194 protein-coding genes, 4 tRNA genes, 1 other RNA gene and 2 pseudogenes (1 of these 201 cut by a window edge) are annotated in these 230,686 nt (G+C 39.4%); 99 read left to right on the plus strand and 102 right to left on the minus strand.

The features are described 5' to 3' along the window. Positions 1-573 precede the first annotated feature (573 nt). The 6 genes from H0W62_03970 to H0W62_03995 all read right to left on the minus strand — a co-directional run bounded on the left by H0W62_03970 (position 574) and on the right by H0W62_03995 (position 9,182). Positions 574-1,374 (minus strand): hypothetical protein, encoded by an 801-nt coding sequence (locus tag H0W62_03970; GenBank protein MBA3647699.1) that lies wholly within the window; start codon positions 1,372-1,374, stop codon positions 574-576. A gap of 27 nt (positions 1,375-1,401) precedes the next feature. Next, positions 1,402-1,812 (minus strand): VOC family protein, encoded by a 411-nt coding sequence (locus tag H0W62_03975; GenBank protein ID MBA3647700.1) that lies wholly within the window; start codon positions 1,810-1,812, stop codon positions 1,402-1,404. Between the two features lie 55 nt (positions 1,813-1,867). Further along, entirely contained in the window at positions 1,868-2,308 is a 441-nt protein-coding gene (locus H0W62_03980; GenBank protein ID MBA3647701.1) for a site-specific integrase, read from the minus strand. A 269-nt stretch (positions 2,309-2,577) separates the two neighbouring features. After that, complete coding sequence (locus tag H0W62_03985; GenBank protein ID MBA3647702.1) at positions 2,578-3,870, minus strand: phosphoribosylamine--glycine ligase; 1,293 nt, start codon at positions 3,868-3,870, stop codon at positions 2,578-2,580. A 727-nt stretch (positions 3,871-4,597) separates the two neighbouring features. Next, entirely contained in the window at positions 4,598-6,208 is a 1,611-nt protein-coding gene (locus H0W62_03990; GenBank protein MBA3647703.1) for a T9SS type A sorting domain-containing protein, read from the minus strand. 118 nt (positions 6,209-6,326) lie between these two features. After that, entirely contained in the window at positions 6,327-9,182 is a 2,856-nt protein-coding gene (locus H0W62_03995; protein ID MBA3647704.1) for a TonB-dependent receptor, read from the minus strand. 198 nt (positions 9,183-9,380) lie between these two features. On the opposite strand from H0W62_03995, the gene H0W62_04000 reads away from it, so the two are divergent. Both H0W62_04000 and H0W62_04005 read left to right on the plus strand, forming a co-directional pair. Then, positions 9,381-9,734 (plus strand): DUF2158 domain-containing protein, encoded by a 354-nt coding sequence (locus tag H0W62_04000; protein MBA3647705.1) that lies wholly within the window; start codon positions 9,381-9,383, stop codon positions 9,732-9,734. Between the two features lie 103 nt (positions 9,735-9,837). Continuing rightward, positions 9,838-10,053, plus strand: coding sequence for a T9SS type A sorting domain-containing protein (locus H0W62_04005; GenBank protein MBA3647706.1), 216 nt, complete (start codon positions 9,838-9,840; stop codon positions 10,051-10,053). A gap of 7 nt (positions 10,054-10,060) precedes the next feature. Here H0W62_04005 and H0W62_04010 read toward each other — a convergent pair whose 3' ends face one another. Together H0W62_04010 and H0W62_04015 are read right to left on the minus strand one after the other, a co-directional pair. Further along, a complete protein-coding gene (locus H0W62_04010; GenBank protein ID MBA3647707.1) occupies positions 10,061-10,456 on the minus strand; it encodes a hypothetical protein in 396 nt (131 codons plus the stop codon). A gap of 170 nt (positions 10,457-10,626) precedes the next feature. Continuing rightward, positions 10,627-11,598, minus strand: a complete 972-nt coding sequence (locus H0W62_04015) for a M23 family metallopeptidase (protein MBA3647708.1) — start codon at positions 11,596-11,598, stop codon at positions 10,627-10,629. 128 nt (positions 11,599-11,726) lie between these two features. Between H0W62_04015 and alaS the strand changes: the two genes are divergently transcribed. Further along, positions 11,727-14,459, plus strand: coding sequence for an alanine--tRNA ligase (gene alaS / locus H0W62_04020; GenBank protein ID MBA3647709.1), 2,733 nt, complete (start codon positions 11,727-11,729; stop codon positions 14,457-14,459). Positions 14,460-14,506: 47 nt separating this feature from the next. Here alaS and H0W62_04025 read toward each other — a convergent pair whose 3' ends face one another. After that, on the minus strand, positions 14,507-15,808 hold the full coding sequence (locus tag H0W62_04025) for an HlyC/CorC family transporter (GenBank protein MBA3647710.1): 1,302 nt from the start codon (positions 15,806-15,808) through the stop codon (positions 14,507-14,509). 195 nt (positions 15,809-16,003) lie between these two features. Between H0W62_04025 and H0W62_04030 the strand changes: the two genes are divergently transcribed. The 3 genes from H0W62_04030 (at position 16,004) to H0W62_04040 (ending at position 17,831) form a co-directional block, all read left to right on the plus strand. Next, positions 16,004-17,539, plus strand: coding sequence for a hypothetical protein (locus H0W62_04030; protein MBA3647711.1), 1,536 nt, complete (start codon positions 16,004-16,006; stop codon positions 17,537-17,539). Between the two features lie 67 nt (positions 17,540-17,606). Then, a tRNA-Gly gene (locus tag H0W62_04035) sits at positions 17,607-17,679 on the plus strand. A gap of 66 nt (positions 17,680-17,745) precedes the next feature. Continuing rightward, positions 17,746-17,831: transfer RNA gene (locus H0W62_04040), tRNA-Leu, on the plus strand. A gap of 809 nt (positions 17,832-18,640) precedes the next feature. Here the strand turns inward: H0W62_04040 and H0W62_04045 are convergent. The 3 genes from H0W62_04045 to recF all read right to left on the minus strand — a co-directional run bounded on the left by H0W62_04045 (position 18,641) and on the right by recF (position 22,379). Next, positions 18,641-19,630 carry an acyl transferase gene (locus tag H0W62_04045; GenBank protein MBA3647712.1) on the minus strand — a complete coding sequence of 330 codons (990 nt, stop codon included), beginning with the start codon at positions 19,628-19,630 and terminating at the stop codon, positions 18,641-18,643. A 94-nt stretch (positions 19,631-19,724) separates the two neighbouring features. Further along, entirely contained in the window at positions 19,725-21,167 is a 1,443-nt protein-coding gene (gene pyk, locus H0W62_04050; protein MBA3647713.1) for a pyruvate kinase, read from the minus strand. A 63-nt stretch (positions 21,168-21,230) separates the two neighbouring features. Continuing rightward, complete coding sequence (gene recF, locus H0W62_04055) at positions 21,231-22,379, minus strand: DNA replication and repair protein RecF (protein ID MBA3647714.1); 1,149 nt, start codon at positions 22,377-22,379, stop codon at positions 21,231-21,233. Positions 22,380-22,498: 119 nt separating this feature from the next. On the opposite strand from recF, the gene pdhA reads away from it, so the two are divergent. The 5 genes from pdhA (at position 22,499) to H0W62_04080 (ending at position 27,449) form a co-directional block, all read left to right on the plus strand. Continuing rightward, entirely contained in the window at positions 22,499-23,530 is a 1,032-nt protein-coding gene (gene pdhA / locus H0W62_04060; protein ID MBA3647715.1) for a pyruvate dehydrogenase (acetyl-transferring) E1 component subunit alpha, read from the plus strand. Positions 23,531-23,578: 48 nt separating this feature from the next. Then, a complete protein-coding gene (locus H0W62_04065; protein MBA3647716.1) occupies positions 23,579-24,253 on the plus strand; it encodes a tetratricopeptide repeat protein in 675 nt (224 codons plus the stop codon). 65 nt (positions 24,254-24,318) lie between these two features. Then, positions 24,319-25,359: a DUF3179 domain-containing protein gene (locus H0W62_04070; GenBank protein MBA3647717.1), complete on the plus strand. Its 1,041-nt coding sequence runs from the start codon at positions 24,319-24,321 to the stop codon at positions 25,357-25,359. Positions 25,360-25,464: 105 nt separating this feature from the next. Further along, positions 25,465-25,674, plus strand: coding sequence for a hypothetical protein (locus H0W62_04075; protein ID MBA3647718.1), 210 nt, complete (start codon positions 25,465-25,467; stop codon positions 25,672-25,674). A 284-nt stretch (positions 25,675-25,958) separates the two neighbouring features. Further along, a complete protein-coding gene (locus H0W62_04080) occupies positions 25,959-27,449 on the plus strand; it encodes a T9SS type A sorting domain-containing protein (GenBank protein ID MBA3647719.1) in 1,491 nt (496 codons plus the stop codon). 16 nt (positions 27,450-27,465) lie between these two features. Here the strand turns inward: H0W62_04080 and mgtE are convergent, their stop codons facing one another. Then, on the minus strand, positions 27,466-28,848 hold the full coding sequence (gene mgtE, locus H0W62_04085; protein MBA3647720.1) for a magnesium transporter: 1,383 nt from the start codon (positions 28,846-28,848) through the stop codon (positions 27,466-27,468). Positions 28,849-29,057: 209 nt separating this feature from the next. Between mgtE and H0W62_04090 the strand changes: the two genes are divergently transcribed. After that, positions 29,058-29,552, plus strand: coding sequence for a 6,7-dimethyl-8-ribityllumazine synthase (locus H0W62_04090; protein MBA3647721.1), 495 nt, complete (start codon positions 29,058-29,060; stop codon positions 29,550-29,552). Between the two features lie 73 nt (positions 29,553-29,625). Further along, positions 29,626-30,462: an MBL fold metallo-hydrolase gene (locus H0W62_04095; protein MBA3647722.1), complete on the plus strand. Its 837-nt coding sequence runs from the start codon at positions 29,626-29,628 to the stop codon at positions 30,460-30,462. A gap of 17 nt (positions 30,463-30,479) precedes the next feature. Here H0W62_04095 and H0W62_04100 read toward each other — a convergent pair whose 3' ends face one another. Genes H0W62_04100 through H0W62_04110 form a run of 3 tightly spaced genes read right to left on the minus strand, consistent with a single transcriptional unit; the run spans position 30,480 to position 34,714 of the window. After that, positions 30,480-31,538, minus strand: a complete 1,059-nt coding sequence (locus tag H0W62_04100; protein ID MBA3647723.1) for a DUF4421 family protein — start codon at positions 31,536-31,538, stop codon at positions 30,480-30,482. Next, a complete protein-coding gene (locus H0W62_04105) occupies positions 31,462-34,440 on the minus strand; it encodes a glycoside hydrolase family 92 protein (protein MBA3647724.1) in 2,979 nt (992 codons plus the stop codon). Before H0W62_04105 ends, H0W62_04100 begins: the two co-directional genes overlap by 77 nt. A 52-nt stretch (positions 34,441-34,492) precedes the next feature. Continuing rightward, positions 34,493-34,714, minus strand: a complete 222-nt coding sequence (locus H0W62_04110; protein ID MBA3647725.1) for a hypothetical protein — start codon at positions 34,712-34,714, stop codon at positions 34,493-34,495. 160 nt (positions 34,715-34,874) lie between these two features. Between H0W62_04110 and H0W62_04115 the strand changes: the two genes are divergently transcribed. After that, positions 34,875-35,273: an Hsp20/alpha crystallin family protein gene (locus H0W62_04115; protein ID MBA3647726.1), complete on the plus strand. Its 399-nt coding sequence runs from the start codon at positions 34,875-34,877 to the stop codon at positions 35,271-35,273. Between the two features lie 303 nt (positions 35,274-35,576). On the opposite strand, the gene H0W62_04120 is transcribed toward H0W62_04115, so the two are convergent. Further along, on the minus strand, positions 35,577-37,028 hold the full coding sequence (locus H0W62_04120; GenBank protein MBA3647727.1) for a PQQ-dependent sugar dehydrogenase: 1,452 nt from the start codon (positions 37,026-37,028) through the stop codon (positions 35,577-35,579). A gap of 269 nt (positions 37,029-37,297) precedes the next feature. On the opposite strand from H0W62_04120, the gene H0W62_04125 reads away from it, so the two are divergent. Continuing rightward, the gene (locus H0W62_04125; GenBank protein MBA3647728.1) at positions 37,298-37,579 is read left to right on the plus strand and encodes a hypothetical protein; all 282 of its coding nucleotides are present in this window, start codon (positions 37,298-37,300) and stop codon (positions 37,577-37,579) included. A gap of 167 nt (positions 37,580-37,746) precedes the next feature. On the opposite strand, the gene H0W62_04130 is transcribed toward H0W62_04125, so the two are convergent. From H0W62_04130 to H0W62_04150, 5 genes are all read right to left on the minus strand, one after another. After that, complete coding sequence (locus H0W62_04130; GenBank protein ID MBA3647729.1) at positions 37,747-38,784, minus strand: LLM class flavin-dependent oxidoreductase; 1,038 nt, start codon at positions 38,782-38,784, stop codon at positions 37,747-37,749. A 497-nt stretch (positions 38,785-39,281) separates the two neighbouring features. Next, positions 39,282-40,487: a 3-phosphoshikimate 1-carboxyvinyltransferase gene (gene aroA / locus H0W62_04135; GenBank protein MBA3647730.1), complete on the minus strand. Its 1,206-nt coding sequence runs from the start codon at positions 40,485-40,487 to the stop codon at positions 39,282-39,284. A gap of 30 nt (positions 40,488-40,517) precedes the next feature. Beyond that, on the minus strand, positions 40,518-41,588 hold the full coding sequence (gene aroB, locus H0W62_04140) for a 3-dehydroquinate synthase (protein ID MBA3647731.1): 1,071 nt from the start codon (positions 41,586-41,588) through the stop codon (positions 40,518-40,520). A 73-nt stretch (positions 41,589-41,661) separates the two neighbouring features. Continuing rightward, complete coding sequence (locus tag H0W62_04145; protein MBA3647732.1) at positions 41,662-42,792, minus strand: bifunctional 3-deoxy-7-phosphoheptulonate synthase/chorismate mutase type II; 1,131 nt, start codon at positions 42,790-42,792, stop codon at positions 41,662-41,664. Continuing rightward, the gene (locus tag H0W62_04150; protein ID MBA3647733.1) at positions 42,789-43,628 is read right to left on the minus strand and encodes a prephenate dehydratase; all 840 of its coding nucleotides are present in this window, start codon (positions 43,626-43,628) and stop codon (positions 42,789-42,791) included. The genes H0W62_04145 and H0W62_04150 overlap by 4 nt, the downstream gene beginning before the upstream one ends. A 253-nt stretch (positions 43,629-43,881) precedes the next feature. On the opposite strand from H0W62_04150, the gene H0W62_04155 reads away from it, so the two are divergent. Both H0W62_04155 and H0W62_04160 read left to right on the plus strand, forming a co-directional pair. Continuing rightward, the gene (locus H0W62_04155) at positions 43,882-45,252 is read left to right on the plus strand and encodes a TraB/GumN family protein (GenBank protein MBA3647734.1); all 1,371 of its coding nucleotides are present in this window, start codon (positions 43,882-43,884) and stop codon (positions 45,250-45,252) included. Next, the gene (locus tag H0W62_04160) at positions 45,249-46,241 is read left to right on the plus strand and encodes a threonylcarbamoyl-AMP synthase (GenBank protein ID MBA3647735.1); all 993 of its coding nucleotides are present in this window, start codon (positions 45,249-45,251) and stop codon (positions 46,239-46,241) included. The genes H0W62_04155 and H0W62_04160 overlap by 4 nt, the downstream gene beginning before the upstream one ends. A gap of 30 nt (positions 46,242-46,271) precedes the next feature. Here the strand turns inward: H0W62_04160 and H0W62_04165 are convergent, their stop codons facing one another. From H0W62_04165 to H0W62_04185, 5 genes are all read right to left on the minus strand, one after another. Continuing rightward, a complete protein-coding gene (locus H0W62_04165; protein ID MBA3647736.1) occupies positions 46,272-47,135 on the minus strand; it encodes a cyanophycinase in 864 nt (287 codons plus the stop codon). After that, positions 47,135-47,353: a hypothetical protein gene (locus H0W62_04170; protein ID MBA3647737.1), complete on the minus strand. Its 219-nt coding sequence runs from the start codon at positions 47,351-47,353 to the stop codon at positions 47,135-47,137. The genes H0W62_04165 and H0W62_04170 overlap by 1 nt, the downstream gene beginning before the upstream one ends. A 117-nt stretch (positions 47,354-47,470) precedes the next feature. Beyond that, entirely contained in the window at positions 47,471-47,812 is a 342-nt protein-coding gene (locus H0W62_04175; protein MBA3647738.1) for a TfoX/Sxy family protein, read from the minus strand. Between the two features lie 63 nt (positions 47,813-47,875). Next, positions 47,876-47,949 (minus strand) — tRNA-Arg (locus tag H0W62_04180). A gap of 112 nt (positions 47,950-48,061) precedes the next feature. After that, the gene (locus H0W62_04185) at positions 48,062-48,256 is read right to left on the minus strand and encodes a cold shock domain-containing protein (protein ID MBA3647739.1); all 195 of its coding nucleotides are present in this window, start codon (positions 48,254-48,256) and stop codon (positions 48,062-48,064) included. A 163-nt stretch (positions 48,257-48,419) separates the two neighbouring features. Here H0W62_04185 and lepA point away from each other — a divergent pair, with 163 nt between their 5' ends. Both lepA and H0W62_04195 read left to right on the plus strand, forming a co-directional pair. Continuing rightward, a complete protein-coding gene (gene lepA / locus H0W62_04190; GenBank protein MBA3647740.1) occupies positions 48,420-50,210 on the plus strand; it encodes an elongation factor 4 in 1,791 nt (596 codons plus the stop codon). A 119-nt stretch (positions 50,211-50,329) separates the two neighbouring features. After that, a complete protein-coding gene (locus H0W62_04195; protein MBA3647741.1) occupies positions 50,330-51,220 on the plus strand; it encodes a bifunctional 5,10-methylene-tetrahydrofolate dehydrogenase/5,10-methylene-tetrahydrofolate cyclohydrolase in 891 nt (296 codons plus the stop codon). Between the two features lie 192 nt (positions 51,221-51,412). Here the strand turns inward: H0W62_04195 and H0W62_04200 are convergent, their stop codons facing one another. Both H0W62_04200 and H0W62_04205 read right to left on the minus strand, forming a co-directional pair. Further along, on the minus strand, positions 51,413-53,152 hold the full coding sequence (locus H0W62_04200; GenBank protein MBA3647742.1) for a hypothetical protein: 1,740 nt from the start codon (positions 53,150-53,152) through the stop codon (positions 51,413-51,415). Between the two features lie 7 nt (positions 53,153-53,159). Then, positions 53,160-53,390 carry a T9SS type A sorting domain-containing protein gene (locus H0W62_04205; GenBank protein ID MBA3647743.1) on the minus strand — a complete coding sequence of 77 codons (231 nt, stop codon included), beginning with the start codon at positions 53,388-53,390 and terminating at the stop codon, positions 53,160-53,162. Here H0W62_04205 and H0W62_04210 point away from each other — a divergent pair. From H0W62_04210 to H0W62_04220, 3 genes are all read left to right on the plus strand, one after another. Next, positions 53,371-53,919: a transposase gene (locus H0W62_04210; GenBank protein ID MBA3647744.1), complete on the plus strand. Its 549-nt coding sequence runs from the start codon at positions 53,371-53,373 to the stop codon at positions 53,917-53,919. The genes H0W62_04205 and H0W62_04210 overlap by 20 nt on opposite strands. A 182-nt stretch (positions 53,920-54,101) precedes the next feature. Next, positions 54,102-54,683, plus strand: coding sequence for a 7-carboxy-7-deazaguanine synthase QueE (locus H0W62_04215; GenBank protein MBA3647745.1), 582 nt, complete (start codon positions 54,102-54,104; stop codon positions 54,681-54,683). Positions 54,684-54,689: 6 nt separating this feature from the next. After that, positions 54,690-56,675, plus strand: coding sequence for a PD40 domain-containing protein (locus H0W62_04220; GenBank protein MBA3647746.1), 1,986 nt, complete (start codon positions 54,690-54,692; stop codon positions 56,673-56,675). On the opposite strand, the gene kdsA is transcribed toward H0W62_04220, so the two are convergent. Next, positions 56,676-57,485, minus strand: coding sequence for a 3-deoxy-8-phosphooctulonate synthase (gene kdsA / locus H0W62_04225; protein MBA3647747.1), 810 nt, complete (start codon positions 57,483-57,485; stop codon positions 56,676-56,678). Between the two features lie 73 nt (positions 57,486-57,558). Continuing rightward, positions 57,559-58,239, minus strand: coding sequence for a metal-dependent hydrolase (locus tag H0W62_04230; protein MBA3647748.1), 681 nt, complete (start codon positions 58,237-58,239; stop codon positions 57,559-57,561). Between the two features lie 280 nt (positions 58,240-58,519). Here H0W62_04230 and H0W62_04235 point away from each other — a divergent pair, with 280 nt between their 5' ends. Then, a complete protein-coding gene (locus H0W62_04235) occupies positions 58,520-61,129 on the plus strand; it encodes a T9SS type A sorting domain-containing protein (protein MBA3647749.1) in 2,610 nt (869 codons plus the stop codon). Positions 61,130-61,361: 232 nt separating this feature from the next. On the opposite strand, the gene H0W62_04240 is transcribed toward H0W62_04235, so the two are convergent. The 12 genes from H0W62_04240 to H0W62_04295 all read right to left on the minus strand — a co-directional run bounded on the left by H0W62_04240 (position 61,362) and on the right by H0W62_04295 (position 82,791). Then, complete coding sequence (locus H0W62_04240; GenBank protein ID MBA3647750.1) at positions 61,362-63,494, minus strand: tail fiber domain-containing protein; 2,133 nt, start codon at positions 63,492-63,494, stop codon at positions 61,362-61,364. Between the two features lie 855 nt (positions 63,495-64,349). Continuing rightward, positions 64,350-66,443 carry a T9SS type A sorting domain-containing protein gene (locus H0W62_04245; GenBank protein ID MBA3647751.1) on the minus strand — a complete coding sequence of 698 codons (2,094 nt, stop codon included), beginning with the start codon at positions 66,441-66,443 and terminating at the stop codon, positions 64,350-64,352. A gap of 10 nt (positions 66,444-66,453) precedes the next feature. Further along, positions 66,454-68,565, minus strand: coding sequence for a T9SS type A sorting domain-containing protein (locus H0W62_04250; protein MBA3647752.1), 2,112 nt, complete (start codon positions 68,563-68,565; stop codon positions 66,454-66,456). 167 nt (positions 68,566-68,732) lie between these two features. Then, the gene (locus H0W62_04255; protein ID MBA3647753.1) at positions 68,733-69,383 is read right to left on the minus strand and encodes a response regulator transcription factor; all 651 of its coding nucleotides are present in this window, start codon (positions 69,381-69,383) and stop codon (positions 68,733-68,735) included. Positions 69,384-69,441: 58 nt separating this feature from the next. Next, a complete protein-coding gene (locus H0W62_04260) occupies positions 69,442-70,617 on the minus strand; it encodes a tetratricopeptide repeat protein (protein MBA3647754.1) in 1,176 nt (391 codons plus the stop codon). Continuing rightward, complete coding sequence (locus tag H0W62_04265) at positions 70,551-71,333, minus strand: tetratricopeptide repeat protein (protein MBA3647755.1); 783 nt, start codon at positions 71,331-71,333, stop codon at positions 70,551-70,553. Before H0W62_04265 ends, H0W62_04260 begins: the two co-directional genes overlap by 67 nt. A 153-nt stretch (positions 71,334-71,486) precedes the next feature. After that, positions 71,487-74,630 (minus strand): hypothetical protein, encoded by a 3,144-nt coding sequence (locus H0W62_04270; GenBank protein MBA3647756.1) that lies wholly within the window; start codon positions 74,628-74,630, stop codon positions 71,487-71,489. Between the two features lie 218 nt (positions 74,631-74,848). Beyond that, entirely contained in the window at positions 74,849-77,929 is a 3,081-nt protein-coding gene (locus tag H0W62_04275; protein ID MBA3647757.1) for a hypothetical protein, read from the minus strand. 59 nt (positions 77,930-77,988) lie between these two features. Next, entirely contained in the window at positions 77,989-78,174 is a 186-nt protein-coding gene (locus H0W62_04280; GenBank protein MBA3647758.1) for a hypothetical protein, read from the minus strand. A 133-nt stretch (positions 78,175-78,307) separates the two neighbouring features. Next, the gene (locus H0W62_04285) at positions 78,308-78,661 is read right to left on the minus strand and encodes a DUF4907 domain-containing protein (protein MBA3647759.1); all 354 of its coding nucleotides are present in this window, start codon (positions 78,659-78,661) and stop codon (positions 78,308-78,310) included. A gap of 282 nt (positions 78,662-78,943) precedes the next feature. Further along, positions 78,944-80,104, minus strand: coding sequence for a HAMP domain-containing histidine kinase (locus H0W62_04290; protein ID MBA3647760.1), 1,161 nt, complete (start codon positions 80,102-80,104; stop codon positions 78,944-78,946). Beyond that, positions 80,101-82,791, minus strand: coding sequence for a hypothetical protein (locus H0W62_04295; protein ID MBA3647761.1), 2,691 nt, complete (start codon positions 82,789-82,791; stop codon positions 80,101-80,103). Before H0W62_04295 ends, H0W62_04290 begins: the two co-directional genes overlap by 4 nt. Positions 82,792-83,367: 576 nt before the next feature. Here H0W62_04295 and H0W62_04300 point away from each other — a divergent pair. Beyond that, positions 83,368-85,311: a hypothetical protein gene (locus H0W62_04300; protein ID MBA3647762.1), complete on the plus strand. Its 1,944-nt coding sequence runs from the start codon at positions 83,368-83,370 to the stop codon at positions 85,309-85,311. 1 nt (position 85,312) lies between these two features. Here H0W62_04300 and kdsB read toward each other — a convergent pair whose 3' ends face one another. After that, positions 85,313-86,041: a 3-deoxy-manno-octulosonate cytidylyltransferase gene (gene kdsB, locus H0W62_04305; protein ID MBA3647763.1), complete on the minus strand. Its 729-nt coding sequence runs from the start codon at positions 86,039-86,041 to the stop codon at positions 85,313-85,315. A gap of 432 nt (positions 86,042-86,473) precedes the next feature. After that, complete coding sequence (locus H0W62_04310; protein ID MBA3647764.1) at positions 86,474-90,940, minus strand: T9SS type A sorting domain-containing protein; 4,467 nt, start codon at positions 90,938-90,940, stop codon at positions 86,474-86,476. Between the two features lie 69 nt (positions 90,941-91,009). On the opposite strand from H0W62_04310, the gene H0W62_04315 reads away from it, so the two are divergent. After that, the gene (locus H0W62_04315; protein MBA3647765.1) at positions 91,010-93,055 is read left to right on the plus strand and encodes an Omp28-related outer membrane protein; all 2,046 of its coding nucleotides are present in this window, start codon (positions 91,010-91,012) and stop codon (positions 93,053-93,055) included. A gap of 73 nt (positions 93,056-93,128) precedes the next feature. On the opposite strand, the gene H0W62_04320 is transcribed toward H0W62_04315, so the two are convergent. The 4 genes from H0W62_04320 to dcp form a co-directional block, all read right to left on the minus strand. After that, positions 93,129-96,188, minus strand: coding sequence for an AAA family ATPase (locus H0W62_04320; GenBank protein ID MBA3647766.1), 3,060 nt, complete (start codon positions 96,186-96,188; stop codon positions 93,129-93,131). A 3-nt stretch (positions 96,189-96,191) separates the two neighbouring features. After that, positions 96,192-97,412: an exonuclease subunit SbcD gene (gene sbcD, locus H0W62_04325; protein MBA3647767.1), complete on the minus strand. Its 1,221-nt coding sequence runs from the start codon at positions 97,410-97,412 to the stop codon at positions 96,192-96,194. A 298-nt stretch (positions 97,413-97,710) separates the two neighbouring features. After that, complete coding sequence (locus H0W62_04330; protein MBA3647768.1) at positions 97,711-98,088, minus strand: hypothetical protein; 378 nt, start codon at positions 98,086-98,088, stop codon at positions 97,711-97,713. 182 nt (positions 98,089-98,270) lie between these two features. Continuing rightward, the gene (dcp, locus tag H0W62_04335) at positions 98,271-100,409 is read right to left on the minus strand and encodes a peptidyl-dipeptidase Dcp (GenBank protein MBA3647769.1); all 2,139 of its coding nucleotides are present in this window, start codon (positions 100,407-100,409) and stop codon (positions 98,271-98,273) included. 301 nt (positions 100,410-100,710) lie between these two features. Between dcp and H0W62_04340 the strand changes: the two genes are divergently transcribed. The 14 genes from H0W62_04340 to H0W62_04405 all read left to right on the plus strand — a co-directional run bounded on the left by H0W62_04340 (position 100,711) and on the right by H0W62_04405 (position 115,425). Next, positions 100,711-101,508 (plus strand): aminotransferase class I and II, encoded by a 798-nt coding sequence (locus H0W62_04340; protein MBA3647770.1) that lies wholly within the window; start codon positions 100,711-100,713, stop codon positions 101,506-101,508. Beyond that, positions 101,486-101,869, plus strand: a complete 384-nt coding sequence (locus tag H0W62_04345; protein ID MBA3647771.1) for a DUF3037 domain-containing protein — start codon at positions 101,486-101,488, stop codon at positions 101,867-101,869. The genes H0W62_04340 and H0W62_04345 overlap by 23 nt, the downstream gene beginning before the upstream one ends. A 201-nt stretch (positions 101,870-102,070) precedes the next feature. After that, positions 102,071-102,871, plus strand: a complete 801-nt coding sequence (locus tag H0W62_04350; GenBank protein MBA3647772.1) for a hypothetical protein — start codon at positions 102,071-102,073, stop codon at positions 102,869-102,871. A gap of 23 nt (positions 102,872-102,894) precedes the next feature. Further along, positions 102,895-103,239, plus strand: a complete 345-nt coding sequence (locus tag H0W62_04355; GenBank protein MBA3647773.1) for a response regulator transcription factor — start codon at positions 102,895-102,897, stop codon at positions 103,237-103,239. Positions 103,240-103,273: 34 nt separating this feature from the next. Further along, complete coding sequence (locus H0W62_04360; GenBank protein MBA3647774.1) at positions 103,274-103,534, plus strand: response regulator transcription factor; 261 nt, start codon at positions 103,274-103,276, stop codon at positions 103,532-103,534. 399 nt (positions 103,535-103,933) lie between these two features. Continuing rightward, the gene (locus tag H0W62_04365; protein ID MBA3647775.1) at positions 103,934-105,376 is read left to right on the plus strand and encodes a DUF1254 domain-containing protein; all 1,443 of its coding nucleotides are present in this window, start codon (positions 103,934-103,936) and stop codon (positions 105,374-105,376) included. A 355-nt stretch (positions 105,377-105,731) separates the two neighbouring features. Further along, the gene (locus H0W62_04370; GenBank protein MBA3647776.1) at positions 105,732-106,127 is read left to right on the plus strand and encodes a response regulator transcription factor; all 396 of its coding nucleotides are present in this window, start codon (positions 105,732-105,734) and stop codon (positions 106,125-106,127) included. A gap of 345 nt (positions 106,128-106,472) precedes the next feature. After that, entirely contained in the window at positions 106,473-109,292 is a 2,820-nt protein-coding gene (locus tag H0W62_04375; GenBank protein MBA3647777.1) for an SBBP repeat-containing protein, read from the plus strand. Positions 109,293-109,598: 306 nt separating this feature from the next. Further along, positions 109,599-110,342 carry a galactose oxidase gene (locus H0W62_04380; GenBank protein MBA3647778.1) on the plus strand — a complete coding sequence of 248 codons (744 nt, stop codon included), beginning with the start codon at positions 109,599-109,601 and terminating at the stop codon, positions 110,340-110,342. Then, positions 110,297-111,166: a fibronectin type III domain-containing protein gene (locus H0W62_04385; GenBank protein MBA3647779.1), complete on the plus strand. Its 870-nt coding sequence runs from the start codon at positions 110,297-110,299 to the stop codon at positions 111,164-111,166. The genes H0W62_04380 and H0W62_04385 overlap by 46 nt, the downstream gene beginning before the upstream one ends. Before the next feature lie 283 nt (positions 111,167-111,449). Then, positions 111,450-112,700: a T9SS type A sorting domain-containing protein gene (locus H0W62_04390; protein ID MBA3647780.1), complete on the plus strand. Its 1,251-nt coding sequence runs from the start codon at positions 111,450-111,452 to the stop codon at positions 112,698-112,700. A 359-nt stretch (positions 112,701-113,059) separates the two neighbouring features. After that, positions 113,060-113,443, plus strand: a complete 384-nt coding sequence (locus H0W62_04395) for a T9SS type A sorting domain-containing protein (GenBank protein ID MBA3647781.1) — start codon at positions 113,060-113,062, stop codon at positions 113,441-113,443. 162 nt (positions 113,444-113,605) lie between these two features. Further along, positions 113,606-113,737 carry a hypothetical protein gene (locus tag H0W62_04400; GenBank protein ID MBA3647782.1) on the plus strand — a complete coding sequence of 44 codons (132 nt, stop codon included), beginning with the start codon at positions 113,606-113,608 and terminating at the stop codon, positions 113,735-113,737. Between the two features lie 77 nt (positions 113,738-113,814). Continuing rightward, complete coding sequence (locus H0W62_04405; protein MBA3647783.1) at positions 113,815-115,425, plus strand: T9SS type A sorting domain-containing protein; 1,611 nt, start codon at positions 113,815-113,817, stop codon at positions 115,423-115,425. Positions 115,426-115,780: 355 nt separating this feature from the next. On the opposite strand, the gene smpB is transcribed toward H0W62_04405, so the two are convergent. From smpB to H0W62_04440, 7 genes are all read right to left on the minus strand, one after another. Further along, a complete protein-coding gene (gene smpB, locus H0W62_04410; protein ID MBA3647784.1) occupies positions 115,781-116,233 on the minus strand; it encodes an SsrA-binding protein SmpB in 453 nt (150 codons plus the stop codon). 33 nt (positions 116,234-116,266) lie between these two features. Continuing rightward, positions 116,267-116,674, minus strand: coding sequence for a hypothetical protein (locus H0W62_04415; GenBank protein MBA3647785.1), 408 nt, complete (start codon positions 116,672-116,674; stop codon positions 116,267-116,269). 120 nt (positions 116,675-116,794) lie between these two features. Further along, positions 116,795-118,678 carry an Nramp family divalent metal transporter gene (locus H0W62_04420; protein ID MBA3647786.1) on the minus strand — a complete coding sequence of 628 codons (1,884 nt, stop codon included), beginning with the start codon at positions 118,676-118,678 and terminating at the stop codon, positions 116,795-116,797. Next, entirely contained in the window at positions 118,675-119,334 is a 660-nt protein-coding gene (locus H0W62_04425; protein MBA3647787.1) for a metal-dependent transcriptional regulator, read from the minus strand. Before H0W62_04425 ends, H0W62_04420 begins: the two co-directional genes overlap by 4 nt. A 122-nt stretch (positions 119,335-119,456) precedes the next feature. After that, a complete protein-coding gene (locus tag H0W62_04430; GenBank protein ID MBA3647788.1) occupies positions 119,457-119,840 on the minus strand; it encodes a VOC family protein in 384 nt (127 codons plus the stop codon). A 282-nt stretch (positions 119,841-120,122) separates the two neighbouring features. Further along, the gene (locus H0W62_04435; GenBank protein MBA3647789.1) at positions 120,123-120,533 is read right to left on the minus strand and encodes a VOC family protein; all 411 of its coding nucleotides are present in this window, start codon (positions 120,531-120,533) and stop codon (positions 120,123-120,125) included. Positions 120,534-120,574: 41 nt separating this feature from the next. After that, on the minus strand, positions 120,575-121,015 hold the full coding sequence (locus H0W62_04440; GenBank protein MBA3647790.1) for a helix-turn-helix transcriptional regulator: 441 nt from the start codon (positions 121,013-121,015) through the stop codon (positions 120,575-120,577). Between the two features lie 162 nt (positions 121,016-121,177). Between H0W62_04440 and H0W62_04445 the strand changes: the two genes are divergently transcribed. Then, positions 121,178-121,906, plus strand: coding sequence for a DUF3667 domain-containing protein (locus H0W62_04445; GenBank protein MBA3647791.1), 729 nt, complete (start codon positions 121,178-121,180; stop codon positions 121,904-121,906). Positions 121,907-121,935: 29 nt separating this feature from the next. Here H0W62_04445 and H0W62_04450 read toward each other — a convergent pair whose 3' ends face one another. After that, a complete protein-coding gene (locus H0W62_04450) occupies positions 121,936-123,726 on the minus strand; it encodes a family 43 glycosylhydrolase (GenBank protein ID MBA3647792.1) in 1,791 nt (596 codons plus the stop codon). Between the two features lie 364 nt (positions 123,727-124,090). On the opposite strand from H0W62_04450, the gene H0W62_04455 reads away from it, so the two are divergent. From H0W62_04455 to H0W62_04465, 3 genes are all read left to right on the plus strand, one after another. Next, positions 124,091-124,267 (plus strand): carboxypeptidase-like regulatory domain-containing protein, encoded by a 177-nt coding sequence (locus tag H0W62_04455; protein ID MBA3647793.1) that lies wholly within the window; start codon positions 124,091-124,093, stop codon positions 124,265-124,267. Positions 124,268-124,279: 12 nt separating this feature from the next. Further along, complete coding sequence (locus H0W62_04460; GenBank protein MBA3647794.1) at positions 124,280-124,657, plus strand: hypothetical protein; 378 nt, start codon at positions 124,280-124,282, stop codon at positions 124,655-124,657. A gap of 237 nt (positions 124,658-124,894) precedes the next feature. Next, the gene (locus H0W62_04465; GenBank protein MBA3647795.1) at positions 124,895-125,251 is read left to right on the plus strand and encodes a heavy-metal-associated domain-containing protein; all 357 of its coding nucleotides are present in this window, start codon (positions 124,895-124,897) and stop codon (positions 125,249-125,251) included. A 47-nt stretch (positions 125,252-125,298) separates the two neighbouring features. Here the strand turns inward: H0W62_04465 and H0W62_04470 are convergent, their stop codons facing one another. The 4 genes from H0W62_04470 to H0W62_04485 all read right to left on the minus strand — a co-directional run bounded on the left by H0W62_04470 (position 125,299) and on the right by H0W62_04485 (position 129,714). After that, positions 125,299-126,237: a bifunctional riboflavin kinase/FAD synthetase gene (locus H0W62_04470; GenBank protein MBA3647796.1), complete on the minus strand. Its 939-nt coding sequence runs from the start codon at positions 126,235-126,237 to the stop codon at positions 125,299-125,301. A 52-nt stretch (positions 126,238-126,289) separates the two neighbouring features. After that, the gene (truB, locus tag H0W62_04475) at positions 126,290-126,973 is read right to left on the minus strand and encodes a tRNA pseudouridine(55) synthase TruB (GenBank protein MBA3647797.1); all 684 of its coding nucleotides are present in this window, start codon (positions 126,971-126,973) and stop codon (positions 126,290-126,292) included. Then, positions 126,970-127,773, minus strand: a complete 804-nt coding sequence (locus tag H0W62_04480; GenBank protein MBA3647798.1) for an undecaprenyl-diphosphate phosphatase — start codon at positions 127,771-127,773, stop codon at positions 126,970-126,972. Before H0W62_04480 ends, truB begins: the two co-directional genes overlap by 4 nt. Positions 127,774-128,715: 942 nt before the next feature. Next, a complete protein-coding gene (locus H0W62_04485; protein ID MBA3647799.1) occupies positions 128,716-129,714 on the minus strand; it encodes a PhoH family protein in 999 nt (332 codons plus the stop codon). Positions 129,715-129,912: 198 nt separating this feature from the next. Between H0W62_04485 and H0W62_04490 the strand changes: the two genes are divergently transcribed. The 3 genes from H0W62_04490 to H0W62_04500 all read left to right on the plus strand — a co-directional run bounded on the left by H0W62_04490 (position 129,913) and on the right by H0W62_04500 (position 133,052). Beyond that, positions 129,913-130,692 (plus strand): SAM-dependent chlorinase/fluorinase, encoded by a 780-nt coding sequence (locus H0W62_04490; protein ID MBA3647800.1) that lies wholly within the window; start codon positions 129,913-129,915, stop codon positions 130,690-130,692. Between the two features lie 103 nt (positions 130,693-130,795). After that, on the plus strand, positions 130,796-131,116 hold the full coding sequence (locus tag H0W62_04495; protein MBA3647801.1) for a T9SS type A sorting domain-containing protein: 321 nt from the start codon (positions 130,796-130,798) through the stop codon (positions 131,114-131,116). A 118-nt stretch (positions 131,117-131,234) separates the two neighbouring features. Then, positions 131,235-133,052 carry a M28 family peptidase gene (locus tag H0W62_04500; GenBank protein MBA3647802.1) on the plus strand — a complete coding sequence of 606 codons (1,818 nt, stop codon included), beginning with the start codon at positions 131,235-131,237 and terminating at the stop codon, positions 133,050-133,052. 52 nt (positions 133,053-133,104) lie between these two features. Here the strand turns inward: H0W62_04500 and H0W62_04505 are convergent, their stop codons facing one another. The 4 genes from H0W62_04505 to H0W62_04520 all read right to left on the minus strand — a co-directional run bounded on the left by H0W62_04505 (position 133,105) and on the right by H0W62_04520 (position 135,453). Further along, entirely contained in the window at positions 133,105-133,737 is a 633-nt protein-coding gene (locus tag H0W62_04505) for a T9SS type A sorting domain-containing protein (protein ID MBA3647803.1), read from the minus strand. 39 nt (positions 133,738-133,776) lie between these two features. Continuing rightward, complete coding sequence (locus H0W62_04510; protein MBA3647804.1) at positions 133,777-134,367, minus strand: hypothetical protein; 591 nt, start codon at positions 134,365-134,367, stop codon at positions 133,777-133,779. After that, a complete protein-coding gene (locus H0W62_04515; protein MBA3647805.1) occupies positions 134,315-134,797 on the minus strand; it encodes a hypothetical protein in 483 nt (160 codons plus the stop codon). The genes H0W62_04510 and H0W62_04515 overlap by 53 nt, the downstream gene beginning before the upstream one ends. Before the next feature lie 167 nt (positions 134,798-134,964). After that, positions 134,965-135,453, minus strand: coding sequence for an ASCH domain-containing protein (locus H0W62_04520; protein MBA3647806.1), 489 nt, complete (start codon positions 135,451-135,453; stop codon positions 134,965-134,967). A 94-nt stretch (positions 135,454-135,547) separates the two neighbouring features. Here H0W62_04520 and H0W62_04525 point away from each other — a divergent pair, with 94 nt between their 5' ends. Continuing rightward, on the plus strand, positions 135,548-137,590 hold the full coding sequence (locus H0W62_04525; protein MBA3647807.1) for a T9SS type A sorting domain-containing protein: 2,043 nt from the start codon (positions 135,548-135,550) through the stop codon (positions 137,588-137,590). Positions 137,591-137,734: 144 nt separating this feature from the next. Further along, positions 137,735-137,941, plus strand: coding sequence for a DUF2158 domain-containing protein (locus H0W62_04530; GenBank protein ID MBA3647808.1), 207 nt, complete (start codon positions 137,735-137,737; stop codon positions 137,939-137,941). 62 nt (positions 137,942-138,003) lie between these two features. On the opposite strand, the gene H0W62_04535 is transcribed toward H0W62_04530, so the two are convergent. Beyond that, a complete protein-coding gene (locus H0W62_04535) occupies positions 138,004-138,303 on the minus strand; it encodes a hypothetical protein (GenBank protein ID MBA3647809.1) in 300 nt (99 codons plus the stop codon). Positions 138,304-138,425: 122 nt separating this feature from the next. Between H0W62_04535 and H0W62_04540 the strand changes: the two genes are divergently transcribed. The 3 genes from H0W62_04540 to H0W62_04550 all read left to right on the plus strand — a co-directional run bounded on the left by H0W62_04540 (position 138,426) and on the right by H0W62_04550 (position 141,474). After that, positions 138,426-139,025, plus strand: coding sequence for a hypothetical protein (locus tag H0W62_04540; GenBank protein ID MBA3647810.1), 600 nt, complete (start codon positions 138,426-138,428; stop codon positions 139,023-139,025). A 220-nt stretch (positions 139,026-139,245) separates the two neighbouring features. Continuing rightward, complete coding sequence (locus H0W62_04545; protein ID MBA3647811.1) at positions 139,246-140,796, plus strand: T9SS type A sorting domain-containing protein; 1,551 nt, start codon at positions 139,246-139,248, stop codon at positions 140,794-140,796. A 231-nt stretch (positions 140,797-141,027) separates the two neighbouring features. Then, positions 141,028-141,474 carry an adenylate/guanylate cyclase domain-containing protein gene (locus H0W62_04550; protein ID MBA3647812.1) on the plus strand — a complete coding sequence of 149 codons (447 nt, stop codon included), beginning with the start codon at positions 141,028-141,030 and terminating at the stop codon, positions 141,472-141,474. 79 nt (positions 141,475-141,553) lie between these two features. On the opposite strand, the gene H0W62_04555 is transcribed toward H0W62_04550, so the two are convergent. Together H0W62_04555 and H0W62_04560 are read right to left on the minus strand one after the other, a co-directional pair. Further along, positions 141,554-142,420, minus strand: a complete 867-nt coding sequence (locus tag H0W62_04555) for a restriction endonuclease (protein MBA3647813.1) — start codon at positions 142,418-142,420, stop codon at positions 141,554-141,556. Positions 142,421-142,593: 173 nt separating this feature from the next. Beyond that, a complete protein-coding gene (locus H0W62_04560; GenBank protein MBA3647814.1) occupies positions 142,594-144,072 on the minus strand; it encodes a glycosyltransferase family 39 protein in 1,479 nt (492 codons plus the stop codon). A gap of 160 nt (positions 144,073-144,232) precedes the next feature. On the opposite strand from H0W62_04560, the gene H0W62_04565 reads away from it, so the two are divergent. Beyond that, the gene (locus H0W62_04565) at positions 144,233-144,877 is read left to right on the plus strand and encodes an alpha/beta hydrolase (protein MBA3647815.1); all 645 of its coding nucleotides are present in this window, start codon (positions 144,233-144,235) and stop codon (positions 144,875-144,877) included. 311 nt (positions 144,878-145,188) lie between these two features. Here the strand turns inward: H0W62_04565 and H0W62_04570 are convergent, their stop codons facing one another. Continuing rightward, on the minus strand, positions 145,189-148,620 hold the full coding sequence (locus tag H0W62_04570) for an SBBP repeat-containing protein (GenBank protein MBA3647816.1): 3,432 nt from the start codon (positions 148,618-148,620) through the stop codon (positions 145,189-145,191). Positions 148,621-149,117: 497 nt separating this feature from the next. Between H0W62_04570 and H0W62_04575 the strand changes: the two genes are divergently transcribed. Further along, positions 149,118-149,399, plus strand: coding sequence for a hypothetical protein (locus H0W62_04575; GenBank protein MBA3647817.1), 282 nt, complete (start codon positions 149,118-149,120; stop codon positions 149,397-149,399). Positions 149,400-149,479: 80 nt separating this feature from the next. On the opposite strand, the gene H0W62_04580 is transcribed toward H0W62_04575, so the two are convergent. Beyond that, a complete protein-coding gene (locus H0W62_04580; protein MBA3647818.1) occupies positions 149,480-150,475 on the minus strand; it encodes a DUF2183 domain-containing protein in 996 nt (331 codons plus the stop codon). A 92-nt stretch (positions 150,476-150,567) separates the two neighbouring features. Between H0W62_04580 and H0W62_04585 the strand changes: the two genes are divergently transcribed. Next, positions 150,568-151,473 (plus strand): diacylglycerol kinase family lipid kinase, encoded by a 906-nt coding sequence (locus tag H0W62_04585; GenBank protein ID MBA3647819.1) that lies wholly within the window; start codon positions 150,568-150,570, stop codon positions 151,471-151,473. Positions 151,474-151,527: 54 nt separating this feature from the next. Beyond that, positions 151,528-152,208, plus strand: a complete 681-nt coding sequence (locus tag H0W62_04590; GenBank protein ID MBA3647820.1) for a phosphatase PAP2 family protein — start codon at positions 151,528-151,530, stop codon at positions 152,206-152,208. A gap of 172 nt (positions 152,209-152,380) precedes the next feature. On the opposite strand, the gene H0W62_04595 is transcribed toward H0W62_04590, so the two are convergent. After that, positions 152,381-154,657 (minus strand): TonB-dependent receptor, encoded by a 2,277-nt coding sequence (locus H0W62_04595; GenBank protein ID MBA3647821.1) that lies wholly within the window; start codon positions 154,655-154,657, stop codon positions 152,381-152,383. A 285-nt stretch (positions 154,658-154,942) separates the two neighbouring features. Between H0W62_04595 and H0W62_04600 the strand changes: the two genes are divergently transcribed. The 5 genes from H0W62_04600 (at position 154,943) to rplI (ending at position 159,754) form a co-directional block, all read left to right on the plus strand. Continuing rightward, positions 154,943-155,899, plus strand: a complete 957-nt coding sequence (locus tag H0W62_04600) for a hypothetical protein (protein MBA3647822.1) — start codon at positions 154,943-154,945, stop codon at positions 155,897-155,899. Then, entirely contained in the window at positions 155,896-158,520 is a 2,625-nt protein-coding gene (locus tag H0W62_04605) for a hypothetical protein (GenBank protein MBA3647823.1), read from the plus strand. Before H0W62_04600 ends, H0W62_04605 begins: the two co-directional genes overlap by 4 nt. Before the next feature lie 103 nt (positions 158,521-158,623). After that, positions 158,624-159,025 (plus strand): 30S ribosomal protein S6, encoded by a 402-nt coding sequence (gene rpsF, locus H0W62_04610; protein MBA3647824.1) that lies wholly within the window; start codon positions 158,624-158,626, stop codon positions 159,023-159,025. Positions 159,026-159,028: 3 nt separating this feature from the next. Further along, the gene (locus H0W62_04615) at positions 159,029-159,301 is read left to right on the plus strand and encodes a 30S ribosomal protein S18 (protein ID MBA3647825.1); all 273 of its coding nucleotides are present in this window, start codon (positions 159,029-159,031) and stop codon (positions 159,299-159,301) included. A gap of 6 nt (positions 159,302-159,307) precedes the next feature. Beyond that, positions 159,308-159,754 carry a 50S ribosomal protein L9 gene (gene rplI / locus H0W62_04620; GenBank protein ID MBA3647826.1) on the plus strand — a complete coding sequence of 149 codons (447 nt, stop codon included), beginning with the start codon at positions 159,308-159,310 and terminating at the stop codon, positions 159,752-159,754. A 142-nt stretch (positions 159,755-159,896) separates the two neighbouring features. Here rplI and H0W62_04625 read toward each other — a convergent pair whose 3' ends face one another. Both H0W62_04625 and H0W62_04630 read right to left on the minus strand, forming a co-directional pair. Further along, the gene (locus tag H0W62_04625; protein ID MBA3647827.1) at positions 159,897-160,070 is read right to left on the minus strand and encodes a hypothetical protein; all 174 of its coding nucleotides are present in this window, start codon (positions 160,068-160,070) and stop codon (positions 159,897-159,899) included. Positions 160,071-160,086: 16 nt separating this feature from the next. Next, positions 160,087-162,312: a bifunctional (p)ppGpp synthetase/guanosine-3',5'-bis(diphosphate) 3'-pyrophosphohydrolase gene (locus H0W62_04630; protein ID MBA3647828.1), complete on the minus strand. Its 2,226-nt coding sequence runs from the start codon at positions 162,310-162,312 to the stop codon at positions 160,087-160,089. 166 nt (positions 162,313-162,478) lie between these two features. On the opposite strand from H0W62_04630, the gene H0W62_04635 reads away from it, so the two are divergent. The 5 genes from H0W62_04635 to clpX all read left to right on the plus strand — a co-directional run bounded on the left by H0W62_04635 (position 162,479) and on the right by clpX (position 167,056). Next, entirely contained in the window at positions 162,479-163,138 is a 660-nt protein-coding gene (locus H0W62_04635; GenBank protein MBA3647829.1) for a response regulator transcription factor, read from the plus strand. A gap of 395 nt (positions 163,139-163,533) precedes the next feature. Next, a tRNA-Leu gene (locus H0W62_04640) sits at positions 163,534-163,615 on the plus strand. Between the two features lie 82 nt (positions 163,616-163,697). After that, on the plus strand, positions 163,698-165,044 hold the full coding sequence (locus H0W62_04645) for a hypothetical protein (protein MBA3647830.1): 1,347 nt from the start codon (positions 163,698-163,700) through the stop codon (positions 165,042-165,044). Positions 165,045-165,058: 14 nt separating this feature from the next. Continuing rightward, positions 165,059-165,742: an ATP-dependent Clp endopeptidase proteolytic subunit ClpP gene (clpP, locus tag H0W62_04650; protein MBA3647831.1), complete on the plus strand. Its 684-nt coding sequence runs from the start codon at positions 165,059-165,061 to the stop codon at positions 165,740-165,742. A 75-nt stretch (positions 165,743-165,817) separates the two neighbouring features. Beyond that, the gene (gene clpX / locus H0W62_04655) at positions 165,818-167,056 is read left to right on the plus strand and encodes an ATP-dependent Clp protease ATP-binding subunit ClpX (GenBank protein MBA3647832.1); all 1,239 of its coding nucleotides are present in this window, start codon (positions 165,818-165,820) and stop codon (positions 167,054-167,056) included. Positions 167,057-167,073: 17 nt separating this feature from the next. On the opposite strand, the gene H0W62_04660 is transcribed toward clpX, so the two are convergent. After that, positions 167,074-167,712, minus strand: a complete 639-nt coding sequence (locus tag H0W62_04660; GenBank protein MBA3647833.1) for a class I SAM-dependent methyltransferase — start codon at positions 167,710-167,712, stop codon at positions 167,074-167,076. Positions 167,713-168,442: 730 nt separating this feature from the next. On the opposite strand from H0W62_04660, the gene H0W62_04665 reads away from it, so the two are divergent. The 6 genes from H0W62_04665 to rnpB all read left to right on the plus strand — a co-directional run bounded on the left by H0W62_04665 (position 168,443) and on the right by rnpB (position 175,338). Beyond that, the gene (locus H0W62_04665; protein MBA3647834.1) at positions 168,443-169,372 is read left to right on the plus strand and encodes a PIG-L family deacetylase; all 930 of its coding nucleotides are present in this window, start codon (positions 168,443-168,445) and stop codon (positions 169,370-169,372) included. Positions 169,373-169,416: 44 nt separating this feature from the next. Continuing rightward, entirely contained in the window at positions 169,417-170,736 is a 1,320-nt protein-coding gene (locus H0W62_04670) for an amino acid permease (protein ID MBA3647835.1), read from the plus strand. 53 nt (positions 170,737-170,789) lie between these two features. Beyond that, positions 170,790-171,467 (plus strand): HupE/UreJ family protein, encoded by a 678-nt coding sequence (locus H0W62_04675; protein ID MBA3647836.1) that lies wholly within the window; start codon positions 170,790-170,792, stop codon positions 171,465-171,467. Between the two features lie 125 nt (positions 171,468-171,592). Next, the gene (locus tag H0W62_04680) at positions 171,593-173,689 is read left to right on the plus strand and encodes an aryl-sulfate sulfotransferase (protein MBA3647837.1); all 2,097 of its coding nucleotides are present in this window, start codon (positions 171,593-171,595) and stop codon (positions 173,687-173,689) included. 67 nt (positions 173,690-173,756) lie between these two features. Beyond that, positions 173,757-174,806 carry a DUF2027 domain-containing protein gene (locus H0W62_04685; GenBank protein MBA3647838.1) on the plus strand — a complete coding sequence of 350 codons (1,050 nt, stop codon included), beginning with the start codon at positions 173,757-173,759 and terminating at the stop codon, positions 174,804-174,806. 130 nt (positions 174,807-174,936) lie between these two features. Next, positions 174,937-175,338, plus strand: an RNA gene (gene rnpB, locus H0W62_04690) — RNase P RNA component class A. Between the two features lie 132 nt (positions 175,339-175,470). Here rnpB and H0W62_04695 read toward each other — a convergent pair. From H0W62_04695 to H0W62_04715, 5 genes are all read right to left on the minus strand, one after another. Next, on the minus strand, positions 175,471-176,982 hold the full coding sequence (locus H0W62_04695; protein MBA3647839.1) for a T9SS type A sorting domain-containing protein: 1,512 nt from the start codon (positions 176,980-176,982) through the stop codon (positions 175,471-175,473). Between the two features lies 1 nt (position 176,983). After that, positions 176,984-177,205, minus strand: a complete 222-nt coding sequence (locus H0W62_04700; GenBank protein ID MBA3647840.1) for a hypothetical protein — start codon at positions 177,203-177,205, stop codon at positions 176,984-176,986. Between the two features lie 285 nt (positions 177,206-177,490). Next, complete coding sequence (gene ftcD, locus H0W62_04705) at positions 177,491-179,164, minus strand: glutamate formimidoyltransferase (protein ID MBA3647841.1); 1,674 nt, start codon at positions 179,162-179,164, stop codon at positions 177,491-177,493. Positions 179,165-179,313: 149 nt separating this feature from the next. Beyond that, positions 179,314-179,721, minus strand: coding sequence for a DoxX family protein (locus H0W62_04710; GenBank protein MBA3647842.1), 408 nt, complete (start codon positions 179,719-179,721; stop codon positions 179,314-179,316). A gap of 3 nt (positions 179,722-179,724) precedes the next feature. Then, complete coding sequence (locus H0W62_04715; GenBank protein ID MBA3647843.1) at positions 179,725-180,960, minus strand: imidazolonepropionase; 1,236 nt, start codon at positions 180,958-180,960, stop codon at positions 179,725-179,727. A 39-nt stretch (positions 180,961-180,999) separates the two neighbouring features. On the opposite strand from H0W62_04715, the gene aroC reads away from it, so the two are divergent. The 3 genes from aroC (at position 181,000) to H0W62_04730 (ending at position 183,651) form a co-directional block, all read left to right on the plus strand. After that, a complete protein-coding gene (gene aroC / locus H0W62_04720) occupies positions 181,000-182,097 on the plus strand; it encodes a chorismate synthase (GenBank protein MBA3647844.1) in 1,098 nt (365 codons plus the stop codon). A gap of 379 nt (positions 182,098-182,476) precedes the next feature. Continuing rightward, positions 182,477-183,211 (plus strand): hypothetical protein, encoded by a 735-nt coding sequence (locus tag H0W62_04725; GenBank protein MBA3647845.1) that lies wholly within the window; start codon positions 182,477-182,479, stop codon positions 183,209-183,211. A gap of 137 nt (positions 183,212-183,348) precedes the next feature. Beyond that, a complete protein-coding gene (locus H0W62_04730; GenBank protein MBA3647846.1) occupies positions 183,349-183,651 on the plus strand; it encodes a hypothetical protein in 303 nt (100 codons plus the stop codon). Positions 183,652-183,865: 214 nt separating this feature from the next. On the opposite strand, the gene H0W62_04735 is transcribed toward H0W62_04730, so the two are convergent. The 4 genes from H0W62_04735 to H0W62_04750 form a co-directional block, all read right to left on the minus strand. Then, positions 183,866-184,393 (minus strand): DUF1579 family protein, encoded by a 528-nt coding sequence (locus H0W62_04735; protein MBA3647847.1) that lies wholly within the window; start codon positions 184,391-184,393, stop codon positions 183,866-183,868. Between the two features lie 28 nt (positions 184,394-184,421). Next, a complete protein-coding gene (locus H0W62_04740; GenBank protein MBA3647848.1) occupies positions 184,422-184,841 on the minus strand; it encodes a hypothetical protein in 420 nt (139 codons plus the stop codon). Between the two features lie 24 nt (positions 184,842-184,865). Then, positions 184,866-186,329: a hypothetical protein gene (locus H0W62_04745; protein MBA3647849.1), complete on the minus strand. Its 1,464-nt coding sequence runs from the start codon at positions 186,327-186,329 to the stop codon at positions 184,866-184,868. A 109-nt stretch (positions 186,330-186,438) separates the two neighbouring features. Then, entirely contained in the window at positions 186,439-186,882 is a 444-nt protein-coding gene (locus H0W62_04750; protein MBA3647850.1) for a clan AA aspartic protease, read from the minus strand. 244 nt (positions 186,883-187,126) lie between these two features. Between H0W62_04750 and H0W62_04755 the strand changes: the two are divergent. Continuing rightward, a pseudogene (locus H0W62_04755) lies at positions 187,127-187,377 on the plus strand (hypothetical protein). A gap of 78 nt (positions 187,378-187,455) precedes the next feature. Here H0W62_04755 and H0W62_04760 read toward each other — a convergent pair. Beyond that, positions 187,456-188,430: a YihY/virulence factor BrkB family protein gene (locus H0W62_04760; GenBank protein ID MBA3647851.1), complete on the minus strand. Its 975-nt coding sequence runs from the start codon at positions 188,428-188,430 to the stop codon at positions 187,456-187,458. Between the two features lie 259 nt (positions 188,431-188,689). On the opposite strand from H0W62_04760, the gene H0W62_04765 reads away from it, so the two are divergent. The 6 genes from H0W62_04765 (at position 188,690) to glf (ending at position 193,606) form a co-directional block, all read left to right on the plus strand. Continuing rightward, positions 188,690-188,932: a hypothetical protein gene (locus H0W62_04765; protein MBA3647852.1), complete on the plus strand. Its 243-nt coding sequence runs from the start codon at positions 188,690-188,692 to the stop codon at positions 188,930-188,932. A gap of 604 nt (positions 188,933-189,536) precedes the next feature. Continuing rightward, the gene (locus H0W62_04770; GenBank protein MBA3647853.1) at positions 189,537-190,082 is read left to right on the plus strand and encodes a ferritin-like domain-containing protein; all 546 of its coding nucleotides are present in this window, start codon (positions 189,537-189,539) and stop codon (positions 190,080-190,082) included. Positions 190,083-190,254: 172 nt separating this feature from the next. Next, entirely contained in the window at positions 190,255-190,740 is a 486-nt protein-coding gene (locus H0W62_04775) for a low affinity iron permease family protein (GenBank protein MBA3647854.1), read from the plus strand. A 94-nt stretch (positions 190,741-190,834) separates the two neighbouring features. Then, the gene (locus H0W62_04780; protein ID MBA3647855.1) at positions 190,835-191,050 is read left to right on the plus strand and encodes a hypothetical protein; all 216 of its coding nucleotides are present in this window, start codon (positions 190,835-190,837) and stop codon (positions 191,048-191,050) included. Positions 191,051-191,313: 263 nt separating this feature from the next. Then, on the plus strand, positions 191,314-192,459 hold the full coding sequence (locus tag H0W62_04785; GenBank protein MBA3647856.1) for a glycosyltransferase family 1 protein: 1,146 nt from the start codon (positions 191,314-191,316) through the stop codon (positions 192,457-192,459). Beyond that, positions 192,449-193,606, plus strand: a complete 1,158-nt coding sequence (gene glf, locus H0W62_04790; protein ID MBA3647857.1) for a UDP-galactopyranose mutase — start codon at positions 192,449-192,451, stop codon at positions 193,604-193,606. Before H0W62_04785 ends, glf begins: the two co-directional genes overlap by 11 nt. A 129-nt stretch (positions 193,607-193,735) precedes the next feature. Here the strand turns inward: glf and H0W62_04795 are convergent, their stop codons facing one another. The 6 genes from H0W62_04795 to H0W62_04820 all read right to left on the minus strand — a co-directional run bounded on the left by H0W62_04795 (position 193,736) and on the right by H0W62_04820 (position 198,788). Continuing rightward, on the minus strand, positions 193,736-193,975 hold the full coding sequence (locus H0W62_04795; GenBank protein ID MBA3647858.1) for a four-helix bundle copper-binding protein: 240 nt from the start codon (positions 193,973-193,975) through the stop codon (positions 193,736-193,738). A 110-nt stretch (positions 193,976-194,085) separates the two neighbouring features. Then, positions 194,086-194,595: a DoxX family protein gene (locus tag H0W62_04800; GenBank protein ID MBA3647859.1), complete on the minus strand. Its 510-nt coding sequence runs from the start codon at positions 194,593-194,595 to the stop codon at positions 194,086-194,088. A 120-nt stretch (positions 194,596-194,715) separates the two neighbouring features. Continuing rightward, the gene (locus H0W62_04805) at positions 194,716-196,083 is read right to left on the minus strand and encodes a hypothetical protein (GenBank protein MBA3647860.1); all 1,368 of its coding nucleotides are present in this window, start codon (positions 196,081-196,083) and stop codon (positions 194,716-194,718) included. A 178-nt stretch (positions 196,084-196,261) separates the two neighbouring features. Continuing rightward, on the minus strand, positions 196,262-197,200 hold the full coding sequence (gene mdh / locus H0W62_04810; protein MBA3647861.1) for a malate dehydrogenase: 939 nt from the start codon (positions 197,198-197,200) through the stop codon (positions 196,262-196,264). 127 nt (positions 197,201-197,327) lie between these two features. Further along, positions 197,328-198,233 (minus strand): 30S ribosomal protein S6--L-glutamate ligase, encoded by a 906-nt coding sequence (gene rimK / locus H0W62_04815; GenBank protein ID MBA3647862.1) that lies wholly within the window; start codon positions 198,231-198,233, stop codon positions 197,328-197,330. Between the two features lie 63 nt (positions 198,234-198,296). Next, positions 198,297-198,788, minus strand: a complete 492-nt coding sequence (locus H0W62_04820) for an ATP-dependent zinc protease (protein MBA3647863.1) — start codon at positions 198,786-198,788, stop codon at positions 198,297-198,299. A 94-nt stretch (positions 198,789-198,882) separates the two neighbouring features. Between H0W62_04820 and mnmA the strand changes: the two genes are divergently transcribed. The 3 genes from mnmA (at position 198,883) to H0W62_04835 (ending at position 202,559) form a co-directional block, all read left to right on the plus strand. Then, positions 198,883-199,983, plus strand: a complete 1,101-nt coding sequence (gene mnmA, locus H0W62_04825; GenBank protein MBA3647864.1) for a tRNA 2-thiouridine(34) synthase MnmA — start codon at positions 198,883-198,885, stop codon at positions 199,981-199,983. A 21-nt stretch (positions 199,984-200,004) separates the two neighbouring features. Continuing rightward, entirely contained in the window at positions 200,005-200,697 is a 693-nt protein-coding gene (locus H0W62_04830) for a hypothetical protein (GenBank protein ID MBA3647865.1), read from the plus strand. Between the two features lie 206 nt (positions 200,698-200,903). Further along, on the plus strand, positions 200,904-202,559 hold the full coding sequence (locus H0W62_04835; protein MBA3647866.1) for a S8 family serine peptidase: 1,656 nt from the start codon (positions 200,904-200,906) through the stop codon (positions 202,557-202,559). A gap of 7 nt (positions 202,560-202,566) precedes the next feature. Here H0W62_04835 and H0W62_04840 read toward each other — a convergent pair whose 3' ends face one another. The 3 genes from H0W62_04840 to H0W62_04850 form a co-directional block, all read right to left on the minus strand. After that, positions 202,567-203,799, minus strand: a complete 1,233-nt coding sequence (locus H0W62_04840; protein MBA3647867.1) for an amino acid ABC transporter substrate-binding protein — start codon at positions 203,797-203,799, stop codon at positions 202,567-202,569. Next, entirely contained in the window at positions 203,786-205,324 is a 1,539-nt protein-coding gene (gene guaA / locus H0W62_04845) for a glutamine-hydrolyzing GMP synthase (protein ID MBA3647868.1), read from the minus strand. The genes H0W62_04840 and guaA overlap by 14 nt, the downstream gene beginning before the upstream one ends. Positions 205,325-205,487: 163 nt before the next feature. Then, entirely contained in the window at positions 205,488-206,066 is a 579-nt protein-coding gene (locus H0W62_04850; protein ID MBA3647869.1) for an RNA methyltransferase, read from the minus strand. Positions 206,067-206,317: 251 nt separating this feature from the next. On the opposite strand from H0W62_04850, the gene gyrA reads away from it, so the two are divergent. The 8 genes and pseudogenes from gyrA (at position 206,318) to H0W62_04890 (ending at position 213,451) form a co-directional block, all read left to right on the plus strand. Continuing rightward, positions 206,318-208,837 (plus strand): DNA gyrase subunit A, encoded by a 2,520-nt coding sequence (gene gyrA / locus H0W62_04855; protein MBA3647870.1) that lies wholly within the window; start codon positions 206,318-206,320, stop codon positions 208,835-208,837. 25 nt (positions 208,838-208,862) lie between these two features. After that, a complete protein-coding gene (locus H0W62_04860; GenBank protein MBA3647871.1) occupies positions 208,863-210,023 on the plus strand; it encodes a tetratricopeptide repeat protein in 1,161 nt (386 codons plus the stop codon). 193 nt (positions 210,024-210,216) lie between these two features. After that, a pseudogene (locus H0W62_04865) lies at positions 210,217-210,610 on the plus strand (VOC family protein). 365 nt (positions 210,611-210,975) lie between these two features. Next, complete coding sequence (locus H0W62_04870; GenBank protein ID MBA3647872.1) at positions 210,976-211,299, plus strand: winged helix-turn-helix transcriptional regulator; 324 nt, start codon at positions 210,976-210,978, stop codon at positions 211,297-211,299. 6 nt (positions 211,300-211,305) lie between these two features. Then, positions 211,306-211,773 carry an SRPBCC domain-containing protein gene (locus tag H0W62_04875; protein MBA3647873.1) on the plus strand — a complete coding sequence of 156 codons (468 nt, stop codon included), beginning with the start codon at positions 211,306-211,308 and terminating at the stop codon, positions 211,771-211,773. Positions 211,774-211,810: 37 nt separating this feature from the next. Further along, complete coding sequence (locus H0W62_04880; GenBank protein MBA3647874.1) at positions 211,811-212,200, plus strand: DoxX family protein; 390 nt, start codon at positions 211,811-211,813, stop codon at positions 212,198-212,200. Positions 212,201-212,255: 55 nt separating this feature from the next. Continuing rightward, positions 212,256-212,837 (plus strand): DUF4256 domain-containing protein, encoded by a 582-nt coding sequence (locus H0W62_04885; GenBank protein ID MBA3647875.1) that lies wholly within the window; start codon positions 212,256-212,258, stop codon positions 212,835-212,837. Between the two features lie 20 nt (positions 212,838-212,857). Continuing rightward, positions 212,858-213,451 (plus strand): YdeI/OmpD-associated family protein, encoded by a 594-nt coding sequence (locus H0W62_04890; protein ID MBA3647876.1) that lies wholly within the window; start codon positions 212,858-212,860, stop codon positions 213,449-213,451. An 86-nt stretch (positions 213,452-213,537) separates the two neighbouring features. Here H0W62_04890 and H0W62_04895 read toward each other — a convergent pair whose 3' ends face one another. From H0W62_04895 to H0W62_04905, 3 genes are read right to left on the minus strand one after another with little or no spacing between them, the layout of a single operon-like run. Continuing rightward, positions 213,538-214,518: an MCE family protein gene (locus H0W62_04895; protein MBA3647877.1), complete on the minus strand. Its 981-nt coding sequence runs from the start codon at positions 214,516-214,518 to the stop codon at positions 213,538-213,540. A 5-nt stretch (positions 214,519-214,523) separates the two neighbouring features. Then, a complete protein-coding gene (locus tag H0W62_04900; protein MBA3647878.1) occupies positions 214,524-215,297 on the minus strand; it encodes an ATP-binding cassette domain-containing protein in 774 nt (257 codons plus the stop codon). A gap of 7 nt (positions 215,298-215,304) precedes the next feature. Then, entirely contained in the window at positions 215,305-216,057 is a 753-nt protein-coding gene (locus H0W62_04905; GenBank protein MBA3647879.1) for an ABC transporter permease, read from the minus strand. A 587-nt stretch (positions 216,058-216,644) separates the two neighbouring features. Here H0W62_04905 and H0W62_04910 point away from each other — a divergent pair. The 3 genes from H0W62_04910 (at position 216,645) to H0W62_04920 (ending at position 220,951) form a co-directional block, all read left to right on the plus strand. Beyond that, complete coding sequence (locus H0W62_04910) at positions 216,645-218,036, plus strand: alginate export family protein (GenBank protein ID MBA3647880.1); 1,392 nt, start codon at positions 216,645-216,647, stop codon at positions 218,034-218,036. An 82-nt stretch (positions 218,037-218,118) separates the two neighbouring features. Beyond that, positions 218,119-219,006 carry a T9SS type A sorting domain-containing protein gene (locus H0W62_04915; GenBank protein MBA3647881.1) on the plus strand — a complete coding sequence of 296 codons (888 nt, stop codon included), beginning with the start codon at positions 218,119-218,121 and terminating at the stop codon, positions 219,004-219,006. A gap of 67 nt (positions 219,007-219,073) precedes the next feature. Next, entirely contained in the window at positions 219,074-220,951 is a 1,878-nt protein-coding gene (locus tag H0W62_04920) for an aryl-sulfate sulfotransferase (GenBank protein ID MBA3647882.1), read from the plus strand. Positions 220,952-221,194: 243 nt separating this feature from the next. Here H0W62_04920 and H0W62_04925 read toward each other — a convergent pair whose 3' ends face one another. From H0W62_04925 to H0W62_04935, 3 genes are all read right to left on the minus strand, one after another. After that, the gene (locus H0W62_04925; protein MBA3647883.1) at positions 221,195-223,273 is read right to left on the minus strand and encodes an aryl-sulfate sulfotransferase; all 2,079 of its coding nucleotides are present in this window, start codon (positions 223,271-223,273) and stop codon (positions 221,195-221,197) included. Between the two features lie 130 nt (positions 223,274-223,403). After that, the gene (locus tag H0W62_04930) at positions 223,404-224,144 is read right to left on the minus strand and encodes a T9SS type A sorting domain-containing protein (protein ID MBA3647884.1); all 741 of its coding nucleotides are present in this window, start codon (positions 224,142-224,144) and stop codon (positions 223,404-223,406) included. Positions 224,145-224,754: 610 nt separating this feature from the next. Continuing rightward, entirely contained in the window at positions 224,755-225,759 is a 1,005-nt protein-coding gene (locus H0W62_04935; GenBank protein MBA3647885.1) for a phosphatase PAP2 family protein, read from the minus strand. 224 nt (positions 225,760-225,983) lie between these two features. Here H0W62_04935 and H0W62_04940 point away from each other — a divergent pair, with 224 nt between their 5' ends. The 4 genes from H0W62_04940 (at position 225,984) to H0W62_04955 (ending at position 229,870) form a co-directional block, all read left to right on the plus strand. After that, the gene (locus tag H0W62_04940; GenBank protein ID MBA3647886.1) at positions 225,984-226,703 is read left to right on the plus strand and encodes a phosphatase PAP2 family protein; all 720 of its coding nucleotides are present in this window, start codon (positions 225,984-225,986) and stop codon (positions 226,701-226,703) included. Positions 226,704-226,806: 103 nt separating this feature from the next. After that, positions 226,807-226,974, plus strand: a complete 168-nt coding sequence (locus H0W62_04945) for a hypothetical protein (protein MBA3647887.1) — start codon at positions 226,807-226,809, stop codon at positions 226,972-226,974. 380 nt (positions 226,975-227,354) lie between these two features. Beyond that, entirely contained in the window at positions 227,355-229,322 is a 1,968-nt protein-coding gene (locus tag H0W62_04950) for a T9SS type A sorting domain-containing protein (protein MBA3647888.1), read from the plus strand. 86 nt (positions 229,323-229,408) lie between these two features. Beyond that, positions 229,409-229,870 (plus strand): OsmC family protein, encoded by a 462-nt coding sequence (locus H0W62_04955; GenBank protein ID MBA3647889.1) that lies wholly within the window; start codon positions 229,409-229,411, stop codon positions 229,868-229,870. A gap of 168 nt (positions 229,871-230,038) precedes the next feature. On the opposite strand, the gene H0W62_04960 is transcribed toward H0W62_04955, so the two are convergent. The 3 genes in view from H0W62_04960 to H0W62_04970 are tightly spaced (at most 33 nt apart) and all read right to left on the minus strand, a layout consistent with a single transcriptional unit that may run on beyond the window. After that, positions 230,039-230,371: a hypothetical protein gene (locus tag H0W62_04960; protein MBA3647890.1), complete on the minus strand. Its 333-nt coding sequence runs from the start codon at positions 230,369-230,371 to the stop codon at positions 230,039-230,041. Positions 230,372-230,404: 33 nt separating this feature from the next. Beyond that, positions 230,405-230,524, minus strand: a complete 120-nt coding sequence (locus H0W62_04965) for a DUF1211 domain-containing protein (protein MBA3647891.1) — start codon at positions 230,522-230,524, stop codon at positions 230,405-230,407. After that, positions 230,488-230,686 carry the 3' portion of a DUF1211 domain-containing protein gene (locus H0W62_04970; GenBank protein ID MBA3647892.1) on the minus strand. Its footprint extends 92 nt past the window's final position, so 199 of the gene's 291 nt are visible here — the last part of the coding sequence; its start codon lies off the right edge, out of view — the gene reads right to left on this strand; its stop codon occupies positions 230,488-230,490. The genes H0W62_04965 and H0W62_04970 overlap by 37 nt, the downstream gene beginning before the upstream one ends.

Consider the following 230,686-nt stretch of genomic DNA (forward strand, 5'->3'; position numbering starts at 1 on the left):
TCTCAATAATTTTTCTAATGCCATGTTTACCACATTTCAACACATTGGTAATAATAATGACAATAATTATATTGATTTGAATACAAATACTAACTTGGAACTGGCTCTATGAATGGGGAAGCCTACACTTGGATATTAAGTCATATTGCATTTCGGCAATAGTCTTTTTGTCGCCTTTAGAAGTCGGTATTGTTCCACTAACAGTTTTCGTGTCTTCCGATACTTCAATGAAAGTGTCAAAATAATTTGTCGTATGGAGTTTTGTCTTGTCAGTCATTTTTTGAACAGTGTTTTGTTTGCTTGCCGCTAACGGTTAAGGCCTGGCGAGGGGCTGGAAATTTATAATGTCAAGCCTGGAACCAAAGCCGAATATTGTTACTATAGATGAAGATAACAACTAAAGCTAAATTCATAACGTCGTGCTGGAACTTCTGCTGATATTGATTTGTAGCGGATTGTACTTCCGTCAGCCAGCCTATTACCAAACCTATTGTTAGCGGCTGTAATGTCTATCAGTCAAACAGCGTAAATAAGAATCACCTAAAATACGTTGTCAACTAAATTCTTTAACCATTATTTTATCAAATCCATCCAATCTTTTAGCGTTTCAGTTGGAATCACTAAAGTCGCTAAACTTTCAATAAAAGAAAGTATAGCAGTCCGTGGCCCGTTTTTCCAATCATCACTTCCATAAAAAGCATCTTCAGATTTTTGTCTGTACCCTAAGTTTTTAAAAGAGCGGATTACAAAATAAGTGTTCTCGTCATGGAGTGAAGCACCGTGTGCACCAACATTTATTTCCCATTTTCTTAGAAGAGGTAATGATTGTGTAACATAAACATCGTGAAACTTGTCTCTTGAGCCGGGCTTGAGATTTAAAATTAATATTTTAATTGTCATATCCATTGTCTTATGTTGTGATGTATCACTAAATGACGATTTGAAAACTGTTGATCGTCCTACCGAGTATTCCGAAAAAAATAATATTAGTGTCAAGATTATCAAAGTAGTCCTCATTTTGTATTTTTTTACAAAAATGTCTGTCAATGCTTTTGCTTGTTGATAATTGTTATGCTGCAAATTATAGCCTCTAACGGTACGGCTTTGTGCAGGCATGGGATTTGAAAAACGTTCGCCTGGAACCGCTGCTGATTGAAAAACAAATGTATAAGGAGTATTGCTGCAGTTGGGGGGTTTTATAATGTCCAGCCCGGGACTGCAGCTTGGTTTTATTTTGTTGATGAAAATAGGAACTTTTGCTTGGCTTTGTTCGTCAGTCGAAACATAAACTGATAGCGATTTGTAGCCGATTGTTCCAACGTCAAGCCCCACTTGCAGCAATACTTTTGTTAGCTGCACACCCTTCTCTGTCAATGATAAAGCTATTCAATATTTAAAGGATTAAATCACTTCGTAAAACGTAAGAAGATTTCGGTGATGGTCTAAGGCAGGAAATTCTCTGTTACCCCACGGTTGTGCTTCAACAACTGTGTCAGGATTATAAATTACCCCTTGCGTTTTATATTCTTCAAACAATTCGTCCACATCTTGAACTTCTACTCTGCAACTGGCAGTGCCGGCTAAGAAACTTTCTGCTCCACTGCAAATTGGGTCTGCGGCTAAAGAAGCTCCTTTATTTTTCCATGTTTCATCACCTGACTTCCATAAATGTATTTCAACATCATCTCGAACTACTATAGCAAAGTCTTCATCATGGTGACGAACTCTAAAGCCCAACTTTGTGGTATAGAATTCAATTGATTGTTTTATGTCCTGAACCGGAAGGGCAGGAATAGTTTTTTTCATTTTCATGCTTATTGCTTTAAACTTTCTTTTTTTTTAATGAACTGCACACAACAAGATTTGTTCACCAGCGGACGCAGGAATACGTTAACAGTAAAATAGTCTTTTGCTTAAGATTACTTACGCAGTTTATTATTTCCGCAATTTCTTCTTTGTTAAATACGCCGGGTAATTGCAAAGGTTTTTTTGGTCTTGGTATATCATAGAAAAACTTCTCTCTGTGCAATACTTGTTCAAAGTAAAACTTCAGAGCATTTATACGGCTATGTATGGCATTTTCTGATAACCCTTTCTTTATACAATACAACAAATACCGTTGCAAATGCTGCGGCTGCAGGTTTTGTACCGGGAGTTTACCAATCACCTGCAGCAATTGTGCGAATTCATTACAATAAGTGCGAATGGTAGAAGGGCTGTATGCTTTTAATACAAGCTGCCGTAAGAATCTCTGCAACTCCTGTTTATTATTTTCACTCGCTGATTTTATTGCGGATTTTTGTGGTATGGCGTTATTGGTTTTATTTCAGGGGTGTGTTGAACAGGCAATTTACATTTGATACGGTTTTCAGTTGTATCTGGTATCGTGCAGCCATGCAAGGTTTCACTCCATTCCGCGCCTCGTCCTTTTTGCAACCGTTTATTGAATACTGCGTTGAATTCAAACTTTATTAAAATGCAGTTTTTATTCTCATAAAAAATCGTTTCATAAGTTATGGATGACATTTTAATGAATAAATTACTTCTATTCATACCTGAAAAGACAAAAAAAATCTTTTACATGCTCCTCAAATATCCCCAGGCATGTAACCGGTCTGAGTCTTCGATCCAGCGCTCGCCTACATCATCGCGGTAATACATAGAAGGGATCATGATGTTAGCTACGCGGCTGTAGGCTTGTGACTTCGCCTGCTTCATCGTTTGCCCGGAGCCGCATACGATCAGTACCACACCCGTTTCACCCGCAATTACCCACTCGCCGTTCACGAGCTTCACATCTTCAATGTGCACTCCTTCGAAGCTTGGCTTCTTAAACATGATAACAGAGTCTTTGGTGTAGGTGTTATAGGTCTGCACATCATTAAAAGGAAAAGGCGGCATCACGATACGCACACCGATCTGAAAGCCGCGCTTCGTTTTGAATTCATTCAGCGTCCCATCCGCCATTCCATATAAAAAATCGCTTATGGGCATGTTGATGCCTTCCTGCTGGATGCTGATGGTTGGGTAGCCAAAGCGCGCCGTGAACTCGAGCGGGTAGATGCCCTGTGCATTCACGATGCAGTTCACATCCATGTAGCCGGTATATTTCTCTTCGGCAAATTTGGCTGCCATCTTCGCCAGGGTGGCGGCAAAAATTTTATTCGGCTCACTCCAGTACATCGTAGTGCCCATCTCGCCGGTAGCAGGTCCAATATTACCAGGGAAAAGTTTCTTATGCTCGAAGTTCACGTTAATGGGGGTTATGAACTTCGTGCCATTGAAGAAAGCGCCTACTGCCACTTCAACTCCAGTTACCCTGCGCTGCAGCTGGAACACCTTCACCTTATCGGCCCATGTTTTCTTGTAGGCTTCGAGTAATTGAATCACATCTCTGCCATCTTCTTCCTCCCCCACAAACAATAACCGCTTGTAGTTTTGTGCCTCACCACTGGGCTTGATCACGTAGCGGTTGGGGTTCTTCTTTACAAAATCAATGGCTATGTCGAAGGAGGTGAATTCTTCAAAGGGAATAATGCTCACGCCATATTTCTTCAGCTCTTCCTGCCCGAAGGTGCGGTCGTCTTCCAGCCTGTCGGTATAAGGCGTGCCGCCCACCACGAGCTTTCCGCGGCTCCGCATCTCTGCAGCCCATTCGCCCATGCCCAGCACATCATCGAAGACTATGCAATCTGCCCAGTCCACTTCTTTTCGCCAGTCATCGGTCTTCGGGACAAAGCCATCGGCACAGTCTTTACTTTCCGGCTCACGGATCCAGTACTTCACCTCATGACCTTCTTTGACTACTTCCCAGGCTATGTCGCTGATGAGTGCATCGTAGGAGACGAATAGGAATTTCTTTTTTTCCATGGAGGTAAAAGTAGGATGGTAGGAGCAATGGTGAATAAATTATTTTCATACTGCAGGTAGTGGCAAGAGTCTGCTGTTATTGCTTGTTCATATTTTTCAGAGGTCAATTTATATTCGATTTGAGCGTGGTTCTCTCCTTTAGGAGTCGATTCTGTTTTTAGAATGCCGGCCTGTTAAGTGTTGAGCTTAATCTGCTTTAGAAGCAGCGGTAAGCAACAAATTATTGAACACTGTTCTCTTTTTTAGGATTGGCGTAAGTGCGAGCAATTTTAAACATCCTTAATAATTTTTCAAATCACTGTAACAATTTTCTTTTTAAATTTCTTTTGGCTTGATCCAAAAGAAACAAAAATCAAGGCTGTCGAAAAACGGAAGCGCTACCCAACCGCTCACCGGAAAAATGAAAGCTTTTAGTGAGCCGTACCTTTAGTTAAGTGGCCTCTTTGATGTCACACATTTTTCCTTGCTCTCGCTACAGGGCGATGCTCATGCTTCTGTTTTCCGAATGGCGGCGTATAATCAATTATAAGCACGGTTCTCCTCTTTAGTAGTTAGAGTAAGCAGCGATTTTCTTCAGGATTACAGAGCGGTAAACTCCATGTAAGAGTTGGATTTTGGGCCAGCAATTTAATTTAGAATCAAAATTAGCGCGGAAATTCATGCGCTATACATAAATAAAAAAGCCACTTCGAATAAATTCGAAATGGCTTTCCTAAACCAACGGTGATTATTTTGCTATAGTCAATTTGATCATTTGATTTTCATCTCCTGTTTTTATTAAGAGAAGATAAAGGCCGGATGCAAGATGTGTATTTATATTAAAGGTATGGCTGCCTGCACCCATATTTTCGTCCAGCACTTCACTAAGCACGCGACCAGCAAGGTCGGTGATTTCGATATTAACGTGGTTGCCTTTTAGAAGGTTGAGATTCAGTGTTGCCTGGGTTGTCATGGGATTGGGATAAAGATTAATTTCTGAAATTGATTTTGGATCGTGAACAGCTGTATATGCCGTATTTCCGGGTGTCCAGTTTGTCCATCCGCTTGTCCAGTCAGAGTCACCGAATGCACCGCGATAGCTCACTGCTTCAAAGAAAGGATCAGTGAGGTTGGTATTCGTGAAATCTGCACCTGTCAATGCCGGGGATCCAATAAGTGGCATTGCATTAGGACCAGCAAGATTAAACGGATCAGTTAGCATGAGGTCAGTATTATTTGCGTATGTGGCATTATTATATGCCGGAGTGCCAAACCAGGTGCTGATATCAAAGGTGCTTCCCGCGACTACTTCAAAATTGGCGGTGCAGCCTGCAATAATTGTGTTACGAACCTGTAATTGATCCGCAAGAGCATTTGCTTCCGCTGCAGGTCCATCAATCATTAATCCCGTGGGATATGCCATCAGGATAGTATTATAAATATCCTGCTGCGTATTTCTTCTGAGATGGGCAGCTCTTTTAAAGCTGCCGTTAATACTCGTGGTTGCAGTAACACGCGGACCAGCAATGGTTACATTCGAAAAAGTTGCTTTGGTAATTGGAATGTCTGCTGAACCAGTGGCGTCATTATCTGATTCAAATCCATTTGATCCGCTGACGTCCGCAATATTAGGATCTCTTAAACCATAGAGGAATTGCAGTTTTCCGCCGAAACCGTTATCGGTATCGAAATCATCATCGAGCCCGCGAAATGCAATAAGGTGTTTTGCATTTACGGTTCCTCCGAAAAACTCATATGAATCATCACCTGAATAACTCACCTGGATGTGATCGAGAATGGTTCCCCTGCCAACACCACCGCAGGTTAAGCCATTGATCTCACTGTTGGGTTGAAAAGCGATTCCCGGAAACTCAATGCGTACATATCTTATGATGCCGGAGTTATCATTATCATCAGGAGTAGCACCACCGCCGTAGGTTCCATTACCGAGCCCGTCTTCGATACCTCCTTCAATAAGTGCCTCACCGCCTGGTTGATTAATAGTGGCTTTTCCTAAAAGGACAACGCCCCCCCAATCACCGTAAGTACGGAAACTTTGAGGCCCGTTAGAAGTAAAAACAATAGGCTCACCAGGAGTGCCATCAGCTATCACTTTGCAGCCGCGGGTAACTACCAGCGATCCCTTTGATGCCTTGTCGCCCTTTATCAGCGTGCCAGGTTCTATGGTTAATGTAGCGCCATTGATTACATAGATAAATCCTTTCATGAAATAGACATTGCTTTTTGTCCAGGTAGTATTGGAAGTAATGTATCCTGATACCGTATCTATGGGCGATTGTGCAAATGATTTTACAACAATCAAAGAGCTCATTGTGAGTAGTATAAAACATTTTTTCATTGTCTGATTTTTTAGTAAAAATATTTAGTGAATATTACCTGAATCTTAACGAATGTTTAGGGTTGTGTTAAGGAATAGACCTGTTGATGAAGTGTTCGGAACAGAATAAAAAATAGTGTTAAAAGTTGAAACTAAGCCCGGCAGAAATTACTCTTCCCGTAGAAACATTTATTATTTGCTTATCATTAGCTGCGCGGAATTTACCATCATGGTTTTCATCCTGGTAGAATACACCATCCGTTGCAAATACATCCTGCATACTGATCCGTACGCTTCCGTTTTTAAAAATCTTTTTAGACACCTGGATGTCCATAACCGGACGCGGAGCTTCATAAATATCGAGGTACTCACTTGACCCAACTGCAATAATTCTTCTCCCGATCTGATTAAAGAAGACGCTGAATCCTAATCCTGAAATGGGTTCATTGTAGGTTAACCCCAGGTTAATGATGTAAGGTGATTGACCTTGTAAGCTGCGTGTAGAATCAGCTGAGTTTGCAATAGACCGCACATCCACTTTCGAATTAATGTAAGCAAGATTCGCGGAAAATATAATGTTGCTGAACTGTTTCCATCGGCTTATTCCTTGCAGAAAATCCAGGTTTTTTCTTAATTCAAACTCGACTCCAATGTTGCTGGCAGCAGTAACATTTCGGTAGGAACGGATGTAGCCACCGCTCGATATAAAATCTATGGTCTGCTCAATGGGCTCATTAAACTTTTTATAAAAAACACTTGCAGAAACTAATTGACCATTCCCAAAGAAATGTTCGGCGCGAAAATCATAATTAAAGATATTAGTTCTCCGCAGGGAATCATTTCCAATCACTACTGAGGTGGTTGCAAAGTCGTAGAATGAAAAAGGTGCCAGCTCGCGGAATTCAGGACGGGCAACTGTCTTAGAAAAGCTAAGGCGAAGATTGGTTTTATCATCAACTCCGTAAACCAGGTTGGCAGAAGGTAAAAAGTCAAAGGGCAGTTTCGAAAAATCTGAAGATTTAGTATTCACCTCGATCGGCGCATTCGCGTAATCAAATGATTTTAATTGCTGATTAAAGAATTCAAAGCGTGCGCCCCATACAATCCTGAAATTTAAAGGCAGCTTATTATCGAACATAAGGTAATAAGCGGCAAGCTGACTTGCTCCTGTATAAGCATCGGATGGATTCGTGATCTCGTCAATGCTAAATCCGGCGGTTCCGATATTTTTCGGATCAAACAGTTGACCGGGAGGTAACGCCAAGATTGCATTCGGATTTTGATTTTCTGAAAAGAAGGCAGTAATATTTGTTACTGTATAACCTAAAACACGAGCATTGAAGGTACGGTCCCGAGCCTGGTAATAAAGTCCTGCTTTTGCGCTGCTTTTATTCTTCAGAAAGTTAAATGGAAAACTTATATCCGTAGATTCACTGTAAACGTTTTCACCGAGGGTGGAAAAGAATTTACCCGCCAGCGATGGTGAAGCGGAACCAAATGGAATATAAGCGAGGAAAGAGGTATCGTTTCCATCATTTGGATAGATATTTTTATTATAAAAAAGTTTCCTGAAATCGGGTTCTGAGCGACCAATGTGTGCGTAGCCTAATTCCCAATGCAATTTTATTCCGTGTTCTTCGAAGTAATGATCTCCGGCAAGCTGACTGTTAAAAAGGGTATTGGAAACAAAGTCGTAAGCATAGTTTCGCACATAATAATTCTGTTCAAAATTAGTACCACCACGAATAATTGCGGAGTTCGTAGAATTTACAGTGTAGGAATTTTTAAAGAGTATTTTATTTCTATCTGAAAACTTATACCCAAGATTCACCATCAATCCTGTCAGAATATTATTACTGTATGTCGAATCATTATATCGATAAAGTGCGCCGGTATCTGAGAAATTAAAATCCTGACGAGTAATTAAATTATAGCGGTTGGAATTATTATAGGTTACAGAAACGATGCCTCCAAAGTCATTTTTAAAGAGCTTGGTATTTAATCCCCCTGATATTTGAAATGCCATATTGGGAAGGGTAGAATTTCGTTTATTATAACCCCAATCATTAGACAGCATCTTTGAATAGTTAATGATCTCGCCCTGCGAAGCATTTTGAACCGTTTCTGTATTAGGAAAATTATTGGGAAGAATTCGTTTTCCGTTATCTATTCCAAGCCAGTCCGTATTCCCACCGGCATAGCCATATCGGGATTTAAACGTTGAGGAAGTATTATACCCTCCCGAAATATTCACATTCAAAAAATTAGATTCCGGAATATCCCGTGTATTTACCTGTATCAGGCCACCGGCAAAATCACCAGGTAAATCGGGTTGGGCGGTTTTGGTTATTATAATATTATCTACAAGGTTTGAAGGAATAAGGTCGAACGTAAAATTTTTTCGATCAGCTTCCGTGCTGGGAAGTGAAGTACCGTTTATCATTGCTGAATTATAACGGTCACTCAACCCGCGAATGATCGCAAACTTATTCTCTGAAAGTGTAACGCCGCTTACTCTTTTAAGGGCTTCGGCAGTATTCTTATCCGGTGTTTTACGTATAAGATCAGATGAGATGCCGTCGGAAATAGTACTGCTGTTTTTTTGCATCACCAATAGTGAATTGATATTCTCTTTCACTAATTCTGTTCTTATTACCACTTCCTGCAATTCTTTGGTAATGCCGGATAAAGCAATATCCAGATTGGTGGTCTGGCCAGCCTTTACTTCTACCTTTTCAATTACTTTGCTTTGATAGCTGATATAGGAAGCTACCACGTTATAAACACCGGGAGAAATATTGCTTATGGTAAAATGCCCGTCGATATCGGAAGCTGCTCCTTTGCTTTGGTCACTTTCGAGGTAAACATTTCCTACAATAATATCATCGTTGTTAGCAGCATCGGCAATATGTCCGGAAATACTTCCTGTCTGAGCATATATAAAGGTATTCAACAACAGTAGCAGGGAAAGGGTCTGAAAAAATGATTTTAGCATATAAAGAATTTCAACAAAGAACTCCTTATGCTATAACCGTAACATTAAACCGTGGTTATGTAATTGTTAAATAAAGGCCGAACGTCTATTGCATCACCATTTAGTTTGTCAAATATTTTTATTCTGCCAATACAACAATTAAATATTACTTAACATTTCCTTTGCATAGAGGTAATATTCATTAGAGTGATTTGCAGAATGCGTAAAAATAAAAAACACATACTGCCACATTATAAAGTTGGAGATGTAGTGGTTCTTCGAAGCGGAGGACCTTATATGACAGTGGATGATATTGATGTTGATAAGGGAATTTTAGAATGTATCTGGTTTACGGATGAAGATGAGAAAGAGCATGATCGTTTTCGTGCGGAAGTTCTTGACCGCGTTGATGATTCTGAGGACTACAGGCCAGATATGGCAAATATTGAAAACGGAAGTATGCCATCAGAGAAAACCATTGAGGAAGAAAATAATACAGTTAACCAGGATCGTACCGCGAATGCACCTGGTGAAAACGTCGAGGTTATTAAAAGCAAGGATAGAAAAAGGTAATAGGCTTCCGGTTCTGAGACCCTATAATTTATTTTTATATTACTATAACGCAAGAATTGAATTCTCTGGTTAGAAGTAATTCTATTAAAGGCTCTTACTTTATATGGCAATTCTAACGAGAAGAGTTCTTATATCCACCCCTTTCAGCAGTGACCTGCTCCAGATAACGGTAACAAATAATAATGGAGTCGTCATAAAAAGCATTTCTACCTGGGATGATCAATATGATCTTAATTTAAGAGACCTTCCACCGGGGGACTACCTGATTACGGTTCAGAAAGGGGAGACTATAAAAAATAGAAAGGTACTTCTTAAATAAATCTGAATTATCCATTGACTTTATCAAGCGCTTCTTTTTTAGCAGCAATCTGTGTTTTTAACATTTTGATTTTATTCTCAAAATTAAGAATGGCCGCACCGGTTTCATCACTTTTATCTTGCTGCTTTAAAGATTGAAGCTGCTTCTTGTAATCCTTACGTCGTTGCCTCAATTGCTCAATGATTAGGTTCAGTCTCTTTTTGCCGGCAAAATCATCTATGCTTTCTAACAGTTGCTGCATACTTTCGATCTTTATTTTTTCCGTATTTATTTTCTCATCAAGGTCTGAAGTGGTGCTTTGTTTTTGTTCACGCTGAGCAAGCCATAATTCAGCTTTTTCTAATTGCTGCGTCTTTTTTTCAATAAGCTTAGAGATTATCTTTTTTGTCCTATCAGGATTCATATCTATTTTTTCAAAGATCAAATATATCAGGTAAAACAGAGAGGGAATGTTAAATTTTTTTGAATACTATGTGATTAGGGTTATGCATAGTTATTCAACCATGTGAAATAACGAGACAATTTTGATCCTTATATAACTATAAGTAAAAAGCGATGACTGGCAGACACAAATTAATCGAAAGACTGATTTGATTGGTCGGAAAGCTTGAGCAGTTCCGCATATTCTTTAGGAGTGAGATCATCAAAAAAGAAATTTATTGGATCAATTTTCGCTCCGTTTAATATTACTTCATAATGCAGGTGAGGAGCTGTGGACTTTCCGGTACTGCCAACATATCCTATAATATCACCCCGCTTTATATGTTGCCCTTGCTTTACAGAAATTCTGCTTAAGTGGCAATAATGTGTTTGATACCCCACCATATGAGCTAATGTTACATTACGTCCATAACCCCGGTCACCGTATTCAACGATCAATACTACACCGTTGCCTGTTGCATGGACAGGGGTGCCCTCAGGTGCAGCAAAGTCGAGACCTTCATGCATCTTCGGGATTTTATAAATGGGATCGATCCGCATCCCAAAGCCTGAAGCAAGATGGGAGACTTCCTGACTTGAAATAGGCTGAATGGCAGGAATAGAAGCAAGCACTTCTTCTTTCTTTTGGATCATTAGTGTAATCTGGTCGTAAGATTTAGACTGTATATAAAGCTGCCTTTTGATCTTATCTAGCTTTTGTGCAGTGCTCAGCATAAGTTCGCTGTTATCAAAATTCATCAGGTCTTTGTATTTGTTAGCCCCACCGGAACCTGCCTGCCTGATGCTGGATGGTATGGGTTCTGCTTCAAAAATAACCCTGTAAATATTGTCATCCCGGTCCTGAAGATCAGCCATTACCTGGTTTACCTGGTCCAATTTTTTATTAAGCACATCGTACTCAAATTGTATCTGCGATAATTCACGTCTCAATTCTTTTTCTTTGGGTGAATCCAAATAGGCATATGCCAGGTATACGATGATAAATGCGAAAACAAGTGTTGCAGAAATAAGACCTATCAGCTTCCATATACGATTCCGCAACGGTTCTTCATACTTTTCATACCCTAGTGAATGAGTATTGTAATAATATTTTACCTTTTTCATGGTTCGGTGCTCTGCTATTATTCATTAATTTTGTGCCCCTCATCACAGCTTAACAATTGTTAAGCAATAACCAATATTTCAAAAATAAGTAAATAGAATTATTAAAACGAGATTCTTCGGTTGATATGATGAATGCAAAAGAAATAAGAAAAACATTTATTGATTTCTTTAAATCAAAAGGCCATTCTATTGTACCTGGTGCTCCTCTTGTAATAAAAAACGATCCTACGCTGATGTTCACTAATGCGGGAATGAACCAGTTTAAAGATATTTTTCTTGGTGAAAAGAGTCCATCTTTCCGTCGTGTTGCCGATACACAAAAATGTTTACGCGTCTCTGGTAAACATAATGATCTGGAAGAAGTAGGAATTGATACCTATCATCATACGATGTTTGAAATGCTGGGCAACTGGTCGTTTGGCGATTCAAAAGCTGAAAATGGAATCGGAGTCGGTTATTTTAAAAAGGAAGCTATCCAATGGGCATGGGAACTATTAACGAAAGTCTGCAACCTTAATCCGGACCGTTTGTATGTAACCATTTTTGAAGGAGATACCGGAGAGAATATTGAAAAGGATGAGGAAGCATTGGCTTGTTGGAAAGAATGGATTGATGAGGATCGCATATTACCATTTAATAAGAAAGATAACTTCTGGGAGATGGGCGAATCAGGGCCTTGTGGTCCGTGTTCGGAAATTCACTTTGACATTCGCCCTGATGAGGAGCGCAAAAAAGTGGATGGAAAGAGTTTAGTAAATAAAGGTGACCCGCAGGTAATAGAGATCTGGAATTTAGTATTTATCCAGTTTAACCGTTTAATGAATGGCTCGCTGCAACCGCTTCCTGCAAAGCATGTGGATACCGGGATGGGCTTCGAAAGGTTGACACGCGTACTGCAAAATAAATTTTCTAATTACGATACGGATATTTTTCAGCCGCTGATCCGCTTCATTGAAAAAATTTCCGGCATTCAATATGGCAATTCGGAAAAGAGTGATATAGCCATGCGGGTGATAAGTGACCATATCCGCGCCATCGCTTTTGCAATTGCTGACGGACAGCTTCCATCTAACACGGGAGCAGGTTATGTGATCAGAAGAATTTTACGGCGTGCCGTGAGGTATTATTACAGTTTTCTGAATATACAAACACCGCTTTTGTATAAAATGATACCTCAGCTTGCTGAGGAATTTAGTGATGTGTTTCCTGAAATAAAAATGCAGCAGGAATTTATTTCAAAAGCAGTTGAAGAAGAGGAGAAGACCTTCCTGAAAACGCTCGAAAAAGGGCTTCACCGTCTCTCAAATTATTTCGAAATTCAGTCGCAAAAAGCTGATGCCGAACCTGCAGAAAAAAATGTCTCAGGAAGTACTTCTGAAAAGAGACCACCAACAGATTTAAATCATAAACTGCCATATACGATAGAGGGTAAATTTGCATTCGAGCTGTATGATACTTTTGGTTTTCCACTGGATTTAACCCGGCTTATTGCCTCTGAAAGAAACTGGGATATTGATGAGGAAGGATTTAATGATGAATTAAAAAAACAAAAGGAGCGCTCCCGCACTGCTTCCGAAATTGTAAGCGAAGACTGGATCGAGATTAATAAAACCGATAAGATCGAATTTGTCGGTTATGATTCACTGCAATCAATAACTTCAGTGGTTAAATACAGAAAGCAAAAATCTAAGGAAAAGGAAGTATTTCAGCTTGTATTAGACAAAACTCCTTTCTATGCGGAAAGCGGAGGGCAGGTAGGCGATAAAGGAAAATTAGTTTTTGGTGATGAAGAAGTAGAAGTGCTGAATACGAAAAAGGAAAATGACCTTATCATTCATTTTGTAAATAGGTTTCCCGGATCTTTTAATGAAACAGTAAATGCAAAGGTGAATCCTGAATTGCGTGCCAGTATTATGAACAACCATACTGCAACACACCTGCTCCATGCTGCGTTAAGAAAAATTTTAGGCACTCATGTTCAGCAAAAGGGATCACTTGTTTCTGCAGGTTACCTGCGATTTGACTTTTCTCATTTTTCTAAAGTGAATAAACAGGAGTTACAGCAAATTGAGGAACTGGTAAATAAAAAAATCAGGGAGAACATTTTGAGACAGGTAGATATAATGTCTGTGGAAGAAGCAATGAATACTGGAGCAATGGCGCTCTTTGGTGAAAAATACGGTGACCAGGTTAGGGTAATAACATTCGATTCAGGTTATTCACGGGAATTGTGTGGTGGCACTCATGTTCCGGCAACAGGAGCCATTGGCTATTTTAAAATTGTGTTGGAGACGGCTGTTGCAGCAGGTGTTCGTCGCATCGAAGCTATCACGGGTGAGGCAGCAACTCAGCTTATCAGCAAAACTTTTGATCGCCTTGATTATATTTCCGAACTGTTGGGTAATGCGAAAGATGTGGAGAAAAGCATTCAGAATCTTCAATCTCAAAGTGAAGTGTTTAAAAGACAGATAGAATCCTATAACATGCTGAAAATAAAACAGTTAAAGGATTCATTGAAACAAACAGTGGAAGTAATAAACGGGTATAAATTTATTGGGACAGTTACGGATCTTGATTCTGTAGAAGCTTTAAAAAAGCTTTCTTATGACCTTAGAAATGAGGTTTCAGATCTTGTATTTGTTGGAGGCGCAGCTATTGATGGAAAAGCAAACTTATGTGTTATAATTGCTGATAGTTTAGTGAAAGAAAGGTCAATGGATGCCGTTAAAATTATCCGTGATATCAGTAAAGAGATTAATGGCTCAGGAGGGGGACAGAAATTTTTTGCCTCTGCTGGTGGCTCAGATTCTTCGGGACTTACAAGAGCTATCGAAGCAGCAAGAAATTATCTCAAAAACTAGGATTCAATATTCCCTGAAAAGTTTGGATAGCATATCAAAAGTGCCCTTCAAGCATTTTCCATTTTCCTCGCAAGAACTTTATCTACTCGTTTTCCATCCATATCCATTACCTCGAACTGGTGATTGCGGAAAAAAAAATGATCCGCCGGCTTAGGAATTCGTCCGAGCTGATGCATGATGAAGCCACCAAGGGTATTGTAGTTTCCGGTATCTTCTTCCGAAATATCCGGCAAACCAAGCAGCTCACTCCATTCATAAGTTTGCATAACACCATCTATTAGCCAGGAACCATCTTTTCTCTGTACAGCCTCATCCCGGATGTGATGCTTTGCAAGTGGAATATTCCCAAAGATGGATTCCACCACATCATGAAGGGTAACAATTCCTTCAACTGATCCATACTCATTTACAACAAGCGTTACATGAACCCCACTGTTCCTGAAGTTTTCAAGCACTTCAAGTGCTGGCATGGATTCCGGTACGTAGACCGGCTGTTTCATAATGGTACGGATGTCCAGAAACTTTTTTTTACTTAACTGAACAAGGATATCCTTAATGGATACGATGCCCAATATTTTATCCATGCTATTATCACAGACAGGAAAATTTGTGTGGATACTCTGTTCTATAAGATGCTGCACTTCACTTGTAGTGGCATCTACATCTATCCAGATAATTTCCTGGCGGTGCGTCATTAGGGTATTCACATTGCGGTCTGCGGTGCGAAAAATGCTGCGCATCATATCTGATTCCTGCTTTTCAAGTACTCCATGCTCAGAGCTTTGCTGGATCAGGTGCTCAAGTTCTTCTTCAGTTACAGGTGGTTCACTTTGTTCCCGGAAGCGTAAAAGGCGAAGAATAAATTTTGTTGAAATATTCAGCAACCAGATAAATGGTGCCGCTACATAATAAACAACATTCATCACCGGACCAAGAATTAACGCAATAGGCTCAGGTCTTGAAAGGCCAATAGTTTTAGGAACCAGCTCACCAACAACCATAGTCAAAAAGGTGGTAAATATCACGATCACAATTACTCCAAGTATGCCTGAATATTCTTTTAAAAAATCGTACCTGGCAAAAAAGGCAGACACATCACCTGAAAAAGATTCCCCTCCGTATAATCCGGCTACAATGCTAACGGCCGTCATACCGATTTGTACAGTAGGTAAGAATTTCTGAGGGTCATTTGAAAGCTTCAGTGCAATTTTTGCGCCGCGGCTTCCTTTTTTAGCTAACCGCTCGAGCCGTACTTTTCTGGAAGAAACCAGTGATATCTCCGACATAGCAAATACGCCATTCAGAATAACAAGCAATAGAAGAATTCCTAACCGTGCAAGTGTTTCCATTATTAAAGGCAAAGTAATTAGAAAAAAATGAAAGTGAATTTTCGGAATGGCAATCTTTACCCTATTAAATTTAATAAGCTTCAAGGACAATTGCAAAGCACAGGATTCACAATACGGTTAGAAGGTTTGAATTCTAAAATGATTTTTATGGTTCTTTCAGAAACTAGTATTTTGGTGCTTAAATTTTAAATATTTATGAGGTTTACGCTTATCAATTTAATTTTTTCTTCTGTTTTATTCATAGCCGTTGCGGAGCAAGACCAGTGCAACAATGCGGATACGAGCCATACCAAAAAAAATGGAATGACCCATTCAGATCAGGGTGGAAAAGGCGGGAAAAAAAATGGTTCAGGTGGTGCCCGCAAAAATTCAAGCCAGCCGGATAATACTGCTGTTCCAAACAGTACAGATAATACAAACAACTCCCCATCATCAGAATCGGTCACCGGTGTATGGGACATCAGCACTGCTAATCAATATAAGCTTAACAAAAAGATTCATGGTACCTGTATCGTTGCTATAAATTTTTTTAGTGCACGCCGCAGTGGCTCACCTGAAAATAACCAGATAGCACTTAACCCTTATCTGGCCTTATTTGATTCATTGCACTGGCAAATTGTTGAATGGACCGGTGATGCCTCTGCACATCTTAACCGGTTAAAAGTAAACGACACCACCCTAAGGGCGGGCAACGGTTTTAACTGTACCGACTGTGAAGCAAAAAATGCTGCATGTTGTGTTCCTTTCGGTAAAGACTTTTTTAATGAAAATCTGCGTCTGATGAAAAAGACGCGCATCCGCAATTTCGATTACACCGTCAATTTATCAAGCGGTACTATTGACGAAGCACTATGGGCGTGTAAAAACGGAGCCACTTGGTTGCAGGGTGAGCTCGAGCTTTCCACCAAAAGACATGTAGACAGATGGCCCAATGGACAAAGCTATGTTAAGGAATGGCAGGCATATATCGATGCTATACATAAGCAATATCCAAATGTAGTTTTTGAATCGGATGCCGCTCCAATATGGAGCAATCAGCCGCGCGATGTAGAATGGAACAATGCCCTTACATCACTAAAAGGAGATGGATCAAAGCGGATGTATTTATGGGATGATGACTGTTTCACAGCCACCAACGACTGGAATTATAATATCTCACAGATTAACCTGGCTTACGATAAAACCTACCCTGACCGCCTTCGAATGATGCTGTCAAAATTCCCAGGTGATTCCGTAAATATTGCTCAATGGGGGATGAAGAACTTCCAGGACCCCCAACTCGATAATACCATGGCAGGAGCACACCTGATTGTGAAGGCCTATTCGTTATTTGAATCAATGACCATGATTAACCATGCTTTTTTTATGAGTATGAAACAGCTAATTGACAAGACTATGGTTCCAACCAACAACTATAAGATATTAGTGTTAGCTGGAAAATTTGTCGCGAACTCTGATATGGTAGTTACAACAACATTGCCAGATGGCCTTTCGGGATCGGTAGGAGTAAATGGCAAAACATTTTACTGCCTGGTATCCAATCAAACGGGTGGCGATAGAATCTATCCTGATATTAACATAAATGGAACGGGAGAAAATGTTGTTTATCATCAAATCACTTATACTGCAGCATCTCCTGGTTCAATGGATTTTACCCGGACAACCAGGAATGAAAAAGATATTTTACTGAAAAACAATTCTGTCTCACTCATTTATTTTACAATACCCTAAGTGAAAGATAATGCATAAAGTTTTTCAGTTTTAATTTTCAATTATATTTGCGCGAAATCGAAAACAAGCGGGAGTAGCTCAGTTGGTAGAGCACAACCTTGCCAAGGTTGGGGTCGCGGGTTCAAGTCTCGTCTCCCGCTCAGTGTTATAGTGAGCTATCCTATATGGATTGCGTTCTTTGCAGATTATTATTAGCTATCAAACATGCCTTGGTGGTGGAACTGGTAGACACGCAGGACTTAAAATCCTGTCGCCCGAAAAGGCGGTGCGGGTTCGATTCCCGCCTGAGGCACAGATTGATTACATTGTTGGATGAAATGGTCTTCTGTTATCACATCTGATTTTATCCGGTTTCATCTTACAGTTTTATTTGCATACCCTTTTTATCTTTTTCTCGGGCTGGTCGGGATTTGTAATCCAATCAAAATAAATATCATCCAATTCGAATTACATCAATTAATTCTTTTTCAACCGCATAGTCTCGGGCAGAACTAAAGAGATAATCTTCAGCATGAAATACAATCATTCTTTCACGGGATTCTGATGAATGTAATCAAGCTTTTGTTGTAGCATCATCCCATATTGATCCAGTTCAACAGGATGATTGCCTTCCTGCCAGAATTGAATGCCTTAATCTTTGGATTTACCTTTCCTGTAAACTCGAATTTATTTAACAGCCATATTTAAAGGCTTTATTGTGCATCATCTTTGATAAGTTCAACTATGCTTTTTGAAGTGAATTTTTTAAAATCGCGAAGAATATCTGAAAGATTAAAGCCGGGTTTTTGCATCCGCAATCAGATGAAGATGGCTGGTCATCAGGCACCCTATCCATAAATCCTCAGTCCTTTATAGGCTGGCAAAATTCTAATGAGTGAATCAATGCTAGTTTATAACCCGGCCGTGTAAAATCTATCCACTCTATAACTGTCATTGTCAGAAAATATAATGTATCTGATTGATTATAGATTTAATATTTAAACGCCATTATCTATAAAATTGGATTATAAATCAAAAGTTATGTGGGTCGGGATTACAAATCCCGACCAGCACGTTTATAAATTGAAAATATAAGGCATTGATTTAATTTTTATGCCATTATTATTCCATCAATAAATTACAACCCCTCACATCGCTATAATCCATTCGTCCCAGGACATCAAAAGTGCCATTATGATATTTTTTTCCCAGGTCTGAGGTAGCAATAAAAGCACAGGAGTCAAGGTTAGCGAGATCGATTATGTTGATAGCACCTGTTCGATCTGAATCAATTATTTGAAGCGGGTCATTCACATCACGGATTAAAATTTTCATCCATGGCGGGCAATGGAATGTTTGATCCTCCAGGAAATATGCCTGCGACAATAGTTCGGTCATTCCATATTCACTGTAAATATTTTTCACCCCGAATGATCTTTTCAATATGTCGTGCAATGCTTCACGTGTAATTTCTTGCCGGCGTCCCTTCATGCCACCTGTTTCAATCACTGCAGTATGATTTAAGTGGATCTTAAACTTTTCAGCAAAATCAAGCAAGGCAAAGGAAACACCTAAAAGAATGGTTTTTTGCGATGCAGCTTCGAGACTTAAAAGGATATTAAATAAATCATCGTGGTTGTAAAGGAAGAACCCGCTACGTATATGCTTAGTTTCCTTTATCAGGAAATCTGCCATATAAACCAGTGAAGAATTCCCTTTTTGCAGATAGGAGGGAAGCAAGGCGAGAAAACAATATTGTTCGGGGCTTCCAAAAAATAATTGAAATCCTTTAAGTATACTTTCTTCGTAAAGTTTTATATCATGCACATAGTGCTGTGCACTTTGATCGCGCGTTGTGCCGCTGCTGATAAATGTTTTCTGTTCTATAAAATTTCCAGTTCCTATCCGGTGCGTTTTAAACAGTTCTACCGGAAGAAACGGGATCTGTTCTATTGTGCTGACATCCTGAACACTAGTTTTTTGCAAAATACAGTATCTTCTATAAATTTCACATTCACCATACTGAAACTGAAAAACTTCCAAGGCAATTTCTGTAAATGACGAATCCGTAATTGAAAATATTTTTGATCGCAGTTCATCTCTGGACATCATCACCAATATTTTAGAGTGCTTAATCAGTCATTAAAATGTACATGCGATATTAATTTTCTGACTGCTGATGTCTGATCGCTGCTTGCTCTTTTCTCTATTCAATCCTGCTAACCTTAATGGTGTTGGTTCTGCTTCGCTCATGGAGCGGCATACTTGCCGTGTTGATCACCAGGTTACCGGAAGATACATGTCCCAATGATTTTAAAACTCCATTCACATCTTTTATGGTTTCGTCGGTGGTAGCAAACCGATTATAAAAAAGAACCTGAACCCCCCAAACCAAGCTAAAGGCATTGAATAATTTTTTATTATCTGTAAAAATGAAAATCGGCGCTTTCGGACGAAAGCTCGCCAGTTGAAATGCAGTATATCCGGAGTGCGTCATGCTCACTATTGCTTTTGCATTAAGCTGGTCGCATATCAAGCATGCCTGGTGGCATATTTCATCCGAGAGAAAAGTATGGGAAGATGGGTTCACAACCTTGCGCTTATTATATACAGCATCCTGGGTTTCTGCATAGCGTACAATTCGTTCCATCGTTTTCACAACTTCAACAGGGTATAAGCCGGTTGATGTTTCAGCGCTTAGCATCACCGCATCTGCTCCATCGAGAACTGCATTGGTTACATCATTGGTCTCGGCGCGGGTAGGGGTAGCGTTTTGAATCATGCTCTCCATCATTTGCGTAGCTATAATAACCGGCTTGGCAGCATTGATAGATGACTTTACTATCTGTTTTTGGAGGATGGGTACCTGCTCCATTTCCATTTCCACACCTAAATCGCCCCGTGCCACCATAATAGCATCCGATGCAGCAATTATATCTTCTATGTTTTTAACAGCTTCCGGTTTCTCGATCTTTGCAATCACTTTTGCCTTTGAATTGCGCTGGTGAAGAAGCGCTCTTAACTGGGTAATATCGTCAGCATTACGTACAAATGAAAGCGCAATCCATTCTACTTCGTTTTTCAGTGCAAATTCAAGATCGGCTATATCCTTATCTGAAATAGCGGGCACTGAAAGCTGGCTGTGCGGGAAATTAACCCCCTTTTTGGAAGTTAACCTGCCTCCATGAATAACTTTTCCTTCCGCTAAATTTTTATGATCGCTGCTAATAATTTCAATCGTCAGCTTTCCATCATCAAGGAGGATGTATTCTCCGGGTTTTATGTCCTGTGCCAGGCGGTCATATTTAATGTATAATTTCTCAGGTGTCGAGACGGTTTCCTCGGATGTGAGCATTATTTTTTTTCCGACGGATAAAAAAATTTCATTGTTCAGCACCATGCCAATCCGAAGCTTTGGCCCCTGCAGATCGCCAAGCAGGCAAACATTCGTTTTATTTTCCAGGTTATATTTTCTGACAAGGTCAACTGTTTGCTGATGATCTTCATGTGTGCTATGTGAAAAATTCATACGCGCCACATCCATTCCTTCTTCTACCATAGCCCCGATAGTTTCATAATTACGGGAAGCTGGTCCAATGGTAGCAATTATTTTAGTCCGGGTAAATTCTACCGCTTTCTTTTCACTCATATTATAGCGCCAAAGGTAATGGATAATTAGAACCGGATGCAGGCAACGATGCAATTGAGAAAGTCAATCCGGATTATTATTAGGTTCTTGTCCTGTAAATGCAGGCTCTGCATTCATTATGCGTACTGACTTTTGAAGCTCGAATACTTTAAATTGTTTTTTGGTAATTGAAATATATTCCTGTACCCGTGAGAAATTTGTATCTGTTACAAACACCTGCTTAAACCGCTCCCCCTTCAGCAGATCCAGAATATTATTTGTACGCTGTTCATCAAGCTTATCAAATAAATCATCTAATAACAGAATAGGGGTTTTGTTTGTTTCCTTTTTTAACAGTTCAAACTGGGCGATTTTTAAGGCCATCAGAAAAGATTTCTTCTGACCCTGTGAAGCAAACTTTTTAATCAGCTTTTCATCCATATAAAATTCGAAATCGTCGCGGTGAACACCTTCCGTAGTTCGCTGAAGCATCCTGTCTTTTTCAGCCGATCTTATCAAAGCAGAGCGAAAATTTTCAAGATGGAAAACCGAAATATATTTTGAAAATATTTCTTCACTTTGTCCGGAGATAATGGAATAGTATTTTTCAATAAGCGGTTTTATTTTCTTATGAAATGATTCACGCACTTTAAAAATTTTTTCTCCGAATGTAATAAGCTGATCGTTGAATGTTTCTATTAATGACGGATCGGGAAACGTTCTGGATCCGCACTGCTTCAGAAGAGCATTTCGTTGCTGCAATACCCGATTATAGTTCACTAAGTTTTCAAGATAGTTGTGGTCTGTTTGTGAAAGGGTATAATCCATGAATCTCCGGCGCTCCTCACTGCCTTCATCAATCAGGTAGTGATCATCCGGAGTAACCATTACAACAGGAATCAATCCTACATGATCTGCCATTCGGGAATACGCAATATTGTTTTTCTGCAGCTCTTTTTTTGATCCGGTTTGATATACGCAGGCTATGTCAAAGTTTTCATTGTCAGATAAGAAGTTTCCATGCACCCGGTGATAGCTTTCTCCGTGACGTATTGCCTGGTAGTCGTTTCCGTGAAAATAACTTTTCCCGAGACACAGGTAATGAATAGCATCCAGCACGTTTGTTTTACCGGCCCCGTTTTCACCCGTAAAAAAATTCAGTTCCGGAGAGAATTCAAAGTAAGTGGCGTGATAGTTTTTAAAGTTCTGAAGCGATAGGCCGGTCAGGTACACGTATAATCAAGGTTTATGGAAAATAGCACCCAATTGACTTTTTTCTGTAAATTCGCACCCTAATTTTTCAGGTGGGGAAAACAAAAATAATAAAAGAAACCGAGGGCACTTCTCCGGTAATGGACGAAAATCAATCCGCAAAAATAAAGGAGTCAGAGTTGCCGGTTGCTTTCTCGGGCGATACCTATTTATTCTGGTATGAAACGATGCTTCGTGTACGGCGCTTTGAAGAGCGTGCCGGTCAGTTGTACGGACAGCAAAAAATCCGTGGCTTTTGCCATCTCTATATTGGCCAGGAAGCCGTTGCGGCGGGAACGGTTTCAGCATTAAGAAAAGAGGATCCTATTATTACTGCATATCGTGACCATGGAATAGCAATAGCACGCGGCATTCCACCCAATGCATGTATGGCGGAGCTGTTTGGAAAAGCTACCGGCTGCAGTAAGGGGAAAGGTGGCTCCATGCATTTTTTTTCAAAAGAGCATTTTTTTTTTGGTGGTCATGGCATAGTGGGTGCACAGATTCCACTGGGAGCAGGCATTGCATTCGCAGAGAAATATAAGGGCACAGGAAATATATGTGTCTGTTTCTTCGGTGATGGTGCCGCACGTCAGGGTGCCATGCACGAGACTTTTAATATGGCAATGACCTGGAAATTACCTGTGGTGTTTATTTGTGAAAATAACCACTATGCAATGGGAACCTCTGTTGAACGTACCAGCAACGTAGTAAATCTCAGCGAATTAGGACGGGCCTATGAAATGCCCTCATCAAGGGTGGATGGAATGAAATGTGAAACGGTTCATGCTGCCATTGCCCAGGCTGCCGAGCAGGCACGGGATGGCGGGGGGCCTTCGTTTCTTGAAATTCTGACCTATAGGTATAAAGGTCATTCAATGTCAGACCCTGCAAAATACCGGCCTAAAGAAGAAGTGGAGGAATATAAGCTCCGCGATCCGATAGAAACAATTCTTGCCGCTATGTATGAAAAAAACGTTGCCACCACCAGTCAGGTTGAAGCAATAAACAATAAAATTGCCGGAGAAATTGACGCCTGTGTACGTTTTGCAGAAGAGTCACCCTATCCGGATCCATCCGAGATATATACAGATATTTATATGCAGAAAGATTATCCGTTTCTAATGGATTAATCTGCTGTACGTGCAAATTAAAAAATTCAATCCTTAATTAAAATTCAAATGGCAGAGAACATTAAAGATCAGAATATAAGTCTGGAAGACCGGCTTACTAATTTTGAGCATTGGGTTAATGAAAACCGTCAGCTACTTACAGTTATCATCGGTGGTATTGTTTTAATCGTGGCAGGTTTTCTTGCCTTTACCAAACTGTATTTAGGTCCTAAAAATATCGAAGCCAATAATCAGATGTTTATGGCTGAGAAATATTTTGGCCAGGATTCGTTGAATCTTGCCCTGAAAGGAGATGGAAATTATCTTGGATTTCAGCAAATAATGGATGATTACAAATGGACTGATGCGGCCAATCTTGCACATTATTATACTGGTATCATTTATCTTAAGCAAAATAAATTCCAGGATGCAATAGACCAGTTAAAGGCTTTTAATGGCAAGGATAAAATGGTGACTTCAATGGCACTCGGCGCACTTGGGGATGCTTATTCTGAAACAGGAAAAGCAGATGACGCGGTTGATTATTATAAAAAAGCTGCCTATCACTTTGAAAGTGATCTAACAACTCCTCTATTTTTGAAAAAGGCGGGTATGCTGCTGGAGAACCAGAAAAAAATGGGAGACGCAAAAAATATTTACCAGGAAATAAAATCAAAATATCCCAACTCTGTGGAGGGAAGAGATATGGATAAATATATTGCAAGGATTGAAGCGGCAAGCTAAACCTGTGAGCTATTAGTTTCATTAAAATGATTAATTAATTTTTCCATGTCTCAAATTGCTATTTGTTGAACTATAAATCTCCATTGTTTTTTTTTTACTTCCTTACCCTTGGTTCTGCACCATGCCTGTTTTTATCCTGCAAACCTTCCCTGTCTTCAAAGAATGCTGCTGGTTCGGAAAAGGTAAAAAGTGAAGCCAAAGATTCTTCTGACTCTACCCTTTTAAAGCAGTTTGATTACGCGTCGCTTCAAACAGATCTTACCAAGCATTCTATTCCGCTTGATTCTGTTTTTGATGGCGGACCTGGCAAAAATGGAATTCCTGCAATAGATTTTCCTGAGTTTATCTCTTCACAGCAGGCAGCCCATACATTATCTCAGATTGAATATGGTATTTATTTAGAAGGGAAAACGGAATCTAAATTTTATCCTTTCAACATTCTTAACTGGCATGAAATAATAAATGACAGGTTAGACGGGCATCCGATCGCCGTTACTTTTTGTCCTCTGTGCGGCTCGGCAATAATTTATGACAGGGTGATAGATAGTGACACGCTAAGCTTTGGAGTCAGCGGTAAACTCTATGAATCCAATTTGCTGATGTTTGATGATAAGACTGAAACCTTGTGGTCGCAAGGCCTTGGAGAGGCTGTAATAGGAACTCTGACAGGGAAGAAATTAAAACTGCTGAATTCTTCGGTGATTTCATTTGACGATGTTCTCAATAATAATCCGGGTGCTAAAGTATTAAGCGTGAATACCGGTTTCGACAGAGATTATAGCAGATATCCGTATGTACAATATATGAATAATGACAGCCTCATGTTTCCCATTTCAAAAACGGATAACCGTTATTTTAAAAATAAGGATGAAATATATGTGGTACCAGTAGGTAACTCTTCGGTGGCTTTTGCATGGAAAGCATTGCTGAAATCAGGTAAGGCAGAGGTAAAGACATCTGCAGGATCCATCCTTGTTAAGGTTGAAAATAATGTACCTCTCGCGGTAAGAAAGGAAACAGGAGAACCTCTTGCCGGTTATTTCAGTTTTTGGTTTAGCTGGTATGCACTTCACCCGAATGATATCGTTTGGAAAGGAAATAAATGATAGGTACTAAGGTGATTCAAGTATTACCTTCCACGGCAATATGCCTCATTCCTTATCGTTAATCTTCTTGACTTTAGAAAATTAAATTCATAATAATATCAAGACATGAAAAAAATTGCAATCGCTTCGATATTCTCCGCAATGATTATTGGATCAGCTGTGCTTGCAGGAAACAGCTTAAATAAAATTACTTGTCCGGATCATTCGAATAGCATCAGCACAAAGGCCGGAACCACTTCAGCAGTGAATGATAAGTTGCATACAGACAACAGTCTTTGCACTGACTCCAAGGATTGCAGCAAGTGCAGTAAATAAGTTGATTGATTAACGGATGCGCCCCTTGCAATTAGTGAGGGGCGTATTTATTTATTAAACTAACCGCTGTCTGGATGTGATTAATGAAAACTTTTTATAGATTTTATCAGCTGGTTTCCTGCGTCTTACTTTTCGGGCACCTATCTTCCTTCGGAGGTGAATCTGCAGGGAGGCAAGCAGTTAATACAAGTTCAATTGATATATCTTTTTGAACTTTTCACAAGAGTGATATTACTTTACATATTTATACCTTATCTTATTGGTAGGAAAAAATGGATTATTCATTGATAAAAAAAAAGCTCATAACCACCTTAGGTTTTATTTTGATTAGAGGAATTTGCCTTGCCCAGAAAGAAGGCAATCAATGGATATCATTTGAAGGCAGTGGCCTTGATTTCAATAACGACAGCACCATAGCAGTGGAGTTTCCGAGTGACATGCCTATTTGGAGATGCAATGCCAGCATCTGCGACAAAGATGGGAAATTGATGTTTTATACGAACGGCCTGAATATTTATAATCGGGATTTCCAGCTAATGAAAAATGGGAAAAATCTCAACTTAGGAAATTTTTCATTTTGGAACCCGATACACGATGGTGCCGTGATCATACCTTTTGTTGGAGATTCAAATAAATTTTATCTGTTCCATACTGACTTGGATAATATCGAGATTGGGGGCACACCGGATTTAACTACAATGAATTTATACTATGATGTGATTGATATGAAGCTTTATGGTGGCAAAGGAGGAGTTATTTCTGATCAAAAAGAGCTCATTCTCTTTAGTGATACTCTTACAGATTCAGGCATTCAGGCTGTCAAACACGGGAATGGAAGAGACTGGTGGCTGCTTTGCCATGAATATGGTAATAATAATTACTATCGATTCCTTATTGATAATACGGGTATACATGGACCCTATTCTCAGAATATCGGAATGATCTATACCGGTTTTAATGCTACAGGATATTTTTGCAATGCAAAGTTTAGTCAGGCAGGGAATCAATTTATTAAAAATAATCATGACTCTACAGTTTTTGAACTTTACAGTTTTAATCGATGTAGTGGTGAACTTAGCAATCGAAAACAAATAAGAGTAAGCGATAGCCTGTATCAATTAGAGGGATTATCATTTTCACCAAGCGGAAGATATGCTTACCTGAGCGCTAATCATTGGCAATATCTTTTTCAGTTTGATCTGCAGGCGGACGATATCCAGGCAAGCCGGGTTTTAATTGGTGTCTACAATGATTCGCTCAATCCTCTTATAACAGATTTTTACGACCATCAATTAGGGCCTGATGGTAAGATATATATCTGTAATTACGACGGGAATGCATCTTTGCATGTAATTAACGATCCGGACTCTGCTGGCCTGAAATGCAATTTTGTTCAAAATGGAATAACACTTTACCCTCATACCTATTGGGGAAGTGGTTTTCCTAATCTCCCCAACTATCACCTTGGCCCTCTCGAAGGAAGCGAATGCGATACGACATTTACTTCATTACCCGGAGTTAAAGATGTTGCCTTTACACACAGCATTTATCCTAATCCATGCTTTCAAACCACACAACTAACTATTACAGGAGTGAAAGAAGTATCCATTAGTATTTATAGTGCCATGGGAGTACTTATTTACAATCCTACCGTGCAGCCCATGAATGGTTTTGTTCATGTTTTTATTAATCTACAGGATCAAACCGCAGGTGTTTACTTACTTAAAGCGAAAACAGATCGGGGAGAAGTAACCGAGAAAATCTTGAAAGAATAAGAAAACTAGGTCGCCCCTACAGCAATGTCCCTCTAAAAAATAAAACTGCAATAGAGAAATAGATCAACAAGCCGGTTACATCCACGAGAGTAGCCACGAAAGGAGCCGAGGAAACCGCAGGGTCAGTTCCTAATTTTTTAAGAAATAAGGGAAGCATAGAACCGCATAAAGTTCCCCATAATACTACCCCAATCAAGGAAAAGAAAATGGTAAAGGCAACCAGTATCCAATGCACACCATAGAGATCAGTAAACAAGGTCCAGGCGGCTATACGAAAAAATCCGATAGAGCCCAATATCATTCCCAGAAATAACCCGGAAAAAATTTCTCTTCTCATAATCCGCCACCAGTCTTTGAGGGACACCTCACCCAGCGCCATAGCGCGTATGATAAGCGTAGAAGCCTGCGAGCCTGAATTCCCTCCACTTGAAATAATAAGAGGAATAAATAAGGCGAGAATGACTGCCTTTGCAATTTCATCCTCGAAAAAAGACATTGCCGTAGCCGTGAGCATTTCCCCAAGAAATAAAACCACCAGCCACCCGGCACGCTTTTGCATAAGCTTTAAAAAAGGCACATTCATATAAGGCTCTTCAAGTGCCTGAACGCCACCTATTTTCTGCATGTCTTCCGTGCCTTCCTCTTCTGCCAGCCGGAGAACATCGTCAATAGTAACGATTCCTATTAAAATCTCTTCAGCATCGATGACCGGCAGAGCAAATCGGTTATTGTTTTTAAAAGCCCCGATTGCCTCCTCTTCATCATCGGTTACAGCAAGGGCAATAAAACGGTTGTCCATAATATCAGAGACTCTCTTGTCAGGGGATACAAACAGTACTTCACGTATCCTTAAATCATCTATTAATTTACCTTGATCATCTATCACATAAAGTACGTTAACCGTCTCACTGTCATGCCCATTTTCCCGCACAAAGTCAAGCACTTGTTGAATGGTCCAGTCTTCTTTTACAGCGATATAATCCGGGGACATCAATCGACCTACACTATGTTCAGGATAACCCAGCAATGAAAGCGTAATGGTGCGCTCTTCATTGGAAAGCAGCTTCAGCAGTTCTTTAACTACAGGGCTCGGCAGCTCTTCAAAAAAAGCAGTGCGGTCATCTGCAGGAAGGTCATTTAAAACCTGTGCTGCTTTTTCTTCAGGAATGCTTTTGATCAGGTGCTTCTGCTCATTTAATTCAACAAGCTTAAAAGTTTTAATGGCAAGCGGCAGGGATAAACAATTAAATATGATCGCTTTATTTTCCTCATCTTCCTCGTTAATTAAGTCGATGATGTCACCAATGAGCATCTTGTTCAGGTGGGAAGCCAGCTCTGAGCTATTACCAAACCTAAGCAGTGTGTGAACATCCGGCCTTTTTATATCGAGCATTTCCATTGCAGTATACTTTTTAAATTGTTAGTGTATTTCCGCTCGCAGTAATACACATTTTTCGTGGTGCAAATATCCTTATAAAAATGGCGGGAAGAAAGGATTTATGCTATTACATTCAGATAATTGTTTGAGTTAAATTATTATTAAGAAATACAGATTTTTCAAAATAACAAATTCACAGTACACAGACTTTATATATTTGAGCCATTGTAATGGCGCGAAATCTTAAAAATATAACTGATTTAAATGAGGAAGGCATGCCCGATCTCGATACTACCAGGATAGGAATTGTGGTAGCTCAATGGAATGAAGAAATAACGGATGCCTTATTCGAGGGATGCAGGCAGACATTGTTGAAAGCTGGTTTGAAGAAAAAAAATGTGACAAGGGTTGAAGTGCCTGGTGCCTTTGAATTGCCTTCCGCTTCGAAACTTCTTGTCGAAACAAAAAAGATGGATGCGGTTATTTGCCTTGGGTGTGTGGTTCAGGGAGAGACCCGTCATTTTGATTTTATTTGTGAGGCAGTAGCCAAAGGTATTATGGACCTTAACCTTCGATATAATATTCCCTTCATTTTCGGAGTACTTACCACAGATACCATGGAACAGGCCCGTGATCGTGCAGGTGGAAAATATGGAAATAAGGGTATTGAATCCGCAGTGGCAGCAGTAAAGATGATTGCTCTGAAGAAGAAGCTTGTGAAATGACTTTGATTTTTTTTACCACTATTAGAAAAAGTATTCGCATAGATAATTTTCTGTAAAGGCCGTAATAAATGCTATGAAACTATACACTATTGATACGGGTTATTTTAAGCTTGATGGAGGAGCCATGTTTGGCGTAGTACCAAAAACAATCTGGAATAGTATTAATCCTGCTGACGAAAAGAATCTTTGTTCATGGGCTATGCGTTGCCTTTTGGTGGAGATGAATGAGAGGTTGATTTTAATAGATTGCGGATTGGGTAATAAGCAGAGCGCAAAATTTTTTTCTTATTACGAGCCATTCGGCGAAGACACACTTGAATCGTCTCTTCAAGAAAACGGATTCTCTTCGGATGATATCACCGATGTGTTTCTTACACACCTTCATTTCGATCATTGCGGAGGCGCAGTTAAATATGATGCAGTTGGGAAATTACTTCCTTCATTTAAGAACGCTGTGTATTGGAGCAATGAAAAACATTGGGAAGCCGCAACAAAGCCAAACCAACGGGAAAAAGCATCTTTCCTGAAAGAAAATATTTTACCCGTAAAGGAAAGCGGGCAGCTTAAATTCTTGAATGAAGATGAACAAATTTGCCCTGGTTTCAACGCAAGAGTCGTAAATGGTCATACTGAAGCAATGATGCTGCCGGTGATTCACTATAAAAACTTCACCCTTGTTTATATGGCTGATCTTATCCCTTCAGCCGGTCATATTCCGGTTCCTTATGTAATGGCTTATGATATTCGTCCCATGGTTACGCTGCAGGAAAAGGAAAGTTTTTTGAATGAAGCTGCTGCCAAAAATTATATTTTATTCTTCGAGCACGATCGCAGTATCGAAGCATGCACTTTGAATCAGACGGATGGAAAAATAAGAAAAGGAGAGGAGATCAAAATAAAGGAACTTTGAAATTCTTAATCCTCCGATCAATTAAACCGATAGCCAAGTATAAATTTTACTTTGCCGGGAAAATAGTCCAACCTGTTTTTGTTTGCAATAGAAACGTAATTATTATCAATAAACACAGTTGCCAGGCCATAGAATTTTTTACCGCCATATCCTATTGCATCGTGCGATACTAATTTAAATGAAGCGGTAAACGGCTTGTTTGATTTAGAGTTGTTTACAGTAGTAACCTCACCTGTATTAAAGGAAATGCCCGGTGTAGCAGAAAGTGTTATAAAAAATCTTTTGGGCAATACTAAAGTATAAGCATATCCTGCCGTGAGGCCAAAGCTGAATAAGCTGGCTTTATTTATTTGCAGACTTTCATTCAGATCGCCGCTTATACCTACCGGTATAATGCTGGAATCTGCGGTAAGGTGGTAATAGGAAACAAAACCGCCTGCCAAAAGAGAGCCGGCACTTTTTCTTTGAATTTCAGTGCCGATATAGGGAGCTATAAACGAATATCTTTTGTAGTTGAAGAGATAACTATAATCAATGCCTAAGTTCAGAGTTTTAATATCCTTTCTAAATTGCCGGGGAAATGAATTAGTGCCCTTACTTCCATCAGGGTTAAGAAATAAACCTTTATACGATTGAGCAATGATATCAAAGAGATTTTGATTAGGGTAAAAAGCTCCGATGAAATCTAAATTTTTAGTGTGAATGGTATCTTTAGTAGTATGGAAAACGGGAATTCCAAGGTCCAGTGCGAGGTTTTTGTAAGAAAAGCCTAATCCAATAGCTATTTTATAATCGGGTACAAAAGCAACTTTATTTTCTGAATTGTCTCGTAAGTTGAAGTGATTATACTTCGAGACTGAATATGCGCGTATGGAATACACCGATGCCTCTTTTATAATGTAGGCAGAATCATAAGTAGTCTTATGAAAAAGGATGTTCTGTGCATCCACAGATTTTGTTCCGTAATAAAGCGCTGTAATAAAAATGATACAGCAGTATCTATTTAATAAATATTTCATCGCAAAAGATCCAGGCTTTATTTCCTGCACCAGGATGCCACGAAGGTAAGATTCCATAATTTGTCGCTTTAATTTTAATATACCGTGCCTCTTTATTTATTGCAACACCTAATATTTCTGTTGAGGGATTTTCCTCCTTATCAGGTACTGTATTCCCGGTAATTACCGGATCTGAATACGTTTTTCCGTCAAGAGAAATTTTTACTTCCAGGTCTTCAGGCATTAAAATCCAGGAGCGCATGTCCTGCAGGAATTCTGCTCCAGCAAAGGACACGTTTTTTATTTTTCCAAGATCAATGATCACCTCCATATCATCTCCCCACCAGCCCTGGTAGGTTCCAGCACTAAAATTGGATGAACCGCTTATACCATCAAATAATGCCTCGTCACCTCCACCTGTATATTGAGAATTATAATTTTTAATATAATTCAGTTTCCAGTCGTTATCCGTTTTAATAAACCTTGCTGACACCATATGGCTTGGCTGCCCTTTTTGATTTATTGCAATAGCTTTAACAGTATCGGTTTTGGAGATGAAAAATGGGATGGTATATCTTGTTGAGCGGTAATCGGGATCAGCATTATTCAATGTATAATAAAGCTTAACGTTTGATTGAAATGACTTTACTTCAATTTTTAAGGAATCATGAAAAGAAGTGTGGTCCGCGATTATTACAGGGTCTACAGCGATTTGAAAATCATTTATGGATGAAGCAGGAGCAAGTCGTGCCTGTTTGCTCCAGTTAGTTTTTGGTTCAGGTCCCATTTCGAATTCCACCGTTTCTTTTCTAAGGATGGAAGCATTTGAAATAAACAGGCTATCGGTAGGGTTACCGTTTATAAGCATTGACTGGATATAAAAACTTTTATCGGAAAGATGATGTGCTATAATGGTAAAGGGCTTGTTGTGTTCAAAATCTTTGGTTTCTATATAAATTCGAACGGTGTCAAAGGCGGGAGTACCTAAAGCATAATAAGGTGATCCGGGAGTAACAGAATAAAAACCCATTGCACTTAAAACATACCAGGCGCTCATTTGTCCGCAATCTTCATTGCCAATCAAGCCATCCGGAGCATCTTTATAAAATTCACTCATAATCTGATGCACCAGCTTTTGAGTTTTCCAGGGTGCATCCATGTAATCGTATAAGTACGCCATGTGATGGCTTGGCTCATTCCCATGGACATATTGACCAATCATTCCGGTGATGTCTGATTGCTCACGCCCTGTAGTTTGGGAATTTGTGGAAAATAAATAATCCAGTTTTGCAGCTGCTTTCGCTTTTCCTCCAAAAGCATGAATCAATCCATCTATATCCTGGGGAGCAAAAAATGCATACTGCCATGCATTTGCTTCCGTATAATTAAAGCTTACTTCGTAAGGATCGAAAGGTGAAAGAAAATTTCCATTTTTTTTCGGCCTCATAAATCCTGTCTTAGGATCAAAAATATTTTTCCAGTTCTGCGCCCGTTGAATGAAAACCTTATAGTCTGCAGAATCATTTAATTGCATGGCAAACTGTGCAATGCACCAATCATCATAGGCATATTCCAGCGTTTTAGATACTGAGGAACCGTCGTCATCCATACTGATGTACCCCTGCTGTTGGTAAGCTTTTAAGCCAAAAAGATTTGTATCTGCACTGTGTTTCATTGCATCAAAAACTTCAGGATATGGAACGGATAGTGCCTCTTTCACCGCCGCATCAGCAATTACGGAAACCGAATGATATCCAATCATGCAATCTGTTTCATTCGCTGCAAGGGGCCATACCGGTAAGCGCCCGCTTTCATGATAGATCGCAAGCAAGGATTTTAAAAAATCTGAAGTACGTTTAGTTTCGATGATTGAAAGCAGCGGATGTAGTCCACGAAAAGTATCCCATAAAGAAAATACTGTATACACATCGAAATGATTTGCCTGGTGGATTTTAAAATCATGTCCCAAATATTTTTTATTTACATCATTGAAAACATTTGGAGCTATCATGCAATGATACAGCGCTGTATAAAATATTCTTTTTTGCACTAGTGTAACTCCGCTTACGGCAATTTTCCCCAGTTCATAATCCCATGTAGACTGAGCATTGATTCGTACTGCTTCAAAATCCCAGGCTGAGTTTTCGGCATCAATGTTCTCTTTTGCATCTTCAATATTTACCGCCGAGATGCCCACCTTTATATAAATGGATTCATCTTTTGAAGTGGTAAACCGGAAATATGCTTTTACGTTAGTTCCTGAAGCTTCTGAAATATTATTTCGCAAGGAATCATTTTCTGATAATCCATATGAATCAAATGTCTTTGAAAATTCCACTACAAAATAAATGACCTGGTTAGGAGCCCAGCCAGCAGACCGCCGCATTCCTTCAATGTACCTGTGGTTAATCACCTTGACAGATGATTCTACTGTTTTATCACGATGGGTAAGGTCAAGGATTATATTGGATTGATCTGATTGAGGATATGTGTATTTATGAAATCCTGTTCTTGTAGTAGCGGTTAGCTCAACATCAATATTGTCATCATCCAGGTGTACGGAATAATATCCGGGCAAGGCACTTTCATTTTTATGGGTGAAATGGGAAGCATAACCGTTTTTGTAGTTCCCTTCTTTCACAGCTTCCAAAACAGGCCGGCCCGTAGTAGGCATCAATAGTATGTCGCCATAATCTGAAACACCTGTACCGCTGAGATGAGTGTGCGAGAACCCGTAAATAATAGAATCACTGTAATGGTAGCCGCTGCAGCCATCCCAGCTTCCATCAACACGGGTATCAGGGCTAAGCTGCACCATACCGAACGGGAGCGTTGCACCGGGAAAAGTATGGCCATGGCCTCCGGTACCTATAAAAGGATTTACATACTGTGAATTAAGCTGAGCATAAAGGGTGGTCGGGAAAATTAGAATACCTGCAATCAAATAAATACAAATCCAGCCTTTATTAAGCAACTTCATAATAACTAATATCAGTTCCCAACTGCTTATTTAATAAGTTCATTGCACAGTATTAATCAATAACATACCATCTTTCGTCATCATTAATACTATAGGAAAGGCCATTGCTCATCTCATGAATTTCCTTTTTAGTGCCAGGATGAACGTAAATTTTCTTTTCAAAAATTTTAATTCCATTATTCTCCCTCGTTAAAAAATTAATAAGGGCGTTCATAGTAGGTTGAATTTCATTCAGCCATTCATCATCCGATTCCTTTACAAATGCTTTACTCATTTTTAAAATTCAGCTTAAATGTAATGAAGATATAAACTCCGGGGAACATACAATGCCGATACTTGAATTTACGAAGGCCTTGATGGCTTTTATTCCGTAAAATATTTAAATGGTTTAACCGTCAGTGCATGTAATATTTATTCATTTAAAAACAACTAACATGTACCACAACGAGTCATGCGCCGCTAAAGGCACCGATTACGGAAGCAGGAACAAACATCTTGCCTTCCGCTCCATGCAGCGAGCTGCTGTAAGCATTTACAAAACGGAGAACAGTTTTGAATTACTGGTGTTTGCACCAGGCCGCATAAAGGAAAATTTTCACATTGATGTAAAAGGAAAGGAACTTGGGATTTCTTATACACCACCTGAAGGATTTCCACGGCCTGAATGGGTGCTCCGGGAGTACAGCCGTGGCGGTTTTGTAAGAACTTTCATTATTGATGATACTGACGACGTGAAGAATATTTCAGCAAAGTATCAGGATGGAGTTTTGCAGGTGAGTGTTCCTATAATTCCTGGGAAAGAAAATATTAAACAGGAAATTAAAATCAATTAAATTTTAGGGTTGACATTAAAGTGAAGAGGCTGATCTCAAAGGCGTCATTGTGACGAAATGAAGCAATCTCAATATAAAGCCATTTGATAATTATTGAGATTGCTTCGGCCCTGGCCTTGCAAGGACGCAGTTATACCTTTGAGACAACCTCTTATTATCTATGCCAAACCAGGCATGATTATGATTCGTTTAAGTTGATATAATGTTGATCAGGATGTTGCAAACTGATCACATCAGTTCTGGTTCAACAATAAAAAAAAGCAGCAGGAGGTCTGCTGCTTTTTTAAAAAGCTTCCTGAATATTTACTGCACAGAAAATCTTTTGTTGATAGTTCCATCAGAAGCACGAATCTGAAGGATATAGATGCCCTGAGTTAATTTTTCCGAAGCGAAACTAAATTTATTTATTCCCTGCTGCAATGGTTTTGTTTCTGATAAAATCTGTTGCCCGATCTGGTTAAAAATCGTTACAAAGCTATTTCCATTATAAAGTGCATTCAACTCAACAGTAAATTGCCCGGCATTAGGATTAGGATATAAAGAAATCTGTTCGGTATTTGACTTTTGTCCGAGTTTTTTAGTTGACCTTGGCTCTTTTGATGCTGCTGCATCTTTAACATGAAGAATTTCTCCATTAATGTAATCAGTTACGTATAATTCATCATCCACGTCAGTGCCAAAGGCTGTGTACTCAAAAGGATCTTCCGTGCTTATATAACGGTTCACCCAAACACCCTTATCCTGGTAGACTGCCCGAAATATTCCTGTGCAATAATCAGCATAAATATACTTACCATACATATCCGGATAGTTTGCTCCCCGGTAAACAAAACCACCTATAATGGTGCCGCCACAGCCCGGACTTACAATATGCTCATATTCTGCTATGGGAAATGTAGGCGGGGTACCATTCGGATTACAGTCGTCTTTAAAAAAGTGGGAACCTTCCCAGCAGCTCCATCCGTAATTAAGTCCACCTTCTCCTGCTGGCTGGAAATCTATTTCTTCCCAATCATCTTGTCCAACATCACCAATCCACATATCATCAGTTAATGCATCAAAACTAAAGCGCCATGGGTTACGCAGACCAGTTGCCCATATTTCGGGAAGATAACCACTTACCCCTATAAAAGGGTTGGTTGGCGGAATGGAATAATTTTTTCCATTCTCTCCGTGGGTTACATCTATGCGGCTGACCTTTCCCAGCAAAATTCCAGGATCTTGTGCATTGTTCAATGGATCTGCAGCATCGCCTCCATCGCCAAGCGGAATGTATAAATACCCTTCACTGAAACGAATAGATCCACTGTTGTGGTTGATAAAGGGCTGCTTTACTTTCAATAATACAAGTTCACTTTGCTTTTTTGCCTGGTTTGGATTGTTTGGTTTTACACTAAACCTTGAAATTCGGGTATTACCATCTTTGTTAGTATAATTTACGTAGAAGTAGCCATTGGCCGCGTAATTTGGATCAAAGGCAAGTCCCAGTAAACCCTGTTCGTCACCGTCGGTAGTGATCAAATCGGAAATATTCAGAAAGGGCGCATCGCTCTTTTTTCCCGAAGAATTACATACCCAGATTTTGCCGGTTCGTTCCACAATAAATAACCGATCATCACCGGCATTTTCAATTCCCAGCGGCTGATTATAGCCGGAAGAAAAGGTTTTAAGTTTCAGGTTAGGTAAATGGTCCGTTTGTGCCTTTAGGAATGCTGTGGCAAACAGCAATGTGACGATTAAGGAAATTTTTTTCATTGTGTTTAATTTTAGTGATTTAATAATTAAGTAATGGGTACTATTAATTAACTGATACATGCAATGCAATTGAAAATATTAATGAGATATTATACAATGGGAATAATCAGGAATTACATGTTTATAGTTTCGATTTGACGAAGTAATTTACTGTTGCATGTAAAAGAGAATAATTAAATAGTGCGCAGCAGGAATAATTTTGTTCTAAACAGGACTATTCCTTTGTTAAAGCAGGGCGATGCCAAAATTTTTTTTATACTTTTTTTATAGTGAGTTATAAAGTACTGTTAATACATAACCGTTTACTGCCTGTTAAATGGCTTTGGATAAAAGGAAATAGATTGATTATTGGTACAATACTCTATATCTGCATTCAGCTTATTCCCTTCCAATTATTTACTACTTCTTCGATGAAAGAAACAGCCAATTTCATTGATGGTGATTTTTATTTGCAGGTTTATTCTAATTCCTCATGTGGTATTTTTTCACTGCATGTGCGAGGCATCATCAGTTATAAAAACAATAATAGATGTGATGGATTTATCGGGTAGAATTTTGTGGGAATAAAGTGCCTTACCCAATGAAGGAATAATTAACTGAAGATGGGTTTACATGGCCTTATAAATGGATATTATTTCCTGAGAATAGGAAATAATGATGTTATCCATACACTGCTGTTATCGCATTCTAATCTTGGTAAAATTATAATGACCTTTCGTCACGTGCCTTTTTCATTTTTAACTATTGGCGCTACACGGTTACCCAATAGTTCAATAGATTCCATTAGCTTAGAATGCGATAAGGCTGCATTATCCATCTGAAAAGTGATTCTGGAGATTCCGCCTAAAGCCTTGCTGTGCCGAATAATTTTTTCTGCGATTTCTTCAGGACCACCAACCAGCAAGGCACCTTGAGGGCCAACCTGGGCATCGAACTGCGATCTTCTTACGGGTGGCCAGCCACGCTCTTTACCAATCCGGGTAAATGTTTCTGCATAGCCCGGGTAGAAATCATCAATAGCTTCCTGCGTCGTATTAGCTAAATAGCCAAGAGAATGTAAGCCCACCTTCAAATTTTCAGGAGAATGGCCGGCTATTTTCCCTGCTTCTCTGTAAAGATCAACCAGCGGACGAAATCGGTGTGTTTCACCACCTATAATTGCAACCATCAACGGCAACCCGAGAGTACCGGCTCTCACAAATGATTCTGGTGTACCACCTACACCTAACCAAATAGGCAGGGGATTTTGAAAAGGCCTCGGGTAGATCGACTGATTCTTAAGTGCAGGGCGAAATTTTCCTGACCAGGTAACTATTTCATTGTCCCGTATTTTTAGCAAAAGATCCAGTTTTTCAGAAAAGAGCTCATCATAATCCTGCAGGTTCAATCCAAACAGCGGAAAAGATTCTACAAAAGAACCTCGGCCAACTACCATTTCTGCACGACCGTTTGATACCAAATCAAGCGTGGCAAAATTCTGAAATACACGTACAGGGTCGGCTGCACTAAGTACCGTTACTGCACTTGTAAGACGAATGCGTTTGGTGCGGGATGCCGCCGCGGCCAAAATGATTGTGGGCGCGGAATCAAGAAACTCTTTTCGGTGATGCTCACCAATGCCAAACACTTCGAGACCGATAGAGTCTGCATGTTCTATTCTTTCGAGTAACTGCTGTATCGAATCTGCATTGTTTGTTGTATTACCAGAGTCTTTACCAGGCATTGCTGCGGCGAAGCTATCAATCCCAATTTCCATGCTATTTGTTTTAAATCTGCTTATTTGTGATGAAGCATATAAAGGACTGCATTGGAGTCAATTCAATACTGAAGTATTATTTTTTGTTCTCAATTCAACGAAGATCCCTTGCAAAAAAGAAAAACTTTTGCCACTTAATTAGAGCGCTTTCTTTATCTGGCATTTTTTAATCTGTACAAGATGTGTGATACTTTTATAATTATGAAAATTTAATAAAATAGAAAATGAAATATTAAACCTTTCCGTTATAAACTGTCATACCATTAGAATTTTTAAATCTCCTTGCATGGCATTCCTTATCAATAAACGACGGATAGGAAATCAAATAGATTCAGCGGGAAGTTTGAAGTACTCAGATAATACATGCATAAATGTTTTCTGTTTCGCAAGTGGTCGCGGAGATTTGACAGTAGTAATCTTCTGGGTTAACTGTCATTCATCGTAAACATCAGCCAGATTGCTTATAAATAATATTCTCAAATGTCCTTCATTAAATGTTATTGCTCTTCTTCAATCTCAAACCCCAATTTCTTAATATCTTCCCAAAATCCGGGATATGATTTTTTTACTACATCAGGGTTTTCAATTTTTATTTTTTCAGACACCATCGCAAGCGGTGTGAATGCCATTGCCATTCGATGATCGAGATAAGTAGAAAAAGCGTATTCGCATGGAACAAAATTGCCGGAAATATGAATCTCCTGGTCATTGCGCGCCATAGTAATTCCACACTTTTCTAATTCCTTTCGAAGTGCATCTTCACGGTCACTTTCTTTGTATTGGAGATGCTCAAGGCCAGTAAATGAAGCTTTCTGAGAAAGTCCTGCGCAGGTAACGAAAAGGGCTGGGGCGAGATCGGGCTGATCGTTAAGATCAAAATCAAAAACATTATTTGGTTTTGTTTTGGTAAGGTGAATTCTTGCATCACCATAAGTTGTTTTTACCCCGAAATTTTCAGTTAAAGCAGCGATTGCCGCATCTCCCTGGAAACTATTTTGAAGCAGCCCTATAAGTGTTAGGTCACATTTATCTGAAAACGCTGCCATCTCATAGTAATAAGAAGCAGCACTCCAGTCCGATTCAATATAAATATCTTTTGGCAGGTATTTTTGTGGGGGCACATGAATGATGTTGTCGCTATGAGTATGGTTTATTCCGAAGTGCTTCATCAGCGAAAGAGTCATTTCAATATAGGGTTCGGAAACAACATTACCGGTAAGCTCAATCGTTAAACCTTCTTCTAAACAAGGAGCTATCATAAGCAGCGCTGAAGCAAACTGACTGCTTATACCGGACTGAACGGCTACGCGCCCCCCCTTGATATTACCACCTGAAATTTTTAAGGGCGGATAATTTTCTTGTTCCAGGTATTCAATAGTTGCACCCAATTTACGAAGCGGCTTCACTAAATCAGAGATCGGGCGTTGCTTCATTCGCCGGCTTCCTGTTAAAATCCATTCGCCTTTTTTTATGGCAAGAAATGCAGTCATAAAACGGAAGGAAGTTCCGGCATCATGTGCATCGAAAGTTGCTCCTGAAGAACGCAGGAGCTGCTGCAACACTATGGTATCATTGGAATCGGAAAGATTTTTTTTGGTAATATCCGCTTTCATCAATGCCTCGATAATCAGCACGCGGTTACTGATACTTTTGGATCCACTCAGATGGATGATCCCATTAATATTTTTATCTTTTTTTGAAATACAATACTTCACGCAAGTACAGTCTATTAGTTATAAGCCTTTATTTAAAAATTTAATGGCATTACTAATTTCTTCATCTTTTACTTCGACGTTAATTACCGGTTCGCCAATATTTTTTAATAATGAAAATTGAATTCGTCCATAGCTATTTTTCTTATCATGGAGCATCAGTTGTTGTAAATTTTCAGAAGCAATCCCTGCCAAATCGATCGGAGGGAAATGGCTTCGTATAAATGACACAACCTTATTCATTTTTTTTGGGGGGAACCCACAAACCTTTAGAGAAAGATACAGCTCGCCAATCATCCCTGCCGCCACACAATATCCATGCAGCGTTCTAATTCCTGTGCTTATCAGGGCGCTTTCCACAGCGTGACCAATGGTGTGACCGAAATTGAGAATTTTGCGCAACCCTTTTTCATTCGGATCTTTTTCAGTGACGGATAGTTTTATCTCTATGGAATCAGAGACAATTTTTTTCCAATCGACATCTTGCAGTTTTTTTATTGCAGTTACCCGTTTCCAGAATTCACCACCGGAAAGAAGGCCATGTTTTATTACCTCTGCAAATCCATTCACAGTCTCTTCTAAAGGAAGTGTTTTCAGAAATTCTGTGTTCACAAAGGTCGCGGCAGGATTTTGGAAAATGCCGACCTGGTTTTTGTAATTAAGAAAATCAATTCCCTGCTTTCCTCCGTACGCTGCATCAACCTGGGCTAAAAGGGTAGTGGGTATATGTATAAAATTGATACCTCGCTTATACGTTCCTGCAGCAAATCCACCCAAATCGCAAACTACACCACCTCCCAGGTTGATGAGTACTGCGTTTCGATCAGCATTAGTTTCTGTAAGCTCTTTCCAAACCTGCTTTGCAGTATCCAGGTTTTTATGCTGTTCTCCGGAAGGTATTTCAATAACCACATGCTCATTAAAAGATTCGAAGACATTCAGGCAGGCAGGCAGGCAAAGCTTTGAAGTATTATCATCAACAAGGATAAAAAGTTTTGAATAATTTTTTTTTGTAAGAAAATTTAAAACCTCTTTTCGAAAATTTTTAGAAAAAATATTTTTCCTGGTTTGGTTTTGTTTCACAGTAGCCATGTTCCTTTACAATTTCTAACTACTGTTAGAATCGGTTTAGGGAAAATCTAAAAAAAATATAATTATTAAGTATTTATGAACGCACCACTTCCCCTTTAGGCTGGTCTTTGCTTGTTATATTCATAATATCCACCTGTGTCCTGATTGATTCATCGTGGATTTGCATATATAGCTGCTTTACAAAATCACGTTTTAAACCCAGGTTTTCTCCCAATTCAAGCACTTTCTTTAGTACCTCTTCCCAGCGGCTTACCTGGAAAACAATCACGTTATTATCGCGCTTCCAATCACCGATCTCTTTTGAAAGAAGCATACGCGAGGATAATGTTTGCAGCAGGTCTTCATCCAGCTCATTAATCTTATCCCTTAACTCCTGCAATTTACTCTTCTCCGTTTCTTCTAGAGGATCCCGGATTACGAGATTGGAAATAATCTCGTACAGCCGATCCGGTGTAATCTGCTGACGGGCATCGCTGAGAGCTCTTAAAGGATCAATATGAGTTTCAATCATCAATCCATCGTAATGTAAATCCATGGCCTTTTGCGATACATGCGCAGTAAGGTGAGTATTTCCGCAAATATGACTGGGATCGCAAATCATTGGTAATTCAGGGCACATGGTTTTTAATTCAAGAGCTGTTTCCCATTGTGGCTGATTGCGATATGCAGTAACTTCGTAGGAATGAAACCCGCGATGTACTGTTGCCATTTTTTTTATCCCTACGCGATTAAAACGTTCAAGAGCACCGATCCACAACTGAAGATCCGGGTAGGCAGGATTCTTTATAAGAACGGGAACATCAACCCCTCTTAAAGCATTCGCTAATTCCTGAACAGAAAATGGATTTACTGTAGTACGTGCGCCTATCCAAAGAATATCGATGCCGTTCTTAAGCGCTTTTTCGATGTGCATTGGGTTGGCAACTTCAGTGGTAAGCCAGGCACCTGTTTCTTCTTTCACCCGCTTCATCCAATCCAGTCCAATAACCCCTATTCCTTCAAACTGGCCAGGCCTGGTACGTGGCTTCCAAATTCCTGCGCGAAAAACAAACTGATTAAAATATTTTTTTATGCCGAGGGCAGTTTTAATCAACTGGTCTTCCGATTCAGCGCTGCAAGGGCCTGCAATAAGTACCGGCTTTGAGTCAAATGGAAGCCATTCCTGCAAAGGAATAAGTTCAAGTTCTAATCGTTTTGTGCTCATGATTTTGCATTTGTAAAATTTCCCTTTCGGTATTCACCTAATATAGAAAGATTGAAAGTTTTTTTCAGCACTCGTGTTATTGCCTTCTCATAATTTGCATACTTATCCCATTCCAAATCCACCAGAAAAATATATTCATTTGGCCTTCCTACGATTGGTATGCTTTGAATTTTTGTCATGTTGATCCAGTAATCGCCAAAGATATCAACTACTTTCATCAGGCTTCGTGGCGAATTATCCAGCTGGAAACTGATAGATGCTTTGTTGGCTTCTGAAATTTTGATATTCTTATCTGTCAGAACAAGAAAACGGGTGTAATTTTTTTTGTGAGTTTCTATGTTACTGTTAAGGATTGTCATTCCAAAGGTTTCGGCGGCAGCATCGCCAGCAATCACAGCAGTAGTTGTCAGGTTCTTTTCCCTGACATTTTTTGCACATTCTGCAGTATCATTTAAGGCAACCACTTTTTTATCCGGATATCGCATTAAAAATTCTTCACATTGCCGGATAGCCATAGGGTGGGAGTGAATGAATTCTATTTCCTCAATCCGGACACCATTCAGGCCCATCAGGTGCAATTCAATATGCAGGTACGCTTCACCTATAATTCGAAGCTTATAATCGGTAATAAGATTGTAATTAGTGAGGATGGTACCTGCTATGGAATTTTCAATTGCCATCACACAGTAATCCGCTTCATTTTCAATAAGTTTTTCGCATGAAAGCCTGAAGCTGTTACATTCTACCAGCTCTATGTCACGACCAAAAAACTTTCTTGCAGCAACATCATGAAAGGATGCTTCTATGCCTTGAATTGAAACTTTCTTTTTTCGCATCTGGTTAAAATATTGCTGGCAACAAAGGTAATTGAAAATGTGAACGAAGAAAGAAAAAGCCGATGAAACGTGCGCGGGATAAGGGTTTTAACTAACAAAGGTTAGTTTGCAATCCTATCCGTATTTTTTTGATGGTGTTAATATAAAGATGAAAGCAATGATCTACAAAAACATGGATTCATATATTCAAAGCATCAAAACAGCGTTCGTAGATTACCTTCGCGGTTTATAGTTTTAAGTTAAATCAGGCCTAATGAAGAAGCTATCACATTGTAAGTTTAAAGTATGTAAGTTTCAATCTATATTGTCTTTATTTTCCCTTTATCTTCTGATAGGTTCTTGCTGCGTGGCACAGGGAAATTCCTTATTGTGGGAAATTTCAGGTAATGGGATTCATTCACCTTCATACCTGTATGGCACTATGCATTCCCGCGACAACCGGGTATTCCATTTGGCCGATTCAGTGATGATAAAGTTCGAAAAATGCGAGGCCTTTGCTATGGAAGTCGTAATAGACAATGCACTGCAGGGAAAAGTGATGGATGCAATTTTAATGGATTCATCCCATTCCTTGATCCGATTATTGAATGAAGCCCAGTTTGATTCAGTGGATGCTTACTGTAAAAAAAACTTTGGATATAGCATCTCATTTTTCAATAAGGTAAAACCAATATATACAGCTGTATTGTTATCACAGGCAGAAAGTGAAGACAATGACTCGCTGCATGCGAAGAAATTACTTTTCCTGGATCAGTATTTACAAACTATGGCGATGCACCAGCATAAAAAAATTTATGGACTGGAGACAGCAGAAGAACAGCTTCTTATTTTTGATGCACTCAGTTATAAAGATCAGGCTTGCATCCTGATGCAAACAATCCGGAAAACAGGAAGTGATGTTTCCGAATATGAAGAGATGATGAAATATTACACAGGTAATAATTTAGTAAAGATGATGGAGTTTGAAAATGACTTTTCATTACCCGATACCTTATTTAATGCATTGTTTACGCGGCGAAACCACCGCATGTGTGAGCACATTGATAGTATAATAAAGAGCTTTAGCACATTCATAGCCGTTGGCGCCGGACACCTTGGGGGTGAGAAAGGTTTGGTGAGCCTGCTTCGTGAAAAAGGATTTACTGTTATTCCTGTAATCCCTTCGTATAAAAATTATTTAGAAACCGGATGGTATCAGTTTACATCTCCGCAAAATCTTTTTACTATTCAATTTCCGGAGCCACCGGAATTAACAGTTGACCGGCGGGATTCTTTAGATCTGTTTCTTTACACAAGCCCTATTGCTGTCACAGAGAAGAGTAATTTATATTCCGTTTATATAATCAATTATACGAATATTAAGCCGGACTCTGAAAAATTTTTCTTTGAAAACCCTTCTGCGTTATTCCCGGATGAAACGGTTATTCCGGGGCACGTTGAGAAAATATTATGGAATGATTGGCCTGCCCGTTCAACTACCTATGTTATGAAGGGCGGAAAAATGATCACTGTTCTGGCGATTCAGATGAAAAACAAATTAGTAATACTAAAGGCAGAAGACACAAAGAAGATTACAAGGTTAAACCGGGAGCGTTTTTATAATTCATTTAAACTGGTCTCTTGAGGCTGCCTGCTGAGGAAGCTTCTGAATTTTTAACGCACGGTAAAGTTATAGCCGTTCCCACTGAAACCGTGTACGGATTGGCCGCGCTCGCAACAAATCCGCAGGCAATAGCTAAGGTTTTTGAAATTAAAAACCGCCCGGCAGATAATCCGCTGATATGCCATTTTTATTCCCTTGAACAAATAGAAAAATTTGCTGCATCTATTTCCGGTAATACCAGATTTTTGATTAAACACTTTTCCCCCGGACCAATCAGCTACCTGATTGATTTACCCTCAGAGTCACCCCTCTTCTTTGCAACCTGCGGCAGGAAACAAATGATTGCGCGTATCCCGGATCATCCGGTCTTTCTTACTATACTAAAAAAGATAAATGTGCCTCTTGCAGCGCCAAGCGCAAATACTTCAGGAAGAGTTTCGCCTACTTCGATTGAAATGGTAGAAAAAGATTTAGGTAACAATATTGATGGCTCAGTTGATGGCGGTTATTCAAAAATTGGCTTAGAATCCACTATCATAGATGCACGCTCAGTAAATCAAATTATTATACTTCGCCCGGGAGCTATTGGTGAAACAGAAATACAAACCATTTTACCCGATGTTTCTATACAAAGGGTTACTTCAGCCAATAGTGCCGAAGCAACGCCCGGATCCAGGTATACACATTATGCCCCAAAAACGCCGATCTATTGGTTACCTGAGGAACACCGACTTGTTTCAAATGCCATAATACTTCACACAGATGAACAGTTAAAAGATTTTAAATCTGAACAGGGAAAATATTTTTCTAAAAATAATATACACCTGGTAAGCCTTGGTTCAGTAAACAATTTACCAGAACTTGCACAGCATTTTTATGAACGCTTGTCTTCCATTGATTTATTGCAGTTGCCAATAGCATTCATGCTTAAAGTCAATTGGGGAAACTCTTCACTAAGCAAAGCAATAGAAAACAGGATGGACAAAATAATTCAGCATTCGGAATTTTAATCCCGAAACGACTTATGCTTCATTTGAGTATTATTCTTCATGAAAAATTCCTTCATTTACCCAAAAATAACTCCATGTGCCGCCGGATGCGGTGCTCCAATCATTAAGATTGAAAGAACCATTTCCATTCAATGCATTTTCAATTTTATAAATTTTTACCGCCTGGCTATTCCTGTTCCAGGTAAGCTTGGTGTTAGGTTGACATACTTCCGGTCCTAAATCAGTTTTTTGCAGAAAGAAAGCAGTTCCGTTTCCATAGCCAAAAACAGTAGCGATATTATTCGCATCAATGCACACTGCTGTTTCTTCCTCTACGCCGATACCTTTAGCATTCATACTCCAATCCTGTACCATCCGCGCAAGGAAAACAGTATGCCGCCCCTTGCGATCCGGATTATCGTAATGGGTATCGGTGATGGTTTGCTGCAGTATGGGAATATCAATAAAATCATCTCTGCCTAATGTTACTCTCCTGTCGTAAGGATTATTAAGGGCCTGCGAAGAAGTGACCGTGCCATATTGTGCCGAAAAATAAACATGGCCGAGGATGGCGCAACCTGCACTCGTACCACCGACAGGCACATGCCTGGTGTTAATCAAATAATTAATTGCATCTTCTACTTTGGTATTTTTCCAAAATTTTACATAGTCCCACTGGTCGCCTCCGGCAATAAAAAGTGCCTCTGCATTTTTTATTTTTGATTCGATAGATGGTTTATTGGCCATTTCTATGGAGGTGATAATAATGGTTTCTACTGAGTTTACCTTACCGAGGTTATAGATATAATCGTTATAGGCATCGGTTCCCGTTGCGCGTATCACTACAAAGTCTCCACCACCGCTGCGGTCAATCATCCATTCAAACGCTTCATCTACATCGGTGCTTCCACCCATTAAACAAAGCCACTCTGAGTGGTGGTTTGCACATTGGCAGGATCACCTTTAATGAGTGCTTTCTCAGTGGTTTGGGGTATTAACGTTGATTTATTGAAAGGTTGTGAAACGGGTATCCTGGATTTATAAACAGGCAATTCATCTTTTTTGCAGCTGATTAATGAAGTAAGGAGCAGCAAAAAAAGTGGAATTATTTTTTTTATGGTTAAAGTCCCCATATAAAGTATTATAAATAAGTCTCACGCATCGATTATATAATACCTTTTTAAGTCGCTAGCTCGCCGATAAGAATCTCCATTCATTTTATTTCTCAAATAAAAGCTGCAGGTAATATGCTACTTTCTTTTTTTAGTGGCTTTAGCTGCTACGTTGAAGTCAAGAGCAAGACTGATCCAATAATTTAAATCTTTTTTTGATTTCATTCCTTCTTTACTGATAAGTACCCATCCTTTGTATTCCCGTCCCCGCATTTTTACTGTTCTGCAACCTTTCTTTTCTACTGCTGCATTGTGCAAAGCGGGATCAATGCGGCACATTATTTCATCATCACCAACGCTTATACACATTTTTCCATTTACCATAAAAGCGATGCCCCTAAACATTCTTTTTTCTTCTACATTTAAAATGCCGGTAAGTGCTTCTCTTACTCTTGTAGCAAGCTTTGGATTATATGCCATAGAGCCGTCTTACTAATGATCCGGAATGTTGAAGCCATAAGAATCGTTCCCAGGAAAGTTTCGTGATCCCGATGCGATTCGAACGCATGGCCCACAGCTTAGAAGGCTGTTGCTCTATCCAACTGAGCTACGGGACCAAAAGGAAAAAATAGGAAAAACACGAGTGTACATTTCCAAAGAATGGTATTTTTTCCAGCCTTCTTAATAAATTAAGCGTCACTTTTTACCGTACAATTCCTAGGAAAAATGTCAGGATATCAATCTTACGTTAATGGCATTTTGTCCTTTTTTTCCTTCTGTAACATCAAAAGAAACTTTGTCATTTTCGTTTATCTCATTGATCAGACCTGTGGCATGTACAAAGATTTCTTCTCCGGATTCATCATCCACAATAAAGCCGAAGCCTTTTGCCTTATTAAAAAATTTTACTTTTCCAGTGTTCATTTAAAGATTATTAATTTTTATTAAAATTGCCCACAAAGATAAAAATTAAAATAACCAAAAATCAATTAACCACTCTGCTGAGTTAAACTTTACCCAAATCACTAACCGTTTCTAGCGTATTCATCCATTAACATTCATCCTTAATCTGCTATCTTTGCAACGAATGGAAAACATCAGGAATTTCTGCATTATAGCTCATATTGATCATGGTAAAAGTACCCTCGCAGACCGGTTATTAGAGAAGACAAATACCATAACAGGGCGCCAAATGATGGCACAAGTACTCGATGATATGGACCTGGAACGTGAAAAAGGAATTACCATCAAGAGCCACGCCATTCAGATGAGTTATTCATTGCACGGTAAGAAATATATACTCAACCTGATTGATACTCCCGGCCATGTTGACTTTAGCTATGAAGTATCACGGGCCATCGCCTCCTGTGAGGGCGCTTTACTGCTGGTAGATGCCACTCAGGGGATACAGGCTCAAACCATATCCAACCTTTATCTAGCCATTGACAGTAACCTGGAAATAATTCCGGTTATCAATAAAATAGATATGGATGGAGCCATGATCGAAGAAACAAAAGACCAGATCGTGGACCTTATTGGGTGCAAGCGGGAAGATATATTACTGGCTAGCGGCAAAACAGGAGAGGGAGTTGATGATATGCTGGAAACTATAGTCCAGCGTGTTCCTGCACCTAAAGGCGATTCTTCTGCACCCTTGCAAGCCCTGATATTTGATTCCGTATTCAATTCCTATCGCGGTGTAATTGTTTATTATCGTGTATTCAACGGTGAACTAAGAAAAGGCGATCACGTTAAATTTTTTAATGCTGGAAGCGAATACGATGCTGAAGAAGTAGGTGCACTTTTGTTAGAAAAATCACCCCGTGAAGCAGTTAAAACCGGCGATGTTGGCTACCTTATAACAGGTATTAAGGATGCAAGTGAAGTAAAAGTAGGGGATACTATTACCCTGAAAGATCGCCCGTGCAAAGAATCCATTCATGGATTTGAACATGTAAAGCCAATGGTGTTTGCAGGCGTTTACCCGGTGGATACAGATGACTACCAGGAACTGAGAGAGAGCATGGAGAAGCTTCGGCTTAATGATGCCTCGCTTACCTTCGAACCTGAATCATCAGCGGCGTTGGGTTTTGGTTTTCGCTGTGGTTTTCTGGGAATGCTTCACCTGGAAATTATCCAGGAGCGTCTGGACAGGGAGTTTGACATGCCGGTGATCACTACCGTTCCCAACGTTTCTTATCATGTGTATACTACAAATGGTGAAATGAAGATTCTAAATAATCCGAGCGAGTTTCCGGATCCCACGCAGCTTGATCACATTGAAGAGCCTTATATCAAAGCACAGATCATCACCAAGCCCGAATATATAGGTAGCATCATGTCCCTCTGCATCAGCAAGCGGGGATTCTTAAAGAACCAACATTATCTCACTCCTTCTCGCATAGAGATCACGTTTGAAATGCCGCTGGCGGAAATTGTTTTCGATTTTTATGATAAGCTGAAATCAATCTCCCGCGGCTATGCTTCTTTCGATTACCATCCCATTGAATACAGACCCGGGGAGCTGGTAAAGCTCGATATTAAGCTGAATAGCGAAAACGTAGATGCGCTCTCAGCACTAATCCATAAAGACAGAGCGTATGATTTTGGAAGAAGGATCTGCGAAAAGCTTAAAGAGCTGTTACCTCGTCAGCAGTTTGTAATCGCCATCCAGGCCGCGATTGGGGCTAAGATCATCGCCCGTGAGACCATTTCTGCGTTGAGGAAAGATGTAATTGCAAAATGCTATGGTGGCGATATTTCCCGCAAACGCAAACTGCTGGAGAAGCAGAAAAAGGGAAAGAAAAGAATGCGACAGATTGGAAACGTGGAAGTCCCGCAAACGGCATTTCTTGCCGTGTTAAAGCTGGAGGATTAATTTGTGAGCATTTCTAACTTTTTACTCACTCTTATCGCGCCCAAGAAGAGACAATCAAAGGTGGTTTTTGGCCTTACATCTTCACAAATACTTATGATAAATAATTCCGGTTTTTAAAGATGACTCTTCTCGATGGCAAGCAGCTTTCTCTGGAAATACAAAATGAGCTTGCGCAAAAAGTGTCTTTATTAAAATTCGAAGGAAAAAAGGCTCCTCATCTAGCCGCTGTTTTAATTGGAAGCGACGGCGCGAGTGAAACCTATGTTGCTTCAAAGGTAAAGGCCTGTGAAAGAATCGGCTTCGGGTCTTCGCTGATCACAAGAGATGCTTCTATACTGGAAAATGAATTACTGCAAATTATTCAGGAATTGAATGACGACGAAATGGTAAGCGGTATTCTGGTGCAACTACCTTTACCTAATCATATTAGTGTCGAAAAAGTTATTTATGCAATAGATCCGATGAAAGATGTGGATGGATTTCATCCTGTAAATGTAGGGCGAATGGTGAAAGGGCTACCGTGTCATTTACCTGCGACACCTTACGGAATTTTATTGTTGCTCGAAAGATATAATATAGACACTTCCGGTAAGCACTGCGTAGTGATTGGCAGAAGTGATATCGTAGGCAAGCCGATCAGCATACTATTAAGCAGCAACAATTATCCGGGTAATTGTACCGTCACTTTATGCCACAGCAAGACAAAAAATCTGGACGAAGTATGCAGAGGGGCAGATATAATAGTAGCAGCCTTGGGTAGAGCTGACTTTTTAAAAGGTGAAATGGTGAAGGAGGGAGCTGTGGTTATTGATGTGGGTATTACCCGTGTTAAGGATGAGACAAAAAAATCGGGATTTACGCTTAAAGGCGATGTGCATTTTGAAAGTGTGGCGCCTAAATGCAGCTATATTACTCCAGTGCCTGGCGGTGTAGGCCCCATGACCATTGCAGCATTGATGATGAATACGATGAAAGCTGTTGAGATGAATAGCATGTTCATTACTTCATAATCTACCTTGTTCTGCTCTAATCCATCGCCAATACTGTTTGGGATATATTGACTTCCTGCCAAATTCCCATGTTTCTCTATATTTCTTGTCCATGCTGGTGTTCCCCGATAGCCGTTGTTGTGTGTTTGAAAAGGAATGAGAAAAAGCATCACCAACAACTGAAGCGGAGCTATTTTTTAAATTATATGATTATCATCTTATCACCGCCACTTTTCCGTGTGCTATAGATTTTCCTCTCTGTATCACTTTCCATTCATATATTCCAGCAGGTAACGCACTTATATCCAGCATTCGGTTTTTAAAGTAGTGATATAAATTAATAGTTGCCTTGCGACTACCAAATGCATCAAATAACTCGAATACAGCATCATCATTTGATTGATAAATCATATTTAGCCATGATGAAACCGGATTCGGTGAAACTCTAAAAGTACCGTGGTTTTGCGGTTTAGGTATATGCACTGCATCCGCAATATCTAAAAACACCGTTACGGTATCTTCTCTCACATTACAACTGCTGTAAGTGGAGGTGTCTGTGACGATAAGGTAATACGTGGTAGTGGTATCCGGTGACGCAATAGGTTGTGCAATAGTGGTATCGCTTAAAGTTGGATCTGAATGCCATAGATATTTTACCCCTGCAACCGGTGGTATACCAAGCTGTATGGTTTGACCTTTGTTGATGGTGTCATTTGCTCCTGCATCGGCTACGTAATTGCCAAGAGGACTCAAATCGTAATTAGGAAAATAAGGAATAGATTCATTGTTTAAGTACGGCAAAATAATTCCGTGTTGAACGACACTACAAGCTATTCCCATAATATCCGGGTTATCAATATAAGTAAGAACGCTATCTCCGTCCCAAGTACAAATATAAATTCGACCATCTAAAGCTAATTGTGTCATTGAAAACCAAGTTGGAAAGGGGGCATAAGTTCCGTCATATATTGCTACGGTATCTGGATAATTGAAGAAATTTTTAACTTTTGTGTCATATTGAATTATATTAAGTTGGGAGCAGCGATAAAGGAATTCGTTATTGGGGGAAAAGGATAAGCCCACAAAATCATTCACCAAATAGGTTGAATTAAAAAATTTATATGGATTGCTCAATTGTCCGGTACAACGATCAAAGTTGTAATGTTCTATAAAATAGTCATAGTTACTTTCTATTGCATATTGTGAGCCATCCGATGAAAATTTTGCTTCACCTGGCCCAAAATCATTTATAATTATTGATCCTATGCTTTGAGAATACGGACCCTCAATTCCGGTTGGTGTTAGCAACCAAGTATAGAAAATAGTTGAATTCCATTTGTGATCAATAATCCACCAGTCTTTTCCATTAGCATGCTTACAAGCCGATAATTTTCCTTGTATTAATGTATCTTCAATTAAGTATTCATTCTTAAGAGTAACTGCACCCAAGCCATTATCTAATCGCATATCAATTACACTGTGGCTTAAATGCATAGCTTCAGTATATAAATTATGATGGTATTTAAATTTTTTTTCGGTAGTTATATAAAACAAATCATACAAAAAAATACTATCCGGATGAGGTATTATAATCATACCTTGAGTAAAACCTAAGCCCCTACCGTCATAGTATTGATCGGTAGAATACCCTGCATTGAATTCATTACAATTTTCGAGCGAATCGTGATTACGATTGGCTATCCATTGTCCATTAGAATAAAAAAGAAGATTACCGAGACTATCGGAAATACTTGAATTGGTTATAAAAAAAGACATTTGTCGAAAAACTGTCAAAGTATCAGCAAAGCCAGTAATAAAATTAACCTCAGTAAGATTTTGTTTATTTCTATAATCCGGAATTCTGGTTCCACTAAGTTCCCAAGTATTGGTTCTCAATTGGGCAGAAGTAAATGTGCAGACAAGAAGCAAACTTGCAAAAACAATTCTTTTCATAGAATGTCTATCTGGTGATAACAAGTTTGTTTAAAGCTATTCTTTTTTCCGCACTATTTAAATAAACATAGTACAGCCCGTTTGAAAGATGTGATACGTCTATCTTATTCATCTCATGGCTGGATACTTGCCTATTAATTATTTCCTCGCCATAAGCATTTGATATGGTTAAATAAAGTACGCCATCACTTAAATAATTATCTTCAAATGATATTTCAATGAGTCGAAAATATAAGATTCTTGATCAAACAAAACTTTACTTTATTTCATTTGCTGTAGTCAATTGGATTGATCTGTTTATTAGAAATGAATACAGGAACATTTTGCTTGATAGTCTCATGTTTTGTCAAAAGAAAAAAGGATTAGAAGTGTTTGCATGGTGTATTATGACAAGCCATATGCATTTAATCATTGGCACTCAAGGCAATCCAATGGAAGATATTCTGAGAGACTTCAAGAGTTTCACATCAAGAAATCTTCGAATTGCCATCGAGGAAAATTCGACAGAAAGCAGAAAGGAATGGTTGGTGAAAATGATGTATGAGGTTGGATTGACAAATAGAAACAATCGCGGCTTTCAGTTATGGCAGCAGCATAACCATCCAATAGAATTGGCTACCAATGAAATGATTGTTCAGCGACTCCAATACATTCATTTTAATCCTGTTAAAGCAGGCTTTGTTAGTGATCCCGAAGATTATCTTTACAGCAGTGCAAGAGATTATGCAGGTGAGCCAGGATTAGTGAAAATAATCTTGCTTGACTGATATTGGCACAAGCGGACGCTTGCGCCAGCTTAAGAAATTGAGCGAATTCTTTTCTGATATATTGACTTCCCGACAAATTTCCCTGAGTCTTATATTTGCACTCAATAGATGCAAATTAAAAGTTCGCATTGATTACTGAATCCCTTATTCCACTTAATGCAGTTCAGGTTTCCTACCCGGTTATGGAGCACTTCTATACCATCCAAGGAGAAGGTTTCCACCAGGGCACCGCTGCGTATTTTATTCGGCTTGCGGGGTGTGAAGTAGGCTGCGTCTGGTGCGATGTAAAAGAATCCTGGGACATTGCAAAGCATCCTCTAAAATCCGTGGAATCAATAGTTGCTGAAACGGAAAAATTTCCATCGCCTATTGTAGTCATCACCGGCGGGGAACCACTCATGCACGATCTTACGGAGCTAACCAGCCTTCTGCATAAAAAAAATAAAAAAACTCACATTGAAACTTCTGCAGCCTATCCGTTGAACGGAGAATGGGACTGGATCTGCATCTCCCCAAAAAAATTTAAAGCGCCGTTACCCGAAAATTTAGCCTTTGCCAGTGAATTAAAAGTTGTAGTCTTCAATACAAGCGATTTTAAATGGGCTGAAAGTTTTACCCATTTGGTTTCTGCAGATTGCAAGCTTTTTTTACAGCCTGAATGGAGCCGTGAAAAAGAAATGCTTCCTTTCATCGTTGATTATGTGAAGCAGCATCATCAATGGAATGTTTCTTTGCAAATTCACAAATATTTAAATGTGCCTTGAAATAAAATGACCAGGTGCCGGACAACTTTGAATGAGGTAACAGTTATTCATCTTTCGAAAGAATTTTTTCAGTTTAAAATTTTTGCTATTTTATTTTTTTCGGCTTTTCTTTTTTCAGATCATCCTTGTTTTGCTCAAAAATATTCCACCTATAAAAATGCATCGAAAAGATCGCTGAAAGCTTATGGCGATGCATCCCAATATGTAATTGGTAAAAATTATTCGGGTGCATCCAAAACGCTGGAAGAATTAACTGCTGCCGATCCAACATTCATTGATGCATGGATCATGCTGGGTGAAGTATACAAGGAACAAGGAAATTACGTGAAGGCAAAAGAATCATTAGAAAAAGCTATTTCTCTTGACCCTGCTTATTCATGGCGTGAGCTTTTTTTCCTCGCACAATGTGATTGGAATTTAGATAACTACGATGATTGCATCAGTAACTGCCAGCAATTCCTATCACTTAGGGACATTTCCAAAGAGAGAGAGCGTGACGCAACCCGTATGCTTGCTAATGCAGGTTTTGCAAAAGAAGCGGTAAAAACCCCGGTTCCTTTTGATCCGAAAAATTTGGGTTCCGGCATTAACACCGAAGCTCCCGAATACCTTCCCTCACTTACCGGTGATGAGCAGGCAATTATTTTTACGAGACGCGTTGGTACGGGAAAATATTCGAATGAGGATTTTTTTGTAAGCTATAGGAAGAATAGCGAATGGATGCCAGCTCAAAATATAGGCGGAATTAATACCGCTGATAATGAGGGAGCACAATGCATATCACCGGACGGGAATACCATCTATTTTGCCGCATGCAACAGACCGGATGGCGCTGGAAGCTGCGACATTTATTATTCTCAAAGGAGTAACGACCAATGGAGCAGACCAAAAAATATGGGCGCACCAGTCAATTCTGTTTCCTGGGAATCGCAGCCAAGCATTTCCGCAGACGGCAAATCGCTCTATTTTACCAGTACTAGAGTTGGGGGTAAGGGTGGAAGCGATATCTGGGTTTCTTATAAAAATGAAACCGGAAGCTGGGAACTACCGGTTAATCTCGGAGATTCTGTAAACAGTCCTTTCGATGAAAAATCTCCTTTTATACATCCTGATGGCAGCACTTTATACTTCTCATCCAATGGCCGGCCATGCATGGGCGGTGATGATATTTTTTATTCCCGGAAGAAAAATGACGGCACCTGGTCTGCACCGGTAAACCTTGGCTATCCTATTAATACCAAAAATGATGAGAACAGCTTTATCGTTTCTCTGAATGGTCAGCACGCTTACTTTTCTTCTGACCGGATTCAGCAAAAACACAGCATGGACCTGTATGAATTTGATCTGTATGATAAGGCGCAGCCCAACCCTGTAACGTATGTAAAAGGCAAGGTAGCGGATGCAGGTTCAGGATTGCCTATTGCTGCCACCATTCAATTGATTGATCTGGATAATGGTAAAATAATAATGGCTGCCAATTCAGACCCAAACCGCGGAAACTATTTGGTCAGCATTCCCGCAGGAAAAAATTATGCGCTTAATGTTGCTGCGAAAGGATATTTATTTTATTCGGAAAATTTTTCCCTGAAAGAGCATAATGCAGATAAGCCTTATTTAATAGATGTGGCGCTAAAGCCTATTGAAGTAGGATCGAGTGTAATTCTTAAAAATATTTTTTTCGAAACAGATTCTTATGTTTTGAAAGATCAGTCTAAAGCAGAGCTCAATAAGCTCATTGATTTGCTGAAGCAAAATACCTCGTTAAAAATTCAAGTCACAGGGCATACCGATGACCAGGGGAGCGATGATCATAACCAGAGGCTTTCAGAAAACAGGGCTAAATCGGTATATGATTATCTGGTTGCAAATGGAATATCGCCGGCGCGATTGAGCTTTAAAGGTTTTGGAAAAACAAAACCGATCGCTTCAAATAGCAATGAAGAGGGAAAGGCTCAGAATCGAAGAACAGAGTTTACCGTGACTGCGCAATAATTATTGAAGCGCTTTTCTAATCTTCACAAGTTTTTCTAAAAGCCCTTTCAATTTGCTTAATGAAAGCATGTTTGCTCCATCTGATTTTGCTTTGGAGGGGTCAGGATGTGTTTCGATAAAAAGCCCATCTACACCTACAGCAATTCCTGCTTTGGAAATAATTTCAATCATTTCAGGAATACCACCCGTTACTCCAATGGCTTGGTTAGGCTTTTGCAATGAATGCGTACAATCTAGCACTACAGGATACCCGAGTCGCTGCATTATTGGTATTCCACGATAATCTACAATCAGATCCTGATAACCAAACGTAACACCCCGGTCAGTGAGAAAAATATTTTCATTCCCGGCGTCTTGCACTTTTTGAGCAGCAAATTGCATTTGCTCCGGCGCCAGGAATTGGCCTTTTTTAATATTCACTGCTTTGCCGGTTTTACCTGCGGCAGTCAACAGATCTGTTTGCCTGCAAAGAAATGCCGGTATCTGCAATACATCCACATATTCGGCGGCCAAAGCAGCATCGGAAGTTTCATGAATATCTGTGAGTGTCGGTATATTAAATTCTATTCCTGCTTTTCTTAATATCGAGAGCGCAAGCTCATCGCCTATTCCCGTGAAGGAATCTGATTTTGAACGGTTCGCTTTTTTAAAAGATGATTTAAAGATGAACGGAATTTCCAGCTGATCTGCGATACGTTGAATTTCTCCTGCCGTTTCGAAAACTATTTTTTCACCCTCCACCACACATGGTCCAGCGATAAGGAAGAAATTATTTCCTTCAGTGAATTTCAATTTAGGAATGGAAGGAATCACGATTATGGTTACAGGTTTAAGGTTTCGGGTTAAAGAGAAAATAGCCGTTATAAGTAAAGTAATCCGAAAGTTAAATTTCTATAGTTTCTCCAATCTTCATCAGAATCAGTTCTTTTCCTTTTGATTGAAAGGCATTCAAGGCATCCTGGTGGTCGATCTTTATCTGCGGGAAAGAATCGTAGTGCATTCCAATCACTTTATTGCATTCAATAAAATCACAAGCAACGACCGCATCCTTATAATCCATGGTATAATAACCGCCGATTGGAAGAAAAGCAAATTGTAACTTACATATCATCGGAATTAATTTCATATCCATCGTTAATGCAGTATCGCCTGCATGATAAAAGTTTCCTTCTTTGGTTTCTATAACAAACCCACCTGGATTGCCGCCACTCGATCCATCAGGAAACTGGCTGGAGTGAATGGCGTTGACATAATGCACAGTCCCAAAATCGAGCACTAATTTTCCACCATAGTTAATCCCCTGCCCGCCCTTTAAACCTTTTTTAGCAAACCACTTATTCATTTCATTATTAGTAATTATAGGAGCATTGGTATTGTGCGCAATTTCTTCCGCATCTGCCATGTGATCGCTATGGGCATGCGTAATAAGAATAAAATCTGCTTTGATGGATTTTATATCGATTGAGGAAGCAAGAGGATTTCCTTTTATGAATGGATCAAATAATACGTTAAAATTTCCAATTTTAATCCCCACGCAGGATTGTCCATAATAAGTTATATTCAAGGACGAGTTTTTTACAAAATAACAGTTTTCAATTCTAAGTAAAGCACAGAAGGTGTAAAAGGTACACTGACGTGATCCCAGGCAAAGCTAATCATGTTATGATTTTTGTTATCTGTTTTTAGATCAACTGGTTACACGGATCTATAATAATCGTTAAGAAGTACTGAATTTCAATACAGGAGAAGCGGAATCTCATTCAACTGCTGCTTTTTCCCGTTCAACTTCATTCATTAGTTTTTACTTTAAATCAGTCATAATTTTGCCCTTCAATAAATAAGTCATGAAAAAATCAACTCTAATTCATTTTATAGCTTTTGCTATGCTTTTACCTTTTCTCTCTTATTCACAATCAAGTAATAAACCCTTGTTTGATAGCGCCTGGTATGGATTTAATACCGGCTATTATCCCGATGGCCAAAGTCCTTCATCGGTAAAATCCGGCGACCTGGATAATGATGGAGATTCCGACCTGGTGGTTTCCCAGGAAAATTTTTCCAATGGTTTCGTAATGCTGAAAAATTTAAAAAAGGGAATCTATGACTTACCCGTCAAATACGCGTCTAAGAATGCTTCGAAAGATATTGTAATAGCCGATTTTAATAATGACAGCTTGCAGGATGTTGCTCTTACCAACACGGGGGTAAATTTTGATGGCAACACCATTTCTGTTTATATAAATAAAGGCAGGGCGGTTTTTAAGAAAGCAGTAAATTATACAGTGGGCTCCTCTCCTGTAGGTATTGCCGCTGCAGATTTCGACAATGACGGTGACATAGATCTTGCCGTAGCTAATAATAAAAGTGCGACGGGTACTTTATCTCTCCTGATTAACCAGGGAAGTGGAGTATTCGCCCCTGCTGTCACTTTTCCCTCGGGCTTAACTCCTTATAAAATCACTGCTGCAAAAATCAATAGCGATAACCTTATTGACATAGTGATTGGCAATGAAGGAGAGAAAATGAATATTTTATTTAACGGCGGTAACAATGATTTTTCTAATAGGGTAGAGATGAATGTGCTTGGTTTTGTATATGGAGGTGATGCAAATGCAAATGTAGAGGCAGCTGATTTTGATAATGACAACGATAATGATATTATCTATTCAAGCGCCTGGACTACTGATGGTACTGAGGGACAGATCGCTTTATTCAAAAACCAGGGAAACGGAACCTTTTCGCCCGTCCAATTTATTAACCTTGTTGCCTATACCGGTGGAGCTGTAGATATGAGCGTTGCCGACTTAAATGGTGATGGCTGGAAAGATATTGTTGGAGCGAATTTCCAGGGTAGAGTAGGAGATGGATACCAGGTAGTTCTGAATAATGGCAGCGGCGGCTTTTTACCGGCGGTGGTTATACCGGCTGGTCAGAGTACGTATACGCTAACAACGGCTGATGTAGATAAAGATGGAAAAATAGATGTGATTACTACGGATTGGTATTCACTTCAGGTTACTGTACACAGGAACTTTGGGAAAGCAAATTTTGGAGTTCCATCTACTTACTTCACCAATAATGGTGTACCTGGGTCACTTGATGCGGCAGATATTGATGGGGATGGAGATCTTGATGTAGTGACGTCTGCTTCAAGCATCGCTGCTGTGGGCGTAGTGGTTACGGTTCAAAAAAATATGGGCAACGGAAAATTTACGAATGGCACTGCTTATTCCATAAGAAGTGGTGGTGTTCAGGCAAAGTTCCGTGATCTGAATGGCGACCGGAAGCCCGATCTTATTTTTGCATCGGCCATCTCTTCACCACCTTACGATTTTCATACTGCCATAAATAATGGCGACGGAACCTTTGGCCCCCGACAAACCTGGAGTATGAACGCCTGTGGCTGGAGTGATATTGATGCATTCGATATGGATAATGATGGTGACCTGGATGCAGTATTAACGGAATGGCTCGGCTGCACGAATGATCCCAACTCCGCACGAAGAATATTTATCAGTAAAAATAATGGAAGCGGAACCTTTGGAGCTCCACTTATTAAAATAATAGATCCTTCTCCAAGCTGCCTGGCAGGCGGAGATATGAACCATGATGGCAAAATTGATCTGGTAACAGGGCAATCATTATCTGTAGATGTCCACATTGGAACGGGAACCGGGGATTTACAGCCACCCTTGCAATATGCAACAGAAAATTCTCCTTACGACATCCTGTTAAATGACTTTAACGGCGATGGAAACCTGGATGTCGCAACATGTACGGAGTATAATTTCGAAGGAATGAGTGTATTGCTTGGAAATGGTAACGGAACACTGCAGCCTGCACAAAATTACAAAGGAGCCTACTCTCCGGACCTGCGAAATGAATCCGGCATCACTTCCGGGGATGTAGATGCAGATGGGGATATTGATATTATAGTAGGCAACTCCGCTTCCAATGATGTATCTATATACCTGAATAACGGAGACGGAACTTTCATTTTTAAAATGCGGTATGGCCTCTATTACAGTACTGCTTCTCCTTTTTATGCTGATTTTACCGGAGATGGCAAGAATGATATTGTTGCAGCAGTATCTTTACCGCCTAGTGGTTTAACAGGAGCTATTGCTTTGATTAAAGGCAAGATTGTAACTCCCTTGGCAAAAAATTCGGCTGACGTTATTATTGAAAACGATGCAGCCGGAAAAGGTTTAGTTGTTATGAACAACCCGTTCGTAAGTTATATTGATGTAAGATTTGAAGACATCGTATCCGGATCCTTTACCTTAAAGCTAACTGATCTTTCAGGAAGGGTGATAGCGATTTCAGGCTTTACAAATGCTTCACCATCTGTTTTTCGGTTTAATTTAGGTACTGATATTTTGCCGGAGGGTGCCTATATCCTTTCTGCAACAACTGAAGAAAAAACCTATGCAAAAATGGTGGTGAAGCAATAACATAATACTCGTTCCAGAAATTGTCAGGTTATATAGTATATCACGCTTCCGAATCAAATTCAGAAGCGTAATATTATTTTGTTGATTGTAGACTTTAAAAATAAGATCTTATTTAAAAGACCTGTATACAATTCATTGCTTACATAAGTTACCGAGTAGTCAAAAAAATCAAGACTTTTTCTTTCATTGAATCATCTCGATAGGTTTACTACCGGGATGACACAATTATGTTTCAATATTTGAGAATCACCATCTTTTTAGTATCTATCGTTGTTCCGTCCACAATAAGTGAATAGTTATAGGTACCTGCAGAAAGGGAACCGGCATCCAGTTTCAATACTCCTTTTCCCTGAGTTGAAATATTATTTTGCCTCACTATTTTACCTGCCTGGTCGCTGATTATTATTTGGGCTGAAAAGAATTTGGATGGCAGAGCATACTGGATCTCTGTAGATTCATTAAAAGGATTAGGTGTGTTTTGTTCTAATGAAGCACTCGAAAGTGTTATAGCATTTTGAGAAACATGTTCGATGTTGCCTTTTAACAATGATTGAACCTGGACCTTGAGCTCATCAATTTGAATTTGCAGATCGCTCATTTTTATATCCTTTTCATCATTTTTTGCTGAAAGCTCTTGCACTGCCTTAACCAATGGTACTACAAATTCTGCATAGCGTAAGCCATATAAATCTTTATCATTTTTTGCAGCATCAACGCCGCTAAAATCATAATTCAATTCTTTAGCTGCTTTCTCTACGTCTTGTGCAATAAAGCCGGTGTAGACAATTTGCTCCTTTTCTTTACGTGAAACTATTTCTTGCGGTGTAGTTTCCCTTATTTTGCCATTAGACATTTTAATAGCAGGGCGTTGTACAATTTTATCCATTGCGTTCAAATCAAAATTGAAGGTTACAGGTTGTAGCTTATTTATAAATGTTAGGCCAGGCACATTGGCTTTAATATTTTTCTTTACCCGACTATCAGAAGTAAAAGTCCAATCAACCTGACCTCCGATACTTGTTACATTTGTGTTACCAATACGCACCTGATTGCTTGCCGAAACGTAGGAGAAATAACCTATTGCAGTAGAATTACCTATACTACCAGGTGTTGACACATCGGCCTGAAGACCTATAGCTGTGTTGTATGATCCTGTAGTGTTACTGGCAAGGGCAAAATTTCCAGTTGCGGTATTGCCATATCCAGTAGAATAAGCAAGCGCACTATAGCCAGTAGCCGTATTGTCTGAAGCGGTTGTATTAGAATATAATGCTGACTCGCCAAACGCAGTATTGAAATTTCCAGAGGTATTAAGGTATAATGAATGATATCCATTTGCTGTATTATCATGACCCGTAGTGTTATAAGAAAGAGCATTATAACCGTTAGCAGTATTGTTATTACCTGTAGTATTGCTCATCAGTGCATTGCTTCCGGTAGCTGTATTATAATTACCGGTATTAAATTCTAAAGCGAGAGAACCATTGGCTGTATTTGAAATGCCTGTTACGTTAAAATAAAGAGCCTTATATCCTGTTGCAGTATTATCACCTGCAGTGGTGTTTGAGTAAAGGGCGCTAATTCCATTGGCTGTATTATGGCCGCCGGTAGTATTTGAATAAAGTGACTGATATCCATTTCCCGTATTAGATTGTCCTGTTGTATTGGAATACAATGCCTGGAAGCCTGTTGCAGTATTATCGTAACCTGAAGTATTGGAGTAAAGTGCCTTTGATCCGATGGCAGTATTTGCAGTTGCATAAAAAAAGAGAGGCGCTCCATTATCATTATTAAATAATGCAGAATCGCCGATAGCAACAATATTATGACGGATTACATTGCTATGTAAAGCATTAGTGCCTATAGCAACATTACTATAACCCGTGGTATTTAGTAAAAGCGTATTCATTCCAAATGCAGTATTCCCATTAACAGGGTTTAATTCTCCTGCAGTGATGTTATTTACCCGAAATTTTAATGGCTGTAAGTCAGTAGTGCCAATAAAATTTATTGCAGGATCAATAGCCGAATTTCCTGTAAGTAACCATCCTTTGGATTTTGATGTAACTGCCAACCATTTTGTTCCATCATAATAATAAAACCCTGGAGTACTATTGGTCTGATAAATTAGTAGTCCCGTTGCAGGTGTGGAAATCGCATCACGCTGAGCTTTTGTCATCCGCGGTGCAAGCATTCCCTTGGTGGTACTTATCATATCAAGAAGTGAAGATGTATTGGGTGTAGTAGTACCAATTCCTACACTTCCTGTAGAAGGAAAGGTATTTTGCGCATTACTGTAGTTAGTAATAACCGTAATCCTTATCATTAATAGGAATACGACTGTTAAACGTTGAAGATTTTTCATAGTGTATAGATATAATTGTTGCCTACTCTCGGAAAGGATTTTCGGCTTCCTCCTTATAATGTTTTATAGTAATCAATAATATATAAAAGCGAGTTGCTTATTTAACAGATAAGCCTGTGACTATTCTTTGAAGCTATCATATGATTTGTCTGATAATATTGAAAACAAAAGTAACCTGGTGAGGAGCCTGCGTCAAGTGCATGATGTGGTAGTAAGAGCAGACTTAAGTTTATTAAAGCTTTAAATGGTTAGATAAAATCTCACGATTGTAAGCTCTAATCAGAGTATGAGACAAATTCAAAATGAATAATAAACTATCCAACATTAAAAGTCGAAATCTTCTCTTCAAAAGACTTCGACTTTAATCAGCAAGTACCACTTCAGAATAAAAGGCATGAAATCAACCTGTTTATTCTAACATCTCATACTCATTTACTGGCAGGGGACTGAAATTGCATAACCGAAACAGAATGATTTGCAGGGGACAATGAGTATCCCTGATTCAAGTGCAAGAAGTGATAATAGGTAAGTACTTAGTGAAACTTGAAATTGAGAAAGAGGGGCTTTTCAGAGTTTTAGCTGTGTAACCAGAGGTTAGAATCTTCTGAGTGATGGCTTTCAAATGTCTTCAGTCATGAATGAACGTGAAGATTCTCAGAATTTTTTCGATATAAAAGCGACCCCTGTTAATTAATTCAAGTCTGCTGCAAATCACTTCATATTTTAGTTCAAGAGGAAAAGGCAGCAGAATTTCTCACGTCATTGTGAACCTAATCCAAAGATTCTCTTCTCTTGAAAATAAGGGAAGTGATTTCCAAAGATTTAAAAGATAATACAGTCCTTTCGAATAAAGAGCTATCGAACTTGAATAATTTTCTTAGAGAAAATTATTCCATCCACTATCATCCTTACGAAATAAATCCCTTCACTATTTCCGCTGAATGAATACTGATACTCTCCAGCAATTTGACTTTCATTTCGCAAAATCATTTTTACTTTTTGTCCGAAGAGGTCAAAAACTTCGAGTGAGACAGTAGAATTTTTTTGAAGTTTGTAATGCAGTGTTGTTGACCGTTGAAAGGGATTGGGATAAATAGAAAAGGAAAAAGCATCTGCTTCAACATCCGGAGCACTGAGAATATTCTGAAGTGGCCGCTTCCAAACCCCTGCGCCGTAAGTGGGTGCATAAATTTCCGTACTGCTTAAAGCAAGTGAATACACTTTCAAATTCGATAATCCATCATTTACAGAAGTCCAGGTATCGCCCTTATCATTGGATAATAAAACGCCTGAGTCAGTTGCTGCAAAAATGTTTGTTCCGGAAAATTTTAGATCCCATACGAAATTGAATACCCCCTGCCCAATTTGATCCCATGTAGCTCCTTGATCCAAAGAACGAAGCTCTGTGATGGTGCCGCCATCGAAATAGCGGACATAAAGCGCAGAGTCAGATAGGAAAAGACAACAAGGAATTGCGAATGAATCAAGCGGGAGATTGGTAGCGCTAAATGTAGAACCGTTATCAGAAGAGTAATAAATATTGTTGGTATAATTGGGGGAATGAACAATAGTATACACTTCGCCGTTTAGGACAGAAACCTCATAAATGTGATCCAAAGAATCTGTAATTAGGATATTTTCCCATGTTACTCCATAGTCAGAAGAATGATACAGATAAGGATCATAAGAATCACCGGGCACAACATAGATGTCCGGGCTGTCAAGTGCTATAAATCCGAAAGAGAAGCCCGGGTTTGGAAGCTCAGACCACGATGAAGAAAACGGCGACCATTTAAACCAGTCGTAATAGTTGAAAAGAAAAAGGTTGTTTCCATCAGTAATCAAGTTACCGTACCATGGATCAGGAGTAAAAACTAAGCCATCATTTGCTATGCTCCAGCTTGCACCATCATCTTCTGACCTGATTACACCTTTGGTTTCATAATCTTCAGTGAACAAATCACCCCCACTCCAGGCGAGTGCATTACAACCTGATGCAACTAATCCCTCATTGGAGTAAGTCCAGTTAAGCCCATTATCATAGGAAATTGACACGCCGGCAACATCACCCATGAAAAGGTTTGCTCCTGAGAGCATGAGAGCAAAAACATATTTATCAGTTGAGTGCTGCCACGAGGTTCCATTGTCTGTAGAAATCTGAACTCCTGTTGGCGAGCCTGCGATGAATGATGAACCAGTTTTTATCATTGCCGTCACGTATTCATAATTGTTAAGATGGCTCCAAAAATTCCAGGTTACGCCCCCATCATCGGATTCACGGATAAGCCCAAAATTTTCCTCGTACAAAGTATCTGAATCTGATAGCACAAGATGTGAGTACGCCAAAATATTCCCCTTCAAATTCCAATTAATGCCGTTGTCATTTGAAGAAAAAATTGCACCTGCAATAGTGCTTGCATAAACCTCACTTCCTGAAAGCAATGTTGAATTGATGCGTGAAGAAGAAGTTAAACCTGATTGACAGATGTTCCAGGTTGCGGCATTGTCGGAAGAATAATACATGCCGGAATCTGTTCCTGCCAACAGCATGGTGCCGGATTGAACCAAGGTGTTCACATTTAAATTCCCCAATCCGCTATTGCTCTCAGTCCAGTTGATACCTAAATCAGTTGAAAGATAAATTCCGCCGCCATAGGTGGCAGCGAACATTCCTGCGGGAAGAATAGCGTTGATTTTATAATACGGCAATCCGCTGTTTTCTTTTACCCATTCATTTCCGAATCCTGATACGCTGTAAATCTGACCTCCCGCGGTTCCGGCATAAATGGTAGTACCGATTTGTGCAAGCGCAGTTACACTTCCACCCTGAGGTCCCCTAGTTTGGGTCCATTGCGCGGTTGCCATTTGAATATGGAGTAGCATAAGGAAGCCGGAGAAGAGAGTAAATAATTTTCGACTCCCGATGTAATGCCGTTGAAATTTTTTCATATCGTTTTTGTTATGGATATTTTAGCTGAATAATTTTTTTAGAGAAGATTTTTCCATCCACTATCATCTTAATGAAATAAATCCCTTCACTATTTCCGCTGAATGGATACTGATGCTCTCCAGCAACCTGGCTTTCATTTTGCAAAATCGTTTTAACTTTTTGTCCAAGGAAATTATAGACTTCGAGAGATATAATAGAACTTCCTTTGAGTGTGTAATGCGTTAAGGTTGCCTGCTGAAATGGATTGGGATAAATAGAAAAGTTGAAATTATCTCCTGCAATATCAGGAATACTGAGAATACTCTGAAGAGATCGTTGCCATATTCCCTGGCCCATAGTGGTTGCATAGATTTTCGTTTCCTGTATTTCAAGATGACGGACATCCGTTTCCGGTAGTCCTTCATTTACAGAAATCCATGATGTTCCTTCATCAGCCGATAAAAACACTCCTGAATCCGTAGCTGCAAAAATGCTTGCTCCCGAAAATTTCATGTCGTAGACGTAAGTGAATACACCTTTCCCAATTTGATTCCATGAAGTGCCATGATCAGCGGAGCGAAAAGCCGCACTCGTGTAAGCATTAAAATAATTGGCATACAGTGCAGAGTCAGAGAGAAAGATTGAAAGAGGATCTTTGTAGAACAATTGACCTGAATCGGGCCGAGGGATTGAGAAAAATGTATTGCCATTATCAGGGGAAAAATAAAAAGAAGACCAGGTAAGAGCGTACAGTTCATTTTTTGAGAATACCACATCAGAAATGTAATTGACGGTATCCGCAACCAGGATGTTGTTCCAGGTTGTGCCATAGTCAGGAGAGTGATGCAGATAATGATCATAATAATCCTGAGAGGCAACATAAATATCAGGGCTGTCAATTGCAATTCCAGAAAAATTAAAGCCGGTGTTAGGAAGTGCAAGCCAGGATGAGGAAGATGGCGACCAGGCAAATAAATTATAGTAGTTACTTATAAAAAGATTATTTCCATCGGCTAGCAGTAGACCGTACCATGGGTCATATGACAAGGGTAAGCCATCATTTACCATACTCCAGGTTTCACCATCATCTTCCGACCTGAATACTCCCTGATCCTCATAATCTTCAGAAAACAAATTACCAGCACTTGAAACAAGTGCGTAACAATTGGTGGCAACTAAACCCACATTGGAGTAAGTCCAGTTAATACCATTATCATAAGAAACGGATGCTCCGGCATAATCACCCATATAGAGGGTTGTTCCTGAAATCATGATTGCATTTACATGTGTTTCTGACGAGTAGAGGTAGTGTTGCCACGATACTCCATTGTCAATAGAAATTTGAACGCCTGTAGACGAACCTGCTATAAAGGATGAGCCACTTTTTATTAGCACCGTTACGGGAAAATAGTTAGTATAGGTCCATACACTCCAGGTCAAACCTTCGTCCTCTGATTTACGGATCGGTGCACCTCCAGACGGATATGCTGCATACAACACACCTGCATCTGATAACATGAGTTGCATTCCTGCCTGCAGGTTTGCCTTCCAACTCCAGTTCACCCCATTATCATCAGAAACAAAAATTTCACCTATGGAAGTGCTTGCAAAAACTTTAGTGCCTGAAAGCAGTATTGAATTGATGCGTGAAGAAGAAGTTAAACCTGATTGGCAGATATTCCAGGTTGCGGCATTATCTGAAGAGTAATACATGCCGGAATCTGTTCCAACCAAAAGTATTGAGCCGGATTGAACCAACGTGTTCGCATGGAAATTTCCCAAGCCGTTGTTGCGTTCGATCCAGTTAATTCCCAAATCAGTTGAAAGATAAATTCCCCCACCATAAGTGGCGGCTAACATTCCCTCTGGAAGAATAGCATTGATTTGATAACCATACAGCCCGCTGTTTTCTTTTGTCCACCCATTACCGAATTCAGAAGTTCTGTAGATCTGACCTCCGGCAGTTCCAGCATAAATGGTAGTACCGATTTGTGCAAGCGCAGTTACACTTCCGCCCTGAGGTCCCTTAGTTTGCGTCCATTGCGCGGGCGCCAGTTGACTATAGAATACCAAAACGAAACTGAAGAGGATAGAAACTAATTTTAAAGACTTCAGGTATTGCTGCCGGTATACATTTTTCATGCTTGGTTTATTTATATTTATTTAAATACTTTCTAAAATACTATTCATTACCATCATTGTGAGAGGTAATGCCTGCAGCGGGCGAAAATCGGATTTGGATAAACCGAGGGTCCCTACTTTCTTTTTCGTTGTTCATTGCTTATACAATCGTTATGCGGAGCCGAATATTAAACCAATTTATGTTTCAGTGCTTTTGAAACTGCTTCAGTCATAGAATGGACGTGCAGTGTTTCATAAATTTTGCGAATGTAAAAGCGAACGCCGTCAATAGTAATATTCATTTCCGCCGCAATCATTTTATAGCTGAGCCCTTGGGTAAGTAATGAGAGCACTTGTTTTTCTTTTTCATTCAGCATGAATACTTCACCGGACTTGGGTGCTGAATTTTTTTGAAACAAATTCAGCACTTTGCTTGCAATCACAGGTGTCATAGGCGCACCGCCGGCGATCACTTCATGAATGGCTTCAATTAATTTTGTGCCGGAAGTATTCTTAAGCAAATATCCTGAAGCGCCTGCACAAATGGATTGAAACACCATATCATCTTCATCGAAAATCGTTTGCATCAGAATTTTTACATCTGGAAAATTTTCCCGGATCATCTTAACACCTTCAATTCCATTAATGCCGGGCATGTGAATGTCCATCAGCACTACATCGGGTGTGGCGAGATTAAGTTCTTTGATCAGGTTATTGCAATCCGGATATGCACCGTATAATTCAAAACCGGGTGAGCGTTCAATAAGCTGAGACAAACCATTGCGTAAAGATTTATTGTCTTCGAAGATTGATACTTTAATCACCACATGTCCATTCATCTCAAGTTATTCTAAGTTGCAAAATTCTACTATCGATTTTCATCTATCAAGTACATATTCATGTAGCAGGAAAAAAAAGATGAATAGTTGTTCCTTTTCCTTCCGCTGATTGAATGCTAATATCCCCCTTCATTTCTTCACTGCGTCTTCTCATGCTCAACAATCCATATCCAGGGGTGTAATCATTCAAATCAAAGCCCTCGCCATCATCTTCAATTTTCATTTTCAGCATTTTTCCTTCAAGCCTCAATTTAATTGTGCAAGTCTTAGATGAAGAATATTTTGCTACGTTGTTTACTGCTTCCTTAAAGATGAGATACAGATTTTTTCTGTTTTCCATCGACAACTTCAATCCCGGCAGAGAAGAGGAGGCATCAAACTTTAAATCAATATTTTTTGCCTCGAGAATTCCTGATGCAAACGTGCGCATGCGTTGGAGTATGTTTTCAAAGCGATCATTCTTTGGGTTGATTGCCCACACCACATCACTCATTGATTCGATGGTGCCCCGAGCATTCTCATTGATGGTATAAAGCAGCGATGATGCTTTCGGAGATTTCTCTTTCACTTCTTCATTCACGAGTTCGCTATAGATGGCAATGCTGCTAAGCATGCTGCCAACATCATCATGCAGATCACCGGCAATTTTATTTCTAATCATTTGCAATTTCAAGGTTTGCCTTAGGCGCAAGCGATTGATGAAAAGAAATGCTATAAAGAGGAACAGGGCGAAACCGGTTATAAGAACATTTTTGATAATTCGTTGTACCCAGACTTGCTCTGTGTGAAGCTCGTTATCTCTATTAAGCAGAGAAATTTGAGCATCTTTCTTTTCACTTTCATATTGCTCTTTCATTTGGGCAGTTAGCTTGCTGCTTTCTTCATTTAGCAACGTGTCTTTCATATCAGAATACAACTGGTGATACTCGTAAGCTTTTTTGTAGTCATTCGCCCCTGCAGACGCCTCTGCCAAACCTGCATATGCTTCTTTAATATCATTTCTACCTCCGATTTCTTTTGAAACTGAGAGTGCATCCTCTAAATACTTTCTTGCCTCTGGAAATTTTTTAAGTTTAATATTAACTAACCCGAGACTGATGTAGGAATTAGCAATCCCCTCCTTGTCTCCGATTTCTTCTCTTATTTTCAAAGAAGCAAAATAATTTTTCACCCCCTCGGGATAGTTTTCTTGCTCAGAATAAACATTTCCGATATTAACATAATCGATAGCCATTCCCTTCTTGTCCTTATTTCTTCTTTTATTTTCAAAGAAGCAAAATAATTTTGCAGTGCTTCAGGATAGTTGCCTTGTTTTCTATGAGCAATTCCGATATTACCGTAAGAAGCAGCGATCCCGATTTTGTCTCCAATTTCTTCAGAAACTTTTAGGCAAGCAGAGTAATTATTTAGTGCTTCGGAAGTATTGCCCTGCTCGTAATAAATAAACCCGATGTTATTGTAATTATTTGCAAGTCCGTTTTTGTTTCCGATTTCTTCATCTATTTTCAAGGAGGTAAAATAATTTTTCAATGCCTCCGGATAGTTGCCTTGATAATCATATATAATGCCGATGTTGCCATAACAAGTAGCGATTCTTTTTTTGTCTCCGATTTCTTCACTTATTTGCAGGGAAGCAAAATAATTTTTTAATGATTCCGGATAGTTACCTTGATCGGCATAAATAACTCCAATGACGTTATGAGCGTCGGCTTCGCCAATTCTAAAAGTTATTTTTTCAGAGAGGGCTAAAGCATTGTTACCATATTTCTTTGCCTGAGCGTAGTCTCCCATTTTCCAAAATTTACGAGCCAGAGCGTTTAATATCTTTACTTTGCTCGTGTCTTCAGTTGCTGTTTCCAACACTTGCTTGAGCGAATCAATTTTACTCTGTTGGGCCATCCCCGAAAATGATGCAACACAAATGCTGATGATCAAAAAAAATTTATTCATTGCGTAAAAGTTTTCTCTTTTAAAACAGATTGTCTAACAGGAAATATGCAGAAATAAATTTAGAAACTCAAATGAGTAGATTACCAAACCTGTGCACATCCACGGCAACGGCTATAAAGGACTTTCCTAAATTCTTATTAGGAAAGTTCATAATCATGTAGCGGAACATGAAAGATGAATTGTAGTTCCTTTTCCTTTTATTGACTGGATGTTGAGGTCACCCTTCATCTCCTCGCTGCGCCTTTTCATGCTCACCAATCCATTGCCTGCGGCGTAATCATTCAGATCGAAGCCTATTCCATCATCTTCAATTTTGATGTTAAGTATTTTTCCTTCAAGCCACAATTTAATTGTGCAAGTCTTAGATGAAGAATATTTTGCAATGTTGTTTACAGCTTCCTTAAAGACGAGGTACAGATTTTTTCTTTTTTCCATTGACAATTTCAAACCCGGCAGGGAAGGGGAGGCATCAAACTTTAGATCAATATTCTTTGCCTCGAGAATCCCTGATGCAAAGGTTCGCATGCGCTGAAGAATATTTTCGAAGCGGTCGTTCTTCGGGTTGATTGCCCATACGATGTCGCTCATTGCTTCGATGGTTGTGCGCGAATTCTCATTGATGGTTTCGAGAAGTGAGGAAGCTTTTTTGGATTTATCTTTTACTTCTTCATTCGCCAATTCACTGTAAATGACGATGCTGCTGAGTGTGCTGCCGATATCGTCGTGAAGGTCGCTGGCGATTTTGTTTCTCACGTGTTGTAGTTTCAAAATCTGCTGGAGGCGGTAATAATAAATCCCATAAAGCATTCCACAGAAAAGAATCAGGCATAGTGTATAAAACCACCATGTTCTCCAAAATGGGGGAAAAATAAAAATGTGCTCGGTAGCGCCGTCAATATTCCATACGCCATCATGATTTGTACCGATAACATGCAATGTGTAGTTACCGGGGTTTAGATTCGTATAGTTGGCAAAGGTTCTGTTGCCACAGAAGTTCCAATTCTTGTCTAAGCCATCGAGTTTATAGGCGTATTGATATCTTTCAGGAGATATGTAATCCAGTGATGCAAAATTAAAGGAGACAAAATTTTGTTGGTAATTCAAATCAATCTGTCGTTTGTAGCTGATGGATGTATCGGAGGCGTAATCTTTCCCGAATATTTTGAAATCGGAAAGAATAATGGGAGATGGATGAAAGCTGATTGGGAATGAATTCGGATCAAACATCATTAAGCCCTTTTCATAGACAAAATAGATCCATCCGTCACTGTCCATAAGAGAAGCACCTGTTATTTCATTTCCCGGGCAGCCATTTTTTATATTAAAAACCTGAATGAAATTTTTGTTTGACGGAAATGATGTGTAAGCATTTTCCTGATATGAAGCATACAAGGAATCGGTGATGATTCTGCATAAGCCGGCATTGGTTTCCACCCATAGATTTCCATTTTTATCAGCAATCACGTCATGCACGTAGTCGCCAGGTAAACCATCTTCTTTACTGATTAGAAAATTTTTTTTTCCTTCTTTGGGAAGCCCGATGAGACCTTTGGTATAACCGCCGATCCAAAGGATACGATGAGAATCCTCTGAATGCCCGCTCAAAAATAAAAGTTGATGAGAAAATTGTTCAGTGTGTTGGGGAAATAAATTAATCAGTTCATCGGTTTCCCAGTTGTAGGTATACACTCCGCTTTGATCATCGAAGCACAATAGCCCCTCAGCATTTTCATAAAAATGACTGACGTCGGAATTGTTGAAGATTTTTAAAGACGATGAATCATTATGATAACGGCTGAATTTTCCTGTGATGTAATCAAAGGTTTTAATTCCTTTTAAGCCAATGCTTATCCAAATTGTTCCCTGATTATCTTCGTATGCATTAGCAATATCGTTGTCCTCAGATAGGGTGAGATCAAATGGGGCAGGTAAATATGACTTTATTTTTTTTGACAAAGGGTCAAAAAATATCAACCCTTTACCGCGTGTCGCAACCATCAAGTCATCATCTCTAATTTCCTGAATCGAATTAATTTGCAACCCTTGCAGAACAGAAGCAACAGCGGGATCTTTAGTATAATTGATGAATGATCCCGTATATTTATTCAGAGAAATCAAGCTTCCCTCTTCAGTACCAATCAGGATATTTTTCTTTTTATCCTGTCCAAAACAAACAATGGACTCATCGGGCAGCGAATATTTATCGGTTGAGCTATAATTAAAAGTGAAAAAATTCTCACAATTGAGATTTACGATGTTTATTCCAGCATTGTATGTACCGATCCAAAGCTGGCTTTTAGAATGGTTTGTAAAAATGCACGTTATGTAATTATCGCTGATAGAGTAATTATCATTCTCATTACTGTTATACCAATGTACTTTACCGGTTTTTTCATTGAAGAGCGAAAGCCCGGCTCCGAGTGAACCAAGCCAAAACAATTTCTTATCGTCCTGGAAAATACAATTTATTAAATTTTCATTCTGCGAAGTGCTATCTTCAAAAGATTTTGAATAACAGGTAAATATACCCGTCTCCTTATTATAAGAATCGAGGCCGCCACCTAAGCCTCCTGTCCATAAAACGCCGGAGTCGTCCTCGAAAAGTGCCTGTACCCAACCATGATGAGCACCATTTGGGTCAGTTGCCTTATAAGGATGGTAAGTAAAATTTTTGTTGAGAAGGTCAAATGAGTAAAGTCCACCACCAAGTGTACCTATCCAGACTGTTTTATTTTTGTCTTTGCAGAAACATTTTACATAATTTGCTCGTGCGTGCGCATTCTTCGGGTCGAGAACATAACATTTAAACTGTTTTGTGGATGGATCAAATATATTAAGTCCACCGCCATTCGTGCCAATCCAAATTTTTCCTTCATGATCTCCCATCAGACAAAGCAGCTTGTTGCTGGAGACAGAATTAGGATTTAATGAATCATGAATATAATGAGTGAATTTTTCAGACACCAAATCCAGCATATCCAGTCCGCCGCCATCTGTTCCAATCCATAAGTGATTATGATGATCAGAATATAAACAACGAATTGCTCCCGAAGTCAAGGAGTTTACAGAATCCTCATGCTTGAAAATTTTGAAATGCTGCCCGTCATAACGGTTCAATCCATTTTGCGTTCCAACCCACATGAATCCCAAACTGTCCTGCGTGATGCAATAGACGCTGTTTTGAGATAGACCATCTTCAGTGGTAAGATGTTGGAAGTTAAGATTAAAATTTTGAGAATAAAGAGGAGGAGTGATTAAGAAATAAAAAAGAAGTTCAAATAGCAATATTTTTTTCAAAATTGTCATGCAATTGAGAATAAATTATAATTTATTTCAGGAAAGGGAAGAAGTAAATGTATTAAACAGGAAACCAATTCTGGCAAGTTAGCATTCCAGTTCCCTTCATCACGCAAGTCTGTGCCAATTTTCTTTCGTTTCCCTGTGAAGCTAGCAATCCGCATATGATCCCTTAAATATATGATACCCAAGCGAGAGAGAATGCTGCAAGTGCGTAATCATGTAGTTGAAAATGAAAGATGTATCGCTGTTCCCTTTTCTTTGATTGAGCTAATGTCGAGATTACCCTGCATTTCCTCGCTTCTCCTTTTCATGTTCGCCAATCCATTGCCTGCGGCGTAATCATTCAAATCGAAGCCCGTTCCATCATCTTCAATTTGCATGTTGAGTATTTTTCCTTCAAGCCACAATTTAATTGTACAAGTCTTAGATGAAGAATATTTTGCTACGTTGTTTACTGCTTCCTTAAAGATGAGATACAGATTTTTTCTTTTTTCCATTGACAATTTCAAACCCGGCAGGGAAGGGGAGGCATCAAACTTTAGATCAATATTTTTTGCCTCGAGAATCCCTGATGCAAAAGTGCGCATGCGCTGAAGTATATTTTCAAAGCGATCGTTATTTGGATTAATTGCCCAGACAATATCGCTCATGGATTCCATAGTGGTTCTAGCGTTTTCATTGATGGACATAAGAAGCCCTGTGGTGCGCCCCGATTTATCTTTCATCTCTTCATTCGCCAGTTCACTGAAGATTGCAATGCTGCTGAGCGTGCTGCCGATATCATCATGAAGGTCGCCTGCAATTTTATTCCTGAGCTTTTGTGATAGTATGTAACGCTGTAGCCTGAAACGATAGAAAATGTAAATAATAGTCGCAGCAATTAACATCAGGATAAACATTGCACTCAATTGGAACCATACCGTCTTGTAAAAAAGTGTTGCCACATAAATCTGTAACGGCTTAATAATTTCACTCCAATGCGATCCATCTGTAGTGGCTTTTACACGAAAGGAATAATTGCCGCCGGGCAAACTGGTGTAGTTTACGAACTCCCTGGTTCCGGAAGCAATCCAATTCTTATCGTACCCTTCAAGCATGTAAGCATATTGATTGTCGTGTGCGTTCAGCATATTGGGAGCACTAAAATCAAACGAAAAGGAGTTCTCCATAGCAGATAAATTCACCAGGCTATCATCCTTCCAACTCCTCAAATTGCCCAACACCTTAAAAGATGTGATGACAGGATAAAGGGGTTCAATTTTTTTTTGAATGCTGTCAGGATCGAAGAAGATGATTCCGGTATTTGAGGCGACATAGAATTTATTTCGTGTGGAATCAAAAAAGATTGAATTCATGGATCTTTCTGGCAATCCATCTTTTAAAGTAAAGTTTGTGAATTGAATAGTTTGAGGATTGAAGCTCGAGATTCCCTCCTCTGTTCCCATCCAGATTATTCCATTATTATCGTGGTCAATTGTCCAAATTCCTTCTCCTCCCAAGCCATCTGCCCGCCGATACCTTCGGCAAATCTGCGAATTAAGTGAGCATTGAATCAAACCCGCCAAGGTGCCAACCCAAATAGTTCCATGATTATCATTGAACATGGAGACGATGTTGTCATTTTTTAGCTCATTATAAAAAGGAGGTGGAAGCTCAATAAAGCGTTCTGATTTATAATCAAAGCAGGTGATGCTACCTCTGGAATAGGCCATCCAAATGTGACCCTCACCATCTTCTGCTGCACTATCAAAATGCCTGAAAGGAAAATGATGCGCTCCGCTATCCTCCATGCCATAATGAATAAATTGATTTGTTTTTCGATTCCAGCTAAACAACCCATACTGCCCCCACATGCCTATCCAGATTTGATGCTGGTAATCTTCGAAAAAAAATACAGCAGTGATGGTATCTAATAAGGGAGGATGAGGAATAAGAAATTTATTGATAGCCGGAATTTTAAGATTAATCGTATAGAGTCCAACATGCGCTCCGTTATCTACATCAGATGCTGAGACAAGTATGTTTTGAGGATCCAAACCAATTACAGACCAAAAAGTATTTTTCTTATTTGCATCAGGATAAGCATAACGATATTGCTTTAGAGAATGAGTTTGGATATTCATTATAAAAAATCCATTGGCAGTAGGGATAAGAAGGTTAGAGTCAACAAGAATTACTTGGATTATTGCATTTTTAATATCGGGCGCTTCAGGAAAATAGTTTCCGAATTCTTCATAGAAATGAAACGGATTTTTATCAATTTTATATCGGGTGAGCGCATCAGAAGCAAACCAGATATTACCTTTTCTATCCTGCATAAAACTATTGCACCCCCCCAATCCCTGCGGAAGCTCCGGAGATACATGTGCGAGTATGGTTTGAAATGTTTCAGTAGCAGGATCGAATAGATAAAACTCACGATGCTTCGAAAGAAGCAGAATCTTTCCATCATGCAAAATAAGTGATCCGCCCGTGAGCAGCATTTCATTCAAAGCCGGATAATACTTCAATTCATTTTGCGTGGGATTGAATTTATAAATTCCATTATTGCCCGTTAGCCAGAGGTTTCTTAAGCTATCTTCACTCAAACCGGTATTAGTCACTTCAAACATTTTCCAGTGCTTAGGGTTGTGTTTTGAATTATAAACAGTTCCGCTTTCAGCATCAATGGCATTGAGCGAGCTATTAATGGATAACCATATGTTACCCGAATGATCTTCCAATAGTAGCCCCCCGCTTATCCAGTTAACATTTTTATCCAGCCAATAGAATGAATCTTTTTTATTCCACTTCCTGATTACGTTAAATTGATGATCAAATTCAATGAGGGCATCAATTCCCAATACCCATATATTTTTTTTATGATCTATAAGGAAACTAGATACCTTATTTCCTAATTCTGCCAGATGATCACCCAGAGCATCACGATGAGCATTTGTTCTCGGATTAAAAATCACTATACCATCGCGATTGGTTTGCAGCAATAAATTATTCTCAGCATCCTCTGCTATTTCACGAATCGCATTGATGTAGAGGGTTTTTTTCAAAGAATCAGAAAGGTAGATCGGGATGAATGTTTTACCATCGAAGCGGTTCAACCCATAACCGGTACCGACCCATAAAAATCCCTGATGATCCTCGTATAAAGAAAGAATAGATTGATCGGACAAGCCATCCTTTGTTCCGAACTGTTCAAAGCGAAATGAAGTGGTTTGAGAATAAGAAACACCGGTACTCAGAAAAAAAATGACCGTAAAGATCTTACCAGAAATCCGGAATAGCATACAGTGGTTCATTCAAAGGAAAAGCAAAATAAAGATAGCACTTCATCCAGGACCTTGATCAAAGTAAGTTTCTATAAACCTGGACGAACAAAGCCAACAGCATGGTATCTTGCCACCCCTTTAAAATCATTTTTCTTTGACCATATGTTTAAGGTAGGGTTATATTCGCAGAAATCATTTCTATAACCTTCATTACCATTATCATATCCAGTCCCGATATATGCAATGTTTCCAATTGCAAAATCCAAAGGCGCCATATTTTGCTATACCTCCGAAATCGGCTCTCTGTCTCCATGTATCCAGCAATAATCCCTTCTGTAAATACAACGCAAACAGTATTGCGATAAAAAGTGCAATTTTTTTCATTGGAATTTTCTCACAAGAATTTAATTATTTAATCACCTTCAATTTCTTTAATTCCTCTACAGAAACCGTTGGCGGCATTTCTCCTTTTTTCATTTTGGTGATCACCAGCTGCGCCACTTTCTCTGCATCTGCCTTTGTTTTAAATCCATCATTGCCCGGCATTGCCGGAATACTCAGTTGATGAATAACCAACTTGCTATCGGCATACAAGTCGTAACCAAAAGTTTTATCGGAAGCATCAATGATTTTATAGGTGAATTGGGTGTTTATTACTGCGCTATTCTGCTGCGAAGATGCAGGCGATAATGGTGCTGCCTGTTGGGCATGAAGGATATTTATTGAACAGTAAAAAATGGAAATAAAAAAGAGTGTTTTCATAAGATGTGATTAAAGAAGATTAAAGATTTCCTGAGGTGTATTTTCGAAGAAAGCTAATCATATTTTACAAGAAATCTTTATATAAAATAAAAAAATTCATCCTCAAATCTTATAGTTAAATACAGTAGTAAAATATAACAAATTGTATTTCCTCATCTGATTTTGTTTAAAAGAATGTACTTAGAATTGTTGCTTCGTGACAAGAATTGCATTGAAACAGGCCGTGTGATTACAGAAAATGGAATAACAGATCAGGAAACCATAATCCTCTGCAGAATCCCATTAAGCCTTTAAAATAATCCGGAAGGTGGTGCCTTTACCAGGCTGGGATTCTTTTACAAATATTTTCCCTTTGTGATATTCTTCCACAATTCGTTTAGCAAGTGACAGGCCTAAACCCCATCCCCGTTTTTTTGTAGAATAGCCCGGTTTAAAAACAGTTTTAAACTTTGACGCAGGTATGCCCTTGCCACTATCTTTAATATCCACAAAAACCTGATGCTCTTCTTTTTTCAGGAAAATGTCGATGCTGCCATTACCACTTATTGCATCAAGGGCATTTTTCATCAGGTTCTCAATTACCCATTCAAATAAAGGCGGGCTGATAAGCGCATCTAAATTATTTTCCTGTTCTGCATAAATATTGATGGATACTTTTCCCGAAGCTCTTCGCCGTATATATTCAACGCTGTGCTCCATTTCTATATACAGGTTGGTAGATACTAATTCCGGCTTTGAGCCAATCTTTGAAAAGCGCTGTGCAATCAACTCCAGTCGTGCTATATCTTTTTCAACATCGGGAATCACCGAGGCTGCACTATGGTTTCCCAGTATAAGCTTCATATGCTCTACCCAACCGGAAAGCGCGGATATTGGAGTTCCCAACTGATGAGCGGTTTCTTTAGCCATCCCTACCCATACCCGGTTTTGCTCTGCACGCCTGGAGGTGCTGAATGTTAAATATGCTACCAGCAGGAAAGCCAGAATGATTGAAAACTGTATAAATGGAAAATACCGCAGCTGTACCAGTAAATAAGAATCACTATAGTAAATGTATTGATGTGCATCAGCGGTATATTTAATGTCGATTGGCTTGTGCGCTGCTTTCATTGATGCAAGCTCACGGCGTATATAGGACGTATCCTGAGCTGCGCGTAATGTATCAAGGTTTTTATAGCCCCTGACAATTCCACTATCATCAATCAGAATAAGAGGAACGGTTTCATTAGTTTCAATTACATGAAACATGAAACCAACATCTTCATTTCCTGTGGGGTTTCTGATACGCTGGTATACATCAGCAATCAGTTCCATTTTTTTTCTTTCCTCTCGGGCAAGCTTACCGGCGAGGAAGTTAGTATACCACACAGAAGCGGAAATAATAAGGAGCAACACAATCAGCAAAATCATCTTCCAGCGGTTCCTCTGTTCGTAGATGCTCATCGGTTATCCCTGGGAAGCGATTTCGGTTTAAATATATTTTTAAAATTACTTACTGCCTTCTGCTGTTTCTGCTGTGTATTGGTTTTCTCAGATGCAGTATTACTGCTGGTAATATCATCTGAAGAATCATTTTCAAATTGCAGGTATTGAGCTTCAGAAGGAGCTTTCCAGTCTTTCATCTGGTTGTGGTTATCTGCCTGTTTATTAAACTCGTTATTCAGGGCATCCTTTAAATTATTTTTCTCCTTATGGAGGTCCTGTGCTATTTCTTCTTTCACCTTTTGCTTATCATACCTGATTAAGGGATTTCCTGCCTTACCTGCCATGGTTAAATAGAGGTTCAAAAATCCCTGCGTATTTTGTTCTGCATCGTCCACAGTCAAGCTGCTTTTACGAAACTTTGTTGTTAGCAACTTGAGCAGGTTTAACTGCACTTTATAATCAATATCATTTTCAAAGCTATGGGTGCCGGAGAGCTGGAGATTCAACGCATTTGTAAAGATGCTTGTTATCGGGATGTTGATGGTTCTATCTTTTATTTCCACCTGGTTCTGCAATCTGCTAAACTGAATATTTTTTAACTCCTCTACTTTTACAAAACTCGCAAGCGCCATCATCGGTTGAAAATTATTCAGTTCACCGTTCTCTATAGTTACATCAGCAAGTGCATACAACTTTGAAGCATCGAAAATTTTTCCATTCCATGCGGCGTGCAGGACAATAGTTGATGTCACAAATCCCTTCAGATTCTTAGACGTTAAGATACCCTGGCCGAAATTGTCAAATTCATAAAAAAGCTGGGTAATGTCAATTTGGTTCACCTTTGCCGTAAGGTCAAGCAGGTTGTGGCTTTTATCCGATATGTCCAGCTTTCCATTGGTAAGTAACGTGCCGTTTTGGGTATTCATACCCACATCATTAAAAAATATAATCTCACCGGGCAATACTACATTTCCATGTAGGTTTGAACCAGAGAATTTTAGATAATTAAAATGTTCTACGTTACCTGTAATATTTCCCTGCAAAAAATAAAACACCGGCGGAATGGAAAAATTGGATCTTCCAGGTGTATCATTGACCGTTGTAACAGAGGTTCCCACCAGGTCTTCCCATTGTAAATGGTGAGATGACAGCGCCACATTTGCAGTTATTTTTTGAGTGTTTCGGCCGGAAGTATTGAGCGAAGTGATTAAGAAAGGAATTACATTTTTAATAGTTCCCTCAAATTGCAGATCGCTCTCACGTGCATTGAATCGAAACTGCTGGAAGGAGATTTCATTATTATTAATTTGAAAACTGCCGTTTAAGTGTGTATAGACAGCTTTTGCAGTTGCCACCTTTACATCATCCAGTTTAAAACTGCCACCAGCGGCTATGTTATTAAAATTTGATGCTGAAACCAAGGAGTTCATTGCACCCCTAAAATAAAACTGACTGAAGGATACAGAACCATCCATATCCTTTATTAAATCGGATTCAAGCATAGGTGCCAGATTCCTCAGGAAAAGGTTTCCGTTAAGATTAATATCAAAATAGGGATTCTCCAAGTTGCGAACTACTGCCGACCCCTCAATCCTGTTTCCCTGAAAAAGCGCAGACAGGTTATTTAATTCCACATAGGATGTTCCGCGGTTATGACTTTGGCCATTTGAGTAAACCCCGTTAAGATTAACATGGTCAAAGGTGGCTTTCATATTATCGTGAGTTATTGACCCATCCTTCATTACGAAAGAGCAGTTAACCAGCGGAGATTCATCAGCAGAGTTATTACCTTTAATACTGAGGTCAAATCCTAAATTTCCGCGACTTGAAAAATGAGAGCAATAGGTTGCCAATTTTAATGGCAGCAGCGAAGCAATTTTTTCAATTTTTAATTCTTTTCCTGAAATGTGTAAATCAAGCTGATTTCCCTTTACCAGCGAAAGTACATTACCGTCAATAGCAAACCGATTACCGGCAATCTCAACAGTTCCATTTTTAAAAGAATAAAAGTTTTTAGCAAGGTCAATATCTATTCGGCAGGATAATTTTATATCCCGTTCAGGCAAAAAGTCTTCTCCGTTTATGAGCAATTGCTTAGCTAAGAGGTCAGATTGAATGTCAAGTAAAAAATGATCTGATGAGAAGTCTCCGCTCAGAGAGGATTCATGTGTTTGTAAAACACATCGCTGATTTGAGCGGTCATCAATGTAGTCAATAAGGATGTTAGACAATATTGCATTATTAATATTCAGCCGGAAATCTGATGGTTTCGAAGATGCAGTCTTTTTAATAATATCAAAGTTAGTTTGCCCCTGAGCTGTAACATGAATATTAACTGCTCCGTCACTCATAATTATCTTTACTATTTTATAGTTGCTTCCAAGCAGATCCCACACGTTAAATAGTAATGAGATTTTCTGAGCAGAAAGCAAATTATTTTTTTCTGGAAGCGATTCGGTGATTTCTACCTGGTTAAACTGTAGAGAAGCATAGGGAAAATGGCTGAGGAAAGAAAATGAAACGTCACCATTCACCTTTACCTCTGTTGCGAGTTGCTTATTGAGTTCCCTGATGGCAATTCCTTTTATTGAATTTTCAAATGCAATAGTGATGAAAATCGCAGCCACCATCAAAAGCACCACCGTAATGGAAGTGACTTTTATTATTGCCAGGAAAATTTTCGAAAACCTAATTGTACTCTTCATGCAGGTAAAATTATAATAAACACAACGCGATCAACCTGGGCGCCACCAGGGTTTTAAACAGGAATATGTGAATTGAAGTATTCAGGCTTCAGTTATTTACTTTTCTCATTCAACAAATTACTTTACCCGCTCAGAAACGAAGATTTGCGGGCAGTATTTCCTGTTGCTATTTTTAAGATCTCTTTTGGTTGTTGTGATGAGAGAACTGAGAGGAGTTTTGGAAGGGATTCGTAGACGCATGCGAATCCCTTTTAAATTAATGTGGGTTGATAACTATCATTACTTAATTGACCATCGTTGCCAATTACTGTTTTAGGAATTATTCGTGTTTAATCCTACAAGCTCCAGCATCTTTTTATCCGAACCGGTTGTAAATCCGGACACTATAATTTCTTCATCAGTTACTATCAATTGTTTAGTTTACTAGCAAACAAACAATTGTGATACGATAAAGGTTAATGTGTAATTTCTCAATGGCATTCCAGCGCTTAATGATAAATTTCAGTACCAGATTTACATGTTTGGTAATTACATTTAAAGCTTTATAAAGTCTTTGCTCTTTTCTATTTTCACAGAATGAGTAAGAGGCAATTACGCCAAAAAGCAGAGACACAGAAAAAACCTAACGCTGCGAAAAGAGAGCCTGGCACCTTTTTTCAGCATAATCGTTCGCTGTGCCTTGTAATAGCAATTTTTACTTTTCTTGCTTATGCACACTCGTTAAGCAATGGATGGACGGATTGGGACGACGAAGGTTACGTATTAAAAAACACATTGGTAAAGACTTTCGATCTGAAAGGCATATTCACCTCGTACGTATTAGGCAATTATCATCCGGTAACGGTTTTAGTGCAGTCAATTGAATATCAATTCTTCAGTGATAATGCTTTTGGATTCCATCTTGTTAGCCTGCTGCTGCACATCATTAATTCTCTGCTTGTTTTTTGGTTTACTCTTCTTCTTACAAAAAATAATAATATAGGGCTCATAGCTGCCATTCTCTTTGCGGTTCACCCCTTGCATGTGGAATCAGTATCGTGGATAGCCGCCCAGAAAGACCTCTTATACGTATTGTTTTATTTGGGAGCGCTGATCCAATATGCAAAATATTCCAATGAAGGAAAAATCGATCGAAAGAAATATGTGCTAATCATTCTGCTGTTTTTGCTGTCACTTTTATCGAAAGGACAGGCAGTAACCTTACCTGTTATTATGATTTTGATAAATTGGTTTCAAAAGAAAAAGATATCGATTCGCAGTCAGTTAGATAAAGTTCCTCTTTTTATCATCGCGATTATATTTGGGATAGTCGCCATATTTGCACAGCAATCGGTACATGCGGTTCAGGATATAAATGCTTATTCAGGAACCCAGCGTTCAATGTTTGCCTCTTATGCTATAATTAATTACCTGCAGCGGCTTTTTATTCCTGTTAAGCTTTCTGCCTACTACGCTTATCCGCAGATTATTGATGGAAAATATTTGGCAATTGTTTATGCTTCGCCTGTGCTGTTGCTGATTATCTCTTTTTTAGTGTTTTATTTTAGAAGAAACACGCTGTTAGTATTTGGCAGCCTGTTTTTTATCATTAATATTTTTCTGGTGCTTCAGTTTCTTCCGGTAGGAGGAGCCTTGACAGCGGACAGATATTCTTATTTGTCATTTCTTGGACTATTTATATGGCTCGCTTCAATGGTAGCCAGGGCATGGGAAAATTATAAAGTAAAAAGTGCTGGCATTTTAATAATCATTGCCGCTACGTGGGTTATCTTTTTATTTATAGATACTGTTATTCGTTCTGGAGTATGGAAAAACAGTGAAACATTATGGACTAATGTAATAGAAAATTATAAAGGTTTTCCTATCGCTTACAATAACCTGGGATGGTACTATTTACAGACGAATCAGCTTTTGCTGGCGAAGAGTAATTTTTACGAAGCTTTAAGATTAAATCCCACTTATGATAATGCACTCATTAACAGGTATTCTGTTTTTAAAAAGTTAAACAACATGGATTCAGCTTTAATAGATGCGAAGAAGGTAATGAAGATAAGACCGGATTTGGCAGATCCCTATATGGATCGTGGAGTGTCTTTTGGCATGGCAGAAAAGTTTGACAGCGCTTTGATGGATTTCCACACTGCGTTAAAAATAAAGCCAAAGTATGCAGATGCTTATCAAAATATTGGAAATTTATATGGAATGAGGAATATGCCTGATTCCGCTATTTCAAACTATCAGCTGGCATTGAAATATGACCCAAAAATTACCGGTCTTCACAGTAATCTGGGTTCCTTATACTTGCAGAAACCTGACTATAAATTGTCCATTGAAGAATATACGAAAGCAATTCTTGAAGATGGAAGTAATGGAAACAACTATTATGGAAGAATGCAGGCTTTAGAAAAGTCCGGTCAATTCAGTGCCGCATATCAGGATGCCCTGCAAGCGGTAAAGTTAGGAATAGATATACCGCAGGATTTAATAATTCATTTAAAAAATAAGGCAGGAATAAAGTAAATCACCTGATCTTGAGGAGATCCTCAGGAGTATCAATAGCCACCGTTTCTATTTCAGTTAATGCGGTATGTATTGTAAATCCGCTGGAAAGCCAGCGTAGCTGTTCCAGTGATTCAGCTTGTTCTAAACGGTTTGGTGGCAATTTAACCAGGTGCAACAATTCCTTAATTCGATACCCATATATACCTATGTGTTTAAAATAGTCTGTAGAATAGACCCATTCTTTTTGAGGCTTATCTCTCAAGAATGGTATTGGTGAACGGCTGAAATACAATGCTTTTCCGCTGATATCAGTTACACATTTAACTACATTTGAATCGAATAGCTCTTCCTGCTTTTCAATTTTTTTTATCAGAGTAGCAATTTTAACCGTGTTATCGAGGAAGCAACGGCACAACATCTTTAATTGAGTATGCTCGATAAAAGGCTCATCACCCTGCACATTTATTATTACTTCAAAATTACCACCGATTTTTTCTGCTGCCTCTGCACATCTACCCGTTCCTGATTGATGATGAAGGGATGTCATTATCACATCTCCGCCAAAGTTTTCCACTGCTTTTTCAATTCGCATATCATCCGTTGCAACCACTGCTCTTTCAAACAATCCACTTTCCTTTACCCTTTCAAAGACATGCTGAAGCATGGGTTTGCCATTAATTAATTGCAACGGCTTTCCAGGAAAACGTGTGGAGGCATATCGTGATGGGATGATGGCAAGAAATCTCAAAAAATCTATAATTTAAAGGTTGAAGGTAAATTTTTGAAATGAACTCCTGTTTACATAGCTGGCAGAAAAAAGAAAAGCTCCTATTGATTGAGAGCTTTTCCATAATCCATTAAAATTACTTTGTTACTTCTGATACATGATACGACCGTTATACAGTTTACCGTACGCAATCACCCTAACAAAAATATACTATGGCAGGGTTTGCAATAACAGCTGCAAGGGAGATACTGCCACTGTACTCCAAACATTTGTATTGCAATGCAATACGATATAATTCCTTTTTTCTTATAATAATTTATTCAGTGAAAGCATTGCCTAAGGGTACATAGAAATTTTAATGAATAGCAAGTCTTTCATTACGCTTTGGATTTATTAAGCTTCTATACTTTAAGAAAGCAGATCACATATCCTGAAAAGTTCCTTTCCCAAATTTTATTTCTGATAGACTATCTGACCTGTGTAAAATTTGCCTTCAAACGCCAAACTTATAAAGTATACTCCAGAGGGAATAGCAGCAGGAAACGTTATATTTTTTTCCAAACCGCCATTAATGACCTGTGAGTTATCAGCATACACTATCTGGTTCAAAGCATTGTAAATTTTCACTACAGCGCTCGTATTTCCTTCATCCTTTAATTGAAGCGTGATTCTAAAACTTCCACTGGAAGGATTTGGGTATACAGAAAAAAGGCTGAATGAATTCTCCGCCACCATCGCATCTAACCTGCAACCGACTACGGTTTTTGTTTTAGAATATTTGGTGCAACCATCCGGAGTAGTGGCTAAATATTTATAAGTTCCCGGCTGGGTTGCGGTGTACGTAGAATTAGTGGCTCCTGCAATAGGATTTTTATCTATATACCATTGAAACGAATATCCTGTAACCACTTGTGCATTCAAAATAACAGAGCCCGTTGAACATATATTCAAATTTCCTGTATTAGTAATTTTTACAGATACAATATAGTTGGCTAAGGTGGTTTTGGGACTCGTGGCTTTACATCCATTGGCATCAGTGATGATTACAGAATAAGAAGCCTTAACAGAAGTAGTATACGAGCTTTTGGTAGCTCCCGAAATGTTGGTGGATCCTTTTATCCATTGATAACTGTATCCGCCTGAAGTATTAGCTGTAAAGGTTTGATTGACTTTTGGACATACCGTTACAGTTCCGGAAGGAGTGATGGTTGCAGTTGGCAAGGGATTTATAGTTATAGTGGTTGCAGATGAGGTAGCGGAGCATGAACCTGAGAAAACGGTGACAGTGTACGATCCGGCGGCACTGGCAATAAAGCTTGATGAAGTTGCCCCTGAAACAGGAATTCCATCCTTATTCCATTGATACGTCAACCCGGATCCGGTATTGGCTTGCAGCGTAACTGTGCTTCCGGCGCAAATCGCTATGGCGCCTGAAGGATTAACAGATGCGCTAACAATACCTTCATCAGTTTGCCCATTGCAGTTATCATCCACACCATTGCATACTTCCACCGCTCCGGGATAAATATTTCCGTTGCCATCATTACAATCCCCACTGTTGAAAACATAGCCAGGAGGCTGGCTGCATGACTGAATCGTTACGTTTGCATTTCCATAAGTATCATTGTCGGCATCGGCATAAAACGTGGTCTTTACACCTTCATCCGTTTGACCATTGCAATTATCATCGATGCCATTGCATATTTCCGAAGCATTTGGATGTACACTGGCATTACCATCATTGCAATCTGTGTTATTTGCAACATAGCCAGGAGGCTGGCTGCATGACTGAATCGTTGTATTTGAATTACCATAACTGTCCCCATCTGCATCGGCATAAAACGTGGTCTTTACACCTTCATCCGTTTGACCATTGCAATTATCATCGATGCCATTACAAACTTCTGCAGCATTGGGATGCACGTTCATATTTGCATCATTACAATCCGTATTATCTGCTACATAACCCCCCGGTGGAGTAGGAGACAAGCTCAGGATAGAACTGCCGGAGTTGCCATATCCGTCATTATCTGCATCAGCATAATATGTATAAAGAACGCATCCTTCATCAACCTGCCCATTGCAGTTGTCATCAGTTCCATTACCGCAAACTTCCGCTGCACCGGGATGAACTGATGCATTTGCATCATTGCAATCCGAGTTATCAGATACATAACCTGCCGGGGCGGCACAACGCTGCAGGCTCATAGAAGGAGTGCCATAGCCATCCCCATCGGCATCAGCATAAAAGACAGATGTTGCAATACCTTCATCTGTCGTACCATTACAGTTATCATCAATGCCGTTGCAGCTCTCCGATGCACCGGGATGAACGGTGGCATTGTTATCGTTGCAGTCTGTATTATTGGCAACATATCCTGCAGGTGCAGCACAGGCTGATTGAGCTACTGAAGGATTTCCAAAAGTGTCTCCATCACTATCAGCATAAAAAGTAAAGGACGTACACGGCGTTATGTTAATGCTATAATCTTCCGTTTCACCATTGGTAAAGGCAACGCACGGATCCACAGGTTCTGCTGAATATTCCACGCGCACCCGCATCCCTGTAATCCCGGTAAGGGCAGTGATCGGAATACTGATATTGCTATTAAGCGTTTGACCACTTCCACTGCCGAGATAGGTTCGTTCATTTGCATCGAAAAAACCGTTATGATTAAAATCAACCCAGATGCTCACGTATTCTGTTCCCCCGTTGCCTACAGTTACTGAGATTGCAGGATTGGTGCCTTGTGTAGCTGTTGCCGTCGAGGACGTGTAATTGGCATATCCATTTACAGAGCAGGCAGAGCTCTTATTTATTCCCCCAAAAGTTACATTAGTGATATTATCGTCCTGAGAGCAATCAGAGCCTCCCGGAACGCAGTAACAAACATTGAAGGGGCTCATAGTAACCTGCAATGGTGTTGACAATATGGAAAGTCCCGAAAAAGAGCAACCTACCTGGCAGCGATAATAGGTGGCAGTATTTTGCGAAGTAGTATAAGATGCATTTGTCGCACCCGGAATTGAAGTATACGATGATCCATTGATAGAAGTTTGCCATTGAAATGTAATTCCAATATTTACATAAGATGTACTTAATGATAAAGTGAAAGGAACGGAATTGCATGAAGGATTTATGCTGCTCAGCGTGGAGCTTGATGAAGGTGTGCCGCTGCAGTTGACAGCTGTAGCTATAGTTATTCTGAAATCTTTAGTTTCTCCAAAGGTTTGATCAGAGGAACAGCTGGATGAAGGCAATGCAGAAAGGTTATTGCGTATTCTTAACCGGTGCGTGCCCGCCGCAGCTGTAAGTGATATGGCAATAGAACCACTAAGTGTAGTACCGGGGCCACCGCTGTAAACCAGCTCGCCTGCATCTTCGAAAGAAGCATTGTCATTAAAATCAATCCAGATTTTTGCATAGTCATCGGCATCTCCAAGCGTAAGTGTGAAGGTGCTGGTAACACCTTGCGTAGTAGAGGCAGTAGTTCCGATATCTGCATAACCAGGACTGGAAACACAGCCGCCTCCTGAATAATTAATTCCTGAAAAAGTGAATGCTGAGATTTTATCTCCTCCACAACCACCTTCCGTGGTAAACGGGGTGCAATAGTTTACCGTTTTATTTCCACCAGGATTTAAAGCAATGGCAGGAACAGATCCCGGGTTGTTAGCACCACCTGATGCAATTATGGTAATGCCGCCGGTATTTATTCTGGCATCCAGAATATCATTTACAACTGCTGAAATTTTTATATCAAAAGTGATCCAGACGTAATTTACCCCTGAGATCAGAACTGACGACAGGCCAGTTAAAGTTGCCGATCCCGAAGAAAATGATTGTCCGCTTCCTATTTGAGTGGTAGGGCCAGAGGAATTACCGATCCAGACTTTAACCCCATTTACAGAAATATCTGCATCATTAGTATTTTTAGATATGATGGTTATGGATGAAAGTGTTAATGTTCCCAAAGATCCGTTCACCGGAATATCAACTCTTAAAATGGTATTGTTTATTGTTGCCGGTGCTGCATTCCCCGTTTGTTGTACAGACGTTATGGTGACTACCGTTTTTGGTGAAGGAATTGGGGGAGTCCACTCAAAAGTTTCACCGGGCAAAGGCTTTACTGCGATATTGTAAGTACAGGTAGCACCTGCGGTAGTACCCGCAGTGGTAGCAGCCCAGCTTACAGAGGTAGTTCTGTTATTGAAATCTGCATTGGTAGCACCACGAATTCCAACCTGTAAATTTTGAGAAGTTATACCCGGGCAAGATCCGTATACAAACTGAATTTTATTGGTTCCCTCCAATAGCTTTATTTGAAAATTAAACTCATTTCCACCCCCTGAACTGAAAAATCCCCAGTTTGTCCATTCAATTGTGAGCACTCTGCTGCCTGCTGCCCCGCTTGTTTGATAGGAAATTTGAGCACCGGGAGTTACTCCGTATAGGTCATTATTAAATGCTGAAATTACATTATTGGTAAGGCCGGAGCTTATGGCGTTATTACTCGTAACAGGAACAGCACCCAGGCTGATAAATCCATTCGCATTGATGCCAAAGGTAGTATAGTCATTTCCGTTATAATTAAATGTAAAACCGATAGGAAATGTGCCGAAGTTATCGTCATCGGCCGTAATAGCAACTATTACCGTTCCGGCACCTCCTGAGACAGATGAATATAACCCAACAGAAGAGCCAAATGAGTAAGAGGATACCTGGCCATAGGTACAGACAGAAAAAATAAATAAAATTGCAAAACAAGGCAGTTTGTAGAGTGTATTCATTGCAGAAATAAGGGGTTTGGCAGGAAGAATATCTGTTACCAGGCAATACCGCAAAGGAACTCGAAAGGTTCCATTCTTATAATTCGAATTATTGCGTTTTGTTACTATATCTAATGGATTTTTTTTCACAGTGATACTCTAATTTGGAATTAATAGTTTTGCGACTCTCTAATACTTCAATTAACCAAAACCAAGAACATGAAAAGAATTATCCTTATAACCGGTTACCTGATTTTATGTCTTCCTGCAAGCATCCTTTTTGCACAGGCCAGAAAATACGTTTTATTTGAACATTTCACCAACTCCAGCTGTCCTCCCTGCGCTGCATTGAACCCCGGGTTTGAATCATCCATACTTGATGCCAACAAAAGCACAGTAAGGGGCATCGCCTATCACGGATGGTGGCCCGTGAATAATGACCCCATGTATCTATCCAATACATCGCAAAATGCCGATCGTATTAATTATTATGGTGTCACCGGCGTTCCTACCGTTATTGAGATGGGCAGTAAAAAAAATGCTTCTCCAGGAGCATATTCTCAAATTGATGTAGATGCACAATTAGCTGTTTCTACTTCAGTAAAAATTGAGGTCGCAGATACTGCTTATGGCACCTTGCACAACGTTTTTGTAACAGTGAGTTCAGTCGGAGACCCTACGTCTGCCGGAACCATTCACCTTCGTACAGCAGTAATTGAGAGAACAGTATTTTATAATGGGGATAACGGGGAAACTGTTTTTCCAAATGTTATGAGGCTGATGCTTCCTGATACAGATGGTGAGTTGCTTACTCTTCCTGCCAATGGCAGTGATACCACTTTTTATTTTACCTATACTCAGGATTCTGCATGGAACCCTTCAGAACTTGCAATAGTGGCTTTTGTTCAGGATGATTTCAGTAAAGAAGTGTTTAACTGCGGTTCCTCTTTCGATCCGACAGCGAATGTAGTCAATAATGAAAATGTAACAAGTGCCGGTATGCCCGGAATAGTTTCGGATTTTAGCTTACAAGCGGAAAACAGTGGAAAAGAAACCGAAAACTACCGGTATTCTATTTCCTCTAACGCTCCCTCGGACTGGTCGGCAACCTTCATGGTTAATGGAGTTACTTATTCCGATTCTGCTTTTATAACAATTGAGCCTGGTCAGTCTCTGCCTATTACTGTTGATGTGACGCCCGGAACAACTCCCGGCTTCGCACAATACACGCTTACTGCAACGTCCGTTTCCCATCCTGAAGATGATGCTGTAAGCAATACTGTATATGTGATCTCTGGTATCACCGATCTTGTTGTAAATAATGATGGTAATAAAGGAGATGGAGAGGCAGAAAATGCATCTCATTGGGAATCCGTGTATCTCCAGGGATTAAGTACTTCGGGTTCGACCACATATACCTCGATGGGCTCGGGAATAGCCACCAAGGCAAGCAGCGAAAGTTCGCTGGCTGGTGTAAAGAACATTTTTTATAATGTAGGCTGGACGTTCCCCGCTCTTACGGAAGAATGGGCACAGCAATTAGAAAACTTTATGAACGCCGGAGGCAATCTTTTTATCAGCGGGCAGGACATTGGCTGGGACATTTCAGCTGATCCATCTGCCGGCGGACATGCTTCTCCTCTTTTACAGGATTTTTACACCAATTACCTGTTTGCACAGTTTATTGGTGATGGCGACCTCACTAACAGGCCATTGACAGCCAATCCAGTTGATCCTGTGTTTGGCAGTTTGGGTACCATCACTCTTATTAATTATTATGGCAATTATTTTTATCCTGATCAGATTGCACCTGCTGGCATTGGAACACCTATATTTTATTATAATAACGACACGAATAAAGTTGCGGGGGTCCGGGCAGATAACGGGACTTTTAAAGTAGTGTATATTGCTCCGGGTCCTGAAATGATGTCATCCCTGACACGGGATAACGTGATAAAAGCGGCCTACGATTGGTTTTACGGCATTACAGGAATAGAACAAGTGAACAACGCTTCTGTATTGATTGGTCAGAACTATCCAAATCCGAGTGATGAATTCACTTCTATCCTTTTAGGAAATCTGACCAATGATTATACATTCATTTTGACTGATGTTGCCGGAAGGATAATGCTGACTAAAAATGTTTCCAGTAATGCTTCATTAATCGAAATCAATACTTCATCATTACCGCAGGGAATTTATTTCTATTGTTTACAGAACGGAAAGGAACACAGTGCATCGAAATCGCTGCAGGTGATACATTAAAAGTCTGTTAGAAAGTATTTTAAAACGGGGCTTGAAACGCTCCGTTTTTTTATGTAGTACAGATGGAACGTGATTAGATACCTGCAATCAAAATCTTGCTGAATCCATTACTGCCTTTTTCCAATTGTATTTGGGTTTCTATTCTTTCTTTTAAGGATTCAATATGAGATATAATTCCTATCGTTTTATTACTTTCTATTTGCAACTGTTCAAGCGTGGAAATAGCAAGGTCGAGTGATTCAGGATCGAGGCTGCCGAACCCTTCATCGATATAAAGACTTTCGATCTTCACATTTCTTGAAGCCAGATCTGATAAAGCCAGGGCCAGGGCTAAGCTAACTATGAAAGTTTCGCCACCGGAAAGCGTCTTTACGGACCTTCTTTCCTCACCCAGGTAGGTGTCTATAATTGTTAGGTCATCATCTTCTTCACTCCGGGGAATATCCAGTAAATACCTGTCGTTAAGCTTTTTTAAGCGTTCGTTGGCCAGGATAATTAATTTTTTTAATGTTAGGCCCTGTGCAAAAGTGCTGAAATTTTTTCCGGTAGCGTCGCCAATATGTTTACAGAGAAGCTCCCACTTAAGGTTTGCCTGCCTCGTTTCATCAACTTGTTCCTTTAGTTTAATGATCCTGTTTTTTCTCGTTACGTTTTGAATTTTTTCAGCCCGGTATTCCAACAGGTTTTGTTTAGCATGATTAAGTGTTTGTATCATCTCAGCAAGCTCCTCTGATAACTGTTCTTTTGTTTTTGTTGAGTCATCATTTGGAAGAAGCTGCTTTTTTCTTTCATTCGCATTTTCAATAAGCGCCTGCACCCTTTTAAGGTTTCCATCAAAAGATGATAGTTGATATTTCAGGTTATTAAATTCTGCATCAGGAAGAATATCTTTGAATGACGATAGAATATCACTATAGCCAAAAGACGAAAGTGTGGGTTTCAGGATATTTTCACTCTTCAGCTGTTGCCTATTCAATTGATCCATTTGCGTTTTGTATGAATTTATTTTTCCTTCGCTTGTTTGAATTTCATCGTTTAACTTATTAAGCGGGCTGCTTAATGTATCGCAATCTCCGCGTATGTTGGTTCCTGTGTAACGTGATTCTACTTCTTTCTTTGCTTTCGCATATTCATTAAGACGTTGAGTGTATACATCAACCTCTTTTTTAAATTCATGCAAATCATTTTTTGTTAAAATCAATTTTTCTAATTCAGCAACAGATTTTATTTCATTCTCAATTTTGGCTATCGAAGCTTCCAGCGTATGCACATTACCCACTTTTTCTATGGCAAGCTGCTTTTTACGCACTGCAATTTTATTCTGCTGACTCACCATTTCATTCTCAATTACCATTTTTTCTTTTTGCAGCGCCTGCAATCTTCCGGAATTGACACTAATTTCACTTTGTAAGTCTTGTATTTCATTTTCATACCTGTTTCTCTCATTCTCTAAATCCTGCAGCTCCTTTGTAAGCTCAGAATTGTTATTAAAATACTCATGGATATATGGATGATGAGGCGAGCCACATAAAGGGCAAGGTTCTCCCTGCTTCAAATGTTGCCTCTCTTCTTCAAGATTTTTTTCTCTTAATTTTTTTTCACGCTTATCTCTTACCTCTGTAATTTTTGAGCTGACCTTATTTTTTCGTTCTATAATTTTTTCAAGTTGAGGCTCTTGTTTTTTAATCAGCTCCGCAGTTTCGAGTATTGCATTTTCGTTTTCCTTTTGTTTTTCACGGTTTTCAGTAAAATTCTCTACCTGAAATTTTAAATCCTCTGTTGCTCTCAATTTTTCTCTCAGCAACTCAATGTGGCTGCTTAATTTTTCAGGGTTTATTCTATTTTGTTTTATTAATATATCAACGTTGGCTGAAACTGCAGAAAGCTCGTTACAGACTTTCGAATTTAACTCGCTAATCCTTTCCCCACTTTCATAATTTTTATATTGAACAAGCGCCGGCTTCTTAAGATGGCTTACAATTTTTAATTTTTGTTCGTTTAATGCCTTTTCAACAGCAATTTTTTTTGTGACATGATATATTACTTGGTCACGATAATCGGTCAAAGCTTTAATTGCATTTTGTGCTTCAACTTTCGAATTAATAAGCTTGCTTATAGAATTTAAGGTTTTACTTACTTCATCTTTTTTATTCTTTAATTGCGTCTCCTCGTTTTTAATCTCTTCATTAAATTTTTTTATTGAATCATTGCCGGAGATATAATTTCTTATTTCATTAAGATAAGGCAACAGCTGCTCATGCCTGCTGATACGTTGCGCATGCTGCTGCCTGAAGATTTCGAGATTGCCCGTTATTTGCTTTTCTTCATTGTTGTAATTCTTTATTTCCTCTTCTATCTGCTCAACATTTATTTTTACTTCGATTGCTTTTTTAATCTTAGAGTGGCACGTCTCTTTGTTATTGATTTCATCATTTATTGTATGAATTAAATTTTCTAACTTATCTTCCCTTTCCTGGGTTAGCAGCTGGCCTTCTTCCGATTCTATAATGTCAACTTTTGTTTTAATCCCTTCATTTTTTTCTTTAGACTTTTCAAAGGCTCTTTTCCCAATCTCCCTGTAAATACTCATTCCTGTAATATCTTCCAGAAGTTTACCACGTTCATTTTTATCCGATTTCAAAAATTTTGCAAACTCCCCCTGCGATAACAGTATTGACTTTATAAACTGGTCATAGTTAAGGCCAATCAGTTCTGCATTCTTGATGGGTACTTCCTTATTACCTGAAACAATTATTTCACTCGTTACCGCATTAACGAGCTCCATGTCATTTGCGCGAAGACCACCTCTTTTATTTTTTGCTACAGACCACTTCGAGCGGTAAGATCCTTTTTTGCAGCTATAGTCTACCTCTACAAAACAATCTGTTTCATTTCTTGTAAGTATAGAGCCTGCTTTTTCAATGAAATTTTTAGAAATAATATTTGATTCAAAGCGCGGTATTTTGTTGAATAGCGCCAGTGTAATTGCATCAAGAATGGTGGATTTGCCGGAGCCGGTTGGGCCTGTAATAGCAAACAAGCCTGCTTCTGAAAGGGGAGGTGCTTGAAAATTGATTTCCCACTCGCACCTCAGGCAGTTAATATTTTTAATCTTAATTTTTAAGATCTTCATTTCCTATACTGCCTCATTTATCTCATTATATAGCTCGTCGAAAGCTTCACTTATTAATTCCTTTTGCTTCTCATTTACATTTTCAGCTTCCAGTTTTTTTAATAAAACTTCCCGCGGAGTCAGGTCTTCTATATTTTTATCTTCTGCATGGAATTTTTCTGTTTCAGATAGTTTATTTAAGAACTTCACCTTATAGGTTAAAATCTGTACTTCATCACTTTGAAATTCAGTAATAAATTTATGAATGTCAACCGTGAGCAACGGGCTGCTGCTCTGCTCAATAATCTCTAATTCTGCAAAGCATTTCAATCGTTTGGAATTTTTAAAGTTTTTTAACTGCGACTGTACCTCGTTAAAAGTTCCTGTGAATCTTTTAAGTGTTCTTGCCGACGGTATTTCATGAACCGATACCTGCCGGATGCAATCATTGAATACTTCTAATTCCAAAATAATTTTTTTATCGTGTTTTTCACTAAAGCTCAATGGAATAGGAGAGCCGGAGTACCTTATATTTTCACTGTTGCCTACCTTTTGCGGTTTGTGAATATGGCCTAAAGCAATGTATTTACAATTTTTAGGGAAATCATTCGAACTAAACATTTCTGCACCGCCTCTTTGAATATCTCGTTCGCTGTCTGAAGTAGCAACGCCTGACGTAAATAAGTGCCCCATCAATATAACAGGAATTTTTTCTCCGTATTTTTCAAAAGCAAAATTTACCAATGTTTCAAAATAATTTTTCATTCCTAAAAATTTCTGCTCGACCCGGCTTTTATAAGTTTCGCCTTCCATTGCCAATCTAATATCTGAATCACGCAAATAGGGTACAGCGCAAACAACGCATTCAATTTCTCCATTCTTATTTTTCAGTTCAATAATACTGTCTTCCTTTGTTTCTGGAATGCTCGCCACAATATTTACATTTAACATTGCCAGGATAGCTTTGGGACCATTTAAAACGGCTGGTGAATCATGATTGCCCCCGGTGATAATTACTTTACAATTAACGTGAATAAGCTTCTCCAGAAACAAATAATAAAGATGCCTGGCCTCTGAAGCAGGGTTAGCCTGGTCGAAGATGTCGCCTGAAATTAAAAGCACTTCAATCCCTATTTCCTTAATGAGATTTATTAACCATTCAAAGAAAATTTTATGGTCTACGGAAAGATCTGCTTTATGAAGTTTAATTCCCAAATGCCAATCGGCTGTATGTAATATTTTCACCCTGCAAAAATATTTAAGTTAAAGTAAGTACTTCAACCAGATGAATAATAATCCTGCTTACATTTTATGATTGAAATAGGAATGCTAGTCCGGCTTGACCTAAAGGAAGAATAAATTAAATAATCATTTGCCAGTATCTCAAAATGCGGATGCTCTTATAAATAAAGTATTGCGCTACAAGTATTACTTGATTGACCCTGAACAAAATGAGCGTCAAATCATAAAATTTTCCTGGAGTTATAACAGGTAAAACTGATAAAGCTTGGTTCCCGCGGCTTCTAAGAAAGCGTTAATATGCTTAATTAAATTTCTCTGAGATATATTCAATCAATTTTTCATCACTCATTTTATTTGAAGTACTTTCCTTCGAAATAACATTTTTAAACTGTGGTGTTTCCGAAAGAAAATGCTTAAACTGTTCCTGTGCCGTACCTGTGCCTGTAACATGCACTTCTTCTGCATTTTGCATATGGGAACTAATCTCTTTAAAAAATTTGTGCAGTAAGGTATGCTCCAAATTGTTTGCAGTATTTTCATTGGAGTTACTGCCGGCGCCATCATTTTTAGCATGGCCCAATACTATAAAGTTCCCGGTTTCAATATGCTCTCGGCCTACTACCGTAGCATGATGTGAGTCCATCCAAACTCCGAATTGTTTTTTATTTTTTTCAGACATCGTGTTTTTGGTTCGAGGTTAAAAAGTTATAAGTTGAAAGGTATCTATAAATTATAAGAACAATTGCTAAAGATCTGCAAGATGACTTGTTATAAAGAAAGGAGCATGTACCGAAACAATTGAAAGCACACCTGCTGAAACATATATTTGCCAGTCAGATTAGATTCCAGATATCGGAATACTTAATCTTCCGGCAGCCCCAAATCTTTTTCCATCGCCTTAATATCTGGTGCGTGGCCTCGGAAATTCCGGAACATGGTATTGTAGTCTTCCGTATTTCCACGTGACAAAATGAGGTCGCGGAAACGCTGCCCATTTGCCCTCGTTAACCCACCATTTTCTTCGAACCACGAATAAGCATCTTCTTCCAGCATCTTCGTCCACTGGTAAGCATAGTATCCTGCAGCATAGCCATTACTCCAGATATGCAGGAAGTAACTAGAACGATAGCGCGGAGGAACTTGTGGAAGATCTAATCCCGTAACATGAAGTGCAGTTTTTTCAAATGCATCGGCATCCTTTACTTCATCATTGGCACCGAGCTTATGCCATTGCATATCGAGTGAGGCTGCGGCAATGGCTTCTGTGAGCTTATAACCTTCGTTAAAAGAAGATGCTTTTTTTATCTTATCAACAAGGCTCTGAGGTATTGCTTCACCTGTTTTATAATTAACTGCATAATGGTTCAGCACTTTAGGATCCAACGCCCAATGCTCATTAAACTGCGAAGGGAACTCTACGTAATCCCGGGCTACGTTTGTACCTGAAAGAGTAGGATATTCCTGGCTCGCAAACATACCGTGCAGCGCATGGCCAAATTCATGGAACATGGTAGTTACATCATCAAAACTGATGAGTGCAGGTTCCCCTGGCGCAGGCTTCGTAAAATTGCAGATATTGTACACTACAGGTTTCGTACCAAGCAACTTTGACTGACCTACCAGGTTACTCATCCACGCTCCGCCAGATTTGTTATCACGCTTAAAATAATCGCAGTAAAACAAAGCAAGCGATTTATTGTCCTGGTCGAATACTTCAAACACCCTAACATCAGGCTGATAAACCGGCAGATCGTGACGCTCTGTAAATGTTAAGCCATATAATTGGTTCGCTGCATAGAACACTCCGTTTTCCATTACCTTGTATAATTCGAAATACGGTTTAATCTCTTTATCATCAAGGTTGTATTTTGCTTTACGCACCTGCTCGGAATAATAGGTCCAATCCCAGGGCTGTAATGTGAATCCACCTTTTTGCTGATCAATCAAGGCCTGGATATCTGAGGCTTCCTGTTTTGCTTTAGCAGTAACGGATGGAACCAGCTTGTTTAAAAATTGATCTACGGCTTCGGGTGTTTGTGCCATTTGGTCCTGCAGTTTCCAGGCCGCATAATTGGCAAACCCCATCAGGTTTGCCTTTTCCTCACGGATAGCTGCAATACGTGTAATGACTGCGCGGGTATTATTAGAGTCATTTTTTTCTGCACGGTTCCAGGATGCTTCAAATAATTTTTGCCTTGTGGCACGAACGGATAGCGACTGTAATTTTGGTTGTTGGGTAGTATTTTGTAAAGGTATCAGCCATCCTGTAAGGTTTCGGGCTTTGGCATTTTGTGCAAACGCATCCAGATCTGATTTAGATAAGCCCGCTAATTCCGATGAATCTTTTATTAACAATGCTCCTTCCTTTGCTGCATTTACCAACTGATTTGAAAATTTAGCATTTAATGTTGCTTCTTCCTCATTCAGCTTTTTCATTTTTGCCTTATCTGTTTCAGAAAGTTTGGCACCAGCAAGCACAAACTCCTGATATTGGTATTCAATGAGTCTCTTTGCCTCAGCGTCCTTAATTGCATTACGAGTATTATAAATGGATTCAATACGCTTAAATAATTTTGCATTAAGATAAATGGCGTCCTGGTTGGCAGCCAGCTTAGAAGCAATTTCTTCCTGCAGCTGCTGCAGGGTATCATTGGTATTTGCGCCTGTAACCAAGCTGAAAATATTATTCACACGGGTCAATAGCTGCCCGCTTCTTTCCATTGCCTCTATAGTATTTTCGAAAGTCGGAGATGCTGTATTGTCCGCAATCTGATTGATCTCTTTTTGCTGCTCTTTAATTCCTTCTTCCAGTGCAGGCTTAAAATCAGAATCTTTAATTTTATCAAAAGCCGGGGCCTGGTAAGGCAGGGTGCTTACTGTTATCAAAGGATTCGTATCAGGAATGTTACTACTGTTCATGGCGGGTATGTTACCGTTATTCTTTAAGGAAAATAATGATATAAATAATACTGCAAACGGCAACATCACGAATTGTTTCATAGGGCTCTATTTGTTATGGTTGAAAGTTATACAAATCTCCAGAGATAATTAATTTCTTTTATTCTGGCAGCGGCAATTTTAGGGAATCCTACTAATAAAACACAGTAGACTCTAGACTTAAATGACGCTAGATTTTATAGATTGAATATAGCTATTTACCGTAAAGGACGCGATTGAAATTTTAGCTTTTGAATTTTTATTTCCGGCAAGATGCTATAACAAAAAACTACATAAGGTAAATGTGAATTCTGATCAGTAAGGCTTTAAAACATTATACATTCACGGATTATAAATTAAAATTGTGCATGCTAAAACAATACAGCTGAGGACAGTAGATGTAATCCGGTATGTTACACCATTGCGCGAAGGTGGTTCTTTGCCGGCCATTGCAGATGCAGATGATGGGTTTATGTATGTAATCAAGTTTCGCGGAGCAGGGCAGGGTGCAAAAATGCTTATAGCAGAATTGATTGCAGGAGAAATTGGGCGGGCGCTTGGATTAAAGGTTCCTGAAATTGTGTTTGCAAACCTGGACCCTGCATTCGGTCGCTCAGAGCCTGATGAGGAAATTCAGGATCTGTTGAAAGCCAGCACTGGCTTAAACCTTGCGCTTCACTTTCTTGCCGGTTCCATAACGTATGACCCGGTAACAACAACCATCGATGAAAATCCTGCATCTCAAATTGTATGGTTCGATTGCTTTGTGACGAACGTAGATAGAACAGTGCGCAATACTAATATGCTGATTTGGAATAAGGAATTATGGCTCATTGACCATGGAGCATCATTGTATTTTCAACATTCCTGGGACCGGTTTGAAGAACAGGCACAAAAACCCTTTGTGCAGGTAAAAGACCATGTACTGTTACCGCATGCAACTGAATTGGATAAAGTTGATAAAGCATTCCGAAAAATCCTTACTGCAGAACTTCTTGAATCCATCGTTTCTTTAATTCCTGATGAATGGCTGCATAATGGTTCGTCGGAACAATCGGCAGATGAAAAGAGACAGGTGTATCTTCACTTCCTGAAAACAAGGTTGGAAGCGTCAGAAATTTTTATCAATGAAGCCAGGCATGCAAGAGAAACACTTATATGAATATGCGATAATCCGGCTTGTGCCGCGCGTTGAGCGGGAGGAGTTCCTCAATGTGGGAGTAATCCTGTATTGTGCTGATCAAAATTATTTAAAAACAAAATTTGAATTGCGGCATGATAAGTTTCGAGTCGTTTCTGATGGTCTGGATATCGAAGAACTTACGGCTCGTTTGTGTTCCTTTCAACAGATTTGTTCGGGAATGGAACAAGGAGGATCCATCGCTAAGCTTCCGATTGCTGAACGTTTTCGATGGCTCACTGCAGCTCGAAGCACTATGATACAATTGTCTCCCGTACATCCCGGCCTCTGCGAAGATGCTGAGGAAACGCTTGATAAATTATATCTGTCGCTTGTTCAGTAACATTTATTTGCACTCCGCTTAATTATCTCACAATGGAATGGGATATAATTTCATTTCAATTTTTAAGCTGAAAGAAAAGAAAGTATTCATCTCTTTTTCTTCCCTCCTAATAGGCTAATTCACATCATTGGTGGTTTTTCCTAACTCTCCGTGGCGGATGGCTTTACATTTAAACATTAGTATTATCAATACTTAATACTCATGTTCGCAGCAACGCTTTTATTATCTCTCTTAGAAAAGCTCACAGCCCTAAAAACGTTTGCTGCGGTAAAGGCAGGTATTTCCATGATACCCTCGCGAGGGTATACATTACATTCGTTTAACCATGATGTAAACCACAATTTGGTACGTGCACGCATTGCCCGTGATCTTCACGACAATATCGGCTCTACACTTGGCAGTATTTCGTATTACAGTGAAATGGCACGTCACCTGCCTGAAGAAAAGAAATCACAGCGCAACATGCTGCTGAAGAAAATAGAAGAAGCCTCTCACGACCTGATAGAAGAGATGAGTGATATGGTATGGGCAATCAATCCTGTAAATGATAGCCTGGAAAAACTCACCACCCGGATGAGGAACTATGGAACCGATTTTCTTTCAACCTGTAATATTGATTACTCATTTGAAACGAAGATTATTTCCGATATACCGCAGCTTTCTATCGAGCAACGTAAAAATATTTTCCTCATTTACAAAGAAGCTATTTACAATGCATCTAAATATTCTGCTTGTTCCCGGTTAACGGCATCTATTATTCAATCCACCAATAACCTAATTATCGAAGTAAGGGATAATGGAAAAGGGTTTGATATAAATCAACCGGCACCATACAATGGAAATGGAATCATCAATATGAAATATAGAGCAAAAGAAATCGGAGCCGAGTTTTATATTTTTTCAGAAAAAGGAAAGGGTACTCAGGTTTGTGTGTTAATTCCTGTAGAACCCGAAAAGTGTAATCCTCAAAATAAAAATCAGGATTTAATGATTGACACTTAAATGGAACTCTCACAATTGTGCGTATGGTATCACCCATTACAATAATGCTCTTCGATGATAACAAGCGTATCCGGGATTCGCTGGAAATTCTTTTTACATCCCATTCGGAATTTGAATGGCTGGGCGCTCACAGAGATGCCTCTCAAGCAACTGTGCTCGTCGGGACAAGTTTTCCTGATGTGGTGCTGATGGATATTAATATGCCGGGAATCAGTGGCATTGAATCGACTTATTCTATTAAAAGAAAATTTCCTGATCAGGTAATAATGATGCTCACCATATTCGATGATGATGATAAAGTATTCAATGCCATCTGTGCCGGTGCAGTAGGCTATATTGTAAAAAGCAAATCACTAACTCATTATTAAAGCAGTAAAGGAAGTACATGCAGGAGGTGCACCCATGACTCCCTCCGTGGCCCGCAATGTGCTTCAGCTATTTCAACAAAGAAATGCTCCTGCACCACCTGATGCTTTTGACCTGACAGAAAGGGAAAAAGAAGTGCTGAGTCATCTTACTAAGGGCAGCGCTTATAAGATGATCGCAGATAAAATGAACATCTGCTACGATACCGTTCATTCCCATATCAAAAACATCTATAAAAAACTTCACGTTAATTCTGTGAGCGAAGCGGTTTCGAAGGCCTTACGGGAGCGGTTGTAATCTTTTAGACATTTCCAAGCTTTATTTCACATTATTTTCAATTGTGATCGGAAGTCTAACTGAAATTAATGTGCCGCTATAAACGGATTTGAATATTGATAGATCTAATATCAAGCCGTACCAACAACTGTGGCGAAAGGGATTTTTCATGATTAATATAACGAACCCCTCGACAGAAATAGTAAGTCGCTTTTTTACGTGAGTATTTCACAAGCGTATTAAAATCCTTGAATACTTGCTTTAATCTTTCTAATGTTAATTCATCAAACAAATAACAAGTCATAATCTAAATTCACCACTATTGGCGATTGACAGGATAAACTCTTTTTTTCATCTTTACATCAATGCTTCAATGTTTAAGCTGATGCGGATAAGGATGCGTGATGTAAAGCACCTCATTTGATCATTTTCGAAATGGCAATTTCTCTGCTGCGCTGTTGTATTTTTTCTTCGCTGCTGATCTTCCTTTCTTTTTTCACGCTGGCACAAAGCAATGAGGCGTCGAATAATACATCCGCTGTTTCTCCGGTGGATGCACAATTGATCCAGGCGGCGAAGGATGCATACATCTTCGGTTATCCACTTGTGATGATGGAAATCACCCGGAGGGTGATGACCAACTACGAAAAGGCAACCGATCGCGGAGCACCAATGAACCAAATCTTCAGGAAAGAAACTTTTCCTGATGAAAAATTCAATACTGTAGTCAAGCCTAGCTGCGATACCTACTATGCACTGGCATGGATCGACCTTGGTCAGGAACCATTCGTCCTTGAAATTCCCAATACAAACGGGAGATTTTATTTACTGCCGATACTCGACGCGTGGACCAATGTGATTGCATCACCGGGCAAGCGTACCACTGGCACAGCTTCACAAAAATTTATGATTACAGGGTCACATTGGAAGGGGAAAATACCAAGGCAAATGACGGAGCTGCACTCACCAACCAATATGGCATGGATGGTGGGCCGTACCCAGGTGAACAGCAGGGAGGATGGTGCAAGTGTTGTGAAAGCGATCCAGCAAAGTTACCGCTTAACTCCTTTAAGCAGTTATCGCAAACGATACGATCCGCCCCGTTCCAAGGTGGATTCCCTCATTTCAATCAATCCGCCTCTGAAGCAGGTTTATGAAATGCCGGTCGAGGTATATTTTAATTTGTTAAATCAGCTGATGGTTGACAATCCCCCATTTCCTGCTGATTCAGCAATATTAAAACGGGTTGGTCCTCTTGGAATATCACCCGGTAGAACTTTCGATTTGAAAAAATTTTCAGATAATGTTCAGGATTCAATCATTTCGATTCCTTTGTGGTTTAAAAAATACATGGCTGATTTAGCAAATAAGAAACAAAAAATTAACGGATGGACGGTCTATCGCGGCTTGGGCGAATACGGAATACGGTATGATTTCAGGGCAATGATTTCCAACAGGGGGCTCGGCGCCAACCTTGATGCCGATGCACTTTATCCTTCATCAACAACAGATGCTGATGGCGATAAGTACGACGGAGCAAAGTATCGCTATGTTTTGCATTTTGACGCCGGGAAGCTGCCGCCTGCGAATGCGTTCTGGAGTTTGACGATGTATGGCATGGATAATTTCCTGGTGGCTAATCCCATCAACCGCTTTGCGATTGGGGACAGGAATGATCTTAAAAAAAATTCCGACGGTTCGCTGGATATTTTTATTCAAAAGGATTCACCCGGGGAGGAGAGAGCATCTAACTGGTTGCCTGCTCCCGCTGCGCCATTTAACCTCACGTTGCGAATCTACTGGCCAGAGGAAGCTGTCTTAAACGGAAGTTGGATCCCGCCCGCTGTTGTGAAAGTTCAATAGAGGATGTTTACTCAGTTCCCACACGAATCCTTCACGCGATATAATTGCACATTGACCAATATTGGCGATTGACAACCTATTAGTTCTTCGATAACGTTACCAATGATGACACCCCCTTATCAAAATAGAGCTGTTCTATTGACAACAGCCTGAAACGCGATTCACTCGAACTGCTTTCAACTTCAAAAGCCGGCTTTTAATGGGAACGTGGTTATGCTGATGCCGTTCAGGCGATGAACCTTCTGGAAAGTTCATTCACCTGATGTAGTGCTTATGGACATAGATATTTCAGGAATCAGCGGTATCCAAGGTCACTTATGCTATCAAAAAGAATTTACCGGATCAGGTAATCATAATGTACACCCTATATGATAGTGACGAGAACATATTTCGCTCTATATGCGCTGGGGCTTCGGGTTACCTTTTAAAATACCTGTCACGCAGTAATCTAATTCCTGCAGTGAAAGAGTTACATAGCGGCGGCTCACCCCTAACACCATCCGTGGCCCGCAATGTGCTTCAGCTATTTCAACAAAAAATTGCTCCTGCACCACCTGATGCTTTTGACTTGACAGAACGGGAAAAGGAAGTACTGAGTCATCTTACTAAAGGCAGCGCTTATAAGATGATCGCTGATAAAATGAACATCTGCTACGATACCGTTCATTCCCATATTAAAAACATCTATAAAAAACTTCACGTTAATTCTGTAAGCGAAGCCGTTTCTAAGGCCTTGAGAGAACGGTTGTGAATTTACTTTTCCCGCATTATTACCTCTAACCCTTTCCCTACAATAATAATCCATAATAATACTCACCATAATTGGCGATTGACAGGCGCAGTTCTGCATCTCATCTTTGCATTAACAAATGAGCTTTAAACTTCAAAGGCTTTTGCCGCATACGATTAACCAGGAACGGGAGGTAGATATTGAATAATGAAAAGATGGGTTTGAAATCTTCCCCGGCGATTGAAATCAGTAAATTATGTAACACGCATAATAATAATGGTATTGAAATTTACAAATAGAGTTTTGAGATTTAAGATTTTCCCCTTAGTTCATTTTCACTTTTTCTGATTTCTAAAATTTATCTATATGAAAACAATTCTCCTTTTATTCATTGCTCTTGCAAATATTTGCGTGGTCAGCGCCTCATCTGTCGCACCTTTTTCACACACATTTAAATCCGGTGGTTTTGTTCAAAATAAAGGTCAGATTAAAAATCAATATGGCCTGGTAAATGATGATGTAAAATATTTATATTCCAATGGCTTCTTTAATCTTCAGCTTCGCAAGAATGGTTTTAGCTATGAAATCTTTGAAGCTAAAAAAAGTGCCATCTTCTTGTCCGCCGCAGAAGATGATGAAGATTTAGGGCAGCAGCAAAAGGTTGACCTTTCATCCAGCCGAATAGATGTCATATTACTGGGCGCCAATGCTTCCCCGGAAATGGTTGCTGAAGAAGGGTCGGGTACCTATTTTAATTATTTTATCACTCCTTCTTATAAAAAAGGGATCGAACATGTTTTAGCCTTTAACAAGATCACATACAAAAATATATATCCCGGTATTGATCTGGTCTTCACTGACGATTTGATAAATAATACCGTGGAATATTCTTATGTTATTCGTCCAAATGCCAATCCTGCGCTGATCCGGATGCAATACCTGGGAACATCAGGCATAGCTATAGACAAATTTCAACATTTAAATATTCAGGCCGAAAAAGGTTTTGTGAGTGAAATCAACCTCAGCTCTTTCACTAATGAAACCAAGAAAGAAGTCCCTTGTAGGTTAACGTTGGAAAACAATGAGGTAAGTTTCTCAGTTGGTTCTGTTGTAAATGAAACACTCGTCATTGACCCCAATATTATTTGGGGAACCTATTTTGGAGGAGAGATAGATGAAAAGACAAATCCCGAAATTACCGTGGATCAGAAAGGCAAGCCCATCTTGGTAGGAACAACCAGCAGTACCACTCTTATTGCAAGCAGTGGTGCCTTTCAAACCAGATTCTCCGGAGTGTGTGATTTTTGCATATCAAAATTTAAGACAGATGGAAATTTAGATTGGGCTACCTATTTTGGAGGAAGTGGTCAGGACATTGCTTATGGCATTACCAGCGATGATGGGAATAATATTTATGTGGCAGGCAATACTACCAGTGATGGATTAGCAACTCCAGGTGCCCATTTAACAACAAGGGCAGGCCAGGGAGATGCCATTCTTGCAAAGTTCAGCAGTACAGGGGGTTTACTATGGAGCACTTATTATGGTGGGTTTTCTCCTGACCAAGCGCGAAGCGTTTGCATTGATAATTCAGGACATGTTTTTATAGCTGGCTATTGTAACAGTACAACAGGGATTTCTACACCGGGTGTTTATCAGGAAACATATGGAGGTTATGGAGACGCTTTTGTTGCTATGTTTTCATCAAATGGCACACTGAGGTGGGGAAGTTATTTAGGCGGCACTAAGCAAGATCGTATCCATGCAGTGAGTGTGGATAAAATGGGTGCAGTGTACATTGAGGGAACCTGTGAAAGCACGTCCGGCATCGCGACTCCCGGAGCTTATCAAACTGTTTTTGGAGGAGCTACGGATGCCCTGGTCGCTAAATTTGATACTTCAAATGGTAATATTTTCTGGTCCACTTACTATGGTGGCGAAGCTGAAGACCATGGCCGCGGAGTGGTTTGTGACTCAAAGGGAAATGTATATATAGCAGGTTTCACAGGCAGTCTAAATAATATTGCTACACCCGGTGCATACCAGGAGCTTTTGAATCTCTACGGACAGAGTGGAGGGTTCGATGGATTAGTTGTGAAATTTACGAGTGACGGCGAGCGCATATGGGGAACTTATTATGGTGGTGAAGGAAACGACCCCTTTTATGGAATGGCTATTGACAACAATTCAAACATTTATATTGCAGGTTCTACAAAAAGTATTTCAGGAATAGCAACCGCCAATGCCATTCAGGGATCGATTGGCGGTGACAATAATTCTGATGGCGCACTTGCCAAGTTTGACAATGACGGACATTTACTAATGGGAACGTACTGGGGTGAAACTGCCCAGGAAATATTCTATGATGTTGATGTAGATGATAAAGGATTTGCATTCGCTGCATGTCGTACTGAGGGCACCGTTGAAGTTACTCCCGGGGTTTATCAGACTCAGAATAACGGTGGAGCTGACTATGCAGTATATAAAATATATGCCGGTGACAATTGTTACGATATTAATGAACCGAATGAAACCCTCTCCTCCTCGAAACTATTGAAAGCAACTACTGATACATCAAGCTGGGGTTATAGCGCGAGCATATCTTCTTCGACTGATCAGGATTGGTTTAAAATAAAGACAAAAGCAGATGGAACAAATCTTAAGATATTGCTCATGTATCCCCCGAAAACTTACACCCTAAAGCTTTGCGGTGACGACGGAGCAACTTTGGATTCTTCACGATTTCAGGGACCCGATACGCAAACCATTATATTTAATAATAATAATACAGGTTCATTCTACATTCAGGTTGTTCATACCAATACTCAATTCGATTCATTGAATTGTTACCGGTTACTAATAATTAAAAGCAGTACTCCATTTTCTGTTCCACAAAAAGATTTGTCCCCACGATGGAATTCAAAGGCAAACGAAAGTGATTTCAGGATCGATCCGAATCCTGCCTGTACTCAGGTAAATGTGCATTTTATTTCTGATAAAAAAGGCATGGTTACGGGCATCTTATATGATATGTTGTGTCATCCTGTTTTTATGCAGCAATTTGAGGTGGATGAAGGAATAGTAGAACACCAGTTCACGCTTCCCTTGCTGACATCCGGCAGCTACATTTTCGAATGGAAACAAAACGATATAATTCATAGAAAACAATTGGTGATCAATCAGTAATTACTATAGTATTTTTGTTCGCCTGGAGATAAGTGTTTCTTATTTGATTTAGAATCGCCTATTTAAAATCATTGATGAAGAACAGAAATTGTAATTGATTCAAGTCAAATGTAATTGAATGAGATCATCTTCCTGCCTTCATTCAGATAATCCACAATGACAAGCAGAAATCAGGAAGCTGATGATCGAGAAATAATAATTAAAGGGTCGCACTTCGGGAGTGTGATACAGCATTCCTGAAGTGCTATCCTAAAATCATTTCCTGTACCACGAAAAAATAAATAAGGTCACCTTAACCTCATCATAATGTTAATCACAACTACAATTAATCCGCAAGTGAAAGGCCGCATAGCAGAGAAAACAATCACCTTGCTTCTCACAATTTTATTAATAGCAGGCTTAATCTGCAGCTATGCACAAAACACCTGGACACAGAAAGCTAGCTTTGGAGGCACAGCAAGAGACGCTGCTGTCGGATTTTCTATTGATAACAATGGATACATTGGTACCGGCTGGGATGCCACTTCACCTTTCAAAAATGATTTCTGGGAATATAATTCAGCCACTAACGCCTGGACTCAAAAAGCTAACTTCGGGGGAACGGGAAGAAACGGTGCAATAGGATTTTCCGTTGATAACAAAGGATATATCGGTACTGGTTATGATGTTAACTACGAGAAAAAAAATGATTTCTGGGAATACGATCCTGCAACGAATACTTGGATACAAAAAGCTAACTTCGGTGGAACAGCAAGAGATTTAGCTGTGGGATTTTCTATCGGCAGCAAAGGGTACCTTGCTACCGGTCGGGATATCAACGGTTATACAAATGATCTCTGGGAATATGATCCTGTCACCAATGTCTGGATTCGGAAGGCTGACTTGGGTGATACGGGAAGATACGGTGCAGTAGGATTTTCCATTGACAGTAAAGGCTATATCGGTACCGGGTTTGATATTAACTACCAGAAAAATGATTTCTGGGAATACGATCTGCAACGAATATGTGGATACCAAAGGCTAACTTCAATGGAACAGCAAGAGATTTAGCTGTGGGGTTTTCTATTGGCAGCAAAGGGTATTTAGGAACTGGATACAGTAGTAATGACTATAACAGGTGTTTCAGTGATTTCTGGGAATATGACCCGGCACCAAATACCTGGATTAAAAAAGCTAACTGCGGGGGATGGGAAAGAGGTCAGGCAGTCGGATTTTCTATCGACGGAAAAGGATATATAGGCACCGGTTTTAATAATGGTTTCACTTACCTAAATGATCTCTGGGAATATACTCCTGACAATCCTGACGACTTATGTTCAGCACCCTATGATGGTTATACAAATAATATCACTTCCACCAGCGCAACTGTTTCATGGTTTGATTCTATTAACGCGGCTATTGGTTATCGGATTTACTATAAAGAGAAAAATACTTACGGTTGGAGCAAGGCACACGCGAAAGGAACTTCGCTCAGTAAGACAATAAAAGGATTACAACCAGGTACCACCTACGTTTGGATGGTTGGTGCAAAATGTGACTCAGCATTCCACTCAGATTTTTCTCAGCGGTATGAATTCACAACACTATCAGAGAAAGAAGCCGATGCTGCAAATCTTTCCGGTTTCGATTTATTCATATCTCCGAATCCAGGTGATGGAAATTTAACATTAGAAATCACACTTCAGCAAGAAGAATCACTCACCATTAAGTTGTTTGATGTGACGGGAATAGAAATGTATGCAGAGAACGTCGGCAACGTAGCGGGTACTTTAATTAAACAACTTCATCTAAACAATCTCTTTCATGGTTCCTACTTCATTCAAATTATTCATAATGGACAAGCAGAAATCAGGAAGCTGATGATCCAGAAGTAAATTAAAGAGTAACATTTCGGAAGTGCTATTCAGCATTCCTGAAGTGTTATTTCTAAAATCATTTCTGGTAATTACAAATACTTAACGTAACCTAATAATCAATTCGCTTTAAAAATTCTATAGCATGCTGACCAAAAACACAATTAACACTCAAGTGAACTCTCGTTTTTTAGTTAGGAAAAACATTCAACAAACAAAACACATTTTGAGATCTGGCTTCCCAAAAACGCATGGCTGGGGAATATTCCGCAAAAGAATTTTCACATGGGCGATCCTGATTTGTATGATTGAATTTACTTATACATTCTCATTCGCGCAGGCTCCGGAGATACAGTGGCAAAACACCATTGGTGGTAAAAACTATGATGAGCTGTACTCTGTTATTGAAATGGCTGACGGCGGTTACCTGCTCGGAGGCTATTCATATTCTGGCATTTCAGGCGATAAAACAGAAGCGAGCGAGGGTAGTTATGACTACTGGGTGGTGAAGTTGGATGGCTCAGGCAATATCGAATGGCAAAATACTATTGGTGGTAGTAGTGATGATGATCTGCAATCTGTTATTCAAACGGCTGATGGCGGTTACCTGCTTGGAGGCTATTCACATTCCGGCATTTCAGGAGAGAAAACCGAAGCAAGTCAGGGAAGTTATGATTATTGGCTGGTGAAGCTCGATGGCTCAGGCAACATTGAATGGCAAAATACCATTGGCGGTAGCTACAATGATATTCTGTACTCTGTTATTCAAACGGCTGATGGCGGTTACCTGCTCGGAGGCTATTCAATTTCGGGCAAATCAGGAGATAAAACTGAAAAGAGCCAGGGTGGTTTTGACTATTGGGTGGTGAAGCTGGATGGCTCAGGCAATATCGAATGGCAAAATACCATTGGTGGTAGTGACTATGATTTTCTGTACTCTATTATTCAAACGACTGACGGCGGTTACCTGCTCGGAGGCGATTCATATTCCGGTATTTCAGGAGATAAAAGCGAAGCGAACCAAGGCAATTATGATTATTATTATGGTTATACCGCTGATTATTGGGTAGTGAAGCTCGATGGCTCAGGCAATATCGAATGGCAAAATACCATTGGCGGAGATGGCGGTGATTATCTGTACTCTGTTATTCAAACCGCTGGCGGGGGTTACCTGCTCGGAGGCTATTCAGAGTCCGGCATTTCAGGAGATAAAACCGAAGCGAGCCAGGGTGATGAGGACTATTGGGTGGTGAAGCTCGAACCAGAAGCAATTGGAACAGGCATTACCTCAACCACTAATTTCATAGATTTTTCAGTCTTTCCAAATCCTGATATTGGACGGATAACTATACAAGCAAAACTTCCACACAAGGAAAATCTCACTATCAAAGTGCTTGATCTTGCAGGAAAAGGATTGTACTCAAAAAACTTCGGCAATGTAACCGGCATCTTTTCCAAACAACTTGATCTCAGTAATTTTTCTGTGGGAACTTATCTCGTGCTATTGGTTCACAATGGGAAGAAAGAAGTGAAGAAGCTGGTGATTCAAAAATAAAATGATGGAACTGTAACCAATTAAAAATAACTCTTTTCTTTTCCTGCTTACTCTTCTTTGTGCATCAGCACTTTCGAGGAAGGTTACGTACAGAAGATGATTGCCAATTTCAGAATTGAAAACAGAAACTGATAATCCAATAATTCCCTCTCACAAAAAATTAATATCATGAAAATTTTCACTTTCCTGATTGCAATTTTGGCGATTGCAGTCACAGCACAGGGACAAGGCACCTGGATACATGGAATGATTCCTCAAATGCCGTAATTGGGAATCGCATTTACTATAAAGAGAAAAATACCTCCGGCTGGAGTAAGGCACATGCAAAAGGAACTTCTACCAGTAAAATATTAAAACGATTGCTGCCTGGTACCACTTACGTTTGGATGGTTGGAGCAAAATGCGACTCAGCGTTCCACTCTGATTTCTTTCAGCGCTATAAATTCACAACACTATCCGAGAAAGAAAGCTATGCTGCAAATCTTTCCGGTTTCAATTTATCCATCTCTCCTAATCCAAGCGATGGAAAGGTAACTATAGCAGCCACCTTTCAGCAGGAAGAATCAATTACCATTAAGTTGTTTGATGTGATGGGCAGAGAAGTGTATGCAGAGAACATCGGCAACGTAGCGGGAACTTTAATTAAACAACTTGATCTAAACAATCTCTTGCCAAGTTCATACTTCATCCAGGTTATTCACAATGGGCAAGTAGAAATAAGGAAGCTGATCCTCCTTCATTAGCGTTTCGTCGAATAAATGTTTCAGAAGTAAAATTAAAGGTTCACACTTCAGGAGTGCAATGCGCGCATTCCATCTCTCATCCACCACCATTTCATTACATTACAGCAAGATTCACGGGTGTAGATTGAATTATATGATGTTGCAGGAAGAAAACTACAAACAGTGTTTGATGAAAATATTTATGCGGGTAATTATGAAGTGAATTTAGATCGTGATAAGTTGGCTGCAGGTATGTACTTACTGAAGATGCAGATGCCCTCATCCGTTATGACACAATCTATCATCGTTCAATGAAAACAAACATTTAAACTCTCCGAAGGAGTCCTTTGAACAAACATCAAATTCTATTTTACCTCAAAAAAACCAAACCAATGAAAACTCTTACCACACTCTTCTCAATTGCTCTTGCCCTTTCAATTTCAATTGCAACGGCACAAACTCCACCTGGTAAGCAATGGGATGCACGGTTTGGAGGCACCAATAATGAATCCCTTAATTCTCTTCAGCAAACTGCCGACGGGGGATACATCCTGGGTGGATGGTCCCAGTCAGGAATCAGCGGAGACAAAACACAGGCGAGCCAGGGCGGTTATGATTACTGGATTGTAAAGACCGATGCCGATGGAATAAAGCAATGGGATGCGCGGTTTGGAAGCAGCGATTATGATTTCCTTCATTCTCTTCAGCAAACTGCCGACGGGGGATATATCCTGGGCGGATATTCCCAGTCAGGAATCAGCGGAGACAAAACTCAGGCAAGCCAGGGATTATATGATTACTGGATTGTAAAGACCGATGCGAATGGAGTAAAGCAATGGGATGCGCGGTTTGGAGGCAGCAGCGATGATTATCTTAATTCTATTCAGCAAACTGCCGACGGGGGATATATCCTGGGTGGATGGTCCCAGTCAGGAATCAGCGGAGACAAAACACAGGCAAGCCAGGGTAGTTATGATTACTGGATTGTAAAGACCGATGCGAATGGAGTAAAGCAATGGGATACGCGGTTTGGAGGCAGCAGCGATGATAGACTTTGGTCTCTTCAGCAAACTACCGACGGGGGATATATCCTGGGCGGATATTCCCAGTCAGGAATCAGCGGAGATAAAACCCAGGCAAGCCAGGGCGCTAGTGATTACTGGATTGTAAAGACCGATGCGAATGGAGTAAAGCAATGGGATGCACGGTTTGGAGGCAGCAGCGCTGAGGGACTTTGGTCTCTTCAGCAAACTACCGATGGAGGATATATCCTGGGTGGGGAGTCCATTTCAGAAATCAGCGGAGATAAAACCCAGGCAAGCCAGGGCGATTATGATTACTGGATTGTAAAGACCGATGCGAATGGAGTAAAGCAATGGGATGCGCAGTTTGGAGGCAGTAACCAGGATGAACTTAATTCTCTTCAGCAAACTGCCGACGGGGGATATATCCTGGGTGGATGGTCAGGGTCAGAAATCAGCGGAGACAAAACCCAGGCAAGCCAGGGCAGTTCTGATTACTGGATTGTAAAGACCGATGCGAATGGAGTAAAGCAATGGGATGCACGGTTTGGAGGCAACAACGCTGATGGACTTTGGTCTCTTCAGCAAACTACCGATGGAGGATATATCCTGGGTGGAACGTCCTCTTCAGGAATCAGCGGAGATAAAACACAGTCAAGCCAGGGCTTTGATGATTACTGGATTGTAAAGACGGATGCGGTGGCAACCACTACCGAAACACTGGTTGACCCTGTAGACTTCTTTTCAGAAATATATCCCAATCCGGTTCAAAATCAACTCACGATCAATATGCCTGTACCTGCCAGTGCTGTCACCATACGTATCTATGATATAATGGGGGAAATGATTTCCCTTCCAACAACAATTCAAAACCCGCAGGCACAGATCAACACAATGGCTTTACCTGAAGGGTTGTACACACTTCAAATCACAAATAATAAGACCCGCGCGAGTAAGGTGCGCAAGTTTGTGAAGCAGTAGGCTGAGCGCCATTTTTTTCAACTCATTTCGCATAGTAAAAAACTTTTCTTATATGAAAAATTTAAACACACCCATAATCTTCGCTCTTGGCTTTCATTTCGATTACGACGGCATAAACTGCCCGCGATAAGCAATGAAGCGACCTGGATTTGGTGAGGCGGAGAAATAGAAATCAGAAAGATCTGTAGCAGATTTCTCTTTCTCCGACAGATAGAAGGATAACTTTATCAGCTAACTTTCATACAGGAAAAATCATTAATTCTCCAGGTAAGTGATGGCGGCAGGGAACAATTTATGGAAAAACGTAGTCTCCTGAAGTATTTACTATAGCTGAATCAGCAGAGCATTGTAAGATTTACTTCCATTTTGTTTCCCGGTCGAAATCCCGCTTGGCATCCCGCTCTTTTATGCTGTCGCGTTTATCGTGAATCTTTTTTCCCTTAGCTAAAGCAATCTCCAATTTGGCCAAGCCTCTTTCAGAAATGAACAGGCGTAACGGAATAATGGTGAGCCCGCGTTCTTTGATTTTTGCCTGCAGCTTCTCCAATTCTTTTTTGTTGAGTAAAAGCTTTCGCTGCCGGAGCGGATCGTGGTTGTAATGTGTGCCCCTGTCGTACTCGGAGATATTCAAATTCTTTACAGAGAGGTCATTCTTATGAAAGAAACACCAGGCGTCTGACAGGTTCGCTTTTCCCTGGCGAATAGATTTTATCTCCGTGCCGGTAAGCATAATTCCCGCAATAAATTTCTCAAGAAATTCATATTCGAAATAAGCCTTCTTATTTTTTATGTTTATAAAATCAGCCATAATAAAAATGCATAACTTTCAATTTGAGACGCTTTACATTGAATCTGTAACAATGGGGTTACTAAATATTTTTTTTAATTTTTCTTTTTTAAAAATTTTCTGCCCCTGTTCGCCAATCGCAATCATCCTGTCTTCAATTTCAGCCTTGAATGCTGTAATTATTTCATGGTGATTAAGAGATTTTATTTTAGAAGTGAAAATTATCTCTTCTCCCGGAAAGGCCGGCGCAAGGTGCTGAATGAAGATCATGGTTCCAATTCCTTCCTCGTCGTCATCCCGCATTTCGAGAACAAACAACCGCCCACACCATTCGGCATCTCTTGCAATGCAAAAAGTGGAATAGACTGCATGCACAAACCCTTCTACATATCCAGCAGTATCAGCTTCTGTAATTATTTTTGTAAATTTTTTTTCATCACCCGGCTTAAAATTTTTTTTCATTGGTAGTGCTAAAAGGTATCAGCCATCAGCCTCAGTAATCAGCTTACAGCTATTTGTAATCAGTCTAATTCATATTTCTATTTTTTGCTGAAGGCTGACAGCTGATATCTGACCACACTTTCATTTAACCGCAAGCAAAGGAATATCAATCTTGTGCCGCACGGCATTTATGGTTTCTCCAAAAATAGTATCTTTTAATGCCCTGTGCCCATGAGCGCCCATCACCAGTAAATCAGCATGGAATCTCTTTACCAGCTCCGGTATTACTTTCGACCGTCTGCCATAACCCAGTTCATAGTGTATTTGAAACCCCTGAAGTTCCAATGCCTGTGCATATTCTTTAAGCACCATCAGATCCTCATTGCTTTCGAGATCGGCTATTTCCTTGCCAATAAGCATGGCACCGGCAGATTCCACAATGTGAATCAATAGATACGAAGCATTATTTCCTCCCGTGGTCAGCGCCCGCGCAAGCGTATCATGATCTTTTTCTGAGAAATCCAGAGTAACTGCAATCTTCCGGAATTCGCTTTTAAGCTGGAAATCCATAGGCAGATTTTCAACATGCAGGCGTGGTAGAGTATATTTCTTCTTTACAAACAATGGTCGGAAAGTTATATAAAGTAATAATACACATGCAAGCAAAACAATCGGAATTACAATAACATAAATCCAAATCCTGTAATCGCCGGCACTTTCTAACCATGAAGCAATCTCATCCACCACCAATTTTATGTTTAGGGAAATGATAACAGCTGCCGTGATCCACGATAAAGTTTTTGACACAGGACCAATAGCATGCTTGCCCATTTTTTCCTTATTACTTACAAAATGGATGAGCGGCACAACGGCAAAACCCAGCTGCAAACTTAAAATAACCTGGCTGAGGATGAGCAGTTCTCCCGTTTTTTCATCCCCATAAAAAAAGATAACCAGGAATGCCGGAACTACTGCAAGCAGCCGTGTAATAAGCCGGCGCAGCCATGGGGCAATTCTCAAATTAAGGTAACCTTCCATCACAATCTGACCTGCCAAAGTTCCCGTAATGGTAGAGCTTTGTCCCGATGCAATTAATGCAACTGCAAAGAGAATGGGAGCGAGCTTTGTCCCCATTAAAGGAGCCATCAGCTGATGTGCATCTTGTATATCTGCAATTTCGAACAAGCCGTTTTTAAAAAATACTGCAGCCGCAAGAATGAGGATAGAAGCATTTACAAAAAAAGCCAGGTTAAGAGCAATAAAGGAATCAATAAAATTAAAGCGAATAGCCTTGCGCTGACCGGCTTCGTGGTGATCAATCTTTCTCGTTTGAACCAATGCAGAATGAAGGTATAAATTATGAGGCATTACGGTAGCCCCTATGATTCCGATAGTAATGTATAGCGCGGTATTATTTGGTATTGAAGGAAGGAAACCTGTTAAGATGCTTGCTGCATCAGGTTTAGCTATGAAAATTTCTATGAAGAAAGAAGCGCCCATGATAAAAACCATGGAGATAATAAATGCTTCCATTTTCCTGATTCCCCATTGCATGATCAGCAGTAACAGCAACGCATCGAATAGGGCAATCGAAATTCCGGCAAGCAGCGGCAGATGAAATAATAAATTCAATCCTATTGCCAGCCCTAAAACTTCAGCCAGGTCACATGCAGCGATGGCGATTTCAGCGAGCAGGTATAAAGGAATATTTATGATGGGCGGATAAATCTCTTTACTTGCTTGTGCAAGGTCGCGGCGCCTCACTATGCCTAACCGTGCGCAATGGCTTTGCAGCAGCAGTGCCATCAAATTCGACATCATTAAGACCCATATCAGCTTATATCCAAAAGCGCTGCCTGCAGCTATATCTGTGGCCCAGTTGCCAGGATCCATGTAGCCAACACTTACCAGGTAGGCGGGACCAACAAAAGCGAATAATGATTTTACCCAGCCTGTACGGTCCGTAGTATCTACACTGCCATGCACTTCTTCGAGCGATTTGGGCACAACCGTTTGTTGTCTCATTTGGCTATTAAGATATTTTTAGCAATATCATGGCTGATATTAACGGTGATATGGTTGTTAATGGTGACCCCCATGCTTTTATCAAACTCCATCTTGTCGGTTACCTTAATGGGAGTACCCATATGAATATTTAATTTATCGAGCTGTTTAAGGAAGGAGGGCTGCTGCTCAATCACTCCTGCAACTTTGCCACGGTCTTTTATCCGGAGCTCACATAGATTTTTAAAACGGCCCGTAATTATTTTACCTTGCCGGTTTGGTATAGGATCGCCGTGCGGATCAAATTTAGGATAGTCCAAAAACCGGTCGAGTTTACTGATCAGCAATTCAGAGTTTACATGCTCCAGCTCTTCAGCTACTGTATGTACTTCATCCCACTGGAATTTTAGTTTTGATACAAGAAAGAGTTCCCACAGCCTGTGCTTACGAATGATAGACATGGCCTTCATATTCCCTGCAGTAGTGAGCAGAACACCCTGGTATTTTTTATAATGAATTAATTTCTTATCAGCCAGTCGTTTCATCATATCCGTAACGGAAGCAGCACTTGTTTCCAGCTGAAACGAGATATCATTTGTCGATACCGGCTTTGCGGTAGTTTTTTCCTGAAGCAGGTATATGGCTTTTAAATAGTTTTCTTCCGTTGGAGAAACCATTTCTAAAATTTTGACAAATATAAATAAAAATTTAGACCAACCTAAAAACTTCTCCATGGTTTTCTGGAAAAGGCATAAAAAAGCCGGAGTTTCCGGCTATGTTACTTTGAATTTTTGAACAGTTAATCCTGGGCGTGAAGGGCCATTTTATTTCCTTCAGAATCTATGAAGAACGCCATATACCCTATTTGAGGGATTTCAGTTTTTGGCATTTCAATTTTGCCACCGGCAGCTTCAATGCGATCGATCACCTTTTGAATCTCCGGGTTAGCGTTGAGGTAAATCACGCATCCATCCGTTGATGGCTTGTGCATCTGGCTTTGAACCAAAGCGCCATTTGCTTTCCCGCTTCCCATTTCCCACGGAAAGCCTACCATCTGCATTCCCATCATCTCCTGCATAGGCTCCATGTCAATTTTAAAAATTGTTTCATAAAATTTCTTTGCTCTTGCGATGTCTTTTGCCGGTATTTCGAACCAGTTTAATGAATTTGAATTTTTGTCCATAAGGTTAAAGATTTTAAATTGTTGTTAATGGCCGAAAAATAAATATAAGCCGCCAGATTATTTATTGGTTGCTGAAAGAATAGGCGAATGCGGCATTGAAATAGACGGCTTAACCGAACCCTTCGACAAGATCAGGGTGACACCTCAAATTAAGCGATGTCATGTTAAGCCTGTCGAAAGATGTACAAGAGTATTTATTGCAAACTGAAAGATAGCGCAAGTACGGTTCACGAAATCATTTATAACTCGCAGGGCTACAAGATGAAAAATGATAGCAGCCTATTATTTTTTCTGTCCTAAAGAAAACCAGTTGCCTGAATCGTCTTTAAACAAGGCTTCCACTCCATAAAACTCTTCTTTTGGTGCTTTAGTAAATTCAACACCCTTAGCTTTTAACTCTTCATAGGTAGCATAGATGTCATTGCATTCAAAGACACCAAAGCCGAATGTTCCCCTGCTCACTAAGCTTCTCATCTGCTCAGCAGCTTCTTTTTTAAACATCATTCCCTCATCAATAGCCATTAAAGTGATTTCAAGGTCCTGCTGCTCAGGCGCACACACTGTTAGCCAGCGCATTCCGGGTCCCATGGTAGCATCGGTATGCACTTTAAAGCCCAGTTTATTCACATAAAAATCATAAGCACTGTCCTGGTTAAGCACGAAGATGCTCACGTGGTTCATTTTTGTAATCATCATTATAAGTTTTAGTTAAGAGTACAAAAGTGGTGAAGGAATTATAATATCACTTCTTGAAAATTGCTCTTTTTTAGCCATTCGTTCTTCTCGGCAAAGCAATGGGGAATATATTTAAGCGGCACCTTGATAATATCAGCCCTGGTAATACGCTGTTGCTTTTGATAAAGCGAAGGTGTTTTATCAACCATCCGTTTAAACAATCCGCAAAATGAGCTTATGCTATCGAAGCCTACAGAGTGGCAAACCTCAGCAATACTTACACCGTTTTCCAGAAGTGCTTTAGCTTTTTCAATTCGTACAGAAATCAAATATTGATGGGGTGTTTTACCATAAATTTTTTTGAATGAGCGGATAAAATGAAACTTAGAATAAAAGGCCTCATTCGCTATGTTATCGATGTCAATTATATCAGGGTAATGTGAATCTATAAATAGTTTGCTCTGAACGATCCTCCTGTATAAATAAACTTTTGGATAAATCACAATAATCTGTTTTAATAATTTGCCTGTAAAATAGGTATAAGTACAAACCTATGTGCAGAGGTTCTATAATGGCTGGCTTAAAAGTTCTTCAAGAAATAATTACATTTTAATTTTTAGACACTATGCTTTATTAGTTTTGCTTTGAACACTCGTGATAGGATGACGGAAGAAAAACAGCTTTGTAGTAACTGCGGTACTATAGGAATGGGGAAGTACTGTTTTGAATGTGGTCAAAAATATAATCATGAACGGATCACCATTAGTCACCTTGTTCACGAAGTATTCCATTTTTTTACACACATGGAGAGCGGATTTATATACACGCTTCACAAGCTGGTAATTGAACCCGGAAGCATTCAGCAAGATTATCTGGAAGGAAAAAGGGGCAAAATCCAGAGACCCTTTTCGATGTTTTTTTTGTGCGCCACCGCATGTGGGCTATGTATGTACTGGATTAATTTCTGGGTGGTGAATTATGAAGGAGCCGATAATGTTGAGGAGGTATTTTTTTTTCAGCACTATTTGGTGATTGTCCAGATTTTTTTAACTCCTGTATACGCCTTAGTCAGCTATTTATTTTTTATAAGGTATAAATATAATTACGCGGAATGGCTGATCATTGTATTGTACACAACATCGTTTTTCTTCTTAATAGTGGTGTTTGTCAATTGCCTGAAATTCATCTGGCCCCACCTGGATACTAAATATATCGAGCTCCCGGTACTAATAATTTATAGTCTGGTTACAAATAATAAATTATTTCACCGATCGGTACGATGGAAAGTAATTATTATCAGCATTTGCAGCCTTACTATAACCTATGCAATAGCCGAATTCACCCAGGAAATTTTTATAAAATATTTTGTTTCCGGACAGCACTTGCCTTAACAGATATTCCGAATCCGGTTTATGTTTTTTTACTTACAATATACTACTTCACTATGCCTCGAGACCCCTTTTTCATTAAAGGCTTCAATGGAAAAAAAATAATCCTGCCCTACATTCAGAGCGCGAAGTTCGAGGGAGCCCGGATGATCGGAAAACAACTGGTATGTTTCGTACAGCTTATCTTTTGCTATGCCCCATAGAATGTTATAACCTACCACATCATCCACTTTACTCCAGGTAATAAAGGCATTCCGCGTATCCTTATCACGAACTACTGTTAATCTTTTTGGAGTCACCGGAATTTTTCCATAACCATTTCCAAATATCCTAATGTCACTTATCGCAAGATTTTGTGCACCTATATGTACGTGCTCATACCTTATGTAGCGGGCTTTCACGGGTTTTGGTAGTTCTATATACGCATTGGAACGGTCTTGCTTTTCATTGGTCAGATCAGCGATCTTATACCATTGTTTTTCATCTAAACTGGCATACATCTTAAACTGAGTGTAAACACCGGAGTCGTTGCTATCGAAAATGTTCGATTTATAATCTGTGTAATTAATCTGAGTCGCCTTCACTTCACAGGCGCGCAGCAAATCTATGGTTACCGATTCACCAGCTTTATTAGTTTTGGCCACCCAAAATGTTCTCGGATTTTCATCTGTAATATTTTGAGCAGTAAAGGTGTCTTTAACTGAAGAAGCCGTGCATGGCTTGCGATAGGAGAGCAGCATCCAGCCAGTAAACGGCTCGTCCTTATTGTTCCATTTTTTTGAAGGAATCAAGTGTGGAAAGTCTCCAAAACGGGTATTGGAAAATAGCTGTCCGTCTTTATCAAACCCTGCGGGAAACATAGCGATGCGCCTTTCAAAGTTCCAGTTCACTGCAATCCATGGCGTGCCGGTGTTCCAATAGTTTCCATAGTTGTCCTGAAAAGTGTTTCCATGACCGGCTCCCTGTACAAACCCGCCCGGCTTATACGAGACTGGGTTATAAGGAGCATAGGTAAAAGGGCCTAAAGGATCTTTAGCAGTATAAGTGCCGTTTGCATATACGTTATATTCAGTGCCTGGTGCCCCGTATTGTAAATAATAGATGCCATTATATTTAGTCATCCACGCGCCTTCTATGTAGGGACGAATGGTATCCCGGTGATCTTTGCCAAAACGTTCCCAGCCATGGATATCGGGATGCAAGCTGATTAAGCCTTTGTAATCTGTTTTATAAGCAAGGCGCTTCGATTTATCGAGCTCTGCTCCATAAACAGGATATAAGTTTGAAGAACCCCAATACATATACCATCGATCCGCTTCATCATCATAAAAAATATCCGGATCCCACGGACCTACCTCTTTTGGCAATTGCGGCATCCATCTGTTATAAAAATATAGGTTTCCATTTTCTGGTGTAGTAGTAAAAAGAATGGGACGCTGATCAAACGTTGATTGAAATAAATACATCGTGTCTTTCACTGAAAGCGCGGCAGGAGCACAGATATCTTCCATTGGCCATTTGCTTGGCGTAATGTAATTCCAGTGTAACAGATCTTTGGAATGCCAGTAACCGCCGGAGATAGTAACAAAAAGATAGTATTCATTTTTATGGTTTACTATTACCGGATCTGCACCTGCACGATAAGATATATTTGCATTAAGCTGTTCAAAATTATAGCGGTAATTTATATCCAGCGGATTGCAGTAAGTAGTTATGCCTGATGACTGTGCTTGGGCGCCGTTCATAGTTAACGCAATGAGATAAACCAGTAAAATCCCCAGCTTCTTATAATAATTAAGGAAAGCAGAATTTACTTCATTCATAAAAAGACCAATATTGATTTTGCAGAATTATTTACAGAGATAATTTTAACAAATTATAAATGAAAGATGGAAATGTTTTGAGAAATCTTATAAGTATCTGACTAAATTATTCTGAAATAATATTAAATTACCTTTGTTATTCTTTATGAAGCAAATGCTGTCCATAGCAATTTCCATCATCATTCTTATTTCATCAGTGGCAGTGGTTTCAACTTCGTCGGTATGTAAAAATGTCGATGGAGAAGTCCGCAAAATCATGTTGCAGTGATGGTTGTGCTGGCACATGTTGATAATCATTTGGCTCCTGCTGTCAACAATCTTAAGTACCCATGCGCAACAACACCTTGTTGGCTATGTGTACGGGATGGATCAAAACAAAGAAGTACCGGTTGCAGGGGCTAACGTCTTTTTCCCTGGCTCTTACGCTGGAACATTTACAGATGAAGCAGGCAAGTTTGACATTGTAAAAATTGACTCTTCATTAAAAGAGCTTGTTATTTCTTATGCAGGCTATGTAAACGATACAGTGAAGGTTGAATAGGATAACCTTAAAGTGCGGCTTAAGAAAACTATTATTTTAAATGAAGTAACAATTACAGAAAGTACGCCTGATCAGTATATTTCTTCAATACGGCCTTTTAAAACAGAAATAATTTCCTCGGAAGGATTGAAGAACAATGCATGCTGCAATCTTTCTGAAAGCTTCGAATCAAACCCAACAGTGGATGTGTCTTACTCAGATGCGGTAACCGGTGCAAAGCAAATACAATTATTGGGTCTTGCGGGTAGATATGCTCAGGTATTAACGGATGTGCTCCCTACATTTCGTGGCCTTAATCTGACGTATGGCCTGAACTCCATTCCCGGGCCCTGGATAGAATCCATCAAAATAAGGGAACTGGAGGTGTTTCAAATGGTTATGAATCTATAACGGGTCAGATTGATGTCGAATTAAAGAAGCCTGAAAAAACTGATAAATTTTATTTAAATCTCTATGGAAATAATGAAGCACGCCTGGAGGCAAATATCTATTCAGCTCAAGAATACGCGCATACTTACTAAATTGCAGGATTCAGAAGAAAAAAAGAACCTACCCGAATTTAGCATCGTAAATTAGCATTTATAAAAACCCATTGTAAAACCAATAGTAACTATGAAAATGAAAAACATGAATTCCTTTTTTTCCGTAATGCTTTTACTGGTGCTGCCAGCCTTTGTATTTGCAAATAATGGAATAAAAAAAACACAGGTTATCTATATTCAGACATCTGCCGTTTGCGAAGACTGTAAGGCAAAAATTGAAGATGCCGTGAAACAATTGGATGGTGTTAAAAATGCAGATCTAAACCTGAAAGATAAAAAACTGATGGTAAAATATTCTGCTGAAACAGTTTCTGAAGCACAGATTAAGATGGCCATTTCCAAAGCCGGTTATGACGCTGATGATGTTAAGGCAGATGCTTCCTCGTTAACTAATTTGCCAAAGTGTTGCCAGGATAAGAACAGTAAACCAAGCTGCCATTAAATTATATAATACACATGTAAGGCACTCCGAATATTCGGGTGCCTTTTTTATTTACTCACCTTATCCAGGATCTGTTTCGCTTGTTCCTCATCATTTCTTATTGCTTCAGTCATAAGGCCGATCGTTTCAAATTTTCTTTCTTCACGTATCCATTCTGCAAATTCGACCTTCAAAAGCTTACCGTAAATATCCTGTGTAAAATCAAACAGGAAGGCCTCAATAGTTCGATCTTTTCCATTGACTGTAGGCCTTAACCCAATGCTTATCACACCATTATAAATATTACCATCCAGTGTAGCTTTAATTGCATATATGCCATCTGCAGGAATCAGCTTATAGCCATCGTGCACTGAAATATTTGCCGTTGGATAACCGATCCTCGACCCTAGCTGATTGCCTTTTACTACCGTTCCCTCCACGGAATAGAGATGACCCAGCAGATGTGCGGCTGTTTTTACATCGCCTTCCTGCAAAGCAATTCGGATACGCGTAGAGCTCACCTCAATGTCTTCCACTAATTGCTTGGTAATTTCTTCGACCCGGAAATTATTTTCTTTAGAAAGTTTTCTAAGCAACTCAATGTTGCCATCGCGATGGTGACCAAACTGGTGATTGTAACCGATTACCACGATTGCAGGGTGAAATTTTTCAACCAGGAATTTTCTAACATATTGGGTTGCAGAAAGACGGGAAAACTCTTTGGTAAAAGGCATCACTACCAAGTGATCAATATTAAACTGGTTCAGCAAGAAGATTTTTTCCTCCAGCGTGGATAAGATTTTTAAAGAATGATCCTGAGGAAATACTACCGTGCGCGGATGGGGATCGAATGTAATCATTACACTTTCACCTTCCATTTCATGTGCAAGACTGTTGATCCGGCGGATCAATTGCTGGTGGCCCCGGTGCACCCCGTCAAAGGTTCCAACCGTAATGACTGCATTCTTAAAAAAAGGAAGCTGATCGAAATTTTTATGAACCTCCATGTATTTAGCTGTATATCCCGCAGAGAGTATTATTACCCATATTTATTATTAATCAGGAAAGAGATTTTTCCTTATCCACAAAGCTCGCAAAATCGGTTATTTGCCAGGCATCCTTTAAATGATATTCGCCGATGCGGGTGCGGCAAAGTGAAGAAAGATACGCGCCGCTGTCTAAAGATTTGCCGAAGTCATTCGCCAAAGACCTTACATAAAAACCTTTCGCACAAATAATCCTGAAGTGAACCTTCGGCATTTCAATTTCAATTATCTCAAATTCATGCACCTGAACTAAACGTTTTTTCAATTCAAACACATCACCTCGTCTTGCTTTTTTATAGGCCCGTTTCCCATCTACCATTGCAGCTGAGTATATTGGGGGTGACTGCAGAATTTCTCCCTGGTATTGAATTGCCATTTTTCTGATCAATTCTTCGGTGATATGGCTGGTATCAAAATACTGATCAGCCTCAGTTTCCATGTCGTAGCTCGGTGTAGACTTGCCCAGGGTTAAGGTGCCGGTATATTCTTTTTCTTTATTCTGAATTTCAGAGATCTTTTTGGTAAGCTGTTGTGTACACAGAATGAGCAATCCTGTTGCATATGGATCCAGTGTTCCGGCATGGCCGACCTTAGCCCCCGTTAATCTCTTTACTTTCTTTACCACATCGAAAGATGACCAGTCGAAAGGTTTATCGAAAAGCAGAATACTGCCATTGAGGATGTCGGCAAAGGTCATTGCATAAACAGGTGTTTCCCCATTGATAGCAATATAAGAATTATTGCTCCAACAATAATCCGGTATATTCCAAAAATCAGAAACCCGTGTTTGGTAAGGAAAGAAATAAAAGCCCTTATAGTAACAATGGCCACAATAAATGATACCACAATACCTATAAGCAAAGGGCCTATGGTATCGTGCGTTATCGTTTTATAGTAATCGAGAAAGTCGAACAATGTAGCTGCTCCCATGGTGGGAACGGCGAGGAAAAAAGAGAATTCAGCGGCCTGTTTCCTGTTTAATTTTTGAGTAAGGCCCCCTATGATAGTAGCAGCAGACCGCGAGACACCGGGAATCAATGATATTACCTGGAAACATCCGATCTTAAAAGCCATTGCATTGGTAATGGGTTTATAAGGGCCTTCCTCCGTTTTTCGGAAAATACGATCGATGAATAATAATACAATTCCACCAAGAAATAAGGAGATGGCAACTACCATCACGCTTCCAAGCATTTGATCAACCTTATCTTTCAGCAATAAGCCAAAGATGGCTGCAGGAATAAATGCAAGCAGCAGCTTCAGGTAAAAGTTAAAAGTGTCCTTAATATTTCTCCTGGGAACGAATCGTTTCCAGTACAAAATGATTACTGCCAGAATGGCTCCGAACTGTATCACGACCTCAAACATTTTCACAAAGTCATTTTCCTCGATTCCCATTATGGCAGAAGCAATAATCATGTGACCGGTAGAGGAAATAGGAAGAAATTCAGTAAGCCCTTCCACAATGCCAAGAATGATTGCCTGAATAATAGTCATCGGTTCCTTTTAAACGGCGGCAAAGATAATAGGAAGTTTGATTGACCTGTCTCGGAGGTTTTATTTTAGTGTTATCTTAACATATAAGAGACGTATCCTGACATCCTAATCGAAATAGTTTTAATCCATATCTTCGACTCGCTGCTTAATCTTACCTGCAAGCTTCATCCCTAGATCTTTAACTTTCAATCTTCATCTTCCATGAAACATAAACTGCTTCACTATTTCACTATGCATTTCCCTATATTCCTTTGCACAATAGTCAAATGATTCACTTCAGGAATTAGATGCTTATGGAAATCGCTTGTTAGGAACAAAGGGACAGTTGATAGATCAGCAAAGCCAGGGCTCTTACCATGGGTCGTATCGAATAAAAATACCGATGGCCTAATAACCATATTTACAGAAATTGGATATGCTGATGCAACATTAAAAGCAGTAAAAATCGATTACAATGCTAACCAGGTTTGGGAAACCACTATATCTGCAGTGAACAGCAATAAGAACAATGTCACTGTTGATGATTATTCCCATCACCAGCCTATAGCAGTTTGGTACGACGACCGGAATGATGGAGGAGTGTATATGCACAAAATATAAACAATGATGGTACCATTGGCGATAACAGTGAACGTACGAAAATACCGTCACTCAATGCCGTATCTGTTTATCCGTCAATAGCCATAGATCACATCTTCGTTACATACCCGGCAGTGCAGGTAATTTTAAATTATATTCACTGGAGGGAAAGGAATTGGTAGAAACAAAACTCAATAGTGAACTAACGGAAATCTTCGGCCACAGCTTAATGCCGGCTTGTATACGTACAAAATTTTTGACCTCGAAAAATATGCAGCTGGGAAACTAATGATAGTGCGTTAAGAAAGGAAAGGTCAAAATCTGATTGAAATCTTTAATACTGCGGAATCTCAAAGATTGGCTTTAGTTCAACGGTGGCTGCTGCGTTATTTCCGTTTGATTTCTGATCTCTTCCTTCGGCTCTGAATCTTCATACGCTCTTATAATTTTTTTCACAAGGGGATGACGAACTACATCATTTTCGGTTAAGTGTACCGTACCAATGCCTTTTATATCAGATAGAATGCTTAAAGCTTTAAATAATCCGCTGCGTTGTGATTTAGGCAGGTCGATTTGTGTGATGTCTCCGGTTACAATGCACTTTGCAGAAGAACCGATTCTTGTTAAAAACATCTTCAGCTGTACTTCGGTAGTGTTTTGTGCTTCATCCAAAATAATGTAAGCATGGTCGAGCGTTCGTCCGCGCATGAAGGCGAGAGGAGCCACCTCGATCACACGGTTTGCCATATAATAGTTCAGCTTATCAAGAGGGATCATATCATCCAGTGCATCGTACAATGGACGTAAATACGGATCAATCTTTTCTTTTAAATCACCAGGCAAGTAACCGAGGTTTTCGCCAGCTTCGACTGCAGGACGGGTAAGTATTATTTTCCTTATCTCCTTATTTTTTAAAGCACGCACTGCTAACGCAACTGCCGTATAGGTTTTTCCGGTTCCCGCAGGACCAATAGCAAATATGATGTCGTTATCTTCTGCCAGATCTACCATCCGTTTTTGATTCGGTGTTTTCGCCTTTACCACAATTCCATTTGGGCCGTAAACTATTGCATCAGGATGATGCTTCGGCATGTCCACTTCAAAAGGATCAATATCGTCAAGCAGATCTTCGGCAGCTTTATCTGAAAGCCGACCGTATTTCTCAATAAAGTGCACCATATTGTTAAGCTTTTCTTCAAGCAGCTCCAGGTCCTGCGTATTTCCTTCAATCTTTATTTTATTTCCGCGTGACGTAATTTTCACCCGGGGAAAAGCATTTTTTATGGTTTGAAGCCGTGAATTGTTGATGCCAAGCAGATCGACAGGTTCTATCGAATCAAGATGAATAATTAATTCTGTCAACGGTTCTATTGTTTATGTTAAAACTAAGTAAAATGAGAACCAAATCACTGTAGAAAAGTTCATCGAGCAATTAAGAAACTAAAGAATACAAAATTGTGCAGCAAGTGAGTAAAGTCTTGAGAGAAGTTAATTTGTTTCTGAGTTGCGAAGGTTACATTTGCCACGTCAAATGCAAAAATTTAATTTGCATTTTCATGTATGCCTGTAATCACGCTCACTACTGACCTGGGGACCCGCGACCACTACACGGGCACAGTAAAAGGCGAGCTGATGAAGGCCATTCCAAATGTTCAAATCGTTGATATTTCGAATGAAATTGAGCCATTTAATATTATGCATGGGGCTTTTGTTTTAAAAAACAGCTACCATCATTTTCCAAAAGGAACCTGCCATCTTATAGGTGTGAATACACTTAACGAAGAAGGCATGTCTTTTTTAGTGGTGCTAAATGAAGGATTTATTTTTATTGGTCCGGACAATGGTTTCTTCGGATTGATGTGGGAGGAATTGCCCTCGACAATTTTTCGCATCAGGGAGGATGCGGCAGAAATGTTCAGCACTCTTCCGATTAAAGATGTCTTTGTTCTGGCTGCTAAACATTTGCTTGCTGGTGGTGATCCGGAAGAAATTGCTGATAAAATTTCAACTTACCGGCAGAGTGCGCTCGGCCGGCCTATGATCAATAATAATTTTATACGGTGTTCCATTATTTATTTTGACCGGTTTGAAAATGCAATTCTCAATCTTACCCGGGAAGAGTTTGAAAAGGCTGCACATAACAGGAAATTTGTTGTTCATTTTAAGCGCTTTGATGATATCGATGCCGTGAGTGAAAATTATTATTCAGTCCCTGAAAGTGAAAAGCTTATTCTATTTAATTCTGCAGGATACCTGGAGATCGCCATCAATAAAGGAAACGCAAAAGGATTATTAAATTTAAGCGTCGGTGATTTGGTGCAAATAGAGTTTAAAGGATAACCAATCAGCGATAAACCCGGATTTTGCCGGTGTTACCATTCAAAAAATATAACTTTAATCATCAAATACAAGTTGATGAAACCGATCCTTTTCCTTTTCCTAAATGCCATGCTGTATCATCCTTTCTCTACGGCGCAAAGTTGGATTTGCCTCAGTTTTAAAAAATGGTCCGCAGGTAAATTTATTTCCCAATCCTTTTGCAGAACAGGCTACAGTCAATTTTGCTGTAACCGATTACATGGATTGCACCTTTAATCTTTACGACATAAATGGAAGGTTGGTAAAAACATTATTGGATGAACAGGTTAAACCAGGAACGAATCGTTTCACCTTTTCCCTGAAATATTTAGTACCGGGAAATTACGAGCTTATTATTTCCTCAGGATCAAAATTCATTAGCTCGAAGAAGATCATTAAAGAATAGTCCGGGTCGGCTACTCAATGTATAAAACCGAATAGGTATTCTCAATTCCTGCAGGAAATTTGTCTTTATATTGAAATAAGAGTGATTCATTTATTGTATTTTCAATAAAAACTTTGTTATGAAATTATCAGTGGTTCATGTGGCAGGCATTAAAAAAAAGGAACACAGTTCTCTCAATTGTTATTACCCAAGACAAATAGAGAAAAGAAAGTTATCGGAGTTTATTTTTTTATTCCTGTTTCTGCTTCCGTTTAGTTCATTGGCACAAACAAATATTATTTGTACAAATCCCATTGCCGAACAGGTAATGGCGGGTAATTACGACCCTGCAGCGTATCATTTATCTCTTTTTTCCGACGATCCTAATGTAATCAGCCAGGGCATTAATGACTTTATAAATTCTGATTCGCTGAAAGCCGATCTTGAAAAGCTCGGGACATTTTTCAATCGCAATACTGCATCTGACACTGTTTCGCCAACCCGTGGAATCGGGGCAGCCCGCCGTTGGGTATACCAGAAGTTTCAGCAGTTTAGCACTTCAAACAGCGGTCATTTGCTTTCTTCCTATTTGCAGTTTGATACCACTATTTGTACTATGCGCCGGCATCGGGATGTATTTGCAGTTCTGCCGGGAACAGATACCAGTGACCATTCCATAATTATTATTGAATCTCATTTAGACAGCCGGTGCGTTGATAACTGCGATACCAGCTGCCTCGCAGAAGGCATAGACGATAATGGCAGTGGAACTGCCCTTGTAATAGAACTTGCAAGGGTCTTAAGCAAATATAATTTTAAGCACACGATTGTCTTTCTTGCCAATATCGGAGAAGAGCAGGGCCTGTTTGGCTCGACTGCTTTTGTCAATTATGCACAGCAAAAAAGTATTGATATAAAAGCGGTTTTAAATAACGATATAGTGGGTGGTGTTTTATGCGGGCATACTTCTTCGCCGCCCAGCTGCTCTCCATTCGGAGATATTGATAGTACTGAGCTTCGGGTTTTTTCTTATGGTGGTTTTAATTCTTTACATAAAGGCCTGGCACGTTATATCAAGCTGCAATATCAAGAGCGACTATTACCTATAGCGAAGGTTCCTATGCTGATTTCTCTGATGGCGGCTGAAGACCGCACCGGCAGGGGAGGAGATCACATTCCGTTTCGTCAGCGTGGCTATACCGCTATCCGATTCACTTCAGCAAATGAAAATGGAAATGCTAATGTCACAGATCCGGGCTATATAGATAATCAGCATACCTCGCGTGATGTGCTTGGGTATGATACTAACAGCGATGGCTCCCTGGATAGTTTCTTAGTAGATGTGCATTATCTGGCAAGAAACGCTCAGATCAACGCGGAAGCTGCGGCTATTGCGGCAATAAGTCCAAAAACACCAGACTTTGATTTGTCTCTAAATGGAAATCAATTTAACATCACAATCCATTCAGCGGAAAGCTATCCAAAATATGATATAGGAGTACGAACTCTATCGTATGATTTCGACTCTGTATATACCATTTATGGAACAACAGGAACGGTGACTACACCGGGTAGCGCTATCTATTATGTAAGCGTGGCATCTGTTGATTCAGATGGAGTAGAAAGCCTGTTCAGCGGAGAAAAGATGGAACATATTACAGGAATTCATGACCCATATTCCGGGAAGGGAATATATCTTATGCCGGCAAAACCAAATCCGGCAGATGAAGCAGCAACCATTTCAGTGGTGGTTGAAAAAACCATTACTTATCATGAAGCAGCAATAGTGGTTATGGATTCAAATGGAAATGTAATAAAGAGATTTCCTATTGAATTAAAGAAAGGAATTAATGAAGTGCTTTTTCATCACGGGTATAATCCTTCCGGCAGCTATGTATATCAATTGGTGATTGATGGTAATATAGCAGATGCAAAAAAAATGATCTTCAGCAGGTAAAATTATTTTACTGCCCCGTGAGCTTGCATTTCCATACGGAGTAGTAGAAATTCTATTTATTAAGGATAAACTTTTTCACTTCAGAATATTTCGGTGTGCTTAATTTATAAAAATAAATACCGTTTGAAAGCATTGTGGCATAAAAAGATACCGTGTTATTTCCAGCCGGCATTTCTTCGTTAATAAGAGAAGCTACTTGTTTACCATTAATATCAATTACATCAAGGGTCACAAATTGTTTCTCCGGAATGGTAAACTGTATAGCAGTGGTTGAGCTAAAAGGATTTGGTAATGCCGAGGTGTTAAATTCCCGTTGATCAGATACTATTTCCGTTCGCGAGTTTTCGCACTGGGTGGTAGCCGTGTTACTGTTAGGATCATAAGTGTACCCATCTTTAGTAATATCAGTTATGGTAAAACACCACATACCGACAGGATTTGCCACTGAAGTCGTGGTTAACCTGGCGATTCCTTTTGTATTGGTTGTTGCACTCGTGATTCCTGCGTTTGGTCCCGAATAGGAAGCTGTAACAGCGACACCTGAAACCGGCTGATCATCCTGATCAACAATGGTAACCTTATCTATTCCTTTGGTGCCGTTATTTTTTATTTTCCTGGATACTTCCTGGACCAGAACATGTAAAGCCGAAGCTTGCTGATTTAAATCAATCGTTCCAACCTTCAACTGATCACTTACACTGTAAGCAATATAGCTTTTGTCTAATCAAGAAAAATCCAATGTTCTTATGCCGCCCGATGTTGGGCTTCCCTGCTTGTCCACGTATTCTTTTGCCAAAACTCCATCAGGAACGGTCCAAAATAAAATTCTACCATAGTAACCAAGTCCTCCCAACCCGTACTGTATCAAACCAGAAGCTGCATATTTTCCGTCGGGAGTAAACTTCACTGTATTATATCCATAGTCACCATCTATGTGGAGTGTTTTAATCAACTGACCATCAGAAACTCTCCAAATCTTAGTAGTCATGTTGTAGCCGCTGCCGGCGCTTGCAACAAATTGTCCATCGGGAGAAACATCAACATTGACATTGGTTCCACCGTTAAGGTATGTCCCATGGGTAAGTGTTCTGATGAGAACCCCGGTATTGTAATCCCAGAATTTCACGAGTCCATCATCACCACCGGAAATAAGATATTTTCCATCAGGAGTAAAGGCAAGACCGTCCGTTTCATACTGATGACCGGGTAGTGTTCTCAGCAAATTGAAATTATTGTCATAGATTCTGATTTCGCCATTGTTATTATAACCCGCCGGCTGCAATAACAGTTTGATCCGGAGAATATTCAATAGCATATACATTCCCTCCGGGATTGGTCAATGATTTAAGCTGCCTTCCGTCTACCGCGTATTTAAATTGTCCGGGTTTATCTGCAGAACATCCGCCATCAGGAGCACAATAAACACTTCCATTGCCAGAGATAATCGTTTGACCATCTGAAGAAACATCAACATCGTTTGTAAGCCCCATAGCTGGATTTTCAATGGAAGTTAGTAAGTCACCATCCGTTACTTGCCAAACCTTGATTTGGCCGCATAGATAAGGAAAGCAATTATCAGCAGAACCGCCTGTGACAAGACGTATGTTGTCCGGTGAAAATTTAATGGTTTGTACCTGTACGGTTTTCTGCCATAAAATATTAATATCTAACGACTGGGCAGTTACACTTTGGGCAATAAACAGCAATGAGCATATTGCCGGGATAAACCTGGAAAAATTTTTCATGGTTAAGCAATTTTCGTGAATGATTAATTTAAAATCAGTTTGTAAGCATTTGAGCAATCATATTACCACGCCATTATTCCGATGGCAATAGTTTAGAATTACAAAAATAATTAACCGCAGGCTCGAAATATCATGGAATTATAACATTTTCACTTTTAAAAAACAATCTACATTTCTTTGAAATCCGGATTAAAAATTTCTAATGGACATTCCCATATACTAAGACTTCCCCTCATCATAATTGGTTTCAAGAACTGCTTACAATCGGTAAATAACCACGCAAACCGTCCCTCCGTATAATCGCCAAATGCTTTTTCTTCAATTGATAGCTCATTTAGAAAATAATCGGAATAATTACAGTCCGGTATTTTGACAATATCTGTTACCGCAGCTTCTCCTATTATTGCGCCAAAAGGAAGCCCTGAAAAATTATTGATGTATTTGGTAAACGGATATTTATCGCAGAAGATGATGCCTGCTTTACTTTTACTTGCATGAATAAGGATTCTTCCCCGATAGGTCGTCTGCCAGCTTCTTGTTTCTATTGTTTTATGTCCTGTAACTACAAGAGTGCCCAGGGCTGCAAGAGTGATATAGCTTTCATGAGAAATAGCTGTTACGATAGGTATCAGTTGTAAATATTGAAATCGCAGTATTTACAGTTCCATTATTGAATGCGATATTTTTCTACCTTGTCGGGATAATATCGTTAACCTTTTTTCCTCTTCAAAATAAAATCAAAACCCAATAATGAAAAAACAATTACGAAGTCAGAGTAAAATTTCGAAATCGAGAACGCCACAACTTCTGCGGCTGGACATAAAGTTAGCTCCGCATTTTATCACCTTATTGATGATGATATTCAGTTTAACCTATGGACAAAGTATGGCCCAGGGAACATGGACACCAGTTACAAGCCGTGCAATAGATCCAAACGGCGGCGGCATGCTTCTGCTCTCCGATGGCACTGTGATGGCAAAGACCTTTTCAGGTGGGGATTCTTATGGAAATATTTATGATAAGCTGACACCAGACAGCCATGGCAGCTACATTAATGGTACCTGGACAAGAATGCCTGCAATGCATAACACGCGTCTTTATTTTTCGTCTCAGATACTTATGGATGGCCGGGTATATGTTGCAGGTGGTGAATATGGAAGCGGTGGATCTCTTGGTGAAACCTTTGATCCGCTCACGAATGTATGGACTATGGCACCTAATCAGGGCCAGAGGATCAGCGATGCTAATTCAGAAATTTTACCAGACGGCAAAGTACTCCAGGCTCTTGTAACCGGCAGCCTGAAAGGGACTGACATTTATGATCCGGTGACTAATAAATACAGTACTGGTCCCACCGCCCGTGGCATTCATAATGAATCCGCCTGGGTGAAGCTTCCCGATAACAGCATTTTATTTGTAGACCGTTTGAGCACCGCATCCGAAAGATATATACCTTCCTTAAATCAATGGATTGCAGATGCAACAGTGCCGGTTTCTTTGTATGACTCTTTTGGTGATGAAACAGGTGCAGCAGTTTTATTACCTGATGGCCGCGCTTTCTTTATCGGATCCAGCGGACACACTGCTTATTATTCCCCTTCCGGTACAACCAGTCCGGGAACCTGGACTGCAGGGCCAAATATTCCCAGCGGAAAAGGAACCCCTGATGCACCGGCAGCAATGATGGTAAACGGCAAAGTTCTTTGTGCGGTCTCACCTGTTCCCACATCATCCAATCATTTTCCTTCACCAACCTCTTTCTATGAGTTCGATTACATAGCTAATACGTTTACCTCTATTACCACTCCAAGAGGTGGTGCATCTATTAATGTGCCTTGTTATGTTACCGGAATGCTTGATCTGCCTGATGGATCAGTGCTCTTTGCCATGCAGGATTCAACACGCTATTATGTCTACTCTCCGGATGGCATTCCAACTGCTTCAGGAAAACCGGTGATTAATACTATAAATCAACAGGATTGTGGTGCAGAATATACGCTTACAGGCACCTTATTTAATGGTATATCGGAAGGAGCCTACTATGGTGACGACTGGCAAATGGCGAGTAATTATCCGATCATAAGGCTGACTTCAGGTACCAATATATATTATGCACGAACCTATAACTGGAACAGCACCGGAGTACAGCGCGGAAGTGCAGCAGATACTGCTAAATTTACGCTTCCTGTCAACCTGCCGCAGGCAACTTATTCAATGGTAGTAACTTCTAATGGCTTTAGCTCAGATGCAGTATCATTTACAGTTCAGCCAGGTCCTGATGCTAAGATTACCCCTTTGGGCAGCCTTGATATTTGCGGAACGGGATCTGTAATCCTTGAGGCTAACAGTGGCGATGGATATACCTATCAATGGCTGAAAAGAGGAAATCCGATATCCGGTGCAACTGATCGAGCCTATACGGCCACTACTAAAGGATTTTATAAGGTAGTTGTAACTAACAGTAATGGCTGCAGTAAAACTTCTAACGGCACTAAGGTTATCAATTCCTGCATGCAAAGTGCAAAACTGGATTTAACTGAAGCAGATTTAACAATTTTTCCTAACCCTGCAGAAACTAAAGCCAACGTGCATTTTACTATTTCAAACTCTTCTCATGTTTTATTACGAATATTTGACATGAGTGGAAAAAAAGTATTTACCATCTTGAATCAAAACCTGGCTGAAGGAGAATATTCTCTGGATTTGAATGCCAGTCAGTTTACGAAAGGGGTGTATCTGGTAAATTTGATCACTGATTCAGCTACTCAAAATCAGAAATTAATTATACAATAGTATCCAAGAAAAAATAGCATCCTTTTGAAATGGGAGGATGCTATTTCTTCCGTTATACAAACCCACTGACATAGTGGATAAGTTAAATCGTTAAAGCCTTCAACCCATTTTAAGTGTTTATCTTTGTGTGCTTAAATAATTACAATGAGTGAATTTAAACTAGGTGATGTTGTTTCCTTAAAGTCCGGAGGACCTGGCAGAAATGTTTGTTATGTAGATGGCAGCAGAGTAAGGGTAGACTGGTACGACGGGAAGAATAACAAAATGGTCTATAAAACTTACCGTTCAGAAGATCTGAAAAAATACATAATGCCACAATATACAATTGGTGAGGTGGCAAACAATTTATAGCTCAAAGTAAAATGGGGTTATATTTTAATTCTTCAGCGTAATTCGTTATTAATTTCCACAAGTTAACGTGGCAAAACGGTAGCAGTATGATGGAACCTTTCTTCTTTGGTTTTCCGGAATCTCTGCCAAACCCACATTATAGTAAAGGAAGGAATAAAATCAAGGCCGGGCATTAATTCTTCCACGAAGTTAAATAAGCTTCCAAATGCTCCCCTCCAACCTCCAAATGCTTTATAGAAAATGAAAGCGGAAACGGGTGCCCACACCACATCACCTATCTCTCCTACAAATGGAATGGCATAGGTAGCATAACCCATTGCATCCATTAAGATGCAAAAAAGCAGTGATGGCTGATTTTTCATGCTGTTCATTTTTTATATTAAGCGCGGCTATAATCAAAATACATACCATCAGTAACGCATGAGAATCTTCCGCTTAAAAATTCGTTTTATTATTATTACAAAAGGAAAAAGATTACATCACTATGATAAATTTTGAGATCGACACATCGTCCTTTCCGTTGGTAGAAGCTTCTTTTGACCGGATTGCTACAGAGTTGATGAACCATTGCCAGCTAACATTAAATGATCGCGGATACAGATTTTTGGACCTTGAGTTTTATTACCATTGTCCACTTCATCCCGATACCTTTTCTAATAAGCACCAGGAAGTTGCAGGTAAATTACGAGCTCATGATTATGGAGTTGATATCTCACTTGGTGCTGATAACGAATGCTTCGGCGGAGTCTTACTGAAAGGGTTGATCAGATCGGATAGTAAAGTTTTTTCAAAGCCTCAAATACTCAAAGAACTGTTTAATTGTTTGCATGTGGGAACAAACATCATTGAATTGAAACAAATAACTGATAGTAATGAAATACGCTATTTTAAGACCATCCGGGAATTTACCGGAACGCCAGGTACAGAAGACCGGAAAAGCTTTTCTACCAAGAAATACCGCTATATAGCAAACTCGAAAGAATATTTTAAGTCTGTTAAAAGAAAGGAATATACAATTAAGCATTCTAATCTCTCCCTGGAAGAACAACGTGCTCTTTTAGGGTATTCATTAAGGCTGGAATAACCCGCAGCCCTTGCGATTGACTTTTCTTACGGAAACCAAAAGAGGTTTGGAAAGAAACAGGTTATCATGCCTTTTTCCTGTGTACGTTTCTTTCAAGGTTGGTATTCACCCATTCAGCATGTTTTACCGTCGATTCAGTTCATTTCTTTTTTTCGGCAGCTTATGCTCAAATATTTTCGCAGCCATTCAACCACTAATACTCATTTAAAAAAATTCAACAATGAAAAAATTTATTTACGGTTTTATGCTGCTGGGTTGCTGTTTAGCTACAAATGCGCAAACCATAAAGCAGCTTTCCTTCAGGCCCCTCACTTCCACGCTTGAAATGAAATATATTCAAAACCACCTGGTGGTATCACAGGATGGCCTTTTAACATTTGATGTATCAAATCCTAATGTTACTCCAATATTGGATGCACAGGTTCCCTACCCTGGAAACACAGCCTACGAGGTAACTGCTGAAGGAAATCTTGCTTATATGGCTGACGGAAATAATGGAATATTTGCGGTGTATAATATTTCCAACTTTAATGCACCGGTCCTTAAAGGATCCGTTGCAATACCTGCCACCTCCTTTTACATAAGCGGTGACATGGAACCCCATGGTAATTATGTCTATATCACAGGTGTAAATTCCCTTTTTGTTATGGATGTAACTAATCCTTCCTTACCAAAGCAGGTGAATGAGGTTGCAGTTCCAAACACAGGATTTGGTGGTGCCGGCGAAATTGGCATTGATCACAATAACCTGTTTGTAAGGGCTGATTTGGGTACCAATATATATGACATCAGTAATCCGACTGCCCCTGTTCTCATATCTGTTATATCAAATAAACATGCCAATAACGACGGACTTTCAACTGATACCCTTCGTCACCGTGTATTTCTGCCCTGGTTAAATGCAAGCCAGGAATTTATAGGGTACGACGCATATGATGTTACCAATCCCCGGGCACCCCAATTTTTATACGCGGACAGTACTTTCTTCGGAAGCGGTAATTTTGGCCCATCTGCTTATTCCTATACAAATAACGTAGTATACCTTGCATCTGCCTCATCTGTAAAAGCGTTTGATGCTTCTGCTCAATCTCATTCTTATCTTACTTCCTTTACTGGTGTGGATGTATCCGGTTCCATTATTACCATCGACGTTAAAGACAGCGTCTTTTATGTTGCTAAAAATAACGGGCTGGAAGTACTGAAGTTTACTCCTGGCAATGTCCCTCTTTGTTCCGTGACTTCAGGTTTGATTGCAACGAATATTACCTCCACTTCGGCAGTATTAAATTGGTTTGCAGTTCCGGGAGCTCAGAAATATAAAGTGAAATATAGCGAAGTTGGAAGCAACGTAGAGACGGTTGTAAAATCAAAAGACAATAAGAAAAAGATAACAGGACTTTCACCAGCTACCACTTATACCTTCAGAGTAAAAACCATCTGCGGCAACAATGTAAAGTCAGACTATTCAGCACCATCCAATTTCACCACAGCGGTGGCACGTTTACTAAGCGAGGATATGATTAGCCTGCAGGTTTTTCCAAATCCGATGGTGGATGAGTCTGCAATAAGTATTTCTTTAAATGAAACAACTGTTATCTCTCTGGAGCTATTTAATCTGGAAGGTAAAAAGGTGGCAACCATCGCAAATGAAACAGCGATTGCCGGACCTCATTCCTATAAGCTCGATAAGAATTCATTGGGAAGCGGAGTTTACTTCCTGAAGTTAATTACCCCTCAAACTCAAATAACGACGAAGATTATCATTCAATAATATTAATACAAGCAGCGCCGTATCGCCGAAAAGACGATGCGGCGCTGATATTTTAACTTCAACGAAGGTGTCTCCGCATGAAAATTTTGAATTACTCATGACTACACCAGGTTTTCAATTCCCTTGGTATTTTAGAAGCTAATCCATTCCTGCGACTGTCAGGTTGAACAAACATTCGTTTTACTTCCATAGCGTCCTGGGAGTATATTCCTATTCTACCACAACCAATAGGTGGCCGGTGGTTTGCCTGCAGAGAATTTCAGACAGCCAGAAGATGTGATCAATGCTGCTATTGAGATCAAAGATTTCATTCTGAATTACGAAAGAGAGCGAAAAGAAAAAGGACAGGTACCTTTTGAAATGCGAATCGGAATTCATACCGGACCTATTGTGGCTGGAATCGTTGGAATAAAGAAATTCGCCTACGATATATGGGGCGATACCGTAAACATTGCCTCACGCATGGAGCAATGCGGCGAGGTCGGTAAAGTAAATATTTCCGGAGATACGTACCGGTTGATACAACACCAGGTTAATTGCAGCTACAGGGGAAAAATAGCATCCAAGAATAAACAGGATATGGAAATGTACTTTGCGGAGGCGATGGGAAATTTAACGGTCCAAGGACTCAGAACTCTGTTGATGAGAGTTCCAAGGGTTGCAGGTCAGAGAATCTGAATCGGCTCACCTTTGACTGACCATCAGATTAAGTTTTAATTACTACAGATTAATAGTGGCCATTACATATTGACATACATTATAATGCCTTAAACCATTCTTTCTTTATGTTTAATTTTTCTACTAATTCAATCTCAATACCCAGCTTTAATTCTTTCAGTTTTTCAGCTAAGTCATTCTCATCCATTAAATCAATTGGAGGTGCTCCATCTCTTTGAGCTTCTCTTTTTGCTTCTCTTGTGAAGGTACCAGTCGTAATAATTAGGCCTTTATCTGCCCGTCCTACCATTGCACCTCTAAAGTCACGCACAACTGAAGGTGATATACTATTTTTATAACGCTTTGCTTGAAAGATAACGTGGAAGGATAGCACACCACCAATTCGCAATAGCCCTTTACCATCAATGCCACCATCATTTGATTTACCAGTTACTTCCACATTTTGAAAACCAAGTTCTCTTAAAAGCCTTTGACAAAGTCGTTCGAAGGAACTCGATGAAATAGTCTGTAATTCTGTAATTATTTCCTGTTGCCATGTAATTTTTTGTAATTCTTCATTATTATCTTGTTCTTCATTTAAATTAGATTTTGTTTTTTTTTGTTTAACTATCCTTTCTTTTTTATCCTCAGTAACAACCTTCCGTTTTACAGCTTCCTTATCGACCGATTTAGTTTTTAAACCTTCTTCTGTTAAAGCCCAAACACCTCTCGCTGAATTTTCAAGTAAACCATAACGTTTTAAATAATTTTTAGCCCAAGCCAGCCTATAAGTCAGTTTACTTGTGTTTCCTCTATGTATTTCATTTACTTGTTCGTCAGTTAATTTTAAAATAGAAGTAACTTGTTCTTCAATTTCATTTACAGAACCTGAACCACCTAAATTATGGAGTGCAGTCAAAGTTGGATTGAACAACTCATCATATTTATATTTAAAAGTCTCTTTCATTTCATCAATTGGTTGATTTAGATTTAAAGCAAGTCAAAAATATGAAAAGAGAAACGCGTGTTGCAAAATATTGATTAGCAAAAGCCAAAAATTGTCATAGAATAACTTAATGCCGTTATTAGGGTTTGATCATCAACAAGTACACTTAAATTTGCTTCGATACATTTCGAAATTCACCTCCCCAAATACTTCACCTTTCCCACCATATAAATTTTAGTTCCATACTCTCTTGCCAATGGATTGGTAACAGAATCCTTCAATTCAATATTGCTTAATTGAACACGCTCAGTGCTGTGCGGTGATTCATCATCTGAGATGATAATGAGTGACGTAGCCGTAGGTTGCTTTGGATACCACAACATAAAGCTTGAGCTGCGACTGATTATATCCGGCAACGGATATTTTTTAGAATACCACATAAGAGCGCCGGCCTCGCCATAATTGTAACAGTAGACCATGGTATTTTTTTTCACTGAATCCGGCAGCGATGTATAAATATTCGCCGTCTTTACAGCCATCTCTTCCCACCCAAGCATGTCTGCAAAATCCTGTGGCAGCGCATGGTCTTTACCATCTTCCCATTGCAGCATCCCAACCTTTTGCATGTTGTTCCGTGCATAAAAAGATGCTGCTTTTGCAGGTGACAGGCAAGGCATCATCACAGGAATGGCAAACGGTGCAGGAAATATAATTAAAATTAAGAGCGCATACCGAATCCACTTTCGTCTCGCTGTATGCTGCTCAATCCAGACACCACCACCTGCCAGGAGCACAGGATAAAAGCCCATGGTGTAATAATCTTTTCCACCGGTAACAGTGAATAGCAGCAGCATGATGAAATAAGCCACGGTAATAAAAGAAAAACTCTTTTTATCCCTTACAAAAAACCACAAACCCAAAAGCCAGACAGGTAAAGAATTTACGAGCAATAAAAATTGCTGTACTAAAAAAGTGAACGGCGAGATCAACTTCAATTGTGTTTCCTTCAGTTCTTCTACATGGCCCAAAGCAGGGAAGTCATGCTGAGCCTGCCACAACAGGTTCGGAAGAAAAATTATGCATGTAATACCAAGGGAGAACCATAGATGCTTGTTTAGAAGCAGGCGCCGTTGTTTGGTGAGAGCAACCGCTAAAAACAAAGACGCAATGAAAATTACTACCATGTATTTGCTGAGTAAAGCCAGTCCCAAAGAAACACCTGCTATATACATCCATTTATTTTCCTGTGTTTGGAAATAGGCAATCAGTGCATATGCGATCAGCGTCCAGAAAAAAATATCAAGGATGTTCGGCTGGAAAAGGATGTGAATGCGCAGATAAGCAGAAAATAAAAATGCAGAACATGCAATAACCTGTGCAATGCCCTTTCCACCAAGGCGGATAACAATAGCACCAAGGATCAGTATGGTTAATGCACCTAGTAAAGCAGGCCAGAATTTTACTAAATAAAACCAGTTGCCGAATACCAGACTAATGCGCCCTAAAAAGGGGAGGAGTGGAGCGGTTTCATTATAACCCCAGGCGAGGTGCCTTGCTTCGGCTAAATATAAAAATTCATCACGGTGCAGATCATAATCGTGATGAATACCCAACACAGAAATGAAAAATTTAATTACCGCAAAGCATGCAGGGATAATGAATTTGTTTCGCATAATGGAAAGCAATAATAAAGATAACGGTTGACTGCTATCAATTGCTAATAACGCATTACGTAAAGCAGTTTTCACCAAAGCATACTATTTCACTTTAACAAAAGGATTTCTACGCAGGAAGCTAAAACATACTAATTTGGGATGCTTAAAACCTGGCAAGTTGAAAAAAGTTATTGCAGTTCTTATTTTTTCATTTTTATTTTTTTTCTTTATTATGAGCGATGTTTCTGCACAGAAGTATCTTTTTTACATGCATGGTAAAATAGTTGAAGATCAGGGCAAGCAAGCAGTGAGCCCGTATTTTGGAGCGTATCAATATGAAGCCATTCTAGATACCTTCCGAAGCCATCATTTTACAGTAATGAGTGAAGTCAGAAAACCTAACACTGATGTCACCACCTACGCAAGAGAAATAAAGGTCCAGGTAGATAATCTACTCCTGAAAGGAATACCAGCCAAAGACATTACAGTAGTGGGTGCATCAAAGGGAGCGATAATCGCTATGCTGGTTTCTTATTATTTGCAAAACAGCGATGTGAATTTTGTTTTCCTGGCCGCCTGTAATGATGATAATTTTGAAAGTTTCCCGGATATAAAATTCTATGGAAACATCTTATCCATATATGAAAGAAGCGACGATATAGGTAATACTTGTGCACGATTTAAAAAGGCTTCGTCCGCAACTATCAGGCATTATAAAGAAGTAGAAATTAATACAGGACTGAAGCATGGATTTTTATTTCAGCCGCTTTCAGAATGGATAAATCCCGCCATAAAATGGGCAAATGGAGATTACAGGCAGTAAAAACTTCGCTACCAAAAATTACTGTTCAAGCCGTTGTTACTTAAAAAACTTCTTCTACCTATGTTCCGTATTGCTATAAAATAAAGTGGAATGGCACTGTTTTATTTAGAATTATAAACTATACCGGCTATGAAAAAGAATATCTATTTAAATTTTCTACAAGACCTTAAGGTTGATAGCGACCTACAACAGTAAATTATTTCCTTCAAAAGAAACACCCGGCAGGGAAAAGCAAAGCCGGTATTGTAAAAAAAACTACAGCCCGAACTAAAAAGTAATCCGGGCTGCAGTAATTCAATATAGGGAAACGTTTATTTATCCAGGATTAACTTCCTGATCAGGCTTTCATTTCCCATAGAAATTTTAACGTTATACACACCTGAAGGTAATTGTGAAGCGTTTACTTCTCTTGTAAAGTTCTTTCCGCTTTCTCCTTCATAAATATCCATTACCACCTGGCTTAGAATGTTTTCAAGTTGTACTTTGATGTGCTCATTTGTCGCATTAGACAATGAAAGTATAAAATGGCCGTTCGCCGGGTTGGGATAAATGTTAAACGAAGACCCATTTAAGATATCGGCTATTCCGCTGCAAATAGAAACGGCTACCTTAATTGAATCAGTGCCTGAGCATCCGTTACTGTCAGTTACCTGCACCCAGTAATTGTTGCCTGCTGAAACAACAATTGCCTGCGAGGAAGCGCCCGTAGACCATAGGTAAGAACGATATCCACTTCCTGCATCTAGGGTTAGTGAAGCAGTATCACAGATTGTGGTATCCATACCAAGATTCACCGTTGCCTGTGGATTTTCCGAAACCATCAATGCTAGAGAAGTATCGCTGCAGCCTGAAGAATTCATTTCAACCACTGCATAAATCCCGGTTGCAGAAACAGTAAGCATAGCCGAAGTAGCGCCTGGAACTTCTGCATTATTGTTCAGCCATTTATAAGTCACGGTATCAGCGTTCGCAGTTAAAACAACAGAATCTCCCTCGCAAAAACCAACCGTTGCACCTTCCAGTATATATGCAGTAGGACCCGGCATAACTTCAACATGCACAATAGTCGATATTGCCGAACATCCCGCTGCCGCTGTGATTACCACTTTATAATCGCCTGTTTCTGTAGCAGTATATGTGGAGCTGGTAGCACCGGAAATAAAGACTGGTCCGTTTTTCCACCTGTAACTATAATCGAAGCCTGTATTTGCAGCCAGCACTACTGATTGACCATGGCAGAATGTAGTAACGCCCTGTGGAGTAACTGTAGCAAAAAGAGGAGTGCTCACCACTGTAATAATAACAACAGTGGTGTCTGATAATCCAATAGTGGAGTTGGTACTGATAAGAGTTACTGTATAGTTTCCGGCGGAATCATATGTATGAATAGGGGAGGTGAGGGTGCTGGTTGAATCATCTCCAAAATTCCAGGAATAAATATCTGCATTGCTGCTATTATTGCTAAACAGCACATCAGTTGCAGTGCAGGGAACGTTGGTATAAGAGAAAGCAGCTACAGGCGGTGTGGCAGGAGCATGTACCTGTATTTTCACCAGCATTACATCGTCGTCACCACCAAAATCCACTTGTGCTGTACCAGGAGTACCCAGTCCAGCGCTGCTGGCAGTACCCACCAGGTAAATATTCTGATGCTTATCATCAATAGCTAAGGCAAGGTTATCTTCATCTCCTTTACCACCGAAATAAGTGCCGTAATTCCTTCTTCCATTAGAATCCCATATTTCAAGGAACATATCGCCGCTTCCACCCCAAACGGTTTGAAATCCATTAGGAGTTGACATAGTATCGGGGCTTTCCGTCGATCCGGAAATATAAATTTCATTATCACCAATCATAGTAATAGCCCGCCCACGATCATCAAATGCACCACCCAGATAGGAAGACCAGACAATATGCCCGTCCAGTGTCCACTTCATCAATACCATGTCATGATAAGGTTCCCTGTGAAGATCATATCCCGCCACCCAATGTTCCTGGTATGCACCGGGAGTAGCCACTCCCGTATCACTTGCAGAATAACCAGTGAAGTAAACATATTTGCTGGATGAATCTACGAAAACGCCCCTGCCGCGGTCTTCAACAGCACCCCCCCAATAGCTAACCCATATTATTTGTCCTGCTGAAGTAAATGCACCTAAAAGATAGTCCTGCTTGTCAGCCAGTGTAGTTCTTGAAACTCCCGGTGTGGCAATACCTGGACTTGCCGTGCTGCCATTCACATATATATTATCATTTTTATCGACTGTAACACTTCGTCCATGATCTTCTTCTGTTCCGCCCAGATAGCTGCCCCAAATCAACTTTCCATCGGGGCTCCATTTACTCAGGCATAAATCGGCATTCCCCTTCCATTGCGTTTGATAAACTCCAGGTGTAGCAATTCCGGTATCACTGAAGGTATAACCTACCATAATTACATTTTCATCGCGATCAATCGTAAGTCTGCGAATAGTTTCATCATCTGTGCCGCCATAGTACGTTGCAAATATTATAAAGCCATCAATACTGAAATATGCCAGTAATCCATCATCGCCAAGACCTCCGGCGTAGTGTTCACGATAAGCACCTGGCGTGGCTAACCCATCACTGTTGGCGTGGCATCCGAGGTACCAGTTGTTGATTTTATTTGATACCAGGCCCCGGCCATGGTCATCTTCCGTTCCTCCATAATAGGTACCCCACAACCGGCGACCTGCAGAATCATATTTTTCTAATATGATATCTACATTCCCGGCTAACTGCGTTTGAAAGGCGCCTGTTGTAGCAATATTGTTAGTGCTGTTACTTCTGCCTATTAAGGCTACATTCCCAAGGCTATCCGTGCCAAGCCCACGTCCTTCCTCACTGGAATCACCACCACAATACGTGGCCCAAACCAGCATAGGATCAATCACCAATGCCTGTTTTTTATCATAAGAGCCTGTAGTAAATCCGATAATATTTTTATTGAGGCTGAAGTGAACATCGACCGGCAAAACTTTTCTGCCAAGTTCATTTTTAAGATATGATTCAGGAATCATTTCTGTAATTTTCCCCTGCGCAGTTCCTGTTTCAATGTTTCCGCTGGAATACAGGATTTGATTATTGCCTCCATGATACCTGTACTGAATATCTTTTACATTTCCGCCCGGATGTACTAGGAAATCATAAGATACGGAAGTTTTTGGTTTTTGATCCTGGGTAGCAATAAATACCAGGTCTATGTTTGGGTATAAATTCTTATAAGTTATCTTATTGTATTGTCTTACTTCTTTAATGTTATTTTTAGGAGCATATGTCAGGTAATAATTAAGGTAATCAGGCATCATCTCTTCTGCAGTAATTTCAGGATTTGGATTGGCGCCAATAAATTCTACATCAACGCGGCTGCTTTCATAACGCAGCTTCGGTGTGGGCCGATCTTCCGGGTCAAGCTCATTATAGTGAGGAACACCCTTCGATTCATCGAACCTGTTATTATCATCCTGCATAGTATAAAGCTCATAACTAATCCGGTTTTGCATTAGCTGAACTTTCATTCCTTTCCTCTCGAATAAATAAAGTAAATCAGTGCGGGGCTTTAGATTTTCATCAAAGAATTGTCCTTTATTTTCAATAAACCCAAGCGGGCCTGAAAGCTGCAAAGGCTTTGAAGATGAGTTGGGAGAACCAGCTGTTGCAGTCCGGTTAGATAGTGAAGCAATAATAATTATCACTCCAAAAAGAGGAAAAAAGGATTTCATAACTGGGAAGTTGTTTAGCGCCCAAAAGTATATTTTTTTAACGAACTGATTTCCAATCTATAAATATTTTACCTCGGGCAAGTTCATTTTAACATTTCTCTTTTTTAACTAACTTCTGAAAAATTGTAAAAACCGGTAAATTATGAATCCCTGTTTTATTTCCCGCTGGAGTTATTCTTCATATCATAACAAAACAAAAACTTTAAAGCCCTTTGTTATCTTCAATAACAATCAGGTTGCATAACTGCAATTAATAATAGATTCAAATGTTTTCACTTTCGTTACGGTTTGTTTTTGCATGTTCAGGGATTGTCGGAGTGTTTTTTTTATTGAAATGCATTTCCAGGCTTATATCACTTTATAATAGCCCCTTTACCATTGAATTCAGCGCAAAGCAGCCTTCAATAATTTTGGCAATCCGAAAGCCGGGAACATATGAAATTTCTGTCAGGAGATCTTCTTTTTTTGGGATCATTCCCTACAAAATTTTAGTCTGCATGGTTGATCTGGAAACTTCTTCCCAAGTCGCTGTTATTCCGAATTTAAACCTGATGAGCCAGAGAACTACTATGTCCGGAGAGCGAATTATTCCGGTACTTCAATTTAAAGCTGATAAAGTTGGAAGCTATCAATTAGAGAACTTAAGCACTAACCTTTTTAGGGAAAATGATAAACTGCTGATAATGCCTGAGACCGGAGTTAAGGGACTGCTATTAATTTTAGGGATTATATTCTTCGCAATACTTTTTATTGGTGGACTGGTTCTGACTTTCATGTAATCTCTCCATGGATAAATTCCCATAATCACTCTACTTGATACATATCATAATGATTATTTCTGGCAAAATGTGATGCTTATTTAATTAATCAGTCCAATTTTTTTAGAATGAAGAATAGCTTCTGAGCTATGTTGGTATAAGAAGCAATGGACACCAGATTGTTCCAGTTCAGATAATGCAGATTGCACTTTTTCCCTGTTCTTTTGATAAACATCACGTATATAAACTGCGCGTATTTTACCTGGAAAATGGTATGCTATTGAAGCATAAATTTCGGTATCATGCTGTGAGCTATCACCTAAAAGGACAAATTTTTGCTGTGGAAATGCTTCGAGTATTCTCACTATCCTGGTGAACTTAGTAGCATGGTTATTCTGACCTGTTTTTAGTATCTGGTTAAATACTTTCAACTGGTTGAGTAAGAAAACACCTTCAGGAAATCCGTTTACCCTATGGAATTCAACCAGGTAATCATAAAGGTTCCATTCACTGCTGGACACATAAAAGAAGGGGTTTGGAACTCCGCTTTCTGTCTGTGCATGCATTAGCGCCTTATAATGATTCACTACTTCCTCAAAAGGTTTTCTGCTGCGCGCATTGTTTGTAAATAACACCGATAAACGTTTCCGGAGGTTAGAAGAATGGGAGACAAGAAATGTATCATCTATATCGGAAATAAATCCTGCCTGGGTAGGATGAGGCACGAATAATGAGCCGGAACCTGAAGTAATAACAGTATCGGGCATGTTTATCAGTTCCACTTTTACATTGTGCCATCCGAAAGAAAATGGTTGAGCAGGTTTCCATTCCAGCTTAAAAAAACCTTCAGGATCCGATCTTGTGCTAATATATTCCCCGTTTGCATATATACGGAGTGTTGCACCGTTTACCGGCCTGACAATAAATAATCGGATTAGTGAAAAAAAATTAACGAATAGATTTTGCCGGTAATTTTTTCTCGGCAGTGGCCAAAGCGATAAAACATGACCCAAAATAGTGACGTGCTCGGTATTTCCGTACCCATTGTAAACCTTTATTGCGACCTCATTGCTAAGTCGCAACCAATTCAACAGCATCCGTTTCCATCTACCACTGCCTTTTTTCAATTGTGCATTGTATTTATTCTTTCATTAGTTTGCGCCTGTAACTCTATAATCATTCTTAAAATATGATTGATAGCCACCAATCAAAATTACTATTTGTAATTAACCCAATATCCGGCGGAAAGGAAAAAACCGATTGGGAATCGGGAATAAAAGAATACTTCCATGGTTCTTCACTTGATATTTATTTCCATGGACTGAAAGGGGAAAATGATGCAATACTGCTGAAAGATCAGATTTCGAAATACCAGCCTGATAAAGTAATTGCCGTTGGAGGTGATGGCACGCTTAAACTCGTAGCTGAGCAGTTGTTAAATACCAATATGGCATTAGGAATTTTACCTGCAGGTTCAGCAAATGGAATGGCGAAGGAGCTGGGTATACCCGATGAGATTAATGATGCACTGAACGTAATACATAAAGGCACCATCAGGAAGATAGATGTAGTAAAAATAAATGATAATGAGATCTCGCTCCACCTGAGTGATATAGGTCTGAATGCATTACTTATAAAATACTATCAGAAAGGAAAAAAAAGGGGCATGTGGGGATATGCCAAAGCAATATTCAGAGTACTTTCTGAGCGGAGATACATGAGGGTAGAAATGCAAATACCCGGACAAAAGCTGGTTCGTAAGGCATTTATGGTAGTGGTAGCAAACACCAGGACTTACGGGACTGGTGCCATTATTAACCCGGAAGGAAATCTTTATGACGGAAAGTTTGAATTGGTAGTTGTAAAAAAATTATCTGTTCCCGAGCTGTTTAAAATGATCCTGACGCATCAATCTTTTAATCCCGAAAAAATTGAAACAATACAAACAGAACAAGTCGCTATTACTATTCCGCACAGATCCTATTTTCAGGTAGACGGGGAATACCGTGGCAAGGTAAGAGGGCTTGAGGCCAAAATTTTACCCGCATCCCTGAACATGCTATTGCCGATTCAATCGGATTCATACAAGTCTTAAAAAATCTTTTTAACAGGATGAGCAGGTTGATTTCGAGGAAAACTGACTTATAATATGAAAATTAAATTTCAAAATTTTCTTAAGACCATTACACTTAAGATTCTTGTTGTTGCTGTGTTGTTTGTAGCTTCTTTATTTTTATTTGCCGTAATTGCTGATGAGGCTGTTTTGGAAAATGAGAATCAATTCGATCAAAAAATATTCGGCATAATTTCTCCATATTCAACACCTAATTTTGTTCATGTAATGGAGAAAATTACTTTTTTCGGATCAGGTGAATTTCTCCTACCTGCTTACCTTTTGCTCGCATCCTATCTATTTATAAGAAAAAGATTCCGGGAGACAATAGACATTGCTGTAGTGGCATTAAGCAGCACCGCTTTAACCTTTGCCCTGAAGCAGTATTTTCACCGGGCAAGGCCAGACCTCTCTCTTATTAAACGCCTTACTACATTCAGTTTCCCCAGCGGCCATACCATCTCCTCTTTCATCCTGAGCTTTATTTTAATGTATGTAATCTCTAATACGGGATTGAAAAAAGGAATAAAATGGTTGCTCTACTTTTTACTATTATCGTACACGCTTTCGGTAGGACTAAGCCGAATTGTATTGCATGTTCACTATCCTACAGATGTACTGGCTGGCTATTGCTTTGCACTAGCGTGGCTTATTATAAGCTTTTGGGCACTGCAAAAAATACCTTTTACTAAAATTATTTCTAACCCGGTACGATGATTATATTTTAAACCGATGGATTCTTACATTGAAGAAAGAGCCATAATTTTCTGCCCGAAATTTCATAAAGGATTTACTGAAAAAATCCTGTTTGCATATTAACGTATATTATCAGCTACTTAAAAATTCAGAGAAATTAACAAGATACGTAACGATGCTATTTTTAAGCACATTAAATTTTCACTGTTACCTGCAGCTGGAAATTCTGAGGAGCTTCAAGTAATGCCGGCCGTATAGAGTAGGTGCGATTTAGTAAATTTTTAGAAATAAGGGATATTCGAACACTGCTGACTATATCATATGAAAGCCTGAAATCAATTATATAATCGCCATTCTTGTGGCGATTGCGCCATTCCTTTACTCCGGGTATTAATTCGGTAGGTTTTTCGAAAAGTGTTATCAATAATGGATCGGTACCTTCAAAAAATGGGTCTACGTTTACCATATAGCTATTGTACCTCATCTCAGCCCCTGCAGAAAATTTATTATAACTCAATTCAACGTTAAATTTTGCGGTTGTTTTAAAACGGTAATTTAAAATTTTAGTCTCATTTAATGAATCAACCTGCTGGTTTGAAAGCACGGTGCTGTTATTAATAATACTGTCAACCAGTTTTTTTTGCGTTCTGTTTATAGGAGATATAAAATCTATACCTGCTAATAAGTTTGTTTTCAAATTTCCAATATTTCCTTCACCAATTACAGATAGCTCAATACCGGTTATGGAAGCATTCCCGATGTTTATTGATTTAAATCCTACGAAAGAAAAATCGTAATCACCTGCCGTTAATTCAGGGGGGTAATATCCAAACTTGAATTCAATTAAATTACTGTAGCGTTGAGTAAAACCAGACAGGTCAAGATAACTCAGCCAATTGCCAATTTTCAACGCTTGTTTCAGGCCAATATCAGCGCTCCATCCTTTTTCGGGCTGTACACCAGGATTTGGAAAAATCTTTAAAGCACCAACAGACGTGCTTATATATTTTTCAGCGATAGAAGGAAAACGGTATCCCTGCCCGAATGAAGCACGCAGATACGTTCCTTTCAACAGTTGATAATTGATTCCGGCTCTGAACACTGGCCTAGAATTGCCTGTAAATGAATCGACCTTAAAAGTTTCATAGCGCAATCCTGCTACTGCATTCAGCCTTCCTATTTTTTTATCGACCTGCGTGAAAATAGCAAAATTACTTGCCAGATGGTTACCGTATAGTTCTGCAGTAACAACAGAATAGCTGCCCACTGCACCGGCCGTAAAACTGATATCGTGAAATATTATTTTCTGATACAAATACTGGCTGTAATACCAATTGGAAACAGCTCCCTGACTTGTGTTGTTATTATTTTTTGTATAAAAATATCTTAACCTTAAATCATGGTGGCCTCCGTTTGGCGAAAAAAAAGTTACAAAAGGATCCAGGTTAAACCGCGTATTTTTTCCTTCTGAAAGCGTAGTAGTTGACGTATCGAGTCCGCCGAGAGGTCGCAGTGCTCCGGTGGTATCATTTGCCCATAAAAAATAAGTCCCTGACTGGTAATACATCAAATTGGTATTGATGCCTGCAGAAAGACCTATATTTTTAAAACGATATCGTGTATTTGCATTTATCCGGCCACGCTGGGTAAATTCTCCTTCATGAAAGCTTGATTCGTTATATACATTGCCTCCCAACACTAAATCAAATTGATGGTAACGGCGGCTGTGGGAAAAATTTCCTCCATTAAAATAAGGCTGCTTATTTTGCCACCATATCAGATTTTTATCAGGCGGATTAATATATAAACCCTGAAAGATATTTATCCTGGTTTCTGGTTTCGAAACAGGGTAAGCAGTACGTATGTTGATTACACCATTTAATGCTGAAGATCCGTATAGTACCGAAGAGGCACCTTTAATAATTTCAACCTGGTTTAAATTTTCGATGGGCAGGAACTCCCATTTCACATCATTTGCATCACCAGTTAATTCCGGAATATCATCCACCAGAACCATTACACGACTGCCTGCTCCATATGAAAATCCGCTTCCTCCGCGAATGTTAGCTTGGTTGTCTATTATTGTAACCCCGGGCACTTTTTCAAGCGCCTGGTCCATGCTGATTGCATTCGTATTATGTATGAAATCTGGTTTCAAAACCTCCATGGAAACGGTTTCATCTGTAATCTGTTTATTGTATTTACTCGCACTTATTACTATTAAATTTAATTCACTCGTATCCTCGTTAAGGTCTGCATTCAGAATTAGTATTTGGTCGGGAATAAGAGAAATGGTTTTCTGCTGTTTTGCATACCCAAGGTGACTAAATGTTATAGTGTAATTACCTGCGTTTACTATTAATTTATAATTACCCAATGCATCAGTACTCGTTCCCTGACCATCCGCTGATCTCACTATAGCTCCTGTAATGGCTTCACCATTGCGACTGTTTTTTACTGAACCTTTCATTGTGGCTTCCTGAGAAAAACAACAGGTGCTACAATGCACCAATGAAAGAAAAATGCAGGCCAATCTTAAATACTCAAAATATATTTTCTTCAATAAATTGTGTTTCAATTTATATCCATTTAGGAATTATGAAGATAAAATTTATCAGTTTTCTAATATTATTAATTACCATAGCTCTGAATGTATAATATTATTTTTAGAGACATGAAAATCAGCTATAGGCATTCATAGCAATATCTGAATTGAATTACAAAAATTGAAAGTTTAAATTTGCGGTTAAAAATTATGAAGAAAACAAACTGGGCGGTGTTGCTTTTTTTGTGCTGTGGGTTTTTCAACATTTGCTGCATTCATCATCCTAAAGTGGAGGAACACAAAAATATTGATAGTATTTCCACTACTGCTGGTTCTTCTTCAAAGTATCCATTCTTGTATGATCTTGATCATCCTTCCCAAAAATTAAAATTACCGGATGCCTTAACAGAGATTTCCGGAATGGATGTTTATAAAGATGCAGAACTGGTTTGTAACCAGGATGAAAAAGGAAATGTGTATTTGTATGATGTTAATAAAGGAGAATTGGATAAACGCATTCCGTTTGCCAAGGACGGAGACTATGAAGGTATCGCTAATGTGAATGACACGATTTATGTTTTAAAAAGCGATGGAAAACTTTATCAGCTGATTAATTTTAATAAGCAAGACCAAAAGACGGTGGTTATAAAGACATTCCTTCAAAAAGAGAATAACACGGAAGGCCTTTGCTTTGATAAAAAAAATTACAGGCTCCTTATAGCCTGCAAAAGTGACCCGGGGGCAGGACTCAAAAATGTTCGCGCCATATATTCTTTTGATCTGAAAACAAAGCAGCTTTTACAAAAGCCGGTATTTACAATTTCCCTGGATTCCATAAAAAGATATATTGCCAAAGTTTCTCCAGCCGAATTTACCGCCGAAGAATTACGTGATATTATTGATGCAAAAAAAGGAGATGTAGCCTTCCAGCCGTCTGATCTTGCCATTCATCCCATTAGTGGTGATATTTATGTTATTGCTACAGTAGGGAAGCTAATGGTGATTTTACATCCTGATGGTACCATTGCTTTTATCAAGCAATTTTCAGCTACTGAGTTTAAGCAGCCTGAGGGAATAACATTTTTAAATGATGGAACCATGTTTATTTCTGATGAGGGCCGAAACGGGCTTGGCAACATTTTAAAATTTAATTACCAGTCAAAATGAAATACAGCAGCGGGATAAATATTTCTTTTCTTTCCAGATGTTTCGTTCGTAGTTTTTCTTCTTGTGTGTTCTTTCTTTTTTTTGCAGTCAATGCCTTTTGCCAGTATCCGGATTATACCGATTCCACTATTACCATTGCTGCCAGTGATAAATATCATGCTGAATTTTTAGGGAAAGTGTTGTTAGGAAACCATTACCGGAATATATGGTCGGCACCGGTTACACTTCACTATTTAGATATGGGCGTGGATGCAGGAGGATTAACCCCACTTAAACGGGGCGGAGGTCTTCAGACCAAATCCCTTCGGCTCATGGGCGCAGATAGCAATCAGTATGTAATACGAACCATTGACAAAGATCCATCTAAGACCGTTTCACATATTTTTCAAAACACCATTATTACCGATCTTATCCAGGATCAGATTTCTGCCTCACATCCTTACGCACCGTTAGCGGTTTCGAAACTTGCAGATTATGCTGGTATTTATCACACCAATCCCCAAATTTTATACATGCCCGATGATCCCCGTTTAGGGAAGTTCAGGAATGATTTTAAAAACAGGATGGTACTGTATGAAGTGAGGGAATTGAATTCACAGGATGTTGGTCAGGGTCCAGGAGAGCTAAAGAAAATTATCAGCACATTCGATCTGTATGATAAGATGCAGAAGAGCAGCGACAACCGTATTGATAGCCGGTTTGTGCTTCGCTCGCGGTTATTTGATATGTGGATCGGTGATTGGGACCGCCACGAGGATCAATGGCGGTGGGCCGAATTTAAGAGTGAAACGGGCAAGCTATTTCGCCCCATCCCCAGGGACAGGGACCAGGCATTTTTTACTTTCGATGGGCTGCTTCCTACATATGCAAGCCTCGATGTTGCTGCCACTCGTAAAATGCAGCGTTTCAGGCCGATGCCGGTTAGCATAAGCTGGTTTAATTATAATGCACGTTTTTTTGACAGGGCTTTCTTGCCATCTCTCAATCGTGAAGATTGGAAAGAAGTTGCTGATAGCTTAATGACAGCAATATCTGATGAAAATATTAATGATGCCTTTAAAACCTGGCCGGATACTATTTATAAATTATCTGCGCCAAGAATTATAAATGTCCTGAAAGAGCGAAGAAATAACCTTCCGGTTATGGCGGATAAATATTATGCCTTTCTGGCCCGTCAGGTAGATGTAGTTGGTTGTGATAAGGATGATTACTATGAGATAAAAAGGTCAGAGCCTAACGTTACCGATGTTTCCGTTTATCAGTATATGAACGGAGAAAAAGGGGACCTCACCTTTCACAGGATATTTAATGCGAAAGAAACAGAAGAATTAAGATTATACGGATTAGGAGGAAATGATGTATTTAACATTTCCGGCAAGGCAGATAAAACTTCTTTGCTGCGTATTATTGGGGGGAAAGGGATGGATAGTATTATTGATCACTCAACGGCTGGTGGATTTGGAAAGCGCACACGCATCTATGATTCCAGGGAGGGAAACTTTATCTCCCTAAATAACGATGCTGCAAACAAAACTTCAGATGATACCCTTTTGAATACCTACAATAGAAAGGAATTAAATTACACGTTTAATGGGTTAAATCCTGCTTTCGGTTTTAATATTGATGATGGGGTTTTTTTAGGTGTCAGTATAGCCCGGACTACTTACGGGTTCAAGAAATTTCCATACCAGAGTAAACAGATTTTTTCCGGTGGGTTAGCGTTTAGAACGGTTGCTTATAATTTTAAATACCGTGGTGATTTTACAGATGTTATCGGAAAAATGAATTTTGTAGTATCCGCTGATGTGCAGGCCCCGAATTTTCGTCAGAATTTTTTTGGTTATGGAAATGAAACTCCCCAGGATTCAGAGTTCCAGTATTATAGACTACGCATCAACCAGATTTTTTTATTTCCTTCTTTTGAGTTAGGATCAGGTAAGCTTCATTTTTTAATCGGTCCGCTGTATCAACAGGCAAAGCTCAGGCCGGATAACACTGATAAAGTAATAGATGCTCTTCCGTTTCTGCAGGAACAGGTTAACAAAAGAAGAAATTATCTGGGCTTTAATACCGAGTTGGAATTTCAAAAATTCGACCGTGATACATTACCCCATATCGGCTTCGGATTTTTTATGAATACCGGAAGCTTATTTGAGTTGAATGGAACATCGATAAATTTTGGATTCTTAAGAGGTAGTGTTGCACTCACCTATACTTTCTATAAACCCTTCCGTCTTACCATTGCTACCCGGTTTGGAGGAGGCCATAATGTGGGTGATTTCGCTTTTTATCAATCCAATAACATTGGCGGAAGAAATACGGTGAGGGGATTCCGGGGAGAGCGTTATTCCGGTCGCAGCGCATTGTATAATAACCTGGAGGCTCGGGTAAAGCTCTTTCATTTTAATGCTTATATCTTTCCTGCGGATATTGGTATTTTGGGTCTGGTTGACAATGGCAGAGTTTGGATTGACGGAGAGAGCTCGGATAAAATACACACCAGTTATGGCGGAGGCCTTTGGATAAGTCCCTTTGGATTAGCGGTGCTCACAATCACAGACTCCTTTTCTGATGAGCAGCCTAACGGATTATTGAATATAAAATTAGGTTGGTGGTTTTAAAACTGATTGGAAGTTTCTAACGATAAGTAATAAAATAATCATTTGTTTTTCCTATTAAAAACATATCTTTGCCGTCCTAAAAAAACCAAATTCAATCGATTTCATGCTTAACAATTATGAAACGGTAATTATTTTTTCTCCTCTTCTTTCCGAAGAAGATATAAAAAAAGGAATTGCCAAGTATACCAAACTCGTTGCGGATTCAGGTGCAGTTATCGTAGAGGAAAGGACGTGGGGACTGCGTCAAATGTCCTATTCTATTAAGGGCAAGAGTAATGGCATTTACTACATACTCGAATATGCGGCAACAGCTCCCTTAGTTCAGAAAATAGAAATTGAATATAAGCGCGATGAAAACATATTGCGTTTCCTCACCGTAAAGCTTGATAAGTTTGGGATAGATTACAACGATCGCAGGCGTAGAGGTTTGGTTGGTAAGGATAAGAAAAAAGAGGTTAAACAAGAAGATTCCTTAATTCCTGCAGCAGGAGAAAAAGTGGCTTAATCAATGGCAATCAAAAGCAATAAAGATATTAAATACCTTACTTCACCCAAGGTGGTGAAGAGAGCAAAGAAATATTGCCGCTTTAAGAAAAACGGCATCAAGTATATCGATTACAAGGAAACCGAATTCCTTCTCAAATTTGTAAATGACCAGGGTAAAATGCTGCCACGGCGTCTCACCGGTAACTCCTTAAAGTACCAGCGGAAAGTCTCTCAGGCTGTTAAACGTGCCCGCCATCTTGCATTAATGCCTTATGTTACTGACCTTTTAAAGTAAATAGTTATGGAAGTTATTTTGTTACAGGATGTCGATAAGCTCGGAAAAGAAAACGAGATGGTGAAAGTGCGTCCTGGTTATGCACGCAATTACCTTTTGCCTTCCAAATTGGCTGTAATTGCCGATTTGGGTCAAAAGAAAATGCTGGATGAGCGTATGAAGCAGGAAACCCGGAGAGAGGATAAGCTGCTAAAGCAGATCAGCAGCGTGGTTGACGTGCTGAAAAATACAAAGTACACGGTTGGCGCAAAAACCGGTACCAGCGGCAAGATATTCGGTAGTGTAACCACGCTTCAGCTATCTCATGCTATTAAAAAACAGTCCAACATCTCAGTAGATCGCAAAAAAATTATGCTTCCTGAAGACATAAGCATGCTTGGGGATTATAAGGCCAATATTAACCTGCATAAGGATGTAAATGTGGAAATAAATTTTGAAGTGGTGGCAGAGTAAGTCCTCTTTCTTTTTGCGAAATAGGCCACTTTAACCCTTATTATAATAAAATACTGCTAATCATAAGGTTTGGGGCCATTCCAATCTTTAGCTTCCAATGAAAACTGATCTTATTTTGGGGCAAAAAATCTTCAGAAGTATTTCATTCAGGAAAGACGCCATTTCCGAACATAGGAATGCGCAATTGTTGGTTCAGCAACGATACAGATGGATTCACATGGTTGTTGTTCACCCACCGGATGTGATGGTAAAGTCGTTGCGCATGTTTCACTGAAAAATAAGCACGGGAAAGGATGAAAATCAGAATCTTTTTCATCTTTAGTTTTTAAAATTTATACTGCAATGGTTTCTTCCTCGTACCTTGATACAGATAATATCCCATCAAGCTCCCTCAGCCGGTCCATTAACTGGTTAAGATGAAGGGTATCCTTCACAAAGATTTTAATGGTGCCTTCAAAAATTCCGTCCTTAGTATCAATTGTTATCGACTGCATATTCACTTTCAATTCTCCACTGATCACATTAGTAATTTTATACATCACTCCAACATCATCTATACCGGTGATTTTCAGTCCTGTAAGAAAAGCAAGCTGATGCTGTTTGGTCCATTTTGTCCGCACAATATCGTAGCCATACTTTGATATGGCATTGATTGCCTTTGTGCAATTCGTTCTGTGGATTTCTACCTCTTTGTTTTTATTCACATAACCAAATACATCATCCCCAGGAATAGGCTTGCAGCAACCAGCCAGGTTGTAGTCCACCGTTTCAGTTAAATCGCCAAACATGAAAAGGCTTGCATTGGAGATCAGCTTATTTTTAATGGCCAGCTCCATATTTTCATTCACAGGTTTTGATTGATCCTTCAACTCTATATTATCACCGATATGGGTAAAGTGGTCCATGTCACTGAACTTAAAATTACCGACGCCTATGCTATAAAAAAGGTCGTGTGTGGCAGAAATTTTAAAATACTCCAGCACTTTACTCAGGTTATGCGTATTAAAGGCAACTTTCTTTTCCTGGAAAATTTGCTCCAGCGCTTTTCGGCCTATTTCTATAATCCGCTTGCGCTCAATCTTGATAACATCTTTTATTTTTGATTTTGCCTTTGCAGTTACTGCATACTGCAACCAGTCTTCTGCAGGTTTTTGCTTTTTCGATGTCAGTATTTCCACCTGGTCGCCGTTATTTAGCTGGTAGCTGATTGGTACAATTTTATGGTTGACTTTAGCTCCAATACAGCGGATGCCAATATCAGAATGGATTTCAAAGGCAAAATCAAGCACCGAAGATTTAGCCGGAAGAATTTTTAATTCTCCCTTGGGAGTAAATACATAGATCTCTTCTGCAAAAAGGTTCAGCTTAAAATCATCAATAAAATCAAGCGTGTTTGTATTCGGATTTTCGAGCAGGTCACGTATTTTCCGAAGCCATTCGTCTATGGCGGTATCCGAACTTTGTTTCTCTTTATATTTGTAATGCGCCGCATATCCCTTCTCCGCAATCTCGTTCATTCGCTCCGTCCTTATTTGCACTTCAACCCAATTACCATTCGGCCCCATTACCGTGGTATGGAGCGCTTCGTAGCCATTTGCTTTGGGATTTGAAATCCAATCCCGTAACCGGTCGGGGTTTGGGCGGTATACATCTGTAACTATCGAATATACACGCCAGCAATCCGTTTTTTCATTCTCATAAGCTGACTGGATGATGATCCGAATGGCAAACTTGTCATAGACCTCATGAAAAGGAATACTTTGTTCCCGCATCTTTCGCCAGATGGAATAGACTGTTTTAAGCCGTCCATAAATTCGAAAATTAAAAGCCTGTGCATTAAGCGCAGCCTTCAGGGGCTCGATAAATTCATGGATAAAAAGATCTCTTTCCTTTTGCGATTCAGTTATTTTCTCAGAGATCTGGTTGTAGATTTTCGGTTCACTATACTTCATCGACAAATCTTCCAACTCCGATTTTATTTCAAACAATCCCAGACGGTGAGCCAAAGGCACGTATAAATATATAGTCTCAGAGGCAATTTTAATTTGCTTATCCCTGGGCATAGAACCCATGGTTCGCATGTTATGCAACCGGTCTGATAATTTGATGAGGATAACCCGCACATCTTTGGAAAGCGAAAGCATGATCTTTCGGATATTCTCGGCCTGAATGTAGCCGTGTACATCGAAAATCACCGAAATCTTGGTCAAGCCATCAATAATTCCAGCAACAGTTTTTCCAAATTCACGCTCAATATCTTCAAGAGTTACTTCGGTATCCTCTACAGTGTCATGAAGCAAAGCACATATCACTCCAATGGCACCAAGGCCAATTTCACTGGTTGCCACTTGGGCTACTGCTAACGGATGCAGGATATATGGCTCTCCTGACTTTCGCCTCATATCTTTATGTGCATCAAATGCAACTTCAAAAGCAAGACGAATCATTTTACGGTCACCTTTTTGAAGCTGCGGCTTAAGAGAATGGAGTAACCTCCGGTATTGCTGCAGAATAATTTTTTTTTCGCTTTCCTGTATGGTAGTTACGGGCTGATCCATGTGTATCAGGTAAACTTAAAAGAATTAAAGGGTTTCTTTATGAGATAAAACATGGAAAATAGGTGACGTTTAAAGATACGCATGTTGACAATTAATTGCTGCTGTATGGACAGATTTAATTTAAATCAATATTTTTGTTATAAACTTGGATAAGGTAGTTGTGAATATGAAACAGAAAATAAAAATAGTAATAGCAGATGATCATCAAATTTTCATTGAAGGAATTAAAGCCCTGATTAAAGAGAACGATCCGGTATCTATGGTAGGTGAAGCAAGGGACGGTGAAACATTAATGCAGCTTTTAAAAATTAAAAAGCCAGATGTTGTCCTGATGGATTTGAACATGCCCCGAATGAATGGCATTGAAGCTACCCGTCAGATAAAAGCTCTTTATCCCCTGGTTCGCATTATTGGGCTTACTATGCATGACGATACCTCGAATATTTCTGATATGATGAAAGCAGGGGCATCCGGCTATTTATTAAAGACTACCGGTAAACAGGAATTGATTGGCGCTATTTCACGCGTAAATAAAGGGGAGAAATATTTAAGCAATGAGGTATCAACCAAGCTGCTTGAAAGCATGTTTACAGAAGAGTCGGAAAAAGTGATGCCTGTTCAAAGCCGGAAGGTAGAATTTACAAAACGCGAAATGGATATTATTCGCCTCATTGCACAAGAACTGACCAATGTGGAAATAGCAGCAAAGTTGAATAACAGCCCTATGACTATTATTACTCATAGGAAAAATCTATTGCGGAAGCTAGGTGTAAAAAATACTGCCGGGCTGGTTAAATATGCTGTTCAGAACGGACTATTAGAATAATTTCCTTCGTCCAATTAATCTCTTTGTTGCACTTGTATTGAGCAACTTTCAAAATTAAATGTAGGTAATCAGATCTCCATCACTAGCTTTGCTTTGCCTCAGCTTAACTGCTGTAGTGTTAATAAAATAAATTTCTACAGATTGAATAATTTATTAAAAAGTTACCTATTTTTGGGTAGTTAATTAAGTAATACCGCTCAGGGTCTACTTCCATTTAGTCGGAAAGTTTTTGGTGTTTTACTTTCTGATGATTGTCCTGATACAATTCCCCCTCGGAAGCCCTTGAGCGGTTTTAAATTCTTCACCGATACAATTCCAAAAAAGGTGATCAGCTATTCGTAACACTATTCAATTAGGTTTCACTAACTTTGCGCGCCTCTTTAAAAAGTAGTTATGCGGATATGGCGTAATTGGTAGCCGCGTCAGACTTAGGATCTGATGCCGAAAGGCGTGGGGGTTCGAGTCCCTTTATCCGCACAGAAGATATTTAATGGTGGTTTTAAATCACAAGCATTAATAAATCGTCTCCATTATCATACTATAAAAAATTGTTATCCTCGTGAATATTACCGAAGAAAAGATCGGAGAAAACCATGTAAAGCTGGTTATAAATCTGGATCCTGAAGATTACATGAACAAGGTGGAGGGTGAGATTAAAATATTGCGGAAAAAATTAACGCTCGATGGATTCCGGCCGGGAAAGGTACCCGAGGGTATTGCTAAAAAACAATATGGTAATACAGTATTGGCGGAACAGTTGAATAAAATTATTCAGGACTCTGTATTCGGCTATATTGACGAAAAAAAGCTCAGGATCATGGGACAGCCTTTGCCTTTTGAAATTCGAAATCAGCAAATAGATATTTACCATCCTGACAAATACGCTTTCGGATTTGAAGTAGGTTTAATTCCGGACTTTGAGTTACCTCCAATAGATCAGAAAGAGTTTGAAAAAAAAGTGATACGAATTTCAGATGAAATGATAGATGAAGAAATACAGCGTATTCGATCCGTATACGGTGAACGCTCTTATCCTGAAACTGCAGGACCTGATGACATTTTAAATGGTGAATGGAAGGAACTGGGTGAAGATGGCGGAATAAAAGAAAACGGTATTTTATCTTCCTCCTCTTTTTCGATTACTGTTATTAAGGATGATGTAATAAAACAGGTGCTTGTTAATTTAAGAAAAGAAGAATCGACAAGCATTAATATCAGAACAGCTTTCGGTAACGATATGGAACTTATTATCCATAACATTCTGAAAATTGACCACCACCAAGCTGATCAAATGAATGACCACTTCCAATTCTTGCTTAAAAATATTATACATATAGATAAAGCTGAGATTGGCCAGGCCCTTTTTGATAAGGCATTCAAAGGCAATTCAGTCACTTCTGAAGAGCAAATGAAAGAGAAGATCAAGGAAGATTTACAAAAAGAATATGAGCGTTACTCTCTGGCTGATCTTGACCGAGGTGTTCAGGCATATTTAATCAGGGAGACAAATATGCAATTACCGGTTGGATTTATACGAAAGCTAATAAATACAACTAAAGAAGAGGGACAGGCAGATATTGATGATCATGAATTAGAGCACTATGTTCAACAGGCAAAACGGGATCTTATTCAGGAACGCATTGCCCGGGAATCAAATATAAATGTTACAGAAGAAGAATTAAAGCATCGCGCAAAACAGGATATTTCCAATTATTATAAGCAGCCATCTGATTTAGAAAATGATGGAGGTCCTCTGGACCAGCTCGCAGATTCTTTGATAAAGGATGAAAAATATGTACATAAAATCCGCCAGGAAGTCCTGAACTATAAAATATCTGATGTGTTAAAAACAAAAATCACCATTCAGGAGAAAGAAGTAGATCAGCATGATTTTTTTCACCAGTAAAAGAATATTAGGGTATGAATGACAATAATGAATTCGCGAAATATGCGGTGCATCACCGCGGTATGAGCAGTATGCATCTTGAAAAATATACTTCGCGTCAAATCTCCAATTTAACGCCATACATCATAGAAGAACGTCCAATGAACGTTGCTTCCATGGATGTTTTTTCTCGCTTAATGATGGACCGCATCATTTTTATGGGCGACCCTATTAATGATTATGTTGCGAGCGTAATACAGGCGCAGCTGCTTTTCCTGGAGTCTACCGATGCAAAGCGCGATGTGCAACTGTATATTAACAGCCCGGGCGGTTCTGTATATGCCGGCCTTGGCATCTATGACACCATGCAAATTGTGGGTCCTAATATTGCTACTATATGTACCGGTATTGCGGCTTCCATGGCAGCGGTATTACTCAGTGCGGGAACCAAAGGCAGCCGTACTGCATTAAAACATTCACGGGTAATGATCCATCAGCCAATGGGGGGCGCAGAAGGACAGGCAAGTGATATAGAAATTACGGCAAGAGAGATTGGAAAATTGAAGCGTGAGCTGTACGATATTCTCGCTTTACACACTGGCCAGCCTTATGATAGGGTTTTAAAGGATGCTGACCGGGATTACTGGATGCTTGCGGAAGAAGCAAAAGAATATGGAATGATAGATGAAGTTCTGGTTAAAAGCAAAAAGAGCATTTAGAATTTTCTCTTTAATTTAGAAGAAACCGTCAAAAGCTTTTGTAATAATCTTTTAGAAATAGCTTACAAAACAGAAATGGCTCTAAAAAAAACACCCGAAAAATGTTCGTTTTGCGGACGAAAAAAAGAAGATACGCTAATCCTGATTTCTGGGCAGGAAGCATTTATCTGTGAAAACTGCGTGGACCAGGCACTCGGCATTATAGATGAAGAGCTTGGCCACAGAAAGCATACAGGGGATTTTACATCGCATCCGCAATTTAAAACACCACAGGAAATCAAGACTTTTCTGGATCAATATGTAATAGGTCAGGATGATGCAAAAAAGGTATTGGCAGTAGCCGTCTATAATCACTATAAAAGGTTAAACCATATCGGCAAAGATGATGTGGAAATTGAAAAATCAAATATCCTTTTGGTGGGTGATACCGGTACTGGAAAAACATTACTTGCGCGTACCATTGCAAGATTTTTGAATGTCCCTTTTGCTATAGTTGATGCCACTGTTTTTACGGAAGCAGGTTATGTGGGCGAAGATGTGGAAAGTATTCTAACCCGGTTGCTTCAGGCTTGTGATTATAACGTATCGGCAGCTGAAAAAGGAATAATATACATCGATGAGATAGATAAGATTGCCCGGAAAAGTGACAACCCTTCTATCACCCGCGATGTTTCGGGAGAAGGAGTACAGCAGGGGTTGTTGAAATTACTGGAAGGAACAGATGTGCTTGTTCCGCCTCAGGGTGGAAGAAAACATCCGGAGCAGAAAATGGTAAAAGTAAATACCACACAGATTCTCTTTCTGTGCGGTGGAGCATTTGAGGGTATCGATAAAATTATTGCAAGGCGTAACAAGGCGCATGTCATCGGGTTTAAAGCAGACGATGAACGCGAAAGACTTGACCGGAGTAACTTGATGCAATACGTTACTCCGCAGGATGTAAAACAATTCGGTCTTATTCCTGAGCTCGTGGGCCGTGTTCCGGTTGTAACATACCTGGAGCCATTGAATAAAGAATCATTGAAACGTATTCTTACGGAACCTAAAAATGCCCTTGTTAAACAATACAGGAAACTGTTTGAGATGGAAGGAGTGGAGCTTTCCTTTGAACCCGAAGCACTCGACTACATCGTGGATCGCGCGATTGAATATAAATTAGGTGCGCGCGGCTTGCGTTCCATCTGCGAAGCTATCATGACTGAAATAATGTTTTCAATACCCTCACAAAAAGATTTAAAAAGGTATTGTTTAACCTTAGAGTTTGCAGAAGCAAGAATTACAAAATCAAAATTGCGGTTATTGAAGGTAGCTTAAGCTAAAAAGATACTACCCTAATTCAGAATATTCCGTTGCCTTCTATACACTTTAGATTGAACAAACCCTCCGAGGAATTTCTTGTCTGCAACCTCTTTAAATTTTATGGAATTCACAATCCTGTTATAATCCGGAAGTTCACTGGCAGCAATTCTAGCAGTGATCCTGAAAAACCGGTACATAAACCACAGTATTCCCTTCTGCAAATAATTTTGGGTCTGAAAAAAATCGGCAAAGAGCCACATCCCATTTTGCTTTAATTGCTTTGTAATAGCTTCTGCAAATTCTTCCGCGGTTTTCTGTTTCATGCAATCGATCACGAAGAAGCTGGTGACTGCATCGTACTCTGTTTTTGCAGGAATATTCCGGTGATCTCCACAGATGAAGCGGACCTGATTCCTGAAATTTATCTTTAATTTCTCTTCTGCAATTCCAACCATCTTTTCAGAAGGGTCAATAAAATCGACCATTAATTCTTCCCGCTCTGATAGCAGCTCATTTAAAATATTTCCGGTGCCGCCTCCCATGAGAAGCAGCCTTCCTTTTCTCGGAATAAAATGCAGGAAGGCACGTTTGGCATTTTTCAGATTATTTCCATAAACCAAAAAGGCAAGGGCATCATAATAGGAAGCGATATAATCAAAAGAAGAAGGCAAAAGTGTTTCGGAAAGCGAATTGCAAATTTCAGAATAAACTTAACTTAAATGAAGTGAATTCAATTTATTGATAATCACTATTTCATCATTTGCAGGGCGAGAAACGAAGAACATTATTTAATTTTTTATTCAGCTAACCATGAGCCGATATTGTTTCAGAAACTTCTAAAACTTTACAAGCTTGTATTAAAAACATTACTGTTATTCAGCAAAATGCAATGAATTCTAACGTTTAGGATAAGGTTACAAAAAAGATAGTAGAAAAAGAATTGTGACAACCCGATCTCAGCTTAGCTCTTACAGCATGGCGTATACTTATACGGTGCTAATTCAATTGCCTATTACTTATTCAATTGCAAAAATGTTGTCACACTGAGTTAATCCAAGTGTATGGCGAGCTCAAAAAATTGTTGTCTACTACATATTGCAAATTCATTATTAAAGAACTAAGTGACGGGATTTACGTCTTGTACTATTAGTAATTCTTTTTAACAATTATTTACTCTGCTTTTTCTTTTATTGGATTCACAGGAAAATTAATTGTCCCGAGAAATACATAAAAATGCAATAGCTCCTCTTTCCCTATCTTCGATTAACAAACCATTCCCATGAAAAATTTTTCCATCGTTACCTTTAGTTTTGCTGTTTGTTTGCAGGGCATCAGCGCTTAGCAGGCTGTTATCAATTATTGATCAATAAATTAAACGGGTATAAAAGAAATTGTGTGCATATGAGCAGAAAATTTTTTCTGATATGGTTACTACCGATCTATTGCTTTTTATTAAAATCTAATTTTTGCTTTGCAATTTCGGGAGATACAACTTTAAGAGTGCTGGTAGTGATTGCACATCCTGATGATGAAAGCAGCGCCTCCTGTACCATCTACAAAATTACCCATCAGCTTCACAGTGTTGTGGATTTGGCCGTGATCACTAATGGTGAAGCCGGATATAAATATTCTACGCTTGCCGAAGATTATTATGGACTTAAGCTTACAGATCCAGAGGTAGGCAGGGAATATCTTCCCCGCATACGCAAAGAAGAGCTGATGAATGCAGGAAAAATTATCGGCATTAATAATTACTTTTTCTTCGACCAGAAAGATGATAAATATGGCTTGAATCCAAAATCACCTTTGGATACTTTCTGGAATACATCATGGGTAAAGCAACACCTGCATGATATAATAATCACAGCCAGGTACGATTATATTTTCTGCCTTCTTCCTGAAAGTGGTACACACGGTGGCCATAAAGCAGCCACCATTTTGACACTTCAAGCAGTGAAAGAATTGCCGGTTAGTCAAAGACCCATCATCCTTGGTATCAGCGGACGATCTAAAGGAGATACCGCCCTTATGAAATACAGCGACTTCGACGAGCTGCAGGAATATCCTATTACAAAAATAAACCACAGTGCACCTGTTTTCTCTTTTGACCGAACGCAAAAATTCGGATATAAAGACGCTCTTGATTATCGCATTATTTATAATTGGGAAATTGCCGAACACAAATCACAGGGCACCATGCAAACCTTCATGAACAAAGGAGATTATGAAGATTTTTATTATTTCGATTTAAATGCCAGCGGAGGCATTCAAAAAACAAAGATGCTCTTTGAAAGGTTAAAGGTTAATCCCTATCCCACTAAAGTTTATTGATGGCGGAGAAACAAAAAGAGAACCTGATCCGGGGTTTAGGGCTTATGCAGGCTACTGCAATTAATATGATCGATATGGTGGGTATCGGGCCGTTCGTCACCATTCCATTTATTATTGGAGCTATGAATGGCCCGCAATGCATCATCGCCTGGCTGCTCGGCGCCTTTCTTGCCTTCATGGATGGCTCTGTCTGGAGCGAGATTGGAGCCGCCATGCCGATGGCTGGTGGCAGCTATAATTTTTTAAAAAAAATTTATGGTGAAAAAAAGTGGGGGCTGTTACTGTCATTTCTCTATATCTGGCAAACTATAATTCAGGCACCTCTTGTAATTGCCTCAGGCGCTATTGGATTTGCCCAATATTTTCAATACCTGGTCCCCTTAAACGATATTCAGCAAAAAATTATTTCCGGCTCGCTGGTAATCATTCTTTATTTTTTATTAAACAGGAATATTATTTCGGTGGGAAAACTTTCGGTTTTTCTTTGGGTAGGTGTTATTTTAACCATTGTATTTTTAATTGTCGCGGGACTTACACATTTCAATGCATCGCTTGCCTTTGATTATCCTGAAGGGGCTTTTAATTTGAACTCACTTTTCTTTTTGGGTTTGGGAAGTGCATCTGTCAAAACCGTTTACTCCTATCTCGGCTACTATAATGTCTGCCACCTTGGGGGAGAAATAAAAAACCCGGAAAAAAATATACCGCGCAGCATCTTCATCTCCATTGCAGGAATTGCCGTTTTGTATATTCTTATGCAATTGTGCGTGCTTGGTGTAATTCCATGGCCACAGGCAAGAGATTCAAAATTTATAGTGAGTCTATATTTTGAGACTCTTTTCGGAAGAACTGCTGCTGTAATTGCAACGATAATGATTCTATGGATCGCATTGGCGTCTTTATTTGCAGTGATGCTCGGTTATTCAAGAGTACCGTATGCCGCTGCAGTGGATGGAAATTTTTTTAAAATATTTGCTCACGTTCATCCTAAGAAAAAAATACCACATATTTCCCTTATGATGCTTGCCGGCATTGCGTTTATATTCAGCTTGCTTTTTCGTTTAAAAGAGATCATCACTGCGATTATAGTAATGAGAATCCTGGTGCAATTCATTGGCCAGTCTGCAGGTGTAATATATTTGCGGTTCAAAAAAGACCGGATATATTTACCATATAAGATGTGGCTTTTTCCGATACCTGCCATTTTAGGAATAACTATCTGGCTTTTTATTTTCCTTTCTTCAGGTTGGGAATATATTTTAGGCGCAATAGGTATAATTTTTTTAGGTATTGTTGTTTTTCTTTTCAGAGCCCGAATAAATCAATCATGGCCTTTCCTGGTTGCAACACTGAATAATATTTAAGAACTGAATTTTAAATCTTTGGTGGCAACCTTTTCGTAGATTTCTCCTTATTTATGAATTCCCAAAGAATTGGTGCTCTTTCGCTGTTACTTGTTTTATTTACCTCGCTTTTAGCACAGTCACATCCGGTTGCCTATGATTTTGCCAATATGTCGAGAACGGATGTGGGTCTTGCATATTTGCTGCTTGGTTTTCAGCACATCATTCCTTATGGGACCGATCACATTTTATTCGTGACAAGCATTTACCTCCTTAATCCAAAACTTAACAAGGTAATCTGGCAGGCTACAGCTTTTACCGTAGCCCATTCCATTACATTGGGTCTTGCTATGTATGGTGTAATAAAGCCTCCTTCAGAAATTATAGAGCCGGTGATTGCCTTATCTATTGTGCTGGTTGCTGTAGAGAACATTATTACCCAGCAGCTTCATCCCTGGCGAATTCTTATCATTTTCATGTTCGGGCTGGTTCATGGAATGGGATTCGCGAGTGTTTTACTCGGCCTTGGGCTTCCACAGCATGAATTTGTAACAGGTTTAGTCGCTTTTAATCTGGGAGTAGAATTTGGTCAGGTAACAGTAATATTAACCGCATTCTTTTTGTTTGGAAAATGGTTTGGCAGCAAGGAATGGTACCGCCACAGGATTGTTATCCCACTATCTGTAATTATTGCACTCATTGCATTGTATTGGACGGTTGAGCGTGTAGCAGGAACGCTCGGTTATACCTGATAGCGTTAATTGTTGTTACTGATTTCCTTGAGCTTTTATTATTCCGGTAACCAATCAATATAATGTATACCTATACATTAAATTAGCAGTTGTTCGCTTTCATTCCTCATCTCTATTCTCATTTCATGAAAAATATATTTACGGTTCTTATTACATGCATTTTAACTGTTTCCGGAAAAGCGTATCCACAATTTCAATTTATTGCTCCACAGCCCGGATCCCTCTATCACAATCCGGAAAGGACCATTGTTATACGTGATGGAAGGCCCATAGTTGAATCATCACTTCATTGTAAAAATCTGTTTACTATTAGAGGATCATCGAGTGGCAACCACGAATTTGAAACAGTATTGGCGAACGATAAGAAAACAATTATTCTGAAACCAAAAGTTTCTTTTGCTTTTGGGGAAAAAGTGACTGTTACAATTAGTCCGGGAATACAAACAACCGATGGCAGAAAGGCAGACGGCTACCTGTTTGACTTCAGCATCCATCCTGAATATACAGCAAAGCAGCAGAAGGAAATTTCTGACGCAAGGTGTAAGTCTATGGCCGAGGAGCGACCTTGTAATTTTTTATCTGCCGATATTCCGGACAATAAAATAATGCCGGACCTCACCATCTTGACGAATACCAATCCCGCGCCGGGAGATGTATTTTTTGACAACTATAGCGGAATCGATGCCAAGACCGGGAAAAACTGGATCATTAGAAGTAATGGAGATTCTGTTTTTGAAAAGGAAAATCACAGTGCCGTAAATGATTTTAACCTCAATCACAACGGATACATTACCATGTTCAATTATTATGATGGAGGATTTGATGTAATGGATTCTTCATACCACCGGATTGGCACATACCATGCGGCTAATGGTTACCAAACGGATGAACATGATTTTCAGATTTTTAAAAATGGTACTATGTTCCTGATAGCAGACGATTATCAGTATGTAGATTTATCTGTTTACGATTCGAGCTACAGCTCTAATGCTTTAGTGAAACAAAATATTGTTCAGGAGCTGGATCTGGATAGTAATGTAATTTTTGAATGGAGAAGTCTTGATCATATTGAAGTACCTGAAGCGTTGCACATTAACTTATCTTCCTTTTTTTTATTTGTAGACTATGTTCACGCAAATGCTATCGAAAAGGCTGCGGACGGCAATATTTTACTTTCATGCCGGCACCTTGACCAGGTGAATAAAATTGATGTAACCACTGGGCAATTTATTTGGCGATTAGGTGGTGTAAAAAATGAGTTTAGTTTCATTAATGATTCTGATCAGTTTAATTATCAGCATGATATACGGGAGCTTCCCAATGGTCACCTTACCTTATTTGATAATGGCAATTATCACATTCCGCATATTTCTTACGCTAAAGAATACGAACTGGATACTGAAAAAATGGAAGCAACTTTGGTTTGGAACTATCAGCATCCTAAAATAGACACCAACTTTGTAGCAAGTTCTTTTATGGGAAGTGTACAGCGATTATCAAATGGTAATACGTTTATCAATTGGGGAGGAATTATATATGGCGAAAATTTGCCTAACATAACGGAGGTAGATACAGGTAAAAATATTGTGTGGGAAATGAGGTTTACAGATCCCTATTATGAGCTAATTTACCGGGCTCACCGCTATGAATGGGATCCCTGTGCACGACCATCCGTCAAATTACTGAGAACGACAGATATCACTTCCACTTCTGCTAAGCTAAATTGGAGCTTCGCGACCGGTGCTAAAAAATATACAATACAATATCGTATTGCGGGAAAAATGGATTGGCAGAAAACAAATGCCATGGGATCACTTACCTATAAAACACTGAAAAACCTTCTGCCGGCTACTAACTATGAATGGCAGGTGGCTTCCGTATGCGATATTGGCGGCAATACAAAATCCGGCTTCAGCCTCTTAAAAAAATTTACTACCTCTTCGGAAAAGGATTTTATAAATGCTCATGCAGCGTCTGGGATCAGCATTTTCCCTAATCCCGCTACGAGTCAATTATATGTACGTTTCAATTTAACCTTTCCTACATCTGTTCAGGTCCGATTTTTCAATATTCTGGGTGAAGAAAAATTATTGTTAAAGCAAAGCATAGAATCGGACCAGCAATTGATTCCTATTTCCATTCAGCAATTGCCTTCAGGAATCTATTTTGTTGAATGTATAGCAGGTTCCGAAAAAATTGTGCAACAAATAGAAGTACAATAATTTTTATTTGTGCTGAATTCCGATCTTCCAAGTCATTGCTTCTATCTCTGAAATAATTTACCTGCCAATGAGTTTATTTAAACACATTAATTTTGCGGAGAAAGAAGTGGTTTTGAAAAATAAATTTTCAATAGGTGATAAGGTCTTTCTGATACATTCGAAAGAAGAAGCCACGATAACAAAATTAGAGGGCTCTTCGATGCTGTATGTGCAGGTGGATGGTATGGAAATTCCTGTCTTTTACGATGATATTTCCAGGGATATACCCCTGGAAAGTAAAGATTTAAAAGTTCCTGTACAGGCCACCGTAAAAAATTCTGACAACCGAGTCCTTCTCAATAAAAAGAATAGCGGTGTATTTATCTGTTTCTTTCCTCTTAAAGAAAACATTGGTGATCTCAGGGCATTCGATATTTATTTATTGAATGATACAGAGCATGCCTTATCATTTTCGTATAATTTTTTTTTAGGTGGAAATCTTCATTTCACTCTTTCCAAAATTGCATTACCAAATCAGCCTGTTCTTATGCATCAAATAGAATATGATCTGCTGAACGACATGCCATTTATAGATCTGACTTTCAGGGATGTCATGAATAAGTTTATAAATGGCGTTGTCAGGCAAAAGATAAAACCCCAGAATTTTTTTAATAAATTAAATAAAGCTCCTCTGTTGGAGGGTGAGATGTATTTGTATAAAGCTGCAATATCTCAGATCGAGAGAAAGAAAGAGATCATAAAAAAAGAGGAGGTAGAGGATATTTTTTTTGATCCTGAAATTTTAAAACAATTGATGAGTACTTCTGCTGAAAGCAAGGACCATGAAATTTCCCCTGCGGTGAGTGAGGTGGATCTGCATATCGAGGAACTTGTGCATGACCATGCTCTAATGCCAAACTCTGATAAGATTCAGGTTCAGCTTCGCACCTTCGAACAGACACTGGAACGTGCCATCGCAAACCATGCAAACAAGCTTTATATTATACATGGTGTGGGAAGTGGCAAATTAAAAAATGAAATTCATAGGTTGTTAAAAACTTACAGGGAAGTAAAATCTTTTAACAATGATTATCATCCTAAGTATGGCTACGGCGCCACCGAAATTTTTTTAAGATAATCCGGTATCCAGTTATTCTTCTCCAATTTATAACTCTGTAAGATTTGGGGATTATTACATATTCTGTAATACTACTTGTGCTACTGTTGTAACTTTAGACTTGGTTTAATTTAATGTTCATTGAAAAAAGGCTGCAGGTGAGGCATTCGTTCCGAATTAATTTCGGGAAGGAAAGTCCGGACAGCACAGAGCGCCGCACCACCTAACGGGTGGCTGTTTTAATCGAAACACGAGACAGTGCCACAGAGAATAACTTCCCTGATGCAAACCAGGGTAAAGGTGCAAACGTGAAGTAAGAGCTCACGCTTCAACGTGGTAACATTTTGAAGGGGTAAACCTTGCGGGCTGTAAGGTCAAATATGTTCTGAATTCTTTCTTTAGGGAAAGAGGTTTAGTTGCTCGCTGAACGTATTGAAAGATACCATCAGGATGGGTAGACCGCTACATCTCTGCGGCGACGCAGAGAGCAGATAAATGAATGCCATCCAATGCAAATTGGAGACAGAATCCGGCTTATGATCCTGCAGCTTTTTTTAAAGATTTTATTCGATATGAATTATTGCTTTAATCGTACTACCCGAAGAGGTATGGCCAGTAAATATCTTTTGCTGGATCAACTTTCATAAAAAGAAACACCAAAATCCGGAATATTAAACATCAACCCTTATTTTTCAATAATAAGCTTTTTACCGGCGACTAATTTTTCATTCACTATCAGGTCACAGATGTATATGCCACCATTCCATTGTAACACATCTATTGTTGCTTCATGTTTGTTTGGTACAAGCTTAAGCTCTTTCACCAGTCTTCCGGCAAGATCAACTACTTGCAGCAATGCCGCTTTTGTATTTGGGGGAACATTATATAATACGGTTGCATGATCACTTGCAGGATTGGGGTAAATTATTAATTCGCTTCTTAAATCGGTTACCTCGATAATGGCTGTTGCTATGGTATCACAGCCTGGCTGCAGGCAGCCATTGCTGTCGAGCTTTACCAGCCAGATATCCTGGGTAGGGAATTTCATAGAATCGATTGCAAATCCGCAAGTGACATAACCTTTATCGAATGTTTGCTGAACATCTGTAAAATAATCAGGAAGAGGAGCACCGTCGCGGGTTTCCCGGTAATAGTATTCATGCTGCCAAACCAATCGACCATCATTGGTTATTTTGGCAATCAAACCATGAGCTGCAGCTGTTACCTCATCGCCCTGGAAACCAACAGCAATTACACTGCCGTCCTGATATTGCCTTTGGTAAAAAATTCCGTTTTCAATTGGATCGTTAAAAACTTGCTGCCAAAGTATATTAAAGTTGGTATCTAATTTGCCAATATAGCGCGGATATGGATAATCACCATATTCTATAGTGGTATCCAGACAACCATACATCAGTATCTCATTATTCAATGCGGGTGAAAATGCTGCACCGCCACACCGGTACGCGCCCTTATCAAATAATTTTTCCTTTATTTCATTCCCATTCTTATCCGTGCGAACTAACCATGCTCCAAAGTCATATAAAATCAAGTTTCTGTCACCACCGAAAATATATCCCGAGTCTGTTAATTGAATCACTGAAAAGAAGATATCCTCGTTAGTCGTACCGTAAACATGCTGCCATTCAAGGATACCGAGGCTATCCGTTTTAACAACATATCCACTTCCATTAGGACCTTCCCCATAATTTAATGTTTGACCCACTAAAACAAATCCATGATCGCTTGTTTCAATGCAGCCATAAAAAGCATCAAAAGCGGTATCACCATAGGTGTGCATAAATTCAGTATCTCCAACGGCATTAAATTTTACTAATAATCCATCCGATTTAAAATTTTCAACCGGCTCGATTGAGCCTCCAAAAGCGTATCCCCCGTCATGGGTTTTGACCATGCAACCACTCAATCCCGTGTAATACTGGTAACCAGGTTTTTTATATTTTTTTTGTAAAACCAAATTTCCATAATTATCAAACTTTTGAAACAGCAAGGTTATTTCATAAGTCCGGGTATCTAATGAAGTTCCTAGTACCACGTAAGAACTGTCGCCGTCTATAAGTATAGTATAGGGTACTTCCGCACCATGGTGAAAATCATACACCTTATTGAAATATAAGGTTTGATTTTGGGCGCTGGCTACATGAGCCAGCACCCAAAAGATTAGTGTCCACCTCATATTATTTCAGAATTACAACCTTTTGATTAAATATTTGACTACCGTTTATAGTACCTACTACCAGATAAATACCATTGGGTATAAGAGCTGCTTTATTGTCAATTTCATTTACTCCATTTAAAACTTTTGCACTATAGACTAACTCACCGAATAAATTAAATAAGCTGCATGAGGTGTAATCGTTATCGGTTATTCCACTTACCTCAAGAACGAGAAAGCGCAAAACAATTAAAACTAGCTTCCATCTAAATATATTAAAAAAAAGCTCCCTGATAAATTCAATTCCCCTTTGCACTGAAACGGGTTGCCCAACCCAAATGTAAGTTGTTGTTGTCATTCTCGTCATACCCCGCACCGATAAATACTCCAATTTGATCTGCTTGTAAATTATAGTACCAACCCTTACGATGATCTCCGAATTAGCAATTAAATTTTATACAGTAATAAACAAAAAATTGGTTTTAACAAAAAATAACTTATAAAATATTTTAGGAAAGAAAAATTCATCTCAATTACTTAGTAGCCCGTTTTTTATTATCTTTTCTACAATATCCAATATCTGTTTTTCCTTTTCAACTGCTTTTGATTTCAACATTTCTGCTTCTGCTAAAAAAGCAGTTTTTAATGTTTCGTCTTTTAATGAACCTGCATTTATGCAAACATTCAGGTAAGCACCTAACGCTGCGCTGCGGGCGCATAATGCGCCCACACCTGCATCCGAAATGGAATTTTGATTGCCGGTTAATGCCATTGCTTCTATAATATCCATGGAATTGAGGGTTAATCTCATTACTGTCAGGGGAACTTCTATGGCATTTTGGGTTGCGGTTTGTATTGCAGCACTTCTTAACTTTTTTTCTTCTTCCGAATTTTTCGGCATTGAAAAGCTTTCCATAATGCGGTTGAAAGCATTGGTATCCTCGTCCACCAGCCGCAGCAATTCATCTTTTATCTTTTGCCCTTTCTCTGCCAAATCCGAAAATTCTTTCCAACGATCATCCCAGCCTTTTTTGTGAGAAGAAAGATTTGCAACCATAGTTGCCAGCGATATTCCCAGCGCACCGATGTAAGCAGCAATAGAACCACCACCGGGCGCAGGGGATTCGCTTGCCGTTTCATTCACAAACTCACGCAGGCTCATCTTCACTAGCTTATTTTGCTGATCGTTCCGCAACAGGTATTCAATAATTTTTTTCTGCGGATCGAAGGGAGCAAGGTCATCCAGTCCCAGTGACTTTATTGCAATATGGATCAGCTCTTCTTGGGAAACACCAATGCTTCTCTCTTGCTTTTCTAAAAAATACTTTCCGGCATCCAGCATCGCTTTTAAAGGAATTAAACCTACAAGCTCAGAACCGGTTACGCGCATACCGCGGGAAGCGGCACTTTTTACGCATTCCTCAAATGCAACATGAAGCGGGGTAATGTTAATATTGGTAAGGTTAATGCTGACCTGGGCAATACCGTATTCTTTTATAAACCAGCCTATAGCTTTTACTGCTTTCAGCGAGCCCGGCTTTACAATATCTTCTCCCTTTTCATTTTTTATTTTTCTGCCGGCTTCCCTAATATCAAAAGCAACAGCATTTGCTCTTCGCACCGAGGTAGTATTCAGGTTTATATTGTAAGCCACGAGGAAATCCCTTGCCCCAATTACAGTTGCCCCGGATAGTAAATTAAATTCATCAGGGCCAAAATCCGGTTTCCATTCAGGCTGCTTTATTTTCTTGGAAAATCCTTCGTATTCACCTGCACGGATAACAGAAAGATTCTTCCGGTCAGGATTTGACTGTGAAGCTTCATACAGATAAACTGGAATATTCAATTCATTACCGACACGTTCACCTAATTGTTTAGCATAAGCAGCTGTTTCTTCCATGGAAATATTAGCGATAGGAATAAGCGGGCATACATCGGTAGCTCCCATTCGCGGATGTTCCCCATGGTGCCTGGACATATCAATCAATTCAGATGCTTTTTTTATAGCGAGAAAAGCAGCTTCAACAACAGCCTCAGGACCTCCCACAAAGGTGACTACCGTTCTGTTAGTTGCCTTACCCGGATCGACATCCAGCAAACGAACCCCTTCCATGTTTTCAATCTGATCGGTAATCTGTTTAATAATACCTATATCATTGCCTTCGCTGAAATTAGGCACACATTCAATGAGCATATCTTTCATGTACGAAAATTTTGATAAAGGTAAAATAACCTGTTAGCCGAATGGCATTTAGATTAGGTCAAAAGCTGACTCCTTATGCTTCTGGTTTCGAAGGAAAATGGTGCTTAATACAACTGGGGAAATTAACAAAGAGTAAACAGGTGGAAAACCTAACGATACTTTAAGGAATATTTTCCAGGGCCACAAATAAACAGCGCCACCATAACCACCAGCATTTCTGCAGGCCATGCCCAGTTATAAAAATCAATACCGTCTTTCAATCCAGATAATATTGCAATGATCATAATAAAAGCAAGCAACAGGCACGCAGGCCTGAATAAAATTCCTGTCATTAATAATAGACCACCCAATGATTCACCGAGGGCTGCGCATAATCCCCAAAAAGCCGGAGCGAACGTTATTCCAAGGTTAGACATGTTGCTGCCTATATGCGTCCAGGTTTCCGTACCTCCTTTCAATTTTAAAAATCCATGCCCTAATAAATATGATAACCCCAGGCCAACCCGGAGAATAAGAAGACCAAGGTCCTTGTTATCTAAAAATAGTTTTTTTGCCATTGTTTAAATTTTTGAAATCAATACTTTTTCAATTACATCATTTCCGAAATGATAAGGAATGTTGTTGTAAGAATTAATTGGCTTTGTGATGATGAGATTTGCTTGTTTACCTACTGTAATACTCCCCACCTCAGGCCCCATTTCCATAGCGAAAGCTCCATTTAATGTCGCTGCATTTATAGCTTCTTCCGGGGTCATTTTCATTTGTATACAGGCAAGCGAAACCACAAAACCCATTCGTCCGGAAGGAGAGGAGCCGGGATTATAGTCAGAAGCAAGGGTAACAGGCAATCCTTCATCAATCATTTTCCTTGCAGGCGGGTATTGCATACGAAGGAAAAAAGCGGCGGAAGGAAGGAGCGTTGGAATGGTATTGGAGATTTTTAAACAATTTATTTCCTCATCACTCATTGCCTCAAGGTGATCAACAGATATGGCACTATTCCGAACTCCCGCCTGTACACCACCCGAAAGATTTAATTGGTTGGCATGAATCTTTGGCTTCAACCCGTATTTCCATCCAGCCTTTAAAATCAGATTTGTTTCTTCTTCAGAAAAAAATCCTTTCTCACAAAATACATCACAGTAATCAGCGAGACTTTCTTCAGCAATCTTTGGCAACAGATCTTCAATCAGCAATTTGATATAATCGTTCCTTCGCCCATTATATTCAAGAGGCAAAGCATGCGCGCCAAGGAAGGTAGCCTTTACTGGGATAGGGGAAAGGTTTTTTAATTTTTTGATCACCCTGAGCATCTTCAATTCGCCATCATAAGAAAGCCCATAACCGCTTTTGATTTCCACAGCCCCGGTGCCATAATTTTTTATTTCCTCAATTCGCTCCAACGCCTTTTCCAATAAAACTTCTTCAGAAGTTTCATTTAATTTTTTAGCAGAATTTAAAATTCCACCACCTTTGGAAGCAATCTCTTCATAAGTTGCGCCCTTCAGCTTGTCTATAAATTCATTCTCACGTGTATCAGCGAAAACGAGATGGGTATGTGAATCACAGTAACAAGGCATTACGATTCGTCCGGAGCAGTCAATAGTATCTTCTCTTGAGGAAGTTACAGATTCTAAAGTCTGCATCGTTCCGAATGAAGCAATTCTTCCCTTTACTACCTGCAGCCAGGCGTTGTCAATAGAAGGCAGCTCTTTTAATGCTGCACCTTTCAGTATTGTGGTTTCAGCCGGACGTATACCGATTAAACTTTTAATATTTTTGAGCAGGTAATCCATTATTAAAATCGGTTGAAGATACTTTAATAAATAATTCACATGGCGGGAAATACAATTGGTAAAATTTTCAGAGTAACTACTTTTGGAGAATCGCATGGAACCGGAATTGGAGCGGTGGTAGATGGTTGCCCTGCAGGCTTAGAAATTTCTATAGAAGACATTCAAAAAGATCTGGACCGAAGAAAACCCGGACAATCGCACATCACCACACAGCGAAAAGAGAGTGACACCGTGCAAGTGCTCTCAGGTATTTTCAATAATAAAACATTAGGTACTCCGATTGCACTTTTCATTCCTAATGAAGATCAGCGATCAAAGGATTATGATCACATTGAAGATGCCTACCGGCCTTCGCACGCCGACTTTACCTACCAGGTGAAGTATGGTTTTCGCGATCACCGGGGTGGTGGAAGGTCTTCGGCCCGCGCCACTGCGGCGGTAGTTGCAGCTGGCGGGATTGCAAAACAGGTACTGCATCAATCATCTATATTATCAGGAGCCTTTGTATCACAGGTTGGCACAATTAAATCTGCTATAGAAAATCCACAATCAGAAAGTGATTTTAAGCTGTTAATGAATCGCTCTGAAACCACCATTGTTCGCTGTCCTGATGAAAAAAAATCGGGAGAAATGATCGAATTGATAGAAGCAGTTCGCAAAGAAGGCGATACGGTGGGTGGAGTAGTCACTTGTATCATTAAAAACGCTCCGGTTGGCTTGGGCGAACCATTATTCGACAAGCTGCAGGCCGACCTTGCTAAAGCTATGTTCTCTATTAATGCTGTTCACGGCTTTGAATATGGAAGCGGCTTCGAAGGTGCATCGAAACGTGGCTCAGAAAATAACGATGAGTTTTATTCCGAAGGAGAAAAAATATTAACAAGAACGAATTTTTCAGGTGGAATACAAGGTGGTATTTCGAATGGAATGGATATCTTTTTCAGGGTTGCCTTTAAGCCGGTGGCTACTATTGTAAAAGCGCAGGAATCCGTAAATATGAAAGGCGAGTCAGTGGAGGTGAAGGGGAGAGGAAGACACGATCCGTGCGTGGTCCCCAGGGCAGTGCCGATAGTAGAAGCCATGGCAGCGATAGTGATGGCTGATTACTTGTTGAGGAACAGGGCTTCGAAGATTTAAAATTATATTCTCCACAGTACTCTATAATTTCGCCATTAGAGAAACTATTAAGGAGGAGAAAAGCGTTTCGAAGTAATCCCTCATCATTGATGCACCCGCAACGGAGAAGCAATCCTCACCATACTAGCTATGATTAATAATTTCTTTTCCTTTTCTTTTTGGCTTGAATAAAGCGTTCGACTCAATCTTGCCGGCATTACCAGGTTCCAGGCGTTCAGGTTTAAGCAAACGATTAATTCAACATCATAATTATTACAGAATTCTTAGTCGTTGCCTGAATATGCTTGTTTAACAAGATCATTTTCCTCTTCATGGTTATTGATTTCAGATGCAGTTCTATGCATCGTACTCTTGCATCTCACAAATAAATTTTTCAACCATGTTCCTCTTCAAACAAAATATTTTCCTATTAATAGCAGCAATACTGGCCTTTACCGCCTGCACTAAAAATAATGATCTCCAACCCTCATCTCAGGAAGAAATTGCTCTTAAAGGCGGCAGCGGAGGAGGTGGTAATAATACCGGGTTCTTACAGAGTGTTGTACCGGGTGGAGCTGCTAATTTAATCAGTGGCAAAACTGACAGCATATTCGTGAGCTTCACACAGCCCGCCCCTGCAGCCGGCTGGACACTAACATTAACCAGCAGCAACGCAGCAGTAACTGTCCCTGCTACGTTTTTTGTAAAGGCAGGCCTGACTTCTGTATATGTGCCTGTATCTGCTTCCACTGTAGCGAGTGCTGTGAACGTAACGATCACCGTGAAGCTTTCTGCGCAGTCAAAATCCACTACCATCAAATTGTTTCCTTTAACTTATTCCTCGTTCCCGGCTCCGCAGCTACAGTCACCTGGGAATGGATCTAAATTTGGCCTCCAGCTTCTGGTGACTTTTGACTGGAACGATAACAACAATGCTTACTTGTATGATTTCCAGGTAAGCAAGGATGCAAATTTTTCAGCGGTTCTGCTCGAACTTTATCTGCCTACATCCATCTATCCTACCAATTGGTTCGATGGTACCGGAACACGCTATTGGCGCGTCTGTTTCCTCGATGCCAGCCAAAACGGCGGCCCCTGGTCACAGGTGAATAATTTTGAAATAAAGCCGCAGTAGATTCTATATTCTTGATATATCTGAGCCCTGTATTTTTTGCAAGGCTCAGATTTTTTTTTTGCTGAAACTCGCCGAAGGTTAATGGTTAAATTTCAGGTGGTAGCTGTAATCGTAGCCGAATCAATTTGCATGAATCTGTGGACCTTATTTACATCGATCCTCCGTTTAAAAGCAACAGGAATTATGAAGTGTTCTGGGGCGAGGCTCAGGAAGAAGCGAGCTTCCAACGACCGCTTTGGGGATGCCAAAGCATACATTCATTATATGCGCCCGCGTGTGAAGGAGCTTACCGGGTTTTGAAGAAAACAGGAAGTTTTTATTACCACTGCGACTGGCATGCATCACATTATGTGAAGGTGATGCTGGATGAGATTTTTGGAGTGAATTTTTTTCATAATGAAATAACCTGGAAGCGTTCGGATTCTCATAATGATGCCTAGAAACAGTTCGCAGTTATCAGTGATTATATTTTCTTCCATTCAAAAACTGATAAATATAGGTTCAATAAACAATACACTGAGCATAATCCAAAGACTCTTAAAGAGTGGTATTTATTTCTTGAATTACCTGATGGTTCAATTCGGAAGTTAACTAAAGATGAAATCAGGATTCAACCGCTTCGCCACATTGGTGCGCCTAGCCGGAAGTGAATATTTATTTCTTCGCCAATATGATCTCTATGGTTTTATATTCCCTTCCATTGGTCATTTTATACATCTCGATCCTTTGATGGGTATCGTCTGTAAAAGTGATGACTTCACGATATTGTATATTCTTTCCTGGAATGGCATCCCCTGCAATTCCCTTAAATTCAATGCTTTTTCCATCGGTGCTAGGTTTTCCTTCGAGGTAATTGATATTCGAATTCATATTATCTATCCATACGCTTTGAAAAGTGCCTTTCTTTAAATCATAGCCAATCGTATTTATACCATCGTAGGCCATCTCCATCACTGTGCCCGTATAGCGCGACGTCATAAAGAGATTATTCATGATCATATCACGATGAACTGTTAACGGGAAGCTCATTGATTCTGCTGTAGTATCCATCCACATAATGTACTCTGCCTGCCAGTCACCGGCATATTTTGCCATTGCCTGCATTGGGAATTGAGCACGTGCTTGAAGTACCGAAATCAAAATAATAAATGAGGTTATAAAAAGCTTTAAAGTTTTCATCATTAATAGGTTTTCTTTTTTTTTTAAATAATTATTCTGTAACTGGTACAGCCACATCAATTTCTGAGCTGCTGTTTTCAGGAATAGTATAAGGAATGCCTCCTGTTACACGCTGGTTAAGCGTAGTATCGAAGCCACTCATGTAAAGGTAGTAATCACCACACTTAATGTTTGGAATATGTACGTGATCTTCACCCGCCTCTCCTGCAATAACCAGGTCATAGTTTGATGCACCAGTTCCCGGAAATTGCTGCGTATTAAACTCTACAAAGGCAGTATCAAAATAATTAGTGTGACTTAAAACAGGTTTTCCATGGTGTTGAGGAAATGCGACCAATGTAATGGTTCCACCAATTCCTGCAGAACATTTATCTGATTTCTTACAGGAAACAAGGGATAATACAAAGAACATAGAGAAACAAGCAGTTGAGAATATAATTTTGTTTTTCATAATAAATTATGCCTGATTGTAAATTTAATTAGAGGTGACTGAATAAGGATCTACACTCACTTCAGTGCGGTATCCCGGAAGGAATTCTAATAAATTCATATCGATAATTCTAATGAAACCATTTTTACCACCACATTCCGAAGTATGGTGTGGGGGAGGACCATTTGGATCAATATTCCTGTTAGAGATGTAGACTTTTTCGTTTTCATCATCTACAGCTACACCATGGGGCTGGAATAATTCTGATTGAAGCACTTTCACTACTTCCAGTGTATTATAGTCCAGCACATAAACCGATCCCCGACATGCCGGCTGACCACAAGGATCTTGCATGCAGGTTACAAACAAATAAGGATGCACTTTAGAAACAGACATTTCAAGAGGATATGTGCCGACAGGAATTACCTTTATCAGCGTATCTGTTGCGGCATCCATAACGCGCACTTCATTAGATGCCTGGCACGTTACAAAATATTTCGATTCATCCGGCGATAGTAAAATCTCATGTGGATCGTAAGTATTGGGAATGGTGTTAGGCTGTTGCCCTGGCTTTATCACTGTTTTTTGCACATCAGGAAAAAGCGGATCGGTAATGTCGATCTTGTTTATGTAGTTGCCATATTGCGAGGTTACATAAAGCGTGGTGAAGGAACTGTTTACGGCGCTTCCGTGCGGCCATGAAAACAGATCTGAACCTGAATACGTTTTCAGAACTTTCATATTTTCCAGATCCACATAAACCACTTTGCCCTGGTCTTCCCAATCCACTGCAAATGCATATTTGCTATCAGCCGAAAAACACATGGTATTCCATGATCCTACTCCAATATCTATGTCACCCACATGAGTATCGTCTGAAGTTCGGAATTTCTGCATGACCGTGCTTGCTACAAATATCACATACCAGTATTGTCCATCCGGCGAAACACGTATCTGATGAGGTGTTTCAATATTATCTGAAATCCCAACTTTAATGTAGCGCATAGCAAGCAGGGTTTTAGAATCGAAAACTGTCACTTCATCGCATCCCTGATTTGCCACATAAAATTTTTTCCGGTTGGGATCGTCAGAAAATGCAACTGTTCCTTCACTGTTTGGTGCGCCTGCATCAATCCAGTTTTTCAGGGTATTGTATTCATCATCTGAAAGAGGAGGCCGGAGATACGGCATGGTCGGTTTAAGCGAAATGCCCCGGGTAGAATCCGTGTTTACAAAGAACATTACATAGCTTTCATCTGATCGATATGGGATTACTACAGAGCCGCCGCTTCCTCCTTCAAACAAGTGTGTCCAGGTGCTCATATCCAGGCTACCTGCACCAAGCTTTGAGGCAGTATTATGGCAGCCGGTAACTGAGCATTTTGTATCAACTATTTTAGCTACATCTGCCGGATAATCAGATGGAATTATAGTGGAAGAATTATCTTTTTTACACGAAGAAAAAATAACAGTGCTATAAAGAATAACTGTAATAAAAAAAAATTTCATAGAATTTTATCATTTATTAACGAAAGGAAGCCAAGCGAGACCTGAAACAGATAGTCTTCAACTAACTGAATGCCGGATAAAATCATTTACAGGAGGTCGAACCTAACATTTACTTTTTGTCTTTGTATTTTAAACGAAGCTGCTTTTTCTTGAAATTAATAATCGCATTGTACTGGACTAATAAATCGCATCCAATTACTCCCTGAATTGACGGCAGCTTAATAACACCGTAGGTTTCATTAACGTGTTTTAAGTCCAGCACTGCCACTATGTATGGACTAACCCGTATGCTACCTAATGTAAGACTTTTCATTCTTGTAAACTCACTTTGGATAGTATTTGTACCAACTCCGGTGGTGAGCTGATCTGTTTGTTCCAAACGCAATTCCGGAATTTTTTCAGAAATGAAATTTTTATCAATAACTGTTTTTGATGCACCGGTATCAATTAATAATCGAACACTGTGATTACCGATAGTTCCATTAAGAAAAATGTGATGACCATCTTCCTGCAGAGCCAGTATTTCGAGGGGTACCTTTATTTTTTTTACCATTTTATATGGCTTCAAAGCTACCCTGTATTTCTAATAAATGGCAATGGACGCATTAAATTACTATTCAGAATAATGCAAGTGCGGAGCATCTAATGATTCATGCTGATGGTATTTTAATTAGGTGAACCAGCTTTTACTCTTCATTAAATAAACCTGTTTCTTCATCCATACTTGATATAGGGCACGGATATTTTTTACAATTATTTCAGGTATACCAATTGAATAATAAACCTAAAATAAAACTATGGCTAAATATTCAAAGAAAGCTGGTGAAAGCGTTGAAACAGCAATGCATAAAGAAAAGGAAGGAACTTTAAAGAGCGGAAGAAGCGGAAGAAGGTAACCAACCCTAAACAAGCAATCGCTATTGGCCTTTCTGAAGCGCGTGCAAAAGGAGAACAGGTTCCAAAGAGAAGCAGTGCTTCTGAAAATTCTTCAAAAGGCAAAGCCAAATCTACCAGTGATAAATCAGCAAAAACTTCTTCTAAAAAGTAATTGTGAAGGGCTGAAGTGTGAGGAGAAGAGCAGTAAATGCACTAGTAAAACCTTGAAAAAAGCTAAACTCCTTTCCATTTACTTATTGATTTTTATTCTTCCGTACGGATCTTTTGTGGCTTCATCAATCGGAGGTACTTCCCGGCCTCCCCACGTGGCATATTGGCGTGTAAATTCTGCCCCGAAAAAAAGTATCATACTGGAATAAGAGAGCCAGAGCATGATTAAAACAATTGAACCCGCTGCCCCAAATGCGGTAGCGGGAGGGAATTTACCGAAGAATATTCCTAAAGCTTCCTTACCAAGCGAAAAGAGAATAGCGGTAACAATGGCACCTATCCACACATCCTTCCATTGAATTTTTGCGTCTGGCAGAAACTTGAACATCAGCGCAAACAGCACTGTAACAAATCCAAAAGTGATAATGAAATTAATGATTTGCAAAAGCACAACTGCCACCTCAGGGAGGCGGGAAGTTAACCACACACCGAAGAAAGAAATTACAGTAGTAATCACTAAAGAAACCAATAATAAAAAACCGAGCGTTAACACCAACCCAAATGATAAAATACGCACTTTCAACAATTTAAGAAATGCCTTACCGGGCGAAGGTTTAACTTCCCATATCATATTTAATGATTTCTGAAGTTGAACAAAAACCCCGGTAGCTCCCATAAGCAGAATGACAACTGCAAGAATGGTGGCAATTACAGTTTTATCACTGATAGCAGCATTTTTAATCATTTCCTCAATTTGCTTTGCCGCATCGGTACCCATCACATTGCTAAATTGTCCTGACAATTTCCCGGTGACCGCCTCTTTACCCCAGATTTTTCCTGTTATGGCTACAATAATAACCAGCAGGGCAGGAAGAGAAATAATTGCATAATAGGCAATAACGGCACTTTGGCGCGAGGGATCCTGCGCCATCCATGCTTTTGCAGTCTTTTTTAAAATGGGCCAGGTATGCGATAATTTAGAGAAGGGTGATTTTAATTCTTCTTGCACCTTTTTAATATCTTCTCTATCTTTTGTATGGTTATCAGTCTTCATTATATATTGATTATGGAATTTTTCTGAACACTTAATGATATTTCTATGCCATTGTCACCATAGCAAATTAATGCTATTGCACGATGTTTTACCTTATCAACTATAACATGATATAAGCATTAAATATGGAATCATTAAAAGAAGATGACGGAATTCATGGCCCTGCCTCAAAAAAAACGATACTCAAAAGGTCTGAATAGGTACTTACTTTGGCCATACGGCGCTTTTTCCGGCAGCTTATATTCTCTTTGGCCTGCACATGTTTCATCTTCTTGGATCGTATGAATTACTTTTTCAGAAAATAATATCAGGATGTCTCTTCTCCATCATTCTGCTGATAGTTGCCAAATTAATGGAAATGGTAATTTCAAAAAAATCACATACCGTTTCTGCCAGGTATAATTTATTGAAAGTGGTAAGATTAGTAGAAATTTTAATTATTGCCTCCGAGGTGGCAGGATTTTACGCTTCCCGAATTCTTGCTGCAATCGCATATTTATAATTACTCCTGGAAAAAATTTCCATTTATATGGAATGAGATTCCAATACATATTGCGTATGAAAGCGAACTGGAATGTGTAGAAACTAATGAGGAAAGTCGCTTTAAAAGAACTGGGTCCTGAAATGGAACAAAATATTCGAACTTTTAAAGAACTTGCAAAGCTTACACCGATAGATGAAGTACAGATTAAGGATTAATCCTTTATCTATTTCGAACAAATACAGATACCTGGGTTGAGGGTCTAATTACCTATTTGGTAGAACCAAAAAAGGCAGCAAGCATTCGTAGCAATCTTATTAAAAAAATCATCTCCGGCTTTTAAACAACCTGATAAGGTTATGTTTCAAAAAAGTAATTCAAGATAATGATTTTTGGAACGCATTTACTGTTTGCAATGAGTATTTATTTCAACAACATTTGTACTATCGGAATTTATTTCCTCAACAGTTACTATTAATGTATTCTTTCTATACTTATTACTGCGGCACAATATTTATATTTATAAGATCTTATCATTCACTTAAAAAAAACAATCATGGAGAAAAAAAGCAGTCGTGGCGAATCCGCTTCTGGGAAAAAACAACCTGTCAAAAAATCATCTGGAATGGGTGAAAAATCAATGGATCAGGGCGCAATGGATGACCGTTCAATGGAACAAAAATCAATGCTTGAAGAATTTTTTGTTGATGAATTAAAAGATATTTATTGGGCAGAAAAACATCTTTTGAAGGTGTTGCCCAGAATGGCTAAAGCAGCCACTACCGATGAATTAAAAGAACTTATGCAGGAACATCTTCAGGTTACACAAGAACAGATTTCGAGATTAGAGGAAGTATTTGAAATAATGGAAAAGAAGCCACAGGCGAAGAAATGTGAGGCAATGGAAGGAATAACGAAAGAAGGGGAAGGCATTGTTGAAGATACAGAAGCAGGCTCGCTTACCCGTGATGTTGGACTTATTATGGCTGCTCAAAAAGTAGAGCACTATGAAATTGCCACTTATGGCGGCTTAGCGCAACTTGCAAAAACTTTAGGCCGTGAAGATGTGGCAGAACTTCTTGAAGAAACTCTTAATGAAGAAAAAGAAGCTGACGAAAAGCTTACTTCAATTGCTGAGAACAACATAAATTTTGATGCCAGCGGGGAATAGGTGATCAGTAATATATTTTACGGGATCGACAGGTAATTTAATTTATCTGCGATCCCGTAGTATTTTATTTCAGCTTTAATATCTATGTCTGAAAAAGACCGTCGATAATCAAGTGCAATTTGATCTTTCTTTATAATATAATTATCGTCTTTTACAGTTATAAATTATACTTATGAAGAAAAAACAACCGCATAAAATAACCGGGTTTTTTGACAGCTTTTCAGCAAAAGTTACTAAAGCAACTGGTCGGCCTTCCGCCTTTTTAACAGCGTTGCTTATTGTGATTATTTGGGCTGCAACAGGCCCTATTTTTAAGTTTTCAGATACTTGGCAATTAGTAATTAATACCAGCACAACAATAATTACATTTTTAATGGTTTTTATCATTCAGCAATCACAGAATAAGGATACTATGGCGCTCCAGCTGAAGTTAAATGAATTAATAGCATCAGATACAGGTTCCAGTAACAGACTGATCGATATTGAGGATTTGACAGAAGATGAACTTCAGGCACTGAAAAAATTTTATATTCTTCTTGCAAAAAAATCCGCTAAAGAAAATGATATTCACACTTCACACTCCCTTGGTGAAGCGGAAACCAGGCATCGTGTTAAGCAGCAGAAAACTGCTTCCCCCAAGAGAAAAGAGCAACAGTAACTCCGATATTTTGCCCATGTTTAAGTCCCGCATGTTTATTTAAAAAGTTGGTATAATATTTAACTTTAAATCATTCAAACAAAAAATATTTATTATGAAACAAAACGAAAAGGACCAGCAGTCCGGTAAATCCGGAAGCGGTAAATCTTCTCAGGGCAAAGGCAATGATTCAAAAAAAGGTGGCAGCTCAAAAGGTGGGGGAAGTTCTAAAAAACAGGGATCCAATGATAGTGACGATGATGATGACTCATCGAAAAAAAAGGGTGGTGAGCGTTCAGGGTCCGGCGCTTCCGGAAACAATAGAAAATAACAGTTATTGTTTTTAACAAGCCAGAAGAAAAGTTTTCTTTTGGCTTTTTTCGTTATATACAGAAACTCTATAGGTTTCTTTAGATATGTCGCTCTAAATTAATTGGGTATAGAAAGCCCCTTTATACGTAGAAATCTGTACCCAGAGCGTAAATATTCAATCCAGCTTAAAAAATTAATACATCGAAAAAAAGGCCGGGTGCTCTTGGCATGCGCTTAGACTACTAAACGGTTTAAATTTGCGCTGTTTATAAATTATAATGAATGATTAATTCGTTTGAACAACTTCCATTATTATGCTTTAGCCATTTAAGATGGGATTTTGTATATCAGCGCCCTCAGCATCTTCTATCACGTTTTGCTTTACATCAACCCGTTTTTTATATTGAAGAATCAATCTGTGATAGTGATCATAATTATTTCGAGACTTACCACCGCGGTGATAATCTGAAGATAATCGTTCCCCATATAGTTAAAGAGGCAACTGTTGAGGATAGTTTAGCAATTCAAAGAGATTTGCTTGATGAATGGATGGAAAAAGAAATTGAAGATAAATATCTCTTATGGTATTATACTCCTGCTGCTTTAGCATTTACGAAACATCTGTCACCGGAAATAATTATTTATGACTGCATGGATGAACTCTCAGCCTTTTTACATGCACCCGCCGAACTTAAGGCTTTAGAAAATGAATTATTTGATCGGGCAGATATCGTTTTTACCGGTGGAAAAAGTTTGTTTGAATCAAAAAGGAAGAAGCATTCGAATGTATATCTTTTTCCCAGCAGCGTGGATAGTGAACATTTTAAACATGCCCGGGCTATAAATCAAGAACCTGCTGACCAAATTAAAATCAGCGAACCTAAAGCAGGATTTGCAGGAGTAATTGATGAACGTATGGACCTGCATTTATTGAAGGATTTGGCTGATAAATGCCCTGAATGGAATTTTATAATGATCGGACCCGTTGTGAAAATTGATGTTGAGGCGCTTCCTAAAGCACCTAACCTGCATTACCTTGGCATGAAAACATATAATGAGCTGCCGGCATATATGTCAGGTTGGAAATTCGGTCTGTTACCGTTTGCATTAAATAAATCAACAGCATTTATAAGTCCTACTAAAACCCCGGAATACCTGGCGGCCGGTTTAGAGGTTATTTCTACACCAATTCAAGATGTAGTGAACATTTATGGAAAAAAGAGGTTAGTATATATAGCTACAAATGGTGAAGAATTTAAAGATTTTCTAAATAAAGAGTTAAGTTTAAAAGAATCCGAAACCTGGAAAAATGAAATAGAAATATTGCTGGAAGAAAATTCCTGGAATGGTACCTGGGAGAAAATGAACGACATTATATATAAGAAAGAGATATTTAAAACAACAAAAACTGAGCTGCATGAAATATGATTATTTAATTGTGGGAGCCGGTTTCGCCGGCAGTGTATTAGCGGAAAGGCTAGCCTCCATTGCCAATAAAAAAGTTTTATTAATTGATAAAAGAAACCATATTGGTGGTAATACTTTCGATTTTTATAATGAAGATGGAATTTTAGTTCATAAATATGGCCCTCATATTTTTCATACGAATTCCAAGGATGTGTTTGTTTATTTGTCACAATTTACCGCATGGCGTCCTTATGAACATAGAGTTCTTGCGAGTGTTGACGGGCAACTGGTTCCTGTACCAATTAATTTAAATACCATTAATCAACTTTATGGATTACACCTTACAGGGAAACAGCTTGCAGAGTATTTTGCTTTACAGGCAGTTTCTATACCGCAGGTAAAAAATTCGGAGGATGTGGTTGTGAGCCAGGTTGGGAGAGAATTGTTTGAAAAATTTTTCCTGGGCTATACAAAAAAGCAGTGGGGTATGGAACCCAAAGATCTTGATCCAAGTGTAACTGCCCGCTTACCTGTTCGCTATAACAAAGACAACCGGTATTTCACTGATGTATATCAGGCGATGCCTTTACATGGTTTCACTGCACTGTTCAGTAAGATGCTGGATCATCCTAATATTCACCTTATGTTGAATACGGATTATAAGGATCTTGTCAATATTATTCCACACAAAAAATTAGTCTACACAGGACCTATTGATGAATTTTTTGACTATGAATATGGAAAATTGCCTTACCGGTCTATCGATTTTCAATTTCAAACTCTTGAGACGGACCAGTATCAATCTACGGCTACTATAAATTTTCCTAATGAACATTTGTACACCCGTATAACTGAGTTTAAGCAGCTAACAGGTCAACAGCACCATAAGACTACAATAGTTTTTGAATATCCAAACGATGAAGGAGATCCCTATTATCCTGTACCTAAACCTGAAAATACAGAATTATTGAATAAATATCGTTTACTGATTAAGGAAGTGCCTGATACTTATTTTGTAGGAAGATTAGCCACGTATAGGTATTATAATATGGACCAGGTAGTAGCACAGGCATTAACACTTTTTAAGAAATTGTTTACGCCTCAGGAAGAAAAATTAATCTATAGCGAGCGTTTCCACATTGGAACAGTACTTACGGAACCTAAGTAAATAGTCCGTTTGTACTCTTGAAATTATTTTGGTGTAATAAGAAATTACTGGTGTAAATTATAGCTGTGCTATGAAGTAGTCTTGAAGAATTATTATAGTAAGCTGAGGATTATTTTATTTGCACTAATATCAGTACGAAGTAATTTTTCTGCATTCTTCCGCACAACGCTGGCATGCTTCAGAACATCGTTTACAATGCTCCATGTCAATATGATTACTGCATTCTGAAGCACAGTCGTCACATATTTCTGCGCAAATACTGCAGAGCACAGGAGCATATTCACTGCTTCGCATAATCATTTGTGCAGTAAGCATACATGCAGCGCTGCAGTCCTGATCAAGGCGAATACATCTTGTAAGGTTTGCCATATTACCGGATATACATGCCAAGGCGCATTCTTCGCAGCGCGCAGCACAATCAAGCAATGCTTTCAGCACGTTTTCATAGGTCTGGTTTTCCAAAACGTTGGCTTTTTATATTATAAAATATTTGCCTCATTATCCATTGGCGCAACGGACGAGCCTCCCTTATAATCGCCATGTGATTCATCGGTCTGCCGTGACCTTTTGCTATTTATCAAATAGTAATAAGCTGAAAACTTTCCGGAGCCTTTAATAAATACCATAACTAAAAGAAGCAATACTATTAATGATAGAATTAATTCACCTATTCGGGCACCTCCCGTATGCAAATTCACTAAAAAAATTGCACCCAATACAATTGGAATTTGAATAAGTGCTGCCGCACGCGATGCAAGTCCTGCAACAATTAAAAATCCGCACAGGAGATGGACAATAGATATTACATGCACCAAAACGACACTGTTTATCCCAAAGTTTGTATTCAGAATATTTAATAAAAACGACGTATCTGCTATAAAAACAAATCCTTTAAATATTAGAATAAGACCCAAAACTATACGAAATACATCCATCCATGGAGAATGATGCTTTTCACTCCAGCTTTCCAATCTATCAAATAGTTTCATGCAGTTTGGTTTAGAATTAATATTGATGCCGTTGTAATAATCTGGTGTGCAAAATACCAAAAAAAATACATAAAAAAACCCTCTTTGAGGAGGGTTTTTTTATTAAAGCCTTAGCTCACGTTATCTGTTGCGGCGGGATCTTCTGCGCTCTCTGCGTGAATTCCTATCAGAGTCATTATTATCATCATCCTTCATTCTGGAACCGGAGTTTGAAGAATGGTCATCATATGAATCCATGTCGTTGTTATTTTCATATTCATCTTCATCATAGTCGGAAGAGCCGGAGTCTTCAAATCGGCCACTGCGATAAGAACTTTCATCATCCCAATCCTGATGTCCTCTCATTCCTGAACTACCTTCATTTCCATAACCCCTGCTACCGTAACCGTACTCTTCACCTTGTCTTCCTCTTCCACCACTCCGTGAGCCATATCGGGATTCTTCATTTTCTCCACCACCATAACCTCCCTGGCCGTATCCTGAACCTCCACCAAATCCACCCTGACCAGATCCGGAACCACCCCCATATCCACCTTCACTTCCCTGTCTGCGGCCGGAACCATAACCACCTTGTCCTCTTTGCGAACCATAGCCACCCTGATCGCGGCCGCCGCCTCTTTGTCCTCTATCCTGATTCCAGCTGGAACCACCACCACCTTGCTGCCGTCCACCCTGATCTCCACTATGGCCTGATCCGTATCCACCTTGTCCGTAGCTACCGCCTCTTTCTTGCTGATGTTCGTTCCATCCACCTTGTTCTCTGCCTTGATTTGATCCTCCGCCCTGGCCATAGCTTCCACCTTGCCCGCTCTGTCCTCTTTCCTGATTCCAGCCACCTTGTTCTCCTCCGCGACCACCTTGGCCATAGCTTCCCCCCTGGCCACTTTGACCTCTTTCCTGATTCCAACCGGAACCTCCACCACCTTGTTGCCATCCACCCTGTTCATAACCTGAACCATATCCTCCTTGTCCAAATCCACCCCCTTGTCCTCTTTCCTGATTCCAGCCACCCTGACCCGAACCGTATCCACCTCCTTGTGAAAAACCACCTTGACCTCTTTGCTGGCCCCATTCTGAACCACTTTCCTGGTTCCGCCCACCTTGTTGCATGCCTTGTGATCCACGTTCACCCTGACTACTTTGGCTTCCCGGCTTTTCATTCTGTTTATTTCCTGAGCCCTGATTCTTTTGCTTATTGGATTGGGTAGAACCAGAACCTTTTTCCATTTTTGAACCAGTCTCTTTTGACTGCTTGCCTAAACCAGAATTGAAAGACTGATTTTCTTTTTCAGCATTTTTAAATGGCTGATTTTCACCCTGACCCTTCATTTCATTTTCATTGCGATTTTCTGAGCTCACATCAAATGAACCTTGTTGCGAGGTAGTTTTTTGACTTTGTTCCTGTTTGTTTTTCTCAGCGCCAGGAACAGTGCTCTTTGAGGATTCATTATCATCCTCACGGCTTTTTTTGTTCTTATTGTTGCTCATGATTTTAAAATTTTGAGTGATTTAAAATATGTAAAGAGAGTATAATCTTCTATGAATATTATGCCAACATGCATACCATTACCATTAAATAAATCTCCTCAATAAGTGTAGAATTTTGTACTCAGGGAAGGGGAATGCTGCACCCAAAATATTAGAATATATTATAAAGCTTAACTGTCTATGCTACCACTTTCATATTGTCGAAAACATCCATTACTTCCTTAACAGCAGTTGCGGAGTCATTGAGCAATTTCATTTCCTCTTCATTCAAATCGAGAGGTATAATTTGTTCAATACCATTTCGCCCAAGCTTAACCGGAACTCCGAGATATATATTTTTAAGCCCATATTCACCATTTAACAAAGCGCAACATGGGTAGATTCTTTTCTCGTCCTTAACAATAGCCTCAACCATTTGTGCTGCTGCAGCACCAGGAGCATACCATGCCGAGGTTCCTAAAAGATTTACAATTTCGCCACCTCCCTTTTTCGTTCTATCAATTATTTCGTCCAGCTTATATTTTGCAATCATTTCGGTGACAGGAATTCCCCCTACGGTGGTATAGCGTGGGAGAGGAACCATGGTGTCTCCATGGCCTCCCATAAGCACAGCCTGTATATCTTTTGGTGAACAATCCAAAGCTTCAGCAAGAAATGCTTTATAGCGGGCAGTATCCAGGATGCCTGCCATACCAAACACTTTGCTTGATGAAACCTTAGCTGACAGGTAAGCACAGTAAGTCATTACATCCAATGGATTGGAAACAACGATGATCACTGTGTCAGGGGAATACTTAATTACCTGCTCGGTTACGCTTTTTACAATTCCTGCATTGGTCGAGATCAAATCATCCCGGCTCATACCCGGCTTGCGGGGCAGTCCGGATGTTATTACCACAACATTGGAATTGGCAGTTGCCGAGTAATCATTTGTAGTACCCTTTACCCGGGTACCTGACATATTTATAGGCGATGTTTGCCAGATATCAAGTGCCTTTCCTTCAGCAACATCTTTTTTTATATCAAGTAATATTACCTCGTTAACATAATCATTTCGGGCTATCACATCGGCGCAGGTTGACCCTACATTTCCGGCACCTACTATTGTTACTTTCATGAGAGTGATTTTTTTATCAGAGTGCGTAAAAATAGAAAACAATAATTATCGGGAGGGAATAACAAATTGAATTTCTAATGTGGAATTAAGGTATAGTTCGATAAAATCAGAAGTCATTTACAGATTGCTAAATTCCAATTTTATCACTGACTTCTTTCTTCAATGCATTTCGTTCAACATATTGAATAATTACTTTGGCTATATCGATGCCGGTGGCCTGCTCAATGCCTTTTAAGCCTGGAGAAGAGTTTACTTCTAAAATCATCGGACCGCGTGATGACCTTAACATATCTACCCCGGCCACCTTCAACCCCAGCACATCTGCTGCCCGGAGCACAGAAAGCTCTTCTTCTACAGAAAGTCGGATCGGAACTCCTGTACCTCCACGATGGATGTTGGATCGAAATTCACCCGGCCCTCCCTGCCTTTTCATAGCTCCGATAACTTTTCCATCCACTACAAGAGCGCGAATATCTGCACCATTAGCCTCCTTAATAAATTCCTGAATTAAAATATATATATCCTGACCAAGGAATGCTTCAATAATTGATTTTGCACCACGGTTTGTTTCAGCAAGAACTACCCCGATTCCCTGTGTGCCTTCCAAAAGCTTAACAACAAGGGGAACGCCACCAACCATCTTGATAAGATCATCTACCTTTCGTGAATTATCAGCAAAGATTGTTTTGGGTATGCCTAACCCGGCGCGGGAGAGCAGCTGCAAGCTCCTTAATTTATCACGGGAACGCACAATAGCCTGCGATTCATTTGCTGAAAATATCCGCATCATTTCAAATTGCCTAACCACAGCAGTACCATAAAACGTTACGGATGCACCGATACGCGGAATTACAGCATCCACTTCTTTAATTTCAGTGCCTTCATAATGAATGGATGGCTTGCTCTTCTCGATGGAAACATAACATTTAGTATGATCCAGCACCAGCACCTGGTGCTGTAATTCTTTTGCAGCCTGTAGGAGCCTTGCTGTGGAATAAAGCTTTGGATTACGGGAGAGGATAATAATTTTCATCTGCTGAATTGCCGTCAATAATTTATAATCACTTTAATAAAACCAATAAAATTAATATAGCCTTTACTGTAGCCGATCTTTTTTTGTACCCGGTTTATATGGTTTTTCAGCGTTAACCTGCTTTTTAATTTTTTCACGGTAAGATAAGTTTTGCCTGGTAACGTCGACTATAAAATGATCTCTTAGTAATTTCCTTCCAAGCAATACCGGGAATTTCATTGAAGAGCGGTTGGTTAACGCTAATTCTATAATGTAGTTTTCCCCAAAAAGATTAATTACAGTATTTATAGAGTACCGGTACTCTATCTGGCCAAATGAATTTTTTACCTGCTTACTCGCAAACACTTTTCCCTCTTTTGTAATCGGCATTTCCTTATCATAAATGGTAAAACTGACGTAGTGATCATTTTGCGAATAAAAAGCCATTACATTTTCACAGTGTATGGAACTGGTATAGGCACCACTATCTATTTTAGCCTCAATATTATAAAGATCCAGTTCGGGAAAATCCACTTTATCTGTACGGCCTATAATGTGCCTGAAGTCTTTTTTCATTGTATAAAGAAAAATAAATCTAAGATACGCAGAGACAGCAATAACGTTTAATGCAGTTGTGAAGGCTTTCATCAAATTGTATCTTTGCATTAGCATGAGCAAGCATGGAAAAGTATTGGTAGCAATGAGCGGTGGCATCGACAGTACCGTTGCAGCAGTTATGCTGCATAATGAAGGTTATGAAGTTGTGGGCATTACCATGAAAACCTGGGACTATGCAGTAAGCGGAGGCTCTAAAAAAGAAACCGGATGCTGTAATCTTGATTCGATGAATGATGCACGGCAAGTAGCAGTAGATTTGGGATTTCCTCACTATATAGTTGATATCCGCGAAGAATTCAGTAGCGCCGTCATCCAGGATTTTGTGGATGAATACATTGCAGGTCGTACTCCAAACCCCTGCGTGCTTTGTAATACACATATAAAATGGACTGCATTGATCTGGCGTGCCAGGCAAATGGATTGTGAATTTATTGCTACAGGACATTATGCAAGGGTTCGCGATGAGAATAACCGTTACGTTATTTCTAAGGGCATAGATGAATCGAAAGATCAGTCTTATGTATTGTGGGGTATTACTCAGGAAAATTTAGCATTGAGCCGTTTTCCATTAGGCGGATTTCGCAAGGCAGAAATACGCAGCATGTGTATGGAGTGGGGCTATACTGATCTGGCTAAAAAAAACGAATCTTATGAAATTTGCTTTATACCGGATAATGATTACCGTGGATTTTTGAAGCGAAAAGTTTCCGGCCTGGAAGATAAAGTTGCCCATGGAATTTTTATCAATACTAAAGGCGAGACTATTGGAAGCCATGATGGATATCCATTCTATACAATAGGTCAGCGGAAGGGATTAGGAACTGCTTTTGGCAAGCCTATTTTTGTGACGGATATTTTAGCCGAAACGAATACAGTGGTACTAGGGGAGGAGGAAAACTTAATCAGAAATGTAATGGAGGTAGGCAAAATAAATCTTCAGAAATATAATGATATCGAAGATGGCATGGATGCCATTGTAAAAGTCCGGTATAAAGATGCAGGCGCTCCCTGCAGGTTATACCGTAATAAAAATAATATTCGGGTAGAGTTTAAGGAGTATGTGAAAGCAATTGCACCTGGTCAGTCCGCTGTGTTTTATGAAGGAAATGATGTAATAGGTGGAGGAATTATTTATTCAGGCCTTAAAAATTAATTCGGATAGGTAATTATAGAAATGCAAAAAATCTATTTCTGTTGGATTTTATTGTTTATAGTTGCTATGTCCTCCTGTAAAAAAAAAACATTTACGCCTGAATTAAATATATCGGATAGAAATTATTTTCCATTATGGGTTGGGAAATATATTATTTATGATGTCGACTCAATTGTGTACAGCAGCTTTTTCAGCAGGACCGATTCCTTCCATTATCAAATTCAGGAATTAATTGATACAGCCTTCACAGATGGCTCCGCAAATACTGTTTACAGAATTGTAAGGAGCAAAAGAAATGATGAGACAAGCGCATGGAATGTTACTGATATCTGGTCAGCAAGCCTTACTGCAAATTCGGCTGAAAAGGTAGAAGAAAATTTACGGTTTATAAAGCTTGTATTTCCGATATTTTTAAATGAAAGCTGGAAAGGCAACAGTAAAATATTAATTGATAGTTCTACGGATTACTTATCAGATTGGAATTATGAATATACTTCAGTTAATGTAACGTCAGCTATAAATTCTTTCACATTTGATTCCACGGTAACTGTGTTGCAGCATGATGATGAAAATGCAATTCAGAAAATATTCTATGAAGAAAAATATGCGAAAGGAGTAGGATTGATTTATAAAGAAGCTGCTCACATAGAAACGCAGCCCGGTTCTTATCCTGATGGAACGGTGTATAGAATGAGCATTAAAGAATTTAATTAGGAAAGTTTCCAGCCAGTTAAATTTTACGTACGAACCAGCTCTTCTGTACTTGCACCGCGACTGTATTCCTGTTTATCTTCTAACCGAAAAATATTAAAGCTTCCCGCAACGCTCTGAGTATTTGCTCGTCTATTCATATATCGGTTCAATTTTATATCTTTTCAATTTTAGAAAATAGAGTAATTTAATTCCTTAAACTTTTTTGTATGAAATGCCATATTGTATTTTTCATGCTTTTATGCTGCTGTAAAGTTGGCTTTTCACAGACCACAATTTACCATCGGTATATTATTGAATTCACTGATAAGGATAATAACCCTTTTTCCATCAGTGATCCTTTACAATATCTTTCACAACGTGCTATCGACAGAAGGGCACGTCAGCAAATTCCTATTACCATTTCCGATCTTCCCATTAATCCCGATTATATTCAACAAGTATTAAATACAGGAGTTAAAATATTGAATAATTCGAAATGGTTAAACTCTATATCTATTGAAACATCTGATTCTATTGCTCTGAATGCAATCCGGCAATTTCCATTTGTTAAAAACTCTAACCCTATTGCACCCCGATCGGGTAAAGGAAAAATACCTGATAAAGACAACGCTTATGATTATCCCCAGCGTGTTGAATTATTTTCGGAATCTGATTATGGGGTTGCTTTCCATCAAATTGACATGCTCAGAGGTGAGATCCTTCATCAGAGAGGATTTCGTGGTGATGGAATCATTATTACCGTGCTTGATGCCGGTTTTTTTAATGCACCTAACATAAGTCTCTTTGACAGTTTATATGCGGATCACCGGGTGTTGGGAACCAGGAGTTTTGTTACTGGTGAAGAAGATGTTTATGGAGGTGCAACGCACGGATGTTCCGTGCTTTCTACAATGGCAGCTAACCAACCTGGCATTATGGTGGGAACTGCCCCAAAAGCCAGTTTTTATTTATTTATAACAGAAGATGAAAATTCTGAATATCCGATAGAAGAACACAACTGGGCGGCCGGTGCCGAAATGGCGGACAGCTTAGGGACGGATCTTATTACTTCGTCACTGGGCTACAGTGTGTTTGAGGATTCTGTTTTTAACCATACTTATGAAGAGATGGATGGTAATACTACTATGGTCACGCGGGCCGCTGATATGGCCGCAAGCAAAGGCATTATAGTATGCAGCAGTGCAGGCAATGAGGGAAACCATCCCTGGCATTATATTACCGCTCCTGGTGATGCAGACAGTATTTTAACGGTAGGTGCCACTGATTCAACGGGAACCATTACAGCATTTAGTTCATATGGGCCTGCATCCGACGGAGACCTAAAGCCAAATGTGACTGCAGAAGGTATTGGTGTATATGTAGTGGACGCTTTTTCAGGAATACCCTACAAAAGCAATGGCACTTCTTTTTCGAACCCAATTATTGCAGGAATAACTGCCTGTTTGTGGCAGGCGCATCAGGAGGAAAATAATATGGAGGTTATTGCTACCATACAAAAGAGTGCAAGCTTATATTATAATCCCAATGACTCAATGGGAAATGGCATTCCAAATTATGAGCTGGCAGATCTGATACTTTCTAATAAGACACCGGAGAATTTAAATGTATCGAAACCAGTAATCTATCCAAACCCTTTTTCTGACCATGTAAATGTTTTGATTTCTTCCTCTGAAAATGAAAATATAACTATTGAAGGAGAGGACATTACCGGAAGAAAATTCTTTTCGAACCATTACTCCGTTCTAAGGGGCTTAAATTATTTTTCATTTCCACAAATGAGAAATCTTTCCAACGGCTATTATTTTATTCGATTCAATTACGGAGATCATGCGGACATTTTAAAAGTTCTAAAATCGGACTAGTTACAATTCAATCTTCCAATTTTATCCAGTTACCATTTTCATATCTCAAAATGTGTACGGTCTTATTCTCATAAAACCATACAGGTTGGTCTTCGTTTGAAGATATAACAGGCACAAATTTAAACTGATCGCCAATAAGAGTGGCAGTTTTATTAATATCCGAATCAGCAGCCATGCCGCCCAGCATTAAATTTCCGAAGAACATCATCTGATCATAACCTCTCACAGCGTTTTCCGTTGGGCTCAGGTTAAATTTAGAAACATATTTATCCTTAAAAAATTTAGCTGCTTTTCCATCTTTATCTAGCCAAAAAGAGCTCGAGATGTTTATGTTAATTTTATCTAAAGCAGCTTGGGAAATGAATGTGCACTTATTCCAGGTAGGCATTCCATACACCTCCACTTCATAATCTTCAGACAAATGGCTTAATTGCTTAATAACGCTGTTTGCAAACGGTTCATCAGAACTGGCCACTATAACAATGTTTTTATCCAAAGCTGAAAGGGAATCTTTCAAATTTTTATAATTATTTACAGTACTGTCCGTAAACTCCATATATTGAATCTTTTGTGCTTCAGAAGGCCGATCATTTTTAAAAAAACCAGCCAGTTCAAGGTCGCTTTCCCTATTTCGGTGAATTAAAAAAACTTTTTTCCCGGCGTAATTTTTTTCCAGATACGATTCAATTTTCTGACAGTGCGATTGAAGAGTCGCGTTAGCCATAAGGTAAAATGAGTTAGGCTCTTTACTGACCACCATAGCTGAGTACGGAGACAGAAGGTAAATTTTATTTTCAGATGAAAATTTTTCTACCACCTGTAAACGATTATTTAAAACAGGTCCCATAATAAGATCTGCTGTCTTTATTTCGTCATTTTTTAATATCGATAACAAGTGAACAGAATCTCCTGAATCATAAGCCAGAAGCTTAAGCTGGAGACCAAGAGATTTAAGTGAGTCAAGGGCAAGTAAAAGTCCCTGGTAATATTCAACAGCAAGCTGTGTTTCATCAGGTATAAAAAAGTTACCCTTTAATAAGTCCCTGATATAAATCTTACCTGATTCGAAGGGCAAAAATAAGGCTACAGTGTATTGCTTTTTTTTCTGAAAGAAATTTTGTGAAGGAGGCTTTGAAAGAATGCTGTCCGGTAATATCTGGCTGCTATCAGTCTGCGCAATGCAGCCTAATGCAAGAAAGTTTAAAAAAAATAAAAGAATAAAGAGTTTATTCCCACTCAATGGTTGACGGAGGTTTAGAACTGATATCGTACACCACACGATTAATACCCTTCACACTATTGATAATTTCACTTGAAACGTTTGCCAGAAAAGAATAGGGTAGATGGCTCCAATCCGCAGTCATTCCGTCTGTTGATTCTACCGCCCTGATACAGATTGCATTTTCATACGTACGTTCATCGCCCATCACTCCTACAGATTGCACCGGGAGTAAAATGGCACCTGCCTGCCATACCTTATCATATAAGTCATGCTTTCGCAAAGCGTTTATCAGGATGTCATCCGCCTCCTGTACAAGGCTTATTTTTTCTGCTGTAATATCTCCGAGAATCCTTATAGCCAATCCCGGACCAGGGAACGGGTGCCTCCTTAATATTTCTTCCGGAACATGAAGCTCCTTGCCAATGAGCCTCACTTCATCTTTAAAAAGTGATCTAACCGGCTCAACAAGTTTCAGATTAATATCCTTGGGTAATCCACCTACATTGTGATGGCTCTTTATGGTTTGCGAAGGACCATGAACAGAAATGGATTCTATCACATCCGGGTATATAGTTCCCTGGGCAAGCCATTTAATTTTATTAAGCTTCTGCGCTTCCTCCTCAAATATCCGAATGAATTGTTCGCCTATAACTTTTCGCTTTTTCTCAGGATCACTTATTCCCTGCAAAGCTTTTAAAAAACGATCACCTGCCTGAATACCGTCAATATTTAAACCCATTTGCTTGTAGGCGCTCATCACTTTTTGAAATTCATTTTTACGGAGCAATCCATTATCTATAAAAAAGCAAAAAAGATTTTGCCCTATAGCATAATGAAGTATGGCAGCTGTAACAGATGAATCGACTCCGCCCGATAATGCCAGCATCACGTGCTCATTCCCGACCTTATTTTTAATGTCGTCAACTGCGGTATCAATAAAAGCTGCGGGTGTCCAGGTCTGTGCGCAGCCACAAACACCCACACAAAAATTGTAGAGTATTTTTTTTCCTTCTACCGAATGAAAAACTTCCGGATGAAACTGAAATCCATAAACCGGTTGCCCATATGAACCATTAAGGCTGCGGAATGCAGCAACTTCCACGTTAGATGAATTGGCTAATAATTCAAATTGCCTGGAAATATGAGTAATGGTGTCTGCATGAGACATCCAGACCTGGCTGCCATCATTTACATCTTTAAGCATTACATCTTCACTGGGAAGCTTATGTAGATGAGCCCGGCCATATTCCCGTCTCGATGACCTCATAACTTCACCGCCTGTTTTAAATGCAATAAGCTGAGCGCCATAACATACTCCAAGAACAGGAACTTTTCCCAGTAAATTATTCAGGTCTACATCAGGGAAATCTTTATCATGTACAGAAAAAGGACTGCCCGAAAGAATAATTCCTTTTACCTCAGCATCCGGATATGGAAACTTATGATACGGGTAAATCTCACAATAGATTTTTAATTCACGTACGCGGCGGGCAATAAGTTGTGTATATTGGGAACCAAAATCAATAATTAAGATTTTCTCCATGTGCTTCAAAGTTAACTCTAAGGAATTTTCCATCCAAAGAATTAAGCATTCTCTGGTTAAATCATATTAAATCATAACCACTTAAATTTATTTTGAATTTTTATCGGTTTCAGAAACCAATGAAATAAGAGAAAATTGATCAGACGATTAATTCCTACCGTTATCATTTCTTTTTCCAATCCTCATATAATTTAAATAATGCCGGTGTCAGAATTTTATTTCTATAGAACCCGCTTTCATTTCTTTGCCGGAAGCACTCATAAAGGGATACAGCGCATGCCACTGAAATATTCAAACTTTGGATCATGCCTGCCTGTGGAATAATAAAGTTGCCATCTGATAAAGTGGAAGCAATGTTTGAGACACCGGTATGTTCATTCCCAAAAACTAAAGCTGTGGATTGGGTTAAATCCAGGTTATAAACTGATGTTGAAGCATTATCGAGCCGTGTAGAAAAGATGCGGGAGTACCTGTTTCTTACTTCATGCAGGCATTCCCTGGTATCGGAAAAATGGTGTATCGTTAACCACTTGCTTGCACTGGCGGACGATTTCTTTCCAAAGTCAGATATTTTTTTTCCTTTGGGGGAAATAATAAAAACTTCCTGAATTCCAACGGCATCACATGACCGGAGCACCGCTGAAATATTATGATGGTCCCATACATCTTCCAGAATTACCGTTAAATCCAGTTGCCTGGCCGCTAATACATCCTTCATCCGTTGATCGCGTCTATCCGTCATGTTTTCAATTTTCGAAATTAAATAAGCTGTATCTTTTACTACTGCTGATTATTTTCATTTTTATCTAACGCAATTAGTATAACCCTGCAATAATCATTGTAATCCACAAAATATTAACTTATAAACACCCGTAGTGTTTATCCAATTTGGGCATCCCTTCTTCCTTTTATAATTTGTAAATTTGCTCTGTTCCAAGCCTCGAAATCAGGATTGGAAATTTTTAAGATTTTCTTCTAAACTAATACGCTCTGATGGTAAATGGCAATAAGGTAATACCGGTTAATATTGAAGAGGAAATGAAGACTGCTTACATCGATTATTCGATGTCGGTGATTGTTTCCCGAGCCATTCCAGATGCCCGTGATGGCCTGAAGCCTGTACAGCGGCGAATCCTTTTTGCAATGAACGAATTGGGGCTTGGGTTTAACCGGCCCTACAAAAAGTCGGCTCGTATAGTTGGTGAGGTTTTAGGAAAATACCATCCTCATGGTGATAGCGCTGTTTATGAAGCGATGGTTCGAATGGCGCAGCCCTGGTCCCTTCGGTATCCGTTGGTGGATGGGCAGGGAAACTTTGGCTCACTGGATAATGATCCTCCCGCGGCAATGCGGTATACAGAGGCCCGCCTTCAAAGAATGGCGGAAGAGATGATGACAGATATTGATAAGGATACTGTTGACTTCCAGTTTAATTTTGACGATACCCTTAAGGAACCTACGGTACTACCCAGTCGAATCCCTAATTTGCTTATTAACGGAGCGTCCGGTATTGCAGTCGGTATGGCAACTAATATATTGCCTCATAATCTTTCCGAAGTAATTGATGGCATTGTTGCCTACATTGAAAATAAGGATATCTCTATTGAAGACCTTATAAAGTTTGTAAAGGCTCCTGATTTCCCTACGGGAGGAATTATTTATGGATACGATGGTGTGAGGCAGGGGCTATTGAGCGGCCGCGGAAAAGTAGTAGTTCGTGCCCGCACCAATATTGAAATAATGAAAAACGGGAAGGAGCGGATTGTAATCACGGAAGTTCCTTATCAGGTAAATAAAGCGCTCATCCATGCCAAAATTCATGAACTGGCAGTAGATAAAGTCATTGATGGTATTGCAGAATCACGGGATGAATCAGACCGGCATGGAGTAAGGCTGGTAGTAGAGCTCAAGAAAGATGCTATTCCGAATGTGGTTTTAAACCAGCTTTTTAAGTTCACCCAGTTACAGAACTCTTATGGCATAAACAACATCGCGCTTGTAGCGGGCCGGCCAAAGCAAATGAATCTTAAGGATATGATTTCCGTGTTTGTTGATTTTCGCCATGAAGTACTTGTCCGCCGGACTAAGTATGAATTATCCGAAGCAGAAAAACGAGCGCATATACTTGAAGGTCTGCTTATTGCACTTGATCACCTCGATGAAGTGATTAGCTTGATCAGGTCGTCCAAAACACCTGATGATGCGCTGAAAGGTTTGATGAAACAGTTTAATCTTTCGGAAATTCAAAGCAAGGCTATCCTTGATATGCGTTTACAGCGGTTAACTGGTCTGGAGCGTGATAAAATCCGGGATGAATATAAAGAGGTGATGCGTTTGATCGATTATTACAAAGATGTGCTTTCGAATGAGACCCTTAGGTTCGAAATTATTAAGGATGAGATGCTTGAAATGAAAAAGAAGTACGGTGATGAGCGCCGTACCGAGATCGTCTATTCAGCGGAAGATATGAATATAGAGGACCTTATTGCTGATGATGAAATGGTTATCACGATCAGTCACCTGGGATATATTAAAAGAACCAGCCTCAGCAGTTACCGAAAGCAGGGAAGAGGCGGCAAAGGCTCTATTGGGAGCGGCTCGCGGGATGAGGATTTTATTGAACATCTCTTTATAGCATCAAACCATAATTACCTGTTATTTTTTACAGAGCAGGGCAGATGCTACTGGCTGAAAGTATATGAAATACCGGAGGGAAATAAAACGGTGAAGGGAAGAGCCATTCAAAATGTAATTAATCTCCCTGCAGATGATAATGTCCGGGCAGTAATTAATGTAAAAGACCTTTCCAATGAAGAATTCCTGAAAAATAACTACCTGATATTCTGTACCAAAAAAGGAATTATCAAGAAAACAACATTAGAAGAATTCAGCCGGCCACGTGCTTCAGGTATCAATGCAATTTCCATAAAAGAGGGTGATGAACTGCTTGAAGTAAAGATGACGAATGGAAAATGTGAAGTCCTTATGGCGGTAAGGAATGGATTTGCCATCCGTTTTAATGAAGAAAAAGTTCGCCCTATGGGCCGGGCAGCCGCAGGCGTAATCGGGATAAAATTTAAAAAGAAGGATGACGTGGTGGTAGGAATGGTTTGCGTGGATAAGAAAGATACTACCAAGACAATTCTTGTGGTATCTGAAAAGGGATATGGGAAGCGAACTGACATAGATGAATACAGGATTACAGGAAGAGGTGCCAAAGGGGTGAAAACATTAAATGTTACGCCAAAAACTGGTACGCTCGTTGCCATGAAGGCAGTTACTAATAGTGATGATCTGATGATCATTAATAAGTCAGGCGTCGTTATCAGGATGTCTATGAGTGATATAAAAGTAATAGGCCGGGCTACCCAGGGTGTTAAGCTGATTAGACTAAATAAAGAGGATGAGATAGCTAGTGTGGCTAAAATAGAAGTGGATAATTCAGAAATTATTGATGATATCGATAATGAAAAATCGGGTGATCCGCAGGGAGACTTGTTCAGTAAAAATTAATTTAACACATCATAAAAAACATTCCATGAAAAAGTTCGTGTTGTTTGTAACCTCATTGGTTCTTTCATTCAATGTATTTTCCCAATCTTCTGCGGTGGTAAGTGCCTGGAATTATATCAAAAGTGGCGAAATGGAAAATGCGCGTACTTCTATTGAAGGAGCCACGCAGGATTCAAAGACTGCCGCCTGGCCTAAAACATGGTTTTACCGTGCTACCATATACCTTTCCATGTATGATGATTCGGTAATGCGAAAAAAACATCCTGAAGCTCTTTCGGAAGCAATAAAATCATATGAAAAAGCAATGGAGCTGAACCCGAAGAATGAATTTAAGGAACAGATACAACAGGGGTTGATTGAAAGTTCGTTCCATACATTTAATAATGGTGTAATACCCTATAACAATAAGGATTATGCGACTGCCTATGCATCTTTCAGGCAATCTGCCGATATCAACCAATATCTTAATACTACTTTTAATATGAAAAAAGTAGATACGTTATCCACATTATATGCTGCAAATGCTGCTGCCAAAGGCAAAAAATATGACGAAGCTACCCAGCTGTATCAACAGCTTCTGGATCAAAAAATAATGATGCCTGATATTTATTCCAATTTGGGTATGATTTACCTGGCGCAGGGAGACACCACTAAAGCCACGAATATTATTTCCGAGGGTTCCAAAATGTATCCTCAGGATGAGGGGCTTATGGTTCAGGAGCTCAATGTGTATTTATTCTCAAAGAAATATGATGAAGCTATAACGAAGCTGAATGCAGCTATACAGAAAGAGCCAAAGTTCACCGCACTGTATATTAACCTTGCTAATGTATATGAACAGCAAAAGGATACGGTCAATGCCCGAAAAACGTACATGCAGGCTTTACAGGTAGATCCTAAAAGCTTTGATGCCTTTTATCGTTTAGGTGCCATGTACTACAACCAGGCGGTGGAACTGAACAACCAAATGAATAAGCTCGATCTTAATGCACAGAAAAAATACGATGTATTAAAGGTTGATCGTGATCAATTATTTAAGGCAGCGCTGCCGTACCTGGAGCAGGCTCACCAGATTGACCTGAAAGACATGGATACGATGTCCGCCTTGAAGGAATTGTATGCACGCCTGAATATGATGGATAAGCTTAATGACATCAAGCAGGAGATGGATGCCACGAAAGGTTAAACCACGAAGATCGATTGATGATAAAGGAGTGGGTTAAACTGTCCGCCTGAATGTATAAACAAGTAAGTTCCTACTTAACATAATATTAATTATAGGCACAAAGCAATTAAGGTTGGCTCTTTACTTAGTGAAGTGAAGCTTCGGAGAAAGAAAACAAAAAAATATTATCTTCATTTATTAAAGAATAAAAATTATGAATCCAAAAATGATATGGTCAAATTTAGCCGTGAGCGATTTAGAGCGAACAACAAAATTCTATACTGAATTAGGCTTTAAGCCTAACGGTGCCAATAAAGAATTAACAAGTTTTATTGTTGGCGAAAATGATTTTGTAATGCACTTCTTTAAGAGATATACTCAAATCCAGTATAAAAAGTGAAATAGCCGACTCACAAAACGTAAACGAAGTTTTATTTACACTTTCCGCTCAAAGCAAAGACCATGTGGATAATTGGGAAAAAGAGGTTGAAAAAGCAGGCGGGAAAATTATTTCTAGGCCGGAAGAATTTGGAAAAGGATATTATGGTTTTGTTTTTGCCGACCCGGATGGTCATAGGTTTAATGTCTTTTTTATGGAAGGCCTCTAATTATATAAATAAACAAAGGCGGACAGAGAATGCTCGAACTCACTATAAGGTATTAGCTAAGCTGCCTACAATGTTAACCTGCGGAAAGAGATTATACTGCCACTGAAAATTATTTTTTAAATCTCCCACCCTTCAAAAAGAAATTTCTCTTCTCCCCCAGCTTCACTCCCCGGAGATTTAAAGTGTTAGAGGAGGAAGTTGCAGAAAATAAATGAAGCAACCGTAGTTAAAAGATTAGTTTCCCTCTGTGCGGATTTTATTTCTTCTTCCCCTTTTTCTTCTTAACAAAAACATTACAAAATTTTCTCAAAAAAATTTGCGTAGTTAAATAACTACACATACATTTGTAGTCAAATAGCTACGCAATGAATTTAAGACGTGATGTATTTCAGGCCATAGCAGACCCTACAAGAAGGGCTATTTTGTTGTTAGTGGCTTCCCAGGCAATTACAGCCGGAGCAATAGCCTCAAACTTTATCACAGCCAGACCCACCGTTTCAAAACACCTGCAGATACTCACCGAGTGCGGATTGCTCAATCAGGAGCAAAACGGCAGGGAAATTTTCTATCTCATCAATGCAAAAAAAATGAAAGAAGTAGCCGACTTTATTGAGCCATTCCGCAAAATGTGGGATGACAGGTTTAATAAATTGGAAACAATTATGAAAAAATACAAATCAAAAAAATAGAATAACATGGAACAAAAAACAAAAATCAATGCCGAAGACGGCAAACAGGAATTAGTGATCACCAGGGAATTTGACCTGCCATTGGAGCTACTTTTTAAAGCGTATGTGGAACCAGAAATTGTGGAGCAATGGATGGGAACGAAAGTGCTGAAACTCGAAAGTAAAAAACACGGCAGTTACCAGATTGAAACATCCGATCCAAAAGGGAACGTCGCTTTCCGTGCCAATGGAGTGATCCATGAGTTTGTTCCCAACCGGAAAATCACCCGCACATTTGAAATGGAGAATACGCCATTTGGCGTTCAGCTTGAGATTTATGAATTTGAACAACTTACTGATGACACCAGCAAACTCAGGATGCATGTTATATATGAATCCGTTGCTCACAGAGACCAGGTGCTGCAGCTACCCTTTGCGCAAGGCATTAATTTGGCACATAACCGGATACAAGAAATCGTAAACCGCCTTCGCTAAAGCTATTGCGGTCGGAAGGCAAATTAAATAACACACTATGGAAAAGAGAAATAAAATCATCTATTGGATTGTTACTGTCTGGCTTGCATTAGGAATGCTGTCAACCGGAGCAGTACAGTTATTCAAAGGGAAAGAGGGACAAGGTGGGGTTGATATGATAACACATCTGGGCTATCCTCTTTATTTGCTAACATTGCTCGCTATATGGAAAATCTCCGGCGTTATAGCATTGCTTATTCCTAAATTTCCACTACTAAAAGAATGGGCCTATGCAGGCTTTTTCTTTGCCATGACGGGAGCAATATTTTCGCATATTGCATCGGGCAATTCCGTAACTGAAATATTACCTTCAATACTACTTCTGATCCTGGCTTTGGTATTGTGGTATTTCAGACCTGCCGATAGAAAAATCATTACAATTAATTGAGTTAATAAAAATGACTTCGTAAATAAATCGATATAACAATTCACCTCTGCATAGTATGAACAATATTAAGAGCCCTAATAATAAATTGCCACCACAACAAACTAAAGAACTAGTCAGCGCATTAAAAGCACGTTTTGAAAAAAATAGGAACCGACACAAAAGTATTGAATGGACTGAAGTTCAAGCAAAACTTGACTCCGGGGATTCGGGGGAAAAACTGTGGTCGCTCAATGAAATGGAAAGAACAGGCGGGGAACCTGATGTTGTTGGCTTTGATAAAAAGACAGGTGAGTACATTTTTTATGATTGTTCATCGGAAAGTCCTAAAAGCCGCAGAAGTGTGTGTTACGATAATGAAGCACTGGAATCAAGGAAAGAGCATAAGCCAGAAAATAGCGCTATCGAGATGGCTGCTGACATGGGCATTGAACTGTTATCAGAAGAACAATATCGGGAACTGCAGCAACTTGGAAAGTTCGATATCAAAACATCAAGCTGGGTACAAACACCTGCTCATATCAGAGAACTCGGCGGAGCACTCTTTTGTGACCGTCGCTATGATACTGTCTTTGTATATCACAACGGTGCAGATTCCTATTATGCAGCCAGGGGATTCCGTGGCTTGCTGAAGGTCTGAATTTCTCAAAAAAAGATTTTATGACAAAGAGTGAAATGAATCCTAAAGCAGACTGGTATTTTAATAAAGAGAAAAGGTGGCAGGAAGAAATCAGGAGATTGAGAATTATTGTTCTTGATTATAACCTTACTGAAGATTTGAAGTGGGGTTGCCCCTGTTACTCATTGGAGAAGAAGAACATTGTTCTAATTCATGTGTTTAAAGAATACTGTGCCCTTTTGTTTTTTAAAGGAGCACTGTTACACGATACCAATAGTATTCTTATTCAACAAACGGAAAATGTGCAGGCAGCCCGGCAGATTCGTTTTACTAATGTGCGCGAAATAGTTAAAATGGAAAAAATAGTGAAAGCCTATATTCATGAAGCCATTGAAGTGGAAAGAGCAGGTTTGAAAGTACCCTTAAAAAAGACTAAAGAATTCAGCATGCCTGAAGAGTTTCAAAATAAATTAGATCAAGTTCCTGCTTTAAAAACTGCTTTTGAATCATTAACACCGGGACGGCAAAGAGGATATCTTCTTTATTTTTCCTCAGCCAAACAATCCAAAACCCGCGAGGTGAGAATTGAAAAATATGTGCAGAATATTTTTGATGGAAAGGGATTAGAGGATTAAAACATGGATGAGAAAAGTAAATCAGTTAGTTTATAATTCCGCGCCTAAAACAGGTAAAACTAAAGATGCCATATGGAATTCTTAAATTATTTAGGTACGCTGTTTTCTTCCTTTGCTTTTTTCCGGAAATACTTTCTCAATAAAAAATTGTGCTGAAGTCCTTCCAAATCTTCATTAAGCTTTTGGGAGCTGCTGTCTAAGTTCTTGATTGCAGACTTGAGATCCAGTGCAGTCTGTTCATCATGAAGCAATACACCTGCAGGGCTATTAGTGTTGTTCAAGTCTTTTGTAGCCTCTTTCATATTCGTAACAACATCGGAAGCCGAAGCAGCAACTTCCTGCAATTTCGAAGTGGTAACTTTAAGGGATTTAAAAACAGTAGTATCGGTAACCAGGTTATTCGCAAGGCTATTTTTCTGATTTAGCTTGTTTCCATATTCCGTCAGAGAAGCAGTTAGTTGTGCGGCTTTTGATGAAGCTTTTTGCAAGGAAGCAATGGTAGTGTTGATGTTAGTATATAAAGCATCATCGTTGAGCAATTTACCAAGGCTTCCTTCTCCTGCATTAATTCTTTTGGTAATTGCCTTAAAATCGGTGGTGATCTCGAGCAGATTCTTATTATTTGCCTGGAAAGTATTCATCATAGAATCCGTGGTTAATGTATATTCTATGCCCAAAGTATCTCCTTCTACCACAGCATCCACGGTGGATGAACCACCATAAATCACAATGATCTTATTACCGATCAGCCCATCTGTGCTTATTTTCACCTTGGCATCTTTACGGATATACTGTTGCGATTTCTCATCTATCTTCATTTGCACTTTTACTTGTGATTTACCATAAAAGTCCAAGTCATTCACGGTACCTATTTTCACTCCGGAGAACCAGACATTATTTCCGCGTTGCAATCCGTTTACATCATTAAAAATGGTAGTAACGGTCATCTTTTTTACAAAGCTGTTATGCAGATTCCCGATGGCAAGAATACCCGCAAGCAGGAACATAAGACCCAGAAAGATGAATAGCCCTACTATTATTGCGCGTCTGTTTGGATTGGATTTCATTTTTATTATTGTATAAAATTGTAGTCAAAAAAACTTTTTACCCTTTCCTCCTGGGTATCAAATACCTCTTCAAAGCTTCCCTGCCTTAAAAATTTTCCGTCTAGCAGCATGGCAAGACGATCGCCCGTAACTTTAGCACAGGTAAGATCATGGGTGATAATAATAGAACTGGTGTGGTATCTTTCTTTTACCTCATTGATTAATTCATTGATTTCTATACAGGTGATTGGATCTAAACCTGCTGTAGGCTCATCATAGAGCATAATCTCGGGCCGCAGGATGAGTGTTCGGGCGACACCTATTCTTTTTCGCTGGCCGCCGGATAGCTCTGAAGGCATCTGGTTAATGGTCTGCTCAAGCCCGACCGCTTCCAGCACTTCCTCCACTGCATCGCTGATCTCTTTACCGGTTAGATTTTTTTGGTTCCTAACCAATGGAAATTCCAAATTTTCACGAACATTCATACTGTCGTATAATGCACTGCTCTGAAACGAAAAGCCAATTTTCATCCGGAGTTCCCGCAGTTCTTTGCCATCCAGCAGATCTACCTGGCTGCCAAGAACATTTACCATGCCTTCATCAGGTTTCAGTAACCCTGAGATAATTTTTATAAGAACTGATTTTCCGCTTCCGGAACGCCCGAGCACTACTACGTTTTCGCGCTTAAAAACATCAAGATCAATACCGCGAAGCACCTGCAGATCCCCAAAAGACTTATACAAGCCCCTGATGGAGATTACTGCCTGTTCATTATTTATATCTGGCTGACCGTTCTCCATAATTAAATTAAAAATAGCGAATCCAGTTAGTGAGCTGTACGATAATAATTTCCTCCACAAAGATCAGGAACATAGAAAGTACGACTGCTGCATTGGCCGCCCTCCCCACTCCTTGTGTTCCCTGAGATGCATTGAAGCCTTTATAACAGCCCACTATTCCAATTGTAAATCCATAGGCAAAAGCCTTAAAGACAGATGAAAAAACATCGAGAAAAGTGATCTGTGCAAACGCCTCTTCAAAGAAAGTGATAAAGCTGGTTAGTTCATGTGAGTGAACATCGAGATAGGCTCCCATCAAACCCACAAAGGCGCAATACATCATTAAAATAGGTACTGTAATAGTGGTGGCTAAAACTCGGGTAACCACCAGGAATTTAAAGGGATTAACAGCAGAAACTTCCATAGCGTCTATCTGCTCCGTCACCTTCATGGAACCCAGCTCTGCTCCTATATTTGATCCTACCTTGCCTGCACAAATAAGCGCCGTTACCAATGGTGCAAGCGCTCTCACGAGTGCGATCGCTATCAATGAAGGCAGCCATGAGGATGCCCCGAAGGCAGCTAACGAAGGACGGGACTGTTTGGTAAAAACTATACCGGTCACAAAACCAGTAAGCGTTATGAGCGGTAACGATCTAAAACCAACTTCCAGGCATTGCTTTATTACTTCCCTCCATTCAAATGGAGCTTGAAAAGATTCTTTTATAAAACGGGTTATAAATTTATACCCGCTATAAACATCAATAAAAAGCTGATCCAGTTTTTTTGTAAACAAATGGGTCTATTTTAAAATTTTACTGGCTTATCTACAAAAAGAAAGATAATGGATTATGAATTAAATAGGAGCGCATAAATACCACAATTTTTACAAACATTATATCCTTGAGGTATTAACTATTTGCAACCACTGGCGATTAGAATATCAATGTTAAGTGGAATCGGCAGCAATCTGAAAGCAAAGCCACATCCTGTGATTTTAGCGCCTCCTGAAAATTATCGAGCTAAAATTTTACTAATAAGACTACCAGTTTTCAGGCGAATCAAATAAACTTCTTTTAGCAAAAAATATTTCTAAAAATAACAGGAATAGTTACCGGGATTCTTATATTAATATATTGCATTCAGACCTGTTAACTTAAGGAATTATAAGCTGCTTTTAAAATTCCTGGGTTCTCGTTTAAAACTTTTTTTCACTCAATTCAATAGAGTTATTCTTTCTCTTTATTTTCGCCGCGTGAAAAAAGACAGTTTCAATACTAACCAATACGTGATCAGGAGTATATAATACTGATAAGAAAGACACCATAAATATTTAATTATTAGCTCAAAAGTTAAATAATACTGCACATGAAAAAGCTTTTACCTATTTCGGGATACCATTTATGGGTTCTATTATTGTTTGCTTTGTTGGTTTTAAACAGTGCGATAGATGTCAGTGCCCAAACCGTGACAATATCCGGCCTGTTCCGGCCTCGTTTGGAAGTGCAGTATGGATATAAAGTTCCTCCGGATACTTCCAGCACACCACAGTTTCTATTATCACAGCGTACCCGCCTGATGGCAGCCTATAACAGCAATCGCTTCAATGCCTTTATCAGCATTCAGGATGCCCGCATCTGGGGTGATGAGGTACAGGCAAGCGATGTGCCTTCGCTTGGCTTACACGAGGCCTGGATACAATACAACTTTTCAAACAAGATAGGCTTACGGGCAGGCCGCCAGGAATTAAAATATGATAATAAGCGGTTGCTTACGGATGGCGATTGGCCTCAGCAAGGGCGTGCTCATGATGCAATGGTTTTAAAATTAAACCTTGATCAGGGATGGAGAGTGGATGCTGCTGCATCCTATAACCAGCAGGCACAAACTTTTTTTGGTGATTACTACGGACTGAGCAATTACAAAACACTTGATTTTTTATGGGCTAATAAATCCAAAACAGACACAAATTATACGTACAGTATCTCAGGAATAATCCTGGGAGATGGTTACCAATCACCCGATACCAGCGGTATTGTGATGCGCTACACTTACGGCATAAATTCCAGCCTCGACTACCACAGGTGGGGCGTTAATTTAGAGGGATACGGACAGAGCGGGAAAACGCGGACATTCAATCAAAGCGGAAATATTGTTCCCAGCTCTTTTCAAAAAATATCGGCGTACATGTTCTCTGTAAATCCGTGGATACAGGCAACAAAAAACCTGCAGGTTGGAGCAGGGATTGATTATTTGTCAGGCAGCAATTCAGTTGATACAGCAAATGCCATTGACCCGAATATTATCTATCCCAACCTTGATGGAACTACCCATACTTTTAACCCCGCATTTGGTGCAGGGGATAAATTTTATGGCAAGATTGATATCTTCGTAAATATTCCAACTGATACGCGTAATGGTGGGTTAATTGATGCCTATCTGAATTTAAAGTACACTTACGATAACTGGAATTTCGGAGCTGCGTATCATTATTTTGCCTTGCAGAACAAGGTGGTTGATGTAGAGAACCCCGGCAAAGGTTTAGGTAAGACTCTGGGCAGCGAATTAGATTTTGCAGCCATAAAAGACATTACCAAAGAGATCAATTTAAATACGGGTTTAGCGCTTTATTTTCCAACACGCTCCATGGAATTTGTAAAGGCAAGCGGCTTCTCACAGATTGGCGGACCTAAGGTTACTGCTGCATACTTTTACCTGATGGTCACGTTCAGGCCGGTTTTTTTCAGCAATGCCAAATAAAAAATCTTTGGTGTAGCCGGAAGAAATTTCTTTTGTTATCGTTTTCAGATAGATTAATTTGCGCGCCATATAAACCTATTGAATGAAAAAAAAAGGTACTCTATCGGATAAACTGAAAAATTATTCACTGTTGGCCGGTTCGGTCATGGCTTCATCCCTCGCGGCACAGGCGCAGGTAATTTATACAGATATAAGCCCTGATAAGGTATTAGGCGGATCAGTACCTTCCTCTTTTCCTGATGTGCAGATAGATTCGCTGGATTTAAATAATGATGGTGTAACTGATTTCAAAATCATCCTTAAATTCTATGGTATTGATGACTCCATTCCAGGATATAATTTCCGTGAGCATATGGAAGGTGTTGAATTAGGCAATTCTGTCGGCTCTTATGAGGCTGGGGGTTATGCTGCTATTGCGCTTCAATTTAAATCCGGAGACAGCATTCCTCAAAATCTATTTGCTCCTTTTTTTCACTCGGTTAATTTTGCTTTTCAATCGGGATCATCTACGGTGCCTTTTTGGAAAAATGAAAAAGATACGTATATAGGATTAAAATTAACAATAGGTGCAGATGTTCATTACGGCTGGCTTCGCCTCGATGCAAATACTGATTCACTCATTCCAGGTATTACATTAAAAGATTTTGCGTACCAGGAAACTTCTAATGTAAAGATAGCCGCAGGTGAAGGCCTGGTTAATGGAGTTTCTTCTCTACAAAACCAAAATTCTTCGATTATTTTTCCGAATCCCTCTAACGGGCAATGCACTGTGCGACTTGGGCATATTATAAATGGACTTATGCATGCATCGGTAACAGATCAGTTAGGCAGAATAGTATATGAAAATAACTTTACTGGGGATGTAAATGAACTTCATTTAGACTTATCCGATCTTATACCCGGAAACTATTTTATCAGCATAAAATCAGCATCCGTTGCATTTACTCAGAACTGGATTAAGAGTTTATAGCTATCAGCATTTATATACTATTCCAAATCTACCTTAATTTAATATTCATCACCGGAATTAAACTACCATGAAAAAAACTATTCTCCTGATTACACTTGCCTGCTGCTGTTTTTTATTACAAAAGGCCTCGGCCCAATTCGAATATGTTTATCCAAAAAATCACAGCACCAACGAATTTCCAAATACGCATCTTATCCTTAGAAATGGCGAAGCTATAGATGCACAATCCGTTACCGATGATAAGGTTGAATTAACGGGTTCTAAAAGTGGTAAAGTTTCTGCGAAGGCGGTGCTTTCTACAGATGGAAAAACGGTATGCATCACTCCTGCTGCTGCCTTTGCTTATACTGAAACAGTTAGTGTAAAGGTGAATTATGGATTAAGGACTGTATCTGGTAAAATTATAAAAGGAACATCCTTTGATTTTTCTATCCGGCGTGAAATGACCGATCAGGAAAAAAATCAATTGCAGGAATACCTCGATACGCATGACGATGACGGTAATTTAATTAATGACCCGAATCAGCAATCAACATATGTTCCTGCTCCACAAGTTTCGGCGAGGAGCACTGCCCTACCCTTCATACTGATCTTTACCAATAATAATCCTGCACCAGGCAGAATTTTTTTCAACAGGAACAGCGGCACTACACCGCAGACTTCTGCTGAGATCGGATACGGAATCATGGAATCCAATGGCGATTCCGTCTTTAATCAGACTTCATCGGGTGATGGAATCAATTTCCATGTAAATTATAACGGGTATCTCACTGCTCTGAGGCAAATAAATGGAATTGATACCGGAATTATCGTATTGGATTCCAGCTACAATGAGCTTGAGGAAGTTCATTGTGCAAACGGACTGGAACCCAGCCAGCACGAACAACTTTTTTTTCCTGACGGTACTAAATGGTTTTCTATCTATGACTGGGTTTCTATGAACTTAAGTGGAAATGGTGGCGGTGATGCAACCCCGGTAAATATCTGCTGGATACAGGAATTGGATGCTAATGGCAATGTGATATTCATCTGGCGATCGGATCAGTATTTTACGGTGACGGATGCTGCCCCTGATATTCTTTTAACGATCAATGCGACTACCTATGATCCCTGGCACTTAAATTCTATGTACCTCGATAATGATGGAAATATGATCGCTTCATTCCGGAATATGGATCGCGTTGTAAAGATCAATACTACGAATGGAACAATCATGTGGCAATGGGGCGGACTAGGTTCCACCTTTAATGAGTTTGTGACGACCAACGATCCCAATGGTGGCTTCAGTCATGAGCATCACGTTCATAGAATTGAAAATGGCCATATCTTAATGTTTGATAATGGAAATCTTCAGGACCCAGTAAATAACCTTAACAATAAATCTCAGCCAAAAGAATATATTCTGGATGAAGTAAACCACACTGCAAATTGTGTGTGGTATTACACTCACCCGCAGGTAAATGGCTTTAACATGTTTACAAAAAACCAGGGCAGCGCCATTCGTCTTCCAAATGGAAATACCATCATTGGATATGGGCTACCAAATAAGCAGGGTCTGCCAAATGGTGCGGAGATAGATGTAAATAAAAATATTGTTTGGGAGTTCCGTTTCAAAGATTCAACCCAGTATAGCTATCGTGTTTATAAGACAGAATGGAATCCTGTTACCGGTATTGCAAATATTAAGAAAGGAGTACAAAATTTAGAGGTGTTTCCTAATCCGAACAATGGAATGGTGCAAATAAAGACAGAAATCCCCAGCGCAAGTAATATCACTTATACCGTACTAAATACCTTAGGCCAGGTAGTCTTTACCAGAACTGAAAATTATCATTTTCAATCCTCCCCTGCCACCTTAGATCTTACCGGTCTTCGTAAAGGTTTTTATATTCTGAAGGTTTCGGCAGGTGATGTAAAAATGGCGGGGAATGTGATGATTCAATAGACATATTTCTTAACAAATAATAATCCCTGCTTACAGCCGTAAAACACTGTTTCAGGGATTTTATATTTTAGGGATTGTGTTCCTAAGACATCCAAGCATTTTTATCTGAATCTGAATTGTTGGATATTTTAAAGCTCAATTACTATAGTTTATAATCTTGGCGGAACATTTTATATATCTTATTTGCAGCCTCTTGGGTAAAGCATGAAATGTTATGAACCAATTTTTATTCCTGCAAATCTCTTATTCAACCAATGCTTTTTTCATAAAGATCTGATGATCTGAAATCGCTTTAACCATATACATACCGGTTGAGAGATTTTTAAGAGGTATTGTAAATCCGCCTTTTAATCCGGGAAAACTTTCATTAAACACAATTTCTCCAACAGCATTTAGAAGTTGAATAGTTGCTTTTTTAGATGATCCATCAGGTAAAGAAACGTAAATGAAATCATGCGCAGGGTTAGGAAATATTTTGAGCTCCTGAACAATTTGATTCGAAATAAATGTTCCATAGGGAGTAGTAAACGTTTTAATTGCAGAAAAGTCAGAGGCTGGTGGATTAAAGGCATTACAAACCGATTGTATTTCCCACTCATAAGTAGTACCTGACTTCAGGCCTGTAAGCACCACAAACATTGATGAATCAGGAACTGAAACTGTAGTCCATTCTACGCTGCCGCTGTCACGGTATTGAACAATAAAAGAAGATGCATTGGTAGCATTTCCCCAGGAAAGCCGCGCACTGGTTGAAGTAATATCTGTGGCGAGTAATGATTGATCGCTGGGTCGTGCACAAGGTGTCCAGATAAATCGGTGAGCACGATAAGACACATTATTTGAAGGCACAATCTTTCCTTCCCAAACAATTTGATTGGCAGAGTCTACTTCCGTAAAGGAAGGATCGTTAGTAGGATCGGAAATCAGTCCCCAGTCAATAAATGTTCCTCCATCGGAAAAGCGCTGAACACTACCCATAGCTCTTCCCTGTACGGGTATGGTCCCATTGATCAATGGATGGGCGTAGCTCCACACCAGCTTAGCTGTTTTTTCCGAAAAATTCAATGCGTATTCTTTTCCAAAGCTTTGAGGCGGAAAGTGATAATTACCGTTGTCGAACATACTGATGTGACCATTTGCTAGTCTGCGTGCATCATGCTGGTAGTTAAATTTTGCAGTATCGTTCAGGAATGTAAACTCATTTTCTACTCCTCCCAGGCGCCAGATAAATTCCCCGGTATTAACATCAATTTTATCAACCTGGTCAAAATGCCGGTTAGATATTATGATATTTCCATCAGTGCTATCCTCTTCAATGGAATTGGTGTGTATATAATCAATAGAAGCCAGTGCAAAATTTTGGTGCACTGCTTCAAAGAGATCTACATGATCAAAGCTGCGCCACTCAAAAATTAGATTGTCACTATCATCAAATTCCTGGATTACAGATCCGATAACAACAGCATTGGACTGATAGTAAGGATTGAATTGCGTTAAATCAATTATGGAATCATCAAGAGCTATCATATAATAATGACCGTCAGGGAATATCTGAAATTCATGGTTGTCGAACTTATATCCATTTGCCGGCTTGAATGACTTAATGAAATGGTACGAAGAATCAAGCATCTTAAAATCACTGTCAGTCCGGTCGGTATAGGTAAGATATCCGTTATGATTTATTTTGAAATCGGTAACTACACCTGTAGTCACCAAAGAAAAAATAGAATCGTCGTTGCTGGTAATAATATTGCCTCCGGTTGGGCCTATGCCGGTACTGCTTGCAAAATCATAAAATATATCACCGGGATGCGGATTTAGATTAATCAAAACATTCACATTGCCTGTTAATGCCGTACGTGATCCGGATTCCTCAGGAGCAAAACCTTCTGCATCCATTTTTTTTACAGCATCTTCGAAAATCTTTTGTTCTGCATCTGTATATTTCCTGTGGATAGAAAACGAAAAAGAAAGCGGCATAATCGCTGCTCCATCGTTGCGGTAAAGACCTCCCTTTATTTGAACCGTCACCTTTTCACTATATGAAAATGGAATTACAGGTTTTAGGATAATGGTGCGGCGATCATTAGAAAGATTAATGGAAAAATCATGATTACCGCTTTTTGATCCCTCAATCTTAAAAAATGACTTTTTCTCAAGCACACTTTTATCTATTTCATGACCTTCGCGAATAATGATACATCTGTCAGGGTTATGAGATGAGGATCCTGGAACAGGAGCAATAAACTGGAACTGCGCATAGCTATAGGAAACATTGAAAACGAGGATAAAATAACAGGCTAATTTAATAGGGAAAGTCATAAGTCTGAATTAGTGAGAAAGCGTCAAAACTATAAAAAAAAATGACCGGATAATTAATGAAATACCGATTGGATAAAATCAAGAATATTGTCTAAAGGTATTGACAGGTAAATGACCTAAAAAGAATTAATTAATCTACAACCATCTGCCTTGTAATCACATTTTCACCGTTGCTAATAACATAAAAATAAATACCGGGATTAAAGTCTGAAACATCCACCATGATTGTATTCTTGCCAGGCATTCCCTTAACAATTTTTTTGTAGATCATTGTACCCAGCATATCGAATAACCTCATCTCAATTAGGGAGGAAGCAGGAAGGTTTACCTGGATATCTGTCTTTTTTTGTGCAGGATTGGGAACATTTTGCTGAACCCGGAATATGGATTTATCAGATGGGGTAATTCCTACTCCTTCTGTTACGGTAATGCGATATCCCCCAACTGATACCGGTACAAATACACCAAGGGTCAGATAAACTTTAGTGGCAATGGTAAGAGGATATACACCTATCGCAGAAGGAGTACCAGTAATAGTAACACAACCTACGGAGTCTGCTTTAAAGGAACAGGATGAAGGATTGCAGGCATAATTAAAAGGCATGGTAGAAGGAATGGTGCTTAAGCCGGTTACGCCGGTTAATTCTAAATGGTTAAGACTTATTGCAACGCCTGATAAGGTATCTCTGAGAGGCACTTTAAATTGTACGGTTGCACTATATGGAGTATTCACAGTTGCAGGCGGAAGGTTTTGAGTAGTGTCAGGGGTAATACCGGAACCTTCACCTGTCCATTCCGGAGTGCAAACTTGTGCGTATAAGGCACTGAACAAAAAAAAGAAGAGACATGTAAGAATGGTACGTGCAATCATAAAGGACATTTATGTAAAAATAATTTTTTATAGGATGCTAAAGAATTTTTCTGGTGCCTTTAATTTTTTAGCTTTCTGTTCCAGCCATTTATTTTTTTTCGATTTATGTTAAGAAGACAAAAACAATTCTGTCTTTACTGTTCTTTTATCCATTAATGTTGCTTGTAGGCGTTGACTTATGCGAGGCGCAAACTGCATCGAAAGATTCACCTACTATTATTTTTTATAGGAGAGATGATTTGAATTTTGCGGCTTTAACTATTCTATTTACGCTAACAACGTAAGAATCTGCAAGCTGCAACAATAAAGACCGGGTTTATAAAAAGTGCACCAGGTCACATTGCATTTTATGCAAAGCGTGGTGGTGTTGAAGTTCTGAAAAAAGAAACAGAATTATTGATGCATATAGAAGTTAGCAAAACCTATTATGTAAACTGCAATGTAAAGCAAAGCTTTACCTATAGCAGGATAAAAATGGATGAATTCATGGAAAGCACCGGAAAAAGGGATTAAAAGATAGAAGAGAAGACAAGTGTACAGAATAATAAAGGGATCCCGTACACTTTTGTAAAGTTTATACTCTTAGGGAAATGCTGGAAAAAAGAGATTATTAAAATCTGTAGGTTACATTAACACCCTTTACTTTGCCCGTAATAGGGACGAAAGAAAAGCCTTTATCCTGGCATTGATGAAAATAAGGAACCAGTAATCCATAGGCAGAACCCAGGGAAACTCCGATTGCAAGATCAGTAGGGAAATGATCGCCGCCCCTGTATCTCAAATAGGCAGTGGTGGCCGTGGCAGCAACCGCTATTCCATAAAACATAAACCGGTATGGTGAATTAGGATGATATGCAGAAAACACACTTGCTACGAATAAAGTAGAAGATGCAGGAACAGAAGGATGACCCCCATAGAAACTGTCTTTTGCATGGTTACTGGTTTTTTTCTCAATCGGCACTTCAGGCACTTTAATTCCGTCTACAATCAGGCTGTCTTTATTATATACATAGGGCCTGTATTTGTCAACACTGGCCGCGGCCAGTGAGTAAGAGGTGCCTGTTATTCCGAGGGTTTGGACATATAATAATGCAATCTTCAATGCATCCTGCCTGATCTCCCTGTCTGCAAGAAGGATTAATCCATACAGGAAACTGCTGTAGAAAAAAACATCACTGAGATTATTTGCAGTAACACTATAATTATGAATATCATGGCGGTTTATGCCAATTTTTATATCCCGCTCCGGATCCAGATTTAAGATTACACCAACATCTGAAGAGGTTTTTTTACTGAGAAGAGAGAACCCGGTTATGGTTCCTGCTATACCAAGTACTGTAATAGAAATATCAATTGCTGGTTTTATGTGAAAAGGACAATTTACATGATCCCGGGATCCGGCAGACTTTAAGTTTAATTCCGTATGAAGACTCGAAGGATTTATTATAGTATGAATACTATCTTCAACCGATGCAGGGCTGCCGGAATTTAACAGTGAATCACCTGAAACCCCCAATGTATCTTTTACAGATAAAATTGAATCAATATTGATTTGTGCCTTACAAGCATAGTCTAAACACACTAACAGCAGCAGAAAAAAAAACACCTTATTCATAAATTATGGGAGGATTAAGATTAAACTTCCGATAACAAATAAAGTACCATGAAATGATCTGCCTGCCTTTCCTGTATCGTATAGATTAATTAGCTCATGAAGATTATTCAGAGTATGGCAAACAGTTTAATTTCGGCTGCTGATTCTGCATGATTAAAACAAAATGGATTGAAGTCAGCATAAAAAATTACGAATCTCCTTAAATAAATAGCTACAGTAAGCATATGATACAGAAAGTTTCAGCTCACCTAAAAAAAACATATGCAGCTATTGCACTTTTATCTGCAGAACTTATTATAGTCTTTATATTTTTTATCATCGCCTTTGCAGGCTTTCTTTTTATTGCAGACAGGATCTTTCTTCAGCACAAATATGCTTTTGATCAAAATGCATTTAACTTTCTGAAGACCTATGTTACTGATATGAATACCGAAATCCTGCTGTTTTTTACATTTCTCGGAACCTCAGATTTTCTTATTCCTGCAAACATCCTTTTAATCTCATATTTTGCATTTGTTCAGAAACACAAATGGTATTCTATTAAAATTCCTGCCATCTCTATCAGCAGCTTACTGCTGATGCTCGGACTAAAGGAATTATTCAATCGTCCCCGCCCGCTTATTCCCCTTTTACATCCAGCGGAAGGATTAAGCTTTCCAAGCGGACATGCACTAACCAGTGTTACATTCTATGGCTTACTGATCTATATTATCTGGGAGCGTATAAAAAATAAGAATCTTAAATGGTTTTTGATTTTCCTGCTCGTACTCCTTATCTGCACCATCGGATTTAGCCGTGTATACTTACGGGTGCATTATGCCAGCGATGTATTAGCAGGATTTTGCGTAGGTCTCATCTGGCTTGTGATCTCCTTGTCCGTTCTGCGCAGAATTGAACGGTATACTCACAAGGAGATAGACCCTATAGTAGATAATAATGCTTAACGACTTTTAATTGATGCTTATTTATGCTGCGGATCCTTTCTGTAAAATGCCGCAGTTAAATAGATAGGGTCTTTTATTAAAGAAGTCTTGCTCACCCCTGTTTTTGGAAAGTTCTGATATAAAAGTGTTCAGGGCTTCTACCAAGGAGACTACTAAATTCGGATTAGAGGTAACAGCCAATGGTCCCCTGAATTTCTGCCAGGGTGGAAATGTTAAGCTTACGGCTAAGGGTAACGGCGAAAATACCTATCAGTGGTATAGAAAACAATGAACCCATTAGTGGAGCTACCGACAAAACGTATAAAGCTACCACTTCAGGAGGCTAGTATGTTGTTCGCACAGGAGATCAGGGATGTGGTTCTATTTCTTTTATTACAGATGTTAATGTGAATTGTAAGGAAGGTGTTTTCACCGTAAATCAACAGGAGGGATATCCAAATCCATTCAACAATCAATTTCTTCTATTTTTCATTAATCCCCAAGCATTTTTTTTATCTTCATGTTTTATCTAACTATTTTATGAGAAATATTACCAGAAATAAGATTGTTAAGTTTTGTTCAATATTGAAATTCATAGCTCTTTGCTTAATACTAATTATATTTTTGTTTGGACGTGCGTTTGCTCAAAAAAATCTGAACTGCAGCATATATATGGATGATGCATTTACCAGCCTGAATAAAGATGAGTTTGTAGAACAAATAGCAGTGGATAAAATTAATGACCAGGAAGAGGATGTGTATATGGTGGGTTTATCTTATAGCTCACCGAAAGATGCCACTTATCAATATTGTGATACTTCAAAAAATTTAGGTAACGGAGATGCATTTTTAACTAAGTATTCTTACAATCCGGCTGATGGTAACATAAAACATAAATGGAATGGAAAAATCAAATATTCAGGGAGTGCAGGCATTGATAAACCAACAAAAAACGTTGACAGGTACGATTGGGCGTATTGTATTGCAGTAGATCACCAAAACACAAATACTTACGTATATGTGGCAGGTGCAAGCTTGTCTTCGGAACAAGCCATGCAATGTGAAACATGTAATGGCTCATCAGCCTTTCAACCATTACCATCTGATAATTTTGAAGGATTTATTGCAAAATATGATGCTACTGATGGATCCCTTCTCGCCTACACCTATTTCGGTGGTCCCAAGGGTAAAGATGAAGTGCTTGACATTGCTATAAAACCAGGGAGAGACCATGATGTGTACGTGGCAGGGTATACCGAAAGTGAAAACCTGGGATTTCGGGCTCTTAATACGTATGATAAAAAAATAGGTGCTAACGGTGACGGATTTATTGCAGGCTTTGATAATTGCTTAACTCAATTAAAATATTTCACCTATTACTCTATTGATTCTTCAAAATCGGCGGATGGACAGGATCGCTGCCATTGTCTTAGGTTTAGTAATAATGGGAATGAATTATACGTATCAGGAACTTCTGACCAGGGTACAGCTGGTATAGCAACTAAAAATGTCTATCAGCGAAATCCAGGTGGGGGCTCTGATGCTTTTGTGGGAAAATGGAAATTAAAAGGTGCTGCTTACAAACCCGTTTGGGGAACTTATATAGGTGGTGACAGTTTGGACAGAGGAAGAAAGTTAGCCATTACAGATCCTAAAATTACAGGAGAAACTTATGTCTATGTAACCGGCTGGACGCTTAGTGACAATCTAAAACTGGTGCCCGGAAGCTCTGTTATTCAAGACAAATCGGCTGGGGGTAACGACGCCTTTCTTGTTAAGCTTGATGGATCAACAGGAATGGGTATCTGGGCAACCTATTTTGGTGGCTCCGAAGGTGATTTTCCAAATGGTCTTAATTGGTTTTATAGTAAAAAAACCGGAACCCAATGGGTTGCCATGGCAGGAATAACTTCGAGTCCTAATACTACCGGATTTATTAAAGGATATCATGGAAAAGATAAGCTGAAGGATAATTTGTCGGGCCTTCGCGATGCCTTTTTTGCAACCTTTAATGACCAGGGGAATAAGGTGAATCTTGATTATGCTACTTATCTGGGAGGATCAGAAGATGAAAATTTCTCTTTGCCTGATTGCGGATTTAATTGCAACTGTCTGTACAATAATGCTTTTTCAGGGTATGGCTCTTCCGTTGCAACACTTAATGATGGCGGGGGCACAGTCTATGTTTCCTTCTCCACTAACAGTCCGGATGTGGACGATTCTTTACATGGACATGCAGGTGGCACCATCTATAATACCGGAATTCCATTTATTTGTCCGGATTGTCCTAACTGCACCCACGATAATTACGATGCCTTTATGGTGAGAATGGATATGTGCAGTGGAAAGACCTGCAATGATTCACGAATTTCAACTGATCAGAATTCAAATATTACTTTGCATTTGACTCCAAACCCATTTACAGATAATATCTCTGTTGATATTTTCAGTGACCAGAATGATATCGCAAACGTTACGGTTTACGATGAGTTGATGAAAGTTGCATTCTTAAAAAACATTTCTCTGGTTCCCGGGGATAATAGGCTATCACTTGATTTTTCATCTTTCCCTCCGGGCGTTTATATTGCATCAGTGAAAGTGAGCAGCCAGATCAATCAGATTAAACTGGTAAAACAGTAATACCTTTTTTTATTAGCGAAGAGGCCATTGTAGAAACCAAAGTTTCGCACTTTCGAAAAAGATAATCTTGATTTATAATACTCTAAGTGACTTATACAATTAAAGTTTTGTGGGAGAAAAAGTCGCATGAACTTTTTACCGACAATAAATACAGCAGAGCGCATTACTGGTTTTTTGATGGTGGTGTTGAAATATCAGCATCTGCGTCCCCACAGGTAGTTCCACTTCCCATGGCTGATGAATCAGCTGTTGATCCCGAGGAAGCCTTTGTTGCATCCCTTTCAAGCTGTCACATGCTTTTTTTCTTATCCATTGCAGCTGCAAATAAATTTACGGTTGAGAAATATGAAGACTTTGCAGAAGGAATAATGAGTAAAAACGAGGATGGAAAACTGGCAATGACTGTTATTAATTTAAAGCCTGAAGTAACGTTTTCAGGTGAACCAATTCCTACTGCTGAACAGATTAGTAAGTTTCATAAACTTGCGCATGATAAATGCTATATAGCAAATTCTGTGAGGTCGGTAATCAATATAATTGGATCATAACATTATGAGATCTCAGAAATGTTTTTCAGAATACTTATGAACTTAATAGTTTAACTGGAAGCTTGTTCAGAAAACTGGATTAATCATAAAATAAAAGATTAACAGAAACATTTAATACCCTATAAAAAACCAACAGCAATATCATTGTCGATATAATCGGTATCTGTGCTAGTTCTTTACTTTATATATTCTTCTTCCAATTGCCATTGCAGGCCAAAGAAGCATTGGAGACATTCTGCTGATCGGAACTGCAAAAGAGAATTGCAGGTATCCGATTAGTAATCCAATTATAAAAATAGCGGCCACCACGAGGCCTCTGTAGCAAAAATAATTTACCAGTTTCCTATTCTCCAGTCCATGGCTAATATTATTTTTTGGATTCGCAATAAAGCGCCACATCAAAAATCCCATTAACCTATTCAAACCCATATTACTGACATAAACGGCATAAGCAGTATTGCTCATCGGATAATCACCATATAAGGCCGAACTGAATGGCATTAGCACAATTGGCAACAGATAAAATAAATTGATTCATAGCAATCGTGAATTATAATTTATGACATAAGTAAACATCCGGTGATGAACGGTCCAGTAAATACCGATGATAAAAAAACTTAATAAAAAACCAAAAAACTTTGGAAAATTTGTAATAGAGCAAGTTCTATAGCTTCATCTGTGTAGGGTTCATTAAGATGGGGTAATTTTAATTCAATTACAAGAAGCGTAATTGCAATGGCAAATACTCCATCGCTGAACATAATAATTCTCTCCAGGTTCATCTTATTTTCTGATGCAGGATAAGAAGTATTCATA

It is taken from the genome of Chitinophagales bacterium (assembly GCA_013816805.1).
In the GTDB taxonomy this organism is placed as follows: Bacteria; Bacteroidota; Bacteroidia; order Chitinophagales; family UBA10324; genus MGR-bin340.

What these genes read in the sequence shown, in the direction of transcription:
- H0W62_03975 (MBA3647700.1), bottom strand. Translation starts at nt 1,812, where the DNA reads ATGAAAATGAAAAAAACTATTCCTGCCCTTCCGGTTCAGGACATAAAA.
- H0W62_03985 (MBA3647702.1), bottom strand. Translation starts at nt 3,870, where the DNA reads ATGGAAAAAAAGAAATTCCTATTCGTCTCCTACGATGCACTCATCAGC.
- H0W62_03990 (MBA3647703.1), bottom strand. Translation starts at nt 6,208, where the DNA reads ATGAAAAAATGTTTTATACTACTCACAATGAGCTCTTTGATTGTTGTA.
- H0W62_03995 (MBA3647704.1), bottom strand. Translation starts at nt 9,182, where the DNA reads ATGCTAAAATCATTTTTTCAGACCCTTTCCCTGCTACTGTTGTTGAAT.
- H0W62_04000 (MBA3647705.1), top strand. Translation starts at nt 9,381, where the DNA reads ATGCGTAAAAATAAAAAACACATACTGCCACATTATAAAGTTGGAGAT.
- H0W62_04005 (MBA3647706.1), top strand. Translation starts at nt 9,838, where the DNA reads ATGGCAATTCTAACGAGAAGAGTTCTTATATCCACCCCTTTCAGCAGT.
- H0W62_04010 (MBA3647707.1), bottom strand. Translation starts at nt 10,456, where the DNA reads ATGAATCCTGATAGGACAAAAAAGATAATCTCTAAGCTTATTGAAAAA.
- H0W62_04015 (MBA3647708.1), bottom strand. Translation starts at nt 11,598, where the DNA reads ATGAAAAAGGTAAAATATTATTACAATACTCATTCACTAGGGTATGAA.
- alaS (MBA3647709.1), top strand. Translation starts at nt 11,727, where the DNA reads ATGAATGCAAAAGAAATAAGAAAAACATTTATTGATTTCTTTAAATCA.
- H0W62_04025 (MBA3647710.1), bottom strand. Translation starts at nt 15,808, where the DNA reads ATGGAAACACTTGCACGGTTAGGAATTCTTCTATTGCTTGTTATTCTG.
- H0W62_04030 (MBA3647711.1), top strand. Translation starts at nt 16,004, where the DNA reads ATGAGGTTTACGCTTATCAATTTAATTTTTTCTTCTGTTTTATTCATA.
- H0W62_04045 (MBA3647712.1), bottom strand. Translation starts at nt 19,630, where the DNA reads ATGATGTCCAGAGATGAACTGCGATCAAAAATATTTTCAATTACGGAT.
- pyk (MBA3647713.1), bottom strand. Translation starts at nt 21,167, where the DNA reads ATGAGTGAAAAGAAAGCGGTAGAATTTACCCGGACTAAAATAATTGCT.
- pdhA (MBA3647715.1), top strand. Translation starts at nt 22,499, where the DNA reads ATGGACGAAAATCAATCCGCAAAAATAAAGGAGTCAGAGTTGCCGGTT.
- H0W62_04065 (MBA3647716.1), top strand. Translation starts at nt 23,579, where the DNA reads ATGGCAGAGAACATTAAAGATCAGAATATAAGTCTGGAAGACCGGCTT.
- H0W62_04075 (MBA3647718.1), top strand. Translation starts at nt 25,465, where the DNA reads ATGAAAAAAATTGCAATCGCTTCGATATTCTCCGCAATGATTATTGGA.
- mgtE (MBA3647720.1), bottom strand. Translation starts at nt 28,848, where the DNA reads ATGGAAATGCTCGATATAAAAAGGCCGGATGTTCACACACTGCTTAGG.
- H0W62_04090 (MBA3647721.1), top strand. Translation starts at nt 29,058, where the DNA reads ATGGCGCGAAATCTTAAAAATATAACTGATTTAAATGAGGAAGGCATG.
- H0W62_04095 (MBA3647722.1), top strand. Translation starts at nt 29,626, where the DNA reads ATGAAACTATACACTATTGATACGGGTTATTTTAAGCTTGATGGAGGA.
- H0W62_04100 (MBA3647723.1), bottom strand. Translation starts at nt 31,538, where the DNA reads ATGGAATCTTACCTTCGTGGCATCCTGGTGCAGGAAATAAAGCCTGGA.
- H0W62_04105 (MBA3647724.1), bottom strand. Translation starts at nt 34,440, where the DNA reads ATGAAGTTGCTTAATAAAGGCTGGATTTGTATTTATTTGATTGCAGGT.
- H0W62_04110 (MBA3647725.1), bottom strand. Translation starts at nt 34,714, where the DNA reads ATGAGTAAAGCATTTGTAAAGGAATCGGATGATGAATGGCTGAATGAA.
- H0W62_04115 (MBA3647726.1), top strand. Translation starts at nt 34,875, where the DNA reads ATGTACCACAACGAGTCATGCGCCGCTAAAGGCACCGATTACGGAAGC.
- H0W62_04120 (MBA3647727.1), bottom strand. Translation starts at nt 37,028, where the DNA reads ATGAAAAAAATTTCCTTAATCGTCACATTGCTGTTTGCCACAGCATTC.
- H0W62_04130 (MBA3647729.1), bottom strand. Translation starts at nt 38,784, where the DNA reads ATGGAAATTGGGATTGATAGCTTCGCCGCAGCAATGCCTGGTAAAGAC.
- aroB (MBA3647731.1), bottom strand. Translation starts at nt 41,588, where the DNA reads ATGGCTACTGTGAAACAAAACCAAACCAGGAAAAATATTTTTTCTAAA.
- H0W62_04145 (MBA3647732.1), bottom strand. Translation starts at nt 42,792, where the DNA reads ATGAGCACAAAACGATTAGAACTTGAACTTATTCCTTTGCAGGAATGG.
- H0W62_04150 (MBA3647733.1), bottom strand. Translation starts at nt 43,628, where the DNA reads ATGCGAAAAAAGAAAGTTTCAATTCAAGGCATAGAAGCATCCTTTCAT.
- H0W62_04155 (MBA3647734.1), top strand. Translation starts at nt 43,882, where the DNA reads ATGAAGAAGCTATCACATTGTAAGTTTAAAGTATGTAAGTTTCAATCT.
- H0W62_04165 (MBA3647736.1), bottom strand. Translation starts at nt 47,135, where the DNA reads ATGGGTGGAAGCACCGATGTAGATGAAGCGTTTGAATGGATGATTGAC.
- H0W62_04170 (MBA3647737.1), bottom strand. Translation starts at nt 47,353, where the DNA reads ATGGGGACTTTAACCATAAAAAAAATAATTCCACTTTTTTTGCTGCTC.
- H0W62_04175 (MBA3647738.1), bottom strand. Translation starts at nt 47,812, where the DNA reads ATGGCATATAATCCAAAGCTTGCTACAAGAGTAAGAGAAGCACTTACC.
- H0W62_04185 (MBA3647739.1), bottom strand. Translation starts at nt 48,256, where the DNA reads ATGAACACTGGAAAAGTAAAATTTTTTAATAAGGCAAAAGGCTTCGGC.
- lepA (MBA3647740.1), top strand. Translation starts at nt 48,420, where the DNA reads ATGGAAAACATCAGGAATTTCTGCATTATAGCTCATATTGATCATGGT.
- H0W62_04195 (MBA3647741.1), top strand. Translation starts at nt 50,330, where the DNA reads ATGACTCTTCTCGATGGCAAGCAGCTTTCTCTGGAAATACAAAATGAG.
- H0W62_04200 (MBA3647742.1), bottom strand. Translation starts at nt 53,152, where the DNA reads ATGAAAAGAATTGTTTTTGCAAGTTTGCTTCTTGTCTGCACATTTACT.
- H0W62_04210 (MBA3647744.1), top strand. Translation starts at nt 53,371, where the DNA reads ATGAGTCGAAAATATAAGATTCTTGATCAAACAAAACTTTACTTTATT.
- H0W62_04215 (MBA3647745.1), top strand. Translation starts at nt 54,102, where the DNA reads ATGGAGCACTTCTATACCATCCAAGGAGAAGGTTTCCACCAGGGCACC.
- H0W62_04220 (MBA3647746.1), top strand. Translation starts at nt 54,690, where the DNA reads ATGACCAGGTGCCGGACAACTTTGAATGAGGTAACAGTTATTCATCTT.
- H0W62_04235 (MBA3647749.1), top strand. Translation starts at nt 58,520, where the DNA reads ATGAAAAAATCAACTCTAATTCATTTTATAGCTTTTGCTATGCTTTTA.
- H0W62_04240 (MBA3647750.1), bottom strand. Translation starts at nt 63,494, where the DNA reads ATGAAAAATCTTCAACGTTTAACAGTCGTATTCCTATTAATGATAAGG.
- H0W62_04245 (MBA3647751.1), bottom strand. Translation starts at nt 66,443, where the DNA reads ATGAAAAAATTTCAACGGCATTACATCGGGAGTCGAAAATTATTTACT.
- H0W62_04250 (MBA3647752.1), bottom strand. Translation starts at nt 68,565, where the DNA reads ATGAAAAATGTATACCGGCAGCAATACCTGAAGTCTTTAAAATTAGTT.
- H0W62_04255 (MBA3647753.1), bottom strand. Translation starts at nt 69,383, where the DNA reads ATGAATGGACATGTGGTGATTAAAGTATCAATCTTCGAAGACAATAAA.
- H0W62_04260 (MBA3647754.1), bottom strand. Translation starts at nt 70,617, where the DNA reads ATGGCTATCGATTATGTTAATATCGGAAATGTTTATTCTGAGCAAGAA.
- H0W62_04265 (MBA3647755.1), bottom strand. Translation starts at nt 71,333, where the DNA reads ATGAATAAATTTTTTTTGATCATCAGCATTTGTGTTGCATCATTTTCG.
- H0W62_04275 (MBA3647757.1), bottom strand. Translation starts at nt 77,929, where the DNA reads ATGAACCACTGTATGCTATTCCGGATTTCTGGTAAGATCTTTACGGTC.
- H0W62_04280 (MBA3647758.1), bottom strand. Translation starts at nt 78,174, where the DNA reads ATGGCGCCTTTGGATTTTGCAATTGGAAACATTGCATATATCGGGACT.
- H0W62_04285 (MBA3647759.1), bottom strand. Translation starts at nt 78,661, where the DNA reads ATGAAAACACTCTTTTTTATTTCCATTTTTTACTGTTCAATAAATATC.
- H0W62_04290 (MBA3647760.1), bottom strand. Translation starts at nt 80,104, where the DNA reads ATGAGCATCTACGAACAGAGGAACCGCTGGAAGATGATTTTGCTGATT.
- H0W62_04295 (MBA3647761.1), bottom strand. Translation starts at nt 82,791, where the DNA reads ATGAAGAGTACAATTAGGTTTTCGAAAATTTTCCTGGCAATAATAAAA.
- H0W62_04300 (MBA3647762.1), top strand. Translation starts at nt 83,368, where the DNA reads ATGAGTAAGAGGCAATTACGCCAAAAAGCAGAGACACAGAAAAAACCT.
- H0W62_04315 (MBA3647765.1), top strand. Translation starts at nt 91,010, where the DNA reads ATGAAAAGAATTATCCTTATAACCGGTTACCTGATTTTATGTCTTCCT.
- H0W62_04320 (MBA3647766.1), bottom strand. Translation starts at nt 96,188, where the DNA reads ATGAAGATCTTAAAAATTAAGATTAAAAATATTAACTGCCTGAGGTGC.
- H0W62_04330 (MBA3647768.1), bottom strand. Translation starts at nt 98,088, where the DNA reads ATGTCTGAAAAAAATAAAAAACAATTCGGAGTTTGGATGGACTCACAT.
- dcp (MBA3647769.1), bottom strand. Translation starts at nt 100,409, where the DNA reads ATGAAACAATTCGTGATGTTGCCGTTTGCAGTATTATTTATATCATTA.
- H0W62_04345 (MBA3647771.1), top strand. Translation starts at nt 101,486, where the DNA reads ATGCAAGAGAAACACTTATATGAATATGCGATAATCCGGCTTGTGCCG.
- H0W62_04350 (MBA3647772.1), top strand. Translation starts at nt 102,071, where the DNA reads ATGTTCGCAGCAACGCTTTTATTATCTCTCTTAGAAAAGCTCACAGCC.
- H0W62_04355 (MBA3647773.1), top strand. Translation starts at nt 102,895, where the DNA reads ATGGTATCACCCATTACAATAATGCTCTTCGATGATAACAAGCGTATC.
- H0W62_04360 (MBA3647774.1), top strand. Translation starts at nt 103,274, where the DNA reads ATGACTCCCTCCGTGGCCCGCAATGTGCTTCAGCTATTTCAACAAAGA.
- H0W62_04370 (MBA3647776.1), top strand. Translation starts at nt 105,732, where the DNA reads ATGTACACCCTATATGATAGTGACGAGAACATATTTCGCTCTATATGC.
- H0W62_04375 (MBA3647777.1), top strand. Translation starts at nt 106,473, where the DNA reads ATGAAAACAATTCTCCTTTTATTCATTGCTCTTGCAAATATTTGCGTG.
- H0W62_04380 (MBA3647778.1), top strand. Translation starts at nt 109,599, where the DNA reads ATGTTAATCACAACTACAATTAATCCGCAAGTGAAAGGCCGCATAGCA.
- H0W62_04385 (MBA3647779.1), top strand. Translation starts at nt 110,297, where the DNA reads ATGTGGATACCAAAGGCTAACTTCAATGGAACAGCAAGAGATTTAGCT.
- H0W62_04390 (MBA3647780.1), top strand. Translation starts at nt 111,450, where the DNA reads ATGATTGAATTTACTTATACATTCTCATTCGCGCAGGCTCCGGAGATA.
- H0W62_04405 (MBA3647783.1), top strand. Translation starts at nt 113,815, where the DNA reads ATGAAAACTCTTACCACACTCTTCTCAATTGCTCTTGCCCTTTCAATT.
- smpB (MBA3647784.1), bottom strand. Translation starts at nt 116,233, where the DNA reads ATGGCTGATTTTATAAACATAAAAAATAAGAAGGCTTATTTCGAATAT.
- H0W62_04415 (MBA3647785.1), bottom strand. Translation starts at nt 116,674, where the DNA reads ATGAAAAAAAATTTTAAGCCGGGTGATGAAAAAAAATTTACAAAAATA.
- H0W62_04420 (MBA3647786.1), bottom strand. Translation starts at nt 118,678, where the DNA reads ATGAGACAACAAACGGTTGTGCCCAAATCGCTCGAAGAAGTGCATGGC.
- H0W62_04425 (MBA3647787.1), bottom strand. Translation starts at nt 119,334, where the DNA reads ATGGTTTCTCCAACGGAAGAAAACTATTTAAAAGCCATATACCTGCTT.
- H0W62_04430 (MBA3647788.1), bottom strand. Translation starts at nt 119,840, where the DNA reads ATGGACAAAAATTCAAATTCATTAAACTGGTTCGAAATACCGGCAAAA.
- H0W62_04435 (MBA3647789.1), bottom strand. Translation starts at nt 120,533, where the DNA reads ATGATTACAAAAATGAACCACGTGAGCATCTTCGTGCTTAACCAGGAC.
- H0W62_04445 (MBA3647791.1), top strand. Translation starts at nt 121,178, where the DNA reads ATGACGGAAGAAAAACAGCTTTGTAGTAACTGCGGTACTATAGGAATG.
- H0W62_04450 (MBA3647792.1), bottom strand. Translation starts at nt 123,726, where the DNA reads ATGAATGAAGTAAATTCTGCTTTCCTTAATTATTATAAGAAGCTGGGG.
- H0W62_04455 (MBA3647793.1), top strand. Translation starts at nt 124,091, where the DNA reads ATGGATCAAAACAAAGAAGTACCGGTTGCAGGGGCTAACGTCTTTTTC.
- H0W62_04465 (MBA3647795.1), top strand. Translation starts at nt 124,895, where the DNA reads ATGAATTCCTTTTTTTCCGTAATGCTTTTACTGGTGCTGCCAGCCTTT.
- H0W62_04470 (MBA3647796.1), bottom strand. Translation starts at nt 126,237, where the DNA reads ATGGAGGTTCATAAAAATTTCGATCAGCTTCCTTTTTTTAAGAATGCA.
- truB (MBA3647797.1), bottom strand. Translation starts at nt 126,973, where the DNA reads ATGACCTTTGCCGACATCCTCAATGGCAGTATTCTGCTTTTCGATAAA.
- H0W62_04480 (MBA3647798.1), bottom strand. Translation starts at nt 127,773, where the DNA reads ATGACTATTATTCAGGCAATCATTCTTGGCATTGTGGAAGGGCTTACT.
- H0W62_04490 (MBA3647800.1), top strand. Translation starts at nt 129,913, where the DNA reads ATGCCTGTAATCACGCTCACTACTGACCTGGGGACCCGCGACCACTAC.
- H0W62_04495 (MBA3647801.1), top strand. Translation starts at nt 130,796, where the DNA reads ATGCCATGCTGTATCATCCTTTCTCTACGGCGCAAAGTTGGATTTGCC.
- H0W62_04500 (MBA3647802.1), top strand. Translation starts at nt 131,235, where the DNA reads ATGAAATTATCAGTGGTTCATGTGGCAGGCATTAAAAAAAAGGAACAC.
- H0W62_04510 (MBA3647804.1), bottom strand. Translation starts at nt 134,367, where the DNA reads ATGCTATTGAATATTCTCCGGATCAAACTGTTATTGCAGCCGGCGGGT.
- H0W62_04515 (MBA3647805.1), bottom strand. Translation starts at nt 134,797, where the DNA reads ATGAAAAATTTTTCCAGGTTTATCCCGGCAATATGCTCATTGCTGTTT.
- H0W62_04525 (MBA3647807.1), top strand. Translation starts at nt 135,548, where the DNA reads ATGAAAAAACAATTACGAAGTCAGAGTAAAATTTCGAAATCGAGAACG.
- H0W62_04530 (MBA3647808.1), top strand. Translation starts at nt 137,735, where the DNA reads ATGAGTGAATTTAAACTAGGTGATGTTGTTTCCTTAAAGTCCGGAGGA.
- H0W62_04535 (MBA3647809.1), bottom strand. Translation starts at nt 138,303, where the DNA reads ATGAAAAATCAGCCATCACTGCTTTTTTGCATCTTAATGGATGCAATG.
- H0W62_04540 (MBA3647810.1), top strand. Translation starts at nt 138,426, where the DNA reads ATGATAAATTTTGAGATCGACACATCGTCCTTTCCGTTGGTAGAAGCT.
- H0W62_04545 (MBA3647811.1), top strand. Translation starts at nt 139,246, where the DNA reads ATGAAAAAATTTATTTACGGTTTTATGCTGCTGGGTTGCTGTTTAGCT.
- H0W62_04555 (MBA3647813.1), bottom strand. Translation starts at nt 142,420, where the DNA reads ATGAAAGAGACTTTTAAATATAAATATGATGAGTTGTTCAATCCAACT.
- H0W62_04560 (MBA3647814.1), bottom strand. Translation starts at nt 144,072, where the DNA reads ATGCGAAACAAATTCATTATCCCTGCATGCTTTGCGGTAATTAAATTT.
- H0W62_04570 (MBA3647816.1), bottom strand. Translation starts at nt 148,620, where the DNA reads ATGAAATCCTTTTTTCCTCTTTTTGGAGTGATAATTATTATTGCTTCA.
- H0W62_04575 (MBA3647817.1), top strand. Translation starts at nt 149,118, where the DNA reads ATGGTTGATCTGGAAACTTCTTCCCAAGTCGCTGTTATTCCGAATTTA.
- H0W62_04580 (MBA3647818.1), bottom strand. Translation starts at nt 150,475, where the DNA reads ATGCTGTTGAATTGGTTGCGACTTAGCAATGAGGTCGCAATAAAGGTT.
- H0W62_04585 (MBA3647819.1), top strand. Translation starts at nt 150,568, where the DNA reads ATGATTGATAGCCACCAATCAAAATTACTATTTGTAATTAACCCAATA.
- H0W62_04590 (MBA3647820.1), top strand. Translation starts at nt 151,528, where the DNA reads ATGAAAATTAAATTTCAAAATTTTCTTAAGACCATTACACTTAAGATT.
- H0W62_04595 (MBA3647821.1), bottom strand. Translation starts at nt 154,657, where the DNA reads ATGAAAGGTTCAGTAAAAAACAGTCGCAATGGTGAAGCCATTACAGGA.
- H0W62_04600 (MBA3647822.1), top strand. Translation starts at nt 154,943, where the DNA reads ATGAAGAAAACAAACTGGGCGGTGTTGCTTTTTTTGTGCTGTGGGTTT.
- H0W62_04605 (MBA3647823.1), top strand. Translation starts at nt 155,896, where the DNA reads ATGAAATACAGCAGCGGGATAAATATTTCTTTTCTTTCCAGATGTTTC.
- rpsF (MBA3647824.1), top strand. Translation starts at nt 158,624, where the DNA reads ATGCTTAACAATTATGAAACGGTAATTATTTTTTCTCCTCTTCTTTCC.
- H0W62_04615 (MBA3647825.1), top strand. Translation starts at nt 159,029, where the DNA reads ATGGCAATCAAAAGCAATAAAGATATTAAATACCTTACTTCACCCAAG.
- rplI (MBA3647826.1), top strand. Translation starts at nt 159,308, where the DNA reads ATGGAAGTTATTTTGTTACAGGATGTCGATAAGCTCGGAAAAGAAAAC.
- H0W62_04625 (MBA3647827.1), bottom strand. Translation starts at nt 160,070, where the DNA reads ATGAAAAAGATTCTGATTTTCATCCTTTCCCGTGCTTATTTTTCAGTG.
- H0W62_04630 (MBA3647828.1), bottom strand. Translation starts at nt 162,312, where the DNA reads ATGGATCAGCCCGTAACTACCATACAGGAAAGCGAAAAAAAAATTATT.
- H0W62_04635 (MBA3647829.1), top strand. Translation starts at nt 162,479, where the DNA reads ATGAAACAGAAAATAAAAATAGTAATAGCAGATGATCATCAAATTTTC.
- clpP (MBA3647831.1), top strand. Translation starts at nt 165,059, where the DNA reads ATGAATGACAATAATGAATTCGCGAAATATGCGGTGCATCACCGCGGT.
- clpX (MBA3647832.1), top strand. Translation starts at nt 165,818, where the DNA reads ATGGCTCTAAAAAAAACACCCGAAAAATGTTCGTTTTGCGGACGAAAA.
- H0W62_04665 (MBA3647834.1), top strand. Translation starts at nt 168,443, where the DNA reads ATGAGCAGAAAATTTTTTCTGATATGGTTACTACCGATCTATTGCTTT.
- H0W62_04670 (MBA3647835.1), top strand. Translation starts at nt 169,417, where the DNA reads ATGCAGGCTACTGCAATTAATATGATCGATATGGTGGGTATCGGGCCG.
- H0W62_04675 (MBA3647836.1), top strand. Translation starts at nt 170,790, where the DNA reads ATGAATTCCCAAAGAATTGGTGCTCTTTCGCTGTTACTTGTTTTATTT.
- H0W62_04680 (MBA3647837.1), top strand. Translation starts at nt 171,593, where the DNA reads ATGAAAAATATATTTACGGTTCTTATTACATGCATTTTAACTGTTTCC.
- H0W62_04685 (MBA3647838.1), top strand. Translation starts at nt 173,757, where the DNA reads ATGAGTTTATTTAAACACATTAATTTTGCGGAGAAAGAAGTGGTTTTG.
- H0W62_04695 (MBA3647839.1), bottom strand. Translation starts at nt 176,982, where the DNA reads ATGAGGTGGACACTAATCTTTTGGGTGCTGGCTCATGTAGCCAGCGCC.
- ftcD (MBA3647841.1), bottom strand. Translation starts at nt 179,164, where the DNA reads ATGAAAGATATGCTCATTGAATGTGTGCCTAATTTCAGCGAAGGCAAT.
- H0W62_04710 (MBA3647842.1), bottom strand. Translation starts at nt 179,721, where the DNA reads ATGGCAAAAAAACTATTTTTAGATAACAAGGACCTTGGTCTTCTTATT.
- H0W62_04715 (MBA3647843.1), bottom strand. Translation starts at nt 180,960, where the DNA reads ATGGATTACCTGCTCAAAAATATTAAAAGTTTAATCGGTATACGTCCG.
- aroC (MBA3647844.1), top strand. Translation starts at nt 181,000, where the DNA reads ATGGCGGGAAATACAATTGGTAAAATTTTCAGAGTAACTACTTTTGGA.
- H0W62_04725 (MBA3647845.1), top strand. Translation starts at nt 182,477, where the DNA reads ATGTTCCTCTTCAAACAAAATATTTTCCTATTAATAGCAGCAATACTG.
- H0W62_04735 (MBA3647847.1), bottom strand. Translation starts at nt 184,393, where the DNA reads ATGATGAAAACTTTAAAGCTTTTTATAACCTCATTTATTATTTTGATT.
- H0W62_04740 (MBA3647848.1), bottom strand. Translation starts at nt 184,841, where the DNA reads ATGAAAAACAAAATTATATTCTCAACTGCTTGTTTCTCTATGTTCTTT.
- H0W62_04745 (MBA3647849.1), bottom strand. Translation starts at nt 186,329, where the DNA reads ATGAAATTTTTTTTTATTACAGTTATTCTTTATAGCACTGTTATTTTT.
- H0W62_04750 (MBA3647850.1), bottom strand. Translation starts at nt 186,882, where the DNA reads ATGGTAAAAAAAATAAAGGTACCCCTCGAAATACTGGCTCTGCAGGAA.
- H0W62_04760 (MBA3647851.1), bottom strand. Translation starts at nt 188,430, where the DNA reads ATGAAGACTGATAACCATACAAAAGATAGAGAAGATATTAAAAAGGTG.
- H0W62_04765 (MBA3647852.1), top strand. Translation starts at nt 188,690, where the DNA reads ATGTTTCATCTTCTTGGATCGTATGAATTACTTTTTCAGAAAATAATA.
- H0W62_04770 (MBA3647853.1), top strand. Translation starts at nt 189,537, where the DNA reads ATGGGTGAAAAATCAATGGATCAGGGCGCAATGGATGACCGTTCAATG.
- H0W62_04775 (MBA3647854.1), top strand. Translation starts at nt 190,255, where the DNA reads ATGAAGAAAAAACAACCGCATAAAATAACCGGGTTTTTTGACAGCTTT.
- H0W62_04780 (MBA3647855.1), top strand. Translation starts at nt 190,835, where the DNA reads ATGAAACAAAACGAAAAGGACCAGCAGTCCGGTAAATCCGGAAGCGGT.
- H0W62_04785 (MBA3647856.1), top strand. Translation starts at nt 191,314, where the DNA reads ATGATTAATTCGTTTGAACAACTTCCATTATTATGCTTTAGCCATTTA.
- glf (MBA3647857.1), top strand. Translation starts at nt 192,449, where the DNA reads ATGAAATATGATTATTTAATTGTGGGAGCCGGTTTCGCCGGCAGTGTA.
- H0W62_04795 (MBA3647858.1), bottom strand. Translation starts at nt 193,975, where the DNA reads ATGGCAAACCTTACAAGATGTATTCGCCTTGATCAGGACTGCAGCGCT.
- H0W62_04800 (MBA3647859.1), bottom strand. Translation starts at nt 194,595, where the DNA reads ATGAAACTATTTGATAGATTGGAAAGCTGGAGTGAAAAGCATCATTCT.
- H0W62_04805 (MBA3647860.1), bottom strand. Translation starts at nt 196,083, where the DNA reads ATGAGCAACAATAAGAACAAAAAAAGCCGTGAGGATGATAATGAATCC.
- mdh (MBA3647861.1), bottom strand. Translation starts at nt 197,200, where the DNA reads ATGAAAGTAACAATAGTAGGTGCCGGAAATGTAGGGTCAACCTGCGCC.
- rimK (MBA3647862.1), bottom strand. Translation starts at nt 198,233, where the DNA reads ATGAAAATTATTATCCTCTCCCGTAATCCAAAGCTTTATTCCACAGCA.
- H0W62_04820 (MBA3647863.1), bottom strand. Translation starts at nt 198,788, where the DNA reads ATGAAAAAAGACTTCAGGCACATTATAGGCCGTACAGATAAAGTGGAT.
- mnmA (MBA3647864.1), top strand. Translation starts at nt 198,883, where the DNA reads ATGAGCAAGCATGGAAAAGTATTGGTAGCAATGAGCGGTGGCATCGAC.
- H0W62_04830 (MBA3647865.1), top strand. Translation starts at nt 200,005, where the DNA reads ATGCAAAAAATCTATTTCTGTTGGATTTTATTGTTTATAGTTGCTATG.
- H0W62_04835 (MBA3647866.1), top strand. Translation starts at nt 200,904, where the DNA reads ATGAAATGCCATATTGTATTTTTCATGCTTTTATGCTGCTGTAAAGTT.
- guaA (MBA3647868.1), bottom strand. Translation starts at nt 205,324, where the DNA reads ATGGAGAAAATCTTAATTATTGATTTTGGTTCCCAATATACACAACTT.
- H0W62_04850 (MBA3647869.1), bottom strand. Translation starts at nt 206,066, where the DNA reads ATGACGGATAGACGCGATCAACGGATGAAGGATGTATTAGCGGCCAGG.
- gyrA (MBA3647870.1), top strand. Translation starts at nt 206,318, where the DNA reads ATGGTAAATGGCAATAAGGTAATACCGGTTAATATTGAAGAGGAAATG.
- H0W62_04860 (MBA3647871.1), top strand. Translation starts at nt 208,863, where the DNA reads ATGAAAAAGTTCGTGTTGTTTGTAACCTCATTGGTTCTTTCATTCAAT.
- H0W62_04870 (MBA3647872.1), top strand. Translation starts at nt 210,976, where the DNA reads ATGAATTTAAGACGTGATGTATTTCAGGCCATAGCAGACCCTACAAGA.
- H0W62_04875 (MBA3647873.1), top strand. Translation starts at nt 211,306, where the DNA reads ATGGAACAAAAAACAAAAATCAATGCCGAAGACGGCAAACAGGAATTA.
- H0W62_04880 (MBA3647874.1), top strand. Translation starts at nt 211,811, where the DNA reads ATGGAAAAGAGAAATAAAATCATCTATTGGATTGTTACTGTCTGGCTT.
- H0W62_04885 (MBA3647875.1), top strand. Translation starts at nt 212,256, where the DNA reads ATGAACAATATTAAGAGCCCTAATAATAAATTGCCACCACAACAAACT.
- H0W62_04890 (MBA3647876.1), top strand. Translation starts at nt 212,858, where the DNA reads ATGACAAAGAGTGAAATGAATCCTAAAGCAGACTGGTATTTTAATAAA.
- H0W62_04895 (MBA3647877.1), bottom strand. Translation starts at nt 214,518, where the DNA reads ATGAAATCCAATCCAAACAGACGCGCAATAATAGTAGGGCTATTCATC.
- H0W62_04900 (MBA3647878.1), bottom strand. Translation starts at nt 215,297, where the DNA reads ATGGAGAACGGTCAGCCAGATATAAATAATGAACAGGCAGTAATCTCC.
- H0W62_04910 (MBA3647880.1), top strand. Translation starts at nt 216,645, where the DNA reads ATGAAAAAGCTTTTACCTATTTCGGGATACCATTTATGGGTTCTATTA.
- H0W62_04915 (MBA3647881.1), top strand. Translation starts at nt 218,119, where the DNA reads ATGAAAAAAAAAGGTACTCTATCGGATAAACTGAAAAATTATTCACTG.
- H0W62_04920 (MBA3647882.1), top strand. Translation starts at nt 219,074, where the DNA reads ATGAAAAAAACTATTCTCCTGATTACACTTGCCTGCTGCTGTTTTTTA.
- H0W62_04925 (MBA3647883.1), bottom strand. Translation starts at nt 223,273, where the DNA reads ATGACTTTCCCTATTAAATTAGCCTGTTATTTTATCCTCGTTTTCAAT.
- H0W62_04930 (MBA3647884.1), bottom strand. Translation starts at nt 224,144, where the DNA reads ATGATTGCACGTACCATTCTTACATGTCTCTTCTTTTTTTTGTTCAGT.
- H0W62_04935 (MBA3647885.1), bottom strand. Translation starts at nt 225,759, where the DNA reads ATGAATAAGGTGTTTTTTTTTCTGCTGCTGTTAGTGTGTTTAGACTAT.
- H0W62_04940 (MBA3647886.1), top strand. Translation starts at nt 225,984, where the DNA reads ATGATACAGAAAGTTTCAGCTCACCTAAAAAAAACATATGCAGCTATT.
- H0W62_04950 (MBA3647888.1), top strand. Translation starts at nt 227,355, where the DNA reads ATGGATGATGCATTTACCAGCCTGAATAAAGATGAGTTTGTAGAACAA.
- H0W62_04960 (MBA3647890.1), bottom strand. Translation starts at nt 230,371, where the DNA reads ATGCCATTCAGTTCGGCCTTATATGGTGATTATCCGATGAGCAATACT.